The 230,686-nt window shown below is 70.6% G+C and carries 199 protein-coding genes, 5 pseudogenes and 1 riboswitch (2 of these 205 only partly in view); of the genes and pseudogenes, 102 read left to right on the top strand and 102 right to left on the bottom strand.

All coding sequences use genetic code 11. The features are described from left to right. On the bottom strand, positions 1–1,100 hold the 5' portion of the coding sequence (locus OG734_RS03975) for a DNA cytosine methyltransferase (RefSeq protein WP_330286069.1). 190 nt of this gene lie to the left of the window's left edge; only the first 1,100 of its 1,290 coding nucleotides appear in the window; the start codon lies at positions 1,098–1,100; the stop codon falls past the left edge of the window. Beyond that, positions 1,097–1,378, bottom strand: a complete 282-nt coding sequence (locus OG734_RS03970) for a hypothetical protein (RefSeq protein WP_330286068.1) — start codon at positions 1,376–1,378, stop codon at positions 1,097–1,099. The genes OG734_RS03975 and OG734_RS03970 overlap by 4 nt, the downstream gene beginning before the upstream one ends. 184 nt (positions 1,379–1,562) lie before the next feature. On the opposite strand from OG734_RS03970, the gene OG734_RS03965 reads away from it, so the two are divergent. Then, positions 1,563–2,123, top strand: coding sequence for an SMI1/KNR4 family protein (locus OG734_RS03965; RefSeq protein ID WP_330286067.1), 561 nt, complete (start codon positions 1,563–1,565; stop codon positions 2,121–2,123). Positions 2,124–2,127: 4 nt separating this feature from the next. Here the strand turns inward: OG734_RS03965 and OG734_RS03960 are convergent, their stop codons facing one another. Beyond that, the gene (locus OG734_RS03960) at positions 2,128–3,972 is read right to left on the bottom strand and encodes a tyrosine-type recombinase/integrase (protein WP_330286066.1); all 1,845 of its coding nucleotides are present in this window, start codon (positions 3,970–3,972) and stop codon (positions 2,128–2,130) included. A 179-nt stretch (positions 3,973–4,151) separates the two neighbouring features. Continuing rightward, positions 4,152–5,117, bottom strand: a complete 966-nt coding sequence (locus tag OG734_RS03955; RefSeq protein ID WP_330286065.1) for a pirin family protein — start codon at positions 5,115–5,117, stop codon at positions 4,152–4,154. A 167-nt stretch (positions 5,118–5,284) separates the two neighbouring features. Here OG734_RS03955 and OG734_RS03950 point away from each other — a divergent pair. Beyond that, positions 5,285–5,988 (top strand): annotated as a pseudogene (locus OG734_RS03950) (carboxylesterase family protein). A gap of 28 nt (positions 5,989–6,016) precedes the next feature. Here the strand turns inward: OG734_RS03950 and OG734_RS03945 are convergent. The 4 genes from OG734_RS03945 to OG734_RS03930 all read right to left on the bottom strand — a co-directional run bounded on the left by OG734_RS03945 (position 6,017) and on the right by OG734_RS03930 (position 9,949). Next, positions 6,017–6,793, bottom strand: coding sequence for an SDR family NAD(P)-dependent oxidoreductase (locus tag OG734_RS03945; protein ID WP_330286064.1), 777 nt, complete (start codon positions 6,791–6,793; stop codon positions 6,017–6,019). After that, the gene (locus OG734_RS03940; RefSeq protein ID WP_330286063.1) at positions 6,790–8,022 is read right to left on the bottom strand and encodes an amino acid deaminase/aldolase; all 1,233 of its coding nucleotides are present in this window, start codon (positions 8,020–8,022) and stop codon (positions 6,790–6,792) included. Before OG734_RS03940 ends, OG734_RS03945 begins: the two co-directional genes overlap by 4 nt. After that, positions 8,019–8,849 (bottom strand): SDR family NAD(P)-dependent oxidoreductase, encoded by an 831-nt coding sequence (locus OG734_RS03935; RefSeq protein ID WP_330286062.1) that lies wholly within the window; start codon positions 8,847–8,849, stop codon positions 8,019–8,021. Before OG734_RS03935 ends, OG734_RS03940 begins: the two co-directional genes overlap by 4 nt. Positions 8,850–8,956: 107 nt before the next feature. Further along, positions 8,957–9,949 (bottom strand): SMP-30/gluconolactonase/LRE family protein, encoded by a 993-nt coding sequence (locus tag OG734_RS03930; protein WP_330286061.1) that lies wholly within the window; start codon positions 9,947–9,949, stop codon positions 8,957–8,959. A gap of 173 nt (positions 9,950–10,122) precedes the next feature. On the opposite strand from OG734_RS03930, the gene OG734_RS03925 reads away from it, so the two are divergent. The 6 genes from OG734_RS03925 to OG734_RS03900 all read left to right on the top strand — a co-directional run bounded on the left by OG734_RS03925 (position 10,123) and on the right by OG734_RS03900 (position 15,916). Continuing rightward, positions 10,123–10,716 (top strand): TetR/AcrR family transcriptional regulator, encoded by a 594-nt coding sequence (locus OG734_RS03925; RefSeq protein WP_330293555.1) that lies wholly within the window; start codon positions 10,123–10,125, stop codon positions 10,714–10,716. 37 nt (positions 10,717–10,753) lie between these two features. Continuing rightward, positions 10,754–11,911, top strand: coding sequence for an alpha-hydroxy-acid oxidizing protein (locus tag OG734_RS03920; RefSeq protein WP_330286060.1), 1,158 nt, complete (start codon positions 10,754–10,756; stop codon positions 11,909–11,911). A gap of 156 nt (positions 11,912–12,067) precedes the next feature. Then, positions 12,068–13,216, top strand: coding sequence for an ABC transporter substrate-binding protein (locus OG734_RS03915; protein WP_330286059.1), 1,149 nt, complete (start codon positions 12,068–12,070; stop codon positions 13,214–13,216). Positions 13,217–13,405: 189 nt separating this feature from the next. Continuing rightward, positions 13,406–14,692 carry a sensor histidine kinase gene (locus OG734_RS03910; RefSeq protein WP_330286058.1) on the top strand — a complete coding sequence of 429 codons (1,287 nt, stop codon included), beginning with the start codon at positions 13,406–13,408 and terminating at the stop codon, positions 14,690–14,692. Next, a complete protein-coding gene (locus OG734_RS03905) occupies positions 14,689–15,360 on the top strand; it encodes a response regulator transcription factor (protein ID WP_330286057.1) in 672 nt (223 codons plus the stop codon). Before OG734_RS03910 ends, OG734_RS03905 begins: the two co-directional genes overlap by 4 nt. A gap of 190 nt (positions 15,361–15,550) precedes the next feature. After that, complete coding sequence (locus OG734_RS03900; protein ID WP_330286056.1) at positions 15,551–15,916, top strand: cupin domain-containing protein; 366 nt, start codon at positions 15,551–15,553, stop codon at positions 15,914–15,916. 8 nt (positions 15,917–15,924) lie between these two features. On the opposite strand, the gene OG734_RS03895 is transcribed toward OG734_RS03900, so the two are convergent. From OG734_RS03895 to rhaI, 8 genes are all read right to left on the bottom strand, one after another. After that, complete coding sequence (locus OG734_RS03895) at positions 15,925–17,304, bottom strand: vWA domain-containing protein (protein WP_330286055.1); 1,380 nt, start codon at positions 17,302–17,304, stop codon at positions 15,925–15,927. 315 nt (positions 17,305–17,619) lie between these two features. After that, positions 17,620–18,477, bottom strand: coding sequence for an AAA family ATPase (locus OG734_RS03890; RefSeq protein ID WP_330286054.1), 858 nt, complete (start codon positions 18,475–18,477; stop codon positions 17,620–17,622). A 343-nt stretch (positions 18,478–18,820) separates the two neighbouring features. Beyond that, entirely contained in the window at positions 18,821–19,474 is a 654-nt protein-coding gene (locus OG734_RS03885; protein ID WP_330286053.1) for a LutC/YkgG family protein, read from the bottom strand. After that, complete coding sequence (locus OG734_RS03880) at positions 19,471–20,949, bottom strand: LutB/LldF family L-lactate oxidation iron-sulfur protein (RefSeq protein ID WP_330286052.1); 1,479 nt, start codon at positions 20,947–20,949, stop codon at positions 19,471–19,473. Before OG734_RS03880 ends, OG734_RS03885 begins: the two co-directional genes overlap by 4 nt. Beyond that, positions 20,946–21,701, bottom strand: a complete 756-nt coding sequence (locus tag OG734_RS03875) for a (Fe-S)-binding protein (RefSeq protein WP_330286051.1) — start codon at positions 21,699–21,701, stop codon at positions 20,946–20,948. Before OG734_RS03875 ends, OG734_RS03880 begins: the two co-directional genes overlap by 4 nt. Before the next feature lie 71 nt (positions 21,702–21,772). Continuing rightward, positions 21,773–23,239, bottom strand: coding sequence for a rhamnulokinase (locus tag OG734_RS03870; protein WP_330286050.1), 1,467 nt, complete (start codon positions 23,237–23,239; stop codon positions 21,773–21,775). Beyond that, complete coding sequence (locus OG734_RS03865; protein ID WP_330286049.1) at positions 23,236–25,275, bottom strand: bifunctional aldolase/short-chain dehydrogenase; 2,040 nt, start codon at positions 25,273–25,275, stop codon at positions 23,236–23,238. The genes OG734_RS03870 and OG734_RS03865 overlap by 4 nt, the downstream gene beginning before the upstream one ends. Before the next feature lie 162 nt (positions 25,276–25,437). Continuing rightward, positions 25,438–26,598 carry an L-rhamnose isomerase gene (rhaI, locus tag OG734_RS03860; protein WP_330286048.1) on the bottom strand — a complete coding sequence of 387 codons (1,161 nt, stop codon included), beginning with the start codon at positions 26,596–26,598 and terminating at the stop codon, positions 25,438–25,440. Between the two features lie 288 nt (positions 26,599–26,886). On the opposite strand from rhaI, the gene OG734_RS03855 reads away from it, so the two are divergent. The 8 genes and pseudogenes from OG734_RS03855 to OG734_RS03820 all read left to right on the top strand — a co-directional run bounded on the left by OG734_RS03855 (position 26,887) and on the right by OG734_RS03820 (position 35,975). Beyond that, the gene (locus OG734_RS03855; protein WP_330286047.1) at positions 26,887–28,404 is read left to right on the top strand and encodes a sugar ABC transporter ATP-binding protein; all 1,518 of its coding nucleotides are present in this window, start codon (positions 26,887–26,889) and stop codon (positions 28,402–28,404) included. After that, positions 28,401–29,441, top strand: coding sequence for an ABC transporter permease (locus OG734_RS03850; RefSeq protein WP_330286046.1), 1,041 nt, complete (start codon positions 28,401–28,403; stop codon positions 29,439–29,441). The genes OG734_RS03855 and OG734_RS03850 overlap by 4 nt, the downstream gene beginning before the upstream one ends. Beyond that, on the top strand, positions 29,434–30,465 hold the full coding sequence (locus OG734_RS03845) for an ABC transporter permease (protein ID WP_330286045.1): 1,032 nt from the start codon (positions 29,434–29,436) through the stop codon (positions 30,463–30,465). Before OG734_RS03850 ends, OG734_RS03845 begins: the two co-directional genes overlap by 8 nt. A 35-nt stretch (positions 30,466–30,500) precedes the next feature. Next, complete coding sequence (gene rhaS / locus OG734_RS03840) at positions 30,501–31,583, top strand: rhamnose ABC transporter substrate-binding protein (protein ID WP_330286044.1); 1,083 nt, start codon at positions 30,501–30,503, stop codon at positions 31,581–31,583. 16 nt (positions 31,584–31,599) lie between these two features. Then, complete coding sequence (locus OG734_RS03835) at positions 31,600–31,920, top strand: L-rhamnose mutarotase (RefSeq protein WP_330286043.1); 321 nt, start codon at positions 31,600–31,602, stop codon at positions 31,918–31,920. 68 nt (positions 31,921–31,988) lie between these two features. Then, positions 31,989–33,413 carry a BNR repeat-containing protein gene (locus tag OG734_RS03830; protein WP_330286042.1) on the top strand — a complete coding sequence of 475 codons (1,425 nt, stop codon included), beginning with the start codon at positions 31,989–31,991 and terminating at the stop codon, positions 33,411–33,413. Between the two features lie 91 nt (positions 33,414–33,504). Beyond that, positions 33,505–34,536 carry a LacI family DNA-binding transcriptional regulator gene (locus OG734_RS03825; protein WP_329267704.1) on the top strand — a complete coding sequence of 344 codons (1,032 nt, stop codon included), beginning with the start codon at positions 33,505–33,507 and terminating at the stop codon, positions 34,534–34,536. Between the two features lie 133 nt (positions 34,537–34,669). Further along, positions 34,670–35,975: pseudogene (locus tag OG734_RS03820) on the top strand (alpha/beta fold hydrolase). A gap of 29 nt (positions 35,976–36,004) precedes the next feature. Here OG734_RS03820 and OG734_RS03815 read toward each other — a convergent pair. Together OG734_RS03815 and OG734_RS03810 are read right to left on the bottom strand one after the other, a co-directional pair. Next, a complete protein-coding gene (locus tag OG734_RS03815) occupies positions 36,005–36,205 on the bottom strand; it encodes a DUF5999 family protein (protein WP_330286041.1) in 201 nt (66 codons plus the stop codon). A 105-nt stretch (positions 36,206–36,310) separates the two neighbouring features. Then, positions 36,311–37,786 (bottom strand): cytochrome P450, encoded by a 1,476-nt coding sequence (locus OG734_RS03810; protein ID WP_330286040.1) that lies wholly within the window; start codon positions 37,784–37,786, stop codon positions 36,311–36,313. A gap of 117 nt (positions 37,787–37,903) precedes the next feature. Here OG734_RS03810 and OG734_RS03805 point away from each other — a divergent pair, with 117 nt between their 5' ends. Together OG734_RS03805 and OG734_RS03800 are read left to right on the top strand one after the other, a co-directional pair. Further along, complete coding sequence (locus OG734_RS03805; RefSeq protein ID WP_330286039.1) at positions 37,904–38,512, top strand: TetR/AcrR family transcriptional regulator; 609 nt, start codon at positions 37,904–37,906, stop codon at positions 38,510–38,512. Positions 38,513–38,628: 116 nt separating this feature from the next. After that, on the top strand, positions 38,629–39,354 hold the full coding sequence (locus OG734_RS03800; protein ID WP_330286038.1) for a DUF2470 domain-containing protein: 726 nt from the start codon (positions 38,629–38,631) through the stop codon (positions 39,352–39,354). Here the strand turns inward: OG734_RS03800 and OG734_RS03795 are convergent. From OG734_RS03795 to OG734_RS03785, 3 genes are all read right to left on the bottom strand, one after another. Beyond that, entirely contained in the window at positions 39,322–40,542 is a 1,221-nt protein-coding gene (locus tag OG734_RS03795; protein WP_330286037.1) for a lactonase family protein, read from the bottom strand. The two genes, OG734_RS03800 and OG734_RS03795, sit on opposite strands and share 33 nt — an antisense overlap. A gap of 115 nt (positions 40,543–40,657) precedes the next feature. Continuing rightward, positions 40,658–41,704: a hypothetical protein gene (locus tag OG734_RS03790; protein WP_330286036.1), complete on the bottom strand. Its 1,047-nt coding sequence runs from the start codon at positions 41,702–41,704 to the stop codon at positions 40,658–40,660. A gap of 65 nt (positions 41,705–41,769) precedes the next feature. Next, positions 41,770–43,035 (bottom strand): FUSC family protein, encoded by a 1,266-nt coding sequence (locus OG734_RS03785; RefSeq protein ID WP_330286035.1) that lies wholly within the window; start codon positions 43,033–43,035, stop codon positions 41,770–41,772. A 162-nt stretch (positions 43,036–43,197) separates the two neighbouring features. On the opposite strand from OG734_RS03785, the gene OG734_RS03780 reads away from it, so the two are divergent. The 5 genes and pseudogenes from OG734_RS03780 (at position 43,198) to OG734_RS03760 (ending at position 47,756) form a co-directional block, all read left to right on the top strand. Next, the gene (locus OG734_RS03780) at positions 43,198–44,058 is read left to right on the top strand and encodes a DUF3626 domain-containing protein (protein WP_330286034.1); all 861 of its coding nucleotides are present in this window, start codon (positions 43,198–43,200) and stop codon (positions 44,056–44,058) included. Positions 44,059–44,178: 120 nt separating this feature from the next. Then, positions 44,179–45,021 (top strand): phosphotransferase family protein, encoded by an 843-nt coding sequence (locus OG734_RS03775; RefSeq protein WP_330286033.1) that lies wholly within the window; start codon positions 44,179–44,181, stop codon positions 45,019–45,021. A 155-nt stretch (positions 45,022–45,176) separates the two neighbouring features. After that, entirely contained in the window at positions 45,177–46,808 is a 1,632-nt protein-coding gene (locus OG734_RS03770) for an IS200/IS605 family accessory protein TnpB-related protein (protein ID WP_330286032.1), read from the top strand. A gap of 4 nt (positions 46,809–46,812) precedes the next feature. Continuing rightward, positions 46,813–47,076 (top strand): annotated as a pseudogene (locus OG734_RS03765) (hypothetical protein); the annotation flags it as partial. 17 nt (positions 47,077–47,093) lie between these two features. Further along, positions 47,094–47,756, top strand: coding sequence for a M15 family metallopeptidase (locus tag OG734_RS03760; protein ID WP_330286031.1), 663 nt, complete (start codon positions 47,094–47,096; stop codon positions 47,754–47,756). A 59-nt stretch (positions 47,757–47,815) separates the two neighbouring features. Here OG734_RS03760 and OG734_RS03755 read toward each other — a convergent pair whose 3' ends face one another. Beyond that, on the bottom strand, positions 47,816–48,778 hold the full coding sequence (locus tag OG734_RS03755) for an SDR family NAD(P)-dependent oxidoreductase (RefSeq protein WP_330286030.1): 963 nt from the start codon (positions 48,776–48,778) through the stop codon (positions 47,816–47,818). 34 nt (positions 48,779–48,812) lie between these two features. Then, a complete protein-coding gene (locus OG734_RS03750; RefSeq protein ID WP_330293554.1) occupies positions 48,813–49,910 on the bottom strand; it encodes a PHP domain-containing protein in 1,098 nt (365 codons plus the stop codon). Between the two features lie 136 nt (positions 49,911–50,046). On the opposite strand from OG734_RS03750, the gene OG734_RS03745 reads away from it, so the two are divergent. Then, positions 50,047–50,280, top strand: a complete 234-nt coding sequence (locus OG734_RS03745; RefSeq protein WP_330286029.1) for a hypothetical protein — start codon at positions 50,047–50,049, stop codon at positions 50,278–50,280. 21 nt (positions 50,281–50,301) lie between these two features. Here the strand turns inward: OG734_RS03745 and OG734_RS03740 are convergent, their stop codons facing one another. The 3 genes from OG734_RS03740 to otr(A) form a co-directional block, all read right to left on the bottom strand. After that, positions 50,302–50,964, bottom strand: a complete 663-nt coding sequence (locus OG734_RS03740; RefSeq protein ID WP_330286028.1) for a VanZ family protein — start codon at positions 50,962–50,964, stop codon at positions 50,302–50,304. 112 nt (positions 50,965–51,076) lie between these two features. Continuing rightward, positions 51,077–51,736, bottom strand: coding sequence for a DUF4230 domain-containing protein (locus OG734_RS03735; RefSeq protein ID WP_330286027.1), 660 nt, complete (start codon positions 51,734–51,736; stop codon positions 51,077–51,079). Between the two features lie 97 nt (positions 51,737–51,833). After that, entirely contained in the window at positions 51,834–53,711 is a 1,878-nt protein-coding gene (gene otr(A), locus OG734_RS03730; RefSeq protein WP_330286026.1) for a tetracycline resistance ribosomal protection protein Otr(A), read from the bottom strand. Between the two features lie 216 nt (positions 53,712–53,927). On the opposite strand from otr(A), the gene OG734_RS03725 reads away from it, so the two are divergent. After that, positions 53,928–54,881 (top strand): ribose-phosphate diphosphokinase, encoded by a 954-nt coding sequence (locus OG734_RS03725; protein WP_330286025.1) that lies wholly within the window; start codon positions 53,928–53,930, stop codon positions 54,879–54,881. 50 nt (positions 54,882–54,931) lie between these two features. On the opposite strand, the gene OG734_RS03720 is transcribed toward OG734_RS03725, so the two are convergent. Beyond that, positions 54,932–55,312 (bottom strand): anti-sigma factor antagonist, encoded by a 381-nt coding sequence (locus OG734_RS03720; protein WP_330286024.1) that lies wholly within the window; start codon positions 55,310–55,312, stop codon positions 54,932–54,934. A 175-nt stretch (positions 55,313–55,487) separates the two neighbouring features. Beyond that, on the bottom strand, positions 55,488–55,916 hold the full coding sequence (locus OG734_RS03715; protein WP_330286023.1) for a MarR family winged helix-turn-helix transcriptional regulator: 429 nt from the start codon (positions 55,914–55,916) through the stop codon (positions 55,488–55,490). Between the two features lie 103 nt (positions 55,917–56,019). Between OG734_RS03715 and OG734_RS03710 the strand changes: the two genes are divergently transcribed. Beyond that, complete coding sequence (locus OG734_RS03710) at positions 56,020–57,474, top strand: aldehyde dehydrogenase family protein (RefSeq protein ID WP_330286022.1); 1,455 nt, start codon at positions 56,020–56,022, stop codon at positions 57,472–57,474. Positions 57,475–57,555: 81 nt separating this feature from the next. Then, positions 57,556–58,665 (top strand): NAD(P)-dependent alcohol dehydrogenase, encoded by a 1,110-nt coding sequence (locus OG734_RS03705; RefSeq protein WP_330286021.1) that lies wholly within the window; start codon positions 57,556–57,558, stop codon positions 58,663–58,665. A 147-nt stretch (positions 58,666–58,812) separates the two neighbouring features. On the opposite strand, the gene OG734_RS03700 is transcribed toward OG734_RS03705, so the two are convergent. Then, entirely contained in the window at positions 58,813–59,376 is a 564-nt protein-coding gene (locus tag OG734_RS03700; protein ID WP_330286020.1) for a TetR/AcrR family transcriptional regulator, read from the bottom strand. Further along, positions 59,373–59,735 carry a DUF1304 domain-containing protein gene (locus tag OG734_RS03695; RefSeq protein WP_330286019.1) on the bottom strand — a complete coding sequence of 121 codons (363 nt, stop codon included), beginning with the start codon at positions 59,733–59,735 and terminating at the stop codon, positions 59,373–59,375. The genes OG734_RS03700 and OG734_RS03695 overlap by 4 nt, the downstream gene beginning before the upstream one ends. A gap of 138 nt (positions 59,736–59,873) precedes the next feature. Between OG734_RS03695 and OG734_RS03690 the strand changes: the two genes are divergently transcribed. After that, positions 59,874–60,365, top strand: coding sequence for a GNAT family N-acetyltransferase (locus tag OG734_RS03690; RefSeq protein WP_330286018.1), 492 nt, complete (start codon positions 59,874–59,876; stop codon positions 60,363–60,365). Between the two features lie 21 nt (positions 60,366–60,386). Here the strand turns inward: OG734_RS03690 and OG734_RS03685 are convergent, their stop codons facing one another. After that, positions 60,387–62,018: an amidohydrolase gene (locus tag OG734_RS03685; RefSeq protein ID WP_330286017.1), complete on the bottom strand. Its 1,632-nt coding sequence runs from the start codon at positions 62,016–62,018 to the stop codon at positions 60,387–60,389. 159 nt (positions 62,019–62,177) lie between these two features. Further along, complete coding sequence (locus OG734_RS03680; RefSeq protein WP_330286016.1) at positions 62,178–63,716, bottom strand: APC family permease; 1,539 nt, start codon at positions 63,714–63,716, stop codon at positions 62,178–62,180. A 171-nt stretch (positions 63,717–63,887) separates the two neighbouring features. Here OG734_RS03680 and OG734_RS03675 point away from each other — a divergent pair, with 171 nt between their 5' ends. The 3 genes from OG734_RS03675 to OG734_RS03665 all read left to right on the top strand — a co-directional run bounded on the left by OG734_RS03675 (position 63,888) and on the right by OG734_RS03665 (position 66,121). Further along, positions 63,888–64,616, top strand: a complete 729-nt coding sequence (locus tag OG734_RS03675; RefSeq protein ID WP_330286015.1) for a TetR/AcrR family transcriptional regulator — start codon at positions 63,888–63,890, stop codon at positions 64,614–64,616. 76 nt (positions 64,617–64,692) lie between these two features. Then, a complete protein-coding gene (locus OG734_RS03670) occupies positions 64,693–65,085 on the top strand; it encodes a VOC family protein (protein WP_330286014.1) in 393 nt (130 codons plus the stop codon). A gap of 67 nt (positions 65,086–65,152) precedes the next feature. Continuing rightward, a complete protein-coding gene (locus tag OG734_RS03665) occupies positions 65,153–66,121 on the top strand; it encodes a cation diffusion facilitator family transporter (RefSeq protein WP_330286013.1) in 969 nt (322 codons plus the stop codon). A gap of 90 nt (positions 66,122–66,211) precedes the next feature. Here OG734_RS03665 and OG734_RS03660 read toward each other — a convergent pair whose 3' ends face one another. After that, on the bottom strand, positions 66,212–66,661 hold the full coding sequence (locus tag OG734_RS03660) for a nitroreductase family deazaflavin-dependent oxidoreductase (protein ID WP_330286012.1): 450 nt from the start codon (positions 66,659–66,661) through the stop codon (positions 66,212–66,214). 183 nt (positions 66,662–66,844) lie between these two features. Between OG734_RS03660 and OG734_RS03655 the strand changes: the two genes are divergently transcribed. Then, positions 66,845–67,309: a nuclear transport factor 2 family protein gene (locus tag OG734_RS03655; protein WP_330286011.1), complete on the top strand. Its 465-nt coding sequence runs from the start codon at positions 66,845–66,847 to the stop codon at positions 67,307–67,309. On the opposite strand, the gene OG734_RS03650 is transcribed toward OG734_RS03655, so the two are convergent. Then, positions 67,269–67,901: a LysE/ArgO family amino acid transporter gene (locus OG734_RS03650; RefSeq protein WP_330286010.1), complete on the bottom strand. Its 633-nt coding sequence runs from the start codon at positions 67,899–67,901 to the stop codon at positions 67,269–67,271. The two genes, OG734_RS03655 and OG734_RS03650, sit on opposite strands and share 41 nt — an antisense overlap. A 158-nt stretch (positions 67,902–68,059) precedes the next feature. Here OG734_RS03650 and OG734_RS03645 point away from each other — a divergent pair, with 158 nt between their 5' ends. Next, positions 68,060–68,599 carry a flavoprotein gene (locus OG734_RS03645; RefSeq protein ID WP_330286009.1) on the top strand — a complete coding sequence of 180 codons (540 nt, stop codon included), beginning with the start codon at positions 68,060–68,062 and terminating at the stop codon, positions 68,597–68,599. Between the two features lie 99 nt (positions 68,600–68,698). On the opposite strand, the gene OG734_RS03640 is transcribed toward OG734_RS03645, so the two are convergent. Then, positions 68,699–69,571, bottom strand: coding sequence for an endo alpha-1,4 polygalactosaminidase (locus OG734_RS03640; protein ID WP_330286008.1), 873 nt, complete (start codon positions 69,569–69,571; stop codon positions 68,699–68,701). Positions 69,572–69,924: 353 nt separating this feature from the next. On the opposite strand from OG734_RS03640, the gene OG734_RS03635 reads away from it, so the two are divergent. Both OG734_RS03635 and OG734_RS03630 read left to right on the top strand, forming a co-directional pair. After that, positions 69,925–72,771 carry a helix-turn-helix transcriptional regulator gene (locus OG734_RS03635; protein ID WP_330286007.1) on the top strand — a complete coding sequence of 949 codons (2,847 nt, stop codon included), beginning with the start codon at positions 69,925–69,927 and terminating at the stop codon, positions 72,769–72,771. Between the two features lie 62 nt (positions 72,772–72,833). After that, the gene (locus tag OG734_RS03630; protein WP_330286006.1) at positions 72,834–73,802 is read left to right on the top strand and encodes an aldo/keto reductase; all 969 of its coding nucleotides are present in this window, start codon (positions 72,834–72,836) and stop codon (positions 73,800–73,802) included. Positions 73,803–73,824: 22 nt separating this feature from the next. On the opposite strand, the gene OG734_RS03625 is transcribed toward OG734_RS03630, so the two are convergent. After that, on the bottom strand, positions 73,825–74,664 hold the full coding sequence (locus tag OG734_RS03625) for a phytanoyl-CoA dioxygenase family protein (protein WP_330286005.1): 840 nt from the start codon (positions 74,662–74,664) through the stop codon (positions 73,825–73,827). Between the two features lie 63 nt (positions 74,665–74,727). Here OG734_RS03625 and OG734_RS03620 point away from each other — a divergent pair, with 63 nt between their 5' ends. Both OG734_RS03620 and OG734_RS03615 read left to right on the top strand, forming a co-directional pair. Next, a complete protein-coding gene (locus OG734_RS03620) occupies positions 74,728–75,732 on the top strand; it encodes a helix-turn-helix domain-containing protein (RefSeq protein WP_330286004.1) in 1,005 nt (334 codons plus the stop codon). Positions 75,733–76,225: 493 nt separating this feature from the next. Further along, entirely contained in the window at positions 76,226–78,163 is a 1,938-nt protein-coding gene (locus tag OG734_RS03615) for a ricin-type beta-trefoil lectin domain protein (RefSeq protein ID WP_330286003.1), read from the top strand. Between the two features lie 22 nt (positions 78,164–78,185). Here OG734_RS03615 and OG734_RS03610 read toward each other — a convergent pair whose 3' ends face one another. Together OG734_RS03610 and OG734_RS03605 are read right to left on the bottom strand one after the other, a co-directional pair. Further along, entirely contained in the window at positions 78,186–79,460 is a 1,275-nt protein-coding gene (locus OG734_RS03610) for an arsenic transporter (protein ID WP_330293553.1), read from the bottom strand. 104 nt (positions 79,461–79,564) lie between these two features. Further along, positions 79,565–81,952: a SpoIIE family protein phosphatase gene (locus tag OG734_RS03605; RefSeq protein WP_330286002.1), complete on the bottom strand. Its 2,388-nt coding sequence runs from the start codon at positions 81,950–81,952 to the stop codon at positions 79,565–79,567. Between the two features lie 267 nt (positions 81,953–82,219). On the opposite strand from OG734_RS03605, the gene OG734_RS03600 reads away from it, so the two are divergent. The 5 genes from OG734_RS03600 (at position 82,220) to OG734_RS03580 (ending at position 90,723) form a co-directional block, all read left to right on the top strand. After that, positions 82,220–85,312, top strand: coding sequence for a glycoside hydrolase family 2 TIM barrel-domain containing protein (locus OG734_RS03600; protein WP_330286001.1), 3,093 nt, complete (start codon positions 82,220–82,222; stop codon positions 85,310–85,312). Positions 85,313–85,586: 274 nt separating this feature from the next. After that, positions 85,587–87,830 carry a glycoside hydrolase family 9 protein gene (locus tag OG734_RS03595; RefSeq protein WP_330286000.1) on the top strand — a complete coding sequence of 748 codons (2,244 nt, stop codon included), beginning with the start codon at positions 85,587–85,589 and terminating at the stop codon, positions 87,828–87,830. 103 nt (positions 87,831–87,933) lie between these two features. Further along, positions 87,934–88,182: a hypothetical protein gene (locus tag OG734_RS03590; protein WP_053745132.1), complete on the top strand. Its 249-nt coding sequence runs from the start codon at positions 87,934–87,936 to the stop codon at positions 88,180–88,182. Between the two features lie 3 nt (positions 88,183–88,185). After that, a complete protein-coding gene (locus OG734_RS03585; RefSeq protein ID WP_053745133.1) occupies positions 88,186–88,563 on the top strand; it encodes a toxin Doc in 378 nt (125 codons plus the stop codon). 501 nt (positions 88,564–89,064) lie between these two features. Beyond that, positions 89,065–90,723: an RICIN domain-containing protein gene (locus OG734_RS03580; protein ID WP_330285999.1), complete on the top strand. Its 1,659-nt coding sequence runs from the start codon at positions 89,065–89,067 to the stop codon at positions 90,721–90,723. A 237-nt stretch (positions 90,724–90,960) separates the two neighbouring features. On the opposite strand, the gene OG734_RS03575 is transcribed toward OG734_RS03580, so the two are convergent. Beyond that, a complete protein-coding gene (locus OG734_RS03575) occupies positions 90,961–91,656 on the bottom strand; it encodes an alpha/beta fold hydrolase (protein WP_330285998.1) in 696 nt (231 codons plus the stop codon). Between the two features lie 351 nt (positions 91,657–92,007). On the opposite strand from OG734_RS03575, the gene OG734_RS03570 reads away from it, so the two are divergent. Then, entirely contained in the window at positions 92,008–92,442 is a 435-nt protein-coding gene (locus OG734_RS03570; protein ID WP_330285997.1) for a protease inhibitor, read from the top strand. A 163-nt stretch (positions 92,443–92,605) separates the two neighbouring features. On the opposite strand, the gene OG734_RS03565 is transcribed toward OG734_RS03570, so the two are convergent. From OG734_RS03565 to OG734_RS03535, 7 genes are all read right to left on the bottom strand, one after another. Continuing rightward, on the bottom strand, positions 92,606–93,016 hold the full coding sequence (locus OG734_RS03565; protein ID WP_330285996.1) for an STAS domain-containing protein: 411 nt from the start codon (positions 93,014–93,016) through the stop codon (positions 92,606–92,608). Between the two features lie 219 nt (positions 93,017–93,235). Then, positions 93,236–94,747 (bottom strand): MFS transporter, encoded by a 1,512-nt coding sequence (locus OG734_RS03560; RefSeq protein WP_330285995.1) that lies wholly within the window; start codon positions 94,745–94,747, stop codon positions 93,236–93,238. 517 nt (positions 94,748–95,264) lie between these two features. After that, entirely contained in the window at positions 95,265–98,081 is a 2,817-nt protein-coding gene (locus OG734_RS03555) for an NHLP bacteriocin export ABC transporter permease/ATPase subunit (protein WP_330285994.1), read from the bottom strand. 1 nt (position 98,082) lies between these two features. Continuing rightward, a complete protein-coding gene (locus OG734_RS03550) occupies positions 98,083–100,305 on the bottom strand; it encodes an NHLP family bacteriocin export ABC transporter peptidase/permease/ATPase subunit (protein ID WP_330285993.1) in 2,223 nt (740 codons plus the stop codon). Continuing rightward, a complete protein-coding gene (locus OG734_RS03545) occupies positions 100,302–101,108 on the bottom strand; it encodes an HlyD family efflux transporter periplasmic adaptor subunit (protein WP_330285992.1) in 807 nt (268 codons plus the stop codon). Before OG734_RS03545 ends, OG734_RS03550 begins: the two co-directional genes overlap by 4 nt. Positions 101,109–101,241: 133 nt before the next feature. Continuing rightward, positions 101,242–101,460 (bottom strand): type A2 lantipeptide, encoded by a 219-nt coding sequence (locus OG734_RS03540; RefSeq protein ID WP_330285991.1) that lies wholly within the window; start codon positions 101,458–101,460, stop codon positions 101,242–101,244. 504 nt (positions 101,461–101,964) lie between these two features. Beyond that, positions 101,965–102,378 (bottom strand): PaaI family thioesterase, encoded by a 414-nt coding sequence (locus OG734_RS03535; RefSeq protein WP_330285990.1) that lies wholly within the window; start codon positions 102,376–102,378, stop codon positions 101,965–101,967. Positions 102,379–102,567: 189 nt separating this feature from the next. Here OG734_RS03535 and OG734_RS03530 point away from each other — a divergent pair, with 189 nt between their 5' ends. Then, positions 102,568–104,082 (top strand): S1 family peptidase, encoded by a 1,515-nt coding sequence (locus tag OG734_RS03530; protein ID WP_330285989.1) that lies wholly within the window; start codon positions 102,568–102,570, stop codon positions 104,080–104,082. A gap of 296 nt (positions 104,083–104,378) precedes the next feature. Here the strand turns inward: OG734_RS03530 and OG734_RS03525 are convergent, their stop codons facing one another. Beyond that, positions 104,379–106,529 carry a SpoIIE family protein phosphatase gene (locus tag OG734_RS03525; protein ID WP_330285988.1) on the bottom strand — a complete coding sequence of 717 codons (2,151 nt, stop codon included), beginning with the start codon at positions 106,527–106,529 and terminating at the stop codon, positions 104,379–104,381. Between OG734_RS03525 and OG734_RS03520 the strand changes: the two are divergent. After that, positions 106,505–107,377, top strand: a pseudogene (locus tag OG734_RS03520) (response regulator transcription factor); the annotation flags it as partial. The gene OG734_RS03525 and the pseudogene OG734_RS03520 sit on opposite strands and share 25 nt — an antisense overlap. Here OG734_RS03520 and OG734_RS03515 read toward each other — a convergent pair. The 4 genes from OG734_RS03515 to lanKC all read right to left on the bottom strand — a co-directional run bounded on the left by OG734_RS03515 (position 107,303) and on the right by lanKC (position 114,061). Beyond that, positions 107,303–109,441, bottom strand: a complete 2,139-nt coding sequence (locus OG734_RS03515) for an ATP-binding cassette domain-containing protein (RefSeq protein ID WP_330285987.1) — start codon at positions 109,439–109,441, stop codon at positions 107,303–107,305. The pseudogene OG734_RS03520 and the gene OG734_RS03515 overlap by 75 nt on opposite strands. Beyond that, positions 109,428–111,155 (bottom strand): ABC transporter ATP-binding protein, encoded by a 1,728-nt coding sequence (locus tag OG734_RS03510; RefSeq protein ID WP_330285986.1) that lies wholly within the window; start codon positions 111,153–111,155, stop codon positions 109,428–109,430. The genes OG734_RS03515 and OG734_RS03510 overlap by 14 nt, the downstream gene beginning before the upstream one ends. Before the next feature lie 88 nt (positions 111,156–111,243). Then, a complete protein-coding gene (locus tag OG734_RS03505; protein WP_307629835.1) occupies positions 111,244–111,360 on the bottom strand; it encodes a SapB/AmfS family lanthipeptide in 117 nt (38 codons plus the stop codon). Positions 111,361–111,418: 58 nt separating this feature from the next. Further along, positions 111,419–114,061, bottom strand: a complete 2,643-nt coding sequence (gene lanKC / locus OG734_RS03500) for a class III lanthionine synthetase LanKC (RefSeq protein ID WP_330293552.1) — start codon at positions 114,059–114,061, stop codon at positions 111,419–111,421. A gap of 172 nt (positions 114,062–114,233) precedes the next feature. On the opposite strand from lanKC, the gene OG734_RS03495 reads away from it, so the two are divergent. From OG734_RS03495 to OG734_RS03475, 5 genes are all read left to right on the top strand, one after another. Continuing rightward, positions 114,234–116,711, top strand: a complete 2,478-nt coding sequence (locus OG734_RS03495) for a SpoIIE family protein phosphatase (protein ID WP_330285985.1) — start codon at positions 114,234–114,236, stop codon at positions 116,709–116,711. 81 nt (positions 116,712–116,792) lie between these two features. Further along, positions 116,793–117,860 carry a glucose-1-phosphate thymidylyltransferase gene (locus OG734_RS03490; RefSeq protein ID WP_330285984.1) on the top strand — a complete coding sequence of 356 codons (1,068 nt, stop codon included), beginning with the start codon at positions 116,793–116,795 and terminating at the stop codon, positions 117,858–117,860. Continuing rightward, complete coding sequence (gene rfbB, locus OG734_RS03485) at positions 117,857–118,885, top strand: dTDP-glucose 4,6-dehydratase (RefSeq protein WP_330285983.1); 1,029 nt, start codon at positions 117,857–117,859, stop codon at positions 118,883–118,885. The genes OG734_RS03490 and rfbB overlap by 4 nt, the downstream gene beginning before the upstream one ends. Next, a complete protein-coding gene (rfbD, locus tag OG734_RS03480) occupies positions 118,882–119,757 on the top strand; it encodes a dTDP-4-dehydrorhamnose reductase (protein WP_330285982.1) in 876 nt (291 codons plus the stop codon). The genes rfbB and rfbD overlap by 4 nt, the downstream gene beginning before the upstream one ends. Then, positions 119,754–120,557 carry a class I SAM-dependent methyltransferase gene (locus tag OG734_RS03475; RefSeq protein ID WP_330285981.1) on the top strand — a complete coding sequence of 268 codons (804 nt, stop codon included), beginning with the start codon at positions 119,754–119,756 and terminating at the stop codon, positions 120,555–120,557. Before rfbD ends, OG734_RS03475 begins: the two co-directional genes overlap by 4 nt. Positions 120,558–120,679: 122 nt before the next feature. Here the strand turns inward: OG734_RS03475 and rfbC are convergent, their stop codons facing one another. Then, a complete protein-coding gene (gene rfbC / locus OG734_RS03470; RefSeq protein WP_330285980.1) occupies positions 120,680–121,279 on the bottom strand; it encodes a dTDP-4-dehydrorhamnose 3,5-epimerase in 600 nt (199 codons plus the stop codon). 4 nt (positions 121,280–121,283) lie between these two features. After that, entirely contained in the window at positions 121,284–123,260 is a 1,977-nt protein-coding gene (locus OG734_RS03465) for a glycosyltransferase family 2 protein (protein ID WP_330285979.1), read from the bottom strand. Positions 123,261–123,474: 214 nt separating this feature from the next. Here OG734_RS03465 and OG734_RS03460 point away from each other — a divergent pair, with 214 nt between their 5' ends. Beyond that, positions 123,475–123,984, top strand: coding sequence for a metallophosphoesterase family protein (locus OG734_RS03460; RefSeq protein WP_330285978.1), 510 nt, complete (start codon positions 123,475–123,477; stop codon positions 123,982–123,984). Between the two features lie 15 nt (positions 123,985–123,999). Here the strand turns inward: OG734_RS03460 and OG734_RS03455 are convergent, their stop codons facing one another. Further along, on the bottom strand, positions 124,000–125,106 hold the full coding sequence (locus OG734_RS03455) for an XdhC/CoxI family protein (protein WP_330285977.1): 1,107 nt from the start codon (positions 125,104–125,106) through the stop codon (positions 124,000–124,002). Positions 125,107–125,219: 113 nt separating this feature from the next. On the opposite strand from OG734_RS03455, the gene OG734_RS03450 reads away from it, so the two are divergent. Continuing rightward, positions 125,220–127,082 carry a cellulase family glycosylhydrolase gene (locus tag OG734_RS03450; protein WP_330285976.1) on the top strand — a complete coding sequence of 621 codons (1,863 nt, stop codon included), beginning with the start codon at positions 125,220–125,222 and terminating at the stop codon, positions 127,080–127,082. Positions 127,083–127,219: 137 nt separating this feature from the next. Here the strand turns inward: OG734_RS03450 and OG734_RS03445 are convergent, their stop codons facing one another. Further along, the gene (locus tag OG734_RS03445; RefSeq protein WP_330285975.1) at positions 127,220–128,485 is read right to left on the bottom strand and encodes a YncE family protein; all 1,266 of its coding nucleotides are present in this window, start codon (positions 128,483–128,485) and stop codon (positions 127,220–127,222) included. A 204-nt stretch (positions 128,486–128,689) separates the two neighbouring features. Between OG734_RS03445 and OG734_RS03440 the strand changes: the two genes are divergently transcribed. Next, a complete protein-coding gene (locus OG734_RS03440) occupies positions 128,690–129,379 on the top strand; it encodes a TetR/AcrR family transcriptional regulator (protein ID WP_330285974.1) in 690 nt (229 codons plus the stop codon). 161 nt (positions 129,380–129,540) lie between these two features. Here OG734_RS03440 and OG734_RS03435 read toward each other — a convergent pair whose 3' ends face one another. From OG734_RS03435 to ctaD, 3 genes are all read right to left on the bottom strand, one after another. Then, positions 129,541–130,770 carry a glycosyltransferase gene (locus OG734_RS03435; RefSeq protein ID WP_330293551.1) on the bottom strand — a complete coding sequence of 410 codons (1,230 nt, stop codon included), beginning with the start codon at positions 130,768–130,770 and terminating at the stop codon, positions 129,541–129,543. Positions 130,771–131,067: 297 nt separating this feature from the next. Further along, on the bottom strand, positions 131,068–131,427 hold the full coding sequence (locus OG734_RS03430; RefSeq protein ID WP_330285973.1) for a hypothetical protein: 360 nt from the start codon (positions 131,425–131,427) through the stop codon (positions 131,068–131,070). Continuing rightward, the gene (gene ctaD, locus OG734_RS03425; RefSeq protein WP_330285972.1) at positions 131,424–133,073 is read right to left on the bottom strand and encodes an aa3-type cytochrome oxidase subunit I; all 1,650 of its coding nucleotides are present in this window, start codon (positions 133,071–133,073) and stop codon (positions 131,424–131,426) included. Before ctaD ends, OG734_RS03430 begins: the two co-directional genes overlap by 4 nt. A 105-nt stretch (positions 133,074–133,178) precedes the next feature. Here ctaD and OG734_RS03420 point away from each other — a divergent pair, with 105 nt between their 5' ends. Both OG734_RS03420 and OG734_RS03415 read left to right on the top strand, forming a co-directional pair. After that, entirely contained in the window at positions 133,179–133,727 is a 549-nt protein-coding gene (locus OG734_RS03420; protein ID WP_330285971.1) for an RNA polymerase sigma factor, read from the top strand. Further along, positions 133,720–134,694 (top strand): CU044_5270 family protein, encoded by a 975-nt coding sequence (locus tag OG734_RS03415; protein ID WP_330285970.1) that lies wholly within the window; start codon positions 133,720–133,722, stop codon positions 134,692–134,694. Before OG734_RS03420 ends, OG734_RS03415 begins: the two co-directional genes overlap by 8 nt. A gap of 92 nt (positions 134,695–134,786) precedes the next feature. Here OG734_RS03415 and OG734_RS03410 read toward each other — a convergent pair whose 3' ends face one another. Both OG734_RS03410 and OG734_RS03405 read right to left on the bottom strand, forming a co-directional pair. Continuing rightward, on the bottom strand, positions 134,787–135,680 hold the full coding sequence (locus OG734_RS03410; protein ID WP_330285969.1) for a bifunctional 5,10-methylenetetrahydrofolate dehydrogenase/5,10-methenyltetrahydrofolate cyclohydrolase: 894 nt from the start codon (positions 135,678–135,680) through the stop codon (positions 134,787–134,789). 21 nt (positions 135,681–135,701) lie between these two features. Then, a riboswitch (ZMP/ZTP riboswitch) is annotated at positions 135,702–135,812 on the bottom strand. Positions 135,813–135,840: 28 nt separating this feature from the next. Further along, positions 135,841–136,215, bottom strand: coding sequence for a nuclear transport factor 2 family protein (locus tag OG734_RS03405; protein WP_330285968.1), 375 nt, complete (start codon positions 136,213–136,215; stop codon positions 135,841–135,843). Positions 136,216–136,387: 172 nt separating this feature from the next. On the opposite strand from OG734_RS03405, the gene OG734_RS03400 reads away from it, so the two are divergent. Then, positions 136,388–136,684 (top strand): hypothetical protein, encoded by a 297-nt coding sequence (locus OG734_RS03400; protein ID WP_330285967.1) that lies wholly within the window; start codon positions 136,388–136,390, stop codon positions 136,682–136,684. A 76-nt stretch (positions 136,685–136,760) separates the two neighbouring features. On the opposite strand, the gene OG734_RS03395 is transcribed toward OG734_RS03400, so the two are convergent. The 10 genes from OG734_RS03395 to OG734_RS03350 all read right to left on the bottom strand — a co-directional run bounded on the left by OG734_RS03395 (position 136,761) and on the right by OG734_RS03350 (position 148,368). After that, positions 136,761–137,972, bottom strand: a complete 1,212-nt coding sequence (locus tag OG734_RS03395; protein WP_330285966.1) for a type III PLP-dependent enzyme — start codon at positions 137,970–137,972, stop codon at positions 136,761–136,763. Next, positions 137,969–139,717: an IucA/IucC family protein gene (locus OG734_RS03390; RefSeq protein ID WP_330285965.1), complete on the bottom strand. Its 1,749-nt coding sequence runs from the start codon at positions 139,715–139,717 to the stop codon at positions 137,969–137,971. The genes OG734_RS03395 and OG734_RS03390 overlap by 4 nt, the downstream gene beginning before the upstream one ends. After that, on the bottom strand, positions 139,717–140,925 hold the full coding sequence (locus OG734_RS03385; RefSeq protein WP_330285964.1) for an MFS transporter: 1,209 nt from the start codon (positions 140,923–140,925) through the stop codon (positions 139,717–139,719). The genes OG734_RS03390 and OG734_RS03385 overlap by 1 nt, the downstream gene beginning before the upstream one ends. Further along, the gene (locus OG734_RS03380) at positions 140,922–142,703 is read right to left on the bottom strand and encodes an IucA/IucC family protein (protein ID WP_330285963.1); all 1,782 of its coding nucleotides are present in this window, start codon (positions 142,701–142,703) and stop codon (positions 140,922–140,924) included. The genes OG734_RS03385 and OG734_RS03380 overlap by 4 nt, the downstream gene beginning before the upstream one ends. Further along, complete coding sequence (locus tag OG734_RS03375; protein WP_330285962.1) at positions 142,700–143,905, bottom strand: ATP-grasp domain-containing protein; 1,206 nt, start codon at positions 143,903–143,905, stop codon at positions 142,700–142,702. The genes OG734_RS03380 and OG734_RS03375 overlap by 4 nt, the downstream gene beginning before the upstream one ends. Positions 143,906–144,005: 100 nt before the next feature. Then, positions 144,006–145,049: an ABC transporter substrate-binding protein gene (locus tag OG734_RS03370; RefSeq protein WP_330285961.1), complete on the bottom strand. Its 1,044-nt coding sequence runs from the start codon at positions 145,047–145,049 to the stop codon at positions 144,006–144,008. Positions 145,050–145,092: 43 nt separating this feature from the next. Next, on the bottom strand, positions 145,093–145,920 hold the full coding sequence (locus OG734_RS03365) for an ABC transporter ATP-binding protein (protein ID WP_330285960.1): 828 nt from the start codon (positions 145,918–145,920) through the stop codon (positions 145,093–145,095). Then, entirely contained in the window at positions 145,917–146,963 is a 1,047-nt protein-coding gene (locus OG734_RS03360; RefSeq protein ID WP_330285959.1) for a FecCD family ABC transporter permease, read from the bottom strand. Before OG734_RS03360 ends, OG734_RS03365 begins: the two co-directional genes overlap by 4 nt. Further along, positions 146,960–147,379, bottom strand: coding sequence for a hypothetical protein (locus OG734_RS03355; protein WP_330285958.1), 420 nt, complete (start codon positions 147,377–147,379; stop codon positions 146,960–146,962). Before OG734_RS03355 ends, OG734_RS03360 begins: the two co-directional genes overlap by 4 nt. Next, positions 147,376–148,368 carry a FecCD family ABC transporter permease gene (locus OG734_RS03350; RefSeq protein ID WP_330293550.1) on the bottom strand — a complete coding sequence of 331 codons (993 nt, stop codon included), beginning with the start codon at positions 148,366–148,368 and terminating at the stop codon, positions 147,376–147,378. Before OG734_RS03350 ends, OG734_RS03355 begins: the two co-directional genes overlap by 4 nt. A 209-nt stretch (positions 148,369–148,577) precedes the next feature. Here OG734_RS03350 and OG734_RS03345 point away from each other — a divergent pair, with 209 nt between their 5' ends. Continuing rightward, positions 148,578–149,423: a (2Fe-2S)-binding protein gene (locus tag OG734_RS03345; RefSeq protein WP_330285957.1), complete on the top strand. Its 846-nt coding sequence runs from the start codon at positions 148,578–148,580 to the stop codon at positions 149,421–149,423. A 22-nt stretch (positions 149,424–149,445) separates the two neighbouring features. Here OG734_RS03345 and OG734_RS03340 read toward each other — a convergent pair. Further along, positions 149,446–150,856: pseudogene (locus OG734_RS03340) on the bottom strand (ABC transporter ATP-binding protein). 78 nt (positions 150,857–150,934) lie between these two features. Beyond that, entirely contained in the window at positions 150,935–151,105 is a 171-nt protein-coding gene (locus OG734_RS03335) for a hypothetical protein (protein WP_330285956.1), read from the bottom strand. Between the two features lie 62 nt (positions 151,106–151,167). On the opposite strand from OG734_RS03335, the gene OG734_RS03330 reads away from it, so the two are divergent. Continuing rightward, a complete protein-coding gene (locus tag OG734_RS03330; RefSeq protein ID WP_330285955.1) occupies positions 151,168–151,338 on the top strand; it encodes a hypothetical protein in 171 nt (56 codons plus the stop codon). On the opposite strand, the gene OG734_RS03325 is transcribed toward OG734_RS03330, so the two are convergent. Further along, positions 151,328–151,957 (bottom strand): rhodanese-like domain-containing protein, encoded by a 630-nt coding sequence (locus OG734_RS03325; RefSeq protein WP_330285954.1) that lies wholly within the window; start codon positions 151,955–151,957, stop codon positions 151,328–151,330. The two genes, OG734_RS03330 and OG734_RS03325, sit on opposite strands and share 11 nt — an antisense overlap. Before the next feature lie 77 nt (positions 151,958–152,034). Between OG734_RS03325 and OG734_RS03320 the strand changes: the two genes are divergently transcribed. Beyond that, complete coding sequence (locus tag OG734_RS03320) at positions 152,035–152,322, top strand: metal-sensitive transcriptional regulator (RefSeq protein ID WP_330285953.1); 288 nt, start codon at positions 152,035–152,037, stop codon at positions 152,320–152,322. 35 nt (positions 152,323–152,357) lie between these two features. Here the strand turns inward: OG734_RS03320 and OG734_RS03315 are convergent, their stop codons facing one another. After that, complete coding sequence (locus OG734_RS03315) at positions 152,358–153,104, bottom strand: sulfite exporter TauE/SafE family protein (RefSeq protein ID WP_330285952.1); 747 nt, start codon at positions 153,102–153,104, stop codon at positions 152,358–152,360. Further along, positions 153,101–154,975 (bottom strand): rhodanese-like domain-containing protein, encoded by a 1,875-nt coding sequence (locus tag OG734_RS03310; RefSeq protein WP_330285951.1) that lies wholly within the window; start codon positions 154,973–154,975, stop codon positions 153,101–153,103. Before OG734_RS03310 ends, OG734_RS03315 begins: the two co-directional genes overlap by 4 nt. Before the next feature lie 219 nt (positions 154,976–155,194). Between OG734_RS03310 and OG734_RS03305 the strand changes: the two genes are divergently transcribed. After that, positions 155,195–156,280 carry an S-(hydroxymethyl)mycothiol dehydrogenase gene (locus tag OG734_RS03305; protein ID WP_330293549.1) on the top strand — a complete coding sequence of 362 codons (1,086 nt, stop codon included), beginning with the start codon at positions 155,195–155,197 and terminating at the stop codon, positions 156,278–156,280. Further along, the gene (locus tag OG734_RS03300) at positions 156,280–156,909 is read left to right on the top strand and encodes an MBL fold metallo-hydrolase (protein WP_330285950.1); all 630 of its coding nucleotides are present in this window, start codon (positions 156,280–156,282) and stop codon (positions 156,907–156,909) included. The genes OG734_RS03305 and OG734_RS03300 overlap by 1 nt, the downstream gene beginning before the upstream one ends. 88 nt (positions 156,910–156,997) lie before the next feature. On the opposite strand, the gene OG734_RS03295 is transcribed toward OG734_RS03300, so the two are convergent. The 3 genes from OG734_RS03295 to OG734_RS03285 are packed head-to-tail and all read right to left on the bottom strand — an operon-like array spanning position 156,998 to position 159,803. Beyond that, complete coding sequence (locus OG734_RS03295) at positions 156,998–157,720, bottom strand: FAD:protein FMN transferase (RefSeq protein ID WP_330285949.1); 723 nt, start codon at positions 157,718–157,720, stop codon at positions 156,998–157,000. Between the two features lie 3 nt (positions 157,721–157,723). Next, positions 157,724–158,455 carry an FMN-binding protein gene (locus OG734_RS03290; RefSeq protein ID WP_330285948.1) on the bottom strand — a complete coding sequence of 244 codons (732 nt, stop codon included), beginning with the start codon at positions 158,453–158,455 and terminating at the stop codon, positions 157,724–157,726. 10 nt (positions 158,456–158,465) lie between these two features. Beyond that, entirely contained in the window at positions 158,466–159,803 is a 1,338-nt protein-coding gene (locus tag OG734_RS03285; protein ID WP_330285947.1) for a ferredoxin reductase family protein, read from the bottom strand. 151 nt (positions 159,804–159,954) lie between these two features. On the opposite strand from OG734_RS03285, the gene OG734_RS03280 reads away from it, so the two are divergent. The 3 genes from OG734_RS03280 to OG734_RS03270 all read left to right on the top strand — a co-directional run bounded on the left by OG734_RS03280 (position 159,955) and on the right by OG734_RS03270 (position 162,835). Next, on the top strand, positions 159,955–160,653 hold the full coding sequence (locus tag OG734_RS03280) for a response regulator transcription factor (protein WP_330285946.1): 699 nt from the start codon (positions 159,955–159,957) through the stop codon (positions 160,651–160,653). Continuing rightward, on the top strand, positions 160,650–162,113 hold the full coding sequence (locus OG734_RS03275) for a sensor histidine kinase (RefSeq protein WP_330285945.1): 1,464 nt from the start codon (positions 160,650–160,652) through the stop codon (positions 162,111–162,113). The genes OG734_RS03280 and OG734_RS03275 overlap by 4 nt, the downstream gene beginning before the upstream one ends. Before the next feature lie 77 nt (positions 162,114–162,190). Continuing rightward, on the top strand, positions 162,191–162,835 hold the full coding sequence (locus OG734_RS03270) for an NAD(P)H-dependent oxidoreductase (protein ID WP_330285944.1): 645 nt from the start codon (positions 162,191–162,193) through the stop codon (positions 162,833–162,835). A gap of 155 nt (positions 162,836–162,990) precedes the next feature. Here OG734_RS03270 and OG734_RS03265 read toward each other — a convergent pair whose 3' ends face one another. Both OG734_RS03265 and OG734_RS03260 read right to left on the bottom strand, forming a co-directional pair. After that, on the bottom strand, positions 162,991–163,605 hold the full coding sequence (locus OG734_RS03265; RefSeq protein WP_330285943.1) for a TetR/AcrR family transcriptional regulator: 615 nt from the start codon (positions 163,603–163,605) through the stop codon (positions 162,991–162,993). A gap of 22 nt (positions 163,606–163,627) precedes the next feature. Beyond that, positions 163,628–165,700 (bottom strand): galactose-binding domain-containing protein, encoded by a 2,073-nt coding sequence (locus OG734_RS03260; protein ID WP_330285942.1) that lies wholly within the window; start codon positions 165,698–165,700, stop codon positions 163,628–163,630. Between the two features lie 235 nt (positions 165,701–165,935). On the opposite strand from OG734_RS03260, the gene OG734_RS03255 reads away from it, so the two are divergent. The 7 genes from OG734_RS03255 to OG734_RS03225 all read left to right on the top strand — a co-directional run bounded on the left by OG734_RS03255 (position 165,936) and on the right by OG734_RS03225 (position 172,741). Continuing rightward, complete coding sequence (locus tag OG734_RS03255) at positions 165,936–166,586, top strand: GntR family transcriptional regulator (RefSeq protein ID WP_330285941.1); 651 nt, start codon at positions 165,936–165,938, stop codon at positions 166,584–166,586. 64 nt (positions 166,587–166,650) lie between these two features. Beyond that, on the top strand, positions 166,651–167,400 hold the full coding sequence (locus tag OG734_RS03250; RefSeq protein WP_330285940.1) for a PIG-L deacetylase family protein: 750 nt from the start codon (positions 166,651–166,653) through the stop codon (positions 167,398–167,400). After that, a complete protein-coding gene (locus tag OG734_RS03245; protein WP_330285939.1) occupies positions 167,397–168,179 on the top strand; it encodes a 4-carboxy-4-hydroxy-2-oxoadipate aldolase/oxaloacetate decarboxylase in 783 nt (260 codons plus the stop codon). Before OG734_RS03250 ends, OG734_RS03245 begins: the two co-directional genes overlap by 4 nt. Positions 168,180–168,211: 32 nt before the next feature. Continuing rightward, complete coding sequence (locus OG734_RS03240) at positions 168,212–169,276, top strand: 4-oxalomesaconate tautomerase (protein ID WP_330293548.1); 1,065 nt, start codon at positions 168,212–168,214, stop codon at positions 169,274–169,276. Then, entirely contained in the window at positions 169,276–170,274 is a 999-nt protein-coding gene (locus tag OG734_RS03235; protein ID WP_330285938.1) for a catechol 2,3-dioxygenase, read from the top strand. The genes OG734_RS03240 and OG734_RS03235 overlap by 1 nt, the downstream gene beginning before the upstream one ends. Positions 170,275–170,453: 179 nt before the next feature. Beyond that, positions 170,454–171,653 (top strand): NAD(P)/FAD-dependent oxidoreductase, encoded by a 1,200-nt coding sequence (locus tag OG734_RS03230; RefSeq protein ID WP_330285937.1) that lies wholly within the window; start codon positions 170,454–170,456, stop codon positions 171,651–171,653. 167 nt (positions 171,654–171,820) lie between these two features. Beyond that, positions 171,821–172,741, top strand: coding sequence for an RNA polymerase sigma-70 factor (locus OG734_RS03225; RefSeq protein ID WP_330285936.1), 921 nt, complete (start codon positions 171,821–171,823; stop codon positions 172,739–172,741). Between the two features lie 23 nt (positions 172,742–172,764). Here the strand turns inward: OG734_RS03225 and OG734_RS03220 are convergent, their stop codons facing one another. From OG734_RS03220 to OG734_RS03200, 5 genes are all read right to left on the bottom strand, one after another. Further along, positions 172,765–173,700: an alpha/beta hydrolase fold domain-containing protein gene (locus OG734_RS03220; RefSeq protein ID WP_330285935.1), complete on the bottom strand. Its 936-nt coding sequence runs from the start codon at positions 173,698–173,700 to the stop codon at positions 172,765–172,767. A gap of 88 nt (positions 173,701–173,788) precedes the next feature. Further along, complete coding sequence (locus OG734_RS03215; RefSeq protein ID WP_330285934.1) at positions 173,789–174,598, bottom strand: SAM-dependent methyltransferase; 810 nt, start codon at positions 174,596–174,598, stop codon at positions 173,789–173,791. A 34-nt stretch (positions 174,599–174,632) separates the two neighbouring features. Further along, a complete protein-coding gene (locus OG734_RS03210) occupies positions 174,633–175,196 on the bottom strand; it encodes a hypothetical protein (RefSeq protein WP_330285933.1) in 564 nt (187 codons plus the stop codon). A 283-nt stretch (positions 175,197–175,479) separates the two neighbouring features. Further along, positions 175,480–175,725: a DUF397 domain-containing protein gene (locus tag OG734_RS03205; RefSeq protein WP_330285932.1), complete on the bottom strand. Its 246-nt coding sequence runs from the start codon at positions 175,723–175,725 to the stop codon at positions 175,480–175,482. A 3-nt stretch (positions 175,726–175,728) separates the two neighbouring features. After that, positions 175,729–176,595 carry a helix-turn-helix domain-containing protein gene (locus tag OG734_RS03200; RefSeq protein WP_330285931.1) on the bottom strand — a complete coding sequence of 289 codons (867 nt, stop codon included), beginning with the start codon at positions 176,593–176,595 and terminating at the stop codon, positions 175,729–175,731. A gap of 255 nt (positions 176,596–176,850) precedes the next feature. On the opposite strand from OG734_RS03200, the gene OG734_RS03195 reads away from it, so the two are divergent. The 4 genes from OG734_RS03195 to OG734_RS03180 all read left to right on the top strand — a co-directional run bounded on the left by OG734_RS03195 (position 176,851) and on the right by OG734_RS03180 (position 180,616). After that, on the top strand, positions 176,851–178,305 hold the full coding sequence (locus tag OG734_RS03195; RefSeq protein ID WP_330285930.1) for a hypothetical protein: 1,455 nt from the start codon (positions 176,851–176,853) through the stop codon (positions 178,303–178,305). A gap of 242 nt (positions 178,306–178,547) precedes the next feature. Further along, complete coding sequence (locus tag OG734_RS03190) at positions 178,548–178,967, top strand: ATP-binding protein (RefSeq protein WP_330285929.1); 420 nt, start codon at positions 178,548–178,550, stop codon at positions 178,965–178,967. Positions 178,968–179,010: 43 nt separating this feature from the next. Continuing rightward, complete coding sequence (locus OG734_RS03185) at positions 179,011–179,583, top strand: DUF6624 domain-containing protein (protein ID WP_330285928.1); 573 nt, start codon at positions 179,011–179,013, stop codon at positions 179,581–179,583. 58 nt (positions 179,584–179,641) lie between these two features. Beyond that, positions 179,642–180,616, top strand: a complete 975-nt coding sequence (locus OG734_RS03180) for an SDR family oxidoreductase (protein ID WP_330285927.1) — start codon at positions 179,642–179,644, stop codon at positions 180,614–180,616. 7 nt (positions 180,617–180,623) lie between these two features. On the opposite strand, the gene OG734_RS03175 is transcribed toward OG734_RS03180, so the two are convergent. After that, positions 180,624–181,193: a hypothetical protein gene (locus tag OG734_RS03175; protein ID WP_330285926.1), complete on the bottom strand. Its 570-nt coding sequence runs from the start codon at positions 181,191–181,193 to the stop codon at positions 180,624–180,626. 178 nt (positions 181,194–181,371) lie between these two features. Here OG734_RS03175 and OG734_RS03170 point away from each other — a divergent pair, with 178 nt between their 5' ends. Continuing rightward, on the top strand, positions 181,372–182,067 hold the full coding sequence (locus tag OG734_RS03170) for a L,D-transpeptidase family protein (RefSeq protein ID WP_330285925.1): 696 nt from the start codon (positions 181,372–181,374) through the stop codon (positions 182,065–182,067). Between the two features lie 35 nt (positions 182,068–182,102). Here OG734_RS03170 and OG734_RS03165 read toward each other — a convergent pair whose 3' ends face one another. From OG734_RS03165 to OG734_RS03150, 4 genes are read right to left on the bottom strand one after another with little or no spacing between them, the layout of a single operon-like run. Then, positions 182,103–183,305, bottom strand: coding sequence for a Gfo/Idh/MocA family protein (locus OG734_RS03165; protein ID WP_330293547.1), 1,203 nt, complete (start codon positions 183,303–183,305; stop codon positions 182,103–182,105). Positions 183,306–183,352: 47 nt separating this feature from the next. Then, the gene (locus OG734_RS03160) at positions 183,353–184,708 is read right to left on the bottom strand and encodes an ABC transporter substrate-binding protein (RefSeq protein ID WP_330285924.1); all 1,356 of its coding nucleotides are present in this window, start codon (positions 184,706–184,708) and stop codon (positions 183,353–183,355) included. A 31-nt stretch (positions 184,709–184,739) separates the two neighbouring features. Beyond that, positions 184,740–185,690, bottom strand: coding sequence for a carbohydrate ABC transporter permease (locus OG734_RS03155; protein ID WP_330285923.1), 951 nt, complete (start codon positions 185,688–185,690; stop codon positions 184,740–184,742). Positions 185,691–185,707: 17 nt separating this feature from the next. Further along, on the bottom strand, positions 185,708–186,610 hold the full coding sequence (locus tag OG734_RS03150) for a carbohydrate ABC transporter permease (RefSeq protein ID WP_330285922.1): 903 nt from the start codon (positions 186,608–186,610) through the stop codon (positions 185,708–185,710). 171 nt (positions 186,611–186,781) lie between these two features. Here OG734_RS03150 and OG734_RS03145 point away from each other — a divergent pair, with 171 nt between their 5' ends. Both OG734_RS03145 and OG734_RS03140 read left to right on the top strand, forming a co-directional pair. After that, a complete protein-coding gene (locus tag OG734_RS03145; protein WP_330285921.1) occupies positions 186,782–187,942 on the top strand; it encodes an ROK family transcriptional regulator in 1,161 nt (386 codons plus the stop codon). Positions 187,943–188,051: 109 nt separating this feature from the next. Continuing rightward, positions 188,052–188,237 carry a hypothetical protein gene (locus OG734_RS03140; protein ID WP_006380218.1) on the top strand — a complete coding sequence of 62 codons (186 nt, stop codon included), beginning with the start codon at positions 188,052–188,054 and terminating at the stop codon, positions 188,235–188,237. Positions 188,238–188,311: 74 nt separating this feature from the next. Here the strand turns inward: OG734_RS03140 and OG734_RS03135 are convergent, their stop codons facing one another. The 3 genes from OG734_RS03135 to OG734_RS03125 form a co-directional block, all read right to left on the bottom strand. Further along, a complete protein-coding gene (locus OG734_RS03135) occupies positions 188,312–189,679 on the bottom strand; it encodes a S1 family peptidase (protein ID WP_330285920.1) in 1,368 nt (455 codons plus the stop codon). A gap of 149 nt (positions 189,680–189,828) precedes the next feature. Then, a complete protein-coding gene (locus OG734_RS03130; RefSeq protein WP_330285919.1) occupies positions 189,829–190,650 on the bottom strand; it encodes an SAM-dependent methyltransferase in 822 nt (273 codons plus the stop codon). 83 nt (positions 190,651–190,733) lie between these two features. Further along, positions 190,734–191,705, bottom strand: coding sequence for a hypothetical protein (locus OG734_RS03125; protein WP_330285918.1), 972 nt, complete (start codon positions 191,703–191,705; stop codon positions 190,734–190,736). A gap of 177 nt (positions 191,706–191,882) precedes the next feature. Between OG734_RS03125 and OG734_RS03120 the strand changes: the two genes are divergently transcribed. The 6 genes from OG734_RS03120 (at position 191,883) to OG734_RS03095 (ending at position 197,756) form a co-directional block, all read left to right on the top strand. Continuing rightward, positions 191,883–193,208 (top strand): sugar ABC transporter substrate-binding protein, encoded by a 1,326-nt coding sequence (locus OG734_RS03120; protein WP_330285917.1) that lies wholly within the window; start codon positions 191,883–191,885, stop codon positions 193,206–193,208. Then, complete coding sequence (locus tag OG734_RS03115; RefSeq protein WP_330285916.1) at positions 193,205–194,128, top strand: carbohydrate ABC transporter permease; 924 nt, start codon at positions 193,205–193,207, stop codon at positions 194,126–194,128. Before OG734_RS03120 ends, OG734_RS03115 begins: the two co-directional genes overlap by 4 nt. Beyond that, positions 194,125–195,069: a carbohydrate ABC transporter permease gene (locus tag OG734_RS03110; RefSeq protein WP_330285915.1), complete on the top strand. Its 945-nt coding sequence runs from the start codon at positions 194,125–194,127 to the stop codon at positions 195,067–195,069. Before OG734_RS03115 ends, OG734_RS03110 begins: the two co-directional genes overlap by 4 nt. Positions 195,070–195,096: 27 nt before the next feature. After that, positions 195,097–196,005, top strand: a complete 909-nt coding sequence (locus OG734_RS03105) for a 5-dehydro-4-deoxyglucarate dehydratase (protein WP_330285914.1) — start codon at positions 195,097–195,099, stop codon at positions 196,003–196,005. Positions 196,006–196,037: 32 nt separating this feature from the next. After that, a complete protein-coding gene (locus tag OG734_RS03100) occupies positions 196,038–197,300 on the top strand; it encodes a glucarate dehydratase family protein (protein ID WP_330293546.1) in 1,263 nt (420 codons plus the stop codon). 63 nt (positions 197,301–197,363) lie between these two features. Next, the gene (locus OG734_RS03095; RefSeq protein WP_330285913.1) at positions 197,364–197,756 is read left to right on the top strand and encodes a PPOX class F420-dependent oxidoreductase; all 393 of its coding nucleotides are present in this window, start codon (positions 197,364–197,366) and stop codon (positions 197,754–197,756) included. A 69-nt stretch (positions 197,757–197,825) separates the two neighbouring features. Here the strand turns inward: OG734_RS03095 and OG734_RS03090 are convergent, their stop codons facing one another. From OG734_RS03090 to OG734_RS03070, 5 genes are all read right to left on the bottom strand, one after another. After that, on the bottom strand, positions 197,826–200,624 hold the full coding sequence (locus tag OG734_RS03090; protein WP_330285912.1) for an alpha/beta hydrolase family protein: 2,799 nt from the start codon (positions 200,622–200,624) through the stop codon (positions 197,826–197,828). A gap of 184 nt (positions 200,625–200,808) precedes the next feature. After that, positions 200,809–201,189, bottom strand: coding sequence for a Zn-ribbon domain-containing OB-fold protein (locus tag OG734_RS03085; RefSeq protein WP_330293545.1), 381 nt, complete (start codon positions 201,187–201,189; stop codon positions 200,809–200,811). 140 nt (positions 201,190–201,329) lie between these two features. Beyond that, on the bottom strand, positions 201,330–202,019 hold the full coding sequence (locus tag OG734_RS03080) for a TetR family transcriptional regulator (protein WP_330293544.1): 690 nt from the start codon (positions 202,017–202,019) through the stop codon (positions 201,330–201,332). 130 nt (positions 202,020–202,149) lie between these two features. Beyond that, a complete protein-coding gene (locus tag OG734_RS03075; protein ID WP_330285911.1) occupies positions 202,150–203,448 on the bottom strand; it encodes a cytochrome P450 in 1,299 nt (432 codons plus the stop codon). Between the two features lie 59 nt (positions 203,449–203,507). Beyond that, positions 203,508–204,863 (bottom strand): glutamine synthetase family protein, encoded by a 1,356-nt coding sequence (locus OG734_RS03070; RefSeq protein ID WP_330285910.1) that lies wholly within the window; start codon positions 204,861–204,863, stop codon positions 203,508–203,510. A 352-nt stretch (positions 204,864–205,215) separates the two neighbouring features. Between OG734_RS03070 and OG734_RS03065 the strand changes: the two genes are divergently transcribed. From OG734_RS03065 to OG734_RS02980, 18 genes are all read left to right on the top strand, one after another. Further along, positions 205,216–205,404 carry a ferredoxin gene (locus OG734_RS03065; protein ID WP_330285909.1) on the top strand — a complete coding sequence of 63 codons (189 nt, stop codon included), beginning with the start codon at positions 205,216–205,218 and terminating at the stop codon, positions 205,402–205,404. Between the two features lie 34 nt (positions 205,405–205,438). Then, complete coding sequence (locus OG734_RS03060) at positions 205,439–206,650, top strand: NAD(P)/FAD-dependent oxidoreductase (protein ID WP_330293543.1); 1,212 nt, start codon at positions 205,439–205,441, stop codon at positions 206,648–206,650. Next, entirely contained in the window at positions 206,647–207,459 is an 813-nt protein-coding gene (locus OG734_RS03055) for an acetoacetate decarboxylase family protein (RefSeq protein WP_330285908.1), read from the top strand. The genes OG734_RS03060 and OG734_RS03055 overlap by 4 nt, the downstream gene beginning before the upstream one ends. Before the next feature lie 121 nt (positions 207,460–207,580). Next, positions 207,581–209,047 carry an aldehyde dehydrogenase gene (locus tag OG734_RS03050; protein ID WP_330285907.1) on the top strand — a complete coding sequence of 489 codons (1,467 nt, stop codon included), beginning with the start codon at positions 207,581–207,583 and terminating at the stop codon, positions 209,045–209,047. Further along, positions 209,040–209,960, top strand: a complete 921-nt coding sequence (locus OG734_RS03045) for a 3,4-dihydroxyphenylacetate 2,3-dioxygenase (protein WP_330285906.1) — start codon at positions 209,040–209,042, stop codon at positions 209,958–209,960. Before OG734_RS03050 ends, OG734_RS03045 begins: the two co-directional genes overlap by 8 nt. Before the next feature lies 1 nt (position 209,961). Further along, entirely contained in the window at positions 209,962–210,807 is an 846-nt protein-coding gene (locus OG734_RS03040) for a fumarylacetoacetate hydrolase family protein (protein ID WP_330285905.1), read from the top strand. Positions 210,808–210,851: 44 nt separating this feature from the next. Next, entirely contained in the window at positions 210,852–211,460 is a 609-nt protein-coding gene (locus OG734_RS03035) for a TetR/AcrR family transcriptional regulator (RefSeq protein ID WP_330285904.1), read from the top strand. Positions 211,461–211,665: 205 nt separating this feature from the next. Then, complete coding sequence (locus OG734_RS03030; RefSeq protein WP_330285903.1) at positions 211,666–213,126, top strand: APC family permease; 1,461 nt, start codon at positions 211,666–211,668, stop codon at positions 213,124–213,126. Between the two features lie 103 nt (positions 213,127–213,229). Beyond that, complete coding sequence (locus OG734_RS03025) at positions 213,230–214,720, top strand: aldehyde dehydrogenase (protein ID WP_330285902.1); 1,491 nt, start codon at positions 213,230–213,232, stop codon at positions 214,718–214,720. Then, positions 214,717–215,427 carry a gamma-glutamyl-gamma-aminobutyrate hydrolase family protein gene (locus tag OG734_RS03020; RefSeq protein WP_330285901.1) on the top strand — a complete coding sequence of 237 codons (711 nt, stop codon included), beginning with the start codon at positions 214,717–214,719 and terminating at the stop codon, positions 215,425–215,427. The genes OG734_RS03025 and OG734_RS03020 overlap by 4 nt, the downstream gene beginning before the upstream one ends. Positions 215,428–215,615: 188 nt before the next feature. Beyond that, positions 215,616–216,356: a hypothetical protein gene (locus tag OG734_RS03015; protein ID WP_330285900.1), complete on the top strand. Its 741-nt coding sequence runs from the start codon at positions 215,616–215,618 to the stop codon at positions 216,354–216,356. 746 nt (positions 216,357–217,102) lie between these two features. Continuing rightward, a complete protein-coding gene (locus OG734_RS03010; RefSeq protein WP_330285899.1) occupies positions 217,103–218,110 on the top strand; it encodes a LacI family DNA-binding transcriptional regulator in 1,008 nt (335 codons plus the stop codon). Positions 218,111–218,355: 245 nt separating this feature from the next. Beyond that, positions 218,356–218,547, top strand: a complete 192-nt coding sequence (locus tag OG734_RS03005) for a hypothetical protein (protein ID WP_330285898.1) — start codon at positions 218,356–218,358, stop codon at positions 218,545–218,547. A 124-nt stretch (positions 218,548–218,671) separates the two neighbouring features. Continuing rightward, entirely contained in the window at positions 218,672–219,970 is a 1,299-nt protein-coding gene (locus OG734_RS03000) for an extracellular solute-binding protein (protein WP_330285897.1), read from the top strand. A gap of 33 nt (positions 219,971–220,003) precedes the next feature. Continuing rightward, positions 220,004–220,990, top strand: a complete 987-nt coding sequence (locus OG734_RS02995) for a carbohydrate ABC transporter permease (RefSeq protein ID WP_443064819.1) — start codon at positions 220,004–220,006, stop codon at positions 220,988–220,990. Further along, positions 220,990–221,883, top strand: coding sequence for a carbohydrate ABC transporter permease (locus OG734_RS02990; RefSeq protein ID WP_443065060.1), 894 nt, complete (start codon positions 220,990–220,992; stop codon positions 221,881–221,883). The genes OG734_RS02995 and OG734_RS02990 overlap by 1 nt, the downstream gene beginning before the upstream one ends. 263 nt (positions 221,884–222,146) lie before the next feature. Next, the gene (locus OG734_RS02985; protein WP_443065059.1) at positions 222,147–224,363 is read left to right on the top strand and encodes a glycoside hydrolase family 3 N-terminal domain-containing protein; all 2,217 of its coding nucleotides are present in this window, start codon (positions 222,147–222,149) and stop codon (positions 224,361–224,363) included. A gap of 69 nt (positions 224,364–224,432) precedes the next feature. Further along, positions 224,433–225,905 carry a glycoside hydrolase family 32 protein gene (locus OG734_RS02980; RefSeq protein ID WP_330285893.1) on the top strand — a complete coding sequence of 491 codons (1,473 nt, stop codon included), beginning with the start codon at positions 224,433–224,435 and terminating at the stop codon, positions 225,903–225,905. Between the two features lie 158 nt (positions 225,906–226,063). On the opposite strand, the gene OG734_RS02975 is transcribed toward OG734_RS02980, so the two are convergent. From OG734_RS02975 to OG734_RS02955, 4 genes are all read right to left on the bottom strand, one after another. Beyond that, on the bottom strand, positions 226,064–226,303 hold the full coding sequence (locus tag OG734_RS02975) for a hypothetical protein (protein ID WP_330294036.1): 240 nt from the start codon (positions 226,301–226,303) through the stop codon (positions 226,064–226,066). A gap of 408 nt (positions 226,304–226,711) precedes the next feature. Continuing rightward, the gene (locus OG734_RS02965; protein ID WP_330285892.1) at positions 226,712–228,970 is read right to left on the bottom strand and encodes a discoidin domain-containing protein; all 2,259 of its coding nucleotides are present in this window, start codon (positions 228,968–228,970) and stop codon (positions 226,712–226,714) included. A gap of 107 nt (positions 228,971–229,077) precedes the next feature. Further along, entirely contained in the window at positions 229,078–229,965 is an 888-nt protein-coding gene (locus OG734_RS02960; protein WP_330285891.1) for a carbohydrate ABC transporter permease, read from the bottom strand. A gap of 6 nt (positions 229,966–229,971) precedes the next feature. After that, positions 229,972–230,686: the 3' portion of a carbohydrate ABC transporter permease gene (locus OG734_RS02955; RefSeq protein ID WP_330285890.1), read on the bottom strand. The gene runs 266 nt beyond the window's last position; the window shows 715 of its 981 coding nt (coding positions 267–981); its start codon lies beyond the right edge, outside the window; the stop codon is at positions 229,972–229,974.

The following is a 230,686-nucleotide window of genomic DNA, read 5'->3' as shown; positions in this document are numbered from 1 at the left end:
TCCGGCTCCGGCTCCGGCTCCGGCGCCGACCGCTGCTCGCCGTCCGGAACGCCGGAGGCGGTGTCGGCGACCCAGGTGCACTCGTTCGCCCGGTGGCCGAAGAACAGCGTGCCGGCGGGCTCGTCGGCCCGGCGCACGGTGGCGTTGGCCTGGTTGTTGCTGCGCAGCGACCACGACCAGCGGTGCGCCTCGGCCGTGAATGTGGGCGCCGGCGCATCTGCGGGGCGGTTCTCGCGGGCACCGTGCCGGGCGGCACAGCCGGAGACTTCGCGCCGGGAGGCCAGGACGGTCTCCGCGGCGCGAGGGATCCAGGTGCCGCGGGCACGGGCGTCGGCGAGGGTCTTACGGGAGCCGGAGGGGAAGGGTTCCGGGCCTCCGCCGGGTCCGCCGCCTGCGCAGACAGTGGGCACGGGACGGTCGGTCGCGCCCCAGCCGAGGGCTTCGGCCATGGACACCCAGCGGACGCGGCCGGGCCCGAACAGGGACTCCGGTTCCGCAACCTTGGCGTGGGTGGGCGATGGGGGTTCGGCGGTGCGTGCGCGGGAGGCGAGCAGGATCGCCCGCTTCCTGGTCTGGGGGACGCCGTAGTCGGCGGCGTTGAGGATGCCCGTCCAGGTGGAGAATCCCCAAGTGCGCAGGATGGCCGCGTACTGCCGCCACAGCGGCAGGACGTCGGGGACTTCCTCCATGACCACCCATTCCGGTTCGCCCACGGTGTTCAGGGCGTGCAGGTAGCGCATGGGCTCGGCCGCGAGCAGGGACCGCTCGTCGCGGCAGGCGGCCAGCAGTGCGGCGCGGGTGTCGCGCCCGGCGGCGAGGTCGGCGACGGCTTGGTGGACGAGGGGCTGGTCGACCAGGCCGAGGCGCTTGCCCGCCATGCTCCACGCCTGACACGGCGGACTCGCGATGAACCCGCGGGTTCTGCCGACGAACGGCCGGACCGGATACATCGCCACATCCGTCTGGATCGTCAACTGCCCTGCCGCGGCGCGGGTTTTGCACGCCCAGGCATCCCACTCCAGGCCGATGTCCCGCCCGCCGAGCACCGACAGCGCGTGGCTCCAGCCGCCCGGACCCGCGAACAGATCCACAACGGTCAAGAGGCGAGTCCGAAGTCGTCCTGCACCGGCTCGGCGTCACCGCGGCACGCCCAGGGAGAGCAGCCGTCGATCACACCGTTCTCCAGTTCGTCCACTGCGGCGGCGCGGTCGTCGAGTTCCTCCTGGCGCGCTGCCCACTCGGCGGCCGTGACGTGGTCGACGGGGGCCTGGTCGAGAGGGACGCGGGAGCGGTGCAGGAACGCCTGTCCGAGCAGCCGGTTGCCGGAGGCGTTCGCACGGGCGTTGCCCTGGCGGATGGCTGCGTCGAACGCGACCACGTCCTCCCATTCCTCCGGGCTCGGGTCCCGGATATTCCTCCACTGAGCGTTGCCGTGAAATGGACAAGTTATTGAGAATTGAGACAGGGGTGTGACCTTTCTGGGGGGCAGGAAGATGCCGAGGGGCAGGTGGTAGTGCCGCAGCGCGCGGGGCGTTGTCACAGCGGGGTGGTATCCATGCCGCATGAATATTGATCAAGCCGATCCTGCTGAGGTGGCGGTACTTCGTGCGGTGTTCGATGCCGATGACGGAGGCGAGTCGGCTCTTGGCTGGGAGGCAGTCCATGGCTTCGAGACAGACCACGGGATCGTGCTGCCCGAGCCGTATCGGACCTTTGTCGCTGAGATAACGGACGGTTCGTACTCCGGGCCGCCCGAGTACGGACTGCTGTCGGTGGCGGAGCTGCCGGACGACTGGGGCGATGACGAGCAGGAACGCGACCTGAGCAAGCCGTTCCCGCTGGCGGAGGCGTGGATGTGGGAGGAAGACCCGGACCGGTCCGAGGATGCCGACGAACTCCTTGAACAGGTCTACAACCACGGCTCGGTCGTGCTCGGCACCGACGGGTGCGCGATGAACTGGCATCTCATCGTCACGGGACCTCACCGAGGGCACGTCTGGCTGATCAGTGACGTCGGTGCTGTCCCCTTCGGCGAGCAGTTCGGGTTCACCACTGCTGAGCCTGGCTTTGCTGGCTGGGTCCGGCATTGGGCGGCGAACAAGCCCTGGTATGACGCTGCGTGACTCTTCAGGAGTGCGGCCTGTGGTGGTCCTCTCCAGTTCCGATCGACTTCATGAGTTCAGTGAGAGGGACGAAGCTGTCGGCCGTCCCCAGTTCCCTGGGCGTGGGGCCCGCTGGGGTGGGGGTGTCCGCGAGGCGTTCGGCGAGGGCGGTGACAGCTTCGCGGTCTCCTTCGAGGGCTTCGCGCTCGTCATCTGTGAGGTCGAGTTGTTCGAGCATTTGGTCGATGCCGTCCTTGACGGCCAGGAGTTGGCCGCGAGCGGAGTCTTTGGGGACGTAGAACGGACAGCGTGCGCAGGCCAGCCGGTGGGGGCACTTGGCGAAGAAGTCGTAGCTGCAGTAACCCTCGCCCAGGTCGTAGTACTTCCAGGGCTGTTCGCCGCCTGCGGCGGCTCCGGTGAGGATGGAGTCGCGGTCGACGAGGACCTGGATGGTACGGACGTTGCGGGCGAAGTAGTCGGCTTTCTTGTAGGCCGCGGTGAGGGTGCGCTGCAGGATCGCCGCGTAGTAGCGGGTGCTGGCCGGGTGCTTGTGTCCGAGCCATTGCTGCAGATCGTTGAGGGATAACGGCTCCCGCGCGTTGAGCAGTTGGGTGGCGATGGTGGCGCGGGCCCGGTGGCTGGTCAGCGCTCCGCGGGAGTCGGTCTGTGGGACGCCGGACTTGCGGCAGAGTGCCGGGAGGATGTTGTGGTTGAGGTAGTCCTTGCCGACGAGTTGGCCACGGTGGCAGAACAGGTGCTGCCGTTTCTGGCCGTTCTTGCGGTCGACCAGGTCGGGCTGGGGCGGTCGGATGAGTTTCCAGGCGTCGATGAGCTGGCCGACTATCGGGTCGACCGGCTTGTTGAACGGCTGGGATGTCTTGTTCTGCGGGATGTGCAGCAGGCAGATGGTGAAGGGATCGCCGGTGGTGTCGTCGGTGCCTTGGTCCCAGGTGATGCAGTCCAGTTCGAGTCGGCGGATTTCGTCGACGCGGCAGCCGCCGAACAGCCAGACGCCGACCATCGCGCGGACCATCTCGACGGGGTAGTAGGTGGCCTTCCAGCCGGCTTTGCGGGCCCGGCCGGAGCCGTAGGGATTGAGGTCCTCGGCGTTCAGGGTCAGCCCGGCGGCCATGAGCTTGGCCCATGACCCATCGTCGATGATCCTGGGGTTCGGCCCCATCTGGGCGCGCAGGGACAGGGGCATGCTCATCACGCGGCGGGGGTCGAAGCGCGGTTTGATCCATTCCCATTCGATGAGGTCGCAGAAGAAGCCCCGGATGCTGTCGATGCGGGCCGCCCGGCCGCCGGGGGCGATGGGCTGGCCGAAGCGGCTGCGGTTGCGGTTGTGGCCGGCCCACTGGCCGACGGTGGCCTGCATGGTGTCGGCGACGTACTCGGCAGCCATGTCCCGGGTCCACTGGTCCGGCGAGATGACGTCGGGGTGCTTTTCGGCGGCCCAGCGTCCGGCGATGAGGATGACGGAGAACATCGAGCGGATGGTGCCGGGCTCATGCGTGGAGAACTTCCGCCAGCGCAGGGCCCATTCGGCCCACTCGGGCGGGACGGTGGAGAGCATGTCGGAGCGGGGCCCGGCCTTGCTCTCGTTGTTGTGCAGAGGGGCGGGGATGATGCCCTTGCCCGCGAGTACCCGGGAGAGTTTGATCAGACCGCGGCGTCGGCTGTGTAGGCCGTCAACCTTGTGGTAATCGGCCACCAGTTGGCGCACGAGGGTGTCGGTGAGGTCTTCCAGGCGAGGGCTTCCGGCGCTGAGGAGGGCGTCGAGGACCGCGTTGCCGACCTGCCACTCCAGATTCCAACGGCGGATGCATCGCCACACCACACCCTGACGACCTGTCAGGAAAGTCAGCATCAGGTCAGCATTCGTCCTGCCAGAGGTGCCCACAGACGCCCACACTTTAGAAACATGGACGGCCAAGTAGGCACCTCTGCGCCAGCATCGCAGGGGCCGTGCTGCCAGGGATCCTGGTAGCTGGACAAGCTGACCACCGGTCCCGGATGCCCGGGACCGCCAGCTCGGATTTCCCCTGGTCAGCGCACTCTTCCCCGTGGCTTCAGCGGCGTCTCGGGCAGAGTTGGTGCGCGGAGCGGGGCACCGTCGTAGCCCTTCACCTCGCCGAAACGGGTCCCCTTCGCCCAGTCCTCACGGGCCTGTACGATCTCTTCTTGAGACCGGCCGACGAAGTTCCACCACATGATCAGCTCCTCCTCGAACGGCTCACCGCCCAGGAGCATCACGCTCGCGTCGGACGCGGCGCGCAGCGGGAGTTCGGCGCGGCCGCAGCCGAGGTAGAGCATCGAGCCCGGCTGCACCGGCACCCCGTCGACGTGCACCTCCCCGGACATCGCCAGCACCCCGTACTCGAAGTCGGGCACGAGCGGCAGGCGTACGTCGGCGTCGGCGGTGAGTGCCAGATCGGCGCCGACGATCGGGGTGTACGTCGTGCCGGGCGAGGTCGCGCCGTCGAGGTCGCCGAGGATCACGGTCGCCGTCACGCCGGGGGCCGTGACCGTGGGCAGACCGGAGTGGTGTTCGAAGTGGGGGTCGGTGTGCCGGTGACTGTCCGGCAGGGCGACCCACAGCTGCGCCCCGTGCAGGAACCGCGCGTGGGATCTGGGGCTCTCCTCGGAGTGGCTGATGGCTCGGCCGGAGGTCATGAGGCCCAGTTCGCGGGGGCGGATCGTCTGGAGGCTGCCGGTCGAGTCGCGGTGCAGCACTTCGCCCTCGTGCAGCCAGCTCACCGTCTGGAGGCCCATGTGGGGGTGCGGCGGCACCTGCATGCCGGGCTCGTCGGCGATGTCGTCCGGCCCGTAGTGGTCGACGAAGGCCCACGCGCCGATCATGCGCCGGCCGAGGTTCGGCAGCAGCCGCCGTACCTCGGTGCCCTCGCCGAGTTTTACGCGCCGAGGGCTCAGCAGTTCACGCACGGGTTCGGCGACGACGAATCCGCGGCCGCCACAGACGCTGGGGACGGGCGCGCGGTCAAGGTTGCTCATGGCGCACAACCTAGTCGGGGGCGCACGCCCGTGCGGAGGGGGAGGTGCGCGTCGAGCTCACGCGCGGAGCCCCTGCTCCCCGAACGTTGTTCGTCTAGTGAAAGGTAGTTCGCCTCGGTTACGGTGTCTCGGGCCGCCAAGGGCAGACGTTTCCCGAGGTGTCATCGATGGGTACAGGCGAGTTTCCCGAGGTCACAACGGTGGCGGGCGCGGTCCGTGGGCGTCGTGAGGGCGGCCTCTCGGTGTTCCGCGGGATTCCGTTCGCGCAGCCGCCGGTCGGGGAGCTGCGCTTCGCGGCGCCGCGGCCGGCGGACCGCTGGGACGGCGTGCGGGAGGCCTTCGCGTTCGGGCCGCCTCCTCCGCAGGAAATAATGATGGGCCCCGAGGATGCACCCGCCGGGGGCGACTGGCTGACCGTCAACGTCTGGACGCCCGACGCGGATCCGGCGGCGCGTCGACCGGTGATGGTGTGGATCTACGGCGGCGCCTACAAGTTCGGCTCCGCCGACGACCCGCCCACGTGTACGAGCTGACCTGGGCAACCCCGGTGAACGGCGGCGCCCTGGGCGCCTGTCACGGCCTGGACGTGCCGCTCACCTTCGGTGCCCTCGGCGACGCCGGCGGCGGTCTCGGCGGCATGCTGATGGGGCCCACGCCGCTGCCCGAGGCCGAGGCACTCTCCGCCCGCTTCCGCTCCGCCTGGACCTCCTTCACCGCCACGGGCGACCCGGGCCGGCCCGCGTACGACACCGAACAGTGTCTCGTCCAGCTCCTCGACGCCGAACCGGCCGTCGCCGCCTACCCGGAGGAGGCCTCCCGTCGTCTGTGGCAGGGGCACACGTTCGGCGTGCTGCCCCTGACCACGGCCTGACGGATCGGCGGTCCTTGACGGAGGACCGCTATCGCGCGGCCAGCAGCCGCAGCACCCGGTCGGAGACCGGCGCGGGCAGGGCACGCAGCGTGCGGACCAACGCCGTTGTCTGCCAGGGGAAACACGCCTGCGCCGGTTCCCGCTCCAGGGCGCGTACGACGTACCGGGCCGCGCGCTCCTGGCTGACCTGGAAGGGCTTGGGCAGGCCGTCCGCGTCGACCCGGTCCGTGCCCACGAAGCCCGGGTGGATCGAGGTGAACCGGATGCCGCTGGGCGCCAGTTCGACGCGCGCCGAGTCGATGAGGGTGCGCACGGCGGCCTTGGCCGCCGAGTACGGGCCCTGGCGGGGGATGCCCATCAGCCCGGCCAGCGAGTTGGTGTGGGCGATCAGTCCGCCGTCCGGCTGCTCGCCCAACTGCCGGATCAGTGGGACCAGATAGTTGACGACGACGTCATAGTTCAACGCCATGATCCGTGCGACGTCCGCCGTGCTCACCCGGTCCATGGCCATGTCCGGCCCCTGACCGGCGTTGAGCAGCGCGATGTCGACGGTGCCGTACTCCGCGACGGCTGCCGCCACGACCCCGGCCGCCGCCTCCGGGTCCAGGGCGTCGGCGGCGAGGTCGAGGCAGGCGCTGCCGGCGGCCCGTACCTCCTTGGCCACGGCGGCCAGTTCGGGGGCGCGCCGGGCCGTGAGGACGAGCCGGTTGCCCGCCGGGGCGAGTTGCCGGGCGACGGCCGCCCCGATGCCGGAGGAGGCGCCGACGATCAGGACCGTCCGGCCGGTGAGGGAAGTGGCGGTCACAGGAAGTGGCGGCCCTCACCGCGGTAGGTGGGCACGGTGTCGACCACCGCGCCGTCGCTGACCAGGTGCAGGTCGCCGATCCGCTCGCACAGTTCACCGGCCTTGGCGTGCCGCAGCCACACCCGGTCCCCGACGTTCAGAACGCTCGCGGCCTTGCCCACCAGCGGGGTCTGCACCTCTCCGAACGACTCGGTGGCGGTGACGCGCAGCCCCGGAGGCCAGGCCAGGGTGGGCAGCCGGTCCTTGCCGAGCGGCCCGGACGCCACCCAGCCACCGCCGAGGAGCGTCGCGACCGACGACGAGGGGCGGCGTACGACGGGCAGCACGAAGTAGGCCGCCGGGACGGGCCGGAAGGCTCGGTAGAAGTCGAACAGCCCCGGACCGTACAGGCCGGAGCCCGCCGCGAGTTCCGTGACGGAGTCCTCGCGGGTCGTGGTCTCCAGGCTGCCCGTACCGCCGCCGTTGACGAACCGCAGCGGTGTCACGGCCTGTACAGCCGCGACCGCCGCTGCCCGGCGGTGGCTCAGTTCCTCGACGGAGGAACGCTGCATCGCCCGCACGACGGCCCGCTTGAGCACATTGCCGGGCACGTTGTCACCGAGACCGGCGACCTGACCCTCGTACCCCATGATGCCCGTCAGCTCGAAGCCCGGCCGGGACGCGACCTCGCGTGCGAACGCCGCCGCCTCCTGCGGGGTGTACACCGGGGATCTGCGCGGCCCCAGATGGATACGGCCGCCCGCCAGGCGCAGGGCCGCGTCCAGTTCGAGGCAGAGGCGGATCCGGGTCTCGCGGGGGCCGGTCGCGGCGTCGATCAGGTCGAGGTGCTCGACGCAGTCGACCATCAGGGTGATCCGGGACGCGAGCCGCTCGTCGGCGGCAAGGCGGCGCAGCGCCGTGCGGTCGGCGGTCGGGTAGCCGACGACGATGTCGTCGAACTCCTCGGCCAGCCACAGGGCTTCGGGCAGGGTGAAGCCGAGGATGCCGTCGAATCCCGGGCGGTCCAGGGCGCGCCGGATGAGGGCGCGGGAGCGCAGCGACTTGCTGGCCAGCCGGATCGGCTTGCCGCCCGCGCGGCGTTCCAGGTCCCGGGCGTTGGCGTCGAAGGCGTCCAGGTCGATGACGCCGAAGGGCGGTTCGAGGCCGGCGGTCGCCGCCCGCAGCCGGTCGAAATGGCTCTGGGCCATCGGATCCGAACCGACTCTGGGAGTGGTGGTGTCGAGGGTCATCGGTTGGTTTCTCCTTGCTCGGGTACTGCCGCGGGCGCCGGGACGAGGCCCGTGCTGCGGCGCTTGGCCATGGCCGCCACCTTGGGGATCACGAAGCGCATCAGCCGGGGGAACACACCGGCGACCCGCTGCACGCGTCCACCGATGGCGGGGTGGACGACTTCGACCGGCTTCTTCGCGATGGCGTCGACGATCACCGAGGCGACTTTCTCGGGGGTGAGCGGCTTCTCGGCGAAGGTGATCACCGCGCTGGGGTCGGCCATCTCCTGCTCCAGCATGGGGGTCCGGGTGCCGGGCGGATGGACGATGCTGAAGGTCACGGGCCCGTCCCGTTCCTCGATGGCCACACTGTGGTGGAAGGCGCGCAGCCCGTGCTTGGTCGCGCCGTAGGTGGTGTAGCCGGGCAGCGGCAGGAACGAGCTCATGCTGCACACGGTGACGATGTGCCCGTGGCCCTGTGCCCGCATCCGGGACAGGGCGGCCAGCATGCCGTAGATCGGGCCGAGCAGGTTCACCTCGACCATGTGCCGGTGCTCGGCTGGCGACAACTGGCGTGCGTACCCGGTGTGGATGATCCCCGCGTTGTTGACGAGCACGTCGACCGGGCCCAGTTGATCGGCCACGGCGTCGAAGGCCGCCTCCCACGCGTCCTCGTCGCGGATGTCCAGATCGAACGCGCGGGCGGCGGGCCCGAGTTGACCGGCGATGCGGGTCGCACCGGCCAGGTCGATGTCGGCGAGGGCGACCAGGTGGCCCCGGCGCACCGCCTCACGCGCGGTCGCCGCGCCGATGCCGCTCGCGGCACCGGTGATCAGGACGACGCTCACCGCGGACTCCCGCCGCGAGCGCCGGCGCACGGGGGCGGTGCACCGTCCGTTCGATGTCCGTTCATGGTAACTCCGGGGAAAATAGGCCGAGTTGACGAGGGTCGCGCTTATGACGGCAGGACGTACGCCTCCAGCCGTGACCCGCCCAGCCCGGCCGCAGCCACCGGGTCGTCGGTCGGTGTGGTGGCCGCGTACAGGGTGTTGCCGTCGGGTCCGGCGACCAGGCAGCTCAGGGTGCGCTGACTGGTGGCGACGCGGTCCAGGATCGCGCCGCCGGGGCCGACCCGGACGCACTCGCCGCGCAGCGCGTTGGCGACCCACGCCGTGCCGCCTGGGCCCGGGGCGATGCCGTCGGGGGCGATGGGGCTGGCGGAGCGCTCGGCGATCGCCTGGTGATCGAGGAGGGCGGAGACGCGCCGGGTGATCCGGCCGAGCAGCCCGGGGTGGTTGAGGGACTTCCACAAGGCGGACGGGATCAGCGGAGCCCAGGGCCGGGGTGGGCCCAGTCGCCCGTCGGGCAGTACAGGGAGTGCGGTGAGGCACATCGCCAGGGTCTCGGCGACGAGCAGGATGGGCCCCTCGTCCGTGCCCTGACCGTCGTCGAGGAGGAACAGGCCGTTCGGGAACACCAACGGCTCGCTCAGGCCGAGCAGTTCGCCCGTGGGGGAGAAGCAGGCGAGGGGTGTCCTGGGTGGTCCCGGCGGGACGTAGAGCATCGAGTTGGGCTGCCGGCGGACGAAGCCGTGGTAGTCGAAGCCGAAGTTGCCCACGTAGGCGCGACCCTGCCGGTCGACGAACATGTCGTTGACGGGGCCCCCGGCGATGTCCTTGAGGTCGGCGTGCACGACCAGGGAGCCGTCCGGCTCCCGCCGGTACACACAGTGCCCGTCCATGGAGACGACCAGCATCCGCCCGTCGGGCAGCCAGCCGAGGCCTCCCGCCCGGCCGGGGACCTCCGTGACCGTCTCCGGCTCGCCCCGGGTGTCCCAGCGATGCACCGTCCCGTGGGCGAGGTCGCAGAACCACAGGGCGCCGTCGTGCCAGCGCAGCGACTCCAGGACGCCGAATCCGTCCAGAACGACTGTGGCCCTCGCTCGCACCCCTGCCTCCTGAGGCTGCTCATGCCGACGTTCGGTTCAGGCTACGGTGGCCCAAACGGGAGAAGTAAGTCAAGTGTCCTGGACGGCTGACTTACTTTTCTTCGGCCGGTTGGTTATCCTGACGGGCGAACCCACAGGTGAGACCGGTGCGGAGAGGAGAACGCGTGCCCCGCATGGCGGCGAGCGACCGGAGAGCGGAGCTCCTTGAGGCGGCGATCCGTGTCATGGCACGCGACGGCGTGGCGAAGGCGACCACCCGCGCGGTCGTCACCGAGGCGGGCATGACCCTCGGGGCCTTCCACTACTGCTTCGAGTCCAGGGCGCAACTGCTCGAACTCGTCACCGAGACCCTCACCGAGCGGTACGTCGCCGAGGTCCGCGGCCTGTTCGCCCCGCACAAGGACATCCGCGACAGCGTCCTCGACAGCCTGCACGCGTTCTGGAAGGGCTTCGAGGCCAACCCCGGCGAGCACCAGATCAGTTACGAGCTCACCCAGTACGCGCTGCGCAATCCCGGCTTCGAGGACGTCGCCAAGAAGCAGTACGAGATCTTCCTGCGCGCCTTCGTCGGCCTGCTCGAACTGGCTGCGGACAACGCCGGAATCGAGTGGACCCAACCCGTACCGGTGCTCGCACGGTACGTCCATTCGATGATCGACGGCCTCAACATGACCTGGCTCGTCGACCGCAACACCGCAGACAGCCAGGCCGCGTTGGAGCTGCTCGCCGATCACCTTCTTCTGCACGCCCGGCCACGAGCAGCCTGAGTCGCGAGCCGCTTGACCTGAGCGAAAGGGTGTCCGCATGGCGTTCGCCGACTACCAGAACGAGATCTATCTGAACGGGCTGGGCGGTGTGCTGCCCGCCTTCCCCATGGAGTTCGCCGAGTTGGCGGAGCGGGCCCGGGCCGCGCTGCCGCCGTCCGTCTGGTCCTACGTCGCCGGGGGCGCCGGCGACGAGCACACCCAGCGGGCCAACGTCGCCGCCTTCGCCCGCTGGGGCCTGATCCCGCGCATGTTCGTCGGTGCCTCCGAACGCGACCTGACCGTCGAGCTGTTCGGCACGACACTCCCGTCGCCGGTGTTCCTCGCCCCGATCGGTGTCATCGGACTGTGCGCCCAGGACGGACACGGCGACCTGGCCACGGCCCGCGCCGCCGCCCGTACCGGAGTCCCGATGGTCGCCTCCACCCTGTCCGTCGACCCGCTGGAGGACGTGGCCGCCGAACTCGGCGACACCCCCGGCTTCTTCCAGCTCTACACCCCGACCGACCGGAACATCGCCGAGAGCCTCGTCCACCGCGCGAAGCAGGCCGGATACCGGGGCATTGTCGTCACCCTCGACACCTGGATCACAGGCTGGCGCCCGAGGGACCTCGCGACCGCCAACTTCCCCCAGCTGCGCGGCCACTGCCTGGCCAACTACACGAGCGACCCGGCCTTCCACGCCGCCCTCGCCCGACCGCCCGAGGAGGACCCGCAGGCCGCGATCCTCCACTGGACCCAGGTCTTCGGCAACCCGCTCACCTGGGACGACCTGGGCTGGCTGCGCTCACTGACCGACCTCCCCCTGATCGTGAAGGGCATCTGCCACCCCGAGGACGCGCGCCGTGCCCGCGACGCCGGCGTGGACGGCATCTACTGCTCCAACCACGGCGGGCGCCAGGCCAACGGCGGCCTCCCCGCCCTCAACTGCCTGCCCGCCGTCGTCGAGGCGGCCGGCGAACTGCCGGTCCTCTTCGACTCCGGCGTCCGCAGCGGCGCCGACATCGTCAAGGCCCTCGCCCTGGGCGCGACAGCGGTCGGCATCGGCCGCCCGTACGCCTACGGCTGTGCCCTCGGAGGCACGGACGGCATCGTCCACGTCCTGCGCGCCCTGCTCGCCGAAGCGGACCTGATCATGGCCGTCGACGGCTACCCGGCCCTCAAGGACCTTGTCCCCGAGACGCTTCAGGCCGTCTGAAGGCCGTCTGACCGCCCGGGCACCCCGTTCAACCGATCGGTTGAACGGGGATTCGTCCCGCTGCCCTGCACCCCGCTCCGTACAGCCGACGCGAAGACCCTCTCGCTCGCGTCAGGATCGAATCCCCAGCAGACCCCCCATCGAGAGGCCCCCAGAGTGTCCAGTTTCCTCAGCCGTCGCCGTGTACTCGCCACCGGAGCCGGAGCGGCCCTGGGTGTCGGCGCGCTCGGTGCCACCGGGACCCCCGCCGCCGCGGCCTCGTCCACCGGGTCACGTTCGACCACGGGCGCCGAGGAGACGCGGACGCTCGACGAGCTGTACCAGGCGGCGCTGGCCGAGGGCGGCAAACTCGTCATCTACGCGGGCGGCGACGTCGACAGCCAGGGCAACGGCATCCGCGCGGGCTTCGCGGCCCGCTTCCCGGAGATCGACCTCAAGGTCGTCGTGGACTACAGCAAGTACCACGACGTCCGCGTCGACAACCAGTTCGCGACGGACACCCTCGTCCCGGACGTCGTGCAGCTCCAGACCCTCCAGGACTTCACCCGCTGGAAGGGACAGGGCCGCCTGCTGCAGTACAAGCCCGCAGGCTTCTCCAAGGTGTACGACGGCCTCAAGGACCCGCACGGCGCCTGGACCGCCATCGCGGTCATCGGCTTCAGCTACTCGTACAACGTCGCAGGGGTCGGCGCCGACGTCCCGAAGTCCCCGCTCGACCTGATCGACCCGAAGTGGAAAGGACAGATCGCGTCGTCCTACCCGCACGACGACGACGCGGTCCTCTACCTCTTCAAGCTGTACGTCGACCACTACGGCTGGGACTGGGCCGCCAGGTTCGCCGCCCAGGACGTCCGGTTCGCCCGTGGCAGCCACACGCCCGGGCAGGCCGTCTCCGGCGGACAGAAGGCGCTCGGCGTCGGCGGCTCGGGCTCGCTCGTGGCGCCGTCCACGGCACCCTCGCGGTGGGCCGTCGCCGAGGGGCACCCGTTCATGGCGTGGGGCCAGCGGGCCGCGATCCTCAAGCAGGGCCGGAACACCACGGCCGCCAAGCTCTACCTCAACTGGCAGCTCTCCACCGCCCAGCAGCAGGGCGCCTTCAACGGCTGGTCGGTACGGACGGACATCACCCCCGCCGGTGGCCTGAAGCCCATCTGGAAGTACCCGAACGCGAACCTCGACGGCTTCCCCCGCTTCATGGCCGACCGTGCGCAGATCGAGCGCTGGAAGCAGACCTTCGCCCTGTACTTCGGCGAGGTCAAGGGCGACCCGACCCCGGGCGTGCTGGGTCTGCACCCCGGCGCATAGCTCCGTTGGTCGGGCGGTGCGTCGGCCGCGGGCCGGTGGGGGCTGGTCGCGCAGTTCCCCGCGCCCCCTCACGGGGGCGCGGTCACGCACCGATCGGCAGTCCCACCCGTCTCTTCACATCGGTCATACAGACGGTCGATAGACTCTGGGCCCTGTCCGATTGGATCAGTCTGCCCAAGGGGATCTGCCGTGCCCGATCGTGTCCCCGTCCGTACGCAGTTGAGGGCTCGCGGCGGGCGGCTCACGCTGGAACACGTGTCGCATCTGGCGTTCTTCGTCATCGTGGCGTCCGCGCTGCTGCAACTCGCCCGGCTCAACAGCGAGTTGTGCTGGTACATCGCGACCGTCAGCGGGTTGCTCGCGTTCGTCTACACGGGCGGCGTGATGCTGTGGGACCGGCTCGGGACGGTCGGGCGGGCGACCTGGATTCCGCTGCTCCTCGCACTGTGGGGCCTCCTCCTCTACCTCGTCCCGGCCGCGCTGACCTCCGCCTTCGTATGGTGCGCGCTGCCGCTGGCGTGTGCCGCGCAGCGCGTGCTCGGCCGCCGGTCCGCGACCGCGGCGCTCGCCCTGATCACCGCTGTCCTCGTCACGGCGCTGGTCGGGGCCGACGGCCGGTTCGTGATCGACAGCGTGCTGGTGCCCGTGGCGGCCGTCTGGGGCACCGTCGCCCTCTACCGCGCCCAGCAACGGGACGCCGAGGCGCGTCGGCGTCTCGTCGAGGAGCTGCGCGACACACGTGACCTCGTCGCCCGGCAGCAGCGCCGGGCGGGTGTGCTGGCGGAGCGGACGCGGATCGCCCGCGATCTGCACGACACCCTCGCCCAGGAACTCGCCGGCGGGCTGATGCTGCTCCAGGCTGCCGACCGCGACTGGGACGACCGGCCAGACGTGGCCCGTACTCGCGTGCGAGCGGTCGCCGACGGACTGGGCACCAACCTCACCGAAACCCGCCGCATGATCGGGGACCTCACCCCGTCCGCCGTCGCCGAGACCGGCCTCGAAGGCGCGCTGCGCGTCCTGTGCGCGCGCTCGCAGGCCGACGGGACCGCGGCCCGGGTGCGGTTCCGGTCGGTGGGCGACTCCCAGCCCGCCCTCGACGAACACGCCGCCACCACCCTGTTCCGCATCGCGCAGAGCACACTCGCGAACGTCCGCGAACACGCCCACGCGGCGAACGTGCAGGTCACCCTCAGTCGGCAGCGGCCGGACCGAGTGGACCTCGAAGTCAGCGACGACGGGGTCGGGTTCGACTCCGCCGAGGTCTTCGCACGTACGTCTCAGCGGCCGGGCCGCGGTTTCGGGCTGCCCGCGGCGCGGGCCAGGCTGCGTGAGTACGGCGGTGACCTCGACGTCAGCGGCGCGCCGGGCCGAGGCACCCGGATCAGGGCCACTGTCTGCGCGCGGTCCCGGCAGCAGCCCGCCGCCGGGCCCCTCGTCCCCGCCGAGTCCGTCCCCACGGCGAACGCCCGATGACCACGGCCCCGCCCGGCGCGGCCGAGCCGCTGCGCGTCGTGCTCGCGGACGACCACGCCGTCGTACGGGCCGGTCTGCGCGCGCTCCTGGAGGGCGAACCCGACCTCGATGTGATCGCCGAGGCCGGCAGCGGTGAGGAGGCTGTCGGACTGGTCGCCCGGCTGCTTCCCGATGTCGCGCTGATGGACCTCCGGTTCGGGGGCACTGGGCGTGCGGGTGGGATCGACGGAATCGAGGCGATCCGCCGGCTGGCCGCCGAGGCGCCCGGTGTGGCGGTGGTGATGCTGACCAGCTCTGCCGGACGGGCCGATGTCGTACGGGCGTTGGAGGCCGGCGCCCGGGGCTATGTACTCAAGGCCGGGCCGCCCGAGGAGCTGTTCCGTGCGGTGCGCGGGGCCGCCGCCGGGGCGCTGGGGCTGGCACCGGAGATCGTCGGGGAACTCGTCGGCCAAGTGGTCAGCCCCGAGCAGGAGTTGAGCGGGCGCGAGATCGAGGTCGTACGGCTGATGGCCGAGGGGCTCAGCAACCGGGCCATCGCCGGGGCACTGTTCCTGAGCGAGGCCACGATCAAGACACATCTCGTGCGCGTCTACCGCAAGCTCAAGGTCGACAACAGGGCGGCGGCGGTCTCGGAGGCCGTGCGCCGGGGCCTGCTCGAACTGACCTGACATGGACGGGATGCGTGATCCGTAGTCCTGGAGTTCGTCCAGGCGGGCGCGGACGCTCGCATGGATCCGGACGAGCGGGGGCAGCCGGCTGACACCAGAGGTCCCTCGGATGGCGGCCCCGGCTCGACGGGCGGACGATGGAAGGGAAGGGGGGTCCGAAAGCCATGGAGGGGGATAGGAGGCAGCAGACATGCTGGAGATCAAGACGGTCGAGAAGCCGGACGAGCGGCGTGATTTCCCCCGGGGACACCTCGAAGCCGTACACATGACCGGCCTCGACTTCGCCGTGGGAACCTTCGAGCCGGGCTGGCGCTGGTCCGAGTCCGTCGGGCCCATCGTGGGCACGAAGAGTTGCGAGATCCACCACAACGGTTACGTCGTCCAGGGCCGGATGCGCATCCGCATGGATGACGGCGGCGAGAGCGAAGTGGGCCCCGGCGATGTCTTCGTGTGTCCGGCCGGGCACGACGCGTGGGTCGTCGGCGACGAGCAGGTCATCGTCCACGACTTCGCGGGAGGCATGGCACAGGAGTACGCGAAGGCACCTGGAAGCTGACTGCCGGCTCACACCGGGAGCAACCGGGTGATCAGCGCGCCGAGTTGGAGTGCGTTGCGGCACTCGCGCATCTCCACCAGCTCGGCGTAGGCGGGCGCCGCGGAGTCGCCCGTACCCCACTGGGACCGTCCCTCGGGGTTCAACCAGTAGACACGGCGGGCCCGTTCGGTCAGGTGTCGTACGGCGGGCAGATTCGGGTCGCTCATGTTCGTGCGGGCGTCACCGAGCACGAACACGGTCGTACGCGGGCCGATCGCGTCCGCGTACCGCTGCGTGAACTCGCCCAGGGCGACGCCGTAGTCGCTGCTGCCGTGCCAGCCCGTCAGAGTCGCCTCCGCGCGAATGCGGGCGCCCAGCCCCTCGGCGTCGGAGGCGCCGTGCACGAGCAGGCCGGTCACCTCGTCGACCCGGTTGACGAAGGCGAACACGCGGACCTTGCTGAACTGGTCGTGCAGTGCCTGCACCAGCAGCATCGTGAAGTCGGAGAAGCCGGCCACCGAGCCCGACACATCGCACAGCAGCACCAGTTCGGGCCGGGCGGGCCGGCGCCTGCGCAGTACGGGCCGCATCGGCACCCCGCCTGTCGACAGCGACGCGCGCACCGTGCGCCGCAGGTCGATCGAGCCGCGGGCGGCCTTACGCCGGCGCGCCGCCAGCCGGGTGGCCAGTTTGCGTGCGAGCGGCTGAACCGTCCTGCGCAGCTCCGCCAGTTGGGTGCGCCCGGCGAGCAGGAAGTCGACCCGGTCGGCGGTCGGCACCACCGCCCGGCGGGCGATCTCGTCCCGGCCGCGCCGCTCGGCGACCCGGCGCCGCGCCTCCGTCCCGACCAGCTGTCTGAACTCCTCGATCCGCCGCCGGATCTCGTCGTCGAGCAGCCGGTCGGCGAACCCCGTGTCCGCGGTCCCCTCGCGGAGGCTCGCCCGCACCCGGGCCAGCAGAGTCTGCGGCCGGAGCCGGTCCAGCGTCTGGTACGACGACCAGCCGTCCGACCCGGGTGCGGAGCCGTATCCGCCGAAACCGTCGACCGCCTCGGCGGCCAACCGGGCAAGCAACGCCTGGTCGTTCGCGGCCAGCGCGGCGGCGAGCCGGTCGCGCAGCTCGTCCCGCTCCGCGGGTTCCGTGCCGGGTGCCCCGACGCCCCGGGGAAAATACAGGTCGAAGACGGGGTCGAACACCGGACGCTGGCCCGTGCCGTGCAGCAGGGTCGCGGCCAGCCCCTCGCGCAGCAACTCCCGGTCAGCGAAGCCGAGTACGGCCACCGCCTGCGCCGCGTCCACGGTCTCCCCGGTGCCGATCCGCACACCGTGCGCACGCAGCGCCCCGACGAGCCCTGTCAGCCGTTCCGCGACACCGGCACCGGAACCGGCGTGTGCCGAGGGCGCGTTCACCTGAGACCTCCGAGGATGCCCCGGCCTTCAGGCCGGTGAGGAATCGGACTCCTGCGAAGCCGGGCGGGGAACGGGGTTTCGCCTTCAGGGCGAAAGACCGCCCACGCGGGCGGGTAGGCTGGTCGCCGTGCGTTGCGAGAACCAAGCGCGTACGTCGTGCTGATCGAGAACCAAGACAGCACATGCACCTCCAAGCTTTGCGGCACAAACCGGGCTGGTTTCAACCCGGCTGGTGTTGATCGTGGAAGACCTGTCGGGTCGCTGACTCGCAGGCGGCGTGAGCCAGGAATCCCACTGCTTCGGCTGGGGGAGGATTCAAATCGCGTCCAGGTCCAACTTGGCGCTCGCCTTGAGGACATCGTCCTGGTGCTTGAGGAGAACGCCCAGGCTGTCCCGTACGACCGTCTCGTCGAGCGTGTCCGCCCCCAGGGCCAGCAGCGTGCGCGCCCAGTCGATGGTCTCGGAGACCGACGGCACCTTCCGCAGGTCCATCGCGCGCAGCGCGCCCACCACCCGCACCACCGACTCGGCCAGCGCCGCGTCGAGCTCCGGCACCTTCAGCCGTACGATCCTGCGTTCCAACTCGGCGTCCGGGAAACCGATGTGGAGGAAGAGGCAGCGGCGGCGCAGGGCCTCGGACAGTTCTCGGCTGGCGTTGGAGGTGAGGACGACGAAGGGACGGCGGGTCGCGGTGATCGTGCCCAGCTCCGGCACGGTGACCTGGAAGTCGGAGAGCACCTCCAGGAGCAGGCCTTCCACCTCGACATCCGCCTTGTCGGTCTCGTCGATCAGCAGCACCTTGGGGTCGTCCCCGCGTATGGCGGTCAGCAGGGGGCGCGGGAGCAGGAACTCCTCGCTGAAGATGTCCGTGCGGGTCGCGTCCCACGTCTCGTCGCGGCCCGCGCTGATACGCAGGAGCTGCTTGGCGTGGTTCCACTCGTACAACGCCCTGGACTCGTCGACGCCCTCGTAGCACTGGAGGCGGATCAGCTCGGCGCCGGCGATCTCGGCGACCGCCTTGGCCAGCTCGGTCTTGCCGACGCCGGCCGGGCCCTCCACCAGAAGCGGTTTGCCGAGACGGTCGGCCAGGAAGACCGTGGTGGCGACGGCGGGGGAGGCCAGGTACCCGGTCTCGGCGAGACGGGCGGATACGTCGTCGACGGATGTGAACAACGGGGCCTCCAGCGCCGGCGTGAACGGGTTCGGACCACTATCTAAGCGCTTGTTCACCGGTTGTGTCACGTGTGAATCCGTACGCCGACACTCCGGAACGGGGCCGACCGCCGAAGCGCCCGGCCCCGCAAGCCGGTCCACGCGGCGAGCGCGACCCGCGGACGGCCGCAGCACCCGCCGGGCCGTGGCCAGGCTCGCCCCCGGCGTCGCCACTCCCGTACGCCTGCTGACCTTGACCAACCGCAGCGTCTCCGAGACAGGGACGCGGAACCCGTATCGCGGGGTGTACTCAGCGACACCCATGCCCGACGGATGGATGGATGGACGGGTCGTCTTCGGCGTCCTACCGATCGGCGGCGCTCACCAGCACCACCTCCAGCGTGCGCGGACCGTGCACCCCCTCGACGCGGTCGAGTTCGATGTCACTGGTCGCGGACGGACCGGAGATCCAGGTCAACGGCCGTGCCGGGTCCAGGCGTTCGAAGGCCTGCGGCACGGAGGAGACGACCTGGTCGGGGACGCGGACGACGCAGATGTGGTGGTCGGGGACCAGGGTGATCCGGCGGCGGCCCTGGTCCGGGCCGCCGTCCAGGACGATGGTGCCGGTCTCGGCGACGGCGAGGGCGCAGGCCGTGACGACGCTGTCGACCCCGTCCAGGTCGTACACGGTGCTCACCGCACGGTCCTCGACCTGGGCGGTGTCCGCGGCCGACAGCCACTCCGGCGGGAGCCCGGGCGGTACGAGCACCGACGCCGAGCCGCGCGCGGCCAGTATCCCGGCGAGCAGCGCCGGGAGCTCGTCTGCGGGGCAGCGGTGCACGATCGCCCGATAGTCCGCCAGGTTCTCGGCCAGGAGTTCGACGGTCTCCTCGACGCTGCGGTTTCCGTGCTCGCGCAGGTAGTCACGGTCGACGGCCTGCTCGTACGGCGTGTCGTCGCGGGGTACGTCGGCGAGTGCGCGCCGTACCCGGCCCAGGATCAGATCGCGGCTGTTCACTTGGTGGTGTCCTTTCCGCCGTCGGTGCGCTGCCACCAGTCGCGGAACGGTTCCGCCGGTACGGGCGGCAGGTCGCGGGTGGCGCTCCAGGCCTTGCCGGGGCCGGGCAAAGTGCGGGGATGGAAACGGCGGGTACGGGAGGCGAGGCGCTGGCCGGTGCGCAGGGCGCCGGGGTGGCTGAACGCCCAGCGGGCGGCGCGCATCGCGGCCCGCTCGGCGGCGTGGCCCTTCGCGGGCTTCAGGACGACCTTGTTGCCCTCCCGGGTGACCGGCCCGCCCTCGACGACGCGCTCGCGCAGGTGCACCAGCACCTCGGGGATGTCGATCGCGACCGGGCAGACCTCGTAGCAGGCCCCGCACAGCGAGGAGGCGTACGGGAGCGAGGCGTCGATCTCGCTTGCGATGCCCCGGAGTTGGGGGCTGAGGATGGCGCCGATGGGGCCGGGGTAGACGGAGCCGTAGGCGTGACCGCCGGCCCGCTCGTACACCGGGCAGACATTCAGGCAGGCGGAGCAGCGGATACAGCGCAGGGCCTGGCGGCCGACCTCGTCGGCGAGGGTGTCGGTGCGGCCGTTGTCGATCAGGACCAGATGGAAGGTCTGCGGGCCGTCGCCGTCCGTGGTGCCGGTCCAGGTCGACGTGTACGGGTTCATGCGCTCGGCGGTCGACGAGCGGGGGAGGGTCTGGAGGAAGACCTCCAGGTCCCGCCAGGTCGGCACGATCTTCTCGATGCCGACGACCGAGATCAGCGTCTCGGGCAGCGTCAGGCACATCCGCCCGTTGCCCTCGGACTCCACCACGACCAGGGTGCCGGTGTCGGCGACCATGAAGTTGGCGCCGGAGACGCCCACCTTGGCGCGGAGGAACTTCTCCCGGAGGTGGAGCCGTGCCGCTTCGGCCAGTTCGGCGGGCGTGTCGGTGAGGCCCTCGGGAGCCGGGCGGCCCCACTCGCTCATCTCGCGCGCGAAGATGTCCCGGATCTCGCCCCGGTTGCGGTGGATCGCCGGGACGAGGATGTGCGAGGGCCGGTCCTTGCCCAACTGCACGATCAGCTCGGCGAGATCCGTCTCGTAGGCCGCGATGCCCTCGGCCTCCAGGGCCTCGTTCAGCCCGATCTCCTGCGTGGCCATCGACTTGACCTTGACGACCTCCGACTCGCCGGTCATCCGCACCAGGTCGATGACGATCCGGTTGGCTTCGTCGGCGTCGGCGGCCCAGTGCACGATGCCACCCGCCGCAGTGACCGACTCCTCCAACTGGACGAGATAGCGGTCGAGATGGCGCAGCGTGTGGTCCTTGATCCGCTTGCCCGCCTCCCGGAGTTCCGCCCAGTCGGCCAGCTCGGCGACGGCTTTCTCCCGCTTGCCGCGGATGGTGTGGGTGGCATGGCGCAGATTGCCGCGCAGGGTCTGGTTGTTGACCGCCTCATGGGCCGCCTTGGGAAAGGCCGGCATCCCGACGAACGTCCCGCTCATGCCAGGGGCTCCTCTTCCGTGCTCGCCAGGATCTCCGCGATGTGCACCGGCCGCATACCGGTGCTGAGCCGGCTCATGGTCCCGCCGATGTGCATGAGACACGAGTTGTCGGCGGCGCACAGCACGTCCGCCCCCGTCGACTCGGCGTTGCGCACCTTGTCGGCGCCCATTGCCGCCGAGACATCGGCGTTCTTCACTGCGAACGTGCCGCCGAAGCCACAGCACTCGTCGGCGCCGGGCAGCTCGCGCAGCTCCAGCCCCTTGACGGCCTGGAGCAGCTTGAACGGCCGGTCGGCCAGCCCCAGACTGCGCAGCCCGTGACACGTCGGGTGATAGGTGACGGTGTGCGGGTAGTAGGCGCCCACGTCCGTCACCCCCAGCACATCCACCAGGAACTCCGTCAGCTCGTACGTCTTGGGGACCACGGGTGCCAGTGTGGCCGCGAGCCCGTCCCCGCGCCCCTCGGCCCGGGCCCGCTCACCCATCCGCGGATACAGCTCCCGCACCATCGCCCCGCACGACCCGGAGGGCGTGACGATCGCCTCGTACCCCCCGAATACATCGGAGAAATGCCGGGCGAGCGGCTCGGCCTCGTGCCGGTACCCGGTGTTGTAGTGGGCCTGCCCGCAGCACGTCTGGGCCATCGGGAAGTCGACCTCGACGCCTAGTCTGGTCAGCAGTTTCACCACGGCGCGGCCCGTGTCCGGATAGAGCGTGTCGTTGACACAGGTCAGGAACAGGGCGACACGCATCGCGGCTCCTCGTGGTTGGTCATCGGATGAATGGAGAGTACCCGGAGGTTACGTGGTGGGGGAGCACCGTCTCACCTGACGTCGGTGAGCCGTGCCTCCGCCGCTCGCCAGGCCGCCGGGTCGCCGGACGGCTCGTAGCGCGTCAGCGGCTGGGTACGGGCGAGCAGCCGGCGCATGTCCGTACGGTCGCCGACGAGCCCGTGGGCCCTCGCCTGGACGAGGACGTTGCCGAGCGCGGCGGCCTCGGCGGGACCCGCCACCACCGGCAGCCCGCAGGCATCGGCGGTGAGCCGGCACAGCAGCGCGTTGCGCGCGCCGCCCCCGACGATATGCACGGCGTCGACGGAGTGCCCGGCGAGCCGCTGGGCGTCCGTCACCGCCCGCCGATGGGCGAGGGCGAGGGAATCGAGGATGCAGCGAGTGATCTCGCCCGGAGTCCGAGGCACCGGCTGCCCCGAGGCCCGGCAGGCCTCGGCGATCCGCTCCGGCATCCGCCCGGGCGCCAGGAACGCCGCGTCCCCCGCGTCCACCACGGACCGCAGCCCCGGCGCCTCGGCAGCCGCCCGCAGCAGGTCGCCCAGGTCGGGGTTGCCCCAGGCCCGTACGCACTCCTGGAGGAGCCACAGCCCCATGATGTTGCGCAGATAGCGGACCGTGCCGTCGAGCCCGAGCTCATTGGTGAAGTTGGCGGCCCGGCTCTCCTCGGAGAGCACGGGCGCGTCCAGCTCCAGGCCCGCCAGGGACCAGGTGCCGGTGCAGATGTAGGCGAACCGCTCGTCCACCGCCGGCACGGCCGCCACAGCTGAGGCCGTGTCGTGGGACCCGACCGTGGTCACCGGGACCGGCCCGGTGAGCCCGGTCTCCTCCAGTACCTCCGCCCGCAGCACGCCCGCCGGGTCACCGGGCTGCCGCAGCGGCGCGAACAGCCCGAGGTCGATGTCCAGTTTCCGCGCGATGTCATGGGCCCAGTCGCGGGTCCGGGGATCGATCAGCTGGGTGGTGGAGGCGTTGGTCAGCTCGGTGCCGGCCTCGCCCGTCAGCCAGTACGTCAGCAGGTCGGGGATGAGCAACAGCCGCTGGGCGGCGGCCAGTTGGCGGGTGTCGCGGGCCGCTGTCAGCTGGTAGAGGGTGTTGAAGGGCGCGTACTGCAACCCGGTTGCCGCGTACAGCTCGGCGGCCGGGACGGACGCCCACACCTTCTCCGCGACACCCTCGGTGCGGGCGTCGCGGTAGTGCACCGGGTTGCCGAGCAGGGCCCCGTCGCCGTCCAGCAGCCCGTAGTCCACGGCCCAGCTGTCGATGCCGACGGAGTCGAGTTCTCCACCGCAGTGGGCACCGGCGGCCCGCAGCCCGTCGAGCACACCCGCGTACAGCGCGAGAACATCCCAGCGCAGCCCCTCGGGCACCCGCACGGGCCGGTTCACGAACCGGTGCGCCTCGGCCAGCTCCAGCGTGTCGGGCCCGACGCGGCCGACCATGACGCGCCCGCTGGACGCGCCGAGGTCGACCGCGGCGTACGACTTCACGGTCCGGCTCATCGCAGGAAGGCGGCGGCGACGCCGGCGTCGACCGGGACGTGCAGCCCGGTGGTGTGCGTGAGCTCGCCACCGGTGAGCGCGAACACGGCGTTGGCGACGTGCTCGGGCAGCACCTCGCGCTTGAGGATGGTCCGCTGCGCGTAGAACTCGCCGAGCTTCTCCTCCTCGATGCCGTACGTCGCCGCACGCTGGGCACCCCAGCCGGCCGCGAAGATCCCGGAGCCGCGCACGACGCCGTCGGGGTTGATGCCGTTGACCCGGATGCCGTGCTCGCCCAGCTCGGCGGCCAGCAGCCGCACCTGGTGCGCCTGGTCGGCCTTGGTCGCGGAGTACGCGATGTTGTTCGGCCCGGCGAAGACGGCGTTCTTGGACGCGATGTAGACGATGTCGCCGCCCAGCTCCTGCGCGATCAGCACGCGCGCCGCCTCGCGCGAGACGAGGAACGATCCGCGCGCCATGATGTCGTGCTGCAGATCCCAGTCCCGCGCCGTGGTCTCCAGCAGCGGCTTGGAGATCGAGATCCCCGCGTTGTTGACGACGAGATCCACCCCGCCGAAGGCCAGCACGGCGGCCCGGAACGCCTCGGCGATCTGCTCCTCGGACGTGACATCCACGGTGACCGCGACCGCCTTGTCCGGCCCGCCCAGCTCCTCCGCCACGGCCTGGGCGTTCTCCGCGTTGAGATCGGCGACGACGACACAGGCGCCCTCGGCGACCAGCCGCTCGGCGATCGCCTTACCGATCCCGCTGCCCGCACCGGTCACCAGAGCGACCCGGGTGGCCAGCGCCTTCGGCTTGGGCATCCGCTGAAGCTTCGCTTCCTCCAGTGCCCAGTACTCGATGCGGAACTTCTCCGACTCCTCGATCGGCGCGTACGTCGAGACCGCCTCGGCCCCGTGCATCACGTTGATCGCGTTGACATAGAACTCGCCGGCCACGCGCGCGGTCTGCTTGTCCTTGCCGAAGCTGAACATGCCCACGCCCGGGATCAGCACGATCGCGGGGTCGGCGCCGCGCAGCGCGGGGGAGTCGGGCAGGGCGTTGCGCCGGTAGTAGGCGGCGTACTCCTCGCGGTACTCGGCGTGCAGCTCCTTGAGCCGCGCGATCGCCTCGTCGAGGGGAGTGGAGGCCGGCAGATCGAGGACGAGCGGCCTGACCTTGGTGCGCAGGAAGTGGTCCGGGCAGGAGGTGCCGAGGGCCGCCAGCCGCGGGTGCTCGGCGCGCGACACGAAGTCGAGCACGACGTCCGAGTCGGTGAAGTGCCCGACCTGCGGCTTGTCCTGCGAGGCGATGGCCCGTACATACGGGGCGAGCGCGGCGGCCCGCTCCCGCCGCTCCTCGGGCGCGAGGGCCGCGTACCCCTCGATCACCGGGCCGAACGGCTCGGCCTTCCCGCGCTCGGCGAGGAACGCCTCGGCGGTACGGATGATGTGCAGCGAGTTCTCCTCGCACGCCTCGGCGGTCTCGCCCCAGGCGGTGATGCCGTGGCCGCCGAGGACGCACCCGATGGCCTGCGGGTTGGCGGCCTTCACGGCGGCGATGTCCAGCCCGAGCTGGAACCCGGGGCGCCGCCACGGCACCCACACCACGCTGTCCCCGAAACACTCGGCGGTCAGCTTCTCCCCGTCGGCGGCACAAGCGAGCGCGATCCCGGAGTCGGGGTGGAGATGATCCACGTGCGCCGCGTCGACGAGCCCGTGCATCGCGGTGTCGATGGACGGCGCCGCCCCGCCCTTGCCGTGCAGGCAGTAGTCGAACGCGGCGACCATCTCGTCCTCGCGCTCCACGCCCGGATACACACCCTTGAGCGCGTGCAGCCGGTCAAGCCGCAACACGGCCAGCCCACCCTCGGTCAGGGTGCCCAGGTCACCCCCGGACCCCTTGACCCACATCAGCTCCACATCACCACCGGTGACGGGATCGATGTCGGTCCCCTTGGCGGACGTGTTGCCACCCGCGTAGTTCGTATTGCGGGCGTCAGCACCAAGCCGACGGGACCGAGCAATGAGGGCAGCGGCTTCAGGATGGGTTGCCATGACGTGATCAATCCTTACGTGACGATGTGAACGAGGGGGAGGAGCAGCGCCCCGACAGGGGCGCGGGGCTGTATCCATTTGCGGCTCCGCCGCGTGGGCGCGACAAGCCACAACGAACCGGAGGTCCGCGACGAACCGAACCCGGCAGACGAGACGCGGAAGTCACGCGCCCCAACCGGCTTGCTCCCCACCAACCCGCTCCGCGGCGATCTTCGAACCCCACCCGGACCGGGCGTACGCGGCGATCGGGTCGCCGTCCAACCCCAGCTCCTCCCGAACCTCGACAAGCAACGGCCGAACATCCGTGTTGTACGCGTCCATCAACACCGCGTTGGCGGCAAGGACGTCCCCGGACCGCTGAGCAACACCCAGCGCGTCCTTGTCAACAAGGAGTGCCTTGGCCGTCGCCTCCTGGACATTCATCACCGACCGGATGATCGCCGGAATCTTCGCCTCGATGTTGTGGCACTGGTCCAGCATGAACGCCACCTCCGGCACGAACCCCCCGCCCCGGATCACCTCGTACATGATCCGGAACAGCTGGAACGGATCCGCCGAGCCGACCATCAGATCGTCGTCCGCGTAGAACCGCGAGTTGAAGTCGAACGCGCCGAGCTTCCCCTCCCGCAGCAGCGTGGCGACGATGAACTCGATGTTGGTGCCGGGCGCGTGGTGCCCGGTGTCGACCACGACCTGCGCCTTCGGCCCGAGCTTGAGGCAGTGCGCGTACGCCGTGCCCCAGTCCGGGACGTCGGTCGCGTAGAAGGCCGGCTCGAAGAACTTGTACTCGAGGAGCATCCGCTGGTCGTCGCCGAGCCGCTCGTACACCGCGGCCAGCGCCTCGGCGAGCCGGTCCTGCCGCTCACGGATGTCGTCCTGACCGGGATAGTTCGTCCCGTCGGCGAACCACAGCTTCAGGTCCTTCGACCCCGTGGCGTCCATGATGTCGACGCATTCGAGCAGATGACCGAGCGCCTTGCGCCGCACCACCGCGTCCGGGTGGCAGATGCTGCCGAGCTTGTAGTCGTCGTCCTGGAAGGTGTTCGAGTTGATCGCGCCCAGTTTCAGGCCGCGCTCGTCGGCGTACTTGGCCAGGGCCGCATAGTCCTCGACCTTGTCCCACGGAATGTGCAGGGCGACGGTCGGGGCCACTCCGGTGAAGGCGTGCACCTGGGCGGCGTCGTCCAGCTTCTCGAAGGGGTTGCGGGGAACGCCGGGCTGCGCGAACACCTTGAAACGGGTCCCCGAATTCCCGTACGCCCACGACGGGGTTTCGATGGCCTGGGTCTTGAGAGCGGCCTTCACCGCGCTGAGCTCGGACACTTCAGGACTCCTGTGACATCGGGTCGGATCGACTGCTGGGAATCAGCATGCGGAACGACGTTCTGATGAAACGATTCAGAACGGGAAGCTATGAGCCCCCCGAAGGGGTGTCAAGTCCTCTGACCGATTCGACCTACCGTGACTTGCCTGTGACCTTCAATTATCGAAAGAATTTCGACACGGACCCATTGACGTGACATGGCTCCCATGCCTAACGTCCCGGCAACCCAGTTGAAACCTTTCACGACGTCCTGGGGTCAGTCCCACCGACGTTGTCGAGGAGCCCTCATGACCCACCCGTCCGACCCGGGGCCGGCCCCTGTGCTGGCACTCAAGGACATCTCGAAGTCCTTCGGTGCGGTGCGTGCCCTGCGGGACGTTTCCCTTGAGCTGTTCCCCGGTGAAGTGCACGCACTCGCCGGTGAGAACGGCGCCGGCAAGTCGACCCTCATCAAGACGCTCGCCGGCGTGCACCGACCGGACGCCGGCCAGGTGCTGCTCGACGGCGCCCCCGTCGTCTTCCACGGCCCCGGCGACGCCCGCGACGCCGGCATCGCCGTGATCTACCAGGAGCCCACGCTCTTCCCGGACCTGTCGATCGCCGAGAACATCTTCATGGGCCGCCAGCCCCGGCGCGCCCTCGGCCGGATCGACCACAAGGCCACCCATGCGGCGACCGCCGCCCTGATGCGGCGGCTCGGCGTCGAACTCGACCCCGACCGCCCCGCACGCGGCCTGTCCATCGCGGACCAGCAGATCGTGGAGATCGCCAAGGCGCTCTCCTTCGACGCCCGCGTCCTGATCATGGACGAGCCGACCGCGGCCCTCACCGGCAGCGAGGTCGCCCGTCTCTTCGGCGTCGTCCGTACCCTGCGCGAACAGGGCGCCGCCGTGCTCTTCATCTCGCACCGGCTGGAGGAGATCTTCAAGCTCTGCCAGCGGGTGACGACCCTGCGTGACGGCGCCTGGATCGCCAGCGAGCCGATCGACGGCATGACCGAGGACGATCTCGTCCGCCGGATGGTCGGCCGCGATCTCGACGAGCTCTACCCGAAGCAGGACGTGGAGGCCGGCGAGGTCGCCCTCAGCGTGCGCCGGCTGACCCGCGAGGGCGTCTTCACCGATGTCTCCTTCGAGGTCCGGCACGGCGAGATCGTGGGTCTCGCCGGACTCGTCGGCGCCGGCCGCACGGAGGTGGCCCGGGCCGTCTTCGGCATCGACCGCTGGGACGCGGGCGAGGTCGAGGTGGACGGCACGGTTCTCACGAACGGAGCACCCTCCACGGCCATGGCCGCCGGGCTTGCCCTCGTCCCCGAGGACCGCCGCGCCCAGGGCCTGGTGATGGACATGTCCATCGAGCGGAACATCGGCCTCACCGGCCTGCGTACGACCGTCAGGGCCGGACTCATGGACCGGGGCGCCGAACGCAGCCGCTCCCTCGACTGGGCCGTCAAGCTCCAGGTGAAGTACGCCCGCATCGCCGACACCGTCAACACGCTGTCCGGCGGCAACCAGCAGAAGGTCGTCCTGGCCAAGTGGCTCGCCACCGGCCCCCGGGTACTGATCGTCGACGAGCCCACCCGTGGCATCGACGTCGGTACGAAGGCCGAGGTGCACCGCCTGCTCAGCGAGCTGGCCGCCGACGGTGTGGCCGTTCTGATGATCTCCTCCGACCTGCCCGAGATCCTCGGTATGGCCGACCGCGTGCTCGTGATGCACGAGGGCCGCCTCGCCGCCGAGATCCCGCGCTCCGAAGCAACCGAGGAAACGGTGATGGCCGCAGCCACCGGGAGGGCCGCCGCATGACGGTGACCGCTCCCAACCCCGCCCCCGCCGCCGAGGTGCCCAAGTCCAGCGGCACCCGACTGGTGGACCGTGTGTTCAAGATGCGCGAACTCGCCATCCTGGTCGTCTTCCTGGTGATGATCGCCGTCACGCAGGCCGGCAACAGCGAGTTCCTGTCCGAGCAGGGCATCAAGGACCTGCTGCTGAACGCGACGATCCTGGTCCTGGTCGCCACCGGCCAGTCGCTGGTGGTCATCACCCGCAACGTCGACCTGTCGGTGGGCTCCACCCTCGGCATCAGCGCCTTCGCCGCCGGCCTCTACCTCCAGGACGGCGGAAACCCCGTCGTGGCCGTCGCCCTGGCCGTCCTCCTCGGCATCGGCTTCGGACTCCTCAACGGGCTCCTGGTCAGCTTCGGTCAGGTACCGGCCCTCGTCGTCACCCTCGGCACGCTCTACATCATCCGCGGCATCGACTCCATCTGGGTCGGCTCCCGGCAGATCACGGCCGCCGATCTCCCGGACGGATTCGTCGACTTCGGCTCCGGCGGTATCTCTGCGGTGCCGTATCTCGCGCTGATCGCGCTCGTCGTGCTCATCGCCACCGCCTACTACCTCAAGCAGTTCGGCAGCGGCCGCGAACTGTACGCCCTCGGCTCCAACCCCGAGGCTGCCCGGCTCGCAGGCATCCCCGTGCGCAAGCGGATCCTCGCCGCGTACACCTTCTGCGGTGCCCTCGCCGGACTCGCCGGCGCGCTGTACCTCGCGCGGTTCGGCAACGTCGACTCCAGCACGGGCAACGGCTACGAACTCACCGTCGTCAGCGCGGTCGTGGTCGGCGGTGTGGTCTTCACCGGCGGCTCCGGCAGCGTCTACGGGGCCGCGCTAGGCGCGCTGCTGCTGACGTCCATCAACAGCGTGCTGCCCGCCCTCGGCGTCAGCTCGGTGTGGGTGATGGCCATCAACGGCATCCTGCTCATCCTCGCCATCGCGGTCGACCGGATCGTCGCCCTGCGCGTGGCGTCCGCACTGAAGAAGAGGAACGCCCGCCATGGCTGACTCGTCGCTCGCGCGTGCCATCCGCGGGTCCTCCTTGAAAAGGTGGGATTCCGCCGTCGGTATCCTCCTCGTCGTCGTGCTGCTGCTGTCCTTCGGGTTCGTGGACGGGTTCGGCAACGGGCTCAACCTGTCCTTCCTGATCGGCAACACCCTCCCGATCGCGCTCATCGCGCTGCCCATGACCCTGCTCGTCGTCTCCGGCGAGATCGATCTGTCCGTCGCCTCCACCGCCGGCCTGTCCGGCGCGGTGATGGGTGCCCTGTGGAACCAGGGCCTGACGATCGAGGTGATCATCCCGATCTGCCTGGTCCTGGGCGCCGTCTGCGGGCTGATCAACGGGCTGCTCGTCACCCGGCTCGGGCTGCCCTCCCTCGCCGTCACCATCGGCACCATGGCCGCCTACCGGGGCATCGCACAGATCGTGCTCGGCTCCGACGCGGTGACCGACTTCCCCACCCAGTACCTGGACTTCGCGGCCGGACGCATCGGGGACACCTTCATCCCGTACGCCCTCCTGCCCTTCATCGTGCTGCTCGCGATCGCCGTGGTCGTGCTGCACGCCACCCCGTTCGGCCGCTCGCTGTTCGCGATCGGTGCGAGCGAGGAGGCCGCCCGCTTCGCCGGTATCCGGGTCAAGCGGCAGAAGTTGATCCTGTTCACGGTGACCGGTCTCACGGCCTCCCTCACCGGGATCTTCTGGGCGCTGCATTACGCCAGCGCTCGCTTCGACAACGCCACCGGGCTCGAACTCTCCGTCATCGCCGCCGTGTTGCTCGGTGGCATCGACTTCGACGGTGGGAAGGGCACGCTCGGTGGCGCCATCGCCGGGGTGTTCCTGCTCGGCGCGCTGCAGAACGTGATGAGCCTTCAGGATGTTTCGGCTCAGTCACAGATCGTCGTCACTGGAATTCTGCTCGTCCTCTCGGTGCTCGGTCCCCGGGTCGCACGACAGATCTCGCTAGCGAGGGCCGGGCGCAGAGCCGCCTCAGTGCCGGTGTCCAAAACGCCGGCTCCGACCTCGTAACTTCAGCTCACCCTCGTACAAGAAGGAACAAAGCCATGCGCAAGTCATCCGTCCGCCGTGCCTCCGCGGCTCTCGCCGCTGCCACCTCACTCGCTCTGGCGCTCACCGCCTGTGGCGGTACCTCCAAGAACGACGTCAAGGACGAGGGTGCCTCGGCCGCCGCGACCGGCAAGGCCGACACGAACGCGGCCACCAAGAAGGGCCTGACCGTCGGGTTCCTGCCCAAGGCGGTCAACAACCCGTACTTCACCTCCGCCGACAAGGGCGGCGAGGCCGCGCTGAAGACGCTGGGCTCCAGCTACAAGGAGGTCGGCCCCAGCAGCGCCACCGACACCGCCGGGCAGGTGTCGTACGTCAACACCCTCACCCAGCAGCAGGTCGACGCGATGGCCGTGTCCGCGCAGGACCCGGGTGCCCTGTGCACCGCGCTCAAGCAGGCCATGAAGAACGACATCAAGGTCGTCACCTACGACTCGGACACCAACACCGACTGTCGTAACGCCTTCGTCTCGCAGGCCAGCGCCGAGGACCTGGGCCGTACCGAGGTGCAGCTGCTCGCCGAGCAGATCGGCTACAAGGGCGAGATCGCGATCCTGTCCGCGGCGCAGACCGCGACGAACCAGAACACCTGGATCGACTTCATGAAGGACGAGCTGAAGGACCCGAAGTACAAGGACGTCAAGCTGGTCAAGGTCGCGTACGGCAACGACGACGCCCAGCAGTCCTTCCAGCAGACCCAGGGCCTCCTCCAGGAGTACCCGAACCTGAAGGGGATCATCTCCCCGACCACCGTCGGCATCAAGGCCGCCGCCCAGTACCTGTCCGGCTCGAAGTACAAGGGCAAGGTCAAGCTGACCGGCCTCGGCACCCCCAACGACATGCGCAAGTACGTCAAGAACGGCACCGTCGAGGGCTTCGAGCTGTGGGACCCGGCGAAGCTCGGCGAGCTGGCCGCGTACACCTCCGTCGCGCTGGTCTCGGGCCAGATCACCGGCAAGGAAGGCGAGACCTTCAAGGCCGGCGACATGGGTGAGTACACGATCGGCAAGGACGGCGTGATCAGCCTCGGCAAGCCGACCGTGTTCACCAAGGACAACATCGACCAGTTCAACTTCTGATTCCTGGGGGCTGTTGATGCAACGCGTGTGCTTTCTGCTGAAGGTCCGGGCGGACCGCCTCGACGAGTACCGCGAGCGGCACGCCGCCGTGTGGCCCGAGATGCTCGACGCACTCTCGGCCACCGGCTGGCACAACTACTCGCTCTTCCTGCGTGAAGACGGCCTGTTGGTCGGCTACTTGGAGACCGAGGACTTCGCCGCCGCCCAGGCAGGCATGGAAGCCGCCGAGATCAACGCCCGTTGGCAGGCGGAGATGGCGCCGTTCTTCGAATCGCTGGACGGCGCCCGTCCCGACGAGGCCATGAAGCCCCTCACCGAGGTGTTCCACCTCGCCTGAACACCTCGCCCGATCACCCCCGATCACCCCGCTCACCTCATTTCGCAAGACAACGGAGTCCCCCCGAGATGAAAAGACGTACGTTGCTGGGCGCCGCTCTCGCCGGCGCCGTGGTGACCCCCGCCTTTGCCGTCGGCAGTGCCCGCGCCGCAGACCCCGGCCCCTCGGTCACCCAGACCGGCAACACCACGCTCGACTCCCAGGCCGTCTTCTTCGTCTCCTACGACGGCCTGGTCAACAACAACTCGTTCCAGAAGAACGGCCTGCTGACCTACAAGGGCTACCAGTACGCCGTCTGGTACACCGCAGACAAGAACGCCGTCGTCGGCCGCCGGGTCCTCGGCGGCACCACCTGGTCGACGGTCCAGGTCGGGCACACCCTCAAGTCGAGCGACTCGCACAACGTCATCTCCATGGGCGTCTCCAAGGTCGACGGCCGCCTCCACCTCAACATGGACTCGCACAGCGACGGCTTCACCTACGTCAAGTCGGTGGCCGGGCTCATGGACAACCCGTCCGGGCTCAGCTGGATCGCGTCCCGCTTCGGCGCACCCCAGTCGACGCTCGACGGACTCGCGCTCACCTCGCAGTTCACGTACCCGCAGTTCGTCTCGTTGCCCGACGGCAAGCTCCAGCTCAGCTACCGTGTCGGCATCTCCGGCAACGGCCGCAACGCGATCGCCGAGTACGACGGCACCTCCTGGACCAACCTCGGCGAGTGGTCCAGCTCCACCGGCACGTACACCAGCGAGCACGGCTCGTCGACGGTCCGCAACATGTACCTGCACGGCATCGACTACGACAAGAACGGCCGCCTGCACTCGTTCTTCACCTGGCGCGAGCAGAACGGCGCCGTCATGTGCAACAGCGGCGGCATCACCAACCACGACACCGGTTACGTCTACTCCGACGACCGGGGCCGCACCTGGCGCAACAACGCGGGCACGCTCGTCGGCACCACCGGCGGCTCCGACAAGGTCGCCGTGACGGACAGCGGCCTGGTGGTCGACGCGCTGAACCCGGACCACTCCCTGATGAACCAGGAGAGCCAGTTCACCGACTCGTCCGGGCTGCCGCACGCGATCATCAGCTACGTACCCGGCCGCTTCGGCCAGTGCACCACCAACTACGTCACCAACCGCACCGCCAACGGACGCGCCTTCCACCTGCGCAAGAACTCCGCCGGCACCTGGCAGAAGACCGAGATCCCGGTCCCGCTGGGCTCCAGCCAGCGCACCAAGCTGGTCCTCGACAAGTACGACAACGCCTACGCGATCTTCCCCTTCGGGCGGATAGCCGGCGCCTCGAAGTCCTCCGGCTACACCGACTGGACGGTGCTGTACGACGGCAGCGGACTGAACGCCTTCGGCGAGGTCGTGGTCGACGAGTCACGGATCGCCCAGGACAACGTCCTGTCGGTCCTCTACCAGGAGAAGTCGAGCGGCACGACCCCCTCGGCGCTCCATGTCGTTGACTTCCGGCTTCCCACGTGAGCGGAATGATCAGCGGATTAGTCAAGGCCGGGCAGGCCGCTAATGTAAAGGCCTGCCCGCCACCGTTCGTTTCCCTGGAGGTCCCCGCCTGATGGCCCAGCCGGTGGGTATCAAGGACGTCGCACGCGCCGCCGGAGTCTCGGTGGGCACGGTCTCGAACGTCATCAACCGCCCGGACTCGGTCGCCACCGAGACCCGTGCCCGTGTGCTGTCCGCGATCGACCGCCTCGGCTACGTCCGCAGCGAGTCGGCCCGGCAGCTGCGCGCCGGGCGCAGCCGCATCATGGGGCTGCTCGTCCTCGACATGGGCAACCCCTTCTTCGTGGACGTGGCACGCGGTGCCGAGCGGGCCGCGCGGGACGCCGGGCTCGGCGTGATGGTCTGCAACAGCGCCCAGAGCGCCGGGGAGGAGGCCGACTACCTGTCGCTCTTCGCCGAGCAGCGGGTGCGCGGCGTACTGCTCACCCCCGCCGACGCGACCGGCCGCAACATAGAGTCGTTCCGCCGTCACGGCATCCCGTTCGTCCTGGTCGACCGGGTCGCCGAGGGCACCACCGAGTGCTCGGTGTCCGTGGACGACGTCGCGGGCGGCGCACTGGCCGTACGCCATCTCGTCGACGCCGGACACCGCTCCATCGCGTACGTCAGCGGACCACCCAGCTTCAACCAGGTGCGCGACCGCCGCACGGGTGCCATGAACGCCCTCGCCGAGGCCGGCCTCAGCCCCACGGCGCTGCGCGAGCTGCCCACTGAGCGACTCGACGTCGCCGCCGGCCGGGACGCGGGCGCCCGACTCCTGGGCCTCGCCGACCGTCCGACCGCCGTGTTCTGCGCCAACGACCTGCTCGCCCTCGGCGTCCTGCAGGCCATGTACGCGGCCGGTGTCGGCGTTCCCGACGACCTCGCGATCGTCGGCTACGACGACATCGAGTTCGCCGCCGCGGCGGCCGTACCGCTGACCTCCGTACGCCAGCCCGCCGTGACCATGGGCGCCCTGGCCGCGGAACTCCTCCTGGAGGAGACCGAGACGGAGGCGGAGATGGGCGGGAGGCGGCACTCCCACCGCAGGGTCGTGCTCCAGCCGGAGCTGGTGGTCCGGCGCTCCAGTCTTTCGGCGCGCTGACCCGGTACTGATCCGGGGTTCAGTACCGGATCAGCACCGGGTTCCGTATGTCTGCATGATCCCGGGGCTCGGCAGCGCCCCGGGCATGTGCTGAACTGGGGCGGCCCGCAACCCAACCGTCTCGGGAGCCCCGTTGACCGTCAGCTACCGCCAGCCCGGCGTCGTCCTCACCGACCGCCGTTTCACCGTGCCCCTGGACCACGACGACCCCGGGGGCGAGACCATCGAGCTGTACGCCCGTGAGGTCGTCGCCGGCGGTGAGGCGGACCGGGACGACCTGCCGTGGCTGCTCTACCTCCAGGGCGGTCCGGGCTTCGGGGCAAATCGTTTCGTCGGTCAGGGGGCCTGGCTCGGCCGCGCCCTGGAGGAGTTCCGAGTCCTCCTCCTGGACCAGCGCGGCACCGGCGCCTCCACCCCCGCCAACCGCCAGACGCTGCCGCTGCGCGGCGGGCCCGCCGAACAGGCCGCCTATCTGACGCGCTTCCGCACGGACTCGATCGTCCGGGACTGCGAGTCCATACGCTCCTCGGTCACCGGCGGCGCCCCCTGGACCGTCCTCGGCCAGAGCTTCGGCGGCTTCTGCGCGGTGAACTATCTGTCGACGGCGCCCGAAGGGCTGACCGCCGCCCTGATCACGGGTGGCCTCCCGTCGCTCGACGGGCACGCGGACGACGTCTACCGGGCCGCCTATCCCCGTATCGAACGCAAGGTCGCCGCGCACTACGCCCGTTACCCGCAGGACGTCGAACGGGCGCGGCGGATCGCCGAGTACGTGAGCGTCCACGAGCCGGTCCTGCCGAACGGCTACCGGCTGACCGTCGAGGCCTTCCAGTCCCTCGGCATCCTCCTCGGCGGCGGCGAGGGCAGTCACCGGCTGCACTACCTCCTGGAGGACGCCTTCGTCCGCGCCCCCGGGGGGCGCGGCCTTGTCCGACGCCTTCCTGGAGGAGGTCCAGGGCCTCCTGTCGTACGCCGGCCATCCGCTGTACGCCCTCGTCCACGAGGCCATCTACGGCCAGGGCAACCGCCCCACCGACTGGTCCGCCGAGCGGGTGCGGGCCGAGTTCCCGCAGTTCGACGCGGGCAAGTCCCTCGCGGACGACGGCCCGTTGCTGTTCACCGGCGAGTCGGTCCACCCCTGGATGTTCGATGTCGACCCAGCCCTGCGCCCCCTGCGCGAAACCGCCGAACTCCTCGCCGCCCACACGAACTGGCCGCCCCTGTACGACCGTTCCCGCCTCGCCGTCAACGAGGTCCCGGTCGCCGCGGCCGTCTACCACGACGACATGTACGTCGACACGGGGCACGCGCTGGAGACCGCGCGGGCGATCCGGGGGCTGCGGACCTGGGTGACGGACGAGTTCGAGCACGACGGGGTGCGGGCGGGCGGACCCAGGGTTCTCGACCGGCTGCTGGCCCTCACCCGCGACGAGGTGTGACGACACCTGGTGACTCAGGACCTGGTGACTCAGGCGGCGGCGGCCAGTGTGCCGACGCCGCGCAGCGGGCCCACGGCCCGTCCGTCCGGCAGGAGTTCACCCGTGTCGTCGAAGACGATGGTGCCGTTGCAGAGCAGGTTCCAGCCCTGCTCGGGGTGGGCCGAGACGATGACGGCCGCGTCGTGGTCCGGGCTGTCGACGGTCGGGCACGAAGGCTGGTGAGTGCACATGGTCTCTCCCGCGTCTGAAGGGTCTGCCTCTGTAGTAGCGGAGGTTGTTTTCCTCTGTATGTGGAGACCCCAACACGCCGGGAAATTCATCTGTGAGGTGCCGTGTCAGGCAGCCGCCAACTCCTCGCCGGGGGACCGGCGTTCGAGGTGCAGCCGCAGTCCCTCCGGTATCACCGTCAACCGTTCCGCCACCCGCAGCCGGTAGTCGGGGTCGGGCTTCAGGTCGTAGCGGCGCAGGAGCAGGCCGAGGACGAGTGTCGCCTCGTGCAGGGCGAACTGGCGGCCGATGCACGCCCGGGCTCCGGTGCCCCAGGGTTTGAACGCGTGGGCGGGGCGGGCGCGCACGGCCGCCGCGTCGAAACGGTCCGGGTCGAAACGGTCGGCGTCGGCGCCCCAGACCGCCGGGTCGCGGTGCAGCAGCGGAGCGAGGACCAGCGTCCAGGCTCCCTTGCGCATCGGATGCTCGCCGCCGAGCACCGTGTCGTTGCGGGCCTCACGGGAGAAGGCGGGCGCCGTCGGCCACAGCCGCAGCGACTCGTCGAGCACCCGGCGCACGTACCGCAGCTTGGCGACCTGGTCGTAGCCGGGGACGGCCGTCCCACCCCAGACACGGTCCACCTCGGCGCGGGCGCGGGCGGCGATCTCCGGGTGCCGGGAGAGGTAGTGCAGGGCGAAGGAGAGCGCGCCGGACGTCGTCTCGTGGCCCGCGATGAGGAAGGTGAGGACCTGCCGGCGCACGTTCTCCGGCGCCAGGCGTTCGCCGGTCTCCGGGTGTGCGGTGTCGAGCATGCGGTCGAGCAGATCGCCGCTGCCGCCGCCCTCGCCGTCCGACGTCCGGCGGGCCCGTACCAGCTCGTCGACCGTGCGGTTCAGGTACGCCATGGCCGCCTCGTTGCGACGCGTGGCCCGGCGCAGCAGCAGCGGGGCGAGCGGCGCGGGGACGACGTTCAGATACTGCGCGTGGTTCAGGGTGCCGACCATCGCCGTCACGAAGGGGTGCGGGCGGGCGCGTTCGAAGGAGCCGAAGTCGTGCCCGAAGCCGGTGCGCGCGATCGTCTCCAGGGTCAGCTTCGTCATGTCGGCGGGCACGTCCACCGCACGGCCCGCCGTCAGCTCCCGGTCCCAGTGGTCCGTGAGTCGCTCGGCCACGGCCAGCATCATCGGGTGGTAGCCGGCCATCGCCTCGCGGCTGAATCCGGGGGCGAGAACGTCGTGCGCCAGCTGCCAGTTGGGCTCGTGGTTGTACGCCGTGAACAGTCCGTCCCCGGCGATCGGGCGCAGATTGGCCACCCCGAGGCCCACATGCTTGGCGAAGCGTGACTCGTCCGCCAGATCGGCGGTGAGATCCGCGCCCCAGACGAACACGATCTCCTTGCCGAACGCCTTGCGCCGGAAGATCGGCCCCAGGCGCTGCCCGACGCTCATCGAGTCCTGGAGGGGCGTACGGGGACTGACGCCGACCAGGTCGCCGAGCAGCGGAATCCGGTGCGGGGGATGCGGGATCCGGTGCAGCTCCGGCCAGTCCAGCTCGGCACTTCGGAATCCCCTGGACGAAGCGGTCCTGGACGCCGTCTCTGTCATGACGCCATCTCCCTTGATCCTGTGGCGTGTTGATCCTGTTGTACGTGGGTTCAATAACGGTTTCAGTCTGATCCCGCTGTTGAACCGACGTCAAGTAGCGTCGAGTAAAGTGCGGACATGGCCGCGAAAGAGGGGGAGCGCACACGTCGGCGGTTGAGCACCGGCGAGCGTCGGGAGCAGCTTCTGTCGGTCGGTGCTCGCCTGTTCTCGGAGAGCCCGTACGACGAGGTGTGGATCGAGCAGGTCGCCGAGATCGCCGGAGTCTCCCGCGGGCTGCTCTATCACTACTTCCCGACCAAGCGGGACTTCTTCGCGGCGGTCGTGGAGCGCGAGAGCGAGCGCATGATGCGAATGACGGCCGCCGTGCCGGGCGTTCCCGCCCGCGAGCAACTGGACGCGAACCTCGACGCGTTCCTCGCCTACGTCGAGGAGCACGCGCACGGCTATCGCGCTTTCCATCGCGCCGACGCGTCCGGCGACCAGGCCGTACGGAAGGTCTATCAGCGGGCGCTGGCCACGCAGGAGCGGCAGATCCTCGAAGCGCTCGAGGTCGACCCGGAGTTCGGGCGGCTGTCCGAGGAGCGGCCCGAACTGCGGCTCGCCGTCCGGGGGTGGCTGGCCTTCACGACCGCCGTCTGTCTGGAGTGGCTGCGCGGCTCGGACCTGTCCCGCGAGCAGGTACGGGATCTGTGCGCGCGGGCGCTGCTCGGCACCCTCGCACTCTGAAGGCGGCCAGGTCGTGGCCGGTTTGCGGTACAGGAATCGCACAGGATCGTGGCAGGTGGTTGGCGTACACCCGGATCTTCGATAGGTTAGGCAAGGCTTACCTAAGGAGGTTTGGGATGGGTGACAGTCCGACCTGGACGGCCGCGCCCGCCGCGGCGGAACGCGCGCGTTCGGTGCTCGCGGCCGCGTGGTCCTGCGCGGTGACCGCGGACGGCGGGCGCGAGGAGTTCGTCGGCGCGCACACCGTCGGCGAGGACGGCCGCGTGATCCTGGAGGTGTCGGCGGAGAGCACACTGCTCGCCGCCGCCGTCTGCGCCCCGCGCGGCGAACCGTCGGCCGTGCTGGAGTTCGCCGACGTCTCGCCCGTCCCCGTGCGCAACCGGATCCGCGCCCGGCTGTGGATGGCCGGCTGGTTCTCCGTCGAGGGCGAGCAGCTGGCGTTCCGTCCGACACGTGTGGTGCTGCGCCAGACGTCCGGTGCCACCGTCGTCGACCTCGACGAGTTCGCGGCCGCCGCGCCCGACCCGCTGGCCACGGCCGAGGCGGGGCTGCTGACCCATCTCGCGGACTGCCACGGCGACGCTGTCGAGCGCCTCACCCGCCTGGTCGAGCCGGACAGCCTGCACGGTGCCGTCAAGGTCCAGCCGCTCGCCGTCGACCGGCACGGGCTCACCCTGCGTATCGAGCGGGCCCGTGCCCACGGTGACGTACGACTGGCGTTCCACCGGCCCGCCGACACCGTCTCCCAGCTCACCGAGCGCATGCACACCCTCCTCACCCAGGCGAGCGCCGCCTCCTGCCCCCGCGCGCTACAGCGGCAGCGCGCAGACGACGACGGGTGACGCGAACGGCTCGCCCGCGAGCCGCAGTTCACCGCTCGCGCGGTCGACGCGAAAGACGCTGACCGTGCTCGACCGCTGGTTCGCCGTGAACAGCAGGTCCCCGCCCGGCGCCAGGGCGATGTGGCGCGGGAAGTCGCCCGCGACCGGCACCGTGTCGAGGAGCCGGAGGCGGGCACCGCCCGCCTCCACGGCGTACCGCGTCAGACTGTTGTGGCCGCGGTTGGCCAGGTACGCGTACCGCCCGTCCGCGGTCACCACGAACTGGGCCGGATAACTCGTGCCCGTACCCGTCCCCGTGGACTGCGCCTCCCCGATGTCCAGGCGCCCGGTGGCGGGGGAGTAGACGCAGACCGCGACCGTGTTGTCGACCTCGTTGGCGAGGTACGCGCACCGCCCGCCGGGGTGGAAGGTGAGATGGCGCGGGCCCGCGCCCGGACGGGTCTGCGCGCGCGAGACCTCGGTGAGCGTGCCGCGCGCGATGTCCAGGCGGTACGTGTAGACGGTGTCCGTGCCCAGGTCGACCGCGAGGACATGGCCCCCGTCGGGGCTGGTGATGAACTGGTGTGCGTGCGGGCCCTGTTGACCCGGCCCGGGCGCCGGACTGGAATGCGTGACCAGGTCGGTGCGCTCGCCCAGTGCGCCCGAGGCGTCGATGGGGTGCACCGCCACGCTGCCGGAGCCGTAGTTGGCGCTGAGCAGCCACCGCCCCCTCGGATGCACGGACAGATGACACGGTCCCGCCCCGCCGGTCCCGCGCGTGCCGAGCACCCGGTGCCGTTCGCCCTCGCCGCCGAGCCGGATCGCGGTCACGCCGCCGTCCTGGCGCTCGTTCACCGCGTACAGGGTCCGGCCGTCCGGATGCGCGGCGAGGTAGGACGGGTCGCCCACGCCCGTGAGGGCTCCGGCGCCGGTGACACGGCCCGAGGCCGGGTCGTAGGTGGCGAGGCCGATGCCGGTACCGCCGCCCTCGACGGAGGTGTACGTGCCGAGGAAGAGGGGGCGGGGAGCGGCCGGCCGAGGAGTTGCGGGCGCGGGTGATTCCGGTGCGGTGGCAGGCTCCGCAGGCACGGACGCCATCGCTCTCGCCGGGACGGACGCAGTCGCGGCGGTGCCCGCCGCCGCGCCCACGAACCGGCGCCTGCTCCAGCCACCGCGCGCGCCCCGCGCCGGTTCCGTACCACCGCTCATACCTGCACCCCGGGTCTCGGTCGCATCGGCCGTTGTCGGCAACTCTGACCCGGATCACCCATCACATGCAAGAGCAGCAACGCGCGTTGCGCAGGCTGCAACGCAGGGGTAGGGCTTACCAGTCCCCGTCCTCCACCGGCTTCCCCGTCAGCGGCTTCACCTGCCCGGACCCGGGCGCCTGCCAGGGTTCGTGGTCGTCGCCCAGCCAGTCGCCGACCGGCTGTACGGCCGCCAGGGGGTCCGTCGGGGCGAGATCCTCGGCGTCCTGGTCGAAGTAGTCGAACCAGGGCAGGCCGGCCCGCGTGTAGGCCGCGCGGTCCACGGGTGACGGGGGCGGAGCCTCGCCGGTGATGCGACGCCACTCGGGCGGCGTCACGAGGTGCACGAACACCCGGCCGGCGGGACGCTCGGCCCATGCCGTGAGCGGACGGTCGTCCTTGTACACCTCCTGGCGCATCGCACCGCCGACGCCCAGACCCATCGCCGCCCCCGACCGCTGCGGCCCCCCTGCCCCGCCCGGCTGCGCAGACGGGGCGGCCATCGCCATGGGAGCCATGGGTACGACCCCTCCGTAACCCCCTGTCGACGCGCCCGCCACCCGCGCCCGCTCCGCCCGGCGCTGCTCCTCCTCGCGCCACTTCGCCAGTTCCGCGTCGGTCAGCGGGAAGGACTGGAGCTGTACGCCGCCCCACACCTCCTCGCCCGTGACCTGTCCCTCCACGGTCGCGCCCAGCCCGAGCGGCACCGCCACGAACTGGCGGACCGTGCCCTTGCCCGAGTTGATGCCGTCCAGCCAGGGCTGACGCGGCAGCACCACATAGTTCTGCGGCTTCCTCGACAACCGGTCGCTCCACGGCTCGCCCGACACCGCGCACACCTTGCCCACGCCCACCTGCAGCGCGGCGGGCTGGGCGGTGCCCCCAAAACTCAGCCACATCGCCTCGCGTAGATACACCGGCAACAGCACCCCACCGCGCGCCCGCCAGGCCTCCGGCACCGTGTCGGGATAGTCGGCCACCCGGCGGACCGGGAACTCGCCGAGCCCCGGCGGCAGCGGATGCGTGCCGGTCTCCGGCAGGCGGAGGGTGCGGATGAACCGTACGGCCACACCCCCTGGCAGTCGCAGCGTGTTCCCGTCGATCCGCACACCGGAGTCACCCATGCGCAGCCCCCTCAATCCCAGTCAGTGCCAGTCGTCCAGTTCATGTGACTTCGTCACATACTTCGTCACGTAGAACGACGTGACACCGCCGTACGGTTCCGGCCCGGCACGCGCACCTGCTTCACGTACTTACGCAGCCGGGTCAGCCGGGGCATCCGCTCCCGCTCCTCCCGGGTGCAGCGGTCCAGCTCCTCCAGGAGCCGCCGGGAGCGGTGCTCGGTGTCCAGCTCGTCGAGGATGCGGTTGACCTCGGTCAGGACGGCACCGTGCAGCTGCCACTGCGCTGTGATCCGATCGTTCTGCTGGATCTCCGCCAGGAGCAGCCCGGCCAGCTTGTCGCGGGTGGCGGTCGCGGCCCGCAGTTCGGTGGCGAGCCTGGTCTCCGCGGACTCGGCGCTGACACTGACGTCGGTGGTCACGAGCACCGCGAAACTGACCACGGCGTCGGCGATCTCGGCCAGCAGCCGCTCCAACGCGGCGCCCGTCTCCGGGGCGAACAGCGGATCGGGGTCCCGTTCCTTGGCCAGGTCGGTGAGGCTGCGGGCGAGGACGCGCAGGACGACCGTGCAGATCTCCAGCGTGTCCAGGCCGGTGCGCAGCACCACCCGGTGCAACAGACCTTCCCGGACACGCGGGTTGAGGCGCAGGCTGTCCTCGGCCTGCTTCAGGGCCGCGTCCACCTCGACGATGTCGTGGTCGAGTCGACGGGCCTCGTGCAGGCGGGCGGTCGCGTGGTCCACGGGGGTACGGCCGGCGGCCTCCTCGCCCATGCGCAGCATCAACTGCCGTACCCGGCGCGCCAGACCCTCGATGGACTCACCGGCCGCGTCCACCCACACCGGGGGAGCGAACAGCAGGTTGAAGGCGAGCCCGACGACCGCGCCGATCACGGTCTCCAGGACCCGTGCCCAGGCCGTGTCCCCGACCCGGGTGACACCGAGCACCAGCATCGCGCTGATCGCCACCTCGGGCACGAACTCGCTGACCCGCACCAGATGCCCGACCACCAGCGAGGCCAGGATGATCAGCCCCAGGCTCCACCACGTCAGGCCCACCAGCACACTGAAGCCGATCGCGATGACGACCCCGGCGATCACGGAGTTCACCCGGCGTATGCCGGTGGTGATCGTGGCGTAGAGGGTGACCTGGACGACCAGGAGCGCGGTCAGCGGAGCGGTGAGCGGCGCGGCCTCGGGACTGACGCGGAGCGCGACGACGTACGCGATCGTCGCGGCGGCCGCCGACCGCAGCGTCTGGACGACCACGGGCTCGCGGTGCTTTCCAACAAACCGGACGACGGACGCCGTCCACTCACCAGGTACCACTCGCATGCGCGCGCACGCCTCCCCTCCCACAAACGGACCGAGCGTACTCATCGAAGTCCGGAAGTGCGCGTGATGCGGAGGGAGGTATTCCTCACGTGATCAGGGATGTTTCCTTGTTGACCAAAAAGTTGTGGATCTTTGGGGCCGTCGGATGATCTCCTGGTGCGCATGGTGGACGACCCCGATTCCGCGCACACGAAGGCCCTCCGCCATGTCGCCGCCCTCTCCGCCGGACCGGCCGTGCCCCCGGACCTTCGGGTGACCCTGAACTTCCACCCCGACCGGACGGTCCGCGAACTGCCCCTGTTGCGGGCGCTGGCGCAGGACGGCTTCTACCGCTCGCAGTTCGTCACCGGGACCAGCAACGGCGGGCTCACCGCCCGGCCCGGCGGCGACCGCTGGCGCTGGGAGAGCAGGATGTTCGCCGAGGCGTACGACAGCTCTCCCGCCCACCAGCGCCCGGTGTACGGCGCGTTGAACTTCCGTCGCCAAGTCGTCGGCGCCGCCCCGAGGTTCGGCTCCTCGCACTTCCGGCTGAGCGGCGCCGCCCTCGCCCGGGCCACCTTCTGCTACCCGGACAGCGCGGCCGAACCCGACCACTTCGGAGTCGCCACCGGCATGTCCCTCGTCGCCCTCGCCGAGGCGGACACACAGGACGCGCTCAACGACTACATCGAGGCCCAGGTGCACGGCCCCGTCGCCCTCGCCCGGGACGTCGAGGCGCTGGTCCTCGACGCGAGCTATCGCGGCACCCCCGTGGAGGAGGCGGCCCGCGCCCTGCCCGTACCGCTCGAATGGCACCCCGGATACCGGCTCTCCGTACGGGAGTTGCGCCGCCACGCCGACTACCGGGGGCCCGAGACCGTCGAACTCGGCGCCCGGATCTCCGAGGACGGCCGGCTCGACCCACGGATCATCGGCGACGCGGCCCGCACCGGCCGTCATGAACTCCAGGACCTGAAGCTGGTGTGGCACTGCCTCGCCCGGTTCGGCGCCCCCGAGGGCGCGGGGACCGCCCGTTGCGCCTAGTTCCCTGCCCGGCAGCGCCAGGTCCGGGGCCATGCCCCGCCGAACGCGTACGGCACGTTCCGTACCCTGTTCCGGTGCCGTACGCAGGGCGCGGCTGTTGAGACAGGTGAGGCGTGGACGGTGACGGATTCGTGGGAGCAGGCCAGACAGGTCCTCGCAGCGGCGGGGCTGCCCCCGGACCGTCTCGCGGACTGCCGTCCGCTCACCGGCGGGACGTACAACACCGTAGAGGAGCTCCGGCTGGTCGACGGCAGCCGCTACGTCCTGAAGATCCCGCCGCCGGAGACGGTGCCGGGGCTGCGCCACGAGTCCCAACTGCTCGTCTCCGAGGCGGAGTTCTATCGAGCCGCCGACACGGTCGAGGTACCGACGCCCAGTGTCGTGACCGTCGGGGACGGTCACCTGCTGATGACCGCCTGCCCGGGCGCTCCCTGGGACGACTCCACGACCGGCGCCGAGCGGGCCCTCCTGAGGAATGAGCTGGGCGGCCTGGTGGCCCGCCTGCACCAGGTCACCGGGCCCGCCTTCGGCTACCCCTCCGGCGCCCTCGGCCCTCTCGCCCCCGACTGGCGTACGGCCTTCACGGCGATGCTCGACGCCGTGCTCGACGACGCCCTCCGCTACGACGCCTGGCTGCCGGTGCCGGTAGGCGAGGTGGCCCGTACCGTCCGAGGCGCCTATGACGCCCTCGACGAGGTGACCGTTCCCCAGCTGGTCCACTTCGATCTCTGGCAGGGGAACATCCTGGTCGACCGTTCGGCGGGGGCGCCCCGGATCGGCGGCCTCATAGACGGTGAGCGCATGTTCTGGGGCTTCTCTGTCAAGTCAGCATGTCGACGTCTGGTGGCCGACTTCGTGTCACTGGCTCTGCTGGGGGACATCAGGGGCGACGAGGCGTTTCTGAGGGGTCTGGAGCTGTTGCCGCTGGAGTGCGTTCAAGAATGTTCTGGTGAGCGGGAGTGAGTGCTGCTGGGCTGTGTCGTGTCGCGCGTCTCGGCTGTGGGTTCGGTTTTCGGTGGGGAACTGACGTTCTTTCATCGAATGTGTGACCTTCGCGGGTGGTGCTCGTTTGGCATGGCGACGGGATCTTCGGGTGGGGCCGGGTGGGGGTGGCAGGGGTGGGTGAGCTGAGGAGTCTGGCGGCGCCGTTCGTCGCGTCCGGCCCGTCCGGTGTGGCTGTGCGGACCCGCCTCAAGCAGCTGACGCCGGACGATGAGAAGGTGCTGCGCATGGTAGGCGCGCACCTGGGAACTCTGGCCTCGAAGGATCTCAAGGCGCGCTGCCGGGACGCCTGGGACCATTCCGGTGAGGCGTGGGCGGTGCGTAAGCGGGAGCTGACGCCACTGTCGTCGTCACGGTGGGCGGGCAGTATCACCAAGGCCACGCACGACCAGTGGGCGCTGGCCCGCCGCTGCCAGGCGGCGCACCTCCACAACCTGGAGGCCGGTGTCCGCACCATCGAACACCGGCTGTCCCTGCCGGTCGGGCAGAAAGGGACGAAGAAGACGCCCGGGGGCTACCGGTCCCAGCGGGAATGGCACGCGAAGTCGAGGCGGCTGCGGGTGCTTCAGGACCGGCTGACGGTCGCGCGGGCCGACCGTGAGGCCGGCCTCGTGCACGTCGTACGCGGCGGCAAGCGCCTGGCCCGCACCCGCCACCACCTGGACGCCGCCCAGCTCACGGAGTCCGAGTGGCGTGGGCGGTGGGAGGCGGAGCGCTGGTTCTGTCAGGCGGACGGTGAGTCCGGCAAGCGCTACGGCAACGAGACCATCCGTATCAGCCCCGAGGGCGAGGCGAGTATCAAGCTGCCCGCACCGCTCGCGTATCTGGCGAACGCCCCGCACGGGCGGTACGTCCTCGCCGGGCGGGTCGTGTTCGCGCACCGGGGCGAGGAGTGGGCAGACCGCGTCGCGGCCAACCGGGCGATCGCCTACCGCATCCACCTCGATACCGGCCGGGAGCGCTGGTATGTGACGGCCTCCTGGCAGATCCCGCCCATCCCGGCCCTGCCGATCGAGGCCGCCCTTGCTCAGGGTGTGATCGGCGTGGACATGAACGCCGATCACCTGGCCGCCTGGCGCCTCGACCTCCACGGCAACCCCACCGGCGCCCCGCGCCGCTTCTCCTACGACCTGTCCGGCACCGCCGAACACCGCGACGCCCAGGTCCGCCACGCCCTCACCCGCCTCCTGCACTGGGCCAGAGCCTGCGTTGTGAAGGCGATCGCGGTGGAGGACCTGGACTTCGCCGCCGAGAAGACCCGGGAGAAGCACGGCCGCAGAAAACGCTTCCGGCAGCTGATCTCCGGCATGCCCACCGGCAAACTCCGCGCCCGCCTGGCCTCGATGGCCGACCAGACGGGGATCGCGGTCATCGCCGTCGACCCCGCCTACACCAGCCGCTGGGGCGCCCAGCACTGGCAGAAACCCCTCACCACCACAACCCGCACAACCACTCGCCACGATGCTGCTGCCGTGGCGATCGGAAGGCGCGCCCAGGGACACCCGATCCGGCGACGGACGACACCGCCCCCTGCTCACCGGAGAGATGAACAGGGGCATCGGACCGTCCAGGCCAGATCGGGTGGCCTTGGGCGTGAGGGAACCCGCCCCCGCATCCCCGGACCACGGACACGATCCGTGCCGCCCGGACGCGGAGCGAACGCGGGCAACCAGAACGCCCAACACCGTCCGGGGCGTTCGGCCGAGCATGAGTTCTGGCAACAGAACTCACTCCCGCTCAGTCTCTAGGAACGGTTATCGGGAAGCGGGAGGTCGGGTCGAGTTCGACGAGGCGGTCTGTCGGCGGCTTGCTCTGTATCGCGCGTACCTGTACCTGATCATGCTGACGGAGACGGAGACGGAGACGGAGACGGAGACGGAGACGGAGACGGAGACGGTGCCGCGGGCGGTGGGGGAGGAGCGCGCGCGGTGGGCGCGGGAGGTGGTGGGGCCCGCTCTGGTGGAGGCGTGGGAGGATCTCCGACCCGCGCACCGCCCGTGCTGGTTCGTTCGATGACGGGAGATGATCGTGCCATGAGCGAGATCATCCTGATGTCCGACGCGAAGGTGGCCGCCGTGCCCGTCGAGGAGTGCGGTGAGCGTCTGGTGGAGGTGCGAGGCGCCCTGCTCATCGACGACCGGCAGCAACAGGCGTCCGGCGCCGCCCAGTTCCAGCTGAGACAGGGCGTCCTGGACCGGCTGCTCGACGCGCAGGCGCTGCTCCCTGACGGCATACGGCTGCTGTTCGTCGAGGGCTACAGGCCGCCCGCCCTGCAACGCCGCTACTTCGAGAAGTACTCCGCCGGGCTGCGGGCCCAGCACCCGGAATGGTCCGACGACCGGCTCCGTTCCGCCGCCAGCCGCTATGTCTCCCCGCCCGAGATCGCCCCGCACAGCGCGGGCGCAGCCGTCGACCTGACCCTCGCCGACGCCGACGGCCGTGAACTCGACCTGGGCACCGCCATGAACGCCAACCCCGAGGACAGCGCGGGCGCCTGCTACACCCACGCCGACAACATCGGCGCCGAGGCCCACGCCCACCGGGAGATCCTGGGCAAGGCACTGAGTGAGGCCGGTCTCGTCAACTACCCCACGGAGTGGTGGCACTGGTCCTACGGCGACCGGTACTGGGCCCTGACGACCGGCGCCCCCGCCGCGCTGTACGGCCCCGCGGAACTCGACGCGGGATCCTCCTGATCGGTGGCCCGGTGGCCGTGGCCCGGTGGCCGTGGCCCGGTGGCCCGGTGGATCAGTGGCTAGACCGCGAACGCGTTCACCCCGGTCAGGCGCGCCGACAGCTCCCACAGCCGTGCCGCCTGCTCGGCGTCGACCGCGTAGTCGCGTACGCCGCTGCGCTCGTCGCCCTCCGCGGCGGGCTCGGCGATGTCGCAGTCCTCGCAGTAGACGCCGCCCATGCCGGTCAGCTGCGGGGAAGTCGCCGCCCACACCTGGGTCGCCGCACCCTGCTCGGGTGTCTTGAAACCCGCCGGGTCGAGCGCGTTGCCCTCGGCGTCCCGCCAGCCGCGCTCGATCTGCTCGGCGAGGGGGATGTGACGCTGCAGCGGGGTGAAGATGGCGCCGGGGTGCAGGGAGAAGGCGCGTACGCCCGCGTCGCGGCCGAGCCTGTCCAGGTGGACGGCGAACAGGACGTTCGCCGTCTTCGCCTGGCCGTACGCCTCCCACTTGTCGTACCCGCGCTGCCAGTTGACGTCCTCCCAGCGGATGTCGGAGAAGTGGTGGCCGCGCGAGGAGACGGAGACGACGCGGGCGCCGCCGGGCTCGATGGCCGGCCACAGCCGGTTGACGAGCGCGAAGTGGCCGAGGTGGTTCGTCGCGAACTGGGCCTCCCAGCCGGGGCCGACCCGGGTCTCGGGGCAGGCCATGATCCCGGCGTTGTCGATCACGAGGTCGAGGGTGCGGCCGGAGGCGAGGAAGCCGTCGGCGAAGGCGCGCACGCTCTCCAGGTCGCCGAGATCGAGTGTGTCCACCTCGACGCCCTCGACGCCGGCCAGCGCCTCCCGTGCGTGCTCCGGGCGGCGGGCGGGAACCACGACCTGCGCGCCGGCCTTGGTGAGCGCGCGGGTGGTCTCCAGGCCGAGGCCCGAGTAGCCGCCCGTGACGAGCGCGAGCTTCCCGGCGAGGTCGATGCCCGCGAGGACGTCGTCGGCGGTGCTTCGGGCGTCGAAGCCCGAGCCGATCTTGTGCTGTGCGGTGGTCATGTACGGCACGCTACGAATTGGAGTGTGCTCGAAGTCAAGCCGCGCCGCCCTCCCCGAGGCCGGGCGGCAGCCTGCGCTCCCGCGTCCAGGCCAGCAGATCGTCCACCGGCCAGGTCGTGACCACCCGCTCGGCCGGTACGTCGCACTCGTCCGCGCGGGCGCAGCCATGGATCTGCCAGTCGAGCTGGCCGGGTGCGTGCGCGTCGGTGTCGATCGAGAACAGCACGCCCGCCGCCTCGGCCTGCCGCAGCAGCCGGCGTGGCGGGTCGAGCCGCTCCGGACGGCTGTTGATCTCCACGGCCGTGCCCGTCTCGGCACAGGCGGCGAACACCGCGTCCGCGTCGAACTCCGACTCCGGCCGCGCGCGGCCCCCGCCTCGCTTGCCTCGCCCGCCACCGCCACCCCGGGGCTCCGGCCCGACGAGCAGCCGCCCGGTGCAGTGCCCGAGCACATCCGAGTGCGGATCCCGTACGGCGGCCACCATCCGGCGGGTCATCGAACGCGCGTCCATGCGCAGCTTCGAGTGCACGGACACCACCACGACGTCCAGCAGTTCCAGGAGCTCCGGGTCCTGGTCCAGGGAGCCGTCGTCGAGGATGTCGCACTCGATGCCGGTGAGCAGCCGGAACGGCGCCCAGGCCGCGTTGAGTTCCTCGACCAGGGCCAGCTGCTCGCGCAGCCGCTCGGCGGACAGGCCGTGCGCCACCGTGAGATGCGGTGAGTGATCGGTGAGCACGGCCCACTCGTGCCCGAGCCGCGCCGCCGTGCGGCCCATCTCCTCGATCGGGCTGCCGCCGTCCGACCAGTCGGAGTGCAGATGGCAGTCCCCGCGCAGCAGCGCCCGCAGCCGCTCTCCGTCCCGGAGAGGCGGGGTCACACCCTGCTCGCGCTCCAGTTTCTCAAGGTAGCCGGGCACCTGCCCGGCCAGCGACTCGCGCACCACCTGTGCGGTCTTCGGGCCGATGCCCTTGAGGGACTCCAGGGTGCCGGTGGCGGCACGCTGCCGTATCTCGTCCGGGGACAGCTCCGCCAGCACGTCGATCGCGGTACGGAAGGCCCGTACGCGATACGTGGGGGCCAGGGAACGCTCCAGCAGGAAGGCGATCCGGTCCAGCGCCTCGACGGGATCCATCGCCATGGCCATCGTCACCTCCGCCTCCAGCGTCGCGCGAGCCCGGCGGGCCCGCACCACGGAGGGGGCGGAGGCGACTGTTCCGGATCTGTCCGTGGCTGATACATGATGGCCGGATTCGCTCTACGCTCTATGCATGACCGAAATCGGGAGCCCGTACATCGCTCACCCGCGGATCATGGTGCTCGGGGTGCAGCCGGGCATGCCGCCGTTCCGCATCATCGAGATCGACGGGGAGGTGGTCGGCGCGGCGCGGGCGCTCACCGACGTGCTGACGGTCGCCGCCGCGGCCGGTATCACGGTCCATGACCTCGACGATCCGGACACCGTCCGGTGGGTCGGCGGCGACAAGCTCACCTGGACGAGGTAGCCGTCCTCGGCGGAGGCGGCCCTACGCCCGCGGCCTGGGTGCGTGCACCGCGCGGCTGAGCCGACGGCCCAGGAGCAGGTAACCGATCAGCGCGCCCGTGGTGTTGAGGATGACGTCGTCGATGTCGAAGGCGCGTCCGGTGATCAGCGCGCCCTGGGCCACCTCGACCATGAGCATGACGGCCGCGGTCAGGAACAGCACTCGCAGAACTCCCCGTGTCCGGGGTGCGACGACGGGCATCAGGATGCCGAAGGGCACGCCGAGCAGCAGGTTTCCGCCGATCTGCCGGATGGCGTCCCGCATTTCGGGCTGGTCGAGGTAAGCGCGCAGTGAGCGGCCCGGATGGAAGTTGGTGTGGGTCAGCGCCTGGGACGCCGGGGACGGCTCAAGGGTCAGCCGGGCCAGGATCACGGCGAACGCCACCATGAACACGAAGGCGCAGAGAACCGTCAGCACTCGGGCCAGGAACGCGAACGGGCGGCGCTTCGGCGGAGCCGCCTCGGAGGGCTTCGTGGAGGCCTTCGGGGTCTTCCGTGTCGTCGGGGTCTTCCGTGCCTTCGGAGAGGGCGCGGGTTTCGACTTGGGTTTCGACGGGGACTTGGGCGGGCTCTCGGGCGGCTTGCTCTCGGCCTTCGCGGAGCGCAGACGCAGCGCGGCGAGGGCACGTGGAGCTGATCGGGCCATCAAGGTCCTCCGGTCTTCAACTGAACCCCGTGAAGTGGCAGTTACCCCCGAACAGGCCGAGGATGCCGCTCCGGCCTGCCCGGATCCCGGGACGCGGGCAGGCCGGCTGCTCTCAGGTGCCGTACGTCACCTTCACCTCCGTGAAGCCGAGGGAGCCGAGCAGGCCCTTGAGCATGGCCGTCGTGTTCTGCTCGGCGCGTGCGGTCAGACCGCTCTCCTTCGCCGCGTCGCCGATGTGCCGGGCCGCCAGTTTCTGGACGGCCTGTTCGTCGTTCGGGTTGTCGGAGAAGAGGTCGGTGATCCGGTCGAAGAGACCGCGCTGCTTGGAGACCGCGTAGGAGCGGTCGGGGTTCAGCGCGGGCTTTCCGAGCGCCGCGTGCGGCAGCCGGAGTGTCGCGGAGGTGCGGTCCTCGTTGACCGTCACGTCGTTCTTCGCGACCTTGCCGAGATCGACATAGGCGTCGACCGTGCCGGCACCCACATAGAGCACGCGGGTGCCCTTGATCGCGTCGGGCAGGTACTTGGTGTCCTTCTCCAGGTCCACGACGATCTGGAAGTTGCCGGACGCCGCTTCGTAACGGCTCATGTCCTGGATGGATTCGAGGAGCGCGGGGCCCGAACGGTCGTGCGTCTCCTCGCCGAAGATGTCCCCCAGCCCCGGAAGCACCGCCAGCCTGAGCCCGGCCAGCAGCAGCGCGAACACCAGCACCACGGCACTGAGCACCTTGGCCCAGAGGGGCATGCGTCGCACAGCCTTGATGGACGTCGTCATGACGACGGACCTCCTTCTTCCTAGGTACTGAACCGAATGCCCGCCAAATGCCTTGCCAGACCGTCCTGTTGACGGATCGCAACAATTGGTAGGGGGCCTACCGGAGCGCGCGGTCGCCCGACACGCGCGACCACCACACACCCTCGCCGTGCGTCAGCCCCGGCAACCGCAGTTCGGCCTCGCGCACCCGTCGGGCCGCCAGCTCGCCGGTGAGGTGCCAGGTGCTGCCGTCGCCCGTGGTCCGGCCGAACTCCGCGCCGAGGGACGCGAGCATCCCGGTCACCGGCGCCAGTGCCGCCGACGGGATCTCCAACTCGAAGGCGTGGTACGGCTCGTACGCCTGCGTCCCCGCCCGTTCCAGGGCGCGCCGCAGTACCACCGGCGTGAGCGCCCGGAAGTGGGCGGCGGTGCTGAGCGGCCCGACGAACCCGGAGCGGACGAGCACGACCCGGCAGTCCGTGACCGGCCACTCGTGCGGGCCGGCCAGCAGACCCGCGTGGATCGTGTCCTCGATCGCCTGGTGGAACGCCCGGGGGAGCGCGCCGAGTTCGGTCTCGTACGTGAACACCGCACCCGACCCGCGAGCCCCCGGCTGGACGCGCAGCCCGACCGTCGCGAAGCAGCGGGTGCGGTCGAGCCACGGGTTCTCCTCGTACGCCTCGCCGGTGCCGGCGGGTCGCTCCAGGAAGCGGACGCGGCTCGGCTCGAACTCGGCGTCGATGCCGAAGTCCTGGGCGAGAGTGGCGGCGAGGACCTCCTTCTGCACCTCGCCGTAGAGCAGCAGCGCGGTGCTGCCGTCGGCTGCGGGCCGGGCGTGGGTCAGTGGGTCCTGGTCGGCCAGGGTCAGCAGTGCCGAGCGGAGGCGCGCCGACTGCTCGGGGTGCCGGGCCCGGACCAGGGTCTCCAGGGTCGGGGGCGCGAACTGCGGGGCGCGGTCGGTGAGTTCGCCGAGGCGGTCGCCGACGCGGACGGCGCCGAGGCCGGTCAGGGCGGCGATGTTCCCGGCAGTGAGCGGGCCCGGGCGGCCGATCACCTCGAGGCCGGTCACCCGGCCGGGGACCTGGGTGGTCCGGCCGTCGGCCTCGCGCCGCAGGAACGTCAGCCGCTGACGCTGCGTCACCTCACCCTCGTACAGCCGCAGATACGCCGTCCGCCCGCCGTCCGGTGCGGGGCGTACGGCGAACACCGTGCCGCGTGGGGGCGCGTCCGCGGCGGTCGGGGCGGGCCGGGGGACGAGCCGGGTCAGGGCCTCGACGAGTTGGGGTACGCCTTGGCCGCCCAGTGCCGAGCCGAAGAGGAGGGGGTGGAGCGAGCCGTCGGCGGTGTGGACGGCCAAGGCCTTGTCCAGCTCGGCCGGGGTCGGTGCGGGGCCGTCCACGAGCGCCGCGAGAATGCCGGGGTCGACCTCGGCGATCGCCTCCGCCGTGGCCGGCCCCGTGAGCGGGCGGGGCCGGCTGCGGGCGGCCGGTGTGCCGACGCCGTCGACGTCGGTGAGCGGGACGATGTGCGGGGTCAGTCGGCGGCGGACGTCCGCGAGCAGGTCCTCGGACCGGGCGCCGGCACGGTCGATCTTGTTGACGAAGACCAGTGTGGGCAGCCGCAGCCGCCGCAGCGTCCTCATCAGCACGCGTGTCTGCGCCTGGACACCCTCGACGGCCGACAGCAGCAGCACCGCGCCGTCCAGGACCGCCAGGGCGCGTTCGACCTCGGCGATGAAGTCGGAGTGCCCCGGGGTGTCGATGAGGTTGATCCGGGTGTCACCGGCGGTGAACGTGGCGACCGCCGAGCGGATGGTGATCCCGCGCTGCCGTTCGATCGTGCCGTCGTCCGTCCGGGTGTCACCGGCGTCGACGCTGCCGAGCCGGTCGATCGCGCCCGAGTCGAACAGCAGCCGCTCGGTGAGGCTGGTCTTACCGGCGTCGACGTGGGCCAGGATCCCGATGTTCAGGGTGTGAGAGATGTGCGAGGTGCGCATGAGTGGTCGAGTCCTCGAGAACTGTGGTCCGGCATGGGCGGAGAGTTCCGAGGAAACGGCGCATTCCGTGCTCCTGAGGTCGTGGGGACGAGGCCGCCGCCATCATGGCGCGCCCCCGGAGGCCGGCCGCAACCGAATTTCCCGGCCGGGCGAGGGCGGGGAGGGGCCAGTAGCATGAGGCCCGGCCAGCCGGAATGATCATGCGAGGAGCCGATTGTGCGAGACATCGCCGTGTTCAGCGGTAGTGCCCACCCCGAGCTGGCGGCCGAGGTCTGCGAACACCTGGGCGTGCCCCTGCGGCCCACACAGGTCAGCCGGTTCGCCAACGACTGCCTGGAGGTCCAGCTCCAGGCCAACTGCCGTGAGCGGGACGTCTTCCTCGTCCAGCCGCTGGTCACACCGGTCCAGGAACACCTTGTCGAGCTGCTCATGATGTGCGACGCGGCGCGCGGGGCTTCGGCCGGGCGGATTTCGGTCGTCATGCCGCACTACGCGTACGCCCGCTCCGACAAGAAGGACATGCCCCGCATCTCGCTCGGCGGACGCCTGGTCGCGGACCTGCTGGTCGCGGCCGGCGCGAGCCGCGTCCTCGCGATGACCCTGCACTCCCCACAGGTCCACGGCTTCTTCTCGGTCCCGGTCGACCATCTGCACGCCCTGCGCGAACTCGCCGCGCACTTCCGCCAGTACGACCTGTCCCGTACGACGGTCGTGTCGCCCGACCTCGGCAACGCCAAGGAGGCCGCGCACTTCGCCCGGCTGATCGGCGCCGAGGTGGCCGCCGGGGCCAAGCAGCGGTTCGCGGACGACCGGGTGAGCATCAGCTCCGTGATCGGCAAGGTCGCCGGACGGGACGTCATCGTGCTGGACGACGAGATCGCCAAGGGCAGCACGGTCCTCGAACTCCTCGAACGGCTCCGGGAGTTGGGGCCGCGTTCCATCCGGGTCGCCTGCACCCACGGGCTGTTCGCGGCGGGCGCGCTCAAGCGGCTGAGCGAGCAGCCCGACGTGCTGGAGATCGTGTGCACCAACACCGTGCCGATCCCCGACGGGGAGCGCACCGAGAAGCTGAGGGTGCTGTCCATCGCCCCGGCGCTCGCCGAGGCCGTGCGGCGCATTCACAACGGTGAGTCGGTGAGCGCCCTGTTCGACGCACCGGGAACCGAATAGAACCGAACAGAACCGAATGGCAGGTGCGCCTCAGCCGGTGGTCTGCGGGGTCATAACGTGCCGGACGTGGCCTCGGGCAGCCCCAGGGCCACGTCCAGCGACGCCATCGGCGGCAGCACCCGGGTCAGGCCGGTGACCTTGAGGACGCGCAGTGTGAGCGGATGCGTGCAGACCAGGTGGAGGCTGCCGTCGTGGGCGAGCACCCGGTGCCGGGCCCGGTAGATCAGGCGCAGCCCGGAACAGTCGAAGAACTCGACACTAGTCAGGTCGAGCACGATCCGGGCGCCCGGGCTCCCGGTCGCCGCGTCCAGATGCGGGATGATCTCGACGGCCGCGGCGATGTCGATCTCGCCGTGGAACTCCAGCACCGTGTGGCCGCGGTCCTGGTGGACACGCAGATGCCGGGTGGGCGGCGCAGAATCCTGCTGCACGACGACATCGCCTCCAACCGGCTGCTGTGGTGGCGGGACCCGCAGATGGGCGCAACTGAGGTCCCCGCCCTGCAAGTTACCCTCGATGGAGTGAATTTGAGCATGTTCGATTGACATATGTCTTTGAAATCGACACGTGTCTCGTACCTGTCTTCCCGCTATGCGCGTGGCGGACCTACGACAGGGCGTGCCAGGCCTTTGACAGTGACTGACGGAACTGTTCGGCCTGGTGTGACGTGAGGTCGCGGATCATCCGCTCCTCCAGCTCCCGCACGGGCTCGGTGAAGCGGTCGAGCAGTTCGCGGCCGTCGTCGGTCAGCAGGATCAGCAGCTCTCGGCGATTGCGCGGATTGCGCTCGCGGCGCACGAGTCCGCGGTTCTCGAGAGACCGGACGAGATCGGCGATGGACTGTGCGGTGACGAACGAGTCGCGGGCCAGCTGGGCCGCCGAGAGGCCGTCGTGTCGCTCCAGGACGGTGAGCGAGGTGTACTGGAGTGCGGTGATGCCGGCCGGTCTCACCAGCTCGTCCAGATGGGAGCGCACTACGAGCTCCACCTGCTTGACCATGTAGAGCAGTGAGGGGGGTGCCTTGGTGCTGACCATGGATTCAGACTAGAGCATTGACAGGAAACCTGTCTGTAATCAGACTGCGGACCAACAGGAATCCTGTTAATTGACATCTTGGCAATGAGGCTGAGGAGTGGTGATGACCACCTTCGAGATCGAACCCGGGCGACTGTTCATCGGAGGACAGTGGCGCGAGGCGGCGGACGGAGCACGTACCGAGGTGGTCGACCCGTCCCGGGGTACGGTCCTCACGACCGTCGCGGAAGCTTCCGCGGCCGACGTGGACGCGGCCGTGCGCGCCGCGCGGGAGGCCTTCGACAGCGGCCCGTGGGCCGCGACGACCGGACGCGAGCGCGGCCGGATTCTGAACCGCGTCGCCCAGCTCATCCGGGAGAACGCGGACGAGATCGCGAGGCTGGAGAGCCTCGACGTGGGCAAGCCGATCAGCCTGTGCCACGCCGTCGACGTGACCAACGCGGCCAACGACTACGAGTACTTCGCCGCCCTCGCCTTCTCCCTGGACGGCGCGACCCGCGAGACGGGCCACAACGCCCTCGCCTACACCAAGCGCGAGGCCATCGGCGTCGTCGCCGCGATCACGCCGTTCAACTTCCCGCTGATCCTGGCCGGCTCAAAGCTGGGCCCGGCGCTGGCCGCCGGCAACACGGTGGTGCACAAGCCCGCCGACGAGACCCCGCTCAGCGCCCTCTACATGGCCAAGCTGCTCCAGGAGGCGGGTGTCCCGGACGGCGTCGTCAATGTCGTCACCGGCACCGGTCCGGTGGCCGGCGAGGCGCTGCTGCGGCACAACGGCGTCGACAAGATCGCCTTCACCGGCTCCACCGCCATCGGACGCCATGTGGCGAGCGCCGCGGGCGAGGCTCTCAAGCCGGTCACGATGGAGCTTGGCGGCAACGCGGCGCACATCGTCTTCGAGGACGCCGACGTCGAGAAGGCGGTCGGCGCGGTCATCAAGGGCTTCGTCTTCAACACCGGCCAGTTCTGCATGGGCGGCCCGCGCCTGCTGGTCGCGCGCCCGGTGTACGAGACCCTGATCGGCATCCTCGCCGACGCGGTACCCGGGGTGCCGGTCGGCGACCCGCGGCAGCCCGAGACCGTGGTCGGACCGATGGCGGGCGAGAAGCATCTGCGCAAGGTCGAGGAGTACGTGGCGCTGGCCCGCAAGGAGGGCGCGCGGATCGTCTGCGGCGGCGAGCGGCTCGACCTGGACGGCGGCTACTACTACAAGCCGACAGTCATCGCCGACCTGGCCAACGACTCCCGAGTCGTCCAGGAGGAGATCTTCGGCCCGGTCCTCACCGTCCAGCCCTTCGACACCGAGGACGAGGCGGTCCAGCTCGCCAACTCCACGCCGTACGGCCTGGCTTCCGGCGTCCAGACCAGCAACCTGGCCCGCGCCCACCGGGTCGCGAACCGGCTCCAGGCGGGCATCGTCTGGGTCAACGACTGGGCGATGCTCGACCCCGCGATCCCCTTCGGCGGCGTGAAGGACTCCGGCTTCGGCCGCGAGTACGGTCCCGAAGCGCTCGCCTCGTACACCAAGGTGAAGTCCGTGGTCGTCTCGCTCGACTGAGCGAACTTGTCGATGCGTCAACTCACCGCTTCACCACCCTGTCAATTCGTCAACTGTGTCAGCCCGTAAAGGGAGTTCACGATGTCCATCACCACCCGCGCCGCGGTCGTCGAGTCCGGCGGTGCGCCCTTCACCCTCTCCGACGTCGAACTGGCCGAGCCCGCGCCCACCGAGGCGCTCGTACGTCTGGTCGCGGCAGGCCTGTGCCACACGGACCTCGGAGTGGCGAGCGGCGGACTGCCCTTCCCTCTCCCGGGAGTTCTGGGGCACGAGGGCGCGGGCGTCGTCGAGGCGGTCGGCTCCGCCGTCACCGGCATCGAGCCCGGCGACCACGTCGTCCTGTCCTTCACCTCCTGCGGCGGCTGCCGCAACTGCCGTGACGGGCACCCCGCGTACTGCGTGGCCTGGCTGCCGCTGAACCTCCTCGGCGGTCGGCGGGCCGACGGCACCGCCACGATCAGCCGTGACGGCGCGGAACTCGGCGGCCACTTCTTCGGCCAGTCCTCGTTCGCCGAGCGGGCGTTGGTCGACCAGCGGAGCCTGGTCAAGGTCGACCCGGAGGTGCCTCTGGAGTCGATCGCCCCGCTGGGCTGCGGCGTCCAGACGGGCGTCGGCGCGGTCTGGAACGTGCTGAAGCCGGGCCTGGGCAGCACGGTCCTGGTCCTCGGCGCGGGCGCGGTAGGTCTCTCAGCGGTCATGGCGGCGGCACTCACCCCCGCGACCAGGATCATCGCCGTGGACCGGGTAGGTGAACGCCTGTCGCTGGCCAAGGAGTTGGGCGCCACCCACACGATCAACGCGGGTGAGGCGGACCTCGGGGAGGCCGTCGCGAAGATCACCGACGGTCAGGGTGTCGACGGCATCGTCGAGACCACCGGCAACGTCGCTGTCCTGCGCCAGGGTGTCGACGCGCTCGCCCAGCGGGGCACGCTCGTCGTGGTCGGCGCCCCGCCCTTCGGCACCGAAGTCGCCCTGGACGTCAACGGGATGCTCGGCGGTAAGCGCGTCGTGGGCCTCACCCTGGGCGACGTCGAGACGCAGACGTTCATCCCGGCCCTGGTCGACCTGGTGAAGGCGGGCCGCCTCCCGCTGCACCGCCTGATCAGCACCTACCCGTTCGCGGACATCGACCAGGCGGTACGGGACATGAGCGCGGGCAAGACGATCAAGCCGGTACTGACCTTCGGCTGACCGGGCGGGGCGCGTACCTCCAGCCCGTCTGGGGGTCCCCCCTCTGGGGGAGTTTGAGGACAAGGCCCGTTCAGGGCCGTAGGGGGTCTGGGGGCGCAGCCCCCAGGTACGGGATGGGACGGGTAGGGGCGGCGGGGGCGAAAGCCCCTACCGACTCCGATGCAGCGCCACCAACAGCTGCCACACCTGGTGGGCGATCTCGTCCGACGTGGCCTCGATCCGGCCGTGCAGCCAGTCCGCGAGGACCCCGGTGAAGGTGGCGGCCACCGCCGAGGCGACCAGGGGCGCGTCCGCCGCGCCCGCGAGCTCGCGCTCCGCGAGGCTCCGTGCGCGCAGATCCCGGTGCAGCACCTGGCCCAGTGGACCCCCGCCGCCCGGGGCCAGGAGAGCCCGGTACAGCGCGGTGTGCGGGGTGAGCGCCGCGAAGAACTCCACCAGCGCGGCCGGGGCGATCACCGGGTCGGGCCGGCCGCGCCAGGCGTGCAGGGCGTCCACGGCCTCCCGTACGACATCGGCGCAGGCGTCGACGGCCAGCGACTCCAGGTCGGGGTAGTGGACGTAGAAGGTGGCCCGTCCGACCCCCGCCCGACGTACCAGCGCGGCGACGCCGATCTCCGCCAGCGGGTGTTCGGCGCACTCCGCGAGGAGGGCCTCACGGAGCTTCGCCCGGGTGCGGGCGGCCCGCGGGTCCTCGGGCGCGCCGCGCGTCACCGCGCGACGAGGACGGCGGTGAGGGTGATGGCACCGGGCAGCGCCTGGGCGAACAGGATGCGCCGGTTCGCCGTCACGGCCCCGTAGACGCCCGCCACGATCACGCAGGAGAGGAAGAAGACCTGCGCCCGGAAGCCGGTCGGATCGGCGGCGATCAGGCCCCAGACCAGACCCGCCGCGAGGAACCCGTTGTAGAGCCCCTGGTTGGCGGCCATCGCGGCGGTCGCGCGGGCCATCTCCGCGTCGAAGCCATGGAACTTGCGCCCCTGCTCGCGCTGCCACAGGAACATCTCCATCACCAGGATGTAAAGGTGCAGCGCGGCCACCAGGCCGACCAGCACGTTCGCGAGGGTCTCCATGCTCGGCAAACTCCTACGTCAGGCTTCTGAGAAGCTTCTTCTTGGACAGGTGTCCATCATGGACAGGTGGCCAGCATACATGGACGAGTGTCCAGCAAGTCGACCGCGTTGTCAGAGCCTGCCGATAGCGTCCGCAACATGACCGAGCACACGGCTCAAGACCTGACAGTCACCGTCCGCCCCGCCCGCGCCGACGACCTACCGGGACTCGTCGCCTCCAGCACCGCCCTCTTCGCCGAGGACGCCGGCACCCGTGATCCGAGCGTCGACGCCGACTGGCCGCGCGAGCACGCGGCCGCGTCGTTCACGGCGGCGCTGGACGACCAGGCGCGCCTGGTACTGGCGGTCGAGTACGCCGGCGCGGTGGTCGGTCACCTGATGGGCTCCCTCGCCGAGCCCACCGCCATACGGCCGGTGAAGGCCGCCACCCTGATCAGCGTGTACGTCCGTCCCGCCCACCGGAGTTCGGGGGCCGGCGCGCGCATGGTGGAGGCCTTCGTCCAGTGGGCGGCCGAGCGGGGTGCCGAGCACGCCGAGGTGACCGCCTATGCGGCCAACACGGACGCGATACGTTTCTACGAGCGGAACGGCTTCGCGCCCCAGACGGTGACACTCCGCCGGGGGCTGTAGTCGGCGCAGCCGGGACCGCGGTCAGGCGGTCCCCTCCGCCGCGTACACCCGCTCGCCCCCCACATAGGTGAGCGCCACCTTCGTCTCCGCGATCGCTTCGGGCGGCCCGGCGTACGGATCGCGGTCCAGGATCGTCAGGTCGGCCAGTGCCCCGGCGCGCACGCTGCCCGTGTCGTCCAGGTGGTTGGCGTACGCCGAACCCGCCGTGTACGCCGTGAGCGCGTCGGTCAGGCCGATGCGCTCGGCGGGCAGGAACACGGGGGAGGACGGGGAACCCGGCGCCGCGCGGTTGACCGCGACGTGGATCGCCTGGAGCGGGTCGGGGCTGCTGACCGGCCAGTCGCTGCCCGCGGCCAGGGTGGCCCCGGAGCGCAGCAGCGCGCCGAACGGGTACTGCCACGCGGCCCGTTCGGGGCCGAGGAAGGGGATCGTCAGGTCGTCCATCTGGGGTTCGTGCATGGCCCACAGTGCTTGGATGTTCGCGACCGCGCCGAGCCGGGCGAAGCGCGGCACGTCGTCCGGGTGCACCACCTGGAGGTGGGCCAGATGCGGCCGGGTGTCGCTCGGCCCGTTCGCGGCGCGCGCCGCCTCGATGGCGTCCAGGGCGTCGCGTACTGCCCGGTCGCCCAGCGCGTGGAAGTGGCACTGGAAGCCGAGGGCGTCCAACTGCGTGACGAACTTGGGTAGTTCGGCCGCGTCCACGAAGCTCGTGCCCCGGTTGGCCGTGGCGCAGCCGCACTTGTCGAGATACGGGTCGAGCAGTGCGGCCGTGCCCGTCTCGGCGACCCCGTCCAGCATCAGCTTCACGCTGCCCGCCCGGAACCTGCCCCGGCTCAACGCGGCCCGCCGCTCCACGAGTTCGGGGATCTGCTCGGCCCCGCGCTCCCGGTCCCACCACAGTGCGCCGACCACCCGCGCGGTCAGCGAACCGTCCTGGGCGGCGGCGAGATAGGTCTCGGAGGGGTCCTCCATACCGAGGAACGAGCCGACCAGCGCGTCCTGCCAGGCCGTGACACCGAGTGAGTGCAGCCGACGCTGCGCGGACAGCAGGGCCGCCAGCCGCTCCGCTGCCGTGACCGGCGGGGTCAGCCGGCCCACGTACTCCATGGCTCCTTCCTGGAGCATCCCGGTCGGCTCGCCGGAAGCGTCCCGCTCGAAGCGGCCGTCCGCCGGGTCCGGGGTGTCCCGGGAAACGCCCGCGAGTTCGAGGGCGCGGCTGTTGACCCAGGCCCCGTGGTGGTCCCGGTTGGGGAGATACACCGGCCGGTCCGGGACCACGGCGTCCAGCAACTCCCGGGTGGGCGTGCCCCCTTCGAAGGCCTCCATGGACCAGCCGCCGCCCGTGATCCACTCCCGCTCAGGGTGCGCGAGGGCGTACGCGCGGACGACGGCCACTGTGTCCTCGGCGGTCTTCGTGCCCGTCAGATCGCACTGGGTCAGCTCAAGACCGGCCGGCAGCGGATGGACGTGGGCGTCCTGGAAGCCGGGCAGGAGCAGTCGCCCGGCGAGATCGACGACCTCGGTCCCCGGCCCGATCAGGTCGTGCACCTCGTCCCGGCCCACGGCGGTGATCCGGCCGCCGGTGACCGCGACGGCCGTGGGGCTCCCGGGGGCGAAGACCGGGCCGCCGGTGAAGAGGAGGTCAGCGCGCATGTTCCGTTTCCTTGAGGTGTGGGGGAGGTGGGAAAAGAGGGGCGATGGGCGCCGGCGCCCCAAAGGGGTGCGGGGCTGTGTCTATCCGGCGGCTCCGCCGCGGGGCGCGACCAGCCCCCACCGGGCCCGCAGGCAAATGAACTGCATGCCCCGCGGAGCTCACCGTGCCGACGACGGTTCCTTCACGGCGAGCAGTTGGGGCGCGTCCGCGTCGGTGCCCCGACCGGTGCTGAAGTACGGGCTCTTGCGCCCCCACTTCGCCCAGGCGGCGGCCAGAAAACCGGACGCGACCATCAGCGAGGGCACCAGAAGCAGGAACCAGCCGTTGTCCGGGCTGAGTTCGAGATGGTCGGCGGAGGTGTAGAAGGACCAGCCGAGATAGCCGCCGAGTCCCAGCAGCGTGGCCGCGCTCAGCGTGGGCAGCACCACCGCACGTACACCGTCCCGCCAGTTCTCGCGCAGCAGTCCTCGGAAGCGCACGGCGGCGGCGAGTGCGGTGAGCGCGTACGACAGGGCGACGACCATGCCGATCGCGTTGACCGCCGCCAGGATCATGTCGGCCAGGCGCGGGATGACCAGGGCGAGCACGGCGACGGCCGCCGCCACCGCGCCGATCATCAGCGTGCCGGCCGCCGGGGTGCCGTACTTGGGGCTGACCCGGGACCAGGCCGGGCCGAGCGTACGGTCGCGGCTCATCGCGAACATCGAGCGCGCCGTCGGGATCACCCCGGCCTGCAGCGAGGCCACCGCCGAGAACATCAGCGCGACGAGCGGCAGCGCGGCCAGCGGCTGGTCGGCGAGCCGGTTGCCGAAGAACGCCAGCCCCTCGGCGCCGTGGCCCGCCAACTCGCCCTCCGACAGCACCCGTTGGAAGGCGATCGAGCCGAGCAGGAACAGCCCGAGCATCGTCACCAGGGTGGTGATCCCGGCCCGCGACGCCTGCCTCGGGTCCGTCACCTCCTCGTTCACACTGAACGCGGCCTCGAAGCCCCAGTAACAGAACACCGACAGCAGCATGCCCTGGGCGAGCGCCGACGCCGAGGGGATCTGGAAGGGGTCGAACCAGCTGAGGCTGAAGGGGTGCGGTCCGGCGACGATGCCGTATCCGCAGAAGCCCAGCAGCACGACGTACTCGAAGATCAGCAGTCCGCCCTGGAGCCGGGCGGCCGTCCTGATGCCGGAGACCGCGGTCAGGGTGACGGCGACCAGGACCAGGATGCCGACGCCGGTCGTCTGCGCCGTCGACCCCGGGTCCAGGGTCAGCCCGGCCACCCGGTGCAGGCCCGCGTCGCCGGCCAGTTGGATCACCGCCGAGCCGGTGACCGCCGTGGTGTACGCCAGGAACACCACCGAGGCCACGATGTTCACCCAGCCGACCATGAAGCCGAGCCAGGGGCTGAGCGAACGCCCCACCCACACGTAGCCGTTGCCCGCGTTCGGCTCCACCCGGTTCAGCCGGGAGAAGGCGCCCGCGATGCCCAGGATCGGCAGGAACGCCAGCAGCATGATGGCGGGCAGATGCAGCCCGACCACCCCGGCCGTGACCCCGAGACCGATGCCGATGCTGGTGGTCGCCGCCGTGCTGGACGCGGCGATGGCGACGCCGTCCAGCATGCCGAGGGATTTGCGCAGCGCGGGCTGCGTGGGCGACGCGGCAGGCGCGGGTGGGGCAGCTCCGTAGGGCTGGGTATCGGTCATGGCGGTCTCCGCTCACACCTTGGGGCCTCGGTCGACCCCGGTGAACGCACATGAAACGCCCCGAGGCCTTAACAGGTCAACGGTGTTGTCATAAGGTGCCCGCACCGGCCACCGCACCGGCCACCGCGCAGGACAGTGTGCGGCCGTCGCCGACCGCGCAGGAGGAAGCCCGTGAGCGAACGTGTCGTCCCGCCCGCCGCCCGGCGTCGCCGGCGCCCCACCAAACAGGGCGTCGTCCTCTCCGAGGAACTGATCGTCGAGACGGCGATGAGGCTGCTCGGAGAACACGGCGCCGAGGCCCTCTCCGTGCGCCGCCTCGGCCGAGCCCTCGGCGCCGACCCGAGCGCCCTGTACCGCTATTTCCGGGACACCGACGAGCTGATGCTCGCCATCGCCGACGAGCTGATCGGCCGTACGCTGCGCACCTGGCGTCCCAGCGGCGACTGGCTCGCCGACCTGCGGGACCTCGGCCTGCGGATGCACGCCGGAGCGCTCGCGCAACCACAGGCGGCGGTACTCAGCTCGTACCGGGTGACCGGACGGGCGTACGAGATCCAGGCCGTGGAGACCGCCCTCGGCGTGCTGCGCGGCGCCGGGTTCCCGGACGCCGAGGCGGTATGGATCTACCACGCCTTCGTCGACCAGTCGCTCGCCTTCGGCGCCCTCGACTCGGCGAACGTGGCGCTGCCGAAGGCCGCGCGCGAGGCGGAGACGGCCGTGTGGCGGGCGACCTACGCCCGGCTGCCCGCCGACACCCACCCGCACATCAATGCGACCGCCCGCCACCTCGTGAGGGACATGCGCCACAGCTCCTACCCGGCGGCCCTCGACCTCTTCCTGACGGCGGCGGCGACCCGCCTCGCGCAACTCACCGCGCCCGGCGACTCACAGCCCGTGTGATTCCGGCGGGCGGGGTACCCGAACCCGAAAGGGCTGCGGCGCACAGGGCCGCCCCGGACCCCGTAACGGAGGAAGCATGACCTTGGTGACAGCAGGCGTCGTGGTGCTGGACTGTGCCGAACCCGAGAAGCTCGCCGCCTTCTACAAGGAACTGCTGGCGGCCGAGGAGACGGACGCCACCGCCAACCGCATCGAGATCAGGGGCGCCGAGGGAACCCGGATGGCGTTCCGCCGTGATGTGAACGCCACCCCGCCGAGCTGGCCGCGCCCCGAGAACTCCCTCCAGGTCCACCTCGACTTCCGGGTGGAGGATCTCGACGAGGTGGAACGCAAGGTGATCGGGCTCGGCGGGCGCCCGCTGGAGACGAAGGACGCCGGCGCGGCGTACGAGGAGCGGGGGTACGCCGACCCGGCAGGCCACTCCTTCACCCTCTTCCGGGTGGTGCCGACGGCCCCCAAACAGCATTGACGGCCGAGGCGTCAAGGCAATCAAGGCAGTCAAGGCAATCAAGGGGATCAGGAGTGAGGCGGGCGGTATGTCGTCATCGGACCGGCGTACGCGCGTGACCGTGCTGGTGGCGCTGGGCGCCAATCTGCTGATCGCCGTCGCCAAGGCCGTGGGCGGCCTCGTCAGCGGGTCGCCCGCGCTCCTGTCCGAGGCCGCGCACTCCGTGGCCGACAGCTTCAACGAGGTGTTCCTGCTCGCCGCCCTGCGCCGCAGCCGCCGCCCCGCTGACCGGCGGCATCCCTTCGGCTACGGCAAGGAACGGTTCTTCTGGTCGCTGCTCGCGGCCGTCGGCATCTTCGTCATGGGCGGCTGCTTCTCGTTCTTCCAGGGCGTGGAGGCGTTCAGGAGCGACGCGGAGGAGTCCTTCGGCGGCTATGTGGCGGGTCTGGTCGTGCTCGGGGTGGCGCTGCTCGCGGAGGGCGGCTCCCTGCTGCGGGCCGTGCACCAGGCGCGTGGTGAGGTCGGGAAGGGCACAAGGGACACCAAGGGCGCTCTGCGGGACCCCGCCCTGCGTACGGTGATCGCCGAGGACGGTACCGCCGTGCTCGGCGTGACGCTCGCACTCGCGGGCATGGCCCTGCACATGGTCACCGGGCAGGTCGTGTGGGAGGCGTCCGCGTCCCTCGCCATCGGGGTGCTGCTCGTCTGCGTCGCCTTCTGGCTGGGCCGGGACGCGCGGGCCCAGCTCATCGGCGAGGCCGCCGACCCGGAGCTGAGCCGCGAGATCCACGCCCTGCTGGCGGCCCAGCCCGAGATCGACAGCGTGGAGGCGCTGTTCACCATGAAGACAGGGCTCGACTCCACGCTGGTCGCTGCTCGGATCGATCTCGTCCCCGGTCTCGACAGCGAGCGGGTCGAGGAGGTCGCCGTACGCATCAAGCGCTCCGTCGCCCACGCGGTCCCCGAGGCCGGCGAGATCTTCCTCGACGTGACCGACGCGGCCGCGCAGGAGGCAGCGCGGAGCCCCGCCGCGACGGGGGAGCGCGGCGGGGCCTGAGGCTCAGGTGCCCGGGGGCGAGGACTTCATTCCTCCCGGAACCAGATTTTCTTTCGTCCGTTCTTTCATCCGTCTTTCGTCCGGCCCGGATCAGTTCCCGTCGGCCGTTTCGAGGACGAACACCGGGATCTCGCGGTCGGTCTTCTCCTGGTATTCGGCGTACGGGGGATACGCGGCGACGGCCCGCTCCCACCACACGGACTTCTCCTCACCGGTGACCTCACGGGCGACCATGTCCTGGCGCACCGGCCCGTCCTGGAGGTCGACCTGCGGATCGGCGTTGACGTTGTAGTACCAGACCGGATGCTTGGGGGCGCCGCCCATCGAGGCGACCACCGCGTACACACCGTCGTGCTCCACCCGCATGAGCGGAGTCCTACGGATCTTGCCGCTGCGGGCGCCCCGGGTGGTGAGCAGCACGACCGGCATGCCGGTGTCCATCAGGGTCGTTCCCTCGGTGCCGCCCGAGCGCTCGTACAACTCGACCTGCTCACGCACCCACTGCGTCGGACTGGCTTCGTACTCGCCCTCAAGAGGCATGACCTTCGTCCCATCGTCTCGTCGCGTGACCGTTGCTACGAGAGTCCAACACAGTGGCGGAGCGAATTCATCCGGGGCGCGTACGGAGTGGCCTTACCCGGAAGGTAATCGCCCCCTCCGGCGCGCTCGGCCACAGTGGGACCGACGCAGCGCACCCCAGCAGCGAGAAGGAGAGGCCGACCCATGACATCCGCAGCCACCACCACCCGTGCCGTCGTGGAGGACCTGCTGACCCGGATCGGCGAGGGCGACCCGGAGCGGATCGCGGACCTGTACGCGGCGGAGACCGACTGGCGGCTGAACTGGCCGCAGGACGAGCACGGCCGCGCCGCCACACCGTGGATCCGCCACCGCACCACCCGCGCCGACGCCGCCGCACACTTCCGTGAGCTGGGTGCCCACCATGTCCCCGGCGAGGCCGCCACCGAGATCGAACGGGTGCTCGTCGACGGCGAGGACGCGGTGGTACTGGGCGAGATCCGGCAGACGGCCAGGGCCACCGGGCGCCCCTACCGCGCCCGGTTCGCCCTGCACCTGACCGTGCGGGACGGTCTGGTCGTACGCCACCACGTGTACGAGGACAGCCTCGCCGTCGCCCGCGCCTTCGTCACGTCGGCGACAAAGTCATCCGCACCGCCAGCGCCATGATCACCGCGCTGGACACGAGCGCCGTCACCAGCCGCCCGCGTCGGCCCGTCAGCACGCGGCCGAGCAGTGCGCCGCCGGAGGCGATCAGCACCTGCCAGCTCGCCGAGGCGAGGAAGGCCGCGAGCACGAACACCCCTTGTTCCCCGGGCGATACGGCGTCCGAGGCCCGGCTGCCGAGCACCAGCGCGGCGAAGTAGATCACGGTGGTGGGGTTGAGCAGCGTGATGCCGACCAGCATGAGAAACGCGCGGAGCGGGCTCGGTGGTGTGGTGTCGGCGCGAGTGGAGAGCGCGCCGTCGCGGTACTGCCGCAGGGCGCCGATCCCGCCCCGGACCGCGAGTACGGCCAGCACCAGGGCGGACGCCCAGCGCAGCGGCACCAGTACCGGCTGCAGGGCACCGGCCAGTGCGGTGCCCCCGAGCGCGGCCAGCAGGGCGTAGAGCCCGTCGGCGGTGGCGATACCGAGCGCCGCGCAGACACCGGTCCGCAGGGACGTACGAGCGGTGAGGGAGACGAGATAGGTCGTGACGGCTCCGACGGGTACGGCGATGCCGTACCCCGCGAGAAGCCCCGCGACGAGCGCGGCCGTCATGACCGGTGAAGCACGGGCCTCCAGGGGCGGCCGGGCTGCTGCTGGACCCGCACCGGACGAGCGGCGGTGAGAGGCAGCGGCCGGCGGGCTTCGATCGTAGACATGGCGTGATCCTGGGGTCGGGGACCGCGTACCGGCAACTCATTTAGGGTTTCCGGATGACCGAGACGCCCGCACAGACCCCAAAACTCTTTCTCTACGTCATCGTCTGCGCAGCCGGAATCGCCTCCGAGGTCAGCAAGTTGATCACCGCAGCGCAGGAACGGGACTGGGAGGTCGGGGTCATCGCGACGCCCCTCGCCATGGGGTTCTTCGACACGGACGCCGTCGAGACACAGACCGGGCGCCCGATCCGGTCCGCCTGGCGCAGGCCCGGTGATCCGCGGCCCTTTCCGGCGCCCGACGCCGTGCTTGTCGCGCCGGCCACCTTCAACACCCTCAACAAATGGGCGGCCGGCATCGCCGACACCCTCGCCCTGGGCACGCTGTGCGAGGTGTACGGGCTCGGCGTGCCGATCGCGGTACTGCCGTGCGTGGGCGACGCGTTGGCCGCCCATCCCGCGTACCGGGCGAGTCTGGAACGGCTGCGCGGGATGGGGGTGCGGTTCGGCGATCCGTACGCCGGAGAGGCCCAGGAGGGCGGCGGGCGACCGGAGTTCGGGTGGGAGCGGGGGCTGGAGCTGCTCGCCGCACGGTGATCCGGCACATGGTGATTCGTCACACCGTGCTGTCCAGCGGGTGCTCCACCAACTCCCGCTCCGCCGCGCGCCTTTGAGGAGCAGCCCAACACCTCCCGCTCAGCGGGTCCTGCGGACGTACTCGGCGCTGCCCGGTGTCGACACCCCGACATCCCTGCGGACGATGCTCAGCCGGTCGCCGAAGCCCGCGAGGGCCTTGCGCAGCCCCCTGTCGGTGTACTCGATCACGACCACCCGGTCGTGATACGCCTGCGCGTACTCCCCGCACTCGTCGTACTCGCCGCACTCCTCCGCGACCGCGAAGTCCAGTCCTGTCTTCTTCCTGAGCCCGGCCAGGTCCACGGTGTTCTTCTGGCCGATGGCCAGCCCGCGCGCGTGCGCGTGACGGGAGAGGAGGGTGATGAAGGCGGTGGCGTCGTCGGCGGTGAGGAGGTCGTCGGAGCGGGTGTAGCTGTCGTAGTTGTCGGGCTCGACCGCGTCGAAGCCCTTGTCCGCGCAGCCGTCGATCCACTCGTTCACCCGCGCCGCGATCCGCTTCCGCTTCACCGCCGTACCGATGTCGAGCAGTGCCTCGTCCCAGTCGTCGTCGACGACGGTCTCGCCGTTCGCGTCCCGCAGCAGCAGATCGGCGGGCCACGCCTTCTCGTCGCCGGGCTGCGCCTGGAAGGCGTTGACGTAGCAGATGTTGTACAGGCCGGGCGCGGGAGCCGCCGTACGGTCGCGGCTGACGATGCGCACACCCGCCGGGGGAGGGTAGGCGCCGCCGATCTGGTAGTCGAAACCGGCGTGCAGGGGCGGCAGCCGGACCTCGGCCGACGTGTCCGGCGAGGGCGTCGATCCGGACTCCGCCCCGCTCTTCGCCTTCGGCGGGGCATCGCAGGCGGTCAGTCCCCACAGGGCCGCGCAGACGGTCGTCAGCACGACTGCGGCCGTCCCGGGACCTTTGAGGCGGGGTACACCCTCGACAGGCATGTCCGCTCCATCGATCGCGGGTACGACCCCGCCTCGGACGCCGTGGCGTTCCTGGCGACTTGGGCCGGACTTGAACCATGTCCGCTACCGGCTGGGCGCACCTCTGCGCACCGGGCAAGCGGCCCGGCACGGTCAGGATCAAAGCGCCCGGAACGCCCCCAGTCAAATGGGCCCCGTCACCTCGGCGTCATCCGTGCCGGAGCCCTCGGACCGACTCAACCGCGCGGGCCCCGACGATCGGGCGGCCGCCGAACAGTGAACAGTCAATTCGCGGTTTATGGTCGTGACATGAACGGAGACCGCAACGCGTCGTACTTACGCGACTCGTCGGCCTGCCCCACCGGTGCCGCCGCATGAGCCCCTCCCGTCCCGGCGAGGAGTGGATCGTCGGCCGTGACCGTGAACTCGCCCTCCTCGCCGACCTGGTGAACGAGGTTACGGCCGAATCCGCCGACCTGCCGGGGGCCCTGCCCGGTGTCCTGGTCGTGACCGGCGGACCGGGCGCGGGCAAGAGCGTGCTGCTCGACGCGGTCGGCCGTACGGCTCTGCGGGCCGGGCTGCGCGTCCTGCGCTGCCGGGGCTGCGAAGGCGAGTCCGGGCTGCCGTTCGCCGGACTGCACCAACTCCTGCGGCCGGTACTGGACCTCGCCGGGGGTCTGCCCGTACGTCAACGGGCCGCGCTGCTCGGTGTGTTCGGGCTGGACCCCGAGCAGGCACAGGACACGGTTCCCGACCCGCTGCTCACCTCGCTCGGCGCCCTCACCCTGCTCTCCGACGCGGCGAGCAGGGGGCCGCTGCTGCTCGTGATCGACGACGCCCACTGGCTCGACGTGGGCACGCTCGACGTCCTCGCCTTTGTCGCCCGGCGCCTCGAAGGGGAGCCGGTCGCGATGGTCCTCGCCGCCCGGGACAACGCCGTACCGCCGCAGTTCGCCCGCGAAAGACGGCAGTTGACCATTGAGCCGCTGGCCACGGCCGCCGCTGGACGTCTCCTCGACCTCCAGCCCGAACCGCCCGTCGGACGCGCCCGCTCCCGCATCCTCGATCAGGCGGCCGGCGTCCCCCTCGCCCTCGTCGAACTCGCCCGCGCGGTCAGCCGTGACCCCGCCGCCGGACAGGACGGGGCCACCGACACACTGCCCCTCACCGACCGCCTGGAGGCGATCTTCGCCGCCGATCTGCCCGAACTCCCCGCCCCCACCCGCCGGTTGCTGCTCCTCGCGGCAGCCGCCGAGACGGCCGAACTGCCCGTCATCCTCTCCGCCGCCGGTGACACGGCGGCCCCCGCCGACTGGCGGCCGGCAGAAATCGCGGGACTCGTCCGCATCGACGACGGCCGGCTCCACTTCCGGCACCCGCTGATCCGCTCCGCCGTCTACCAGTCCGCGAGCTACGCCGAGCGCCACGCGGCCCACACCGCCCTGGCCGACATCCTCGCCGGCGACCCCGACCGGCGTGCCTGGCACCGGGCCGCCGCCGTCTCCGGCGTCGACGAGAAGGCCGCGCAGGGCCTGGAGGACAGCGCGGACCGTGCCCAGCGCCGGGGCGGTTACGCGGGCGCTGCCGCCGCGCTCGAACGGGCGGCCCGGCTCAGCCCCGACCCGGACGTCCGCGCCAAGCGCCTGGTCCGGGCCGCGACCATGGCGATGTACTCCGGACATCCGCGCTGGGTCGGCGAGTTGGCCACCCACGCCCTCACTCTCACCGACGACCCGGCCGTGCTCGCCGAGGCCTCGCTCCGGGCCGGCTGGGCACTCGCCGTGACCAGCCGCTTCGAGGACTCGCTCGGCTTCCTGCTGCCGGTCGCCGAGGCCGCCGTCGACACCGACCCCGCCCTCGCTCTCGACGCCCTGTCGACGGCGACCACCGCCTCCTACCACTTCGGGGACCCCTCGCTCCGCGAGAAGATCCAGCGCGTCACCGACCGCGTCCCGCCCCAAGGCGACGAGGCGAGCCGCCTGTGGGTGCTGGCCGGCTGCGACCCCGTACGCCACCGCGAGCAGGCTCTCGCGCTGCTCAGGGGCACCGAATGGACCGAGAACCCGCCCGGGACCCCGTTCGGGGCCGCCCGGGACCGCAGGCTGTCCCGGCTGGTCGTCGTGGGCGCCGCCGCCTGGGTGCTGGACGAGACCGCCGAGGCCGTCCGTCTGCTCGGCGCCGCCCTGGACCACCTGCGGCGCTCCCCGACGGCCGGCGTCAACGCCACCGTCGCCTGGGTCCTCGCGACCACCCTGTACGAGAGCGGCTCGTGGACCCAGGCCCGCTCGATCGGCGACGAGGCGTACCGCACGGCGGCCGAGGCGGGCCTGGAGGTCGTGGCCGTCGGCGCGCCCGTCCTCGGCGCGACGATCCTCGCCCTGCGCGGCGACACCGAGGCGGCCCGCGCGGCCGTGCAGCGCGCGGTCCACGGCATCGATCTGCCGGGCTCCCGCAGCCTGCGCGTACGGACGCACTACGCGCTCGGCGCCGCCGCCCTCGCGGAGGGTGACCACGCCACCGCCTACGCCCGCTTCCGGGCCGTCTACACCCAGGACGCCGAGCCGGAGCCGGTGCATTTCCAGGCCTCCGACTACTTCCTGGCCGACCTCGCGGCGGCGGCCGTCCGCACCGGCCGCGCCGACGAGGCACGCCGGATCGTCGGTGCGACCCGGCGCCGCCTCGCGGCAGGTGGGGTCTCCGCCAGGCTGGACGCCGTACTGCACCGGGCGGACGCGCTGCTGAGCGAAGGAGCCGAGGCGGAGGAGCACTTCACCGCCGCGCTCGCCGGCCCGGACGGCGAACAGTGGCTGTTCGAGCGGGCGTTGGTCCGCCTCGACTACGCGGAGTGGCTGCGCCGCAGACGCCGCTCGGTGGAGGCCCGCCCGCAGCTCACCGCTGCACTGGACACCTTCGAGCGGGTCGGTGCCCGCCCCTGGACCGAACGCGCCCGCGCCGAACTGCGGGCCACCGGTGTCACCCCCACCAGCACCGCACCGCGCGACGCCCTCGCCGAACTCACCCCGCAGCAGCTCCAGATAGCCCGCCTGGCCGCGGCGGGCCTCACCAACAGGGAGATAGGTGAACGCATCTTCCTCTCGCCCCGCACGGTCGGCTTCCACCTCTACCGCGTCTTCCCCAAACTCGGCATCACCGGCCGTGCCCAACTGCGTGACGCGCTGCCGGAGTCGTCCGGGTCGCTGGACGGGACACCGGCTCCGTGATCACGTCAGGACGTAGGCTCCCTCTCGTACCCGGACTCCACCCGAAGGCAGGAGCAGCAACGATGCAGTACGTGAAGCTCGGTTCGACGGGTCTGGACGTGTCGCGGATCTGTCTGGGCTGCATGAGCTACGGCCTTCCCGACCGAGGCAACCACGAGTGGACCCTCGACGAAGAGGCGTCGCGTCCGCTGATACGGCAGGCCCTCGACGCCGGGATCAACTTCTTCGACACGGCGAACGTCTACTCCGACGGCACCAGCGAGGAGATCGTCGGCAGGGCACTCGCCGACTTCGCCCGCCGCGACGAGATCGTGCTCGCCACGAAGGTGCACGGCCGGATGCGGCCCGGGCCCAACGGTGGCGGCCTGTCCCGCAAGGCGATCCTTTCCGAGATCGACCACAGCCTCACCCGACTCGGCACCGACTACGTCGACCTCTACCAGATCCACCGCTACGACTCGCTCACCCCGATCGAGGAGACGATGGAGGCGCTGCACGATGTCGTCAAGGCGGGCAAGGCCCGTTACATCGGGGCGAGTTCGATGTACGCCTGGCAGTTCTCCAAGGCCCAGTACACGGCCCGGGAACACGGCTGGACCCGGTTCGTGTCCATGCAGAACCACTACAACCTCCTCTACCGCGAGGAGGAGCGCGAGATGCTGCCCCTCTGCGCAGACCAGGGCGTCGGCGTCCTGCCGTGGAGCCCGCTGGCCCGCGGCAGGCTCACCCGCGACTGGGACACCACCACCGAGCGCAGCGAAACGGACACCTTCGGCCGCACCCTCTACCCGGAGGGCGACCGCACGATCGTCGACGCGGTCGCCCGCATCGCGGCCGAGCGAGACGTCCCGCGGGCCCGGGTCGCCCTGGCCTGGCTGCTGCACCAGAGCCCGGTGACGGCCCCGATCGTCGGCGCCACCAAGCCGCACCACATCGACGACGCGGTGGCTGCCGTCGACCTCGACCTGACGGACAAGGAGATCGAGGAACTGGGCCAGCCGTACACCCCGCACCCGGTCAGCGGCCACTGACCGTCCGGCGAGCGCGAGGGGGTCAGTGGGGTCCGGAGACCGACCCGAACTCCGTACCGCACGGCCCCGCGCCCTCGCTCTCGCGCAGCCGGACCCGGTCACCGCTCATGGAGATCGTGCGGTAGAAGTGGCCGATGCTCTCGGCCGAGCGGCCCACGTAGTGCCCGATGAAGGAGCGGCGGAACCGGTCGGCGCTGCGGTTGGGCTGTGAGCCGTGCACCAGGCTGCCGTTGAAGAACAGGACGTCGCCCGCGGCCATGTCGACCGGCACCGTGGCCAGACCGGGCGGTGGGGGCACGTACTCCCGGGCGAAGGAGACACCGGCGTCCGCCTCCTCCGGGCAGAACAGGCCCATGCGGTGCGTGCCCGGCACGACCTCCAGACCGCCGTTGTCCCGGTCGATCGCCTCGCAGGCGATCCACGCGGCCACACACGTGCCCGGCTCGACCCGCAGATAGAAGTTGTCCTGGTGCAGCGCCTGGCCCCGGGCGCCCGGCGGCTTGAAATAGAACATGCTCTGCGCGGCCAGGACCTCCTCGCCGAGCAGCGTCTCCAGGACGGCGCGCAGCCGGGGGTCGAGGAGCCAGCCGAGCGACGGCTCGTGGAACTCGTGCGGCTGCATGACGCGCGGATACGCGTCCAACGGGTCGGCCGGGCGCCCGTCCTGCCCCGACGAGCGCGGCTCGAAATGCCCCGGCACCGGACCGGCCGCGTGCAGCTCCTCGAACTCGGCGCGGAGCGCGGCGATCTCCTCGTACCCGAAAAGTCCCCGTACGACGGTGAATCCGTCCTCCTCGAACCGTCGGCGCTCCTCTTCCGGCAGGATGGAGGCGCCTGCGGCACCGATGCCTGTGACTGTCATCGTCCACTCCTTCGGTCCGCTGTCATCGGCCGTCAGACTAGGGCGGCCGCACCCCGGGGGAGGATGCCCGTGAAAGCTGACGGATTGCCCGAGACCGCTGCTTCCGCACCGCCGCCCGGGCTGGTGACCGTCGGGCGCTACGACGAGGGCCCCGGTTACGCCGTCAACCGGCCGCAGGGCGCGGACAGCTGGCTGTTCACCTGGACGACGGACGGTCACGGTCTGTTGACCCAGGGCGCCGCCGGGGCGCGGGCCGGCGCCGGGGACCTGATCGTCCTCGGCCCCGGCGTGCCCCACCGCTACCTGGTCCGACCGGGCGCCCGGCACTGGCGGTTCTGGTGGGCGCACTGCCAGGCCCGCCCCTCCTGGACGGCCTGGCTGAGCCCGTACGCCGTCGGCGACGGCATGTATGTCGTCGCCCCCGTTCCAGCCGTCCTGCACGACCGCATGGCGGCGGCTTTCACGCGCATGCTGTCGGACGCCCGCTGGCCGGGCAGCGACACACGACCGCCAGGTTCTTCTTCCCCTTCCGCCTCCCCGCCCGTGCCCAACGGCCCGACAGCTGTCGCACACGGCACCGCCGCCCAGGAGCTCGCCCTCTGTTCCCTGGAGGAAATCGTCCTGCTCGCCTCGGCAGCCGCCCGCCCCCTTCCGGAACGGCCGGGAGTCGATACCCGCGTGAGCCGGGCGGAAGCCCTCATCGCCGCCGACCCCGCCGCCCCGCACACCGTCCGGTCGCTCGCCGAGGGGGTCGCACTCTCGCCCTCGCGGTTCGCGCATCTGTTCACCGAGCAGCTCGGCCGGTCCCCGATGCGGGCGCTTCGTGAGGCCAGGCTGCGGCATGCGGCCCGGCTGCTGGAGGCCACGGACCTGCCGGTGGAACGCGTGGCCGTCGCCTCCGGCTTCGCCAGCCCGTTCCACTTCAACCGGGTGTTCCGCGAGCGTCACGGAATGCCACCGGGCGCGTACCGGGCAGTGTGCAGGCGTGATCCGGCGGAATCCGCGCCTGCTATTGGTTTCGCGGCGGGTTCCGGACACAGAAGTGAAGGAACCGGTCAACTCCGGTGACGGCCTCGTGCGTTGCGGCGCTGGTCACCACGCCCGGAACGTGAGCTGCGGAAACGCACAGGGGGCGGTGACAGGACGCCGTGGATGGACGGTTTTGCGCCATCGGTGGAGGTCGCCCGCCAATGGTTGCGAAACGTCCCTGAGTGAAGTGAATACCGTTTGCAATGAGGATGTTGATACAGTGGCAATCCCAAAAGGCGCACCTCATTGACACTTCGTCAACCGTATTCGGCCATGCCGGAATCCGGAAAACGGCGTGATCTCTTGTTACGGCTCGATGAGCTGTGCAAAGGTGTGCACGTCGGCGTGCGGACAATCCTTTTCCCGCTGCACGTACGCGACGTCCCCGCTGGGTCCCCGCTCCAAAAGAGCTGTCCGCTGCGGGCGTTCGCGATGCCGATCCCCGTTTGGTCGGATCCTGTCGTTTCGTCGACAGGGTCGCATACCGCTAGGTATGGACTAAAACCCGCGTTGTCCGTGGAGGAATGCAGACGTGAAAGACGCAGGCCTGTCGAATTCCCCAACCCCAACTCCCGCGTACGACGCTTCGGATGTCGAACTCAGCGCGGAGTTGAAGAAGTGGACGGGGACGACGCCCGCGCTCCATCCTGTCGGTGAACTGCTCGACCGGCACTGGGAAGCAGCCTTCGCCTATGCGCGTCTGTGCACCAGCGGCCCGCGCCCGGCCGGAATGCTCACCACTGCCGCGTTCACACGCCTCTTCGGGGAATCCCTGCGACAGAGCGGCCCCACCTCCGCGTGGCGGCCCCAACTCCTGGTCACCGTGCGCCGTCTGGCAGCGGAGTGGGAGGGCGACCACCGTCACGAAATGCTCCACCCCGAGCTGCGTTCCATGCCCGGTGGCGTAAACCGCGTCGCCGCCCGGCTGCTGCCCGCGCCCGACCGGCGGCTGCTCTCCAGGGCCTTCCAGAACCTCCCGCAGTCCGCGCGCTGCCTGCTCTGGCACGCCGAGGTCGAGGCCGAACCGCTGGAGATACCCGCCGGCCTGCTGGGCCTGAGCGTGGCGGACGCCGCCGTGGAACTCGGCCGGGCCCGCGGCCGCCTGCGCGAGGAATGCCTGCACGTCCACCGCGAGGTCGTGCCCCAGGAGGAGTGCCGCCGCTACATCCGGCTGATCGACGTCACCTGCCGGCGCCGCAGCTTCGACATCGACCCCGATCTCGCCAAGCACCTCGCCGACTGCAAGCACTGCCGGTACGCCGCCGACCAGCTGAACCAGTTCAACGGCGACCTCGCCCTGGCGCTGGCCGAGGGCGTGCTCGGCTGGGGCGCGCGCGCCTATCTGGAGTCCCGTCCGGGACGCGCCGCGGAGAGCGCCATCGTGGAGGTCGAACAGGCCCCGATCATCGAGATCGCCACGGTCGAGAGCCTGCTCCCGGTGCCGCGTGTCCTGGCCCAGGCCCCGCCCATGCCCACCACCGCACCCACCTCCGCGCTGGCCGTCCGCCCCGGATCCCCGCGCTCCGCGCACAAGGCGGCCCGGCGCCGGGTCCGCCGCCGCAACCGCACCCTCGCTGTCGCGACCGTGAGCGCGCTGGTGCTCGTCCCGCTGGTCCTGTGGTCCGCCCTGCACCAGGGCGACGAGGACGGCCCGGCCGCCGGGACCAACCCCTCGGACAGCGCCACCGACGGCTCCGGCACCTCCGACGACCCCTCCTGGGTCGGCACGGGCGAGACCACGAAGGGCGCCCTGCGCGGCCGACTGCACAACGTCGAGTCCGGACTGTGCATCGGCATCGCAGGCGGCAAGCCCGTCAAGGGCGCGGAGACCGAGCTGACCAGCTGCTCGTCGGCGACCGGCCAGGAGTGGTCGTACGAGACCGACGGTCTGCTGCGCAACGTCGCCGCCCCGGACCTCTGCCTCGACTCCCACCTCGGCTACTCGGTCCAGCTCGCCGCGTGCACCGGCGCGTCCCAGCCCGGCACCAAGAACGTGCGCTACGACTTCACCCTCCAGGGCACCCTGGTCCCGCGCTGGGACCAGAACCTGGCGCTGACCCCCGCCGACGCCAAGGGCAGGACACCGCTCGTCCTGAAGTCGCGCGCGGAGGACGCCGATCAGCACTGGGTCTTCGACTCCTCGGCGCCCTCCCTCCAGATGGAGGCCGTCAACTGGGACGCGGCGGCCGAGTCGAGACCCCCGGCCGTCAAGAAGAGCCCCGAGCCCTCGAACACCCCGACGCCGACTCCCACGCCGGCCCAGCCGACTCCGACTCCGTCGGCGGCCCAGCCGACGCCCTCCGCCTCGTACCCGACGAACGCGCCCTGCTACTACGGTTCCCCCTACTGCGCCGGGAACGGTCAGTACGGCAACGGCAGCAACTACGGCGGCGGGTACGCAAACCCCTACGGAAACCCCTACGGAAACCCCTACGGATACGGCCCGTACGGCGGTTGGGGAGGCCGCTGACGACCGGGGGCCGTCCCGTCCCTCAGTTCCCGAGGACGATCAGCGAGCCCCACAGTGCCACCACCGCCGGGATCAGCGCGGCCGGCACGGAGATCAGCCCGAGCCGCGTGAACTCCCCGATCCCGACGTCGTGTTCGTACCGGTGCACGATGCGCCGCCACAACAGGGTCGCCAGCGATCCCGCGTACGTCAGGTTCGGACCGATGTTCACCCCGAGCAGCACGGCGAGCACCGCACCCGGCCCGGCCGTGGCGGTCAGCGGCAGCAGCACGAGCACCGCGGGCAGGTTGTTGATCAGATTGGCGAGTACGGCGGCCAGCGCCGCGATCCCGAGCAGCGCCGCCAGTCCGGTCCCGTCGGGCAGCACCCGGCCGAGCGCGTCGGCGAGCCCGTTGTCCACGACCGCGCGCACGACGATCCCCAGCGCCAGCACGAACGCGAGGAACCCGGGCGCCGTGGCCCGCAGCACCGCCACCGGGGTCGCACGCCGCCGCACCAGCGCGCGTCCGGCGAGCACGAGCGCCCCCGCGAGCGCGGCCCACGCGGGATCGATGCCCAGCGCGGAGGCCACGACGAACCCGGCGAGCGTGCAGGCCACGGTGACGAGGGCGAACAGCGGAAGCGCGGGCGGGTCGGCGGCGGGCGCGTCCCCGTCGACCGCCTCGGCCGAGGCCGGTGCGGCCAGGTCGGCGGCGAAGAACCGCCGGAACACCAGGTACTCGGCGCCGATCGCGACCAGCCAGGGCAGCGTCATCAACGCGGCGAACCGGGTGAAGCTCAGGCCGCTCGCGCTGAACGCCAGCAGGTTGGTGAGGTTGGAGACCGGCAGCAGCAGCGACGCCGTGTTCGACAGATGCGCGCAGGCGTAGGAGTGCGGCTTGGGCCGGACCCCCGTCCGGGCGGCCGTGGCGAACACCACCGGTGTGAGCAGCACGATGGTCGCGTCCAGGCTCAGTACGGCCGTGATCGCCGAGGCGAGCACGAAGACCGAGGTCAGCAACCGCCCGGGCCGGTTCCTCGCCCAACGGGCCATCCACGCCCCACAGGCCCGGAAGAGCCCCTCGACATCGCAGAAGTGGGCCAGCACCAGCACCGCGGCGAGGAAGCCGACCACCGGCCCGAGCCGCTCGGCCTCCTCCCACGCGTGCTCCGGCGAGATCGCGCCGGTGGCGACCACGAGCCCGGCGGCGGGAACCGCCACGACCGCCTCCGGCAGCCCGAACGGGCGGACGACGGCGCAGGCCAGTACGGCGATGAGCAGGACGATGGACAGTGCCTCGGCGGACGGGGCGTTCAGGGTTCGGTCCTCCGGGGCAGGAACATCGGTACCCGCCCATGAAAGCAGGCACCGCTCACCGGCCCTCCGGCCGGGTCAGGCACCGGTATCTGCAGCGAAGACCGTCAGGACATGTCGTCCGTCAGCGACAGCTCCGCCCAGATGGTCTTCCCGTCGGGCGTGTGCCTGCTGCCCCACCGCTCGGTGAGCTGGGCGACCAGCAGCAGACCGCGGCCGCCCTCGTCGAAGGTCCGGGCGCGCCGCAGATGCGGGGCGGTGTGGCTGGCGTCGGAGACCTCGCAGATCAGGGTGGCCGAGTCATGGACGAGGCGCAGCCGGATGGGATGCGAGCCGTAGCGGATGGCGTTGGTGACCAGCTCGCTCACCACCAGCTCGGTGGTGAACGCGGCCTCGCTCAGATCCCAGACGTCGAGCTGCTCGCCGACCTGCCTGCGGATCGGCCCGACGAGCGCCGGGTCGGCCGGAATGTCCCACGTCGTCACACGGGAGGCGGACAGGCCCTGGGTGCGGGCCAGCAGCAGGGCCACGTCGTCGGCCGCGCCGCCCGGCGGGAGCAGGGTGTGCAGGATGCGATCGCACGTCTCGTCGAGCGAGTCGGCGTATGCCGCCAGCGCGTCGCACAACATCCGGTGTCCGGCGTCGATGTCCCGCTCGCGGCTCTCGATCAGCCCGTCGGTGTAGAAGGCGAGGACCGTGCCCTCGGGCAGCTCCAGCTCCGTGGACTCGAACGGCAGCCCGCCCAGGCCGAGCGGCGGACCGGCGGGCAGCGGCACCTGCCGGGGCGTACCACCCGGCGTGAGCATGACCGGCGGTGGATGCCCGGCGCGGGCCAGGGTGCAGCGCCGCGACACCGGGTCGTACACCGCGTACAGACAGGTCGCTCCGACCTCGCCCGGGCCGCCGTCGCCGCCGGCCTCGGCCGACAGCCGTACGACGAGGTCGTCGAGGTGGGTGAGCAGCTCGTCCGGAGCGAGGTCGATGTCCGCGAGCGTGCGCACGGCGGTGCGCAGCCGGCCCATGGTGGCGGAGGCCTGGACGCCGTGGCCGACAACGTCACCGACGACCATCGCGACCCGCATCCCGGACAGCGGGATCACGTCGAACCAGTCGCCGCCCACCCCGGCCCGCGCCGCAGGCAGATAACGCGAGGCGGCTTCGAGGGCGGCGGTGCGCGGCAGGATGCGGGGGAGCAGGCTGCGTTGCAGGGCGAGGGCGGTGTCGCGTTCGCGGGAGAACCGGCGGGCGTTGTCGATACAGACGGCGGCCCGGGCGGTCACCTCCTCGGCGAGCAGAACGTCGTCGGCGGTGAACGGGTCGGGGCGTCGGTACCGGGTCAGGACGGCGACGCCCAGGGTCGTGCCGCGCGCCGTGATCGGTACCGACATCGTGGAGTGGATGCCGAACTCCTTGACCCGGTTGAAGCGCGCCTCGTCCCAGGCCAGCCACTGTTCGAGGCTGCCGGAGGGCACCGTGGCCACGATGGTGCGGCCCGCGAGGAGGGAGTCGGCCTGGGGCGAGAAGGCGGGGTACTGGTCCAGCTGCCCCGGCTTGGCCACGGCTTCGGGGCTGCCCGGGATGATCGACCGGTGGGCGGCCCGGCGCAGGCTGAGGGGTGCCGTCAGCTCGGCCGGATGGTGGTCGCCGCCGTGCTGCGGCGGGTCCAGCAGGTCGACGCTGACGAAGTCGGCGAGCGCCGGGACACAGACGTCCGCCAGCTCCTGCGCCGTTCGGGTGACGTCGAGGGTGGTGCCGATGCGTACGCTCGCCTCGTTGACCAGCTGGAGCCGCTCCCGGGCGAGGTACTGCTCGGTGAAGTCGTGGGCCGCGAGACAGACCCCCCGCACCCGGCCCTCGGCGTCCCTGAGCGGCGCCAGCCGGGCCAGCCAGGCGTGCGCGTGGTCCTCGCCGACGGTCCGCAGATAGGTCTGTACGTCCTTCGCCCGGCCGCTGGTCAGCACGTCGAGCATGTGCTGTTCCAGCTCCGCGGTGCGCTCCCTGCCCCCTATCTCGGCGATTCTGAGCCCACGGATGCGCTCCAGCGGCAGCCCGATGACACCGGCCATGACGTCGTTGACACCGTGCAGCCGCAGCCGGTCGTCGTAGACGGCCGTCGCACAGGGGGCCTGGGCCAGCGCGGCCCGCATCAGCGGGTCGTCCGCGGGCGGGGCATCGTTCTCCAGGGGCGTGACGACGAGCCAGTCTCCTCCGCCGCCGTCCGGGGCCGGCCGGTGGTGGGCGAGGAGCCAGCTGGACACCGTAAGGCCGTCGCGGTGACGCAGAGCGAGAGTGCCGTGCCAGATGTCCTCCGCCGGCTGTGCGGGACCGTCCGTGCCGTCGTCGACCAGCAGGGAAGCGGCGGGACGGCCCAGCATTTCGGCCGCCGACCAGCCCAGCAGCCGACGGGCGCCCTCGTTCCAGCCGGTCAGTGTGCCCCGTTCGTCGACGACGGCCCGCGCCGTGGCGGAATCGTCGAACGGGTACACCGGACTCATCAGCGCCACTCCATCGTGAACACTCACAGTGAGCAAGGGGACGTCAGTGGTGCTCCACACTAGTGCGTCCTGTCCCTGTGCGGTCAGGAACACCGCTGTCCCCAGGCCGTCGGGAAGGCCGCCGCCCGGGGCGGAATTCAGGCCGTTGTGACAGGTGAGGCCGAAGTAGGTCACCGGCCCCTTGACGGGTGCATGTTCCACAGCGTCAGAATCTGTTCGTTAACGATCAGTTGTGAGTACTTCTGGGTCCTGATGAGGGAGAGCCGTATGACGGTCACTCGCAGATCGGTGTTGGTCGCCGGTACGTCCGCCCCCGCGGCCGGAGCCCTGGTGGGCACCGCGGCCGATGCGCGGGCCGCCGTCGGCCGGGCCGGCCGCCGAACCGTCCCGCTGCGGGACGGCTGGCGCTTCGCGCTGGTCGACCCGGGCGGGATCACCGACCCCACGGGCGCGTACGCGAACGCCCCCGACCCCGCTTACGACGACTCGGCGTGGCGGACGGTCGCCGTCCCGCACGACTGGAGCATCGAACTCACTCCGACCACCGACCACGGCACCACCAGTGGCACCGGGTTCTTCCCCGGCGGCCTCGGCTGGTACCGCCTGGCCTTCACCCTTCCGCCCGCGCTGGCCGGCAAGCGGATCTCGGTGGAGTTCGACGGCGTCTACATGGACTCGTACGTCTACTGCAACGGCACGGAGGTCGGCCGCCACCCCTACGGCTACACCGGTTTCGCTCTCGACCTCACCGGCCTCCTGCGCACCGACGGCACCACCGAGAACGTGCTCGCGGTCAAAGTGCAGAACCGGCTGCCCAGCAGCCGTTGGTACTCGGGCAGCGGCATCTACCGCGAGGCCCGCCTGGTCGTCACCGAACCGGTGCACGTGGAGCGCTGGGGTACGTACGTCACCACGCCGGAGATCACCGAAGACCGCGCCGTCGTCCGGGTGCGGACCTCCGTGGTGAACGCGTCCGGCGCCGCCGCCGACGTCGAGGTCGTCTCCCGGATCGTCGATCCCCGCGGCCGTACGGTCGCCCGGACCGCCTCCACGGTCACCGTCACCGACCGGTCCACCGAGACCCATGAACTCAGGGTCCGCGAACCGAAGTTGTGGGACATCGCGGCCCCGCACCGCTACACCCTGAAAACCGAACTGCGCGTCGGCGGCACCACCGTGGACACCTACCGCACGACCTTCGGCATCCGTAGCTTCCGCTTCGACCCGGACGAGGGCTTCCAGCTCAACGGCACCCATCACAAGATCAAGGGAGTCGACCTCCACCACGACCTGGGCGCCCTCGGGGCCGCTGTCAGCATCGACGCGATCCGCCGGCAGCTGACCATCATGAAGTCGATGGGCGTCAACGCCTTCCGCACCTCCCACAACCCGCCCTCGCCGGAGATGATCCAGGTCTGCGAGGAATTGGGCATCGTGATGACGGTGGAGGCCTTCGACTGCTGGCGGACCGGCAAGACCCGCTACGACTACGGCCGGTTCTTCGACGAGTGGTGCGAGAAGGACGCCACCGAGATGGTGCTCGCGGCCCGCAACTCGCCCGCCGTGCTGATGTGGTCGATCGGCAACGAGATCACCGACTCCACCCAGACCGCCGGCCTCGCCATGGCCGACCGGATCATCGGCGCGATCAGGGCGGCGGACGACACCCGCCCGCTCGTCATCGGCTCCGACAAGTACCGCACCCCGCCCGCGAAGGGTTCCGCGGCCGATCTGATGCTGGCCAAGCTCGACGGCCTCGGCCTCAACTACAACACCGCGAAGTCGGTGGACAACCTGCACATCGCCTACCCGCATCTGTTCCTCTTCGAGTCGGAGTCCTCCTCGGAGACCTCCACACGCGGCACCTACCAGGAGCCGGGACACCTCAACACCGGCGAGAACCACACCCCGGGCAGGCGCGCGGTCTCGTCCTACGACAACAACCTCGCCTCCTGGACGATGAGCGGCGAGTACGGTCTGAAGAAGGACCGGGACCGCAGGTGGTTCGCGGGCGAGTTCCTGTGGTCGGGCATCGACTACATCGGCGAACCGACCCCGTACAACGTGTTCCCGGTGAAGGCGTCCTTCTTCGGGGCGGTCGACACGGCCGGCTTTCCCAAGGACATGTACCACCTGTTCCGGAGCCAGTGGACGAGCGAGCCCATGGTCCATCTGCTCCCGATGACCTGGAACCACGAACCGGGCAGCGCGGTGGAGGTCTGGGCCTACGCGAACGTCGACACGGTGGAGTTGTTCCTCAACGGAAAGTCCCTGGGCACAAGGAAGTTCGACACGAAGAAGACGGTCGACGGCCGTGTCTACCTGGAGACCACAGAGGCCACCGGCGACGACAAGACGGTCACCTCCGGCCCCTGGCCCGGCAGTTACACCAGCCCGAACGGCAGCGCCGGCAAACTCCACCTGACCTGGCAGGTGCCGTACGAGCCGGGCGAGTTGAAGGCGGTGGCCCGGCGGGACGGGCGGGTCGTGGCGACGGACATCCTGCGGACGGCGGGCCCGGCGCACGCCATACGGCTCACCGCGGACCGCAAGTCCCAGGCGGCGGACGGCCGTTCGCTGTGCTTCGTGACCGCCGACGTGGTCGACACCCGGGGCGTGGTCGTGCCCGGCGCCGAGCACCTGCTCGCCTTCGAGGTCGACGGCGGCTCCCTGGCCGGCCTCGACAACGGGCGCGAGGAGAGCGCCGAGCGCTATCAGGCGAGCACCCGAACCGCCTTCCACGGCAAGGCACTTGCCATCGTCAGGGCGGGCACGGAGGCGGGTCGCCTCAAGGTGACGGCCCGCTCGGCGGGGCTGCGCACGGGCACGGTCGTGGTCCGTACGACGGCTGCTCGCGACGAGGCGCTGACTCCGGCCGCAGACCTCGCACCCGACCCGGGTCCGGGCGCGCCCACCTACCCTCGGGCGGACGCCAGTTACTCCGGCCGCCCGGACACCCTGCCCGCCGCGATGCTCGACGGTGCGCCTGCCACCGGCTGGTCCAACGGCTTCTACAAGTCGCCGACCGCGCTGCTGCCGGCGTTCAGCGGCGCCCGCGCCGAGGACTGGGTCTCGGTCGACTGGGGACGGGCGCGCGACTTCACCCGGGTCGAGGTCTCCTTCACGGTGGACGCGACGCATACGCTGCCGGCGTCTGTCGCGGTGTCGGTGCGGGACGGCGACCGGTATGTGCCGGTGCCGGACGCGACGGTCCAGTGGGCGGACACCTCCGACGCGCCCACGGTGATCGCCTTCGCGGCGGTACGAGGCACGGGCCTGCGGCTGGACCTGACAAGCCGATACCCGGGGGAGGAGCGGGGCGCGCTACGGATCAGCCGATTGGAGGCACCGGCGGGCTGAGCAAGGGTTTCCTCGCACCTCGAACGCCAGCCGGCATTTTCAGCCCGTCCGGCGTTTGAGGACGAGGCCCCTTCAGGGCCGAAGCGGGGGCCTGGGGGCGGCAGCCCCCAGGGATGGGCCGGGTAGGGGCGGCGGGGGCGAAATCCTGTTCGGACAGTTGACGCGCCGTACGACCTCGCACAGCATGGGCCACGTCCGCATCTGGGAGCGCTCCCACCGCAAGCGCCGCTCTTCTCGCACCCGCGCCCCCACCCTCCCCCCGAGGAGCCCAGACGTGAAACGACGCAGAACCACCCTGCTCTCGGTGACCGCCCTCCTCGCGGCGGCCCTCACCGCACTGCCCGCCGGACCAGCCGGCGCCGAAGAGATCGAGCAGGTCAAGAACGGCACCTTCGACACCACCACCGCCCCCTGGTGGACGACCACCAACGTCACCGCCGGCCTCGCCGACGGCGGCCTCTGCGCCGACGTACCCGGCGGCACCACCAACCGTTGGGACGCCGCCGTCGGCCAGAACGACATCACCCTCGTCAAGGGTCAGTCGTACCGGTTCGCCTTCAAGGCGAACGCCGGGTCCGCAGGACACGTCGTCCGGGCGATCGTCGGCCTGTCGGTGTCGCCCTACGACACCTACTTCGAGGTGAGCCCGCAGCTGAGCACGTCGGGCGACTCCTACACGTACACGTTCACCGCACCCGCGGACACGGCCCAGGGCCAGGTCGGTTTCCAGCTCGGCGGCAGCGCCGACCCCTTCCGGTTCTGTATGGACGACGTGTCGCTGCTGGGCGGGGTACCGCCCGAGGTGTACGAACCCGACACCGGACCCCGCGTACGGGTCAACCAGGTCGCCTATCTGCCCGCCGGCCCGAAGAACGCCACGCTGGTCACCGGCGCCACGCAGCCCCTGCCCTGGCAGCTGAAGAAGGCCGACGGAAAGACGGTGGCCCACGGCAGGACCGTGCCGCGCGGTACCGACGCCTCCTCCGGGCAGAACGTCCACTCGATCGACTTCGGCTCCTACGGCAAGCGCGGCACCGGCCTCACGCTGGTCGCCGACGGCGAGACGAGCCGCCCCTTCGACATCGACGCGAGCGCCTACGACCGACTGCGGCGGGACTCGCTGAAGTACTACTACACGCAGCGCAGCGGCATCGCGATCCGCGACGACCTGCGCCCCGGCTACGCCCGCCCCGCCGGCCACGTCGATGCGGCGCCCAACCAGGGCGACTCCCGCGTGCCGTGCCAGCCGGGCGTGTGCGACTACACCCTCGACGTGACCGGCGGCTGGTACGACGCCGGCGACCACGGCAAATACGTCGTCAACGGGGGCATCTCCACGTGGGAGCTGCTGAGCACCTACGAGCGCGCCCTGCACGCCCGTACGGGGCAGCGGGACAAACTCGGTGACGGCACGCTCGCCATCCCGGAGAGCGGCAACAAGGTGCCGGACGTCCTGGACGAGGCCCGCTGGGAGCTGGACTTCCTGCTGAAGATGCAGGTGCCCGACGGGCAGCCGCTGGCCGGCATGGCGCACCACAAGATGCACGACGAGCAGTGGACCGGGCTGCCGCTGCTGCCGAGCGCCGACCCGCAGAAGCGCGAACTGCACCCGCCGACCACCGAGGCCACCCTGAACCTGGCGGCCACGGCGGCGCAGGCGGCCCGGCTGTACCGGCCCTACGACCGCCCGTTCGCCGCGCGGGCCCTCGCCGTGGCGCGCAAGGCATGGACTGCGGCCCTGGCCCACCCCGCGATCCACCCCGACCCGAACGACGGGACCGGCGGCGGCGCCTACCCCGACACCGACGCGCAGGACGAGTTCTACTGGGCGGCCGCCGAGCTGTATCTCACCACCGGTGAGAAGCCGTTCGAGCAGCACATCCTGAGCTCACCGGTCCACACGGCCGACATCTTCGTCCCCCTCGGCTTCGACTGGGCCAGGACCGCCGCAGCAGGCCGCCTCGACCTGGCGACAGTCCCCAGTCGGCTGCCGGGCCGGGACAAGGTCCGCCAGTCCGTCATCAAGGGCGCCGACCGCTATCTGACCACGCTGGCAGCACAGCCGTACGGCATGCCCTACGCCCCCGACGCCAACGTGTACGACTGGGGCTCCAACGCCCAGGTCCTCAACAACGCCGTCGTCATCGCCACCGCGTACGACATCAGCGGCGGCTCGAAGTACCGGGACGGCGCGCTCCAGAGCATGGACTACCTCCTCGGCCGCAACGCGCTGAACATGTCGTACGTGACGGGTTACGGCGAGGTCAACTCCCATCAGCAGCACAGCCGTTGGTACGCCCACCAGCTCGACCCGAACATGCCGAGCCCGCCCGACGGCACGCTCGCCGGCGGCCCCAACTCCAGCATTCAGGACCCCTACGCACAGAGCAAACTCCAGGGCTGCGTCGGCCAGTTCTGCTACATCGACGACATCCAGTCCTGGTCGACGAACGAGCACACGATCAACTGGAACGCGGCCCTGGCCCGCATGGCGACCTTCGTGGCCGACCAGGGGTAGCCGGGCTGCGCAACGGGCTGTCCCTCGCCCCCTCGGTACCACCGCCTCACCTACCTGACCAGGGGATATTTACGGGTAAGTACCGGCGAGGTACCGTGGGGGCATGCCTGCTCTGAATGTGGAGTTCAGTGACCGCGAGCTAGAGGACCTGCGGCAGATCGCCAAGGAGCGCGGTACGTCGATGAAGGCGCTCGTGCGGGAGGCGGCGGCGGCCGACATCGCCCGGCACCGGGCGCTGCAGGAGGGCGCGGAGGAATTCCGGCGGTTCTTCGCGGCCCACGCCGACGAGTTCGCCGCCGCGTTCCCCGAGGACGAACCGGTCGCGCCGGGTCGTCAGGGACAGGTCGCCTGACCGATGGCTCCCGTCATCCATATCGACGTGCCGTGGCTGCTCCAGCGCCACGAAGAGGTCCTCCCGGACCAGCCCACGGTCAACGACTTCTCCGCCCTGGTGGCCGCAGTGGCCCGGCACCGGGTCGACCCGCCGCGCCTGGGCGTGGACTCCGACCCCGCCTGGCGGGCCGCCGCTCTGCTGCACACTCTCGCGCTGCTCAAGCCGCTGCCGTCGGCCAACGCGCGCTTCGCCTGTGCCACCGCCGTGGCGTACATGTTCGTGAGCGACGTCGGCATCGACCCGCCCTACGGCGCTCTCGTCGACCTCGCCCGCGACCTGATCTCGGGCAAGACCGACGTCTACGGCGCGGCCGACCGGCTGCGCTCCTGGCAGATCTGAGCAATTCTTCCCTTCTTCGGTTCTTCCCTTCTTCGGAAGTCGTCGAGTCTTCGGAGACGTAGAGCTGGGCCCGCCCTCGGGGCCGCCGACCGAGGGCGGGAGGAACGGGGTCGGCGGCCGTTTCGCGCGGGAGAGCCGCCGTTTCCGCGCGGGGCCTCCGAGAAGGGCCGGTTCCAGTGGACTGCACCGCTGCACGCGCCGGGAGCGTGCGAGGCGCACCGCCGCGTGCGCGTGGTTCACACGGGGCGCGGGAAAAATTCCGAAAAGGGGTACGAGTGTCGAGAGTTTCTCCTGTTGCTGACTTTCCTTCAATGAATGGATGTTGCCCAAGTGCCTTGTTGGCCAGGAGAGACTTGTGCAAGGGTGAACTACCTGTGCAGGGGGAATGGCCGGGCTCGAGTCGCCGGTGGTGATTCGGTGGCGGTCCAGCGCCACAGCCGGGGCGGGGGACACAGCCGGGAACCTCTGTGAGTTGCCCGCGCCTGGGAAGGAAACCGCTCAGTGCCCCACCCCCACCCCACTCGTCCGTCTCACCTCCCGTACTCCGGTGGGGTCCCGGGGGAATCGGACGAGAGTCTCGCCGCGCAGCTCAGAGGCAGGCCGGAGGGTGAGACCGGGCCGGCCGTGGCCCTGCTGACGGCGCGGCACTGGCAGTCGACCCACGAGTACGCGGTCATCTGCCTCGCGGCTTCGGGCCAGACCGCCTCCATGGTCACCGCTGCAGCCTTCCACCAGGTCCTGGAGCGGGTGATGCGGGCCGAGTCGGCCGTCGCGCTGCGCCCCCGGTTCCTCGTGGCCGTACGCGACACAGTCAGGGACTGGGCCGCCGACGACCGCATATCCGATGTACTGCCGGAGCTGACGAAACCGGCGGGCGGTCGCGGTATGCGCGCGGCGAAGTCCATGACGCCGGAAAACCGGAAGCTCGCGCAGCGTTCATTCCAGGCCCTTCCCGGACTCGCCCAGTGTCTGCTGTGGCACACCGAGGTGGAGGCCGAGCCGATGAATGTTCCCGCCGACCTTCTTGGCATGGACACGGATACGGCCGCGGCGTCGCTGGAACAGGCCCGCGAACAATTCCGCGAGGGTTGTGTACGCGCCCACCGGGAACTCGCGCCGTCCAAGGAATGCCGGTTCTACAACCGCCTTCTCGACGTCCCGATCCGGCGCGGCGGCGCTCTGCTGCCCGATGTGCAGCAGCATCTGATGGAGTGCCGCTACTGCCGTTACGCCGCCGAGCAGTTGAGCCATGTCGAGGGCGGCCTGGACACGATGCTCGCCGAGGCGGTGCTCGGCTGGGGCGCCCGTCGCTACCTCGACTCCCGCCCGGGGCGCACCCAGGGCGGCGCGAGGGCGCGGGGCCATGCCCGACATGGTGGCAGCGGTGGGCGCGGTACCGGTGGCCGGGGGATCGGCGTGGGGCGCCATCGTCTGCTGTCACGGATTCCCTCCCCGCGCCGCCCGGTGCCGGGTGTACCCCGGAACAGGAGAACCCTGTTCACCAGCGTGGGCCTGGCCTCGGCCGTCGTTCTCGCGGTCGTGCTGGGCAGTGGGCTGTGGCCGAAGGACGGCAGTGGCGCCGACCCGGCTGCCTCGTCAAGCGCGACCGGCGGACGTACCCTGGCGCCCGGCGCCTCGCCGACCCCGCCCGCGGTGTCCTCCTCGCCGCCCGCGAACCCGACAGCCACCCGGCAGACCCGGCTGCGCAACGTCACAGCCGACCTGTGCCTCGACATCCGGGGCGGCAGGGCCACGGCCGGCGCCGTCGCCAAGCTCGCGTCCTGCTCGACCGCGTGGACCCAGCTGTGGTCGTACGAGGACGACGGTCTGTTGCGCAGTGTCGCCAACCCCGAGCTGTGCCTGGACTCGCACGCCGACGCCGGAGTCGTCATCCTCGGCCGCTGTGCCGCCGCGTCCGCCGAGCGGGGCGACGACGTCCGCTACGACCTCACCGTGCGGGGCGAGTTGCTGCCCCGCTGGGAGGAGGGCCTCGCCGTCGCCCCGGCCTCCGACGACCCGGACACGGACGTGGTCGTCAAGGTTCGCGACGGCTCCGCGGGACAACGCTGGCTGACGGACACGGTCACCGCCAGCCCCGGCTCCCTGTCGATAGGGGGCCCACGGGGCAGGGCGGCACAGGTAGACGCGGATCCGACGTAGCGGCGTGTTTCCCACCCGCTCTCCCACCTGTCCCGGCCCGTTTGCCAGGCGCCCTCGAACCACTCGCTGCGGGGCGGCATCTCCAGCCGTCCGGCCGGCACCATTCAGCCCGTCTGGGGGTCCCCCTCTGGGGGAGTTTGGGGACAAGGCCCGTTCAGGGCCGGAGCGGGGGTCTGGGGGCGCAGCCCCCAGGAACGGGATGGGACGGGTAAGGGCGGCGGGGGCGAAAACCCTCGGTCAGATTCCGGTCGCCGCCCGGTGCAGCACCGCGGCCAGTTCACGCGGCCGGGAGAACATCGGCCAGTGCCCGGTGTCCAGCTCGGCCAGTGCCCACCGGTCGCTCTTGAGCAGTTCCACCACGTCCTCGGACGGCTCCGGATCGTCGAGCAGACACTTGACGTAGGTCGCCGGGAGGTCACCCAGCGAGCCCGTGAGGACAGCGGGCTCGGTGAGGGTGGCTCCCGGATGAGGTGTCGAGCCGCTCACGATCCGCGAGATCTGTTCGTCGGTGAGCCCCTGGCCCGCGAAGTGGGCCGCCGACGCGGCCGGCCAGAAACCCCCGTTGTCGGCGATCGACGCCTCCACCCCGGCACTGTCCCAACCCCACAGGAACGACTTTCCGTCGGCCGGGACACTCGCGTCGACGAACACCACCCGGCCCAGCCGCTCACCGATCAGCTCGGCGGCCTGCCCGACCGGTATCCCCGCGTAACTGTGCCCGACGAGCACCACATCCCACAGATCGAGGCGCTCGACCTCCTCGACGATGTCCCGCACATGGGTCCGCTGCCCGGCCGGCTCGCCCCGCCGCTCCGCCAGCCCCGACAACGTCAGCGCGTGCACACCGTGCGCGGCGGCGCGCAACTCGACCACTACCTCGTCCCACGCCCACGCACCGAGCCGGGCGCCCGCGACCAACACGAATTCGCTCACGCCGGACAACGTAGCGCGAGGCTCTGACAGCGCCCCCAGCAGGCCCGGCGGTCTTCCAGGGCTGACCGGAATGTTTCAGGCCTATTAAAAAGGCAGGCAGATCCAGCCATCAGGCCGCCCCGAACGATCAACAGCCGCTCCGTTACGGGCTTCAGGCGTTCGACTCCCGTAACTTCACGCCACTGATTCAATACGCAAGGTTACTGAAACGCATGGGGTCGAGATGAGTTTCGGCGCCGGACTCGGCAGACTCACGCTCGCCGATCCGGCCCGACCGGCTGGGATCGAGCACCCATGCGGACCATTTGACCTTCGATTCGCATCTTCGAACTGAGCGGAAGGATGCACACAATGCCGAACACCGCGCGCTGGGCAGCGACTCTGACCCTGACGGCCACCGCCGTCTGCGGCTCCCTCACCGGGGCCGCCGTCGCTGCCCCGGCCCCCGCGCCCTCCGGGCTCTACGCACCCTCGGCCCTCGTACTCACCCTGGGGCACGGTGACATCGCGGCGGCCGTCACCCCTGAGCGTGCCGTCACCCTGACCTGTGCGCCGACGGCGTCGGGTACGCACCCGGCGGCGGCCGACGCCTGCGCCGAACTCCGCGCCGCCGGAGGGGACTTCGACGCCCTGGCGGCGAGAGGCGACGTGAAGTGCACCAAGCAGTACGACCCCGTGGTCGTCACCGTCGAAGGCGTGTGGCGGGGCAAGCGGGTCGCTTATGAGCGGACCTTCGCGAACGACTGCGTGAAGAACACCTACGGGACGGCCGTCTTCACGTTCTAGGGACCGGGGTCGCGCGCTCCCGTGGGCATCGCAGGACGCTCGCGGATGGGGAGAGCGGAAACCCTGTGTCGCGGGTGTCGCGCGACCTCGCAGCGGGGCCGGTCGGTGGTGTGGGGCCACCGGCCGGCCCATTGGCGTGTGTGGGGATGGGGAACTGCGTCCCCTATTCGGATTCGGGGATGCGGGTGAGGGGTGGGAAGCGGTCGAGCAGGCCCGAGGCGTGCAGCAGACGGTGGAGGCGGGGCGTGTCGGACACCACGCGCAGTCGCCCGCCGCGCTCGCGGGCCCGGCTGTCGGCGCGGCAGAGTTCGCGCAGGCCCGAGCAGTCGAAGAAGGCGACGCGCCGGAGGTCGACCAGTACGTCCGGGCCGGGGTGCGAGGTGGCGGCGTCCAGATGCTCGCAGAGGGAGCCCGCGGTCGCCATGTCGATCTCGCCGAAGACCTCGACAACGGTGAACGGCCCGCTCGCACACGTACGGGCATACGGGTTGGCCGTCGGCGGCAGGGCTCCGGACGAGTCCGAGGCCGTGTGCTCGGACGGCCCGGGGGTGCGGTCGTCGGCTTCCGGCGTCATGGCTGCTCCACCTCTGCAGTGGGCGCATTCGGTCTCGGTAGCTACCCCGGCGGAGCCCGGAGCATCCCTGAGGCGCCGTCCGCAAGATCTAGTTCACTCGACAAGGTGAATTACGGACTCCTTGATTGACATTTCCGTGCGCCATGCAGTCACAGCAGCCAGGAGGGGCCGCCGTCTCCCTGAAGACGGCGGCCCCTCGGTCTCTGGGGTTCGGGCGGGTCACATGTGGACCACCGGCGCGGCGTTCTCGTCCTGGGCCGGGACGCCGGGGCGGTACAGCAGGAAGGTGATCAGCGCGCCCGCGGCGAAGAAGCCGGCCGACCACCAGAAGGCGGTGGTGTAGCTCTCGATCGTCGACTGGGCCTGGACCAGCTTGTCTGCCGCGTTCCGGCCGGACAGATAGTTGGTCGCGGCGCTCGCGGCGAGCGTGCTCAGCAGGGCCGTGCCGACCGAACCGCCCACCTGCTGCATGGTGTTGACCGTCGCGGAGGCAACTCCCGCGTCCTCGGCGCCGATCCCGCTGGTGGCCAGTTGCATCGCGGGCGGCATGATGGCGCCCATGCCCGCGCCGATGACCAGCAGTTGCGGGAGCACGGCGGTGCTGAAGTCCGAGCCGACGTCGATACCGGTCAGCCAGACCATGCCGGCCGCACCGAGGACGAAGCCCAGCGGGATGATGATCTTGGGGCCGAAGCGGGGCACGAGCCTGGTGGTCGAGACCTGGGCCGCGACCATCAGGGCCGCCATCATCGGCATGAAGGCCAGGCCGGTCTTGGTCGGGCTGAAGCCGAGGTTCAGCTGCAGGTAGTAGGTGAGGAAGAGGAAGACGCCGAACATCGCCGCGCCGGAGATGAGCACCGTGAGGAATGAGGCCGCACGGTCACGGTCGAGCAGGACGCGCATCGGCAGCAGCGGGTGCTTGGCCCGGGTCTGCCACTGGGTGAACGCCGCGAGGAGCAGGACTCCCGCGATCAGGAAGCCCCAGGTCTGCGGCGAACTCCAGTCGTGCGACTCGGCGTTGGAGAAGCCGTAGACGACGGAGAAGAGACCGGCGGAGACCAGTACGGTGCCCGGGACGTCGATCTTGGAGTTGGCGGCGTCACGGTGGTTGCTCAGCAGTATCCAGCCGCCCACGAACGCGACGACGGCGAAGACCAGGTTGACGTACAGCGTCCAGCGCCAGTCGAGCGCGTCGGTCAGCAGGCCGCCGAGCAGCAGGCCCACCGCGCCGCCGGCTCCGGCGATCGCGCCGTAGACGCTGAACGCGCGGGCCTTCTCGCGCGCGTCGGTGAAGGTCGTGTTGAGGAGTGAGAGGGCGGCGGGCGCGAGCAGCGCGCCGAAGACACCCTGGAGGGCCCGGGCGACGACCAGCATCTCGAAACCGTTGGCGGCGCCACCGAGGACGGAGGCGCCGGCGAATCCGGCGACGCCGATGAGGAAGGCGGGCTTGCGGCCGAACAGGTCGGCGATCCGGCCGCCGAGCAGCAGCAGGGAGGCGAATGCCAGCGCGTAGGCGGTGACGATCCACTGGCGGTTGCCGTCGGAGAAGCCGAGGTCGGCCTGGGCGGAGGGGAGGGCGATGTTCACGATGGTGGCGTCGAGGACGACCATCAGCTGCGCGATACCGATGATCGCGAGGATCCACCACCGCTGCGCGTTCGGCGCGGCGGACCCCTTGTCCGTGTTGTTCGTGACGCCCTTCGGGGCGCCTTCGGTAAGGGATTGAGACATCTGAGCACACTCCAGGGAAGGTCGCTTCTGGCGAGGAGCGACGAGTGGTGACGGAGAGCGAAAGGGAACGGGGGGAGCAGGGGATTACGAATATGTAAACGAAACGGTTTCGTACTCCCGACGTGTTGAGATTAGCCCACTTTCATCGAAACGGCAAAGTATCGATACGGGAAAGTATCGTTAGGGGCCCTGCTGATGATCAGCGGCGCCGGGGGAGACGCTGGGGCTACCGGCGCGCCAAATCCCGCAGCACAGGTGGCGGTGCCACTCCCATGCCGCTGACCGGAGCCCGGCATCCACACGGAGTTCCTGCGCCACCCGTCGCCCTTCGCGGCGGCCCTGCGAGGGTTCCCCGGGGCCCGTAGCCCCGCCGTCCCGCGCCGACTGATACGGAGCGCGTCGCCTCCCGCGCGGGACCGGCGGTTCATGTCCGCCCGGTCGGCCCGGATGCCGCTCCCCTTCGGTCCCGGCGACCTCTGTCGCCCTTGTCAGTGTCCCGGCGGGGTTCTGCTGCCGGCTACGCCAACTGCCGTCGCACCAGTTCGTGCAGCCGCCCGCCCGTGTCCGCCAGCAACCGGTCCGGAGGGCCCTCCTGGGCGACCTTGCCGTCCTCCATCACGATCACCCGGTCCGCGTCCAGCACCGTGGACAGACGGTGCGCGATCACGATCCGGGTGGCGTTCAGCGCGCGGGTGCTCTCGATGACCGTGCGCTGCGTCTCGTTGTCCAGGGCGCTGGTCGCCTCGTCGAAGAAGAGGATGCGCGGCCTGCGGATCAGCGCCTGCGCGATCATCAGCCGCTGCCGCTGACCGCCCGAGATCGCGCCGCTGCCCTGGACGATGGTGTGCAGGCCCATCGGCATCCGACCGATGTCCTCCGCGAGGCCCGCCATCGCGGCGGCGGCCATCGCCTCCTCCGGTGTGTACGGCTCGGTGCCGCAGATGACGTCGAGGATCGAACCCGTCATCGGCTGGGCGTGCTGGAGCACCACACCGCACTGGCGTCGTACGGCCGACTGGTCGAGCGCGCCCAGGTCCTGACCGTCGTACAGCACACTGCCCGAGACCGGTCTGTCGAAGCCGATCAGCAGGCGCAGCAGCGTCGACTTGCCGCAGCCGCTGGGGCCGACGATCGCCACGAACTCGCCCGCCCGCACCTGGAAGGACACGTCGTCCAGGACGAGCGGGCCGTCGTCCGCGTAGCGGAAGGAGAGCCGGCGAGCCTCGATCGCGCCGGTCAGCACGCCCGGCCGGGTGCTCGCGACGCGTACCTCCGGGGTCGCCTCCAGCACCGGCTTGATCTCCTCGTACAGCGGGAGCGCGGCCACGCCGGAGACGAAGGCGCCGGTCAGCTGGGTGACCGAGGTCAGGAGCATCGTCACCGACGTGTTGAAGGTGAGGAAGGCCGCCGCCGACATCTCACCGCGTGCCGGTCCCGCGAGCAGCATGAACATCAGCAGGGTGCAGATCGGCAGGTACACCGCGCCCAGCACCGTGGTGAGGTTCTTGATGCGGCCGACCTTCTGCTGCAGTTCGCGGCTGCGCGCGAACTCGCCCGCCCAGGCCGCGTACGCGTAGTTCTCGGCTGCCGCGACCCGCAGCTTGGGCAGGCCGCGCAGGGTCTGGAAGGCCTGGTTGTTCAGCTTGTTGGAGAGCACGATCAGCCGCCGCTGCCAGCGCACCTGCCACAGTCCGAGCCCGAGGAACACGGCGGCGATCACCACGAGCATGCCTACCGCCGCCAGCGCCATCGGGACGCTGTAGTAGAGGAGCAGGCCGAGGTTCATCGCCGCGACCGTGACCGACTGCGTGACGACGGGGGCAACTCCCGCCAGCAGCTTGCGGATCGCGCTGATACCCATCGCCGCGCTCGCCAGCTCACCGGTCGAGCGCTCGGTGAAGAACTTCGTCGGCAGGCGCAACAGCCGGTCCCAGACGGCCGGTTGGAGCGTCGCCTCGATCCGGCCCTCCATCCGGAGCAGGGTGAGGTTCTGCAGCAGTGTGAAGGCCGCCGCCACCACACTGCTGATCATCACGGCCAGACAGAACTGAACGATCAGTGTGGTCTGCGCCTTGGGCACGAACTCGCCGAGCACCTTGCCGGTGGCGACCGGTACCAGCGCCCCGATCGCGATGGTCACCAGGCTGCTCAGCAGCAGGTTCACCACATCGCCCCGGCTGCCACCCATACTGAACCGGAGCAGTCGCAGCGGGGTCATGCCGCGTTCTGGCAGCGGGCGGTAGAACATCACCGCCCGCTCCTCGAACTCCGCCGCGTTCGCCTTCTCCACCGGAGTCTCGCGTCCCGACGAGGGCTGCAGGGCCACATAGCCGCCGCGTCGCCACAGCAGTGCGACCGGTGCGCCCGACAGACTGCGGTGGCCGATCAGCGGGCCGACGTTGTCGTGCCACCAGCGCCCGTCGAGCCGGACGGCCCGGGTGCGCACGCGGGAGGCGAGCGCGATCCGCTCGACCGGGTCGAGCCGGTCGCTCTCGGTGCCGCTCTGCGCGGGTTCGGCGAGCGTGATCCCGGCCGCCTCGGCGACCAGCTTGCAGGCCGCGTACGTGGCGTCGGCGTCGGCGGCCGTCGTGCGCTTCGCCGACGGCTTGCCGATCGACGCCAGCAGCGTCCGGTCGGCCTGGGCCCGGACGGCCTCGCCGGCCTTGATACCGGCGGCCGTACGGGTCTCATGGCTGCGTTCCAGCTGCTCGATCCACCGGTCCAGGGTGGTGAGCAGCCGGTACTGCTGGTCGACCATGCCCTGCCAGACCCCGGGGTCCATCAGCAGATCGGCGGCGGCCTCGGCGCCGTACAGCGATCCGTACTGCACGCTGCCCGGCGGGACCTGCATCCAGAACACGTCGTCGTCGGTCGGCGCGGCGGCCCGTTCCGAGGCCATCGGCGCCTGGAAGAGGATCGACAGTCCGCGTCCGACGCCCAGGGCGAGGGCGTACTCCAGTGGGCTGGTCGCCGGGGGCACGTACTGGGCGTTGCCGTACTCGTCGTACGACCAGGTCTCCGTGCCCGGCGACTGGTACAGCTCGCGCAGGCCGACGCGGTGCACCACGCAGTCGCGCACCGGGCGGGCGACCAGCGTATGGTCCGGGCCGGTGACCGGGCCGAGCAGCAGCGCGCCCGCCTCCAGCCGGCCGATGTGATGCCACTGGCCCTGCTCCACGGCGTCCACCGCGTACAGGTCGAGCGCGCCGGCCGCGACCAGCCACAGCACCTGCGGGCCTTCGAGATCGAGGCGGCCCTGCCCGGACAGGTCGAACCGCGTCCCCATCTGGCCGAGCGCGCTCAGGACGACATCGCCCTCGTGAACGGTCGTCATCTCATCGCTCCCTGACCAGCTCGGCGTACGCCCCGCCGGCCGCCACCAGGGCGTCGTGCCGCCCGCGTTCCACGATCGTGCCGTGCTGGAGCACGACGATCTCGTCGCTGTCGCGCACCGTGCTGAGCCGGTGCGCGATCACCACACAGGCGCAGCCGCGCTTGCGCAGGTTGTCGATCACCGTCTGCTCGGTCTCCGCGTCCAGCGCGCTGGTCACCTCGTCGAGGACGAGAATGCTGGGGTTGCGCACCAACGCCCGCGCGATCTCCAGGCGTTGGCGCTGTCCGCCGGAGAAGTTCCGCCCGTCCTGCTCGACCCGGCTGTGGATACCGCCCGGCCGACGCGTGATGACGTCGTACAGCGCCGCGTCCTCGAGCGCCGCCACCACCGACTCGTCCGGGATCGACGGGTCCCACAGCGCCACGTTGTCGCGGACGCTGCCCTCGAACAGGAATACGTCCTGGTCGACGAAGGAGACCGAGGCCGCGAGCGCGCCGCGCGGAATGTCCTCCAGTCGCTGCCCGTCGATACGGATGACACCCTCCCAGGGCGCGTACAGGCCCGAAATGAGCCTGGAGACAGTCGACTTGCCGCTGCCGGAGCCGCCGACCAGCGCCACCTGCTGCCCCGGACCGACGGTCAGGTCGAAGCCGGACAGCAGCGGCTTGTCGAGTGGGCTGTAGCCGAAGGTGATGTCCTGGAGCTCGACGTGGCCGTGCAGCCGGCGCGTCGAGTCGCCGCCGCCCGGGCGGGCGTACAGCGGATCCGCCTGGAAGTTCTCGACGTCCTTGAGCCGGGCCACGTCCGCCGCGAAGTCCTGGATACGGCCCGCCACACCGTTGAGCCGGGTGAGGGGTGCGGTGAACCGCACGACCAGGGCCTGGAAGGCCACCAGCAGACCCACGGATATATGGCCCTCGACCGCCCGCATCCCGCCGATCCACAGGATCAGCGCGCTGTTGAGCGTCGCGAGCGTCGGCGCGACCACCCCCAGCCAGGCGCTCGGCACTCCCAGCCGCTGCTGTTCCTCCAGCGTGGTCGCGTGTTGCCCGGCCCACTTGCGGAAGTACCCCTCCTCGCCGCCGGTCGCCTTCATCGTCTCGATCAACTGGAGCCCGGAATACGCGGTGTTGGTCAACCGGGCGTTGTCCGCGCGCAGTTTCGCGGTACGGGTCGCCCGCAGCCGGATCACCACCCGCATGGCCACGATGTTGAGCAGCGCGACACCGATGCCGACGGCCGTCAACTGCGGGTCGTACGTATAGAGGAGTACGGCGTACAGCACGACGACGATCGCGTCGACGCCAGCCGCCGCGAGGTCGCGGGCCAGCGTCTCGGACACCGCGTCGTTCGACTGGAGGCGCTGGACCAGGTCGGCCGGGCTGCGCTGGGAGAAGAAGGTGACCGGCAGGCGCAGCAGATGGCGCAGGAAGCGGGCGCTGCTCAGCGTCGAGGAGATGATGCGGCCGTGCAGCAGGTTCGCCTGTTGCAGCCAGGTCAGCACGAGGGTCAGTGCCACGCACGCACCCATCGACGCGAACAGCACCTCCAGCATCGAGGTCTGGCCGCCGATCAGGAACGTGTCGATGTAGGTGCGGCTGAGTGCGGGCATCGCGGCGCCCACCGCCACCAGCAGCAGACTCGCCAGGATCGCGGCCGGCATCGTGCCCGAAGTACCGCGCAGCCGGGCCGGCATGGCACCCAGGACGCCCGGCTTGCGCCCGCCGCGCTCGAAGTCGGGGCCCGGCTCCATGACGAGGACGACACCGGTGAAACTGGAGTCGAAGTCCTCCATCGGCACGAACCGACGGCCCTTGCCAGGGTCGTTGATGTACACCCCGCGCCGGCCGAGGCGGCGCCCCATACCGTCGAGGACGACGTAGTGGTTGAACTCCCAGAACAGGATCGCGGGCGCGTTCACCTCGGCGAGTGCCGCCGTGTCCATCTGCATGCCCTTGGCCGTCAGACCGTAACTCCGGGCCGCCTTCAGGAGGTTGCTGGCGCGCGAGCCGTCCCGCGACACACCGCAGGCGATCCGCAGCTCTTCGAGGGGGATGTGCCGCCCGTAGTGCCCGAGGACCATGGCGAGCGAGGCCGCGCCGCATTCCACGGCCTCCATCTGGAGAACGGTCGGCGTGCGCACGGACCTGCCGCTGCTCTTGGGGACCGTGCGCCGGGGCGGGGCCGAGCGGCGCTTGGCCCGGGAGTTCTGTGCGGCACTCACGGCAGCAGCCAATCGACGGGACGCTGGTCGGCCAGCCGGATCGAACCCGACGCCAGGGTCATGGAGGTGAGCGCGAACGGCGGCCCCTCGGCCGACGACCACTTGTAACCGCTCTTCGTCGCCGACGACTTGTCCAGCTTCACCAGGACGGCGACCGGCCGGCCCTGCTTCGTGAACTGCTCGCCCAGCTGGCTGTCCCCGAGGAACGCGCCGATCTGCTGTTGCGTCTGGGCGGCCCGGTCCACCGACTTCACATGGCCGCGCAGCACCCCGTACTGCTGGGTGGGCGCGGTCTGGACGCTCAGGTCGACGGCCGCGTTCGCGGGAATCGTGGCGGCGCTCTCGGCCGGGACGTACACCGTCGCGTACAGCGGGTCGCTCGCGCGGGCGACCTTCTCGATGGCCGCGATGTTCGTGCCCGTACCGATGATCTGGCCGATCGTGGCGGCGAGCGCGCTGAGCCGGCCCGCGGCGACCGAGCGGACGACCGACTCGCCGGAGGCCGTACGGACCTTCAGCACAGGGGAGTTGGCGGGCAGCCGGGCGCCCTCCTCGGCGAGGACCGCGGTGATCTGGCCGGAGACGGGACTCTGCAGGACGTAACTGCCCTCCCCGTGCGTGAGGACGGCGGGCGCACTGACCGTGGAGGAGACGGACCCCGTGACCGCCCACACGGACGCGGCGGCCATCACGACGACCGTGACGGAGAGGACCAGCCAGCCCTGGGGGCGTGCGAAACGCACCGGAAGGTCCAGCTCTTCGGCCGACTGGAGCTTGGCGAGGGCCTGTTGGCGGAACTGCACGGGCTTTCCTCACCTGCGTAAGAAGATCAAGAAGACCTGTGGAAGGACCTGCCTGAGAAAGCCGGCGGGTTTGTGACACCCGAGAGTCCCGGAACCGGGAACGGTTCCGGGACTCAGCGGCGCCAGGCGTCGATCAGAGACCGGAGACCAGGCCGGTGACCGCACCGGTGTGCAGGCCGGTGAGGCCCTCGAGCGTGCCGGTGAGGGAGCCGACCAGCGGGAGCGCGCCGGGGGCAACGCTGTCCACCAGGTTCGTGGCGGTGCCGACGGCGTTCAGGGAGAGACCGCCGGAGACGGCGTCGAGAGCGGCGTCCGACAGCTCGGCGGTCTCAACCTGGGGGGTGGAGTTCATGATGGAACCAACCTTCATATGGGGATTTCACAAGGGGGGAGCGGCCCCCTCTGGGGGACAGATGACGGCCGCGACCGCGGGGCTGCTCAGGCTCGTTTCTGAAAACCTCAGCGGCCCCTGCGATGCGATGGATCAAAGCACGCCCGTGCAGCGCGCTTCCAATCAACCAACCGCCTCACCAGGGCATTTGAGACCCACCGGCCCCACAGCGTGAGGGTGTGCGCACGCCTTGGTGGCGACTTCTTCACATGCCGCACGGCTTCGGTGCACCCCGGCTCTTGCGGTCGGGTGCGCGCGGCACCCATGGGTGTGCGGCGGAATCGGACAGTCCGCCACCAAAGGCGTGGCGTGTAACGAGCAGATGTGCGGAACCGTCGTATGCGGTGACCTGACTGCGTATTCGATGTGCAGATTCACTGAAGCCGGGATTCGCATCGGTTTGACCGACGCAGCGCCATGAGGCGATTACGGAAGGTGCCTTTCTGCGCCGTTCCGGGCCCGGAGTCAGCCCAGGAGGGCGTACACCGTGCTTGCGCGGGCCGCGAGTTCACCGGATCCCGCGTCGGTCAGCGTGATGTCGGCGAAGGCCGTCCGGCGGCCGAGCTTGGTGAGCACCGCCTCGATCAGGACATCAGATCCGGTCACCGCGCGCTGAAATGTCGTGGACTGCTGGACCGTCGTCATGGGGATGAAGGCCCCGCGTGCCGCCGACACCGCGATCACGGTCGAGGTGTCCGCGGCCGCCATCAGTGCCTGCCCCGACAGCGCTCCGCCCTCCCGTGCCAACCGCGTCGACCAGGGCATTCGCAGCAGCGCGCGATGCTCGCCCAGTTCCTCGACGGACAGGCCGAGATCGAGCACCCAGGGGGCGAAGTTGGCGGAAAGGATCTTGTCTGCTTCGGCGGGCGTCATCGTCATATGGGTGATTGTTCCCGGCGGTCGTCGGTCAGGCCCTGGCAATGGCCGATTCGCTGTTTCGCAAAGGGAGTTGGCAAATAATTTGAACGCCCCAAGCAACCTGTCCGTACCTACAGCCATCCAGGCGCCCCACTCGGTCGCTGATGAACGATCGGCGGCTAAGGCCCCGCCCCGCAGGAGGTCAAGAAGTTGAGTCACAAGCGAGTTCCGAAGCGTAAGGCCGCGATAGCGGTCGGCAGTGTCGCGGCGATCGGGGCGGCGGCACTGCTGCTGCCCAACGCCATGGCGTCCCAGACCGACGCTGCGGGCGGCGCGGCTCCGAAGACCCTGAAGGCGACGGATGCCTCGGATCTCGCCTCGCAGCTGCAGCAGTTGCTCGGGGACGCCTTCGCGGGCTCCTACTACGACGCCGACAAGCAGCAGCTGATCATCAACGTCGTCGACGGCGACAACAACAACGTCATCGTCCAGGCCAAGAAGGCCGGTGCCGCTGTTCGCGAGGTCGACAACAGCATCGCCGAGCTGAAGGCCGGCGCGCAGACGCTGAAGGCCCAGGCGACGATCCCGGGCACCGCGTGGGCCCTCGACCCCCGGACCAACAAGATTCAGGTCACCGCCGACAGCACGGTCACGGGCGCCAACTGGAACACGATCGAGTCGACCGTAAAGAGCCTCGGCTCGGGCATGGCGACCATCAAGAAGACCCAGGGCACCTTCAAGACGTTCGTGGAGGGCGGCGACGCCATCTTCGGCGGCGGCGCCCGCTGCTCGCTCGGCTTCAACGTGGTGACCGGGGACGGCACGCCCGGCTTCCTGACCGCCGGTCACTGCGGTGTCGCCGCGGCCGAGTGGTCGGACGCGGAGAACGGCGAACCCATCGCCACGGTCGAGGCGGCGACGTTCCCGGGCGACGGTGACTTCGCACTCGTGAAGTACAACGACCCGGCGACCGTGGCCGCCAGCACCGTCGACGTCGGCAACGGCCAGACCGTGGACATCCTCCAGGCCGCCGAGGCCGCGGTCGGCCAGCAGGTCTTCCGCATGGGCTCCACGACGGGCCTCAACGACGGTGAGGTCACCGGCCTCGACGCCACGGTGAACTACCCCGAGGGCACGGTCACCGGTCTCATCCAGACCAACGTCTGCGCGGAGCCCGGCGACAGCGGCGGCTCGCTGTTCACCCAGGACGGCGGTGCGATCGGCCTGACCTCGGGCGGCAGCGGCGACTGCACGGTCGGCGGCGAGACCTTCTTCCAGCCGGTCACCACGGCCCTGGCGGCCGTCGGCGCGACCCTCGGTGCGGGCGACGCGGGCGCCGGCGCCGGCGCTGGTGCCGGTGAGGAGGCCGGTGCAGGCGAGGAAGCCGGTGCTGGTGAAGAGGCGGGCGCGGGCCAGGAAGCCGGCGCTGGTGAAGAGGCCGGTGCGGGCCAGGGAGCCGGCGCTGGTGAAGAGGCCGGTGCGGGCCAGGGAGCCGGCGCTGGTGAAGAGGCCGGTGCCGGTGAAGAGGCGGGCGCGGGCCAGGACGCCGGCGCGGGCCAGGGAGCCGGTGCTGGTGAAGAGGCGGGCGCGGGCCAGGAAGCCGGTGCTGGTGGAGAGGCCGGACTCGGTGAAGAGGTCGGCGGCGACGAGCTCGGCGGGGTCGACGACCAGACCGGCAACGGCGCGGACGACGGCACCGGCCTGGAGAACAACCAGAACCACTGACCGGCCACATCAGTAACACCAGTAGTTCCGGCCGCCACTGACACGGTCCGGCCCTCCGGCGGGAGGGCCGGACCGTTCTGCGTGCGCGTGACTGTCCGGCGGAGCCGGCCGGAGAGCCGCGGGGCGGCCCGTCAGCGTATGTGGGCGTGCTGGGTTCCGCGTGGCCGGTTGGATTCGACGGCGGGCGCTGCGTCAGTGGCCGGGAGCGCCTTCCGGGCCACCGCCCCCGACCATTCGGCTCGATCCGTCGGAGGGGCCTGGGCAGCCGGCACCGGCTCCCGCCGGTCCGGCGGCCGTCAGTTCTCCACCCGCGCCCTCAGCAGTAGCAGCGCGATGTCGTCCACCCGGTCCGTCACCCCCGCGCCGAACTCGACCAGCCCGTCCGCCAGTTCGTCCAGCGGCTGGTCCCCGGTATCCGCGAGCCGCCGGCCCAGGGCGGCCAGCGTCTCGTCGATGTCGACGCCCGGGGACTCGATCAGCCCGTCGGTGTACAGGGCGAGGACACAGCCAGGCAACAGCTCGACCTCGGTCGCCGGATACGTGGCCGAGGCGTCGATCCCCAGCAGGGGACCCCCGGCCAGGTCGAGCACCCGCACCTGCCCGTCCGGGTCTCTCAGCAGTGGCTGCGGATGCCCCGCACGGGCCATCACGGCCCTGCCGGTGCCCGGATCGAGCCGCAGATACAGACAGCTCGCGAACAGCTCGGTACCGAGGTCGATCAGCAGCCGGTTGGTGCTGCTCATCACCTCCTCCGGCGCCTGACCGACAGTCGTGTACGCCCGTACGGCCGTACGGATCTGGCCCATCAGGCCGGCCGCCGTCACGTTGTGCCCCTGGACGTCCCCGATCACCGCCGAGGCCCGCCCGTGCGAGCACACCAGGTCGTAGAAGTCGCCGCCGATGTCCATGCCCTGGGTGGCGGGCAGATAGCGCGCGGCGGCCTCGAAGCCGGGCAGCGACGGAAGGGAACTCGGCAGCAGGGCGGCCTGGAGGCCATGCGCGACCTGGTGCTTGGCGTCGTACAGCATGGCCCGCTCCAGAGCCTGGGCGATCAATCCGCCGAGGCTGGTCAGGACGGCGCGCTCGTCGGCGGGGAACGCGTGCTGTTCGGCGTACCCCAGCACACAGGTGCCCACCGGACGTCCGGACGCGATCAGCGGGAGAAACGCCCAGGCCGCCGTCGGACCGGACATCTCCCGCACCGCCGGATACGCCCGCTCCACCTCCCCCCGGGACTCGAAGAAAGCGGGCACACCGGTGCTGAGGACCTGATTTCCCGGGGTCGGCGCGGTCCGAGGCAACCCGTCGAACCGCTCCACGAGCTCCGGGTCGGCGTACCCGCGATGCCCCACCACCCGCATCCGCCCGCTCTGCGAGCCCAGCAGCACCAGCGTCTGACAGCCGGCCGCCGGCATGATCTCGTCCGCGGTCAGCTGGATGACGTCCTGGACGCTCGCCGCCTCGGTGAGCGCCCCCGCCAGGGAGAGCACCTGAGAGATCGTGACCAGGCTGGAGGGGCCGCCCGGTTTGCGCCCCCCACGGTCCCGGTCGGTCACCCCCCGCGCGCGGGTGATCCGGACGCTCAGCCCGGTCGCGCTCGGATACAGACGGAACGACAGCCAGTCGCCGGGCGGGCGCAGGGCCACGAACGAGGTGACCTGCAGGCTGAACAGCGCGGCGCGATAGCGGTCCTCGTACACAGGATCGTTGAGCCAGGGCACCGATTCCCACAGCTGGGTGCCCAGCAGCGCGCCCTCGGGGACCCCCAGCAACTCCGCGGCTGCCGCGTTGACGAAGCCGACCCGTCCGTGCAGGTCGAGGGAGCACAGCCCGTACGGCAGCCGCGACACCATCCGCGCCGCCTCGACCGTACCGAGGGTGTCGGCCGTCGGCGCCTCGGGCGAGATGGCCAGCAGATCCGTCTCGGGCAGCAGCGGACGGTGCTCGGCGGCGGCCTGCTCCAGGCGCAGCGCCAGCCGGTCGCAGGCCGCGCCGAGCTGCTCCCGCTCCCGGTCCGACAGCTCCGGAGGATGTGAACCGGGCCAGGTCACGAAGACGGACCCGTAAACCGTCGAGGCGGTCGCCACCGGTACGGCGGCCAGCGCGAAGGGGTAGGGCAGCACGACGGCGACCCGCGGATACCGCCGGGCCATGTCCTCCTCGCCGCCCACCCACACGAACCGCCGCTCGCGAGCCGCCTCGGCGACGGGAACCGGCGAGCCGAGCCCGACGCGCTGCCAGGGCGCCGCGAACGCCCGGGGCAGTCCCGCCATGACGGCCATCTCCAGCACCGATCCGCCGGGCTCCAGCAGATACACCCCGCCCGCGAGGGCCCGGACCTCCTCCATCATCCCGGCGAGGGCCAGCGACAGCAGCGGCTTCCCGAGCGAGGCCGAGCCGACGTCTCCCGCCGGCCGTCCGTGTGCGGAGGTCCGTCCGTCGGCCATCGGGACCACCTCCTCACCGGGCCGGTTACTTCCGAGTCAAGGCTCTGTCCACTCGGCCCGCGGCGCACGGCGAGCGGCCCACCGCCCCGCCCCGGGTCCGGACACCTCGGCAGGGAGGAGCCTCCCCGTATACCCCCTTCACCCGGGCTCATGTCCCTGCGGTCGAAGCACAGGTCCGGCGCGCAAGCCCCACGTGTGCGCCCCCGCGCATCCTGTTGGCCAGTTCTGCACGCCCCGGCGGCGCCGCAGGAGCCGAGAGCCGAAAAGGGGGCACACGCGACAGCGGTGACCGGGCGGAGGCGAGTGAAGGAGCGACAGTGATCCGAGTGCTTCTGGTGCACGACGCGAGTCTGGTGCGGTCGGTCCTGGCGGAGTGGCTGCGCAGAGAATCCGACCTCGGGGTGTCCGACGCCTCCTGGCGCAGCGCGGGAGGGAGGGCGAGGTCGCTGCGGCCCGATGTCTGCGCTGCCGACCTGGAGAGCCTGGACTCCTACGGCTTACCTCCGCTGGGCGAGTTGTGTGACCGCGGTACGGGCGTGCCCGCACCGCGCCTGCTGGTGCTGGCCAGCGCCGGCAGGCCGGGCCTGCTGAAGAGGGCGGCGGAGGCGGGCGCGCTGGGCTACGTCGACAAGGACAGGGACGGGGCGCCGGAGCGGCTGGTGTCCGCGATCCGGAAAGTCGCGGCGGGTAAACGTTTCATCGACGACTCGCTCGGCTTCGGCTTCCTCAGAGCCACGCAGATCCCGCTCACCCGGCGCGAGCTGAGCGTCCTGTCACTCGCCGCGGACGGGGCGTCCGTCGCGGAGATCGCCGGCAGCCTGCACCTGTCCCACGGAACGGTGCGCAACTACATGGCGGCCATCACCCGCAAGACCGGAGCCCGTAACCGCATCGACGCCATCCGCATCTCGCTGGGCGAGGGCTGGCTGTGACCGTACCTGCGACGTCGTCGACCAGCTGCCCACCAGGTCGCGGTAGAGGGGGGAGCGTTCCAGCAGGTCGTCGTGCGTCCCGTACGCGCACCGCCGGCCGTCCATGACGAGGACACGGTCCGCTCGGCGCGCCGAGGCGATCCGGTGTGCGACCACGACCAGCGTGGTGCGGGTCCGGGAGGCGAAGGCATGCTCGGCGCGTTCCTCCGCCTCCGGGTCCAGATGACAGGTCGCCTCGTCGAGGAACGCCACACAGGCGTACGAGAGAAAGGCCCGGGTCAGCGCGATCAGCTGACGTTCACCGGCCGACAGCGCGGCCGGGTCGACCCGGGCCCCCGGTCCGCCGTGCCGGCCGAGGAGCGGGGCGAGCCCGACCGCCTCGGCGGCGGCCAGCAGTTCGGACTCGGGCACGGGATCCGGCCGCAGACAGCCGAGGTTCTCGGCGAACGTCCCGCCGAACACGTACGCCTCCTGGGGAATGACGACCCGATGCGCGTGGGCGGCGCTGCCGGACACCGGATGGCCGCACAACCGGATCGCGCCGTGCCGGGGACCGAGGAGACCGGCGGCCAGGGAGACGAGGGTGGACTTGCCGATGCCGCTGGGGCCGACGACGGCGAGCCGCGTCCCCGGGGGCACGCTGAGCGTGAGGTCGTCGACGACGGGCGCACAGGTGGGGCCGTAGGCGAAGGTGAGGCCGGAGACGGCGAGGGCGGGCGCACTCGCGCAGGTGTGCACGGGGCGGGCGTCCGGACCGCTGCCGTGGTCCGCCGCCGGACCGATCGGCACCAGGCGGCGCAGGACCACCGCGAGCCGGGAGCCGCTGGTCCCCATGCCATGGACCAGGTTCTGCAGGGCGGGCAGCAGGGACTGGGTGACATAGGCGAGCGCGCCGACCAGCGCGCCGGGCGTGACGCCCTGGCGCAGCAGCCAGGGCGCGGTCAGCAGCAGCAGTACGACGGGGAGCTGACCGCCGACGGCGATCGACGCCACGCGCGGCACTCCCCAGCGGGCCAGTGAGCGGGCCGCCCGCAGTTCGGTCTCGACCCGTTCACCGACGTCGGCCGCCACCTGCTCCTCCGCGCCTCCCGCGGTCACGTCCCGCAGCCCCGCACAGACGTCCCCGAACCGGTCGGCGAGGCGTTCGTCGGCGACGAGGAACGCTTCCTGCCGGTGAGCCAGCGGGCGCATGCTCGCCGTGAACAGGCCCACGCCGACGACCAGTGGGGGAGCGACCACCAGGAGCAGGGGCGGCGCCAGCGAGGCCAGCCCGATCAGCGCACCCCCGGCCGTGAAGACGAACGAACGGGAGACCATCACCACCCCGGCGAAGGTGTCCCGGGCGATCTCCACCTGCTGGGTCAGCGCGGACAGAGTCCCACCGTCCGCCTCCCGCACCCCGCGCGCCACCACCCGCTCCACGAGCCGGTCACGCAACGGTTCGACGAGCGCGGCGACCGCCCCGTACACCCGTCCGGTGCCGTACGCCCCGACGGCGACCGCAAGCGCGGCGACCCCGAGCCAGCCGAGTCCGACGCCTGTCCGACCGCGCAGGAACCCTTCGTCGAGGGCTTGGGCCAGGGCGTACCCCATGAGGAAGGTCTGCGCGGTCTCCAGCACGGACCACAGCACGAGCCGTGCCACCACGCGCCGCTGCCGCCGCAGAAACCGCAGCCCGCGCCGACGAAGCGCGCCGCTTCCGGGCACCTGCGGCCCGACGCCGTCGCGTCCGGTCGGCCGCCGCCGGACGCCGCGCCCCCGGGGGCCGTGCGACCGCCTGCCGGGGCGCCCGGCCACTTGCGGCCTGACGCTGTCGTCCGGGGTGCCGGGGCTGTCGACCACCGGCGGAGGGGCGTCGTGTGGCTCGCTGCTGGGGTTGCCGGTCGTCTGCGGAGGGGTGCTGTCGTCGGGAGGGTCGCCCGGCCTGATGCCCGCACCGACGTCAGGCAGGCGCCGCCGGACCCGCTCACTCCCCGGCATCCGCGAACACCTCCCGGTAGCCCCTCTCACGCCACAGCCGCGCATGCGTCCCCACCGCCCGCACCCGCCCCCCCTCCAGCCAGGCCACGGTGTCCGCGCGGGCCGCGGTCGAGACCCGGTGGGCGACGATGACCCGGGTACCGCCGGGAGAGTGGTGCAGCAGGGCGTCGACGACCTGGTGTTCGGTGACCGTGTCGAGGCTGGACAGCGCGTCGTCGAGGACGAGCAGCCTGCTGTCGCGGGCCAGCACCCGGGCGAGGCCGAGGCGCTGCCGCTCGCCCCCGGACAGGGGCGCGGCCCGGCAGGGGGTGGCGTAGCCGTCGGGCAGGCGGCGTACGAACGTGTCGGCCCGGGCGGCGACGGCGCCGGCCCTGATCCGGTCGGGCGGCGCCGCCCGGACACCGAAGCCGATCGTGTCCGCGACGGTTTCGCCCAGCAGGGCGGGGCGTTCGAAGGCGTAGCCGATCGCGCGGCGCAGCTCGTCGTGGTCCAGTTCGGGCAGCGGTACGCCGTCCAGGAGCACGGTTCCGTCGTCGGGGTCGGCCAGGCGGCCGGCGAGGGCCGCGAGGAGGGACTTGCCCGCGCCGGAGCGGCCGACCACGGCGAGTGTGCTGCCCCCGGGCACGACCAGGTCGACGCCGTCCAGAAGGGTCCGTCCGCCGCGCCGGGCGGTGACCCCGCGCAGCTCCAGCCGGCCCTGTCCCGGAGGCAGCAGGCGGCTCCCGTACGGCGTCACCGGCTCGGCCAGCACCTCGCCGAGGCGTCGGGCCGACGTCCGGGCCCGGACCAGCCCCGACAACTGCCCGACCAGGACGCCGACCCCGGCCGCCAGGACGGCGTACCGCGAGACGGCGAGCATCTCGCCCACCGTGAGCCGGCCGCGGACCAGCAGGACACCCGCGACGGCCACGACCCCCAACTGCAGCAAGGGGGCCAGAGCGACCGCCCTGGCCGCCGCGCGCCCCTGGACGTCCCACATCCGGTGGCCCGCGCGGGTGAGCTCGGGCAGCGGCCGCAGAACCCTGGCCACCTCCCGGTCCGCCGTCCCGCACGCGGCGATGGTGCGTGCCCCGCCGATCGCCTCCGTGAGCCCGCTCGCGATCCGTCCCTGGGCTGCCTGGTAGTCGGCCACACACCGTGAGGAGTCCTGGGTGAAGGCCCGTAGCAGCAGGGCCAGCAGTGGGGCCCCGGCGAGGAACACCGCGGCCAGCCACGGGTCCAGCAGGCCGAGCGCCACCACCGCTCCGACCGGTCCGGCGATCCCGGCCAGCAGCGCGGCGAGGGCGGCGGGCGCGGTACCGGCCTGCGCGGCGTTGCCGACCAGCCGGGCCACCAGTTCGCCGGACCCGAAGCGCTCCCCGGCCCGTGGCCCCACGGCGAGCAGATGTCCGGTCAGCCGGTGGCGCAGAAATGCCGTGGCGCGGGCGGTCGTGGCTGCGCTCAGCACGGTCTCGACGGCGTCGAGCACGGCGAGCAGCAGTACGAGAGCGGCGCACCACAGGACCCAGCCCATGGCCCCGGAACCGTCCGGGTGCACCAGCAGCAGGTCGAGGGCCCGCCCCAGAGCGTGGGGCAGGGCCAGGCTCAGGCCCGTCGAGGCCGTGGCCGTCAGGAACAGGACCGCACAGCGTCCCCCGGTGCGGCGCACGGTAGTACGCAGCGGCGAGGCGGTGTCCTCGGCCGGGGCCGACCGGCCGTGCGTGGCTGTCGTCATTCGGGTGGACCCTCCGACGGGGGGTGACCGACCGCCGGGCGGCCCTCCACGCGTGGGAGTGACCGCCCGGCGTCCATGCCGGAAGTGCTCAGAGACAGAGGGTGACGCTGGCCGCGCTCACGCAGGACAACAGGCTCAGCGTGCTGTTGCCGCCCGTGTTGGCGGTCTCGTCGGACTCCATCGTCTGAAGGTCGAGCAGTGCCATGTCGGTTCCTCTCGTCGGTCCCGGTGATCCGGGTTCTCCTGTGGGGACGGGTGTCGCGTCACGACTCCTCGAGCGGAGCCGCGTCATGGGGCCGCCGTAACGGCGGGAGGAAGGGCAGAGCGGCGGGCACCGTCTCGTCGAGGGCCGCGCCGAGCGCGAGCAGACAGCCCGCGGTTCCGGTGCCCAGATCCATGGAGAGCCGCATCATCTGATGCCCGGGGAAGGCCAGCTGGCCCTGGTACGACATCGCGTACCAGCCGAGCCCCGAGATCTGTTCGTGTAGCCGCGCCTCGGGGGCGCCGGTGCGGGCAAGGTGCAGGATCATGCCGGCCCTGCCCTGGAACAGTCCGGGCTGCGCGTAGAAGCGTGAGGCGGCGGACGTCAGGATCCGGTCCCGGGCCTGCTCGAACTCCTTGCGCGTGTCGGCGTAGGTCTGGGAGCGCCCCTCGGACGCGCCGAGCGCCAGCCAGTCGTCGAGGACCAGGCCGATGCCCACGCTGCCCTCCGCGAGGTACGGCATGGTCCGCCACCCCTCGTCGACCTCGAGACCGCCGCCGCGCTGGACGACGCAGCCGTCCAGGTCCCGGCGCAGCGCCGTGCGGGCCGCGTCGAGCAGCGCGGGGTCACCTGTCACCTCGTACTGGCGAAGGAACAGCAGCGCGGGCCCGCTCGCGCCCCGCAACAGCCCGGCACGCCGTTTCTTCGGGTCCGGGAGCGGTTCGGCCAGGCGGCCCACCAGGATGTCCGTGACGTCCTGGGCCCGTTCGGCCAGCTCCGACTCCCCGGTCGTGCGCGCCAGCCGGCCGAGGACCAGGCCCAGCCCGGCGAGGCCGCCCCGCAGGTCCGAGGAGAGCTTGTGCCACTTCTCCCGGAGGACGATGTCGATCAGGTCCAGCGCACGTGGGCGGTGCCCGAGCAGGTCGAGGACATGGGCAACGCCCGCGAGACCGTCGTACAGCCCCAGCGGCGTGCCCACCGGCACCGGGTCGGTCTGGGCCAGCAGCCAGCGTTCGCCCTCCTCGTACCGCTCGGCGCCCGCCTGGGACAGCGCGTACAGCACCCCGGCCGCGCCGTGCGCGAGGCCGAGTCCGCCACCGTCCGAGAACTGGGTGATGTCGCCCGGGAAGAGCCGGTCGTCGCGGTCGGGGGTGGCGGAGGCGAGGATCGCCTTCACCATCGAGTCACGGCTGTACGGCCAGTCGCCGGGTTCGACCGGAGCGGCGGGCGGCGAGGGTACGGAGTGAGCCGGCCCCCGCTCGGACACGTCACGGGTGATCTCGGCGACCGCCTCGGCCAGGAACTTCGCCGGTACGTCAGGGAACTGGCCGGCGATCACCTCGGCCAGATGGGCCGCCTTGCCGCGGTCCACCACGAACAGGGTGGTCAGGGGCATGAAGAGCGCGAGGCGCAGACACGCCAGCGCGTACCGGTCGACGTCCGTGCCCCTGCGGTCGGGCGGGGCGAAGAACCCGGGGTGGGCGACGACCTGGCGGCCCCGCTCCTCGGTGGGCGCCGCCGCCTCGAAGTCGACCAGGGACACCGACTCCTCGTCGGGCGCGACCATGATGTTGAAGATGTGCAGGTCGTTGAAGACGATCCCGCGCGCGTGCACCGCCTCGACGGCCTCCTCGACCGCGCGGTGGATACGCAGCGCCCACCGCGTGTAGGCGGCCACCGCCGCCGGATCCGGCTCGTGGGTGAGCAGCGGGTGGCGCTCGGCGAAGAAGGCGTTGAGAGGGCGCCCCTCGATGAAGTCCATGACGAGGAAGCGGTGGTCCCCGAGCGTGAACCAGTCGCGCACCTGAGGCACCGTCCCGAGCCCCGACACCCGCTCCAGCGCGGCACGTTCACGCTCCAGCCGGGTGACCGCGTCCGCGCCGTCGGCCGCCAGCCCCGCGTACGGACGCCCCTCCTTCAGGACGACCCGGCGCCCGTCGCGCGTGTCGGTGCCGACGTACACGCCGCCGCCGTTGGAGAAGTGCAGGGCCTTCTCGATGCGGTACGGCAGGTCGGAGACCGTCGTCGCGTTGCGGGCCGCGAGCTGTGCCTGGAGGAACGCGGGCAGTCGCACCCACTCCGGGACCTGGAAGGAGGGCGCACGCCGGTCCGGCACCAGCCGCCCCTCACCGTCCCGCACCGCCGGCACGAGCGAGCCGCGCTCGTCGACGACGAAGGAGCGCGCGAAAGCCCCGTAACGCACGTACAGCGGACCGTCCTGCCAGCGCAGATCGGTGAGGATGTACGGCCCCTCGCAGCCCTCCAGCAGGGCGCCCAGCTCGGTCAGCACCTGGTGCAGCAGGTCCTCGTCGGCCGGATAGATCGTCACGAACTTGCCGCTTCCCTCCCGGCCCGCGTACTTGGTGTTCCGCAGATGCAGCAGATGGGGGCCCGGCAGGAATTTGAACGGGATGCCCCGCGGCACGCAGTAGTCCCACACCGTCGCGGCGATCCGCTCCGCGTTCGCCCGGGTGGCCGAGGCATGCACCTTCCAGCCCTGCGTGGGGCCCGGCAGCGGGTCGCACTGCGGACCGAGCGGCGTCAGCGCCAGCCAGTCGCCGATCCGCCCCGCACGCCAGCCCTCCGGCACGGCACGGCCGGCGGTCCCGAACAGGGGAGCGGCCTTGCCCGGTGCGGACAGTCGGTCAGGCGTCTCGTAGAAGTGCTGGTCGGCGAGCGCGTACACCTCGTACCGCTGGTCCATGCCCACCTCCTCGATGGCTGGCACCGAGCCTTCCAGCCCGTGGACGGGTCCCGACAGTCACGGCTGTCACGAGAGGACTGTGCGGAACGCATGAGCGCGGCCGGGGCGCCGGAGAGGTCCGACCGGCGCTGTGGAACGCCAGGGGCTGCGCCTGAGCCCCATACGCGCTGTAATGACGAACGTGGTCAGTGAGGACGCGGGACGCGGAACGACAACGGCGCGTGCCGAACTTGCCCTCAAGTCGCTCACCGCCGATCTCGACCCCCGCGAGCGCCTCCGCCGCATCCTGGAACAGACGCTCGTCTACGCCGGCGCGACCGTCACCGCCGTCTACACCCCGGGCGACACCGGTGACGTGCTGTGTCTCGTCGAGTCGGCCGGCGTGCCCCGGACGCTGTACGGCCTGCGCGACAGCTACCCCGTGGCCACCGGCTCGCCCGCCGCCGACGCCCACCGCACCGGACGGCCGGTATGGCTCGGCCCGGACGAACTCGCCGAGCGCGCCGAGTCCCGGCGGCTGCCCGCCGGTCACGTCCATCTGGCCGCGCTGCCCGTCCGCGCGGGGGCGGCGGTCGGTGACGGCGGCTGTCTGCTCGCCGTGACGGAGAGTCCCGGCGGCTTCGACGCCGACGCCCGGGACTGCCTCGGACTGTTCGCCGACGCCGTCGCCTGGCCCGCCCCGCCCACCGCCTCGGACGCCGGCGAACTGCCGGCCAACGCCTTCAGCCTCGCCATGGACAGCGGGCGCGTCGAGGTCGGCGACGAACTCCTCGAACTGTTCGCACTTGACCGGGCCGACTTCGACGGCAAGGTCGAGACCCTGCTCGGCCTCACCGTGCCCGAGGACCTGCCCTCCCTGATGTCCGTCGTCGAGGCCGACCACATGTCCATCGGCGACCGCGAACTCGAGTTCCGGGTGTTCCAGCCCGCCGGCCCGCCGAGGTGGCTCAGGCTGCGCGGGCGGCTCGTGACCGGCGGCGAGGGCCGGCCCGCCCGGCTCGTGGGCACGGTCGGCGACGCCTCCACCCTGCGCTCCGGTGTCATCGACGTGGCCCGCGTCCAGCGCCTCGCTGCCGCCCTGGCCACCGCCGGAACCGTCCGTGACGTCAGCCAGGCCGTCGTCACCGCGCTGCGCGAGCCGCTGCGGGCCGACCGGATCGCCCTCGCCGAGCTGGAGAACGACCGACTCGTCGTCACCGTGCTCGACCCGCCCGAAGCCGAGTCCTGGCCCGAGCTGTGGCGCCTCGAATGGCGCTCCGAGTGGCCCGAGTCGCCCGTCCGCTCCATGCCCACGCTGGCCGCCGCCCTGCGCGAGGGCCGTGCCGCCATCTGGCCCGCGGGCACCGAGATGGAGCCCGCGCTCGAGGGCGTCGGCCCCGGCGGTCTCGCCGTGCTGCCGCTGCCCGCCGGCGGCCGGATGGCGGGCCTCTGCCTGATCGGCTGGGACAGCCCCCACGAGTTCGGCACCGACGAACGCGCCCTGCTCACCGCCGCCGCCGGCCTCGCCGGACAGGCCCTGACCCGCGCCCACGCCTTCGACGCCGAGCACGAACTGGTCGGCATGCTCCAACGCTCGCTGCTGCCCCGCCGCCTGCCCAAGCTGCCCGGCGGGGTCGCGGAGGCCCGCTACCTGCCGACCACCGAGGGCCTGGAGGTCGGCGGCGACTGGTACGACGTGATCCCGCTGCCCGACAACCACGTCGCCCTCGTCATCGGCGACGTCCAGGGCCACAACGCGGGCGCCGCCACCCTCATGGGCCAGATGCGCACCGCCCTGCGCGCGTACGCCGTCGAGGGCCACCCGCCGGACGTCGTCGTCTCCCACGCCAACCGTCTCCTCGTCGACATGGAGACCGACCTCTTCGCCACCTGCTGCTATGTCGAGGTCGACATGGAGGAGGGCACCGCCTGGTACGTCCGCGCCGGCCACCTCCCCCCGGTCGTCCGCCACCCCGACGGCACCACCGAGATCACCGAGTCCGACGTCGGACCCCCGCTCGGCGTGCTGCCCAGGGCCGACTACCCGATGAGCCTGATCCGCCTCCAGCCCGGCACCCTGATCGCCCTCACGACCGACGGCCTCGTCGAGTCCGCGCAGATGGACATCGAGGACGGCCTCGACGCCCTCGCGCACAAACTCGCCGCCGCCGACCCCGCCCACCTCGGCCTGGTCGCCGACGCCCTCCTCGCGGGCGCCAACCGCAACGACGACGTGGCCCTGCTCCTGCTGCGCTACGACGCCATGGAGCGGCGCCCGCTGCGCGAGAGCTGGACCGTGTGGCGGGTCCCCGAGGCCGTCCGGCACGCCCGCCGCTTCACCCGGCGCACCCTGCGCACCTGGGGTGTCGCGGGCGAGGCGGGCCTCCAGGAGAACATGGACACCGTGCTCCTCGTCGTCTCCGAACTGGTCACCAACGCCCTGGTGCACACCGACGGCCAGGTCCGTCTCGACCTCACCCTCTTCAACGGCCGACTGCGGGTCGCCGTCGCGGACAACTCGCCCCGCACCCCCATCCGGCCGACGAACCTCGGCTGGGATGCCACCGGCGGCCGGGGCATGCTCCTGGTCGAGGCCATGTCGGCGGCCTGGGGAACCGTCCCGGTGAGCGGCGGCAAACAGGTGTGGAGCGAGATCGCGCTGGAGCCCTGAGGGCACGTCGCCGGGCCCCCGCACCGGTCACCCAGAGGCACCGGATATTACGTCCCGGGAAATCGAAGCTAGGGTGAACGGATGAAGGCTCTCGTGCTCTCCGGTGGCGCCGGCACGCGGCTTCGGCCGATCACCCATACCTCGGCGAAGCAGCTCGTGCCCGTGGCCAACAAAGCCGTCCTGTTCTACGGCCTGGAATCCCTTGCCGACGCGGGCATCACCGAGGTCGGCATGATCGTCGGTGACACCGCGGCCGAGATCGAGGAAGCGGTCGGCGACGGGTCGAGGTTCGGCCTGAAGGTCACCTACATCCCGCAGGAACGGCCCCTGGGCCTGGCCCACGCGGTACTCATCGCGCGGGACTTCCTCGGTGACGACGACTTCGTCATGTACCTCGGCGACAACTTCATCATCGGCGGCATCAGCGACCTCGTCGACGAGTTCCGCCGACTGCGCCCCGACGCCCAGATCCTGCTCACCCAGGTGCCCGACCCCCGCTCCTTCGGTGTCGCCGAACTCGACGTGGACGGGCAGGTGATCGGCCTGGAGGAGAAGCCCGAGCACCCCAAGAGCGACCTCGCGCTCGTCGGCGTGTACCTCTTCACCCCGGTGATCCACGACGCCGTACGCGCCATCAGCCCCTCCCGGCGCGGCGAGTTGGAGATCACCCACGCCATCCAGTACCTCATCGACGCCCGGTCCGACGTACGATCCACGCTCATCAAGGGCTACTGGAAGGACACGGGGAACGTCACGGACATGCTGGAGGTCAACCGCATGGTCCTGGAGGGCCTCGATCGGCGGATCGACGGCGACGTGGACGACGCCTCCGAGACCATAGGGCGGGTGGTGATCGAGGAGGGCGCGAGCATCAGCCGTTCACGCATCGTCGGACCCGTCGTCATCGGCGCCGGTACCGTCGTCAGCGACTCGTACGTCGGGCCGTTCACCTCCGTCGCGGAGAACTGCCGGATCACCGACAGCGAGCTGGAGTTCTCCATCGTGCTGCGGGACTCCTCCATCGCCGGGGTGGGCCGTATCGAGTCCTCGCTCATCGGCAGGCACGTCGAGGTGACCCCGGCCCCCAGTGTTCCCAGCGCCCACCGACTCGTCCTCGGAGACCACAGCAAGGTGCAGATCCACTCATGAACCTCCTCGTCACCGGCGCCGCCGGATTCATCGGCTCCACGTACGTCCGCACCCTCCTCGCGTCCGACGCCCCGGACGCGCCCCGGATCACCGTGCTGGACAAGCTCACGTACGCGGGCACCCTGGAGAACCTCCCGGTCGACCACCCCCGGCTGAAGTTCGTCCAGGGCGACATCTGCGACGCCGAACTCGTCGACAAGCTGATGGCCGAGGCCGACCAGGTCGTCCACTTCGCCGCCGAGTCCCACGTGGATCGCTCGATCGACGGCGCCGCCGACTTCGTCCGCACCAACGTGGTGGGCACCCAGGTGCTGCTGGACGCGGCCCTGCGCTACCGGGTCGGCCCCTTCGTGCACGTCTCCACCGACGAGGTGTACGGCTCGATCGAGTCCGGCTCCTGGCCCGAGGACCACCCGCTGGCCCCCAACTCGCCCTACTCGGCGTCGAAGGCCTCCTCGGACCTGCTCGCCCTCGCCTACCACCGCACCCACGGCCTGGACGTGCGCGTCACCCGCTGCTCCAACAACTACGGGCCGCACCAGTTCCCCGAGAAGGTCATCCCGCTGTTCGTCAGCAACCTGCTGGACGGCAAGAAGGTCCCGCTGTACGGCGAGGGCCTCAACGTCCGCGACTGGCTGCACGTCGACGACCACTGCCAGGGCGTCGACCTGGTGCGTACCGGCGGCCGGCCCGGCGAGGTCTACAACATCGGCGGCGGCACGGAGCTGAGCAACAAGGAACTCACCGGGCTGCTCCTGGAGGCCTGCGGCGCCGACTGGGACAGCGTGGAGTACGTCGAGGACCGCAAGGGCCACGACCTGCGTTACTCCGTCGACTGGAGCAAGCTCCACGACGAACTGGGCTACACCCCGCGCCACGACTTCGCCGCCGGCCTCGCCGCCACCGTCGCCTGGTACCGCGACAACCGCGCCTGGTGGGAGCCCCTCAAGCGACGCGTCGGCGCCGACGAAAAGCAGGACGAAAAGCAGGACGGGAAGCGGGACGAGAAGCAGGTGGACGGATGAAGTGGCTGGTGACCGGTGCCGCCGGCATGCTCGGCCGCGACACCGTCGAGGAACTCCTCAGGCGCGGTGAGAACGTCGTGGGCCTCGCCCACGCCGCCCTGGACATCACCGACCCCGGCGACGTGCGCCGCGTCTTCGCCGAGCACGAGCCCGACCTGGTCGTCAACTGCGCCGCCTACACCGCCGTCGACGACGCCGAGACGGACGAGGAGACGGCGCTGCGCATCAACGGCGTCGGACCGCGCCTGCTCGCCCAGGCCTGCGCCGAGCACGGCGCCCGTCTGATCCACGTGTCCACCGACTACGTCTTCGACGGCGAGGCCCGCGACACCCCCTATCCCGAGGACCACACCCCGGCCCCGCGCACGGCGTACGGCCGCACCAAACTCGCCGGTGAACAGGCCGTCCTGGCCACGCTCCCGGACATGAGCGTCGTCCTGCGCACGGCTTGGCTGTACGGCGCCCACGGCGGCAACTTCGTGGCTACGATGATCGGCCTGGAGGCGCGTCGGGACACCCTCGACGTCGTCGACGACCAACGCGGCCAGCCCACCTGGAGCGCCGACGTCGCCGAACGGATCGCCGACCTCGGACCCCGGATCGGCCCCGAGGCGAACGGTGTCCTCCACGCCACCAACTCCGGCGAGACCACCTGGTTCGAGCTGGCGCGTGAGGTGTTCCGCCTCATCGACGCCGACCCGGACCGCGTACACCCCACCACCAGCGCCGCCTTCACCCGGCCCGCACCCCGACCCGCATACAGCGCCCTCGGCCACAGCCGTTGGCCGCAGACCGGTCTCGGACCCCTCCGAGACTGGCGTACCGCCCTGCACGAAGCACTGCCACACATCCGCAAGGAGATTTCCTCGTGAAACGCCATGAGTTCCTCCGGGAGCTCCACAAGGTCAGCGCGAACAGGAACTACCTGGAGATCGGCGTCAACGACGGCCGAAGCCTGACCCTGTCCCGGGTACCGAGCATCGCGATCGACCCCGCGTTCAAGGTGGTCTCGGAGATCCGCTGCGACGTCCATCTCGCGAAAGCCACCAGCGACGACTTCTTCGCCCGGCAGAATCCCCTCGCCCATCTCAAGGGCGGCCGGCACCCGCTGCGCAACCTGGCCCGCAACCGCAGCCCGTTCGGCTACTGGCAGCGCACCACGCTCGACCTGTCGTTCATCGACGGCATGCACCTGTTCGAGTACGCGCTGCGCGACTTCATCAACGTCGAGAAGCACTCGGACTGGGCCAGCGTCATCGTCCTCGACGACATGCTGCCCCGCAGCATCGACGAGGCCGCCCGCGACCGGCACACCAACGCCTGGACCGGCGACGTCTACAAGCTGATCGAGATCCTCGCCCGGTACCGCCCCGACCTGGTCACGGTCCTCGTCGACACGGCGCCCACCGGACAGCTCATCGTCTTCGGCGCCGACCCCGACAACACGGTCCTCCAGGACAAGTACGACGAGATCATGGCGGAGTTCGAGGTCGCGGACCCGCAGAAGGTACCCGAGAGCGTCCTGGAGCGGACCCCGGCCGTCAAGCCGGAGACCCTGGTCGAGGCCGCCTTCTGGGCGCCGCTCGTCAAGTCCCGCAACCGCGGCACCAAGCGCGGCAAGGGCTGGGAGCAGCTGCGCCGCAGCCTGGAGCCGCTGAGCACCAGCCGCTGACGCGGAGCCGAACAAAACCTGCGGCCCGGCAGCTGATCAGCTGCCGGGCCGCAGGTTCTTGTTGTCGTCAGTGGATTGCCCTTGTGCCGGCGACCGGTGAACAGGCCGCCGGCACAAGGGAGTTACCGGTTGTCGCGCAGCCCCGCGTAGTAGGCCGCGCACTCCTCGTACGACGGCAGCAGCCCGGCCGCCTCCGCCTCCGCCAGCGTCGGCGCCTCGGCGTCCTTCTCCGACAGCACCGGCTCGATGCCCTCGGGCCAGGCGATGCCCAGCTCCGGGTCGAGCGGATTCACCCCGTGCTCACGCCCCGGCGCGTAGCCCGTCGAACACAGATAGACCACGGTGGCGTCGTCGGTGAGCGCCATGAAGGCGTGCCCGAGCCCCTCCGCGAGGAACACGGCATGCCGGGTCTCGTCGTCGAGGCGTACCGCCTCCCACTGCCCGTAGGTGGGCGAGCCGACCCGGATGTCCACCACGACGTCCAGGACAGCGCCGCGCACACACGTCACGTACTTGGCCTGGCTCGGCGGTACGTCCGAGAAGTGCACCCCGCGAAGGACGCCCCGGCGCGAGACCGAGCAGTTCGCCTGGGCGAGGGACAGGTCGTAGCCGGTGGCCTCGCGGAACTCCTCGCCCCGGTACCACTCGTGGAAGGTGCCCCGGTCGTCCGGGAAGATCTTCGGCTCCAGTACCCAGGCGCCTTCGATGTCCAGTGCTCGCATGCTGTCAGGCTCCGTTTCCGCGTCGCAGCCCGGCCTTGCGCGCGATCTTCCCGAGGGTGCGCCGAACCTTGCGGACCAGCCGCTGCCCGGTGCTGGGCCCGGCCGGCTTGGCGGGCCGCACGACCTGGACCCGGCCGCCCTTGGCGTTGAGGCTGACGGACATCGTCAGGAAGCGCGGCTCGCCGGCCTCCGGGGCCAGGCACAGCGCGGGCTTCCACGTCCCGTCGGCCAGTGCGCCGCCGGGCAGTGTCGCCTCGACGAACGCCCTGGAACCGTCGGGGGCGCCGGACAGCGTCCCGGACACCTCCACGGGCGCGGCGGACACCGGCGAGGTGAGGCGCAGGAGCGCCTTGGTGTCGCCGGGCACGTACAGGGGAAGGGCCACGCGCAGCCGGTCACCCGTGACGGTGACATCGTCCGGCTTCACCCGGCCCAGGCCCACGCCCTTGACCGCGCGGTCGACGTCCAGGGACAGCGTGGCCTGCTTCGCGGTCCAGTACGGCAGGACCACGTGACCGGCGGCCACACCCGCCGGAGGCACCGGACGGGGGTCCAGCTTGACCGGGCCGAGACGGCACTCACGGGTCCAGCCGCCCAGCTTGATCCGGACGAACACGTCGAACAGACCGCCACCGAGCGCGACGCCGCCCGCCGCCGTGCCGGGGTCGACGGTGGCCGTGCCGCGCAGCACGAGCCGTACCTGCCCGTCCTCGTCGGCCGGGAGGGTCTCGCGGGTCAGCTCCACCGGCTGGAAGAACTGGGCGGCCGTGGCCCGCTCACGCACCAGGAAGTCCGCCGTCGCGCTCCCGAACCGGGCGACCGTGGACGCGCCCACCCGGGCGATCGCGTCGTCGGCGTCGGTGGGTGTGCCGTCCAGGTCGGCGCCGTCGCTGTCGTCCTCGGCGGGGAACGTCATCGGCTTCCCGCGGGAGGTGAACTCGGCGGTGAAACCGACGTGCATCACACCGTCGCGCCACTCCACGCTCTGCGGGGTGGCCGTGGGGGCGAGCGACGCCTCCCACTCGGCGAACGCGATCACGTCGTCCAGCCGGTCGGCGGCGATCAGCGCCGCCACGATCCGCTGCGCCTCCTGCATGCCGTTGGCGACACCCGGGCCGAAGCGCTCGACGACGACCCCACGGATCTCGTCGAACATCTCCTTGCGGTAGTCCTCCGGCAGTTTCAGCAGACGGTTGCTGCGCATGCGCTCGACCATCTCGTTGCGCAGCCAGCGTCGGTAGAGGCGGTCGCGGACCGGCCCCGGCTCGGTGTACCGCTCGACGACGTCGAGGGCTTCGCGCAGGTTGCGGAAGTAGCCGACCGGGTCGAAGCGCTGGAATCCCGCGTTCGAGGCGTCGTCGCGCTTGACGTGGTAGTAGCAGACGTAGTCGCTGAGCACGGAGACGTTGTCCGCGCGCAGGTACGCCTCGGTCACGAAGACATGGTCCTCGAGGCGCCGCCTGCCCTCGGGGAAGCGCAGGCCGATGCGGTCGAGGAACGCGCGCCGCAGCATCTTGTGCGGGGTGAGGCTGTCGATCAGCGGGGCGTTCTCGACAGTGGCCTTGGGGTGGTTGTGCCGGAACAGCTCGACCGGCACCGGTCGGCCCTTGCCGGCCATCTTGCCGACGATGACGTCGGCGCCGTTGGCCACGCCGTAGTCGTACATCCGCTCAAGGGCCTCGTCGCCGAGGTAGTCGTCGTTGTCGACGAACATCACGAACTCGCCCTGCGAGGCCTCGATGCCGACGTTGCGCGGCTTGCCCGACCAGCCCGAGTTCTCCTGGTGGATGACCTGGAAACGCGGTTCCTCCGCGGCGAGCTGGTCCAGCCGGGCCGGGGTCTCGTCGGTGGAACCGTCGTTGACGAAGATCACTTCGTACTCGTCGGCGGGCAGTGACTGCCGCAGCAGCGACGCGACGCAGTCCTCGATGTACGGTCCCGGGTTGTACACCGGAACGATGACGCTGACCTTGACCGGCATGCGGCTGGAAGCTCCCTCTTTGGCTCTACTCCCCGTTTCCGCAACGACACGGTCCGGGCTGCCTGATACTAACCTCGCGCGGGTCACGCGCCCGAAGGGGCGCGGGGCTGTGCCGATATGCGGCTCCGCCGCGTGGGCGCGCTCAGCCACGATGGTGCCGCAGCCGCGTGACGGCAAATCGCGGTACCCCGGGTGGAGCGCCTACGCTCAGGTCGTGCGCCTCCTGCTCCTCTCCGACACCCACCTCCCCAAACGCGCCAAGCAACTGCCAGAGGCACTCCTCGCGGAACTCCCGCAAGCCGACGTCGTGTTCCACGCCGGCGACTGGGTCGACACGGCCACCCTCGACCTCCTGGAGAGCCGCTGCCGGCGCGTCGTCGGCGTGTACGGCAACAACGACGGCCCCGACCTGAGGGCGAGGCTCCCCGAGGTGGCGTACGCCGACCTGGGCGGCCTGCGGTTCGCGGTCGTCCACGAGACGGGCCCCGCCCAGGGCCGTGAGGCCCGCTGTGCCGCCCGCTTCCCCGACGTCGACGTCCTGGTGTTCGGTCACAGCCACATCCCGTGGGACACCACGGCGGACACCGGCCTGCGGCTGCTGAACCCCGGCTCCCCGACGGACCGGCGCCGCCGGCCGCACTGCACGTACATGACGGCGACAGTGACGGACGGCGGGCAGCTCGCCGACGTGGAGTTGCACCGGCTGCCGCCCCGGCGTCCTTGAGGTGCCGCTGAGCGGCTAAACGGCCCCCGTCGGATGGATGGCGCCGGCTGTCGCCGTCAGTGCCACCCCGCTGCCGCCCCAGCGCAGGGTGACGATCTCGGCGGCGACCGACACCGCCACCTCCTCGGGCGTACGGGCGCCGAGGTCCAGCCCGATGGGGGAGCGCAACCGGGACAGCTCGGGCCCGGTGACGCCGGCCTCCGTCAGCCGCCGTCGGCGGTCCTCGTGGGTGCGGCGGCTGCCCATCGCCCCGATGTACGCGGCGGGCCGGCGCAGTGCCTCCTCCAGCAGCGGTACGTCGAACTTCGGGTCGTGGGTCAGGACGCAGACCACCGTGCGCTCGTCGGTGTCCGTGCCGCTCAGATAGCGGTGCGGCCAGTCGACGACCACCTCGACGCCCTCGGGGAAGCGCTTCGGGGTGGCGAAGACCGGGCGGGCGTCGCACACGGTGACCCGGTAGCCGAGGAAGGCGCCGATCCGGGCCACGGCGGCGGCGTAGTCGATGGCGCCGAAGACGAGCATGCGGGGCGGGGGCGCGAAGGAGTGCAGGAACACGGTGACGGCGTCCTCGCGCCGCTCCCCGTGGGGCCCGTAGTGCCGCAACCCCGTTGCCCCCAGCGCGAGTTCACCGCGCGCGTCCGCGGTGACGGCCACGTCGAGACCGGTCGTGCCCAGCGTGCCGGACACCCGGTCGGGCCAGACGGCGAGTGTGGCGCCGCGCGCCGCCGGACCGTCGGTCACGGTGGCCACGGTCACCGGGCGGCCAGCCGCCACCGTCTCCGCGACCGACGCGAAGGAGGGATCGAGGGCGGGCGTGACGGGCCGTACGAGGAGAGTGATCTCACCGCCGCACGTCAGCCCCACCGCGAAGGCGTCCTCGTCGCTGTAGCCGAAGGTCTCAAGGCGTGCCTCGCCGCTCGCCACGACCTCCTGGGCCAGCTCGAACACCGCGCCCTCGACGCATCCCCCGGACACACTGCCCACCACCTCGTCGCCGGGCCCCACGGCCATCGCGGCCCCGGGGTCACGGGGCGCGCTGCGGCTCACCGAGACGACGGTGGCGAGCCCGAACGGTTCGCCCGCCGCGTACCAGCGCCCGAGCGCGGGGAGAATGTCACGCACGATCCGCTCCTTTTGTCGCCCATGTGACTTGATGATCGCCCATGAGCGTCAAAAGCTGAAGATTACTCAGGAGTCACTTGGTATTGACGACTCCTGATGCGCACGGGACTGTAATGCACATGTCGAAGTTGCGTGTGCACCTGCTCGGCGTACTGGTTCTGGTCACGGGTTTCCTGACCACTGTCGGCTCCCAGCCCGCCCGGGCCGACACCCTTTGGTTCGACTCTCCTACCTCCACCACCCTCACCGTCCAGAACGGTCGGTTCACCGACGCTCTGGGCCGAGAGGTCGTGCTCCGCGGCTACAACGTCTCCGGTGAGACGAAGCTCAAGGAGAACAACGGACTGCCCTTCGCCTCGGTCGCCGACGCCAAGAAGTCGGCGACCGCCCTGCGAGCGCTCGGCGGCGGCAACAGCGTCCGCTTCCTGCTCTCCTGGGCGTACGCGGAGCCCGTTCGTGGCTCGGTGAGCAGCAGCTATCTGGCCGCGGCCACCGCCCAGATGGGTGCCTTCCTGGACGCGGGCATCCGCGTCTACCCCGACTTCCACCAGGACCTCTACTCCCGCTGGCTCTTCGACTCGGACAGCTGGTACACCGGCGACGGCGCCCCCAAGTGGGCCGTCGACCTCGCCAACTACCCGGACGAGTACTGCGGGATCTGCCTCCTCTGGGGGCAGAACATCACCTCGAACGCGGCGGTGAAGAACGCGACGTACGACTTCTGGCACAACACGTACGGGATCCAGGACTCGTTCCTCGACACCGCCCAGAAGACGATGACGTACCTCAAACAGAACCTGACGAGCGCCCAGTTCACCGGTGTCGTCGGCTTCGACCCGTACAACGAACCGCATCCGGGGAACCTCGACTCGGGCCAGACCAGCCGGGCCTGGGAGAAGGACGTCCTGTGGCCGTTCTTCGTGAAGTTCCGGTCGCGGATGGACGCGGCCGGCTGGCAGGACAAGCCGGCCTTCGTGGAACCGAACATGTTCTGGAACGCCAACATCGACTTCCAGAAGCAGGAAGGCGGGCTGCTCGACGCCGGGACCATCGGCCCGCGTTATGTCTTCAACACCCACTTCTACGACCAGAAGGCGATCTCCGGCGTCTTCATGTGGGGCAAGGCCGGTGACGGGCAGTACGTCACCGACTTCGGCACCGTCCGTGACCGGGCCGCCGCCACCGGGACGACGGGGATCGTCAGTGAGTTCGGCCACCCGCTGGCCGGCTCGGTCTCCGACAAGGCGCCGACGGTCTACAAGGCGATGTACCAGGCCCTCGACTCCCGTGTGAAGGGAGCGAGTTGGTGGGCGAACGCGAGCGGCTCGGGGCCGGTGCTGTCCGGCAGCCAGTGGCAGTGGGACATCTACAACGGCCGCCACAGGGAGCTGATGAACGACAACCCCGACAAGGTGCTCACCACCGGTGACGGCTGGAACGACGAGGACCTGTCCGCCGTACGCCTCGACGACTCCGGCACGGCGGTCCTGCGGCAGGACGCCCGGATGCTGGACCGTGTCTATCCGGGCGCCACGGCGGGGACGACACTCGCCTTCACCTACGAGGACCGCTCCCGGGACGGGTCCACGACCCTCACCTGGAACCCGGTGCCGAGTTCACTGCCGAACGTGTCCCAGCTGGTGGGCTCGGGGCAGTACGGCGTGCTGGTGTGGCGGTCGAAGGGGATCTCGGCGCCGACCGAACTCCATCTTCCGGCGTCCTTCCCGACCGCGACCACCACGGTGGTCTCCGACCTCGGCACGGTGTACGGCCCGCAGGCCTACACCAGTACGACCCCGGTCGCGGCGGGCACGGATCCCGGTAACACGGGAAGCCGCCGCCTGCTGCTCACCGCGCCGGACTCGGGAGTCCTGCACTACGCGCTGGTGACCAACGGGGCGACGGCTCCTTCGGCGACCGTGCTGAGTGCTGCGCGGGCTGAACTGGCTTCCTGGGCCGCGCAGGAGTTCAGCTAGGCACTCCGTGGGCCGGCGGTTCGTTGGCCGCGGGCCGGTGGGGGCTTGTCGCGCCCACGCGGCGGAGCCGCAGATGGACACAGCCCCGCGCCCCTTGAAAAGGGGCGCGGGGTGCGCACCGGGCTTCAACCGGTACGTCAGTTGGTTGCCGGGCCCGTCCAGTCCGCCTCGACATGGCCGAGGCGGACTCGCTGGGGGTGGTCGCCGACCGGTACGGACACCGTCTTCTGCCCGGTGGCGAAGTCGATGGCCGTGATCTGGTCGGCGCCGCTCTCGGAGATCACACAGGACTTGCCGTCGCCGCTCACCGTGGCCCAGTAGGGCTTCGAGGCGGGGACGAGCGGGCCCTCCTGGAGGGTTGCACGGTCGACGACCGTCGCGTAGTCGTCCATCGTGCCCGCGACGCACAGCTTCGTGCCGTCCGGCTTCATCGAAATGCCGTGGTGGCGCGAGTCGTTGACGAACGTGGTGCGGTCGTCGCTGGTTGCCGGGTTCTTCGGCAGGGTCTTCGTGCGGGTGATCTTGTCGGTGGCGACGTCGTACTCGAAGAAGCCGTTGAAGAACGAGACCTGGAAGTACAGCTTCGACTCGTCGGGCGAGAAGGCGGCCGGGCGGACCGCGTCCGAGTAGTCCTTGAGGCCGATCGCGTCGAGCCGCGCCCGCATGTCGATCACCTTCACCTGCTTGAAGGTGGCCGCGTCGACGACCGTGATCTTCCGGTCGCCCTTCGTGAAGTCCTGCCACGGAGCGTCCTGCGAGGTGTTGACGTCCCCGATGGACATGTTCCAGATGTACTTGCCGTCGCTGGTGAAGATGTTCTCGTGCGGCTTGTCGCCGGTGGCGAACGAACCGATCTGCGCGCCGGTGTTGATGTTCAGCACGTGCACGGTGTTGGAGATCGAGGCCGAGACCGCGACCCGCGTCCCGTCCGGGGAGACCGCCATGTGGTCGGAGCGGTAACCCGACACGGGGAAGCGCCAGTTGATCGCCCCGGTGGCGAGGTCGATCGACACGACGTCGGCGAAGCTCGGCCGGGAGACCACCACCGACCTGCCGTCCGGGGTGGAGTACATGTCGTCGACCAACTGGTCGTGGCCCTCGCCGACTCCGTTTCGGATGGCCATGAAGTAGATCCACTTGATCGGGTCGGCGTTGATCGCGGCCATCCGCGCCGCCTTGTCGGGTACGACGTTGATCCGGCCGATCTTGGCGAAGTCGCCGCTGGACTTGATGACGTCCGCGGTGCCTTCCCAGTTGTTGCCGACGAACATCACCTCGCGCAGGCTCGCGGCGGCCGCGTCGGCATCCGCGGTCGCGGCGATGGCAGAGGTCGCGGGGGCGGTGACGGTCAGAACGAGAGCGGCGGCCATGGCACAGAGGTACCTGGATCTGGAAGCAGACATGAATGCTCTCCCCTCCGGGAGTGAACAGGTGAACGGTGGCGGGTGCATGACATGTGGGGCAAAGAGGGAGAACATGGCTGCGGTCAGAAAACTGAACACGGTCACGTTCAGATTGGACTTACTGGAAAGTAAGGAGGGGGTGCCCTTCTCCACAAGACTGCGTGCAAGACAAACTTGGCCACCGGACCGATGAAGGAGGGCTCATTGGCGGGCAGACTCAGGGCGCCGACCGGCCGTTACGCGGGCAAGACAGCCGAGGAACGGCAGACCGAAAGGCGCCGGAGATTTCTGGACGCCGCACTCCAGCTGTTCGGCGACACACCGGGCTACCGCTCGACGACCGTCGCCGCGCTCAGTGAGGCGGCCGGTCTGTCGACCCGCCAGTTCTACGAGGAGTTCCGCACCCTGGAGGACGTGCTGGCCGCCCTTCACCTGCAGGTCAACGACTGGGCCGAGGGGGCGGCGCTCGACGCGCTGGCCGGTGCCGAGGGCCTGCCCCTCGCCGAACGGGCCGCCGCGATCTTCCGCGCCTACGCCGCCAACGTCACCGCCGACCCGCGCCGGATCCGCGTGACCTTCGTCGAGATCATCGGCGTCAGCGCCCGCATGGAGGAACAGCGCCTCGCCCGCCGCTCCCGCTGGGTGAACCTCATCTGTACGGAGGCGGAGGCCGCCGTCGCCCGCGGAGAGGCGGCGCCACGCGACTACCAGCTCGCCGCGACGGCGTTCATCGGCAGCGTCAACGGCCTGCTGCACGACTGGAGCGCCGGGTGGGTGGACGCCACGCTGGACGAGGTGGTGGACGAACTGGTGCGGATGCTGCTGGGCATCCTGCGCCCGGCGGGCTGGATGCCCCCGGGCTCGGAGGGCGCGGAGGCCACTGGGCGCTCCTGACGCTCTTGGGGTTCCCCCGACCGGGGTGTGGCCGTGCGTCGACGGTGCTCAACCGGACAGTCGGTCCAGCGACTGCAACAAGGACCCTACGTCGTCCTCCGCGCCGTTTCGGGCTGTGAGGGCGTGGGGGTTCTTGAGGTTCTCGGGGTTTCGCGGGGTGCTCAACCGGACAGTCGGTTCACCGACTCCAGCACGGGTCCTACGCCGTCCTCCATGCCGATCCGGGCCGCGAGGGCACGCGCCCGTTCGCCGTGCGAGGGGTCGCGGGTCGCCCGTACCAGGGCCGAGGCCAGCGAGGCGGTCGTCAGCCTCCGGAGCGGAACCGGCTGCGGGGCCACGCCCAGGGAGACCAGCCGCGCCGCCCAGAAGCCCTCGTCGAACTGGATCGGCACGGGCACCGCGGGCACCCCGGCCCGCAGACCGGCGGCGGTCGTGCCCGCGCCGCAGTGGTGGACCACGGCCGCCATACGCGGGAACAGTGCCGAGTGCGCCACCTCGCCGATCGTCAGCATGTCGTCGCCGTCCGCCGCGAGCCCGCCCCATCCCCGCTGGATCACCCCACGCATCCCGGCCTGCCGCAGGGCCCTGACGACCACTGCGCTCAGCTGCCCGGGATCGGGCACGGTGGCGCTGCCCAGGCCCACGAAGACCGGCGGGGGCCCCGAGGCGAGGAACGCCTCCACCTCGGGCGGTAGGTGGGGCTGGGTGTCGTACGGCCACCAGTAGCCGGAGATGTCCAGCCCGGGGCGCCAGTCGCGGGGCCGGGGCACCACCAGCGGGCTGAAGCCGTGATGCACCGGCCAGCCCTGGCGCTCCCGGGCGCGCCGTGCGGCACCCGGGGCGTTGCGGGAGAGGCCCAGCCGGGTCCGTACGGCCGGTACGGTCGAGGCGAAGACCTGCTCGACGGCCATGCTCACCCCGTTCCCGGCGAGCCGGTTGCCCGCCGCGCCCCAGGAGCGGCCCCCGAGGACCGGCGGTCCGAACTCCCCTGTCGGAGCGAGCGGTTGGAGGTACACGCCCATGCTCGGCAGCCGCAACCCCTCCGCGATCGTGTGCCCCAGTGGACCCAGCGAACTGGACAGCAGCAGTACGTCGTTCACTCGGGCGGCGGCCACCAGGTCGTCGGTCATCCGGCCGACGAGGCGCCGCGCCATCTCGACCACCCGCAGCAGCTTCCCGGCCCCGGTCGCACTGCGGTGCAGCCCGCGCCCGCGCGCCGACTCCAACTCCGCCCGGGGGTCCACGGGCAGGGCGTGGAACCCGACCCCGGCCCCCGCCACCAGCGGCTCGAAGCAGCCGTGCGTGACCAGGGTGACCTCGTGCCCGGCCCGGGCCAGCCCGTGCCCGAGCCCGGTGTAAGGGGCCACATCACCTCGTGAGCCTGCCGTCATGATCGCTACGCGCACGGGGGCCAGTATGGCGTGCTCGCCGCCCGCTGGGGAGGTTCTTGCCGAGGGCGGGGCCGGGCGGGCGCGTCGATCACCGTCGCGCCCCGGCCCGGCGGGTGGGCCCACCTCGGCGGGGTGCGAATCGCCGGGTGGGCGGGCTGAGCATTCCGCCGGCAGGCCGGTGTGTCGCCTGCGGGGCCCGTCGCGGCTGGACGCTCCCCCATCGCGGCGGAGCCGCCGACCGACACTGCCCTGCGCCCCTTGGAGACGCGGTACCGCACCCGACTTTCCTTGACCTGGCTAACGCCGTAGCGGAGCCAGGAGGAGCAGGGCGAGCGGTACCGTCGTGGCCGCGAGCGTCAGGCATGCGGCCGTCAGCCGGCTCTTCAGACGGCGGTACTCGGCCTCGTACTCGGCCCGCAACTCCGCACTGCGGGCGGCGGTGCGCTGCCAGGAGACGCGGGCGAGAGCGAGATGCTCCGCCGCGAACTGCCTTTCCAGCTCGGTCCGCTGATGACTCGTCAGCCAGTCGAGGCGGGCGCTGAAGCGGACGGCTGCTTCATGTCCCTCCTGGCGGGTGGCGGCGATGAGCAGGTGGCCCTGGATCTCGTTGACCAGGGTCGTCATGTCCACCTGACGGTCGTCGTCTCTCGTGGTCACTGTCGGGTCAACTCCTGCTGCTGGGTGGAGTGGTGGAGATCGAACGCCGGGGATTCACTGCGGATGCGGGGGAGCGAGACGAAGTTGTGGCGCGGGGGCGGGCAGGACGTGGCCCACTCCAGCGAGCGGCCGTAGCCCCACGGGTCGTCGACCTCGACCTTCTTGCCGTACTTCGCGGTCTTCCACACGTTGTAGAGGAACGGGAGCACGGACAGACCGAGCAGGAACGAACTGATCGTCGAGATCGTGTTCAGTGTGGTGAGGCCCTCGACCGCCAGGTAGTCGGGGATGCGGCGCACCATGCCGTTCGGGCCCAGCCAGTGCTGGACGAGGAAGGTGCCGTGGAAGCCGATGAACAGCGTCCAGAACGTGATCTTGCCGAGGCGCTCGTCGAGCATCTTGCCGGTCATCTTCGGCCACCAGAAGTGGAAGCCGGAGAACATCGCGAACACGACCGTCCCGAAGACGACGTAGTGGAAGTGCGCCACCACGAAGTAGGAGTCCGAGACGTGGAAGTCCATCGGCGGCGAAGCCAGGATGACACCGGTGAGACCACCGAAGGTGAAGGTGATCAGGAAGCCGGTGGCCCACAGCATCGGGGTCTCGAACGACAAGGACCCCTTCCACATGGTGCCGATCCAGTTGAAGAACTTCACGCCTGTCGGTACGGCGATGAGGAACGTCATGAAGGAGAAGAACGGCAGGAGGACTCCGCCGGTGACGTACATGTGGTGGGCCCACACCGTCACGGACAGGCCCGCGATGGCGATGGTCGCGCCGATCAGGCCCATGTAGCCGAACATCGGCTTGCGGGAGAAGACCGGGATGACCTCGCTGATGATGCCGAAGAACGGCAGCGCGATGATGTACACCTCTGGATGCCCGAAGAACCAGAACAGGTGCTGCCACAACAGGGCACCACCATTGGCGGCATCGAAGATGTGTGCGCCGAATTTCCGATCCGCCTCCAGCGCGAACAGCGCGGCGGCGAGGACGGGGAAGGCCAGCAGGACGAGGACCGCGGTCAGCAGCACGTTCCACACGAAGATCGGCATGCGGAACATGGTCATGCCCGGTGCGCGCATGCAGATGATCGTGGTGATGAAGTTGACCGCGCCGAGGATGGTGCCGAAGCCGGAGAAGGCCAGACCCATGATCCACAGGTCGGCGCCGATGCCCGGGGAGCGGACCGCGTCGGAGAGCGGGGAGTAGGCGAACCAGCCGAAGTCGGCCGCACCCGAGGGGGTGAGGAAGCCGCCGACCGCGATCGTCGAGCCGAACAGGTACAGCCAGTAGGCGAACATGTTCAGCCGCGGGAACGCGACGTCGGGGGCGCCGATCTGCAGCGGCATGATCCAGTTGGTGAAACCGGCGAACAGCGGCGTCGCGAACATCAGCAGCATGATCGTGCCGTGCATCGTGAACGCCTGGTTGAACTGCTCGTTCGACATGATCTGCAGACCCGGCCGGGCCAGCTCGGCGCGCATGAACAGCGCCATCACGCCACCGATGCAGAAGAACGCGAACGACGTCACCAGATACAGCGTGCCGATCGTCTTGTGGTCCGTGGTCGTCAGCCACTTGACGCTCTTGAGGCTCTTGGTGGTGCGGGGTTCGACACGGGGTCTGACGTTGATGGTCTTCACGCCCCGCCTGTGTCCGCGCCCGGCTCGGACGTCACACTCGGGTGACGCGACGAGAATCACGGAAACGGGTGTGACGATCCGCAGAGTGCCGGACACGAACGGAACATGAGCAACGACGAGACCTTCGCCGCTGCCTATCGCGAGCACTACTGGGCGGTCAGCCGCTATGTCGCTCGGCGACTGGACGGCCGCACCAGCGACGTGGAGGAAGTGGTGGCGGACGTGTTCACCGTCGCCTGGCGGCGCCGCGGCGACCTTCCGGCGTCCCCGCTGCCCTGGCTGTACGGTGTGGCACGCAACTGCCTGGCCAACGCGGTACGCGGCCAGGGCCGCCGCCGTCGGCTCGTCGACCGGCTGGGCAACGACGAGACGGCGCACGGCAGGCAGGTCGTGGCGAGCCCCGACGCCGAGTCGCCGGGCGCCTGGGTGCACGAGGCGCTTGCCCGGCTCACCCAGGCCGACCAGGAGGTACTGCGCCTGACGGCCTGGGAGGAACTCGCCGTCGACGAGGTCGCCGTGGCCCTGGGCTGCGGTACGCGCGCGGCGGCGATGCGGCTGCACCGGGCCCGGCGCCGGCTGAGAACCGAGATCGACCGGATGCGCCCCGCGCTCGCCGCCGACGTGAACTCCTCGAAGGAACACGGCCATGCCTGACGAACTCGACCTGCTGCGCGGCGCCAACCCGGTACCGGCGGACGGCCCCCACTTCGGCGACGGACCACTGGACCACGACGCGGAACGCCGGCTCAACCAACTGCTGTACGGCAGCGGCCCGTTCAGCCGTCGCCGCACCCGCTGGACGTGGAGCCTCGCGACCATCGCGGTCGTCGCGGCGACCGCGCTGACCCTGCTCTTCGCGGGCCCGAACACCACCCCGGCGGTGGCCGCTCCCCGCCCGCTGCTCGTACAGGCCGGCTCCACCCCCGTACCCCTGGCAAGGATGGCCGAGCTCGCCGACGCGGCAGCCGAGGACGGCTCACCGAAACTCCTGAAGGGCACCCACGTACAGACGTGGAGCATGGGCATGTCGGAGGACAAGCCCCCGATCACGCTGCCCGTGGAGCGCGTCGTGCGCTGGCAGGCCGATGCGAGCCATACGGAGCTGGTCGTGGCGACCGACCCACGGCATCCTGGCCGGCCGGTCCTCAGCGAGGGCGACGGCGAACCCGGGCTGGTCGAGGACGGGCACGTCATCAGCGAGCAGACGTTCGGGCCGAGCTGGAGCGACGCGCCGCCCGAGTCGACGCCGCCGCACGACCCGGGGCGGCTGGAGGCCTACCTTCAGGAGGCGCAGTACCAGAGCACTGCCTTGACGACCCCGGAACTCCTGGACGCCGTACGGGTGTTGCTCGACCACTGGACGCTCGGGGCCCGGGAGGACGCGGCCGTCGCCCGGCTGCTGGCGGACGCCGAGGGGCTGCGGCCCGTCGGCGGGGTGACGGACCGGCTCGGGCGGCCCGGGCAGGCGTATGTGTACGACGGACACGGCTCCCGCCAGATGCTGATCATGGAACCGGTCACCGGTGCCGTTCTCGGCCTGGAGAACACCGCCACCACCGCCGAGCCCGAATGGGGCCTCAAAGCGGGCGATGTCATGGACTACAGCGCCTGGATGCGCTGATCACGCCCCACGGACCTGTCCGGCGGATGATGCCGGAGACGCGGGGCTGCTGTGACATCGGCGGCTCCGCGGCGGGCGCCCACCTGCGCTGATCAGGCACCGAAGCTGTCCCCCGACCTGATCCGCCGGCCCGGCCCGAGCTGCCGGGCGGCGGCGTCGACGGTCTGTTCCAGCAGCGTCGCGATGGTCATCGGACCGACGCCGCCCGGCACCGGGGTGATCAGCCCGGCCCGTTCGACGGCGGAGTCGAAGTCGACGTCGCCGATGTTCCCGGGGTTGTACCCGGCGTCGATCACGACGGCGCCGGGTTTGATGTCCTCGCCCCGGATCAGCCGGGGCCGGCCAACGGCGGCGACCACGATGTCCGCCTCGCGGACGGCGGACGGCAGGTCCGCCGTCCGTGAGTGGCAGTACGTGACGGTCGCGTCGCGGCCCAGGAGCAGCATGCCGACCGGCTTGCCGAGGATCGCGCTGCGGCCCACCACCACGGCCCGCCTGCCGGACGGGTCGACCTCGTACTCGTCGAGGAGGCGCATGATGCCGCCGGGAGTGCAGGAAACGAAGCCCGGCAGGCCGAAGCTCATCGTCGCGAAGGAGGCGAAGGTGACGCCGTCGACGTCCTTCTCGGGCGCGATCGCCTCGAACGCTGCCCGTTCGTCGATGTGCTCGCCCATCGGGTGCTGGAGCAGAATGCCGTGCACACCGGAGTCGTCCGAGAGGGCGCGCAGCGCGGCGACCAGTTCCCCGGTGGTCGTGGCGGCGGGCAGCTCCACATGGCGGGACTCGATGCCGGCCTTGCGGCAGCGGTTCTGCTTCATGCGGACGTAGGTGACGGAGGCGGGGTCCGCCCCCACCAGCACCGTCGCCAGACAGGGCGTCGTGCCCGTGCGGTCGATGAGGTCGGCGGCCTTCTTCGCGGTGTCCTCGACGATACGTCGGGCGAGCGAGGTGCCGTCCATGAGACGGGCCGGACGGGCCTGGGACATGAGCACTCCTGAGCTGACAGTCGTCATCGCCCAGGCGCACGGCACGCACTCCGCGTCCACGGAGAAACACAGGCCTCCGCGCGGGCCGCTCCCCGGTGGTGCTCCACCTCAGCGCCAGTCACGACCCGGAGTTCAGCCTAGTTCAGTCTCACCGAGGGCCTCACCCGCCCTCCTCGTCCCAGGCCTGCAGCACGGTCTGGTCGACGATCTTGCCGTCGCGCAGGGACAGCATCGCGCTGGCCAGGACACGGACTCCGTCCGGGTACTCGCAGGACTCGGTGTAGGCGACCTGGTCGCCCTGGACGATGACCTGTTCCAGCTTGTGGGTCATGTCCCTGCCGTACACATCGTTGAGCATGGCGCCGATCTCGTCGCGCCCGTGCTTGACCATCGGGTGGCTGGGCTGGGTGTTGCGGTCGACGACGCGTAGTTCGGCGTCGTCGGCGTAGAGCGACAGCAGTGCCGTCGCGTCCTGTCCTTCGATGCCCCGGCGCAGTGCTTCGGTGTCGAATGCGGGGTTTGCCGCGGTGCCCATGGTGACCTCCTCCGAGGGCCGCGGCCCGATCGGGCGCGGGCCGCGAGGGACCTCTCCTCCCGAGCGTCCTCCGTCCTGGGAACCTCGGCAAGCGCAGACGGATGATGAGCCTGACGAGTGAGCGGGGCGGGGTGCCCGTGTCCGGTGCGGGGCGCCGGACGTTGCTGATTGCATGATCTCAACACGACGAATCGCCGCCGCCGTTGGTCTTGCCGTCGGCGTCACCGGCCTCGCCGCCCCGCTGGCGAGCGCGGCTCCCGCCGCCGACCAGAACGCGGGCAAGCTGAACCCGATCGCCCAGCTCGACTCGCTCGCCGTGAGCGAGATTCCCGCCCAGTACCAGGACGACCTGCCCCGGGTCTCCAGCCAGCTGAGCTCGCTCAACCGTCTGAGTGACGTCAACCAGCTGCACCAGGTGACCGACCTGGCCGCCCCCGTGACCGGCCTGCTGCCGGGTATCGAGGCCTGACGAACGTACGTACGTTCTGAGGTATGTGGGCCGCCCGGCCGGACCGGGCGGCCCACACCCGTGTCGTACGTGTGTGCTATCCCGGCTGGTTCGCTGCCCCGGGCTCCGTGCCCAGGAAGTGGAAGCCGGGCCTCGGGTGCATCAGGAAGTCGTGGTGGGAGATGTTCCACGCGTAGGCGCCCGCCAGCGAGAACAGCACCCGGTCGCCCGCCCGCAGTCCGGGCGCGGGGACCCGCCGGGCCAGGACGTCCTTCGGGGTGCACAGCTGGCCGGCCAGCGTGACCCGGGAGTCCTCGGCCTCCGGGCGTGGCCACGGGTACGGCCAGGTGTCCACCGGCAGCACCGTGCAGGGCTGGTCGTGGCCCTTCGTCGCCGGGGTGCGCAGATGGTGGGTGCCGCCCCGGACGACCGCGAACTCCTCGCCGTGGCTGCGCTTCACATCCAGCACCTCGGTGGCGTACCAGCCGCAATACGCGGTCAGCGCCCGGCCCGGCTCGATGCGCAGGGTCAGTTCCGGGTACGCCTCGGTCAGCCACGCCAGGCCCCTGCCGAACGCCGCCCAGTCGAAGCGGTCGGCCGGGGCCGCGTAGTCGACGGCCATCCCGCCGCCGACGTTCACCTCGGCGAGGCACACCCCGAGCCCTGCCGCCCAGGTGACCACGGACTCGGCCACCGCCAGCTGCTCCCGGGCGTCGAGTCCGCTCGCCAGATGGGCGTGGACTCCGCGCAGTTCGAGCTGCGGGTACGTCCCGTCCGTCAGCGCCCGCAGCACCGGCGCGGCCCCGGCCGGGTCGAGCCCGAAGGGGGTCGGCCGGCCGCCCATCGTCAGCGAGCTGCCGGCCAACGAGCCGTCGGACACCGGGATGTTGACGCGCACCAGCACCGCCGCCCGGTGCCCGGGCCCGACCTGGCGCGTCAACTCGGCGAGCATACGCAGCTCGTGCTCGCTCTCGACGTGGAACCGGTCGACGCCCAGCTTCAGCGCGCTCAGTACCTCGTCCGGTGTCTTGCCGGGCCCGCCGAACGCCAGCGGCCGGCCCGGTACCGCGTCGGCGACATGGGCGAGTTCGCCGCCGGAGGAGACCTCGTAGCCGTCGACGTACGGTGAGAGCGCGGCCAGGATCTCCGGCTCCGGGTTGGCCTTGGCCGCGTAGTACAGCTCGACCCGCTCGGGCAGCGCCGCCCGGACCATCGCCGCATGACTGCGCAGCTCCGTCAAGTCGTAGACGTATGCAGGCAGTTCGCTGGCGGGCAGGGACAGCGCGTGGTCGCGCACGGCGAGAGTCATCGGGTGCTCCGGGGTGTGTCGCGCAGGATGTCCTCGGCGAGCGGGGACGGCAGCCGAACGTATCCTGCCTCGCGGTCCGCCTTGCGCTCCCAGCGGGTGAGCAGGTTGGCCTTCGCCGGCAGCGGAACTCCCGCGAGCAGCGCGGCGAGCCGGGGCGGGCAGCCGGAACGGTCGGCGTACGTCCGGAGCGTGTCGCGCACCCGCGCCCACAGCGCGGCCTCGGCCTCCGGGTGCAGGTCGGCCAGGGCGGCGAGGAGTTCGGCGATGTGGTTGACGAGCAGGCAGTAGACGACCCGGTCCCAGCCGCGCTGCGCGTCGTACGTCATCGGGCCCGCGACCTCGGCCGGTACGCCGGTGAGTGTGTCGGTGTGGTGCTCGGGGACCAGCTTGGTGCCCTCCAGGTCCCGGAAGAGCACCTGGAGGGGGCGGCCGTCAGCGCCCACGCAGATCAGCACGTTCTGGAGATGCGGTTCCAGGACCAGCCCGTGGTCGAAGTAGGCGGCCAGGACGGGCGGGACGAGCAGTTCGAGGTACGCCGACCACCAGTCGAGGGCCGTGTCCGGGTCCGCGTCGGTCAGCAGCCGGGAGACGTGCGCGGGGCTCGACGGGTACTCGTCGGCAACCGCCGCCGCGAGCAGGGGAGTTGCCCCCGGTGCGAGGTGTCGGGCCAGGCCCTCGCGGACGATCACGCCAAAGCCCTCGAAGAGGTCGCGGTCCGGGGTGCCGTCGGGGCCGGGCAGGGCGAGCGTGCGGTAGGCGGGCTCGCGGAGCACCGCGCTGCCGGGGAAGCGCTCGGCGAGGTCGGTGAGGGCCGGGGCGAGGGCACGGGTGAGGGCGACGGCGCCGGACAGCTCGTAACTGCTGTTCTTTCGCAGGCAGTTGGTGATCCGCACGTTCAGGCTGAACTTGAGGAACGTCTCGCCGTCGTACAGGGTGCGCACGGACGCGGTGGCCGCGAAGGGGCGCCCGCCCGGCCCGAGGTCCAGGATGTCGCCGCGCTCCAACGCGGCCCGCAGCAGCGGGTGTTCGCGCAGGGTGTCGTACTGCCAGGGGTGCGTGGGCAGCAGCCGGTAACCGTCGGGGACGTCCGTGCGCTGACCGTCCAGCGCTGCGGTGGCCCAGGGGTCGGCGCACTCCTCGGCGATCAGGTGGGCGCGTACGGCGAGGTGCCGCAGTGGGAAGACGGCCCCGGTCTCCGGAGCGTAGACCGACCAGGCTCGCGGGTCGCCGGTGCGGGCCTTGGGCGTGGGGTGGAAGCGGTGGCCGAACAGCAGGGACTGCTCGGAGGCGAGGTAGGCGGCGAGGTGACCGTCCACCGGTCCGGCGGGGCGCCCGTAGGCCAGGGCGGCCGTGACGGCCTGGTGGCTGGAGGCGATCTGCTCCAGGAACTCGTCGTTGCGTTCCCCGGTCCGCAGGGACAGCTCGTCGCGCGTGTACTCGGCCAGGCGCCGCCAGTCCACCACCGCCCAGCCGTCCCCGGCCTGCTCGCTCACCGGGCCGGTGAAGCGGTGGGCGCCCAGGAGTGACGTACGGCGCAGGCTGACCCGTAGGAGAACTCCGCGGCGGGGCAGGCGGAGCAGCAGGTGGCCGACGTCGACGACGGTCTGGCGTTCCGGGCCCGACACCTCGCGCAGCAGGCAGTTGAGGAGGGTGTGGGTCACCACGTCGTCGGCGGTGGGGAGTTCGACAGTGGCGAGTTCGGCGGAAACGGCGGTGGTGTCGGGCGAGTCGGTCAGCGAGGGCATCAACGGCTCCAACGGGCGCGGTGCGAGTGGGGGTTGAGGAGGAAGAGGGAGGCAAGCACGGTGAGGGCGGCAGCTCCGCTGCCGGTCAGCACCGGCGCGGCCGGGCCGAAACGGGCGCTGCCCGCCGCCGCGGCGAGACCGGCGGCGACCGCGCCGGCCTTGGAGAAGAACTCCAGCGACCCGAACATCCCGCCGGGCGCGCGGCCCTTGGCGCAGTCGGCGGCCAGCACGGACAGGGAGACCAGGCCGAGCGTGAGCCCCACCCCGAGGACCAGTCGTACGGCGATCAGCGTGGTCAGCGAGTCGGCGATGCCGTGTCCCGCCAGTCCGAGCGCGATACAGGCGAAGCCGAGGACCATCCCGGTCCGGGGCCGGTCCCGGACGGCGGCGTGCACCGCCAGCGCCGACACCAGATAGACCAGGTGGGGGAGGGCGAAGAGGACACCGGACAACGTGGCCGACGTATCCGGCAGTTGGTCCTCGACCAGGGAGATCAGATAGGGGAAGGAGATGACGGTGGAGAACACGAACGCGAACTCCAGGGCATACAGGGTGCGAAGGGAGACCACCGGCGCGGACGCGGGCGCGGTGGTCTCGGGTATGGACTCGGCGGCCTGCTCCTCGCCCGGTTCGGGCAGCGCGGCGAGCAACAGGGCGGCGGTCAGCGGGAGTACGGCCAGCAGCGCGTACTGGCGGTGCGGTGACAGCCAGCCCGACAGCGAGCCGACGACGATCGGCGCGACGACCAGCGCGGCCCGGGCACTGCCCTGCATCAGGGTGAGCGCCTTCGACAGGGCGGGGCCCTCCAGTGCGGCGCCCAGATAGCCGTTGGACGCGGCGAAGGTGCCGCCGAGGACGCCCTGGAGGATCAGCGCGACGGTGAATGTGGCCAGCGAGTCGGCCCAGCCGGCGAGCAGGAAGGCGACAGCGAGGCCCAACTGGGCGCGCAGCAGCAGCCGTTTACGGCCGAAGCGGTCGGCGAGCCGGCCCCAGAGGGGGGCGCCGAGCGCGCCGAACACCGTCGGGACCACGTACAGCACCCCGGCCCAGCGCGCGGCGTGGTCGCCGAACTCGGGGAGGATCTGGGTGAGATACGGGGGCAGGCCGAGGGCGGCGAAGGACGCGACGAAGTAGCAGCCGGCCACCGCGTGCACATGACTGCGGCCGAACGAGGAGCGTCTCGGCAGGCGCCATGTCTCGGCGCTCATACGGCGTCCCCGGCGTGTCGGGTGTGAACTCCGGCCTGTTCTCCCGCGTGGAGAAGGTAGTTGGGGCCGGTGGTGTAGTGCTTGTTGATGTCGGCGGCGCCCGAACGCTCCTTGCTGAGCAGGGTTCCGGCGCTGACCATCGCCTTCACGGGCAGGTGCGGCGCGTCGAGGATCCGGGTGCGCAGTACGGCGGCGGGGGTGCCGCCGAGCCGGTCGACGGCCTCGCCGAGCCGGTCGCGGACCAGCCCCAGCAGTGTGGGCAGTGGGGCGCGGCCGCGCCGGGCGAGACCGAACGCGTAAGCGCCCGCGCACAGATGGACGGTGATGGTGGCGAACATGTCGGCGACCGGCCCGTCCTCGGTGCCGTAGGTCCGCTCGTCGTCGAAGCCCCACGGCCCCGGCAGGACGGCGGCGAGCCGCGCGGTGTTGATACGCGGGCCGTCGTTGTCCTTGAACAGCAGCCGCACCCGGCCCGGTTCGGGCCCAAGGACCAGCGAGACGTTCTGCTGGTGCGACTCCAGGGCGATGCCGTGAGCGAAGAGGGTGGTCTGCCAGTCGAAGAGGAGGGTGAGGCAGGCGTCCAGCAGGGCGAGCGGGTCGCCGTCGTGGAAGCGGTCGGCGAGACGGTCGACGACCAGCCGTCCGCCGGGCGCCTCGGCGAGCAGCGCGGCCAGCGGGACGACGGCCGTGTCGTCGAGGCCGGCCGGGTAACGGCGGCACAGGACGGCGAGGAGTTCGTGTCCGGCGTGCGCGTACGTGGTCTCGTCGGCGTGCAGGACGGTGTCCCGGAAGCGGGGCTCGCGCTCGATGACCCGCTCGATCAGCCGCTGCCCGGCGGCGCCGTCGACCAGCGTGCCCGGCTTGATGGAGCGCCGGTTGCGCAGCCCCAACGTGGCGGTGGCGAGCGGAAGTTTGAGGTGCAGGGTGGGATCGGCGGCCACCGCGACGGTACGCATCGACAGCGTCGGCACCACTTCGAGGTACGCGTGGTCGGCGAGCCGGGCGCGTCCCGCGAGGCCGGTGACCCGCAACGCCTCGTCGAGCGGGGCACCGACGGTCAACGGGTGCACAGGCAGGGCAAGATGCGTGCCGTGCAGATCCTCCATACCGAGCATCTGGGGCGTCGGCCACCCCTCGGGCAGCGGACCCGTGAGGGTCACCGCCTCCCGGGGCACGGCGAGCCAGCGCAGCGCAAAACGGGGGTGGAACTCCGGTGCGTACGCCCGCAGTTGCTCCTCCGCCAGCCCGGATCGGCCGCGTGCGGTCGGATACACGGGATGGTCGACGCGGGCCGCGAGGGTGTCGTAGGCCAGGGAGGCCGGCAGGCCCGTCCAGAGAGCCGGGTCGGCGCCATGGCGGCCCGTCAGCTGCTCGACGGTTTCGTCGCGTGTGGCGTCGTGCAGCCGCAGGGTGGCCAGGGTCTGCCGGCACTCCTCGGCGAAGGCGTCGAAGCCGTCGCGGTCCACTGGGTCGGCCAGGGCGCGCAGCGCGGCGAGGACGGTCTCGTACGAGGTGAACTCGGCCCCGTCGCACTCACGCACGAGCAGCGGCAGCCGGGCGGCGTACACGCACTGGAAGCCGTCCTCGGTGAGCGGCAGCAGCAGGGCGTCGGCGCTGTCGGCCGGCAGGCGCAGCCAGACGCCGTCCGGGCGGTGCGTGAGCGTGCCGCGGGTGCGCAGGCCGACCACGTCCTCGCGGAGCAGGGCACTGAGGACGCGGGTGAGCAGCTCGGCCTCGGCGGCGTCGGTCGTCACGGGGGCGGGAGCGGTCGCGGTCACGGCTGGATCTCCCAGCGCCGGGCCGCCAGGAACTGTGCCGACACCCGGTCGACCGTCGGCTGGTCGGTGCCGGTGGCCCGCAGAACGCCCACGTAGTCGCGGTTGGTGCGGTACAGCTGGTGCCGCTCACCCACCGCGCGCAGCGGGCGGTACGTCAGATGTACGCCGTCGACGATGAGTTCGGCGGCCGGTGGAGCGGAGGTCAGTGTGCCCGCGCGGTCTGCGCACGGGTACTCCAGACGGGCCGCACCGTCGCCGCGGGCGCCCAGGTCGGCCGGGAGCGGCTCGCCCAGGTGGGTGCGCAGGATGTGCTCGAAGAGCGGGATCTGCAGGAGCCGGGCCAGCAGCAGGTCGACCTGGTCACCGATGGCACGGTAGTTGACCTCGATGATCCGGGCGCGCCCCTCGTGCACCACGAACTCGGTGTGGCATGCGCCGAACCCGACGCCCAGCGCGTCCAGTTGGGCCAGTATCTGTGCGACGACCGGCTCGGGATGCGCCGGGACGAGAACGAGCCGCTCCTCGATGAAGTACGGCGGCGCCGACAACTCGGTGTGGAAACCGCCCAGTACGTGCCGGAGGTTCCCGTCGCCGAGCGTCTCCAGGGTGTACAGCTCCCCGGGCAGATACTCCTCGACGACCAGGACGGCACCGGGGCGTCGCGCGAAGATCTCCTTGGCGCGGGTCTCCAACTCCTGGGCACTGGCGACGAGGACGACGTCCTCGCTGGCGACGCCCTCGCGCGGCTTGAGGACACACGGGTACGGCGCGGCGAGGGCGACGGGTTCGATCGCACCGGACTCCGTCAGCTCGGCGGACCACACCGTGTCCACGCCCGCGGCGGCGAGCCGGCGCCGCATCTCGGCCTTGTCCTTGCAGGCCAGCGCGGCCCGCCAGTCCTTGCCGGGCAGGCCGAAGTAGTCGGCGGCCAGGGCGGCCGGGGTCTGGAGGTGGTCGCTGTTGCTGAAGACGGCGTCGGGCCGGTGATGCGTGGAGATCCGGGTGACGACGGCCCGGAAGTCGCGGACGTCGCACTCCAGGATCTCGACGTCCGGATACGTGGAAGCCCCGGAATACGCGGACCGGTGGGCGTCGGGCTGGTCGGTGAGGAGAGTGACGTCGAGGCCGAGACGGGCGGCGGCGGGCAGGAAGCCCTCGGTGACGGAGTCGGTGGGGTTGAGGGCGAGCAGGTACAGACGCATGACGTGTAAAACAACTTCCGCTAGCGGGTGGGGGGTTGGGGCCCGGGAGCGGGGCGCGTGCAGAAGGGCGCGCCCCGCTCCCGTACGGCGGGAGTTGCTGTTACTTCTTCGGGAGTTCCACACCGGTGGCCTTGGCCACGTCGGCGAGCATCTGCTCGGCGGCCTGGACGCCGATGCCGGACATCCAGATCTCGTCCGGGACCTCGAAGACCTTGCCGTCCTTGACGGCGGGCAGGCTCTTCCACACCGGGTTGGTGACGACCTGCTGCTTCTGGGTCTTGTCCTCGGTGTCGGCGGCGGTGACGAAGATCAGGTCGGCGTCGGCCTGGTCGATCTGCTCCGGGCTGACGTCCTTCATCGTGACCGCGGGGTCGGTCGAGACCTGCGACTTCGGGCGGACCAGACCGATGTCGCCCAGGACGACACCGCTGTAGGAGTTGGACTGGTAGAGGCGGGTCGGACCGGCGATGAAGCGGACCACGGACGCGGTCGGCATGGTGCCCTTGTCCTTCGCCTTGATGGCCTCACCGAGCGCCTTGGCCTGCGTCTCGTACTCCTTGAGCTTGGCGGCGGCCTCGGTCTCCAGGCCGAGGGCCTCGGCGTGCACCTTCAGGTTCTGCTTCCAGACCCCGCCGGTGGTCTCCGTGAAGACGGTCGGCGCGATCGCGCTGAGCTTGCTGTAGACCGCCTCGTGGCGGACCTTCGAGGACAGGATCAGGTCCGGCTTGAGCGACGCGATCAGTTCGAGGTTCGGCTCCAGAAGCGGCCCGACGTCCTTCGTGCCGCTCAACTCGCCCTTCAGGTACGTCGGGAAGCCGCCCTCGGACTTGAAGTGCGGCGCGACCGCGCCGACCGGGTCGATGCCGAGGAGGGTGACGTCGTCCAGCTCGCCGGTGTCGAGTACGACGACCCGCTTCGGCTTGGCAGGGATCTTCACGTCGCCCATGACGGTCTTGAGGGTGCGCGGGAACCCGGCGGTGCCGGCGGCGGCCTTGGCGGCGGTGTCCGTGCCCTTGGCGTCGGAGTTGTCGCTGCCGCAGGCGGCGAGCACAGCGGTGCCGAGCGCCACGGCGAGGAGCACGGCGATGAGGCGCCCAAGGCGCCCGAACCAGCTGATTCCGGGCAGGGAAAGGGTGTTGCGCATGAGGGGGGCAGGTCTTTCTGTCGATTGCGGCGGTACGGGTGTGTCAGGCGGTCGCGGCGGAGTGCCGCACCGCGCTGCCCTTGGGGATGACCAGCGGGGTGCCGGTCTCCGGGTCGGGTATGACCCGGCAGTCCACGTCGAACACGGATCTGACCAGGTCCGCGTCGAGCACGTCGGCCGGCGGGCCGGCGGCGGCGAGGCGGCCGTCCTTGAGGACCACCATGTGGTCCGCGTAGCGGGCGGCCTGTCCGAGGTCGTGCAGCACCATCACGACGGTGCGGCCCGCCTCGGCGTGCAGGGCGGCGACCAGATCGAGTACGTCGAGCTGGTGCCTCAGGTCGAGGAAGGTGGTCGGTTCGTCGAGCAGGAGCAGCTCGGTGTCCTGTGCCAACGCCAGCGCGATCCAGGCGCGTTGGCGCTGTCCGCCGGAGAGCCGGTCGACGGGCTGGTCGCGCAGCGCGGTCGTGCCGGTGCGCTCCAGGGCCTCGTCGACCGCCCGCTGGTCGGCCGTCGACCAGGGGGCGAGCAGTCGCTGATGCGGATACCGGCCGAGCCGGACGAGCGCCTCGACGGTGATGGCCTCCGGGGTGACCGGCTGCTGCGGCAGCAGCCCCATCCGCAGGGCGAGTGCCTTCGCGGACATCCGGTGGATGTCGGAGCCGTCGAGTGTGACGGTGCCGGCGGCGGGTGCGAGCAGTCGGCTCAGCCCTCTCAACAGGGTGGACTTTCCACAGGCGTTGGGGCCGACGATGGCGGTGACGGCGCCGCCGGGGAGGGTGAGGTCGAGCCCGCCGACGACGAGCCGGTCGCCGTAGCGCAGGTCGAGAGCCCGGGTGCGCAGCTCGTTGACGGTGTCCGGGCGGCCGGTCATGCGTGACTCCTGTGAACGGGCTTGCTCTGACGGAACATCAGCACCAGCAGCCAGGGCGCCCCGAGGGTGGCGGTGACCGCCCCGACGGGCAGGCCCTCGACGGGCAGCAGATGCTGGACCACCAGGTCTGAGGCGAGCAGCAGTACGGCTCCGGTGAGACCGGCCAGCGCCAGTGAGACAGCGGTCGGCGGGCCGGTGAGAAAGCGGACGATGTGCGGCACGGCGAGCGCCACGAAGGTCACCGGACCGGCGAGCGCGGCGGCCAGTGACGCCAACGCGACGGCGACGAAGAGGAGTTGGATCCGGGCGGCGGAGGTGTTGAGCCCGAGGGCGCCCGCCGAGTCGTCCCCGAGGTCCAGCACGGCGAGCCGTCGGTGCAGTACGAGGGTGACGGCGAGCGCGGCGACCATTGCGCCGCCCGCTCCCCACACCTCCGTCCACGTCCGCCCGTACACCGAACCGGTGGTCCACTGGAGCGCGGAGCCGGCCAGCTCGGCCGGGAAGCGCACGATCAGCAGGTTCACGGCGGCGGCGAGCCCCGCCTGTACGGCGAGCCCGGTCAGCACCAGCCGGGTCACGGCGACCCCCGAGCGCCAGGCGAACACGCCGAGCAGCAGGGCGGACAGCAGCCCTCCGGCCAGCGCGCCCAAGGGGATCAGTGTCTGCGAGGCCCCGGCCGCGAGGAGTGACACCGCGCCGAGCGACGCCCCGCCGGTCACGCCCATGACATCGGGCGAGGCCAGCGGATTGCGGAACAGCCGCTGCAGCACACACCCGGCCACACCGAGCCCGGCCCCTGCGACGACGGCGGCGAAGGCCCGCGGCGCCCTGAACTGCTGCACCACCAGCACGTCCCCGGAATCCCCGAGCCCGACCAGCGCCCGCAGCGCGGTACCGGCCGGCATTCCCATCTCACCGGTCGTCAGGGCGACGGTGAGCAGTACGAAGACGGCGACGAGTCCGCAGCAGGCGTAGAGCAGCACGCGGAGGCGCGGCCGGAGACGGGCCCTGGGCGTCGTGCCGGTCAGGACGGCGCTGGTCATGAGGCCCCCTTCCGGGTCGGCGCGGATGTGGTGCGACAGGGCGCGGCGGATGCGAGGGCCCGGTGGCGCGTGGTGCGCGTACGGGCGTCGACCTGCGTGGCGGAGGACGTGGGCCTGGGACGGGCGCATGCTGTCGCGGTCGGCAGGGCGGTCGGCAGGGCGGTCGGCAGGGCGGTCGGCAGGGCGGTCGGCAGGGCGGAGGCCTCACGTGCCCGGGCGTGAGGGCACGTCTGGAGGCGTCGGTTGTGCCCACCGGTTCCGCCTTGCGGAACGCCTGCCCCCAGCGTGGTCTGCGTACCGGCGCGGGCAGGGACTGTGGCGGCTGCCGCGGGCCGGACCACGCGGTCGCAGCCGACGTGCACCGGGACGCGGCGGCCCGTCCGCGCGGTGCGGGCGACAGGTGTGGCGGCGCTCATCGGGCCACCTTCCTTGCCAGCAGCGCCAGTAGGGGCGCCCCCAGGAACGCGGTCACGATGCCGACCTCCAGTTCCGAGGGGCGGATCACCAGGCGGCCCAGTACGTCGGCCGAGAGCAGGAGCAGGGGCCCGGCGATCAGGCAGCCGGGGACCAGGAGGCGGTGGTCGGCGCCCAGTAGAGGGCGTACGAGATGGGGTGCCGCCAGGCCGATGAACGCGATCGGGCCCGCTACGGCGACCGCCGAACCGGCGAGCAGGACGACCGCGATCCCGCCCGCGAGGCGGATCCGGGCCACCGGAACGCCCAGCGCCTGGGCCGAATCGTCGCCCAGGGCAAGGGCGTTGAGGGCGGGTGAGACCGCGAGCGCGATCACCAGGCCGAGCAGCAGCGTGGGCAGCACCGGCCAGAGGGTGTCGAGGGTGCGCCCGGAGAGGGAACCAGCCAGCCAGAAGCGGGCCTCGTCCAGGGTGCGTTGGTTCAGGAGCATGACCGCCGACGTCCAGGAGAGGAGGACGAGCTGGAGGACGGTGCCGCCGAGCGCGAGCCGTACCGGGTCGATGTCGCCCGCCCGGCGGGCCAGCGCCTGGGCGAGGAGGGCGGCGCCCGCAGCGCCCGCGAAGGCGAACCACACGTACTCGACGGGGTCGTTGAGCTTCAGCGCGAAGATGGCGACCACCACCGCGAAACCGGCACCCGCGTTGATCCCGAGAGTGGTCGGCGAGGCGAGCGGGTTGCGGGTGATGCCCTGGGCGACGGCCCCGGCGACCCCGAGTGCCGCTCCGACCGCGAGCCCGATGACGGTGCGCGGCAGCCGCAGCCCGGTCACCACGAGCGCGTCTCTCCCCTGGGCGTGGCCGAAGAGCGCGTCGGCCACCGTCGACAGGGGCACCGAGCGCGCGCCGAGGGCGAGGCTGAGCGCGGCGATCAGGGCCAGGGCCCCGAGTCCGGTGAGAAGGATCGGGATTTGTCTCAGGGCACGGAAGGACACACCGGTCGGTGCGCCCCGTTGGGTCGCAGTCACGAGCCGGGAGCTTAGGTTAGGCATGCTTTACTTTTCAACCGGCCATGAGGGGGCTGTGACGTGCACAGTCCTTGATCGTCGACATGAGGGCACCCCGGTAACCGCCTCGCGATCTTGCCGATAAGGTAAGGCTTGCCTATCTAACCCCACTCGTACCTCTCTGCGCAGGAGTACCGATGAGCGTCGCCCTGGAGACCCCGCCGGCCGCTGCCGCCGCGCGTGTGCTCGGCGGTGCCTACAAACGTCTCGCCGACGTCTGTGAAGTTCTCACCGTGCAGGTCGCCGAACCGGCCGGGAAGAGTGCTCAAGTGGGAGTCTCTGGAGCTGAGTTGACGGAGAGTCAGGAAGCCCTCGACGCCTTCGTGGAGGCCGAGGCGGTGCGGATCCGGGAGCGCTACGGGCACACCGCCCGCCCGCATGTCGCCGCCTCCCGCGCCCTGCACGACTACGCCTGGTCGGTCGGCCTGCTGATGAGCGGCGTCTGGTATCTGGAGCGCCGCGTGCCACGCATCCGGCCCGAGGACGTACGACTGGACCTCGCCACCGGCGTGTACAAGATCACACCGGCCTCCTATCTGTCCTGCCTCCCCGGCGACCCCGCCGCCACCCTTCCCGGAGTCACCGTGCTCCCGCACGAGGAGGCGCTGCGCGCCGAATTGCGCTCCGCCGTCGCCGACCACATGGCCCCGCTGCTCACCGCGCTCGGCCCGATCGCCCGGCGGGGATCGCGCGCCCTGTGGGGGCTGGTCTCCGACGACCTCGTCTCCGGGATCTGGTACCTCGGGCGCGTCCTCGGCCGGGAGGGCGATGCCGTTCGGGCGGCCACCGAACTGCTGCCCTCCGCCGTCTCCCCGTACCCCGGCGGCGCCGACTTCCGCCACCTCACCGACGCCTCCGGGCGCCGCCACCCGACCCGCACCCGGGCCGGCTGCTGCCTGTACTACACGATCCGCCCGGACGAGGCCTGCTCCACCTGCCCCCGCACCTGCGACACGGAACGGCTGCGCAGACTGGAGAGCTGAGCGCGTCGCAAGCCGATGGCGCTCAGCCGGTGGTCGCCAGGAACTGCGTCGCCGCCAGCTCGGCGTACAGCGGGTCCCCGGCGACGAGTTCGCGGTGCGTGCCGACCGCGCGGACCCGGCCCGCGTCCATCACCACGATCCGGTCCGCCATCGTCACCGTCGACAGCCGGTGGGCGACGACGAGAACAGTCGTCGTACGGGCGACGTCCGCGACCGTGTCACGCAGCGCCGCCTCGTTCACCGCGTCCAGCTGCGAGGTCGCCTCGTCGAGCAGGAGCAGCCGGGGGTGGCGCAGCAACGCACGGGCGATAGCCACACGTTGGCGCTCGCCACCCGACAGCTTGGTGCCGCGATGCCCGACCAGGGTGTCGAGGCCGCGCGGCAACCGGGCCACCGAAGGCGAGCGCCGCCGGTTCGGCGTCGGTGGCCGGGAGGGGTGCGGGGTGGGCGGACGACGGTTCGGCGGGCAGGGCGAGGGCCTCCTGGATGCGGGTGAGGGCCGCGGCGCCCGTCTGGTACTGGGTGATCGCGCCGACGACCTGCTGGATCGGCGACATCAGATAGAAGACGTAGAGGAGGAACGCGACCAGCGTGCCGACCTCCACCGCGCCCGTCGCGACCCGTGCGCCACCCACCGCGAGCACCGTGATGAAGGCGATCTGCATCGCGAGACCGGCCGTGTTGCCCGCCGCGGCGGACCACTTGGCGGCGCTCACACTCTGCCGCCACGACTCCTCGGCCGCCGCGTGCAGCCGCTGCTCCTCCCGGTGCTCGGCGCCGGACGCCTTGATCGTGCGCAGGGCGCCCAGTACCCGTTCCAGCGAGGCGCCCATGACACCGACCGCGTCCTGCGCCCGTCGGCTCGCCTTGTTGATGCGCGGGACGATCACCCCGAGCACGGTCCCCGCCCCGACGATGACGGCGAGGGTGACGCCCAGCAGCACCGGGTCCACCAGGCCCATCATCACGATCGTCGCCACCAGGGTGAGGCCGCCGGTGCCGAGGCCGACGAGCGAGTCGGTGGTGACCTCACGGAGCAGCGTCGTGTCCGAGGTGACCCGGGCCATCAGGTCGCCGGGCTCGGTCCGGTCGACGGCCGGTATCCGCAGCCGCAGCAGATAGGAGGACAGCGCCCGCCGGGCACCGAGCACCACCGACTCGGCGGTGCGCCGCAGGACGTACGAACCCAGCCCGCCCAGCGCCGCGTTGGCGACGACCAGCGCCGACATCAGCAGCAGCGCCCCGGTGATGGTCCGGTCGTGGGACAGATCGTCGATGAGCCCCCGCGCCACCAGCGGCAGCGCAAGCCCGGCGGCACCCGTGGCCAGCGACAGCAGGGCGCCCATCAGGAGGGTCCACCGGTGCGGCCGTACGTACCCGAGGAGCAGCCGCCAGGCGGGCGGCGGACCGGCGTTCGGCTCTGCGATGCTCACGGCGCTCCTCGAGAGGCAGTCGGGCGGGAAATTCACCCTACGTCGATGCCAAGTTGAGCGGAGAAACGGTTATTCCCCCTATTGCGGTGTGCTCTTGGCGCAGAACTCGCCAGTCCCGCGTGCCGTCGCCAGGACGAGCAGTTCCGCTCCGCCGCTCGGCAGGCAGCCGTCGAGCAGGCAGGCCGGCACCTCTCCCGAGCCGAGTTCGAGGTACGTGGTCACCCCGTGCCGCGCCAACAGTCCGACCATGTCCGTGAATTCGGACCGGCGCGGGTACCTCCGGCACCCAGAACTCCGGCGCGACGGCCTCGGTGCCTACCGGTTTCGCCGTGATGTCGGCGGAGGGGCAGGCCCAGGGCACGCAGGTCCAGTGTCTCCGGGGCGCGGTGGTACCCGTCGAGCACCGACTCCTCGCCCTCGGTGGGCCGGAGGGCCTGGACGAGACCGAACTCGCCCGGGCCGTCCGGGACTTCATACGCTGACGTCGGTGCCGTGACCGGCTGAGCCGGTGGACCCGGCGCGTTCCCGGGACCGGCGCGCGAGCGCGGTGAGGGTGGCGTCGAGGTCGGCGGGCCGCGGCCGGTTGTGCGGCAGCTTGGCCAGCAGGTGGGCCATGCCGCAGGTGTTGCTGACGGCCGAGAACACGAGACCGCCCGCGACGCCCGCCGACAGCAGCCGCAAGGCGGGGTGCAGACGGCCCAGCCCGAGGCCCGCGAGGACGATGCCGCCCGCGGTGAAGCGGACCTGGCGCTCCATGGACCAGGTGGCGCGGGCCTCGGTCGCGGGGTGCTGCAGCGCGAGTCCCCGCTCCCGCCAGCCCTGGGTGCCGCCGGTCAGGGTCATGGCCGGGACGCCGTTCTCGGCGAGGACCGAACACGCGGACTCGGAGCGGGCGCCGGAGGCGCAGACGACGAGCAGTTCGCCCTGGTCCGCCGCCTTCTTGAGAGCGGGCAGCGCGCGCCGGAGGTGGTCCAGGGGGATGTTGAGGGCGCCGGGCAGATGTCCGGAGGCGTACTCGCCCGGGGTGCGGACATCGACGACGGTCAACTGCGGCAGGCGGGTACGGGCCTGGTCGGTGTCGAGGGCGACGGAAGCGGCCATGAGGGACTGGGATCCTTTCGTGGGGAGTGGACCCTTGGGGAGGTAAAATACCCCCAAGGGTATGCAGAGGAGTGATTGTGGAACTGCAGTTCGAGGGTGCTGAGCTCAAGTCGGTGCTGAACCGGTTGCGCCGGGCGCAGGGGCAGATCTCCGGTGTGATCAGGATGATCGAGGAGGGCCGTGACTGCGAGGAGGTGGTCACCCAGCTCGCCGCCGCCTCCCGGGCCCTGGACCGGGCGGGCTTCGCCATCATCGCGACCGGACTCCAGCAGTGCCTGACCGACGTGGAGGCGGCCGAGCGGAACGGCGAGACGAAGGAGCAGATGCGGGCCAGGCTGGAGAAGCTGTTCCTGTCGCTGGCGTGAGTGCGTTCGAGGGGTGAGAGGGGGGTGGTCGGCGATCACACCACCGCGTCGGCCAGCATGAACAGCGCCACCGCCAGCAGCATCCAGGCGAAGAGCCGCTGGAGCCTGCTCCCGGAGACGTGGCCCGCGAGCCGCTTGCCGTCCCACGCGCCGAGGATCGCGGCCCCGGCGAAGGGCGCGACCAGCGCCCAGTCGACACGGGTCGCCGTGCCGGAGCGGGCCAGCAGCGCGGCCAGCGAGTTGACGCTGATGACCAGCAGGCTAGTCCCGACGGCGGCCCGCATCCGCAGCCCCACGACGTTCACCAGAGCCGGTACGGCGAGAAAGCCTCCGCCCACGCCCAGCACCCCGGTCACCGCACCCAGCCCGGCGCCCGCCCGAGCGACCTGAACGGGCCGCACCGCAACCCCCTCCCGCAGGGAGGCCGAAGGACGCAGCATGCGGTATGCGGCGAGCCCGGCGATCACCGCGAACGCGCCGGTCAGCAGGGCGGACGGCACATACCCGCTGACCGCCCCGCCGAGCATCGCGGGCACCAGTCCCGCCGCCGCGAACACCGCCCCGGCCCGCCACTCGACGGTGTCGGCACGGGCGTGCGCGGCCAGCCCGGTGGCGGAGGTGACGGTGACGACGGCCAGGCTCGCGGTGGTGGCCGCGGCCGGGGTGAAACCGAGCAGATAGATCAGCGCGGGCACGGCCAGCACACTCCCGCCGCCCCCGAGAGCCCCCAGCGCAAGACCGGTCACGGCCCCGGCGACCAGAGCGAGAACGAACACGCTCACTCGACCGGTCCGCCATCGCCGCGGGACTCTCTCGGCGGCTCGCTCGTGGGTTTGACCGGCCGGCCCGCGTCTGCCCGCAGCTCGTTCGTGGTTCTGGTCGCCTTGCCCGCGTCTGTCGGCGGCTCGTTTGTGGTTGTCGTCCGCGGCCCCGCGTCCGTCGGCGGCTCGCTCGTGGTTGTCGTCGGTCGGCCCGCGTCCGTCCGCAGCCCGTTTCCGGTCGCCACCGGCAGGCCCGCCTCCGTCCACGCCCGCATCCCGCCGATCACGTCCGCGACCTCCGCGCCGCGCGCCGCGAGCAGCGCCGCCGCCTCCCGGGAGCGCTTGCCCGAGCGGCAGATCACGATCAGCGGACGGCTCCGCGCGGACCCTGGCAGCGCGGCACCCGCCGCCAGCGCCGACAGCGGAGCGTGCACCGCACCGGCGGCATGCCCGGCCTCCCACTCCTCGGCCTCACGGACGTCCAGGAGTACGGCCGCCCCGTCCGCGCCCATGAGATCGAGGGCCTCGGCCGGGGTGACCCGGGCCATGGGGAGACCCGCCTCGCGGGCGGCGGCGAAGCCGTCGTCGACGGCGACCACGACGCGCCCCGCCGCGTCCAGCAGCGAGGCGGCGATCGCGGCCCGCATGCCGCCCGCGCAGTGCACCCACACCGTGCCGTCGGGTATCTCCGCGAGCCGGTCGCGCATCTGGTGGAGCGGAATGTGCAGCGAACCCGCGATGTGGCCACCCGCGCGCTCGGAGTCGCGCCGCACGTCCAGGACCACGACCGCCTTGCGCTCCTGCTCCGCCAGGTCGGCGAACGTTGCGCGCGGGAAAGTGCGTGGCTGTTCACCCGGGCGCAGCCAGGCGGCGGGGGAGCCAGTCGAGGCGGCGGCTGGGCGGTCGATGCCGACCCGGACCAACTCTCGCTGAGCGTCGGCGAGTTGGGCCGTCGACTCGGCGAGCAGTGTCACCGGCTTGCCCCACGGCAGCAGCCACGCCAGATAGGTGGCGAGCTGTCCCGCCGCCTCGAAGTTGACCGACCCGGCGACATGCCCCTCGGCGAACGCGACCCGGTTGCGCAGATCCACCACCCACTCCCCGGCGGCCAGCCGCGCCGCGATCTCCACGGCGTCCGCCGGGCCCGGCGGAGTCAGGTCGACGGGTGCGGGGCCGGCGGAGTTCACCGGCCCCATGTGCGCGTAGTACGCGGGCACGTCGTCGAGCCCGGCGAGCAGCTGGGCGACGAACGTGTCGGCGTCCTCGACCAGCGCCTCGTTCGAGACGCGCTCCCGTCCGATGGTCGTGGCGTCGCCCGTGGCCGTCCCGGCGGAACAGAAGCTGCCGAAGCCGTGTGTGGGCAGCACGGCTGTCTCGTCCGGGAGTTCGGCGGCCAGCCGGTGTGCCGAGTCGCACTGCGCCCGGGCCAGCTCCCCGGTGAGCCTCGGCTCGACCAGGTCCGGCCGCCCGACCGTGCCGATCAGCAGCGAACCGCCGGTGAACACGGCCACGGCCAGGCCGTCCTCCTCCAGGACGTACGCGGTGTGGTGCGGGGTGTGTCCGGGCGTGGCCAGCGCGCGCAGCGTCAGCCTCTCCTCGATCTCCACGCTGTCCCCGTCCGTGATCGGCACCCTGTCGTACGCGACCCGCGCGCCGGCCGGGACGAGGTAGGCGGCGCCGGTGATCCGGGCCAGCTCCGGGCCGCCGGTGACGTAGTCGTTGTGGACGTGTGTCTCGACGACGTGTGTCACGCGCACGCCCCGCCGGGCGGCCGCCTCGATCACCCGGTCGATGTCCCGTGGCGGATCGATCACCACGGCCCGGTGCGGCCCACCCGCCAGATAGCCGCGGTTGCCCAGGCCCGGCACGTCGATGCGGTCGACGAAGTACATGGCGGCACTCCTCCCTCTCCTCGTGAAGCCCTATGGCGCCTTATGTCGCCTTGTGACGCCCCGTGAAAATTACCCCAGGGGGTATATTCATCACCGTAGCAGAGATACCCCCAGGGGTATTTTGAGGTCAGGCTCCACCGTGGACGTGCCGTTACCGATAGATCGCACGTAGGGTCGGAGCGAAGAACCGAACATTGGCCGATGGAAGGGTTCAGCACCATGGCGCAGGAAGTACGCGGCGTGATCGCACCGGGCAAGAACGAACCGGTGCGGGTCGAGACGATCGTCGTGCCGGACCCCGGTCCGGGCGAGGCCGTGGTCCAGATCCAGGCCTGCGGGGTGTGTCACACGGACCTGCACTACAAGCAGGGCGGGATCAACGACGACTTCCCCTTCCTGCTCGGCCATGAGGCCGCCGGTGTCGTGGAGTCGGTGGGGGAGGGGGTCACGGATGTGGCTCCCGGTGACTTCGTGATCCTCAACTGGCGTGCGGTGTGCGGGAGTTGCCGGGCCTGTCTGCGCGGGCGCCCCTGGTACTGCTTCAACACGCACAACGCCAAGCAGAAGATGACCCTCACCGACGGCACCGAGCTGTCGCCGGCGCTGGGTATCGGTGCCTTCGCCGAGAAGACCCTCGTCGCGGCCGGGCAGTGCACCAAGGTCGACCCGTCGGCCTCCGCTGCCGTCGCCGGGCTGCTGGGGTGCGGCGTGATGGCCGGTATCGGCGCCGCCATCAACACCGGGAACGTCGGACGCGGCGACACGGTCGCGGTCATCGGCTGCGGCGGCGTAGGCGACGCGGCGATCGCCGGGGCCAACCTCGCGGGCGCCGCGAAGATCATCGCTGTCGACATCGACGACCGGAAACTGGCCACCGCCCGCACGATGGGCGCGACCCACACGGTCAACTCCAAGGAGACCGACGCGGTCGAGGCGATCCGTGAGCTGACCGGCGGCTTCGGCGCCGACGTGGTCATCGAGGCGGTGGGCCGCCCGGAGACGTACAAGCAGGCGTTCTATGCCCGCGACCTCGCCGGGACCGTGGTCCTGGTCGGTGTGCCGACGCCGGAGATGAAGCTCGAACTCCCGCTGATCGATGTCTTCGGGCGCGGCGGCTCGCTGAAGTCGTCCTGGTACGGCGACTGCCTGCCCTCCCGCGACTTCCCCATGCTCATCGACCTGCACCTCCAGGGCCGCCTGGACCTCGACAAGTTCGTGACGGAGACCATCCAACTCGACGAGGTGGAGAAGGCGTTCGAGCGGATGCACGGCGGCGACGTACTGCGTTCCGTGGTGGTGCTGTGATGGCCGCCCGCATCGAACGCCTCGTCACCTCAGGGCAATTCAGCCTCGACGGTGGCACCTGGGACGTCGACAACAACGTGTGGATCATCGGTGACGACCACGAGGCGATCGTCATCGACGCCGCCCACGACGCCGACGCCATCGCGGCGGCCGTAGGCGACCGGCGCCTGACCGCCATCGTGTGCACGCATGCCCACAACGACCACATCGACGCGGCTCCCGCGCTCGCCGAGCGCACCGGCGCCACCATCTGGCTGCACCGCGACGACCTGCCGCTGTGGAAGCAGACCCACCCGGATCGGGAACCCGACGCCTGGCTGGCCGACGGCCAGGTGATCGAGGCCGCAGGCGCCGAACTGACGGTCCTGCACACGCCCGGACACGCACCGGGCGCAGTCTGCCTGTACGCGCCGGGACTCGGCACCGTCTTCACCGGCGACACCCTCTTCAACGGCGGCCCGGGTGCCACCGGCCGTTCCTACTCCCACTTCCCGACGATCATCGACTCGATCCGGGACCGGCTGCTCGCCCTCCCGCCCGAGACCGAGGCCCTCACCGGGCACGGCGACCCCACCACCATCGGGGCCGAGTCACCGCACCTCCAGGAATGGATCGCCCGGGGCCACTGACAGCCACGGACCCGGCCCCGGACACGCCTGTGGGCGCCCACCGCCGAGGCGGTGGGCGCCCACAGGGACGTACAGCGGACGAGGACGTTCAGGCGGCGACCGGCAGTCCCGGGGTCCGGAAGACCTGTCGGTCGGCGTCCACCGCGAACACCTCGCAGCCCTTGCGCGCGGCGGCCCAGTCGATGCCCTCCGTGCCCATCGCGAACGCGGCCGTCGCCGTGGCGTCCGCCTCGGTGAGCGTGGGGGCCACGACGGTCAGGCTCAGCAGCCCGGTCGCCGGGCGGCCGGTGCGGCCGTCGAGGATGTGGTCGCCCCGTTCGTAGCGGGCGGAGGTCGCCACACCTCCCTCGGTGATGTCCAGCACCGTGCACAGCTGGTCGGCGTGCTCGGGATGCCGTACGCCGACCCGCCAGGGGCGCCCGCCGGCGACCACGTCACCGCCTGCGTTCAGGCAGTACGTCCGTACGCCCGCCGCCTCCAGCAGATCCGCCGCCCGCTGCACCGCCCAGCCCTTCACCATCGCGCACGGATCGAGGCCCCGGCCGGGCAGCCGTACGTCGAACGCGCCCTTGGTCGCGACCCGGTACTCCTCGCACAGGCCTAGCACCTCGGTGAGGTCCGCGCTCAGCGCGCCGGACTCCAGCTCGCCCCGGTCGAGGCGGGACACCTCGCTGTCGGGCTTGAAGGGGCTGAACCGCGCGTCGACCTCGTGGAGCCAGGCGAACACCGCGTCCGCCGCCTCCCCCGGAGCGTTCTCGTCGTCGATCCGCAGCGAGATCGGGAACCCCATGATGTGTTCGACGCGCCTCATCCCTCAGCCCTTCGCGTCGATCGCGGCCTGGAGGGACTCCCTGTAGCCGTCGCTGGTGATCGTGGCGCCGGAGACCGTGTCGATGTCGGCGCTCTGTGCGGCGAGGGTCTCCGAGATCAGGACCGGCACGGCGGCCGTGGTCTGCGGGTGGTTCGGCTGCTGGAGCATCTTCACGGACGCGATCGCGTCGCCCTCGAAGGTCACCTCGACCTGCACGGTGCCCTTCTCGGTGTCCACGGCGGTCCCGGAGACGACCTTGGACGCGGACGCGGACTCGGCGGCGGGGGCCGACGTGGCGGCGGAGGGCGACGGGGACGACGCGGCCGAGTCCGCCTGGGAGTCGATCGCGGCCTGGAGGGACTCCCTGTAGCCGTCGCTGGTGATGGTGGCGCCGGAGACCGTGTCGACGTCGGCGCTCTGGGCGGCCAGCGTCTCCTTGATCAGGACCGGCACGGCGGCCGTGGTCTGCGGGTGGTTCGGCTGCTTCAGCATCCGCACCGAGGAGATCTTCGAGCCCGCGAACGTCACCTCGACCTGGACGTCGCCCTTCTCGGTGGGCACGGTGGTGCCGGTGACGACCGTGGACGACGAACCGGAGGACCCCGAGGACGAGGTGGAGGGGGTAGTGGCGGGGGCCGAGGCCTCGGAGGACGTGATGCCCAGCGACGGCTCGTAGAGCCAGACGGGGACCAGGCCCGCGATGCTCAGGACCAGAACAGGCAGTGCTCGTTTCACGACGTTCCTCTTATCCGGCCAGGCTGAAGCGCTCGAAGTGGGTCTGCGACTTGGGCACGCCCAGTTCCCGCAGGCTGCGCAGCACCGCGTTCATCATGGGCGGCGGGCCGCACAGGAAGACGTCCCGGTCGGTGATGTCCGGCACCAGCTCGGCCAGCTCGGCCGGGGCCAGCTTGTCGGGGGTGGCCGGCCCGCTCACCAGGTGCAGCTCGGCACCCTTGGCGTGGGCGAGGTCCCGCAGCTCCTCGTAGAGGACGGCGTCCTGGTCCCGGGCCACCCGGTAGATGACCACGGCGTGGCCCTGGATCTCCTCAAGGAGCGCGCGGATGGGCGTGACGCCCACGCCGCCGGCGATGAGGACGGCCTCCGGCCGGGTGCGGTGCATGGCGGTGAACGCGCCGTACGGGCCCTCGGCGAAGACACGCGTGCCGACCGGGATGTGCCGCAGGGCGGCGGTGCCGTCGCCGGCCACCTTCGCGGTCAGCCGCAGTGACCTGCCGTCGGGCGCCGCCGACAGCGAGAACGGGTTCGCCTGCCACCAGCGGTCCTTGGTGAGGAACCGCCACAGGAAGAACTGGCCGGCGCGGGCGGGCAGCTTGTCGAGGTCGCGGCCCGTCATGTAGATCGAGACCACGTTGTCGGCCTCGGGGACGACCGCCGAGACGCGCAGCTGGTGCCGGAGGTTCTTGCGCAGCGGCAGCACGACCCGGCCGAGGAACACCGAACCGAGCGCCACACTCCACAGGGCCCACCAGTACGTGGTGGCGGCCGACGACGAGGTGAACGTCGTACCGACCCCGACCTGGTGCGTGAACGCCAGGACCACCGCCACGTAGGTGTAGAGGTGGATGAAGTGCCAGGTCTCGTAGGCGAGCCGACGGCGGGCGTAGCGCGCGGAGACCGCGCCGATGATCATGATCAGGACGAGGGCGACGATCGCGCGCAGTACGCCCTCGGTGGTCTCGGCCAGCTCCACCAGCTCGTCGACCGGGCCCATGGAGGTGCCCTCGGCGTAGCCGAAGGTGATGAACACGGCGTGGGACATCAAGGTCCACAGCAGCCCGAAGCCCACCCAGCGGTGCCAGGAAGTCAGCCGGTCCATGCCGATGCGGTGGTCCAGCCACGGCAGCCGGGCCACCAGCACCAGCTGGAAGGCCATGAAGAGCGCGCCGTACAGCCCGGCGAGCCGGCCCATCACGATCAGGGCGTTCGAGGCGAACCCGGCCTGGGTGAAGAAGACGGTCACGACGGCCACGTTGGCGGCCAGCACGGCGTACAGGCCGGTGCGGGCCACCACTTTGGGTCGTATCGCCGTGGGGGGCGCGGGAGGCGATTGGACGGTCGTCACGGACAGTGCTCCTTGATCGGGTCCAGGGAACACCGAGCTTGACCGACGGTAGCTGTCGGCATGCTGTCGTTGGACTTTCAAGTTGTTATCGATCGTGCGTACGGAGGGAGGAGGGTATGGCGTCGGGAGCAGCGTGCAGCACTATGAGCACGTGGAAAAAGTACGACTTCTCGTCGTGGACGACGATCCGCCCATCGCCGACCTGGTCGCGACGGTCGCCCGCTACGAGGGCTGGGAGGCGGTCACCGCGTACTCCGGTGAGGAGGCGCTGAGCAGAGCCGCCGAGTTCCGTCCGGACATCGTGGTGCTCGACCTGATGCTTCCGGGTCTCGACGGCTTCGCCGTGCTCGACCGGCTGCGGCTGTCGGGCACGATGGTGCCCGTGGTCTTTCTCACCGCCCGTGACGGAGTCGCCGACCGGGTCGCGGGGCTCACCCGGGGCGGCGACGACTACCTGGTCAAACCGTTCGCCGTGGAGGAGTTGATGGCCCGGCTGCGGACCGTGCTGCGCCGCAGCGCCGGCCCCGGCTTCCAGCGGTCCGTGCTCCAGGTGGCCGACCTGACGATGGACGAGGACACCCGCGAGGTCCGGCGCGGCGACAAAAGGCTCACGCTCACCCCGACCGAGTACGAGGTGCTGCGCTACCTGATGCGCAAGTCGCCGACCGTGCTCACCAAGGCGCAGATCCTCGACCACGTCTGGGAGTACGGCTTCGGCGGCCGTTCCAACGTCGTGGAACTGGTCGTCAGTCGGCTCCGCCGCAAGCTCGACGATCCCGACGAGCACGACGAACCGCTGATCCACACTGTGCGGGGCGTCGGCTACGTGGTCCGGCAGGTCGGCGAGTGATCCGCCGCTGTCGGGAGACGTACCGCAGGCTGCGGCTGGGCACGCGCCTGGCGCTGGGTATGGGCGTACTCGCGCTGGTCGTCTTCGCCGTCGTCGGCGCGTCGCTCTCGATGTACATGCGGGAGTACCTGGTGCGCCAGCTGAGCGACCAGATGACGCACGTCCAGACCACCCAGGCCAAGGACGTGGTGGTGTACGGCCGCGTCCAGGACAAGCCCTACTGGGGCTGGTACAGCGGCTTGTACAAGATCTCGAGCCCCGAACCCGTCCTAAGTGAGCCCGCCGACGTGCCGCCGGACGCCAGTGAACTCCGCGCCACCGCCGAGGCCGTACGGACCTCTGGCGCCGACGTGCTGCGCACCGCGCGTATCGGCGGGGAGAACTACCGGCTGCGCGCCTGTGAGGTCGACGACGGGGTCGTGCTGGTCACCGCGGCGCCCCTGGAGGACATGGAGAACACCATGAACCGGCTGGTCATGGTCCAGGTCGTCGCCTTCGCGCTCGCCCTGCTCGGCCTTGTGGTCCTCGGCCGCACGGTGCTGCGGCGCGGCCTCAGACCCCTCAGCGACATGGCCCACACCGCCCGCGGCATCACCTCGCACGACTTCACCGACTCCGCCCGGCTGCCCGTACGCGCCGACCGGGGTGACGGCGGCCCGGAGGTCGAGGAGCTGCGCACCGCGTTCAACACCATGCTCGAACACATCGACGACTCACTCGCCGTGCGCACCGAGGCCGAACAGCGACTGCGCCGCTTCGTCGCCGACGCCTCGCACGAGCTCCGTACACCGTTGATGTCGGTACGGGGCTATGCGGACCTCTTCCAGTACGCCGCCGCCAACGAGCCCGGCGAACGGGACCGGCACCTGGCCCGGCTGCGCGCCGAGGCGGCCCGGATGGGCGTCCTGCTCGACGACCTGCTGCTGCTCGCCCGGCTGGACGCGGCCCAGGTCGAGACACCGCTGCGCCCGGAGAGCGCCGACCTGGTGGAACTGGCCGGCCAGGCGGCGGACGCCTTCCGCGCGGGCCACCCGGAGCATCCGCTGACGGTGACCGCCGCGCCGAAGGAACTGCGGCTGCGGCTCGACCCGCTGCGGATCCGGCAGGTCCTGGACAACCTGCTGACCAACGCGGCCGTGCACACGCCCGCGGGCACAGCGGTGTCTGTGGACGTAACCGTCAACAAGGGCGACAAGGGCACCGACGGCCACGCGGTGGTCCGGGTCGCCGACGCCGGCCCCGGCATTCCGGCCGCCGACCAGGACCGGGTCTTCGACCGCTTCTACCGTGTCGACAAGGCCCGCAGCCGCGACCGGGGCGGCAGTGGCCTCGGGCTCGCCGTCGCGCTGTCCCTGGCCCGGGCGCACGGCGGCACCCTCGACCTGACCAGCGGCCCCGGCTCGACCGCCTTCACCCTCCGCATCCCGCTGGAGAGGACGGACAGGCCCCTGAACAACTGAACAACCAAACAGGAATGCGAAACAGAACGACTCAGTCCGAACGGCTCAGCACGGACGATCTGAGGAGACCCCCCACTGTGAACGTACTGATCGTTTTCGCCCACCCCGAACTCTGCTCCTTCAACGGCGCGTTGAAGGTCAGAGCCGTCGACGTCCTGAAGCAGGCCGGGCACGAGGTCGTGGTCAGCGACCTGTACCGGCTCGGCTGGAAGGCCGCGGTCGACGCCGAGGACTTCCCCGGCGTCTGGACGGACCCCGACTTCCTGGACGTCGCCGCCGAACAGGAACGCGTGTCGACGGCGCACGAGACCCCGCCCGACGTCCTCGCGGAACAGGAGAAGGTCGCCCGGTGCGATCTCATGATCCTCCAGTTCCCGCTGTGGTGGTCCGGAATGCCGGCCATCCTCAAGGGCTGGGTCGACCGCACGATGGCCCGCGGCTTCGCCTACGGGGAGGGACGCGCCTACGACACCGGCCCACTGAAGGGCAGACGCGCCCTGGTGTGCACGACCACCGGCACCCCTTCCGGCCTGTACGCCCCTGACGCCCCCGACGGCGACCTGGACCGCGCCCTCTGGCCCATCCACCACGGCATCCTCCGCTGCCTGGGCTTCGACGTCCTCCCACCGTTCGTCGCCCGGGCCCCGGGGGAGGTGTCGGCGAAGCAACGCGAGGAGTACCTCACGGAGTACGCCGAACGTTTGTTGGCGGTGGGGGCTTAGGAGACGCGAGGAGGAGCGCCCTGAAGGGGCGCGGGGAACTGCGCGACCAGCCACGACGGCGCTGCAGCCGGTAGACGACATCGTGTGGCACCTCGGGTGGACCGCTCAGCCGGAGCGGTCCCTCTTCACCCCGACTCCCGTCACCCCGACTCCCGTCACCCCAACTCCCGTACGGGCTGCTCCCGTACGAGGGCGGCCACATGGTCGGTCACCGTGTCGATGATGTCCACGCAGGCCTTCTCGTCGCCGAGGGCCAGGAAGCTGAGCGTCAGCCCGTCCGTCATCGCGGCCAGATAGCCGGCCAACACCGGGACGGGCACGCTCAGTTCGAAGCCCATGCTCGCGCGCAGCTGCTCCAGGAGCTGGGCGTACGTGTCGGCGTACAGCTCGTACTGCCGACGGGCCAGATGCGCGAACCCCGGCTCGCGCAGGGCGTACTGGGTGAGTTCGTACGTCAGCATGTGCTCGCCCGGATGGGCCGCCACATGGTCCCAGTACGCCCTGAAGCCCGCCCTGATCGTCTCCTGGAGGGTGGACTGGGGCTGGATCGCCTCGCGCACCACATCGACGTAGTGGTCCATGATCGTCGTGATGACCGATTCGATCAGGGCCTGCTTGGAGTCGAAGCAGTAGTGGAAGACGCTCAGTGACACGCCCGCCTCGGCCGCGATGGACCGGGTCGTCGTCCTGGGGACGCCGTCCCGGGTCATCGCGCGGATGGCCGCCTCCGTCAGCTGCCGGCGCCGCTCGGCCGACGGCTTGCGTGCCATGAACTCCCCCTAGGTGCGGAACTCAGGTGCCGTAGACACCCACTTCGTAGAGTGAGTATCCCCAGTCCGTGCCCCGATCCAGTCCGTGGACGCGCACATAGCGGGCCGGAACTGCCGCGAACTGTGCCGTGTCCAGGCCACCGTCGCCGACGGTCGTGGACCACGCGGTCTGCCAGGTCGTACCGTCGGTCGAGAGCTCGATGCGGTACGACTTGCCGAACGCCCTCTCCCAGTCGAGGGTGACCCGCTTGACCAGGTTCGTGGACCCGAGGTCGAGCTGGAGCCACTGGTCGTCGCTCCAGTCGCTCGCCCAGCGGCTGCCCGAGTCGCCGTCCACGGCGCGGCCGGGCTGGTAGCTGGTGACCGGGTTCGACTCGGACGCACTGGCCGTCGCGGACACGCCCTTGGCGAGGTTCACCCCGGCCTTGTGGGTCTCCGACGCGCCCCAGGTGTCGAGGTAGGACTCGGCGCCTCGGAACAGGTCGCTCACCGCGTCCGCGCCGCCGACCTGCTTGATGTCCTGGATCCAGTCCGGGATCAGCCCGACGTGCGCGGCACCGTCCGTGTTGATGTCCCAGGTGCGCGAACCCGTGGTCTGCCGGTTGATCACCGAGCCGCCGTCGACGCTGGTGAAGGGGTACGTCACCGTCGTACCCGTGTTCGTGCCGCGCGGCGCGGGGTGGTCGCCGATGCCGTTGAAGTCGGTGCCGTAGCCGTAGCCCTTGTTGTACTTGGTGCGCAGGGCGTCGGTGCGTGCGGCCTCCGCGACGAACTCCTTGGAGGAGTGCATGTACTGGGCGATGAAGCCGCCGAGACCGTAGACCCGGTCGGTCCAGTTGAGGTCCATCCAGCTGTGCGAGGAGAGCACGCCCGGGTAGGACTCCGCCGCGAAGATGTCCATCGCCTGGCCGGCGGCCTTGACGCCCATGTGGTCGATCTCGAGCATCATCTTGCGCTTCATCATGCCGCGCACCGCGTACTCACCGAGGTCGGTGAGCCCACGCTTGTTGCACTGGGCGTCCGAGGCGTACGTCGGCAGCTCGGTGCCCTCCGGCAGGTCCTCCGTCGCGCTGGTCGCCGTGGCGCCGCCGATGGGGTTGTCGTGCATCGCGCTCGTGCACTTCTCCGTCTGCCAGAAGGTGCCCGTCGACAGGAACTGGCCGACGTTGATTGCCGTACCGAGACCGCCCTCGTCGAACCGCACCCCGCACAGCGCGTTGTCGAACTTGTGGCACAGGAACATGCTGCGCACACCCAGGCCGTACAACTCGTCGAGGCCCTTGTCGATGTCGGCCTTGCTGCACTGTCCGATGTCCAGGATCTGCTTGCAGCCGAAGGGCTCGGACGTCTCGACGCCGAGTACGACCGCCAGTTTGCCCTGCTTGATCACCTCACGCGCCTGCGCGCTGTCGGTGACGATCCGGAACCAGCCCTTGCCGGTGCCGCCGTACTGCGCGTCGATGAAGTCCTGGAGCTGGTACGTCAGTTTCGCCTGGAGGCGGATGGACGTCATCTCGTCGCAGCTGCGGTCCTTGAACGGGTAGATCGAGCAGATCATGCCGTTGGTGACCAGGTCGTTGACCAGCACGCGCTGGCCGCCGCGCCAGGCGCGCTCGACCCAGGCGTAGTAGTTCGCCTGGTGGGTCATCGAGTCGTACGCGGGCCAGTCCTTGAACGTCGGATAGCCGACCGGGTCGTGCTTGCCGTCACCGCCGTGGGTGATGTAGTCGAAGATCGCGAGGGTGCCGTCGGGGTAGTGCTCGGGACAGTCCTTGAGGGCGTCGGCGATCCCGCTGGTGGAGAACACCTTCCCGCAGATGAGCCGTCCGCCGAAGGCCTCGTTGGAGAACAGGTGGTTGTGCGCGTCGACGAACCCCTGTACCTCGCCCTGGGAGTTGGTGCCCTTGAAGGGCTCGCCCGTGACATTGATCTGGGAGTCGGGCGTCGGGCGCGCGGTCGGTGTCCACCAGTCCGTGCCGGCCGCCGAGCTGGGCCCGGTACCGAGCGTCAGCGCCAGTACGGCGAGAAGCAGGGACAGCACGGTCAGGGGGCTGCGTCCGCGACGCGGGCGAGGCGGGAAGGGGGGCTCGGTCATCACTCACGTCCTCGCACAAAGGTTGTCATGGCTCGCGCAAATCTGTGATGAGGATCGCTACAGCAGGGTGATGGAGTCAATAGTCCGGGACGCTTGACCTGATAGCCGGAACGGCCATAGGGGGCGGTTTCGGTGGATGAGTGCGCGTCGACTGTGCCCGAACATGGAGAACAATATTGTTGACAATATTGTCCGTCCGGATTTAGCGTCGACAGGCACTCACTCAGGAGGGCGCATGCCGAACCAAGCCCGTCCAGGCACCGGAGAGCAGGCCAAGCAGCACGCGCTGGAGCGGCTGCGGCAGGCGATTCTGCGCGGCGACATGTCACCGGCCCAGCGGCTGGTGGAGAACGAACTCGCCGAGCAGTTCGGTGTGACACGGGCCAGCGTCCGGGCGGCGCTGATCGAACTGGAGTCGGAGGGGCTGGTCGAGCGGATCCGCAACCGCGGCTCGCGGGTGCGAGTGGTCACCGTGGAGGAAGCGGTCGCCATCACCGAATGCCGGATGGTCCTCGAAGGACTGTGCGCGGCCAAGGCGGCCGTGGCGGCCACCGACGACCAACTGGCCGAACTGACCGGCCTGGGCGAGGCGATGGCCAAGTCCGTCGCCGACGGCGAGCCGGTCACCTACTCCGAACTCAACCACGAACTGCACGCCCGGATCAGACAGTTCTCCGGCCAGCGGACGGCCGTGGAACTGCTGGAGAAGCTCAACGCCCAGTTGGTGCGCCACCGTTTCCAGCTCGCGCTGCGACCGGGGCGCCCCCAGCAGTCCCTGGGCGAGCACCTGGCCATGGTCGAGACGATCACGGCCAGGGATCCGCAGGCGGCCGAAGCGGCCGCTCGCGCCCATCTCACGAGCGTGATCGCCGCGTTGCGCGAATAGCGCGTTGCGCGCATGACGCCGCCGCGGTGGGCCGAAGAGCCTGTCCACCAAGGAGATCTCTGCCATGACACACGCTGCGGTGCCCGCCACCGCTCGCTCGACGCTGGTGATCAGCGCACACGCCGGTGACTTCGTCTGGCGGGCGGGGGGTGCCATCGCGCTGGCGGCCTCGCGCGGCGAGAAGGTCGTCATCGCCTGCCTGTCGTACGGGGAACGCGGCGAATCAGCCAAGGCCTGGCGGGAGGGCAGGTCGCTCGATGAGATCAAGGGGATACGCCGGACCGAGGCCGAGCAGGCCGCCGCCGCACTCGGCGCCGAGGTCCGTTTCCTCGACGCCGGCGACTACCCGCTCCTCGCCACACCGGAGTTGACCGACCGCCTCGTGGGCATCTATCGCGACACCCGGCCCGACGTGGTGCTCACCCACCCGCTGTCCGACCCCTACAACGCCGACCATCCGGCCGCCGCCCGCATGGCCCTGGACGCCCGGATACTCGCCCAGGCCATCGGCTACCCCGCCCCCGGCGAAGTCCTGGGCGCGCCACCGGTGTTCTTCTTCGAACCCCACCAGCCCGAGATGTGCGACTTCACCCCGCAGGTGCTGCTCGACATCACCGAGGTGTTCGACACCAAGCGCAAGGCCATGGAGTGCCTGCCGGCCCAGCAGCACCTGTGGGACTACTACACCGACCTCGCGAAACGGCGCGGCGTCCAGCTCAAGCGCAACGCCGGCCCCAACCTCGGCCTGCCGCACACCACTTACGGCGAGGCCTACATGCGTCTTTACCCGCAGGTCACGGGGGAACTGGCATGAGCGGCGTGATCGTCACCGACCCGCCGCGCGCAGTCGCCGAGGACGTCGACGCACTGGCCGGCTACGGCGTCGCCACCGTCCACGAGGCCCTCGCCCGCACTGGCCTCCTCGGCCCGGCCCTGCGCCCCATCCAGCAGGACGTACGCGTCGCGGGCACCGCCGTCACCGCGCTGTGCTGGCCCGGCGACAACCTCATGATCCACGCGGCCGTCGAACAGTGCGCCGAGGGCGACATCCTGGTCGTCACCACCACGTCCCCCTGCACGGACGGCCTGTTCGGCGAACTGTTCGCCACCGCTCTGCAACGCCGGGGCGTACGCGGCCTGGTCATCAACACGGGGGTACGCGACACCGCCGAACTGCGCGCCATGGGCTTCCCCGTCTGGTCGGCGGCGGTGTCCGCCCAGGGCACGGTCAAGGCGACGGGCGGCTCGGTGAACATCCCGATCATCGTGGGCGGTCAGCAGATCCGCCCCGGCGACGTGATCATCGCCGACGACGACGGCGTCATGGTCGTACCCCGGCAGCGCTCCGCCGAGGCCGTCAAGGCGTCCGAGGCCCGCACCGCGAAGGAGGAGGCGTCCCGACTCGCCTTCAGGGACGGCCAGTTGGGCCTGGACCGGTACGGGCTGCGCGAGACCCTCGTACGGCTGGGGGTGCGGTACCAGTCGTACGCGGAGTACGCGGAGTACGCGGAGTACGCGAGGGGCGCAGGGGGAGCCAACTCGGACACCGGTGCGGGAGTTGACCCGGGCGCCGGACCGGGGACCCGCTCGTGAGTACGGGCGGCCCGGGGGAGGGGCTGCGCTGCATGCTGATGCGGGGCGGCACCTCCAAGGGCGCCTACTTCCTCGCCGAGGACCTGCCGGCCGACCCCGCCGCCCGCGACGAGCTGCTGCTGCGGGTCATGGGCAGCCCTGACCCCCGCCAGATCGACGGACTCGGCGGAGCGCACCCCCTCACCAGCAAGGTGGCCGTCGTCTCCTGCTCGGCCGACGAGCAGGCCGACGTCGACTACCTGTTCCTCCAAGTAGGCGTCGAACAGCCACAAGTGACGGATCATCAGAACTGCGGGAACCTTCTCGCGGGCGTCGGACCGTTCGCCGTGGAACGCGGACTGGTCGCGGCCGGGGAGGAGTTGACCTCCGTACGCATCCGCATGGTCAACAGCGGCGACCACGCCACCGCGACTTTCCCCACGACGGGCGGACGTGCCGTCTACGCGGGCACGACCGAGATCTCCGGTGTACCCGGCGGTGCCGCTCCGGTCGCGATCGCCTTCGAACGGGGGAGCGCACCCCTGCTGCCGACCGGCCGGGCCCGCGACACCGTCGCCGGGACGCAGGTGACCTGCGTCGACAACGGCATGCCGACCGTACTGATCGCCGCCTCCGCCCTTCAGATCACCGGCTACGAGGACCCTAGGGACCTGGAGTTGAACCTCGCCCTCAATGCACGGCTGCACGAAATCCGGCTGGCGGCAGGCAAGTTGATGGGGCTCGGCGACGTCTCGTCGGCGACCGTGCCCAAGCTCACGCTGCTCGCCCCGCCGGCTCACGGCGGCACCGTCATGACCCGCACCTTCATCCCGGTCCGCTGCCACCCGGCGATCGGCGTGCTCGGAGCCGCGAGCGTCGCCGCCGGCCTGCGTATGACCGGCGGCGTCGGGGAGGGCGTGGCACGCCTCCCCGCCCACGACGACGACCCGCTGCGCATCGAACACCCCACCGGATTCCTGGACGTCGAATCCGTCGTCCACACGGACGGCCCCACCCCGGTCGCGCACCGCACGGCCGTCGTCCGTACCGCCCGCAAGATCTTCGACGGCACGGTCTTCCCCCGTCCCGCTGTCGCCCTCCCCGACAGGAGCCGCTGATGACCACCCCGCCAATCGGCGACATCGCCCACCTCGGCCATGTCGAACTCCTCACGCCCGACCTCGACGCCAGCGTCCGGTTCTTCACCACGATCCTCGGCCTGACCGAGAACGGCCGCTCCGGCGACTCGGTGTACCTGAGGACCTGGGACGACTACGAGCACCACAGCCTCACCCTCACCGCCCACTCCACCTCCGGCATCCGCCGCACCGCCCTGCGCGCCTCCAGTGAGGAGGCACTGCAGCGCAGGGTCAAGGAGACCGAGAGTGCAGGCCGCCCCGGTCGCTGGGCCGAGGACGAACCGGGCCTGGGCCCGCTGTACGTCACCACCGACCCCGACGGCCACGAGATCGCCCTGTACTGGCAGACCGAGTGGTACCAGGCGCCCCCCGAGCTGCGGCCCGGCCTCAAGAACCAGCCCCAGGCCAAACCCGCGACGGGCGTCGGCGTACGCCGCCTCGACCACGTCAACTTCCTCGCGGCCTCGGTCGAGCCGAACGCCGGTCTCATCCAGCACGTACTCGGCGCCCGCCCCACCGAACAGATCGTCCTGGACGAAGGGCGGCTGGCCGCCCAGTGGCTGACGTTCACCAACAAGTCGTACGACATCGTCTACACGGAGGACTGGTCCGGCTCCAACGGCCGCCTGCACCACATCGCGTTCGCCACGGACACCCGTGAGGACATCCTGCGCGCCGCCGACCTGTGCCTGGACAACGGCGTACACATCGAGACCGGCCCGCACAAGCACGCCATCCAGCAGACGTTCTTCCTGTACGTCTACGAGCCGGGCGGCAACCGCATCGAACTGTGCAACCCGCTCACCCGCCTGGTGCTCGCCCCCGACTGGCCACTGATCACCTGGACCCAGGCCGAGCGAGCCAAGGGACAGGCATGGGGCCTGAAGACCATCGAGTCCTTCCACACACACGGCACGCCCCCGGAGTCGACCGGCATCTCCAGCCCGTCTGGGGGTCCCCCCTCTGGGGGAGTTTGAGGACGAGGCCCGTTCAGGGCCGCAGGGGGTCTGGGGGCGCAGCCCCCAGGAACGGGATGGGACGGGTAGGGGCGGCGGGGGCGAAAAAAGATTGAGCGCACCCTGTCACAACCACCGGCCGAGCGGTGTCTTGAGGCCGAACCCCTTTGAAGGGGCGCCGTAAACGCGGAGGAGACACCATGAGCCGGAACACTGATGTGGTCGTGATCGGCGGCGGCTACGCCGGCGTCATGGCGGCCAACAGGCTGACGCAGCGCACCGACGTCACCGTCACGCTGATCAACCCACGCCCCGCCTTCGTCGACCGGATCCGCCTCCACCAACTCGTGGGCGGCACCCACGAGGCGGTCGCCGACTACCGGAAGGTCCTCGCCGAGGGCGTCCGGCTGGTGGTGGACACCGTGACACGGATCGACGCGGCCGGGCGCGCAGTGACGCTCGCGAGCGGCGGCACCGCCAGCTACGACTACCTGGTCTACGCGGTGGGCAGCGGCAGCGCCGACCCGCGCGTGCCCGGCGCCGCCGACTTCGCGTACCCGATCGCCGCCCTGGAGGAGGCACAGCGCCTGCGGCCGGTCCTCGATGCCGCACCCGCGTCGGCCCCCGTGACGGTGGTCGGGGCCGGGCCGACCGGTATCGAGACCGCCGCCGAGCTGGCGGAGCAGGGCCGCACCGTGACCCTGGTCTGCGGCGGACTGCTCGGCCCGTCCCTGCATCCGCGGGGGCGCCGATCGGTGGCCAGGCGGCTCACCGCACTCGGGGTGCGCGTCCTCGACGGCCCCGACACGAAGGTGACGACGGTGACCCGCGACGCCGTGCGGCTCGCCGACGGACGCGAGCTGCCGAGCGCGGTGACGGTCTGGACCGCCGGGTTCGGCGTACCGGACCTGGCCGTGCGCAGCGGCCTGCGCACCGATGCCCTGGGCCGCCTGCTCACCGACGAGACATTGACGAGCGTCGACGACACGCGCATCGTCGCGGCCGGGGACTCGGCGGCCCCGTCGGACCTGCCGTTCCGGATGAGCTGCCAGGCCGCGGTCCAGCTGGGCCCGCAGGCCGCCGAGACGGTACTGAGCCGGATCGCGGGTGAGCGGCCCGCGGCCATCGAGGTGGGGTTCGTCGGCACGTGCATCAGCCTGGGTCGTCGCGCCGGCATCTTTCAGCTCATGGGCAAGGACGACACCGCGAAGTGGCACTACCTCGGCGGCCGATCGGGCGCGAAGATCAAGGAACTCATCTGCAGGAGCATCCCCTGGCAGTTGTCGTACGAGGCACGCAAGCCCGGTGCGCGCACGTGGTGGACCAAGGACGCCAAGCGCAGCCGGCTGCTCCAGGCCAAGCCCGAACAGGAGCGGGCCACCACTGAACCGGCAGTCTGAGGACACGGCCCGGCGTGCCACGGCCGAGCGCCGGGCAGTGTCCCCCTGCTGATCGAACGACCGTCGACGAAAACGAAAAACGAAAGGGACCATGCTGTGGAAGCACGCCCGAGAACCAGAACCGTCGGCGACCAGGGCCCCTGCCCGGGCCGGACAGGGGCCGGAACATGAGCGAGCACACCACCGCCCAGCCCACCACTCCATCCACCGACCCGGCGACCGAGACCTTTGTCGCCCACCGCAACCTGCTCTTCACGGTCGCCTACGAGATGCTCGGCTCGGCGGCCGACGCCGAGGACGTCCTCCAGGAGACCTGGCTGCGCTGGGTCAAGGTCGACCTGGAGCAGGTCCGAGACCAGCGCGCGTACCTGGTCCGCATCACGACCCGGCAGTCCCTCAACCGGCTGCGCACCATGAGCCGCCGCAAGGAGGCCTACGTCGGCCAGTGGCTGCCCGAGCCGCTGCTCACCGCGCCCGACGTGGCCGAGGACGTCGAACTCGCCGAAAGCATCTCGATGGCCCTGATGCTCGTCCTCGAAACCCTCTCGCCGACCGAACGCGCCGTGTTCGTCCTGCGCGAGGTCTTCGACACGGGCTACGACGAGATCGCCGCCGCCGTCGACAAGAGCCCCGCGGCCGTCCGCCAGATCGCCCACCGCGCCCGCCGGCACGTCGATGCCCGCCGCCCCCGTCAGGCCGTCTCCCCGGACGAGAGCCGGGCCGTCCTGGAATCGTTCCAGCGCGTCCTGGAAACCGGCGACCCGAAGGCCCTCCTTGCCGTACTCGCCCCGGATGTCGTCCTGGTGAACGACGGCGGCGGCATCAAGCAGGCCGCGCTGCGACCGATCAACGGCGCCGAGAAGGTGGCCCGTTTCCTGGTCGGCGTTCTCGGCAAGAACAAGAGCCCGATCACCGTCGCCCCCACCGTGGTCAACGGCGGACTGGCACTCGTCGTACACCTGGACGGCGAGCTCGACGGGATCATGGCGATGCGTGTCGAGGACGCGCGCGTCACCGGCCTCTACTACGTCCGAAACCCCGAGAAACTGACCCGCGCGGAAACGGAGACCCCGCTCACCCTGAGATGAGCGGGAGTGGCCCGTGCGGGGGGTCAGTCGCCCGCCGTGGCCTGCCGTACGTGCTGGGCGATGAAGGCGTAGATCTCCCGGCCCTTCTCGTCGTCGTCGAGGTCATAGGCGTGATCGACCTCAGCGACGTCATGGTGCTCCGTCAGCGAGCCCACCTGCCGAAGCCGCTCGGCGTAGCGCACGCCCTCCGCCCGGAGGCGGTCGTGGGCGGCGGTGACGATCAGGGCCGGGGCGATGCCCTTCAGATCCGCGGTCTCCGTCGGATGGGCGGGGGAGACGAGCCGGTCGGCACGCTCGCGCGGGTCCGGCACGTAGGCGCTGTCGAACACCTCGCCCATCCACGGTCGCAGCATCGGCTTGGCGATCGCCGCCCGCTTGTCCTTGGCGGCGGTCGCGAGGTCGAGCGGCGGGTAGTGCAGGACCTGGAGTGCGATCGGGGGGCCGTTCTCCTCCAGGGCCTGGCGGGCCACGGCCGCCGCGAGACCGCCGCCGGCGCTCTGCCCGCCCACGGTGAGCCGGGTGCCGTCCCAGCCGTGCTCGGCGCCGTTCTCGGCGATCCACCGGACCACGTCGTACGACTGCCGGGGCGGGGCCGGGAACGGGTACTGCGGGGCGACGACGTAGTCGACGTTGACGACCACCACGCCCGCCAGCGCGGCGACGGCACGACAGAAGGCGTCGTCCGTCTCCGTCACCGGCAGGATGAATCCGCCGCCGTGGAAGTTGACGTGGACCGGCGGGGCCGGGTCCTCGGTCGTGGGCCGGTAGACCACGACGCGGGCCGGGGCGACCGACGTCGGAATCGTCAGCTCGCTTGTCGCCCGCGGGAACTCGGGAAGGCGGGCGTGGGACTCCGCGGCGGAGCCCCGTCCGCTGGAGCGCCCGTCCGCCAGCATGACGACACGCTGCATGGTCTTGGCGATGAGGGAGGCCACCGCAGGCCTGGCCAGGAGGGACATGCGGGGTTCCGTTCGGTCGGGCTATTGCCAGGAATCCTGTCGATCGACAGGATGGCATTAAACACGACCGACCGGTACGGCGGAAGGGCTACGCCTTGTGCGCGATCCCTCCGTACACGTCCGTCGGCTCCGGCGAGGTGCCGGGCTCAGGACGCCACAGGGGGCAGGAGACGATGCCCGGCTCCAGCAGCTCCAGACCCTCGTAGAGCGCGGAGAGCTTGTCGGGGCTGCGCAGCACGTACGGGACCGCGCCGGTGTCGTCGTACCCCTGCTGGGCCCGCTTGAGCTCCTCGTCGGTGTCCGTGCTGTCGTAGTGCACGAAGTAGCTGCCCGGGGGCAGGGCGGCCTGGAGGCGGTGGGTGATCGACTTGGCCTCCTCCCAGTCCTGGATGTGGCCGAGGATGCCCATCAGCATCAGAGCCACCGGCTTGTCGAAGTCCAGGAACGTGCGCGCCGTCTCGATGATCTTCTCGGGCTCGCGCAGATCCGCGTCCACGTAGTCCGTCGTGCCCTCGGGGGTGCTGGTGAGCAGGGCCTGGGCGTGGCGCAGGACGAGCGGGTCGTTGTCGACGTAGACGATGCGCGACTCGGGGGCCACCTTCTGGGCGACCTGGTGCGTGTTGTCGTACGTCGGCAGGCCGGTGCCGATGTCGAGGAACTGGCGGATGCCGCGCTCGCGGGCCACGAAGGTGACCGCGCGGATGAGATAGACGCGCGAGGCGCGGGCCATCGTCTCGATGTTGGGGGCGATCTCGCGGTACTCGTCGCCCGCCTCGCGGTCGACCTCGTAGTTGTCCTTGCCGCCCATCCAGTAGTTCCAGATACGGGCGGAGTGCGGCACCGTGGTGTCGATCTTGGACAGTGCTTCCTGGTCGGGGGTGGGCCGGCCGTCTGTCATCGGAGTTCTCCTGACTTGCCTCGCGCGGACTTCGCTAACCTACCGTCAACTGCCTGTTCGGTTGCCGGAGTTGGGACTGTCGGGGCGCGGGTGCACGGATGCGGCGAGCCCGTTCGGTGGCCAGGTCGGTCAAGGCGGGGGTGACGTTCACGTTCACCACGGGAACGTGCTGGGCGAGCGTCCGGAACACCCGGGTGTAGGCGAGGGCGGCAGCCGCGGTCTCCGCCCCGTCGTCGCCCTGCTCACCCCCGTACTCACCCCCGGTGAGGTGGAGCATGGCGCCCTCGCGTTCCGCGATCGCCTCGGCGAAGTCCAGCGCCTGGATCCAGGTCACCCGGGAACGTCCGTGACGCAACGGCCCGTACACGAGTTCCCCGATGATGCCGCCGTCGATGACGAACCTGCCCGGCGCGGCCAGCAGGTCGCGGTACGGCCGGGTGGGATCGAGATGGTGCAGATCCCCGGGCGGCCGCTGTAACGGGAAGCCGAGCAGGGCCAGTTCGGTGAACAGACGGGTGCGGCGGACGCCCTCGTGGCCCTCGACGACCAGGGTCCGGTAGGGGGCGACGGCCTCCGCGAGAGGCTGCGGAAGGTTCATCGCGAGGGTGTCCCCGCCCTTGGGGAGCGGCCCGGCAGGGGAGTGCCGGCACGTCCGGACGGCATGGCTTGATCCGGGGCGCGAGGCGGCGTTTGCATGCCGCTCCCTTCGGAGTGGTGCGCGCACAGTCGTGCGCGCGGTTGTGCGTCAACTCCCTCAGTGTGTACGGGACCTCGCCGCGGCGGCAGTGCACGTGCGGGTTGTCCGGTTGTGCGGGTGTGGTGGTGCGCCGTACGCGGGCCGCTCGCGCCCCAGGCGTACGGCGGGCGGAGGCGTCAGGCGATCAGGCGATCAGGAAGTCGGCCTGGCCCGACTTGGCGCCCTCCAGGAACGACACCATCTCGTCCCGGGAGTAGACCAGCGCCGGCCCGTCAGGGTCCTTGGACTGCCGGAACGCGACACTGCCGTCGGGCAGGCGCTTGGCTTCGACGCAGCTTCCGCCGTTGGTGCCGCTCCAGGGCTTGTGCCAGCCCTCGGAGCCGAGTTCGGACGCGGGCATGCCGCTGTGGACGGGGTTGTCTGTTGCCATGGTTCACAACTCCTTACGCAGTGCTGCCAGGATCTCCCTGGTCCGAGCGACCGGCTCCGCCTGCACGGACATCCGGTCCAGTACCTCCAGGTACGTCACAACGTCGGCGGGCTGGTCGAAGTACTGCGCGCCGGCGAGGCTCTCCGTGTAGACGACGTCGGGCAGTTCGGAGAAGCCGAAGCGGAAGTAGTGGAAGGGACCGAAGGCTCCGGGGTGCGGACCGGCGGCGAAGCGCATGATCTGGATCCGGACCTTCGGGAACTCCAACACCTCACTGAGGTGGTCGATCTGAGCCCGCATCACCTCGGCCCCGCCCACGGGCCTGCGCAGCACGGTCTCGTCCAGTACGGCCCAGACGGCGGGCGCCTCGGGCTTGTTGAGCAGATCCTGGCGCTTCAGCCGCAGGGCGACCCGGCGCCGGATGTCCTCGGGACTCGCGTTGGGGAAGCCGATGCGCAGCAGCGCGGCGGCATAGTCGTCGGTCTGCAACAGGCCGGGGACGTAGTGGGGTTCGTAGAGCCGGATGACGGTGGCTTCGCTCTCCAGGCTCACATAGGCGCTGAACCAGTCCGGCAGCACATCGCGGTACTTGTACCACCAGCCCGGCTGGTTGGCCTCCCTGGCGAGGTGGAGGAAGTCGTCGATCTCCTTGGCCAGGACACCGTAGGTGCGCAGCAACTCCTTCACGTAGGGGATGCGGAGGCCGACCTCGGCCTTCTCTATCCGGCGGACCGTCAACGGCGTGACCTCGATCGCCCGTGCGGCGTCCTCGAACGACACACCCGCCCGTTCCCGCAGATGCCTCAGACGCTTGCCGAGGACCATCCGAAGGACGGTGGGGGCACTTCCGCCTGAGCGGTTCTCGCTCACGTGGGACCTCCGGGGACCGCCGTCACAGCGGGCAGTGTGCCACGTCTTCGGTTGACACCGACAGGCCTTTGCGCTTCATTCTGAAATTATCAGAACGAAGGTTGCGAGCTGTGCCTGTCGGTCACAATAGTGATCGGGTGACCTGCCGCACATCGTGCGGTGGCGTCACCGAACCTCGTCCGTCCGCCGGGAAGTTGACGTCCCGGCAGAACAGGGCGGGTGCGAACCCCCACGACGACGTGATGCGAGACCTGGATGGCCGCCGTGACGAACGGACAACCGAGAAGCCCCGGCAAGGGCGCGGGCGGAGTCAACAAGGCGCTGGCGACCGCGCTCAAGGACGCCGGCTGCTCATACGCCTCACTCGCGCACCGCGTCAACGAACTGGGCCGCTGCCAGGGCGTGGACACCAACTACGACAAGGCGTCGGTCACCAGATGGCTCCAGGGCCAGCAGCCCCGGGGCGGCACACCCGAGTTGATCGCCGCCGTACTGTGCGAGCGACTGGCCCGCACGCTCTCCCCGGCGGACCTCGGATTCGTGCCCGAGCAGCAACGCCCCGTCGTGGGCAGGGCCCTCGTGTACGGCGACGACGTGGCGGAATCCCTGCACACCCTGGCGGAGCTCGGCTCCACCGACATCTCCCGGCGCACGCTCCTCGGCACGGTCCCCTTCGTTGCGGGCGCCCTGACGAATCCTCAGCGTGAGTGGCTGCTCTGGCTGCTGGAGAGCCCCGGCCCCACCGACGGAGTCGGGGACGCGGGTGGCGTCCGTCCCGTACCGGCCGCTGTGCCGCCTCCCGGCTGTGCCGGTCCCGTGGAGCAGGTCCACGCGATGATCGGCATGTTCGACGAGATGGACAACCACTACGGGGGCGGCGGGGTCCGCACCAGCATCGTGCACTACCTGACCACCGAGATCATCCCCATGCTCCAGCAGCGCGGAGTCGCCCCGGCCCCGCTGCGGGAACTGTTCGCCGCCGCGGCCCGCCTCGCGGCGATGGCCGGCTGGAGCTCGTACGACGCGGGGGAGTACGGGCTCGCGCAGCGCTACATGACCCAGGGGCTGCGGCTGTGCGCCGAGGGCCGCGACCGGGTGCTCGGCGGGCAGATCCTGGCAGGCCTGTCCCACCTGGCGACCAGCCTCGGCCGCCCCGACGAAGGTGTGTGTCTGGCCCGGGCCGGCCTCGCCACGGCAAAGGGTTCGGGCAGCCCGCTCGGCCTGATGCGCCTGTACGCCATGGCAGCCCGGGGACACGCGGCACTGGGCCGCGCCCGCGAGACCTCCGAAGCCCTGCGCGCGGCCGAGCAGCAGCTGGCCGCGAGCCGGGGAAGCACCGAGGAGTCCCCGTGGGTGCGCTTCCTGGACCACCACTACCTGGAGGCGGAATCGGCGGTGTGTTTCCGGGACCTGGGGTGGGCGGCACAGGCGGAGGACACCGCGACGCAGTCCGTACGCGCCCACGCCGACCGCCGTCGGCGCCAGGCGATCAGCCGCTCGGTGCTGGCGACGGCCCATCTGCAGCAGCACCGTCTCGACGAGGCGCTCAGCACGGCGACGGAGGCACTCGACGCGCTGAGCGGCGTCCACAGCGAACGCTCGATCCAGGCCCTGCGGGACTTCCGTGGCCGGCTCGCCCCGCACCGCGGGGAGCCGATGGTCCAGGAGTTCGAACGCAGATCGCGTCCGGTCCTGGGAGCGGTGGCGTAGCCGGCGCCACTACGCATATGCAACCGGACAACCCCCTCACCCCCTGGCCCGGCAGGCTCCCGGTGCTGTTGTCTTCGACAACAGCACCGGCGCACCGGAAGGAGTTCCGATGACGGCACCCACGACAGTCCCGCCACACTTACGCCGCCGTCACCGAACCTCCGTGGACCGGGCCGGACGGACCGCACGGAACGCCTGGACGACGTGGATGACGTTGACGTGGACTACATGGTGAGGCTCCCTTGATCTCCCTCAGCAGGCCCAGCCTGTTCCAGGTCGCGGTGCCCGCGCACCCTTCGTGCGCGGCCTCGGTACGGCGCACGGTCGCCGCGCACCTCACCTTCTGGCACCTGTCCCACCTGCTCGACGACGCCGTCCTCGCGACGGACGAGCTGTTCGCGAACGCGGTCTCGCACGCGGGCGCCGGCCCGGCCGACTCGGTCGCCGTCATGCTGGAACACACCGGGCACGAACTGCGCGTCACCGTCTCGGACCCCTCGCCCCTGCTGCCCCGGCCGCGCACGCCCGGCGCGGCGGCCGAGTCGGGGCGCGGACTGTCCATCGTCGCCGCACTCGCGGACGACTGGGGCACAGCGCCGCCGGACCCGGGCACCCCGGGCAAGAAGGTGTGGTTCTCGCTGGTCGTCGGAGAGAAGACGTGAAGGTCATCGGGGGCAGGAGAACGGTATGAGGAGCGCACCGCCCATGGAGACCGCACGAGGCCCGGCGGCCGATCCGCCACAGGCCGCCCTGGCCGCCGAACTGGTGCGCCGGGCCGAGGAGGACCAGCGGCTGACCCGGCTGGCCCGTGAGACGCCCACCGCGCTCAACCGGCACTTCGTCACCCGGTGCCGCGGTGCCAACGCCGACGCCCTGAGGGCGGTGGTGGCCCGCCGCGGCTGGCCGGAGGCCGGTCAGGTCGGCGAGCACGCCTCGACGGCGGCCCTGATGATCCTGCTGCACACCGCCGACCTCGGCTTCCAGCTCACCTGCCGCGATCTGATCGCGGAAGCCGTGGCGGACGGGGGCTGCCCGGCCGTGCACCACGCCTACATCGCCGACCACTGCGCGGTCGAGCTGGGCCAGCCGCAGTTCTACGGCACCCGCATCAACGCCAACACGCTCTGTCCGTACCCGATCCGCCAACCCGAGACGGTCGAGGAGCGCCGTCAGGACGTGGGCCTGGACCCGCTGGCGGAACAACTGCCCGCGCTGCGGCATGTCGTGAGCGGAATACCCGACAGTGGATGTCCGGTATCGGCGTCACCCTTGACGTGACGCCGGTCGGTGGGCCGCGTCGCTCAGGCTCGCGATCACGCACGGAGGAGACACGGACATGCCGAGGACGACGGAGAACCCCCTGGACGGGCAGCAGGACGAAGGGGCTCGGGGCGGGAAACTGGCGGGCAGGGTCGCCCTGGTCGCCGGAGCGACCCGCGGTGCCGGACGCGGTATCGCCGTGGAACTCGGGGCCGCCGGGGCCACCGTCTACGTGACCGGCCGCAGCACCCGGCAGCGACGCTCCGAGTACGACCGACCGGAGACCATCGAGGACACCGCCGACCTGGTCACCGAGGCGGGCGGCCACGGCATCGCCGTACCCACCGACCATCTCGACCCGGCGGCGGTCCGGGCGCTGGTGGACCGGATCGCCGAGGATCAGGGGGCCGACGCGCGACTCGACGTACTGGTCAACGACGTCTGGGGCGGCGAGAACCTCTTCGAGTGGGAGAGCCCGGTGTGGGAGCACGACCTCGACAACGGGCTGCGGCTGTTGCGACTCGCCGTCGAGACCCACGCCATCACCAGCCACCACGCCCTGCCCCTGCTGCTGCGCCACCCCGGTGGCCTGGTGGTGGAGATGACCGACGGCACCGCCGACTACAACCGCGCCAACTACCGGAGCTCCTTCTTCTACGACCTCGCCAAGTCGTCCGTCCTGCGCATGGGCTTCGCCCTCGGCCATGAACTCGGCCCGCGTGGCGCCACCGCGGTGGCGCTGACCCCCGGCTGGCTGCGCTCCGAGATGATGCTCGAACACTTCGGCGTCCGCGAGGAGAACTGGCGGGACGCCCTGGAGCGCGTCCCGCACTTTGCCATCTCGGAGACCCCGCGCTTCGTCGGCCGCGCCGTGACGGCCCTGGCGTCCGACCCGGACGTGGCCCGCTGGAACGGCGAGTCACTCTCCAGCGGTGGACTCGCCCAGGTCTACGGCTTCACCGACCTCGACGGCAGTCGTCCGGACGCCTGGCGTTATCTGGTCGAGGTCCAGGACACGGGGAAACCGGCGGACGCGAGCGGATACCGGTAGGGATACGTCAACCGCGGCCGGGCGTGCTTCCCGCGTCCCCGGTGCTCCCGGGGACCGGCAGGACCGGCCAGCGGGCCGAGTGGCCCGGTGGCAGGGCCAGGTCGTTGCGTACGGCCGCGTAGTAGCCCTCTCGTCCGGCCCGCTGGCGTTCCAGCAGCGCCTGCCAGGCTTGCGGATTCTCGGTCCGCTCCCGCAGGAACGCCTCCATGTCCAGCAGCGTGGCCACCCACTCCCGGGCCTTCGCGACCACTTCGGTGTCGCCCAGCAGAAGCAGGGCTTCCCCGTACGGGTCCCGGGCGAGGGTGGCCTCGGCGATGAGCGGTACCGCCTCCTCGGGCGTCAGGGGATGCGGATGCGGGTCGTTGCCGAGGCTCGCCGCGACCCGGTACGTCAGGGTGACGGACTTCTTGAGCGCCCGCGCGTAGTCCGTGTACACCGAGAGCCGCCGCTCCTCCCATCGCGCCTCCCGCTCACGACTGAAACGGACCCGGTCCCCTCGTACGACGGCCCAGTAGGAACCGAGCGCGCCGATGACGACGCCGATGAGAGCGGGGAGCTGCTGAATGAACGCGGACATGTCCGCACGGTATCCGTCCAGTTGATCTCCGGGACAGGCCACGGGAATGTCACTGTTTCGTCCCGGCCCGGGCTGCTCTACAACCGATGACCCGGAACGTCGGTCTAGCAGTCAGAGAAAGTTCATGACAACTTGCACGCAACACACGGCGCGCAGCACATAGGAGAGAGGCACCACCATGGGGGACGTACGCAGACGAGGTGCGGTAGCGCTCGGGATCACGGGGCTCGTGGCCCCGCTCGCGCTGGTGCTCGGCACCGCGCCGGCGCAGGCCGCGAGCTGCACGACGCAGACCGGCCCGTACCAGAAGAAGGTGGAGAAGTTCCTCGGGCGGCCCGTCGACGGAAGGCAGTCGAGCGGTGACTGCAAGGCCATCCAGGCCTTCCAGAACAAGCACGGCATAACCCCCAACCAGGGCTACGCGGGTCCCGTCACCTGGGGTGTGATGGACCTGATGCTGAAGCAGAAGGCCGTCGGGAACAAGCCCAACAAGGAAGGCAAGTGCCCGACGAACAAGGGCCGTATCGCCTGCGTCAACCTCACGCTCCAGCTGAGCTGGATCCAGGACGGCAGCCGTCTCGTCTACGGCCCGGTGCCGGTCCGCACCGGCCGCAACAACTACGAGACCCGCACCGGCCTGAAGAAGATCTACTGGCGGGACATCGACCACGTCTCGAACATCTACGACGTCCCGATGCCCTACAGCCAGTTCTTCGACGGCGGGCAGGCCTTCCACTCGGTCGGCCTCAGCATGTGGAACCCGCCGGGCTCGCACGGCTGCGTCAACATGACGAAGACGACCGCCAAGAAGTACTGGTCGCTGCTGAAGAACGGCGACGACGTCTTCGTGTACGGCCGCAAGCCGGGCACCTGAGGCACCCGGCCGTCCCTGGTCTCAGGCCCCTGGCGTCACGACTCGGGCGCGTCCCCGAAGTCCGGGATCGTCAGCCTCTCCCCGCCCTGCCGCGCCGAGTCGTGCGCCACGATGCCCGGCAGGGTGTAGCGGGCGGCCACCCATGCGTTCACCGACGGCAGGGTGCGGGTGTTGACCGCCGTCACGAAGTCGTCCACCAGGAAGTGGTGGCTGCCCTCGTGGCCGTTGTGCAGCTCGTCGAACTCCCTCGGCAGGCGCGAGCGGTCGTGCACCGGGGCGGAGCCGGACGTGAACGCGGCCCGCAGGTCCGGGGCGATGTGCTGGAGTGATGGATCGTCAGGAGCCATGGTGGGCTTGGGCTCCAGCAGTTCGCTGATGTCCGTGACCCCCTTCTTGTCCTGCCACAGAGCGACCGTGGCGAGCTGTTCCATGCTCGCCTCCGTACCGAAGAACCGGAACCGCGACTCCCGGATCTGCGAGGGGTAGCCGACGCGGCGGAACTCGTTCGTACGGAACGAACCGCCGCCCGCGACCTCGAACAGCGCGCTCGCGTTGGAGTAGTCGTTGCCGAACTGGCTGACCTCCTTGTCGAACACACCGTCGCCGCGTTCGTCCCGCACCCCGATCGCCGACACGCTCACCGCGTGCGTCTGCCAGGCGCCGAGCACCCCGCCCACCGAGTGTGTCGGGTAGAGGAGCGGGGGATAGCTGGCGGTCGCCTTCCAGTTCTCGCCGCCGCTGTACTGGTAGGCCTCGTAGAACCCGAGGTCCATGTCGTGCACGTAGTCGCCCTCGGCGTAGAAGAGCCTGCCGAAGGCGCCCTCGGCGATCTGGTTGCGGGCGTGGACGGTCGCCGGGTTGTACTGGCTCGTCTCACCCATCATGTAGGTGAGCCCGGTGGCCCGAACGGCGTCGATGATGGCGCCGATCTCCGCCGCGGTGACCGCCATCGGCACCGCCGAGTACACGTGCTTGCCGGCGCCGAGTCCCTGGAGGACCAGCGGCCCGTGCGTCCAGCGCTGGGTGAAGATCGCGACCGCGTCGACCGCCGGCGATTCCAGCATGGCCTCGTACGAGGGGAACGTGCCCGACAGGCCTTCCGTGGCGGCCAGTTGCTCCGCCCGCTCCGGCAGGAGGTCGGTCACGTACACCTCGCCGACGCCCGGATGGGCGAGGAACAGCTTGGCGAACTGGCCGGAGAACTGCCCGGCGCCCACGATGCCGAGGGAGAACGTCATGTTGTGCGTGCCCTTCTTGCGTTGTTCGACCGGTGGCTCGGGTGTCGTCACTGGTCGAGAATCAGGTTGATCTGGCTGTTGGTCCGGTCGAGGCTGGTCACGGACCTGCCGTTGCCGAAGATGTCCTGCATGGCCGGGTGCATCAGCGCGTACACGTCCGCCGCGTAGTTGGTGATCGGGTAGGAGAAGGTGGCGAACTCCTTCCCGCCCGCCTTCTCGCCGGCGACCGGCCGGGTGAACGCCGAGACGTCGATGCCCTTCTTCTCGTACGCGGCCACGGCGGCCTTTGTGCCGTCGGGTGTGGCCGGGAAGACGATCCCGTAACTGCCCACCGTCTGCTGGCACTTGGCGGATGCCAGGTAGGCGACCCACTTCTTGGCGCCGGCCATGTTGTGGGCGTCCTTGGTGATGGAGTCGGCGAGGCCGTTCATCATCGTCGCCCGCTTGCCCGTCGGCCCGGCCGGAGTGACGGCGGTGGCCATGTCCAGGTTCTTGAAGCCGGCGTACGACGAGATCATCCACGCGCCGTCGAACGCCGTTGCCGCCTTGCCCGACGCGATCTGGGTGTTGGCCTGGTTGGACTGGGAGTTGTAGTCCGTGAAGGGGACCATGTAGCCCTTCTTGGCCAGGCCGAAGTACCACTTGATCACCGACTGGAAGGTCTTGCTGTCGTACTGGTACTCGGTGCCCCAGCGCTTCTCGTTCGTGTAGGTCCAGCCCGCCGAGGCGGCGAACGTGCTCCACTGGGTCTGGCCGTCACCGTCGCCGCCGCCGTTGGTGGCGAGGCCGTACACCTTGACGTTGTTCTTGTCGAAGCCGGCCTCGTCGCCCCGTTTTCCGTTCTTGTCGACGGTGAGGTGCGCGATCGCCTTCTCGAAGGTGCCGCCGTCCTTCGGGTTCCAGGAGAGGTCGTTCAGCTGTGCGGCCGTGAGGCCGGCGGCCGTCGTCAGCTTCCGGTTGTAGAAGAGGGCGACGGTGTCCCAGTCCTTCGGGGCGCCGTAGCGGTGGCCGTCCTGGCCCATCCAGTTGGCGGCGAGGCCGGGTTGGTAGGTGGAGTCGTCGATGCCGAGGTCGTCGAGCGGTTCGAGGACCTTCAGGTCGGCGAACTGGCCGAACTTCTGGATGTGGTCGGTGAACACGTCGGGCTGGGTGCCCGCGATGAAGCCGGCGGTGAGCTTGGTCCAGTAGTCGTCCCAGCCCAGTTGCGTGATCTTCACCGTCAGGCCCGGGTTCTCCCGCTCGAAGTCCTTCGCGCAGGCCTGATAGGCGGGTTGCTGGTTGGCGTCCCACAGCCAGTAGGTCACCGTGTCCGCCGACGAGCCGGCCGCTCCGCCCTGCGCGCAACCGGTCGCGAGGGACAGCGCCAGGGCTCCGGTCAGTGCAACGACCGTACGAATTCGCATGTCCGTCCTCTCAGTTGATCAGTTGCCGCGGTCACTTGATGCCCGTGAAGCCGACGGAACTCACGATGCGGCGCGCGAAGCACCCGAACAGTACGAGCATCGGAAGCGCCGCGATCAGGGTCGCCGCCATCAGCCCCGACCAGTCGACGCCCGTCTGCGGGGTCTGTGCCCGGAAGATCGCCAGCGCCACCGTGAGCACGCGCGAACTGTCGCTGTACGACACCATCAGCGGCCAGAAGTAGTCGTTCCAGGCGGTGATGTACGTCAGGATCGCCAGCGTGAGCACCGGGGTGGACGCCATCGGCAGCAACACCCGGAAGAAGACGCGGACCTTTCCGGCGCCGTCGAGGAGTGCCGCCTCCTCGACCTCGCGCGGGATGTTCATGAAGAACTGGCGCAGGAAGAACACCGCGAACGGCGTCATGAACATCGTCGGCAGCGCGATCCCCAACAGGTTGTCCACCAGGCCGAGTTGCTTGATCAGGACGAAGTTCGGCAACAGGGTGAAGATCGCCGGAACCATCAGGCCCGCCAGGAACAGCCCGAAGACCGTGTCCCGGCCGCGCCAGCGCAGCCGGGCGAAGGCGTACGCGGCCATCGCCGAGAAGAAGATCTGGCAGCCGGTGATCAGGGTCGACACGACGACGGAGTTGAGGAGGTAGCGCCAGAAGTCCAGGCTGCCGCCCGCGCCGCCCTGCGCTATCGCCTCCTTGGTGGACTGCAGGCCGAGCGCCCGCTCGAAACCGCCCATGGTCGGATGCACCGGCAGGGGGTTCGCCGGGTCGGCGGCGAGGCCGGCGTTGGTGGACAGTGCGGTGCGCAGGATCCAGTAGAACGGCAGCAGGGTGACCAGCACGATCGCGGCCATCACCGCCCAGGCGGCGATCCGCCCGAGTGAGGGCCCGCGCCGCAGCGGTCGTACGGCCGTCTTGGCCGGTGTCGGGGTCGGTGCCGGTGCTGTCATGGTTGTCGGGGTTGTCATCGTGTCGCTCCTCCCGGTCAGCCGAGGTCGGTGTGGCCGGCCCGCGTGAGCCGGTACTGGAGGAAGGTGATCGCGCTCAGCACGACCAGCAGGGCCACGGACATCGCCGAGGCGTAACCGAACTGGAAGCGGCCGAAGGCGGAGCCGTAGATGTAGAACTGCAGGACGTTGGTGGCGTTCGCCGGACCGCCCGACGTCGTCACCGCGACCGTGTCGAACACCTGGAACGAGCCGATCACCGTCATGATCAGGACCACCGCGAGAACCGGCCGCAGCAACGGCATCGTGATGCGCCAGAACATCCGCCCCTCGCTCGCCCCGTCCACTTTGGCCGCCTCGTACATGTCGTTCGGGATGGCCTGCAGACCCGCGAAGAGCAGCAGCGCGGTGTAGCCGACGTGCCGCCACACGTTGATCAGCGCGATCGTCGGGATCGCCCAGGTCTCGTCCGCGAGGAACGGGATCCGGTCGAAGCCGAGGCCCGCGACGATCTCGTTGCCGATCCCGAGCTGGGTGTCGAGGATCCATAGCCAGACGATGCCCGCGACGACGTTCGACATCAGATACGGGGTGAGCACGATCCCGCGCAGTACGGCGGACTGGGTCAGCCGCTGCAGCAGTACGGCGATGGCGAGCGCCGCCACCGTCTGCACAGCGATGTTGATGGCGACGTACTCGACGGTGACCGTCAACGAGTCCCAGAAGATAGGGTCGTTGACCATCCGGACGTAGTTGTCGAGCCCCACCCATTCGGCCGGGGTCAGCAGGTTGAAGCGGGTGAAGCTCAGGTAGACGCCCCGCAGCGTCGGCCAGAGCAGGAACACCAGGAAGCCCAGCATCGCCGGGGCGACGAAGAGCGCGGCGAGCGCGCCGTCGCCGCGGGGTGGACGCACAGGAGGTCTGGTGGAGGCGACGGTCATGGAGAGACTCCCTCGTCTGCTCGTCGGCGGCTCGTCCTCGGGTCACTTACTTTCGTAGCGAAAGAATCCATCCGTCAAGATGTGGGTCAACATCTTTTTCTGGCCGGGAATCCCGACGTATGCTGGCCTGGTTAGTTCCATGGCAAAAGAAAAGACGGGGGTCTGATCGTCATGACCACACTGACCGACGGCTGGCCGCCGCTGAGCGCCGGTGAGCGCTCGGTGGCGATCGAGGTGCTCGTCCATGGCCCCCTGTCCCGTGCCGAACTGGCCCGACGACTCGACCTCTCCGCCGGCAGCCTCACCCGGCTGACCAAGCCGCTGCTCGAATCGGGACTCCTCGTCGAGGTGCCCGACGCCGGTTCCCCGGCCGAGGTGCGTCAGGGGCGCCCCTCGCAGCCGCTCGATGTCGTCGCCGAGTCCCGTGCCTTTCTCGGCTTCAAGATCACCGACGACATGGTCTACAGCGTCGTCACCACGCTGCGCAGCGAGGTCGTCGCCCGCCTCGACCGCCCCCTCGCCACCCACGACCCGGACCGAGTGGCCGACCTGATCGGCGAGATGGCCGCCGAACTGAGGGCCGCCCACCCGGCCGTGGCCGGCATCGGTATCGGTGTCGGCGGACGCGTCGAGAACCGCTCCGTGGTCGCCGACTCCGTCTTCCTCGACTGGTACGGCGTCCCGCTGGCCGCACTCGTCGAGGAACGCACCGGACTGCGGGTGGTCGTCGAGAACGACGTCACCTCGCTCGTCGAGGCCGAGAGCTGGTTCGGCGCGGGCCGCGGCCTCGACCGCTTCGCGGTCCTCACCATAGGGGCGGGCCTCGGCTACGGCCTGGTCAGCGGCGGCCGACGGGTGCAGTCCTCCGAGGACGGCCTGGGCATAGGGCGCCGCTGGATCGTCAACCCGAACGGCCCGCTCACCCCCGACGGGGAGCGCGGCAGTGCCATCTCGCTGCTCACCATCCCCAGCATCCGCTACCAGATCCGCGCCGCCACCGGCCACGATCTGACGTACGACGAGATTCTCGCCCGGGCCGCCGCCGGTGACCCCATGGCCGCCCGCGTCGTCGACGAGGCGGCCCGTGCCCTCGGCACGCTGATCGCCCAGATCGCCAACTTCGCGATGCCTCAGAAAATCCTGCTGGCCGGAGAGGGGGTCGGGCTGGTCGAAGCAGCCGGCGGCACGGTCGAGGAGAGCATCCTCGCCAACCGGCATCCGCTCGCGGACCCGGTCAACCTGGAGACCAAGGTCTCCGACTTCCACGACTGGGCGCGCGGGGCAGCCGTACTCGCCATTCAGGTGCTGGTACTGGGGGCGACCGACAGATGAACTCCGAGACCGGGAGCGGGAGCGGCGAGCGGTGGACGTGATCAGCAACACGGTCAGTAATGCCGGAACAGTCCGTATTAATCCAGTTGGCCTTCACTCGGAGCGGCATATGCTTCACAGCATGTCCACCACTCTTCAATCCGCCCCCGATCGCTCGGCAGCCGACGTCAACGAAGAGATCCGGGCCCTGTGGCTCCGGTCGGGCGGGATCCTCAACAGCGAGCAGCGGCTGACCTATCAGCAGCTCGTCGCCGAGTGGGCCGCGGTCTCCCCGCACCCCGGGCGCGACGCGTAACCACTTTTCGTTCGACGTCTGAACAGCAGGGCCGGGGCCGCGCGCAGCGCGTCAGCCCCGGCCTCTTGTGTTTCTCAGCTCCAGGTTGCCGAGTAGGACCGGCGGTAGTCCCTCCGGTCCTGTTCCACCCGGAACCATCGCGTGGCGACCAGGGCGATCAGACTGCCGCCCACGATCAACAGTCCCGGCCCCACGTTCTTCGGGTCCGCGAGCCTGTCCAGCAGCGCCTCCCCGGCGGAGCCACCTGTCACCGGCGCCACCGAGCCCGGCTGGGCGTCTCCGGGAGCGACGGCGCTCTGGGTGGCCGACGCGGACGGCGCCGGAGCGGCCGCCTGACCTGCCTGACCCGTCTGGCCGATCAACCGGACGTTGAGCGCGGTCAGCGCCTCGGTCACCGGCTCGAAGAACGTCGTACCGCCGCTCTTGCAGTCGCCATTGCCGCCCGAGGTGATCCCGAGCGCGATGCCCTCGGAGAACAACGGGCCGCCGCTGTCGCCCGCCTCGGCGCACACGGTGGTCTCGATCAGGCCCGACACCGTGCCCTCCGGGTAGTTGACCGTGGCGTTGAGTCCGGTCACCTTCCCGTCGCGCAACCCGGTCGTACTGCCGCTGCGGAACACCTTCTGGCCGACGGTCGGATCGGCCGCACCCGTGATGCGAACGCCCCGGCCATTGCCGATGGCGACGACATCGGCGCCGTCACCGGCCGAGCCGCCGTTGTACTGCACCAGCGAGTAGTCGTTGATCGGGAAGCTGCTGCTGATCGTCTTGCCGATCTCCGTCGAGCCCCCGGTGTCCGCGAACCACACCGAACCGTTGGGCCCGCAGTGACCGGCCGTGAGGATGAAGTCGGCCGACCCGTTGGTCACGTTGAAGCCCGCGGAGCAGCGCCCGCCGGTCGACAGGATCGGCTGCGCCGCGTTGATACGGGTGGTGAACGTGCCACCGCTCCGCTCCATGCGCACGGAACCGCCGAGGTCCTTGGCGACCGCGGACAGCTTGGCCCAGTCGGCGGCCGACACGGTGCTGTCGGCCTGGACGACCACCTCGTTCTTCGTGTAGTCGACCGCCCATGCCGTGCCTGCCACCCGCGGCGCCGAACGCAGCGTCTGCGTCGCCGACTTGAGGTCGTTCATGCTGTGGTCCACGACCTTGGCGCGGGCGCCCGCCTTCTCGACCTCCGCCGCCGCCTCGGCGTCGGTCACCGCGACGACCGGTTTCCCGTCGGCCGCGATCCAGCTGCCCGCCGTACGGTCGGTGCCGAGTTCGGTGACGAGGTCGCTGCCGGTGGTGCCGGCCGCCCGGGCGGAGCTGAAGGGCAGGTTGACTTGCGGCGGCTCGGTCGCCACAGCCTGGGTGACCATTAATCCGCCGAGGATGACTCCGCCGACGGCCGCCAGCCGTGTCGCTCGCCGGACGATCCGTCGTCGTGCGTGCCTCATCAATGGCTCCCGAACCCTGAACGCGCGGTGTCGACACCGCGGGGCCCTCCGGTCGTTGAGTGACCCTCACTTCCATACGTGGCGAGCGGCGTTCGTGTTCACCTCGTCCAAGATCCCGTTCGGGTCCCGCCGGCCGACGGCGGATCGCGTCAGGGCTTGCGGGCCACTCCGCAGTACATGGCGACCTCCGCCGGCTCGTCCTCCCCGGCGCGGAGTCCCTCCGGGCGCCAGTGCGAGCAGGACACGACGCCCGGCTCCAGGAGGTCCAGACCGTCGAAGAAACGCGCCACCTCCTCGGGGGTGCGCTGGGTCAGCCGGGGTGTGCCGTGCGCGTTCCAGTACCGGACCGCCGCGTCCACCTCGGCCAGCCCCGGGCCGGTGATGGTGTGCGACAGCACCAGATGGCTGCCCGGGGGAAGGGCGTCCAGCAGCCGTCGTACGACCCCGTGCGGATCCTCGTCGGCACCGAGGAAGATGACCACCCCGAGCAGCATCAGGGCGACGGGCCGGGTGAGGTCCAGGGTGCGCCCGGCCTGTTCGACGATCGCGTCGACGTTGCGCAGGTCCTCGTCGACATGGTCCGTACGGCCCTCGGGTGTGCTGGTGAGGAGGGCACGGGCGTGGACCAGGACGAGCGGATCGTTGTCCACGTACACGACCCGGGTGTCCGGCGCGATCCGCTGGGCCACCTCGTGCGTGTTGTCGGCGGTCGGCAGTCCGGTCCCGATGTCGAGGAACTGGCGTATCCCGCACGCGGTGACCAGATGACGCACGGCCCGTCCCAGGAAGAGCCGGTCCGCGCGGGCGTACTCGCTGATGCCCGGGTGCAGTTCACGGATGCGGTCGCCGGCCGCGCGGTCGACCTCGTAGTGGTCCCGGCCGCCGAGCCAGTAGTTCCAGATCCGGGCCGTGTGCGGCTGTCGCGAGTTGATCCGCGTATGAGACGACGGGGCCGGCGAGTTCTCGGGCACGGGGGCAGCTCCTGAGCACCTGCGAGAGAGTGTCAACCGGCAATCTAGACAAGGTTGTTGATGTTGGCGAGGGCTCTGACGGATCAGTTGCGAACGGGTGTGAAGAGCTGTTCCCGGCTGCGCTCGTCGCCCCACACGGACCGGGTGTCCACATACGGTCGCAGGAGCGCCGTGAGCGTCGCGTCACCGCGTCCGTTCAGCTCGTGGGAGGCGATGCTGCGGGCGATTCCGGCGAGAAAATCGGCCAGTTGGACCCGTGTGTCGTCCCGGGCGACGACGAGCCGCAGCCCGTCGATCCGCGCGGCGGCCTTGAGCCACTCGATGCGCTCCTCCGTCAGCATGTTCTGCCGGTCGTGCACGAGCACGACGGCCCGTCCGTCCGCACTCCAGTAGGCGGCCGTCCCCACGATCGCGGGCAGCAGCGGGTTCAGTACGGGGATCAGGGCGGGGGCGGCGAGCAGCCGGGCCCGGTGGTCCGCGGCCCGGGTGCGGGCGCCGCCGAGCAGCTTCAGTACGTCCGCCACGTCCCGGTCCCGGAGCTCCGGTGCCTGCTCGGCCAGGGCGTCCACCGCGCGGAAGAACGCGTCGACGGGCGCCCCGGGATCGGCGCCGGCCTCGCCGCGTACCCGGAGCAGGGCGTTGGCCGCCGCCAGGAACTGCTTCCACCGCTCGGCCCCGAAGGCTCCCGCGCCCGCACGGCAGAGGGGGACGGCGCCGGCCGGATCGCCCAGGAGCAGGTCGACGACCCGCTCCACCATGAAGAAGGTCTTCTCCGTGAGATGGACGTACGCGCGCCCGTGCAGTGGACCCGAGGGGGCGAGCAGCCACTCCAGGACCGCCCGGTGCTTCTCCCGCAGCAGATGGTTCGCCTTGTACTCCTCGGCGGGCGACCGGATCCGGTCGCGGATCTCCCGGATGGCCGCCGCCGCGGACTCCAGGGGGACGTCCACGCTGGCGTGCGCGAAGACGTCGGTGTTCCCGCCGGTCAGGTTCTCGCCGTCCGACCCCGACTCGTCGCAGGCGATCTCGACTTCCGTGTGCTGCTGCCGGGTCACACCGGCCAGCATCCCCCACCAGGTCCGTAGGAGCACCTGGTTATCGGGGCGGCGAAGGTGGTGTGACGTCCGTGAAAACTCCGAACCATGTCTTGACATACGGCTGAAACCGTTCGTAGCTTACAGCGATCATTTAGATTCGTGAAAGACGTTCACGGATATGAACGGAGAACTTCCATGGGCGATCGCCGACGAAGTCGCCGCCTGGCCGCCGTGCTCGCCGTCACGGGGCTCGCATTCGCAACGGCCGCCTGCGGAGCCGGTTCCGACAGTGCGGGTGGCGACCCGAACACGCTGGAGGTGTGGACCCGCAGCAACCCGGACGCCGCCGCCACCTATGAACGTGTCTTCGCCGCCTTCACCAAGAAGACCGGGATCAAGATCGACTATCAGCCGGTCATCAACTTCGACCAGCAGCTGCAGAGCCGCGCGTCCACGAAGGACCTGCCGGACGTCATGATCAACGACACGGCGCTCATGGGCAGTTACCAGAGTCAGGGGCTGCTCAAGGCCATAGCCCCGGACTCGATCGTCGGCCACGACCAGATCACCGCCAAGTCATGGTCCTCGACCGTGGGCATCGACGGCAAGCACTACGGCGTCCCCTACTCCCGCCAGGCCCAGACCCTGATGATCAGGAAGGACTGGCTGCGGAAACTCGGCCTCGAAGCGCCCACCACCTGGCAGGAGATGCTGAGCGTCGCCAAGGCCTTCGCCACCCGGGACCCGGACGGCGACGGCAAGGCCGACACCTACGGCATGGTCGTCCCCGGCAGCGCCCAGAACGGCTATGCCGCCTGGTGGGGCTCCAGCTTCCTCTGGCAGGGCGGCGCGAAGATCGTCGAGCCGGACGGCAGGGGCACCTATCGGCCGGCCATGGACTCGGCCGCCGCGGTGCACACCGTGACCTGGATGAAGGACAACCTCTTCTGCGGTGACAACGCTGTCACCCAGCCCGGCGCCCTGACCGCCATCACCTCCACCGCCACCAACTTCCAGGACGGCAACGCCGGGATGTACATGACCGGCCCGTACAACATCACCACCTTCGACCAGACCCTCGGCAAGGACAAGTACGAGGTTGTCCCGGCCCCGGCGGGCCCGGCAGGCGGCGACGTACTGGCCGACGGCGAGAACGTCTACTTCGGCGCGAAGACCGGAAAGACGAAGCAGGAGCAGGCACTCGCCGCCTTCCTCATCAGCCCCGAGGGCCAGAAGATCGCCATGACCGGCGAGAACCAGCCCGTCGTCCGCATCCCCGTGAACTCCACGCTGGACGCCGCCACGGTCCGCGACGACGCCCGCTGGAGCGTCGTGCAGAAGGCCTACGAGGACGCCTCACAGCAGTTTCCGAACGCGCCGGACTTCGCCCCCATCAAGCAGGACACCGCCGACAGCCTCAACGCGATCTTCACGTACTGCGGCGGTGACGTCGGCTCCCAGCTGAAGGAGCTCAACGAGACCCTCGCCGGTGACCTCAAGGACCAGGACCTGCTGAAATGACCGCTACCGTGACCACCCCCGCGGCGCGCGGGGCCTTCAAAGCGCGCAAGGTCTTCAACAAGAAGGCCCTCGTGCCCTGGCTGTTCCTCGCGCCGGGCCTGCTGCTCGCCCTCGTCTTCAAGTTCTGGCCGATGGCCAAGGGCGTCTGGCTCAGCTTCTTCGACGTCCGGCCCTTCCTCGGCGACCGGTGGACCGGCCTCGACAACTACACCCGGGTCCTGACCGACCACCGCTTCCAGGACGCCATCGGACACACCCTCGTCCTCGGCATCGGCCAGTCCCTCGGCGCCATCTTCCTCGGCTTCGTCCTCGCCCTGCTCCTGGAGGGCCAGGCCCGCTCACTCAAGATCGTGCGCACCGCCGTCTTCCTGCCCGCCGTCACCGCCACCGCGGTCGTCGGCGAGCTGTGGCGGCTCATGTACTACCCGACCTCCGACGGCCTGATCAACAGCGGCCTGAACTTCTTCGGGATCGGCCCCGTCCAGTTCCTCGACAACCCGGACCTCGCGCTGTGGTCGACGATGGCCATGGGCATCTGGATCTGGGCCCCGTACAACATGGTCATCATCATGGCCGGCCTCGCGGGCGTCGACCGCTCGCTGTACGAGGCCGCCGCGATGGACGGTGTCTCCCTCTGGCAGCGGCTGCGGTACGTCACCCTGCCGGCGATCCGCCCCGCCCTCGGTATCGTCCTCACGCTCGCCGCGATCCGCGGACTGCGCGTGTTCACCGAGGTCTACGTCCTCACCGGCGGCGGCCCGGCCGGGTCCACCGAGGTCTGGATGACCCGCGCCTACACCCTCGGCTTCACCCGCAACGACATCGGCGGCGCCTCCGCGGCCTCCGTCGTACTGCTCTGCGTGACGCTGCTGCTCACCGTCACGGTCAACTACTTCCGCAAGAGGGGAGACGTGCGATGAGCGCCCCTGCCATCGATCCCGTCCGGACGACGTCCCCGAAGCCGACCGCCAGGCGGTCCGGCAAGGACCGGCGGACCACCCCGGCCCGCTTCGACACCGCCCTCGGCTGGAACGACAAGCCGGGCGCCGCCTGGACCCTGAGGATCCTGCTCTGCGCGATCGCCCTGGGCATCTTCGCCGCGCCCTTCCTCGCGATCCTCTCGGGCGCCTTCACCAGGAACGCCAGCGGTTCTTCCCTCTCCTTCCTGCCGCACGACAGCACGCTGCTGAACTTCACGGTGGCCGGCGAGCGCGGCATCTGGGACTACTTCTCCAACTCGCTCGTCATAGCGGGCGGCGGCCTGCTGCTCCAGCTCGCGGTCTGCACCCTCGCCGCGTACGCGCTGGCCCGCCACCGCTTCCGCGGTCAGGCCCTCGTCCTGACCCTGTTCATGCTGACGATGATGCTCCCCGAGGAGGTCATCGCGATCCCGCTGTCGCTGGTCCTCGGCGACGTCCCGGTGGTCCACCTCGACCTCAAGGGCACCGTCTGGGGCGTCATCCTGCCGCTGGGCGCCTGGGGCTTCTCGGTGATGATGCTCACCGAGTTCATGAAGGACATCCCCGACGAGATCGAGGAGGCCGCCCGCCTCGACGGCGTCGGAGAGCTGCGCATGCTGTGGCAGATCGTGCTGCCGCTGTGCAAGCCGGCGCTCGGTGTGGCCGGTGTCCTCGGCTTCATCATGATCTGGGACCAGTACCTGCTGCCGCTGATCGCCGCCAAGGACCCCACCGACTACACGGTGACCGTCGCCCTGTCCGTCCTGCGCACCGACCCCGAGGTCGGCTCCGGGGTGGTACTGGCGGGCGCGGTCATCGCTCTCGTACCCAGCCTGATCGTCTATCTGCTCCTCCAGCGCTCGCTGGTCACCGGCATCGCCGCCGGTGCCACCAAGGGCTGACACCGACCCCCCACGTCTGAGAGAGACATGAAGTTCCAAGGAGTGCTGTTCTTCCCGGTCACGCCCTTCCGGGCGGACGGATCGCTGGACGGGGAACGCCTCGCCCAGCACATCGAGGCCGGGGTCGCCGCCGGCGCCGGCGGGGTGTTCGTCGCCTGTGGCACCGGCGAGTTCCACGCGCTGACGCCCGCCGAGATCGGGGAGGCGACCAGGATCGCGGTCGCCACGACCGCCGGACGCGTCCCCGTCCTCGCCGCCGCGGGCGGTCCCGTGCCCGTCGCCATCGACCAGGCCGCCCGAATCCGGGAGGCCGGCGCCGACGGCATCCTGCTGCTGCCGCCGTACCTGGTGACCGCACCGCAGCAGGGACTTGTGCGGTACGCGCGTGAGGTGACGTCGGCCGCCGGGCTGCCGGTGATCTTCTACCAGCGCGGCACCGCCCGCCTCACCGAGGCCACGGCCGCCGAGATCGCGAGCCTGCCCGGGGTCGTCGGCCTCAAGGACGGCCTCGGCGACCTCGAACGCATGCACCGCATCGTGCGGACGGTACGGGCGCTGCCCGGCGGCGCGGACTTCGCCTTCTTCAACGGCCTGCCGACCGCCGAGATGACGGCCGCCGCCTACCAGGGCGTCGGCGTCGACCTGTACTCGTCCGCCGTGTTCGCCTTCGCCCCGGAGATCGCCACCGCCTTCCACCGGGCCCTGGGCGAGGGCGACGAGACCCTGGTCACCAAACTCCTCGACGAGTTCTACGGCCCCCTCGTCGAACTCCGCGACGAGGTACCGGGATACGCGGTCTCGCTGATCAAGGCCGGCGTGACCCTCCGGGGCCTGGACGTCGGCGGCGTACGGGCACCCCTGCTCGACCCGACGCCGGAACACGTGGCCCGGCTGGCCAAACTCATCGACCACGGTCTGGAGGCGGTCCGCGCATGAGCGGCGGTACCAACGACGACAGGAGTACGAACATGAGCGGCACCGGCACCGGCACCCGTATCCGCGAACTAGTCGTCACCCCCATCGCGTTCGGTGATCCGCCGCTGCTCAACGCGGACGGGGTGCACGAGCCGCTCGCCCTGCGCTGCATCCTCCAACTCGTCCTGGAGGACGGCACGGTGGGCCTCGGCGAGTCGCCCGGCGGCAGTGCCCGCCTCGAACGGCTCCAGGAGGCAGCGAAGGCCGTCGTCGGCATGGACGTCTTCGACACGACGGCCATCGCCGCCGCGATCGACGCCGTCCTGTCGCCGACCGTGCCCCGGTCCCACGACCGCGGCTGGGCCACCTCGGCCGTCGAGGTGGCCTGTCTCGACGCGCAGGGCAAGCTGCTCGGCCGCCCGGTCAGCGACCTGCTCGGCGGCAGGGTCCGGGACGCGGTGCCCTTTGCCGCGTACCTCTTCTACAAGTGGGCCGAACACCCCGCTCTCGACGGCCGCGAAGCCATCGGCGACGAGTGGGGCGAGGCCCTCGACCCGGCCGGGGTCGTCGAACAGGCCCGGCTGATGCAACAGCGGTACGGATTCACCTCGTTCAAGCTCAAGGGCGGAGTCTTCCCGCCCGACGAGGAGATCGCCGCGATGCGGGCCCTCGCCGAGGCCTTCCCCGGACAGCCGCTGCGCCTCGACCCCAACACGGCCTGGACGGTCGAGACATCGAAGTACGTCGCCCGTGAACTCGACGGCGTCATCGAGTACTTGGAGGACCCGACCGCCTCCATCCCCGGTATGGCCGAGGTCGCGAAGGACGCGCCGATGCCGCTGGCCACCAACATGTGCGTGATCGCCTGGGAACATCTGCGCCCCGCCGTCGAACAGAACGCGATCCAGGTGCTCCTCACCGACCACCACTACTGGGGCGGACTGCGCCGGACCCGTGAACTCGCCGCCGTCTGCGAGGCGTTCGGCATCGAGTTGTCCATGCACTCCAACTCGCACCTGGGCATCAGCCTCGCCGCGATGACCCACGTCGGCGCCGCCATCCCCAACCTCGCGCACTCCTGCGACACGCACTACCCGTGGAACTCGGCCGACGACGTGATCGTCCCCGGCGTCATCGAGGTCCGCGACGGCGCGGTGAAGGTACCGACCGGCCCCGGCCTGGGAGTCGAGCTCGACTCCGACGCCCTCGCCCGGGCCCACCGCCGCTACCTCGACTCCGGGATACGGGACCGTGACGACACCGGGTACATGCGGCGGATCCGGCCGGAGTACGAGCGGCGACTGCCGCGCTGGTGACGGCGGGCAACGGAGGGAGGGCGCCGGGTGTCAGGAGAGTTCCCGGCGCCTACACTCCCGCCCATGGACGACACCAGCACCCTGGACCGGCTCGGCGCGGGCAAATACCTGCTGATCACCAGTTACCGCAAGAACGGCACGTCCGTCGCCACCCCGGTCTGGGTGGTGCGGGACGGGGACGCGCTCGGCGCCTGGTCGGCGGCCGACGCCTGGAAGGTGAAGCGGATCCGCAACCGGGCCGATGTCCTCGTCGGCCCCTGCGACGCCCGCGGCAACCCGACCGGCGACCAGGTCCCCGCCGCCGCCGAGATCCTCGACCAGCCCGCGACCGACGTCTACCGGCAGCTTCTCGCCCGCAAGTACGGCGTGCTGGGCCGCCTCACCCTGTTCGGCAGCCGGCTGCGGCGTGGGAAGACGGGCACGGTCGGCATCCGGATCACTCTCGTGAACGGCTGAAGGTGGGACCACGCCCCGCAGGGGCAGCGGTCCCACCTTCAGTGGCCAGGGGCTGTAAGGAACGAACCCTTACGACGCGTCAAGCACCGTCCCCGTGAACTCGGGTCCAGGGATCGGCTCCCCGGTCTCCTCATCGAAGTCGGCCACCCGCAGCCGCACCGACTCCTCCGGCTCCGCCACCGTGTCCGCGACCGTCGGCACGCTCAGCTCCGCGGTCAACTGGCCCGGCGGGACGGACACATACAGGAAGAGATCCTCGACCTGGGACAACGGCCGCGACGGCAGCGGTGACTGGCCGGAGGCGTCCATCAGCCACGCCGGGTCGACGTCCGTGGTGGACAGTTCCGTGCCGCCGGTGACCGGCAGTACCTCCAGGGCCGAGTACATCTCGGTGCCGGAGGGCGCCGACAGGGTTGCGCGCCAGGTCAGCCGCTGTCCCTCGGTGACCCGGTCCGCGACCGGCGTGACGGTGACCGTGGGCCGGGGATCGTCGTTCTCGATGGTCACCCCGCCGCTGTACGAGCCGATGACCGCGCCGCGCACCGCCTTCACGAACACGCTGCGCCAGACGTCGTAGTCGTAGAGGGTGTCACCCTTCACCGTCACCGGCACGACGATGCTCTGCTCGCCGGGGCGCACCGTGACCAGTCGGCTCGTCATCGTGTCCGTCCCGGGATTCTGGACGTAGAGGCGAACCGTGCCGCCACCCTGCCCGGCGATCCGGACCGGCACCTGGTAGGTCCGGCTGCCGGAGTCGCCCTCCTTGACGGTCAGCCGTCCGAGGTCGACGCGCGGCAGCGTGGCCGGGCGCACCGCGGGTGTGCCGGGGCGCCAGCCCCAGGTGTCGATCAGCCAGGCCTGCCCCGTACGGCTGCGCGGAGTCAGCTCCACGCTCCGCACCTTGCGCAGGTCGACCCCGGCCCGGGTGGCGGCGGACAGCGGTACGCGGACCTCCCGCGCCCAGTACGAGGCCGTCCGCTTGCTTCCGGGCAGCCCGTCCACGCGGACCCGGCCGAGCGTGGCGCGCTTGCCGGCGGTGTCGGTGACGGACACGTCCAGCTGTGTGCCGGTGGTGTTGGGCGGCACGATGACACGCAGGGCGAGAGCCTTGGCGCCGCGAAGAGACACCGGTCGGCCGGGGCTCACGCGCACCGCGGCACCGGGCTGCGACCACTTGAGGGCGACCGCGCGGCGGCCCACCTCCCGCTGCGTCATCCAGCCCGCGAAGTGCGGGGACTCGCCGGCGTCCGCGGCCAGACACCTGAGCGAGGGACGGTCGTCCACGGCCGAGCAGAGCCGCCCGCCGCCGCCCTGCACGGTCACCGCGCCGTCCGGCAGGATGCCGGCGGAACGGTTCCCGCCCACCGCGTGCGTGAGGACACGCGCCGGGTCGGCGGACGGCGCACGCCGGCCGGAGCCGTCGAGCAGCGGACGCACCCGGTCGTCGCCCGCGACGAACAGCCGGGCCGCCGCCGCGATGTAGGAGGCGCCCGCCTTGTGCTGCTGGTCGGCGGTCAGCCGGGTCCTGGTGCCCACGTCGCACACCGGGTCCCGGTCGTTCGGGTCGTCCGGATCCGACCAGAAGTCGTCGTCCGCCGGTGCCTGCGCCTGGCCCGGCGTCCACTCGGTGTTGAAGTAGTTGTGGTTGGCGCCGATCACGTAGACCGCGCTGTGCAGGGCGGCGCCGCGGCTGATCCCGCGGGTACCGTCCACGGCCAACTCGCCCTGCAGGTCGGACACATCGCCGTCACAGCCCGGCAGAATCGTCACCGACGGCACATCGGCGACCGGGTTCTGTCCGAAGATCGTCGGGCCGATGAGGACCGTACCCCGGATGTTCCAGCGCACCGGGCCGTGGTATCCGTCCTGGTCGGCCGGCGGCCGGTACAGGCTGTCCATCGCGGCGCGGTTCACGCCCTCGCCGCCCCGCGAATGACCGACCAGCAGTACCCGTGAGAGGTCGGCCGGCGGCGCGGTCCGTACGATCGCCGGTGCCGAGGGCCGGTTCGCCGTCCAGGCGGCCCAGTGGGCGAGATGCTGCCGGACGAGGGAGGAGCGGGCCTGGGCCCCCGCGTCCTCGACCGGGCCGTCCTGGGCGTTGATGCCGTTGGCGGAGATCGACACCGTCACATAACCCTGGGACGCCAGGAGTTTCTGGTCGCGCAGGTAACCCCGGTAGCTCGGTATCTGCTTCTCGCCGGCCGGGCACGGCCACTCGCCGGTGACATCGTTGCTGCCGGGCTTGTAGCAGGTGGAGTGGCGTCCGTGCAGGAACAGCGCGAGCGGTCTGCGGCCGGTGGTCCCGGTCGGCGCGACCACCACGGCCTTCATCTCCACCGGCACGGCCATCCCGGGCAGTTTCACCGAGTTGAGCGTGTACTCGCCCGAGACCGTACGGTACGAGCCCGGCTTGCCGGGGTCGACGGGATTGGCCGGCGCCGGGGCGGGCGGAGCGACCGACGCGCGTCGCCCGTCCGGGGCAGCCGCCGGTCCGGCCGCGTCCAACCGGCGTCCACCAGCGTGTACTTGGAGGTCGTCGAGCGCCTTGGCCCCCTTGCGGCCGCTGACCTTCAGGGCTGCTTCCAACGGGAGCCGGAACGTCCGGCCGTCCTTCGCGGCCAGGGGCCGGCCGAGCAGCTGGTCGCCCGCGTAGAACTCGACGCGCGCGTCACCCATCGGTACCGGTCTGCCGGAACGCCAGACGAGCTGCCGCTCCGCACCGTCACCGGTGAACGTCCAGCCCGAGGGCAGCTGTTCGGCCGCCACCTGCGACCGGGTCGGCTGCTGTGCCTGCGCCCATCCTGGCGATCCCGCCACCACCGCGAGTACCGCCGCAGCGGTGACCCATATTCGCCGCGCACGTAGCAACGGTCTCCTCCTCCTGGCCCTTGCTCAGGAGCCCCCGGATTCCCGACGGGCCCCTCTCGCCTCGGAGGACGGAATCAAGGACCTGTGGGTTGCCTGTGGAGGAGGATCAATGGGGATGCTCAGCGCGGCGGTTGGCGAAGCGAAGATCGCGCTTGCCTTCAGAGCAACGGAAGTTGACGGAGCGTCAGATCCAGGCGCGGTACGGCTCGTCGAGCAGCTGGAACACCGGCTCGCCGCGCACCGGGTCCTTCGCGGTGGACAGCCGGACCCGGTCCCCGCTGTGGATGCCGGCGGCCGGGCCCATCACCCGGCCGCGTACGACGAAGCCCTCGGCCATCTCGACCAGCGACACATTGCGCGCGGCCGGCGTGTTCCGGTTGACCACCGTGGCGTGCCGGACGGTGCCCGTGCCCTCGCTGCGCTCCGTACGCAGGTCGCTGCCCGCGCAGGACGGGCAGAGCAGCCGGTGGTACATCGCGGTGGCGCACCAGCCGCAGCGCTGGAAGACGAGGGTGTTCGTGTCGGCCGGGGCGTCGAGCAGGCCCGTGGCGGAGCCGCCGGCCATCGGACGAGTGGCGCCTAGTGAGTGGTACACGGTGTCGTCTCCCTGCGCTCGGCCTGATCCGAAGTGCGCGGTTCGCCGTGCCACCGTGCACAGCCTCAGGGTATGGCACTCAGTGTCATGCGTAAAGGCACTGCGTACCCTCAATTCTCGCGCCGAGTTGTGAGCGCGGATTCGATCTCCTGGACGACCCGCCACATCGGCGCCCCGCGCCGCGAGATGACGACCACCACATCCTCGGGCTCGGGCTCGGGACCGTCCCGATCGGGGAGCGCGGGCGGGGTGCCGAACGCGGCCTTCACATAGTCCAGGGCATGGTCGACGGCCGTGGTCGCGTCGCCCTGTCCGTCCGAGCGCAGCCAGGAGCGCAGTGCGTTGTTGTGGGCCGCGACGACGGCCGCCGCGACGACGTCGGCCCGGAGCGTCCCGTCGGGGCGGCCGGCGAAACGTCCGCGCAGATACGCGGCCAGGGCACGCTCGTACCGCCAGACCACCGACAGCTCGGAGGCGCGCAGCCCGGGAACCTTCTTGGTGAGGCGGTAGCGCTGGACGGAGAAGGCCGGGTTCTCGGCGTACATGAGCAGCACCATGCGGGCGGCGGCGCACACCCGTCCGACCGGTTCCGCGTCCTCGACGCTTTCGGCCAGGTACGCCGTCATATCGGCGAGGCACCGCTCGTGGTCGGGGAAGACCACGTCCTCCTTGGAGGGGAAGTAGCGGAAGAACGACCGGCGCCCCACCCCGGCCAGCGCCACGATGTCGTCCACGGTGGTCTGCTCGTAGCCCCGCTCCAGGAACAGCTGGAAGGCCGCCGCGACCAGGGCGTCCCGCATGGGCGGTTTGGTCATGGACGGGAAACTAGCATCACAGCGAGGTCCATGGCACTCAGTGCGCTGAGTGCGGGGAACTGAGTGCACTCCCCTGTTCGATCGATCGATCTGATCGATCTGTCCGATCGTCGGTTCACGCGAGGGTGACCTCCACCGGCAGCTTCTTGATCCCGTTGACGAAGTTCGAGCGCACCCGGGGGACGTCCCCCGCCAGCCGGATGTCCGCGAGGCGCGGGATCAGCTCCTCGAACATGATCCGGATCTCGGTGCGCGCCAGCAGATTGCCCAGGCACAGATGCGGGCTGCCCTTGCCGAAGGTGACGTGGTCGTTGTCCGTACGGGCGACGTCGAAGTCGTACGGATTGCCGAAGACCGCCTCGTCACGGTTGCCGGAGGCGTACCACATGACGACCTTGTCGCCCTCTCTGACCTGCTTGCCGCCCAGCTCCACGTCACGGGTCGCGGTGCGCCGGAAGTGGTAGACGGGGGACGCCCAGCGCAGGAACTCCTCGACCGCGCCCGGGATCAGGGAGGGGTCGGCCTGGAGGCGGGCGAGCTGCTCGGGGTGCTGGAGAAGGGCCAGCATCGAGTGGGTGATGGTGTGCCGGGTCGTCTCGTTGCCGGCGACCACCAGGAGCAGGAAGTAGTTGTCGAAGTCCTGCGCGGACAGCGGCACTCCGTCGCGCGGGGTGGTGTTGACGAGTTTGGAGACGAGGTCCGTCCCCTCGCCGCCGCGCCGCTGCCGCGCCAACTCCCTTCCGTACTCGAAGACTTCGAGCGAGGCGGGGGAGCGGAAGGGCAGGTCGCGGTACTTCTCGCTCTCCGCGCTGTGCAGCAGCACGTCGGCGTAGTCGGGGTCGGTGTTGCCGATGATCCGGTTGCCCCAGTCGATGAGCTGCTGGTTGTCCTCGGGCGGTACGTCCAGGAGCCGGGCCAGGACGTTGATGGGGAAGTCGGCGGAGACCTCTTTGACGAAGTCGAAACTCCCCTTGGCCAGCGCCGCGTCCAGGGTCTGCGCGGTGAGCCCGCGCAGGAAGTCGGTGTAGCTGTTGATGACGCCCGCGCCGAACTGCCGTTGGATCACGCTGCGCAGAGCCCGGTGCCGCACCCCGTCCAGCTCCAGGACGGAGGCGCGTTTCTTGATCTGGTCCTCGTCGAGCTCTTCGAGGTTGACGAACTTCGTGGAGGTGAAGGTCTCCGCGTCACGGTCGACGCGCGCGATGTCCGCGTGCCGGGTCACCGCCCAGAAACCGGAGTTGGGCGCCTCCTCCGGCTGCCAGTGCACCGGGTCCTCGTGGCGCAGGGTGTGGAACATCCGCCAGGGCGTCACCCCGTCGGTGAAGTTGTCGAGGTCGGCGAGGTCGACGGCGTCGAGGGGGAGTGGCTCGTGGGCGGCGGCGGAGGAGGAGGCGGAGGGCAGGGTCTCGGTCATCGAAGGCTCCAGGAAGTCGTGCGGAAGCGATCAGGGGAGATCAGACGCGATCGGGGCGATCAGAGGTGGTACGCGTACTCGGTGAACTCCCAGTCGGTGACGTGCCGTTGGAAGCGCTCGACCTCGTTGCGCTTGTAGGCGAGGAAGGAGGCGACGAAGTCCTTGCCGAGCACCTCGGTCAGCGCGGTGTCCGCCTCCAGGGCGTCGAGGGAGGCCGGCAGGCTCATCGGCAGTACGGCGGACCTGTCGGGGTCGTAGCCGTAGCCCTCCAGCGGGGCCGACGGCTCCTGACCGGCCAGCACACCGAGGAGCGCGGCGGCCGCGGCCCCGGCGATCGCGAGGTACGGGTTGGCGCTGGCGTCGCCGAGCCGCAGTTCGAGCCTGGCCCCTGGCCCGCGCTCCGGCGGGACCCGGACCATGGCGCTGCGGTTGTCGAGCCCCCAGTCGATCAGCCAGGGCGCGAGGGTGTCCGGCCCGAAGCGCTTGTACGAGTTGACGGTCGGGTTGAGCAGCGCGGCGAGGGCGGGCGCGTGGGCGAGGAGACCGGCGGCCGCGTGCCGTGCCGTGGCGGAGAGTCCGTACGGGCCGGCCGGGTCGTCGAAGGCGTTGTGCCCCTCGGTGTCTTCGCAGGACAGGTGGAGGTGGAAGCCGGAGCCGCCCGCGTCGTTGAAGGGCTTCGCCATGAAGGTGGCGAGTCTGCCTTCCTTGCGTGCCAGCTCCTTGATCGCGGCCTTGAAACGGAAGGCACGGTCGGCCGCCGACATGGCCTCCGAGTGCAGCAGGTTGATCTCGAACTGCCCGCCGTCGAACTCGTGGTTGCCGCTGAGCACGCCGATGTGCAGATCCCGTACATGGCGCAGGGTGCGCAGGAGATGGTTGTCGGGGTCGGCGCGCAGGCCGGCCGTGTAGACGGCGCCCGTGTCCCGGTTGTACCGCTGCCAGCCGCTCGCGCCCGCCGGCGTGGGATCGCACAGGAAGTACTCCAGTTCGGGTCCGACGACGGGCCGCAGCCCGTGCTCGGCGCACCGGTCGAGGACCGCGCGGAGCAGATCGCGGGGCGACTCGGGCGCCGGTGAGCCGGTCGCCGGGTCGACGACGTCCCCGAGGCAGACCGCGACGCCGGGCTCCCAGGGCAGGGCGACCAGGGTGGACAGATCGGGTCGTACGCAGATGTCGGGCAGCCCCGCGTCCAGGCCGCCGCTGACCGGGACCACATCGCCCTGCGGGCTGGTGTGGTAGACGGCCCGGCAGAAGGCGAGCCCGTGCTCGCAGGCGCGCGGCAGCTCGTCGACGAGTACGTCACGGGCGCGGTCGGTGCCGATGAGGTCGGGATAGACCACCCGGACCACGTCGATGCCCTCGGCGGTGAGCCGCTCGATGTGCCGACGGACTTCTGGAAGGTCGATTGCGCTCACCGTTGTCTCCTCGGGCGGATGTCGGGCACCTCCGGAACGGCGTCCGGGAGGCGGGTGGCGTGGGGAGTGCGGCCGGGGCGCCTGGTGCCGGCGGACATCCCGGGCTCTTCATTTGAGGCCAAACGGTATGGAGGAGTGACCCGTCCTGCAAGAGGGTCGGGGCAAGAATTTATCCATCCGGATAGCTATTGACCAGACTCCGGCTGCTTCCTATCTTGTTTGAAGCCAAACGAGTCAGGGGTCCGGGTCTTCGAACCCCTTTGGCCGGGGCTCGGTCCGACAACGGTCGGGCCCCTCCCATCCCCACCCCTCACCCCCCGTACCGACGCCCTCACCACCAGGAGGACCGACCATGAAGGTCGTCGTCGACATGAACAAGTGCCAGGACCACGGCCAGTGCGTCTTCGCGGCACCCGACGTCTTCTCGATGGACGACGACGGTCACCTGCTGTACGTCTCCGACCCCGACGACGCGCTTCGTGACGAGGTCGAAGAGGCCGCGGACGTCTGCCCGCTCCAGGCCATCCGGATCGAGGACTGACGTGACCGACGAGACGCATGTGTCTCCGGGGCGCGTGGTCGTCGTCGGCGCGTCCATGGCCGGGCTGCGCGCCGCCGAGCAGCTGCGGGCGGCCGGCTGGACCGGGGCTGTCACGGTCGTCGGCGACGAACCGCACATGCCCTACAACCGCCCTCCGCTGTCCAAGGAGGTACTGGCCGGCAAGGCCGCCTTCGACTCCCTCGCCTTCACCCCGAAGGGGTCGACGGCGGACGTGGAGTGGCGCCTCGGTACGAAGGCCGTCGCGGCCCGTCTCGACGAGCGCGCCATCGACCTCGACGACGGCTCGACCCTCTCCTACGACGGTCTGGTCGCCGCCACCGGAATGCGCCCCCGGCGCCTGCGCTGCCCCGGCCCGCAGACCGGCCGCCACACCGTACGCACCCTCACCGACGCCCGGGGCCTGCGCGACGAGCTGACCCGGCCCGGCGTCAGGGTCGTCGTGGTCGGCGCCGGATTCATCGGCTGCGAGGTCGCCGCCACGGCCGTCGCACTCGGAGTCACCGAGGTCACCGTCGTCGATCCGCTGCCCCTGCCCATGGTGGGACCCCTCGGCGAACTCCTCGCCGGCGCGCTGCTCCGGCGGCACGAGGAACGCGGGGTGCGCTTCGCGCTCGGCACGGCAGTCGCCGGGTTCGAGGGCGGCGACCGGGTCACCGGCGTCGTACTCGGCGACGGTACGGTCCTGCCGGCCGACGTCGTCGTGGAGTCGGTCGGTTCCGTCGCCAACGTCGAGTGGCTGGACGGCAACGGGCTCGACGTCGGCGACGGCGTTCTCACCGACGAGTGGCTCAGGGTGGGCGGGCGCGCGGAGGTCGTCGCGGTGGGCGACGTGGCCCGCTTCCCCAACGCCCGCTACGACGGCGTACCCCGCCGCGTCGAGCACTGGTCGATCCCTGCGGACACCGCGAAGCACGCCGCGAAGTCGCTGGCCGCTCATCTGGCGGGCAGGGAAGGGGAGTTGGCGCCCTTCGCGCCGCTGCCCACCTTCTGGAGCGACCAGCACGACTTCCGGCTGCAGTCCTTCGGGGCGCCCGTGCTCGGTATCGATGACGTGCGGGTGCTGGACGGCGATCCGGACGGAGACGTTCTTGTCGGCTACCACGTCGGGGAGCGGCTCGTCGGCGTCGTCGCCCTCGGGGGGCATGCCGTGGCCACGAAGGCAGCCCGTTACCGCGCCGAACTGCTCAAGCAGCCCGCCCTCACTGTGCAAGGAGCCTCCAAGTGACCGGTCCCCGTGGGTTCTTCCATCCCAAGACGGCGAGCGGTGCCTCGTCGCTCGTCCCCGCGCCGCCCTGGCGCTACTCGGGGGACCTGCTGACCGTCGAGTACCGCACGGACCCCTCGCGGGTGCGTGAACTGCTGCCCGAGCCACTGGAGTTGGCCGACGAGGATCCGGGTGCGGTCGCCCTGATCTGGGCCGACTGGCAGTCGTGCTCGCAGTCCGGGGACGAGCTGCTGGATCCCGTGCGGGGGCAGTACAAGGAGGCGTTCGCGGTCGTTCGCTGCAAGTACCGGGGCGAGACGTACTCGCGGTGCGTCTACATCTGGGTCGACAAGGACTTCGCGATCGCTCGCGGCCTGCACCAGGGGTATCCGAAGAAGTTCGGGTCGATTCACCAGACCCGTCCGCATCCGTACGGGCCCGCTCCGCGGATCGAGGCGGGGGCGCGGTTCGGGGCGACCCTGGCTGCGGCGGACCGGCGGTTGGCGCAGGCGGTGGTGACTCTGCGGGAGCCTTCTTTGACGAACGGGTTCGTCAATGGGCATCCCATGGCTCATCATCGCTGGCTGCCGTCGATCGAGAACGGCAAGGGGTTGGCTCTGGACGAGTTGATCGAGTCGGGGGCGGCGTCGTTCGAGGGTGGGCAGGCGTGGGCCGGGGACGCGGAGTTGGAGTTGTTCTCGGCGCCTACTGAGGAGCTGGACCGGCTGGAGATTCGTGAGCCGATTGCCGCGTACTACCGCCAAGTTGGCGTCGTTTGGGATGGCGGGCGGTTGTTGGAGTCGGGGACTTCGGGGGTGGGTGCCTCTTGATGTGTGTGGGTTGGTGCGGGTGCGTTGTGGCTGGTCGCGCCCCGCGGCGGAGCCGCAGATCGATAGAGCCCCGCGCCCCTTGGTAGGTGACCTTTCCCCGTGCAAAAAGGAGCCGTTTCTTATGTCCGACAAGATTGTTGTCGCCGGAGTCGGTGTCGACACCCGGCACTGGATCGGTGGTGAACGCGTCGCATCCGCCACCACATTCACCGACACCTCGCCCATCGACGGTCGCGCCCTCGGTGAGATCGCTCGCGGTGGGCCCGCCGAGGCCTCCGCGGCCGTCGCCGCCGCCAAGGCGGCCTTCCCTGGCTGGGCCGCGACCTCGCGCACCGAACGGGCCCGCGTCCTGCACGCCATCGCCGACGGTGTCGAGAAGCGGATCGAAGAACTCGCCATCGTCGAGACCAACGACAACGGCGCCCTCCTCCGCTCGCACCGCCGGGGTGTGATGCCCCGGGTCGCGCACAACTTCCGTTTCTTCGCGGACTGGCTGCTGAAGCTGGACCACGAGGACTTCGAGACCCGCGGCCACACGAACCACGTCTCGTGGGACCCGGCGGGCCCGAGCGTCCTGATCACCCCGTGGAACGCGCCCCTCATGCTGGCCACCTGGAAGGTCGCCCCGGCGCTCGCCGCCGGCAACACGGTGATCCTCAAGCCCGCCGAGTGGTCCCCCCTCACCGCGTCCCTGCTGGCCGACATCGCCGCCGAGGCAGGACTGCCGGCCGGAGTGCTGAACGTCGTCCAGGGCTACGGTTCCGAGATCGGCGACGCCCTCACCTCGCACCCGGTCGTACGGCGGATCAGCTTCACCGGGTCCGTGCCGACCGCCCAGCACATCGCCGCCTCGGCCGCCGCGAACCTCACCCCGCTCAGCCTCGAACTCGGCGGAAAGTCACCGCTGTTGGTGTTCGCCGACGCCGATCTGGAACTGGCCGTCGATCTCGCCGTCGAGCAGTACGACAACGCAGGGCAGGTCTGTCTGGCCGCGACCCGCATTCTCGTCGAGGAGTCGATCGCCGACGAGTTCACTCGACGATTCATCGACAAAGCAACGCAGTTGACGCAAGGAGACCCGCGCGACGAAACCACCGACCTGGGCCCCAACATCCACCCACGTCAGCTGGAGAAGATCGACGGCTTCGTGCAGCGGGCCCTCGCCGCCGGGGCACGGGCCGTGATCGGCGGGCACCGTACGGAGGCGGACGGGCAGTACTACGCGCCCACCCTGCTCACCGAGGTCGCCCAGGACTCGGAGATCGTCCAGGAGGAGGTCTTCGGGCCGGTCCTGACCCTCCAGACCTTCGCCGACGAGGACGAAGCCGTCCGGCTGGCCAACGACACCCGGTTCGGTCTCGCCGCCACCCTCGCCACCGGTGACCCCGAGCGCGCCGAACGCGTCACCGCGCGGCTCGTCGCGGGCACGATCTGGGTCAACTGCTTCTTCGTACGCGACCTCCAGGCACCCTTCGGCGGCTCCCGCCTCTCCGGGGTCGGCCGCGAGGGCGGCACCTGGAGCTTCGACTTCTACTGCGACGTCAAGAACACCGTCACCGCGCCGAACGGATGGAACAACCATGGGTGAGATCGTCGGGGCGGGCCTGCTCGCCCATGTGCCCACCATCGTGCTGCCGGAGGCCGACCGGCTGGAGCTGAACGAGGGCAAGGAGATCACCCTCGTCACCGGGCTCCGTCAACTGCGCAAGGACGTCTTCGAGAGCGATACCGCCGACGAGTACGACACCGTCGTCGTCCTCGACTCGCACTGGGCGACCACCGTGGAGTTCGTCGTCAGCGGCCAGCACCGCCGGGCCGGTCTCTTCACCTCCGAGGAGTTGCCGCGAGGCATGTGCCGGGTGCCTTACGACTATCCCGGGGACCCCGAACTCGCCCAGAACATCGCCCAGTTCGCCGACAAGCACGGCACCTGGATCACCCCGATCGACGACGACTACCTGCCGGTCTACTACGCCACGATCAATCTGTGGAAGTTCCTCGGCGAGGGGCTGCCCGACAAGAGGTGGGTGACCATCGGGGTCTGTCAGACCGGGGACATGGAGGATCATCTGCGGTTGGGGCGCGCGCTCGCCGACGGAATCGCCGCCACTCCGGGGCGCCGGGTCCTCGTCATCGCCTCCGGTGCCCTTTCGCACACCTTCTGGCCGCTGCGTCAGATCCGCGACCACGAGGCCAGCGACCCGGCGCACATCTTCACGCCGGAGGCCCGCGCCGCCGACGAGGAGCGCATCGCATGGTTCAAGGAGGGCCGCCACGACAAGGTCCTCGACACCATGCCGGAGTTCTGGAAGCACAAGCCCGAGGCGAAGTTCTTCCACTACCTGATGATGGCCGGCGCCCTCGGCGAGCAGGCCTGCAGCGCACCCGCCCGCCAGTACGGCGAGTACGAGAACTCCGTCGGCACCGGCCAGGTCCACCTGTGGTTCGACCGCCCCGCCGGTGGCTGGACCGCCCCCCGAACCCCCGTACAGGAGCCCTGACATGCCCGAATACCGCCGTATCCTCCTCGACGGCGCCGCCGTCCAGGTCACCGTCGACGGTGACGAACTCGTCGCCGGGGACGGCCGCCGGGTCAAGGTGGGCGAGGCGCGGCATCTGCCGCCGGTCGTGCCGTCCAAGGTTGTCGCCGTGCACCTCAACCACCGCAGCCGCGTGGACGAGTTCCAGATCCGGCTGACGCCCACACCCACCTACTTCCACAAGCCGACCTCGTCCCTCAACTCCCACCAGGGCGCCGTCGTCCGTCCCGAGGGCTGCAAGTGGCTCAACTACGAGGGCGAGGTCGCCATCGTCATCGGGAAGACCGCGCGGAACATCTCGCAGGCCGAGGCGGGGGAGTACATCGCCGGTTACACCGTCGCCAACGACTACGGTCTGCACGACTTCCGCGACACCGACGCCGGCTCGATGCTCCGCGTCAAGGGCTCCGACACGCTCTGCCCGCTCGGCCCCGGCCTGGTCACCGACTGGGACTTCCACGGCAAGTACCTGCGCACGTATGTCAACGGCGAGGTCGTGCAGGACGGTTCGACGGACGAGATGGAGTGGGACATGCACTATCTCGTCGCCGACATCGCCCGCACCATCACCCTCTACCCGGGCGATGTGCTGCTCTCCGGCACTCCCGCCAACTCCCGGCCCGTCCAGCCCGGCGACATCGTCGAGGTCGAGGTCGAGGGGCTCGGACGGCTGACGAACCACATCGTCACCGGCCCGACCCCGATCCGGACCGACGTCGGCGCGCAGCCCACCGAGTCCGAGGAGGTGCTGTCCACCGCGCTCGGCGGCGACTGGGAGTTCCGCGGCATCCGGGCGCCCCGGCGTTGACCGTGGGCACAGGCAGCGTCACGGCCACGGGTAGGGTCGCGGGCATGACCGAGCCCGCCGCCCCGCGCCGCCCCCGCAAGCGCGTGACCTACGGAGCCGGCCGCGAGGCCCTGCTGAACGCCGCCGTACGCGTGGTGGCCCGCGGCGGGCTCCGCAAGCTCACGTACCGGGCGGTCGCCGAGGAGGCGGGGGTCACCCACGGGCTCGTCGTGCATCACTTCGGCTCGCGCGACGCGCTGATCGAAGAGGCCCTCACCCACGCCATCCGCTCCTCCCTGACCAGCAGCGACCTCGAAACCGGTACGGGCAGGGCGGCCGACTTCTCGGCCGGGCTGACGGAGATGGTGGAGAGCGGCCCCGATCTCCAGGCCTTCCAGTACGAACTGCTGCTGGAGTCCCGCCGCAGGCCCGAGCTGCTCCCGCACCTGCGCGCCCTGTACGACGACGAGTACTTCGAGGCCACCCGGCGCGAGCTGGCCCAGCTGCTGCCGGGGCCGGTCGGCGAGGGCCTGTCCCGCATGGTCTTCGCCACGCTGGAGGGCCTCGTCCTGCACCAGCTCGTGTTCGGCGAGCGCGAGATCATCGAGGACGCCCTCGACGAGCTGCGCAACGTCCTGCGGCTCCTGGCCGCCGACCGCGACGGCGAGGCCTGAGCGCTCGCCTCGCGCCCTGTCTTCGGCAGGCGCACTCTCCCCGTGGCGGCCGACGGTCGGCCGCTGATTACGGCTGTGTAAGAAAACCCGTCGGCGCCGGAATCGCCCGCGCCGACCCCCTTGCCAAACGGATAGTTCCACCCCACCATGAGGCAACTCGTTTGGCCTGAAACGATTCCCCCTCTTCCCCTGGCAGGTGATCCGAGTGGACAGTCAGACGGTCTCCCCAGAGCAGACCGCGCGGGACGCATCCCCCGCAGGCAAGCTCAAGCCCAACGCTCTCGGCGTGCTGGGCATCCTCTTCCTCGTCCTGTCCGCACAGGCGCCGCTCACCGGCATCGCCGGGTCGGTCCCCATCTCCGTCGCGATCGGCAACGGTCCCGGCACGGCCGGCGCATACGTGCTGGTCGGTGTGGTGACCCTGCTCTTTGCCGTCGGCTTCGTCACGATGGGCCGGCACGTCGTCGACGCGGGCGCGTTCTACACGTACATCGGCAAAGGTCTCGGGCGGACCGCCGGGGCCGGCAGCGCGGGCGTGGCGCTCTTCGCGTACTGCGCCATCCAGGCCGCCATGTACGGGCTGTACGGCGCCATCGTCAACGGCCTGGTCAGCACCCACACGGGTCTCGACCTGCCGTGGTGGGTGTGGTCGCTGGCCACCATGGCCCTCGTGCAGCTGCTCGGCGCCACCGGCATCGACATGGGCGCCAAACTGCTCGCGGTCTTCGTCCTGGCCGAGTTCAGCATCCTGCTCGTCTTCAGCCTCGTCACCCTCTTCAAGGGTGGTGGACCGGAGGGGCTCGGGATCTCGGAGACCTTCTCACCGAGCGCCATCACCCAGGGCGCGCCGGGCGTTGCCGTGATGTTCGCCCTCGCCTCCATGTTCGGATTCGAGGCCACCGCGATCTACGGCGAGGAGGCGCGCGAACCGAAGAAGACCGTCCCGCGCGCCACCTACCTCGCGATCGTCGTGGTCGTCGGTTTCTTCGCCCTGACCTCCTGGATGCTCGTCTCCGCGCATGGCCCCTCGACGGCCGTCGCGGCGGCGGGCAAGGCGCTGGAGAGCGGGGACTCGACCGCGTTCGTCTTCGCCCCGATCGCCGCCGAGTTCGGCAACTGGGTGGGCGACGTCCTGCCGGTCCTGCTGGCCACCTCCCTCTTCGCCGGCCTCCTCACCTTCCACAACTCGGCCAACCGCTACCTGTTCTCGCTGGGCCGCGACGGACTGCTTCCCGGCCGCCTCTGTACGCTCAACAGCCGCCGTTCACCCTGGGTGGCGGGCTGCGTGCAGACGGCCGTCGCGGTGGTCCTGGTGGTTCCCTTCGCCCTCGCCGGCAAGGACCCCGTGCTGACGCTCTTCTCCTGGTTCAGCGGGGTCGCCGTCCTCGGAATGATGCTCCTGTACCTGCTGACCTCGGTGTCCGTGGTCGTCTTCTTCCGCCGCGAGCGCCTGGACACGCGCCTGTGGAACACCCTGATCGCCCCCGCCCTGGCCACGGTCGCCGTCGCGGGCGCCGTCTGGCTGATCCTCGACAACTTCACCACCCTCATCGGCGGCGACAGCGACACCGCCCTGTGGCTGGAACTGACCGTCCCGGCCGTCATGGCCCTCGGAGTCGTCACCGCCCGGCTGACGCGACCGCGTGTTCAGGCCGCCGACGCCTGACCCGGCCCCCCGCCGGCCTCCGGAGCGGCACCGGCCGCTCCGGAGGCCTTCACCCGCGTTCTCTCGACCACTCCCCACATATCCATCTGTTCTGGAGGCCCGCATGTCGCCTGTCACCCACGACGAGTGGCTCCGCCGAGCCAAGGCGCCGACGGTGCACGGCGCACACCACATCGACGGCAGGGACGAGCCCGGCGGCGGCGCCACCTTCGCCGTCGTCTCGCCCCGCGACGGCCAGGTGCTGACCGAGGTCGCCGACGGCGGGCCCGCCGAGGTGGACGCCGCCGTGGCCGCCGCCCGCCGGGCCTTCGACACCGGACCCTGGCCGCGCCTTGCGCCCGCCGAACGGGGCCGGGTGCTGCTGCGGCTCGCCGAACTCCTCGAAGAGCAGCGCGAGTTGCTCGCCCTGACGGTGACCCTGGAGATGGGCAAGCCGATCACGGACGCGCACGACATCGAACTGCGCGCCGCCATCAACACCTTCCGCTGGTACGGGCAGTTGGCGGACAAACTCACCGACGAGTCCCCGCACACCGCCCCCGACGCGCTCGCCCTCGTCACCCGCGAACCGGCCGGCGTCGTCGGCGCGGTCGTCCCCTGGAACTTCCCGCTCACGCTGGCCAGTTGGAAGGTCGCCCCGGCACTCGCCGCCGGTTGTACGGTCGTGCTCAAGCCCTCGGAGAACTCCCCGCTGTCCGCGTTGCAGCTGGGCCGGCTCGGCACCCAGGCCGGGCTGCCGCCGGGCGTCCTCAACGTCGTCGCCGGGGACGGCCCGGGTGCCGGCCGGGCGCTCGGGCTCCATCCCGACGTCGATGTACTGGCGTTCACCGGCTCCACTGCTGTCGGCCGCCACTTCCTTCGGTACTCCGCCGACTCCAACCTCAAGCGCGTCTGGCTGGAGCTCGGCGGCAAGTCGCCCAACATCATCCTTCCCGACGCCCCCGACCTGGAGAAGGCCGCCGCCACCGCCGCCTGGGGCATCTTCTTCAACCAGGGCGAGATGTGCACCGCACCCTCCCGGCTCCTGGTCCACTCCTCCATCGCCGAGCAGGTCACCGAGGCCATCGTCCGCCGGGCGCGCGAACTGCGCGTCGGTGACCCCCTCGACCCGGCCACGGAGATGGGTGCGCTGGTCGGGGAGCCCCACCTGGGCCGCGTACTCGACCACATCGGCGCGGGCCGGGAGGAGGGCGCCCGGCTGCGCACCGGCGGCACCCGCGTCCTGGAGACCACGGGCGGCACCTATCTGGAGCCGACCGTGTTCGACCAGGTAGGCCCCGGGACGCGCCTGGCCCGCGAGGAGATCTTCGGCCCGGTCCTGTCCATCCTCACCTTCGACGACGTGGACGAGGCGGTACGGCTGGCCAACGCCACCGACTACGGCCTCGCCGCCGGCCTGTGGACCTCGGACCTGACCACCGCCCACCAGGTCTCACGGGCGCTGAAAGCCGGCACGGTCTGGGTCAACTGTTACGAGGAGGGCGACCTGACCGTCCCTTTCGGCGGCATGAAGCAGTCCGGCAACGGCCGCGACAAGTCAGCGCACGCCCTGGAGAAGTACACCGAGCTCAAGACCACCTGGATCCAGCTGTGACGACGCGACCAAGGCCGCTCATCGCGATCCCGGCCCGCTTCGCCGCCTCCACGTCCGCTCTGCGGTACGCCGCCGAGGTCAACGCCCGCGCGCTGATCGAGGCCGTCTGGCGAGCGGGCGGCGAACCGGCGACCATCCATCCCGCGGAGAGTGACGTGGCCGCCCGCCTCGCCCGGTTCGACGGCGTCCTGCTCCCCGGCGGCGGCGACCTCGCCCCGCACCGCTACGGCGCCGCCGACACCCACGACTCGGTGTACGACGTCGACGACCTCCAGGACACCTTCGACCTCCAAGTCGCCCGCAGCGCCCTGGAGTCGGGCATCCCGCTGCTCGCGATCTGCCGCGGCCTGCAGGTCGTCAACGTCGCCCTGGGCGGCACGCTCGACCAGGACATGGGCGGCCCGGAGCGCGAACACCGGCACGTAATACACCCGGTGACGATTCGTCAGGGTTCATTGCTGGCAAGGGTCGTCGGTGCGGAGAAGGCGGAGGCTTCCTGCTACCACCACCAGCGCGTCGACCGCCCGGGCGCCGGCCTGGAAGTGATCGCCACGGCGGTGGACGGCACGATCGAGGCGCTCGAACTCCCGGACACCCGGAGCTGGTTCACGGCCGTCCAGTGGCACCCCGAGGACACCGCACACGAGGACCCGGCACAGCAGAGACTCTTCGACGCGCTGGTGAGCGCCGCCGGAGAGCGTGTCTGAGCCGGGGCGACAGAACGGACAAGGTCGTGGTTGGTGACCTGACCTGACCTGACGTTGTGGGATCCCAGAGTTCCCGTGGTCGAATCTCACGACCGATGGCCGCTGGGTGGCTGATCGGCCACAAATCTGAGATTGGCTGGTCAGCCTGTTCGCTCATTGGAGTGAATCGAACGTGAGGCAGACCTTCCATGGACAGTCTCATGGTCGACTGCTTCGCTCGATCTGTTGGCTTCGGCTGCTCCGTCCCGGACTACTTCCTGATCACAGAGCACGGCCCGGTGGGGGTGGACGTCAAGCCGTATCAGCGGCTGGCGAAGCCGGTGGTGGTCTTCGCTTCCACATGGACCCGGCTGGCGGTGGAGTCGCGCGGGTGGCGCTACGAGGTGTGGAGTGAGCCGCCGGAAGCGGAGCTGGAGAACATCCGCTTCCTGGCCGGGTTCCGCCGCGAGTGGCTTCTCGCGCCTGATCTTCTGGACGAGCTACGGTGCGCCGACCTTGACGGTGTCCCGTTGGGGGAAGCTGCTGAGCGCCTGCCCGGGCGGCCCGAGCCCTGTGTGCGGGCTGTGATCCATCATCTGCTGCACTTCCTCAAGTGGTGCAAGACCAGCGGCATCGAGGTCAGCAACCACCTGAAGTGGATCGCCAACGAGTTCCCCGTCACCCTCCTCAAGGTCGGCGTGGGTCTTGCGGTCAAGGGCCTGTTCAGCGAAGGCGAAGCAGTCGGCGAGACAGTCCTGACGCAGACCGGTCGGCGCACCACGCACCTGGACATGCCGCCCTTCACTATCGACACCGAGCAGGGCCGCGCCGGCGCCAGTTGCTCCTGGCGCTGGAACAGCGCATCGTCCTGGCAGACCAGCGTTCGGATGCTCGCCGACGAGCTGTCCGACTGCCTCTTCGCCCGTCGACCGGGCACATCGGCTCTCTGACGCACTTCGCGCACCCGGACATCGCACCCGCCACCAGTTCTCAACGCCAGCAAACCAGCGGTTCCGGTGGCGGATTCTGCCCGCAGAGGCCGATCTGCTCACCCGCGCCGCACGTGCGCTCCTCGACGAGCACGGCATCGACGAACCGCTCCAGTGGACCCCGCGGCTGCCCGCCCGCGCGCTGCGTCACCTCCAGTTGCCCGACCCCGACCCCGACCCCGACCCCGACCCCGACAGCATCAGCGCCGACCGGCTCCACCGGGCCGTGCCCCAAGGCGACTTCTCCATCGCGCGCGTCGCGCGCACCCTGAACACCACCACATCCCACGCCATTTACCTGCTCTCCCAACACCCCGTCGACTGGAGCCTGCCCCGCTTTCGCCGCACCCAGCACACCGCCACCCGCGTGAGGCAGTGGCGCGTCTGGTACGAACGAGACCGCCTGTCCCTGCAGGCCATAGCCGACCGGGAGGCGACCAGCCTCGCCACCGTTCGTCTCGCACTCCTCAAGGACGGCGCTGGGCTCCGCCCCGCTGGCTCCTGGTGGTCGCAGGTCGCAAATTCCTTGTTAACGAGTTGGGTCCGGTGTGTTGACCGGTGGGACATCTCGGTGCTTCACTTCCGGAACCGGTACCGAAACCGGTTCCGGGATCGCTTTCGGTACCGGTTGCACGAGTCTTTGTACGATCAGTCCTTCGGTGCGGGAGGGCTGTCTTCCGCCTTTGCATGGAGGGAGGGAGGGTGGCATGGGAATCACAATCGCTGACGTGGCCGCGCGGGCCGGAGTCAGCAAGACGACGGTCTCGCGGGTGCTGAACGACAAAGGCGAGATCCACGAGAACACTGTCTTGAAGGTCCGCAAGGCGATCTCGGAGCTCGGCTATGTGCCGAGTGCCGGGGCTGTGGGGCTCGCCCGCGGCACGACACAGATGATCGGCATGCTGGTCCCTGATCTGGCTTGGGTCTGGTCCGGCATCGTGCAGGCGGTCGTCGACACGCTGGAGAGCGAGGGCTTCGGACTGCGCATGCTGACCTGGAACCGCGGCGAGGAGTCACTGCGCAGGCTGGGCCTGCAGGTCGCCGCCAAGTCGTTCGACGGTCTGCTGGTGCTCGAGCCCGAGGGGGCCCTGGGATACATCACGGAACTGCACGAATCGGGACTGCCGGTGGTGCTGATCGACGACCGCTTCCAGCGGCCTGGATTCCCCTACGTGACCACCACCAACCGGGAGGGGGGCGAGCAGGCCGCGCGGCACCTGCTGGAGATCGGGCGCCGTCGTCCTCTGGTGGTGACCGGTCCCGAGGCGTACGGCTGTACCCGGGAACGGCTGGGTGGCTTCGTGGATGTCTATGCGCAGGCCGGGATCGAGCTCGACCGGCGCAGCATCATCTGCGGCGACTTCCAGTTCGAGAACAGCCGGAGCGCGGTCGCGCAAGCTCTCGCGGACGGCGTCGAGTTCGACGCCGTCTTCGGGCACAACGACCCGTCAGCGGCCGGCGTGCTCGCCGCGTTGCACCACGCCGGCCTTGAGATTCCGCAGGATGTCGCCGTAGTGGGCTTCGATGACGTCGAGCTGGCGTCGTACACCTATCCGGCACTGACCACCATTCGCCAGCCGATGCGGGAGATGGGTGAGGCGGCGGCGCGTCTGCTCCTGGACCACGTGCGCAGATCGCCGGAGGCCGCCCCCTCGCGCACCATTCCGACCAGCCTCGTGATCCGTGGATCGTCGTTTCAGCCGAACTTAAACTGACGCGACGTCATCGCGCTGCCACCGGTTCCGGGACCGCCAAGGGCTCAGTGCGCTTCCGGCCTGGGTAGGGCTCTCGCTCGGCCGCACCCGGTGGACGTATGAGTCGTCACCATTTCTGAACCGTCCGTCCCCGCCGCCCATCCAGCCCCGTAGGCGGGGACGGACTCCAGTTGGCCGTGGAACTGACCAACACCGGCCCTCGGGCGGGCCGGTAGGTCGTTCAGGTCCAGCTGAAGCCGCTGCACATGTCGACCCGACCGGCCTGCCCGCGTGCCGGCCGCTTCACCGCCATCCACGCAGAACCAGGATCACGCGTCACCGCCGAGGCGCACGTGCTCGCCTGCGGTCTCCCGATGCGGGACACCGGTACGCCTGGCACACCCTGCCCGGCCGCCACCAGCTCCGCGTCGGACGCTGCAGTCGCGATCCGCGACTGACCGCCGATGTCACCGCCGGCCCCCAGGTCTGCGACCCATGGCCTGACCCTGCCGGTCACCCGACCGTTCTTGTCCTCTGCCGCCCCAGAGTCCTGTACCGCTCAACGGCAAAAGGAGCCGCACTATGCGTACCACCACTCGTCACACTGTCAGAACCGTCCAGGCCCTGTCCGTCACCGTCACAGCAGCCTTGCTGGCCACCGGCTGCGGCCGCAGCGCGGACTCCGGCCCCGGCAAGGACGCTCCTGCGAAGATCAGCAGCGGCAAGGCCGAGGGGACGCTGGTCATGTGGGCCATGGGTGACACCGACCCCGCCCTGAAGAACCTGGCCAAGAAGTTCGAGCAGGAGAACCCGGACGCCCACGTCAAGATCACCCCCGTCCCGTGGGACGCCGCCCACGACAAGCTGACCACCGCGATCGCCGGTGGCAACACACCGGACATGTCCGTGGTCGGCACCACCTGGATGGCCGAGATGGCCGCCATGAACGGCTTCCAGGCCACCCCGGCGTCGATCAAGTCCTCAAGCTTCTACCCCGGCCAGTGGGACACCACCAAGTACAAGGACACGTCCTACGGTGTGCCGTTCATCGCGAACACCATGGTGGTCTACTACCGCACCGACCTCACCGCGAAGGCCGGCATCAAGGGCGCCCCGGCCGGCACCTGGGACGGTTACCTGAAGGACCTCAAGGCCATCCAGGCCACCGCCGGCAAGCAGAATCCCAAGCTGCGCTACTCGACCGGGTGGAACATCGGCTTCAACTCCTGGATCTTCTGGCTGCCGCTGGTCTGGCAGCAGGGCGGTGACATCTACGACGCCGAGACCGGGAAGTTCACCTTCGACTCGCCCGAGGTCGCCAAGGCTCTGGAGTACTACGCGAGCATCCCCAAGCAGGGCCTGGCGCCGACCGACAAGACGGAAAGCATGCCGGCGTTCCAGGCCGGCCAGATCGCCACCTACCAGGAGGGCCCGGGGGTCGGCGGCAGCCTCCACAACGACGCCCCGAAGCTGGACGGCACGTGGGAAACCGCGCCGCTGCCGTACTCCAAGCAGCCCGCCGGGTTCGCCGGCGGCAGCGACCTGGCGGTGTTCAAGGACGCCAAGAACGCCGACGCGGCATGGAAGTTCGCCCGGTTCCTCACCGAGCCCGCCAACCTCGCGGCCTACGCCAAGGCCACCGGCAACATTCCGCCGTCGCCCAGCGCGTGGGACGAGGCGAAGCTGAGCGAGGACGAGACGATGAAGGCGTTCGCCGACCAGCTCAAGGTCAGCAAAGCGCCGCCCGCCATCGGGACCTGGCAGCAGATCGCCGACGCCGTCGACTCCCAGCTGGAGAGGCTGTCCCTCGGCAAGGCCACGGTCGCCCAGGTGCAGCAGGCGCTGCAGTCCAAGGCCACCTCCATCGGCACCGGCCGCTGAGCGCCGCCGCGTGAGCACCCCTCGCAGGGACGGATGACATCCATGTCCACGAAAACGCTTCCCGGGCAGGGCGACGCCCACGAGTCGAGCACCGCAGGGCCGCAGCAAAGTGCCGGTCGCCGGCCCTTCGCGCTCCGGAGCACGGCGCGCGGTAGGCAGACAAGGGCCGCCTGGACTCTCGCTGCCCCGTTCCTCGCCCTGTTCCTGGCCTTCATGCTGCTGCCGGTCGTCTGGTCGCTGCTGATGAGCCTGACCGACACCCAGAGCGCCGACCTGCGCACCCCGCTGAACGTGTCGTTCACCGGCTTCGACAACTACGTACGGCTCTTCCAGGACGAGCAGTTCGTTCACGCGCTGCGCAACACCGCCGTCTTCGTCGTGGTGGGTCTGCCTCTGACGCTGGCCGCCGGGCTCGCCGCGGCGGTCGCCCTCGACCGCGGCATCCGCCGCTTCCGGGCCGTCTTCCGGGTCGGCTTCTACCTCCCGGTCATCACCAGCATCGTGGCCATCGCCGTGGTGTGGAAGACCCTCCTGGAACCGCGCACGGGACTGGTGAACACCGTCCTGGGCTGGTTCGGGATCGACGGCCCCGCCTGGCTGGCCGACACCCGCTTCGCCCTCCCCGTCATGATCCTCATGGCCGTATGGCGCAACCTCGGCACCGTCATGATCATCATGCTCGCCGGACTGCAGTCCGTGCCCCAGTCCCTGATGGAGGCGGCCGAACTCGACGGCGCCGGGGCCTGGCAGCGCTTCTGGCAGGTCACCTTCCCCCTCCTGCGCCCCGCCCTGCTGCTCACGGCCGTGACCACAGGCATCGGCTACCTGCAGTTCTTCGACGAACCCTTCGTGATGACCCAGGGCGGACCGCTGGACTCCACCCTCTCGGCCACGATGTACGCCTACCAGCAGTTCGGCAACGGCAACTACGACGTGGCCTCGGCCGCCGGTTACGTCATCTTCGTCCTCATCGTCGCGCTGACCGTCCTGCAGTTCCGGATACTGCGAGACAAGGACTGATACCCATGAACACCCTCTCCACCCTCCCGACAGCGCCATCCGGCGCGGACCAGGCCCTGCGGCGCCGCCACATCCGGCAGACCTGGGGCCACCCCTGGCTGTACATACCACTTGCCGGTGCTCTACTGCTGATGATCGCGCCGTTCTTGTGGATGCTCTCCGGTTCCTTCAAACCCGAGGCCGACATCCGCGCCGTACCTCCCGTGCTGATCCCCACAGCACCCACTACCGCCAACTTCCACGAACTGTTCAGCAGGCTCGACTTCACGAGCATGTTCGCCAACTCCGTGACCGTGGCTCTCGCAGTCACCGCCGGGAACCTGATCTTCTGCTCGATGCTCGGCTACGCCCTGGCCAAGCTGGAGTTCCGGGGACAGCGCGCCGTATTCACGCTGGTCATCGGGACCCTCATGATCCCCGGCCTGGTCACCTTCGTGCCGCTGTACGTGCTGGTGGCCAACATGAATCTGACCGGCTCCCTGCTCGGGCTGATCCTGCCCTTCCTTGCCACCCCCTTCGGGGTGTTCCTGATGCGGCAGTTCATCTCCTCCCTGCCCGACGAACTGATCGACGCCGCCCGCGTCGACGGCTGCAGCGAACTGGCCATCTTCTGGAAGATCATCCTGCCGCTGACCAAACCCGCCCTGGCCACCCTGGGGATCATCACCTTCCTCGGCTCCTGGAACAACTTCCTGTGGCCGCTGGTCGTGGCCCAGAACGAAAGCCAGTACACCCTCCCCGTCGGCCTCGCCCTGGCCAGCAGCGGACAGGACTTCACCCGCTACGGCATCCTCCTCGCCGGCAGCGTCGTCGTCCTGCTCCCGGTGACGATCGTCTTCCTCCTCTTCCAGCGCCAATTCGTCGCCGGCATCGCCACCACCGGCCTGAAGTGACACACCGGCGTCCGCCTCGCTGTGCGCCGTTCCCGGTCCCGACCGGGCGTCGGGCGGACAGCCCGCGAGCCCCGCCGTGGCGGGCGGCAGTGTCTCTGCGGCGAAGCGCCGTCGACCGTGGCAACCACCCCGGTCCGCAACGAACTTCCTCACCCGCGACTACTGATGACTTGGAGAACATAGTGGGACAGCCGGTCCGCCCTGCCACGTACCTGGATCCGGAAGCGGCCGTGGACTCGAGAACCGAGGACCTGCTGTCCCGGATGACCCTGCCGGAGAAGGTCGGGCAGTTGCTGATGCTCGACGCACAACACGGGGACCTGGTGGACATCCTGTCGACCAAGCTGGCCGGATCCGTCCTGCATGTGACTCCCGAACGGATGCCCGAGGCCATGGAAATGGCCCAGCGGACACGGCTCGGCATTCCCCTGCTCACCGTCGACGACTGCATCCACGGCCACTCCTTCTGGCCGGGCGCGACCATCTTCCCGACCCAGCTGGCCATGGGCTGCACCTGGGATCCCTCCTTGCTCCACCGGGTGGCCCGCGCGGCCGCGACCGAAATCGCGACGACCGGAATCCACGGGACCTTCTCCCCGGTCCTGTGCATCACCCGGGACCTGCGCTGGGGCCGGATCAACGAGACGTTCGGCGAGGACCCGTTCCTGATCGGCGAACTCGGCGCGGCAATGGTGCGCGGCTACCAGGGTGAGGGCCTCAGCGACCCGACAGCCGTGCTGGCGTACGCCAAGCACTTCGCGGGCTACTCCGAGACCCTGGGCGGGCGCGACGCGAGCGAAGCCGATCTCAGCCCACGCAAGCTGCGCTCGTGGTTCCTGCCCCCGTTCGAGCAAGCCGTTCGGGCCGGCTGCCGCGGCTTCATGCTCGGCTACCAGTCGATCGACGGGGTGCCCATCACCGCGAACCAGTGGCTGATCAACGATGTACTCAAGGGTGAGTGGGGCTTCACCGGCACGCTGGTGACCGACTGGGACAACGTCGGCCGGATGGTCTACGACCAGCGCACCTGCGCCGACTACGCCGAGGCGGCGGCGGTCGCCGTCAACTCCGGGAACGACCTCATCATGGCCACACCGGCGTTCTTCGAGGGTGCGCAGGAGGCGGTCGCCCGCGGCCTGGTCGACGAGAAACAGATCGATGACGCGGTACGGCGGGTTCTGCGACTGAAGTTCGAGCTCGGGCTCTTCGAGGACCCCCGCGCCCCCGACCCCGAGCGGCAGGCACAGGTGATCGGCTGCCGCGAACACGCCGACCTCAACCTGGAGACCGCCCGACGCTCCATGGTGCTGCTGCGCAACGAGGGGATCCTGCCCCTCGACGGCGGGCTGACCTCGGACACAACCGGCCGCGCCGCGAGCCAGGGCACACCGCGGACGATCGCGGTCATCGGCCCCAACGCCGACAGCCCGCAAGCCATGCTCGGCGACTGGGCAGGCGCCACCGGCCAGGTCCCGTGGATGCCCGACGGACATCCACGCAAGACGGTGGAGACGGTGCTCGACGGCCTTCGCGCCGTCGTACCCGCCGACTGGACCATCGCGCACGCCCGCGGAGCCGACATTGAAAGCCCCGCCTCCAACTCCGAGTGGTCCCTCGGGCCCGACGGCCAACCGCAGCCGCCCGTTTTCACCCCCGCCCCGGTCGACCAGGCACAACTCCGGGAGGCCACCTCCGCGGCAGAGGCAGCCGACTACGCCGTGGTGGTCGTGGGAGACACCATCGACCTCACCGGCGAGGTGCGCTCCACGGCCACGCTCGACCTCCAAGGAAGCCAGATCGCACTGCTGGACGCAGTCGCCGCCACCGGCACACCCATGATCGTCGTACTGATCCAGTCCAAGCCGAGCACCCTCCCCGAGTCGGCACTGAACGCGGCAGCCCTCATCGAGGCGTTCAACCCGGGCATGCGCGGCGGCCGCGCCCTCGCCGAACTCCTCCTCGGACTCACCGAACCCAGCGGCCGGCTCCCGGTCTCCTTCGCCCGCCACGTCGGACAGCAACCGGTCTTCTACAACCAGGTGCGAGGCCAGCACGGCAACCGCTACGCGGATCTAACCCAGGACCCCCTGTTCGCGTTCGGCGAGGGCCTCAGCTACACCACCGTCACCTACTCCGACCTGGTCGTGCAGGAGGAGGACGTCGCCGTCGACGGCACCGTCCACGCCACGGTACGACTCACCAACCGCGGCAGCCGCCCGGCCCTGGAAACGGTCCAGGCATACATCAGCGACCTGACCACCAGCGTCACCTGGGCCGAGCAGGAGCTGAAGGGTTTCACCCAGGCCGAGATCCCTCCCGGCGAAAGCCTGGAGGTCAACATCAGCATCCCTGCCTCGCGGTGCTCACTCGTCACGGCCGACAACCGGCGCGTGGTCGAACCAGGTGAGTTCGCCCTCCGTGTGGGCCCCAGCTCACGGCGGGAGCAGCAGCTGAGCGCGGGATTCCGCATCCGGGCCTGAAGACCACCGTCCAGCGCCCCTCGGCGCCGCTGGGCGGGGCCCCTGTCCGACATACCGAAAGGCACACGTGTGTCCACCACGCCCCGCGATCCGCACTATCCCGTCGTGCACCTGCGTCCTCCCGCCAACTGGATCAACGACCCCAACGGGCTGGTCTTCCACGACGGCCACTACCACGTCTTCTACCAGTACAACCCGTACGGAGCGACCCACGCGAACATGCACTGGGGCCACTTCCGCAGCCCCGACCTGCTGACCTGGGAACCGCTGCCGATCGCCCTGTCCCCGACCCCCGGTGGCGTGGACACCGACGGCTGCTTCTCCGGCAACGCCGTCTCCGACGGCGACCGTCTCGTCGCCTTCTACTCCGCGCACCGCGAGGACCGCTCGCCCCAGCACCAGCCGGTCACCTGCGCCGTCTCCCACGACGACGGCAGAAGCTTTGGCCCGCGCAGCGAACTGCTCATGCCCGAGTTGCCCGAGGACTGCACCATGTACCGCGACCCGTACGTCTGGCAGGACGACGACGGCTGGCGGATGCTGGTCGGCGCCGCCCTCGCGGACGGCCGCGCCGCCGCACTCCTGTACAACTCGCCCGACCTGGAGACCTGGACCTACCGGGGGCCCTTCGCGGCCCGTGAGAAGGAGCCGCTCAGCGGCACCAGCTTGAACACCAGCGAGGGCTGGGAATGCCCCCAGTACCTCCCCGCGGCCTCGGGACCCGGCGCCCTCATCATCAGTGCCTGGAACCTCGACGACGGCCCGCAGTGCGTCGCGGCCCTCATAGGTGAGGAAGGCGGCGACGTCTTCGAAGCCGGCCCGCCCGTACTCGTCGACCACGGCCCCGACTGCTACGCACCCGCCCTGCTGCGCGCACCGGGCAATCGGTGGTTGCTGTGGGGCTGGTCCTGGGAAGCCCGCGACGAAGCCTGGGCCGTCGCAGACAGATGGGCCGGCGTCCTCACCCTGCCCCGCGAGATCCATGTCGACGACAACGGCACACTGCGCCAGCAGCCCGCCACCGAACTACTCGCCCTGCGTGGCCAGCACATCATCCACGCCGCAGGTGCGACGCACGGCCCGCAGCCGGTGGACCTCGGCAGCGTGAGCCGCGCCTTCGACCTGACGGCCCGTCTGGAGCCGACCGGCAACGCCGGTCTGCGGCTGCTCACCACCCCGGACGGCTCCGAGTACCTCGACATCCGCCTCGATGCCGATGCGGGCGAACTGGTCGTCGACCGTGACCACGCCTCACTGGACCCCCGGGCTCGCGGCGGCTCCTACCGGATGCCCTGCGCAGCCGACCGACCCGTCGACCTGCGCGTGGTCGTCGACCACTCCATCGCCGAAATCTTCCTGACCACCACCGGCCAGGTCCTCACCCTGCGGTTCTACCCAACAGGGCAGGGTGCGTGGCGACTTCAGGCCCACAGCACGCCGGGTACGCGCCTCAGCTACGCGATCGACGTGTGGGAGCTGCACCCGCTCGTGATCAAGGAGCCGAGCACCGGCGTCGCAGCGCCGGCGCCAACGTCGCCGTAGGGTCTGGCTCTGCCCCCGATACTCCCCCTTACTGGCTGGCGTCAGAGACTCCGCCAGTCCAGTGCGGGGCTTCGGCCCCGCTGCACGAACCCCTGGGGTCCCGATGCCTACCTTCGCGAACAGCACATGTTCTGATTCAAGGCAACAACCTGACGCACTCAAGAGACGAGACCGCCGCCAGATCGCGCCTGTTCACGGACACCTCCGGCATCGCGATCGGGCTGGAGCGCATTCGGAGGGACCTGACCACCGATCCCCATGGGGCCATCGGCGCGGCCAAGCAGCTCATCGAGGCGAAGGCGAAGACCGCTCTTGGTGAGCTGAACATCGAGGTCGACCTGAACGCCGCGCTCCCAGCCCTGATCAGCATCCCTTCGCGGCTGGTGGTAGTAGCGCACCCCGTGAGTGCGGTGGTAGGCGGCCAGCAGCCGGTCGGGACGTTTCAGTTTGGCCCAGCCCGATCCTGCAGTGGGCCGGATGCCGAGCGGCCGAACTTGTCGAAGGCGAACACCCGGTCCGGAAAGCGGTCCAAAACCTCCTCGATCCGGTCCAGCTTCACCCTCTCACCAGATTTGGTTGTCCCCGCCCGAGGGAACCGGCCGGATCTCGAGGTCCGCCAGTTCCGGGCGCTGATCACGAACAAGAGCACGGACAAAGTTCTTGTCGATGCCGGCTTGTTCCACGTTGTCGCCTCCCAATAGTAGTGCCAGGTCTGAGGGCGTATGAGGGCGAGGGCACGCGCAGATTCCCTCTGCGCGGGCCCTCGCTGTGTGGGCTTCCTACAGGCGGTTTCCGCAGGCGTGCGTTCAGGCAGCGCGCGTGGTGAGGATCGCGGCGGCGCCGGCGGGCAGTCGGTAGCTGTACGTCGTGCCGCCCCACGGGACGTCGAATGTGGCAGCTCCGCTACCGGAGTTGTACGTCACCTGCAGCTTGGTGCCGTCGGGCAGGGTCGCGTTCTTGCGCTGGAGGCCGGTGCTCGTGGCCGGGGGCGACGTGGTCCTGCCGTCGGAGGCGAAGACGGAGACGTCGTGGATGGACCACCAGCTGCCGGAGCTTGCCTTGTTGACCACGCGGATGTAGCGGGCGGTGGTGGTGGGCAGCAGGGTCCGGCTCACGGTACTGCCGGGGCCGGTAGCGATCGGTTTGCCCCAGCTGGTGCCGTCGTCGGAGGTGTACACCTCGTACTGGCGGACGAAGTCACCGGACGAAGCGCTCGTGTCCAGGACAAGTTGGTCGAAGGTCTGGGACGAGCCGAGGTCGACTTGGAACCAGTCGCCCGGTTGCATGCCGTGTCCCAGGCTCCACCGGGTGGTCGCGTCGCCGTCGATGGCCTTGGACGGCGGGTCGTCCGAGCTGGTCGCGGATGCCGATGCCTGCCAGCCGTCGCGGGGCAGGGCTGTCTCGCCGGTGGGCGAGGTGAGGGAAGCGCCGGTGGGCAGGGTGTAGCCGAGCCACTGGTCGCCGATGCGTACCTGGGGCTGCTGGGCGAGCAGTCCGCTGTCGTAGCTGATCAGGGCCTGGCTGCCATCGGAGTTGCGGAAGGGGATGTCGGCGGAGCCGATGGCGGCCGCGTCGGTGCTGCCGTGCTGGGTGCCGGTCCAGGTGAAGGTCGCGGCTGCTCCCGCGGCCAGGGTGTAGGTGAAGTGGCGGTCGCCCCAGCCGACGTTGAAGGTGCGTGCCGTGCTGCCGGAGTTGTAGGTGACCAGTGCGGTGGAGCCGTCGGGGTTGGTGAAGGCGACGTCCTCGACGTTGCCCTTGCCGAAGGTGTTGGAGGCGACCCGGCGTGCCCCGGGCTGGACGAACTTGCTGGCCTGCGCGAGCCCCCAGTAGTCGGCCGTCGGTGTGTAGGTCCACGTGCCGTTCGTCTTCGGGGAGACGGTCACCACGGGGCGGCAGCCCTGGCAGCCGTTGTTGGTGGGACCGCTTGAGCCGTCCAGGGCGATGTTCCAGCGGATGATGCTCTGGGCCCAGTTCCGTGGGCCGTTGATGATGTTGTCCATCACACCGGCGAAGGCGCCCTGCTCATTGCCCTCCCAGCTGCCGCCGGAGCACTCGCTCTGGAAGGCGGGCTTGCCCGGGTAGTCGTTGTGGACGACGGTCTGTGCCGATACGTCGCCGGCGTAGCAGTGCCAGGCCGTGCCGGTGGCGTTCTTGGCGCTCGCCGCATTGGTGTACAGGGACTCGGGATAGCTGGTGACGTCCCAGTTGTGGTCGTAGCCCAGGATCCCAGTGGACAGGCCCTGCTTCCGCAGCGTGGGGGCCAGGTAGTCGTTGATAAAGGTCTTGGCCTCGTCCGCCGTCAGGCCCATGCTCGGATAGCTGGACGTGTTGTTCAGCGGCTCGTTCTGCGGGGTGACGTAGCGCACCGGGACGCCGGCTGCCGCGTATGCCTTGAGGAACTTCGCGAAGTAGTCGGCGTACGGCTGGTAGGCGTCCGGTTCGAGCCGGCCGCCGTTCATCGAGTCCCCGGTCTTCATCCATCCCGGCGGGCTCCACGGGGTGGCCATGAGGGTCAGCTGCGGGTTGATCTTCCGGGCCTGCTTCAGCAGGGGGATGGTGTACGACTGGTCGTGGTCGATGGTGAAGTGGGCCAGGGTGGGGTCTGCCTGGCCGGCGGGCATGTCGTCGTAGGAGTAGTTGCCGCTCGCGGTGAAGTCGGTGGCGGCCATCGGCTGGCGCAGGAAGCTCAGGCCGATGCCGTCGCGGCGGCTGAACAAATCGCGCATCAGCGCGTTCCGCTGACTGGCGTTGAGCTTGGTGCCGACCAGCCAGGCGGAGGAGTCGGTGAACGAAGCCCCGAAGCCCGTCATCGGCTGGTACTTGCGGGTGGTGTCCACGGTGATTGTCGAGGCGGAGCCGGCGGGTGCAGATCCGGTCTTCCAGGTCACCGGCGACTGCTGGGACAGGTATGTCTTGGTGGACGGGTTGGTGATCCAGACCGACGCCTTGCTGAGGGCGGTCCCGGCGGAGGCCGGTGTGGCTGCTGGAAGGACGGGGAGCGTGGCGAGGAGGGTCGTGGCGGCTGCCAGGGCAGTCCGGCGCCATTGCCGGGTGGTGGTTCTCATGGCGCGGCTCCTTTCGGGCAGGACGGCCATGCACGGTGGCGCGCGTGCATGACGTGAGCGGTGCGAAACCGGCGCGTGGGGGCCGGGTAAGGGCGCCGGAGCTGGAGTCACTTCAGGCCGGTGGTGGCGATGCCGGCGACGAAGTGGCGCTGGAAGAGGAGGAAGACGATCGTCACCGGGAGCAGGACGACGACGCTGCCGGCGAGGAGGATGCCGTAGCGGGTGAAGTCCTGTCCGCTGCTGGCCAGGGCGAGGCCGACGGGGAGGGTGTACTGGCTTTCGTTCTGGGCCACGACCAGCGGCCACAGGAAGTTGTTCCAGGAGCCGAGGAAGGTGATGATCCCCAGGGTGGCCAGGGCGGGTTTGGTCAGCGGCAGGATGATCTTCCAGAAGATGGCCAGTTCGCTGCAGCCGTCGACGCGGGCGGCGTCGATCAGTTCGTCGGGCAGGGAGGAGATGAACTGCCGCATCAGGAACACCCCGAAGGGGGTGGCAAGGAAGGGCAGGATCAGCCCGAGCAGGGAGCCGGTCAGATTCATGTTGGCCACCAGCACGTACAGCGGCACGAAGGTGACCAGGCCAGGGACCATGAGGGTGGCCATGACCAACATGAACACGCCCCGTCGGCCGCGGAACTCCAGTTTGGCCAGGGCGTAGCCGAGCATGGAGCAGAAGATCAGGTTCCCGGCCGTGACGGACAGGGCCACGATCACGGAGTTGGCGAACATACTCGTGAAGTCCAGGCTGCCGAACAGTTCCCGGAAGTTCGCGAGCGTGGGATGGGTGGGGATCAGGACCGGCGGCACCTGGCGGATGTCGGCCTCCGGCTTGAACGCCCCGGACAGCATCCACAAGAACGGCGCGATCATCAGCAGTAGGACACCGGTGAGCGGCAGGTACAGCCATGGGTGGCCCCACGTCTGCCGCGTGCGGCGGAGGCGCAGTCCCCGGTCGGTGTTCGCGTGTCCTGTCCGAGGGTGGGAGAGGGTGCTCATAGTGGTTCAGTCCTTGTCTCGCAGTATCCGGAACTGCAGGACGGTCAGCGCGACGATGAGGACGAAGATGACGTAGCCGGCGGCCGAGGCCACGTCGTAGTTGCCGTTGCCGAACTGCTGGTAGGCGTACATCGTGGCCGAGAGGGTGGAGTCCAGCGGTCCGCCCTGGGTCATCACGAAGGGTTCGTCGAAGAACTGCAGGTAGCCGATGCCGGTGGTCACGGCCGTGAGCAGCAGGGCGGGGCGCAGGAGGGGGAAGGTGACCTGCCAGAAGCGCTGCCAGGCCCCGGCGCCGTCGAGTTCGGCCGCCTCCATCAGGGACTGGGGCACGGACTGCAGTCCGGCGAGCATGATGATCATGACGGTGCCGAGGTTGCGCCATACGGCCATGAGGATCATGACGGGGAGGGCGAAGCGGGTGTCGGCCAGCCAGGCGGGGCCGTCGATCCCGAACCAGCCCAGGACGGTGTTCACCAGTCCCGTGCGCGGTTCCAGGAGGGTCTTCCACACCACGGCGATGGCCACGATGCTGGTGATGACCGGGAGGTAGAAGCCGACCCGGAAGACGGCCCGGAAGCGGCGGATGCCGCGGTCGAGGGCGACCGCCGCGGCGAGCCCGGCGGCCAGCGTCAGAGGCAGACCCACCACGACGAAGACGGCGGTGTTGCGCAGGGCGTGAACGAACTGCTCGTCCTGGAAGAGCCGTACGTAGTTGTCGAAG

It is taken from the genome of Streptomyces sp. NBC_00576, from assembly GCF_036345175.1.
In the GTDB taxonomy this organism is placed as follows: Bacteria; Actinomycetota; Actinomycetes; order Streptomycetales; family Streptomycetaceae; genus Streptomyces.
Note: the sequence above shows the minus strand (reverse complement) of the source record. Positions and strands in the feature narration are given on the sequence as shown.

Excerpts from the sequence above, each read along its gene's own strand:
- OG734_RS03965 (WP_330286067.1), top strand. The coding sequence starts at position 1,563 with ATGAATATTGATCAAGCCGATCCTGCTGAGGTGGCGGTACTTCGTGCG.
- OG734_RS03960 (WP_330286066.1), bottom strand. The coding sequence starts at position 3,972 with ATGCTGACTTTCCTGACAGGTCGTCAGGGTGTGGTGTGGCGATGCATC.
- OG734_RS03955 (WP_330286065.1), bottom strand. The coding sequence starts at position 5,117 with ATGAGCAACCTTGACCGCGCGCCCGTCCCCAGCGTCTGTGGCGGCCGC.
- OG734_RS03940 (WP_330286063.1), bottom strand. The coding sequence starts at position 8,022 with ATGACCCTCGACACCACCACTCCCAGAGTCGGTTCGGATCCGATGGCC.
- OG734_RS03925 (WP_330293555.1), top strand. The coding sequence starts at position 10,123 with ATGGCGGCGAGCGACCGGAGAGCGGAGCTCCTTGAGGCGGCGATCCGT.
- OG734_RS03920 (WP_330286060.1), top strand. The coding sequence starts at position 10,754 with ATGGCGTTCGCCGACTACCAGAACGAGATCTATCTGAACGGGCTGGGC.
- OG734_RS03905 (WP_330286057.1), top strand. The coding sequence starts at position 14,689 with ATGACCACGGCCCCGCCCGGCGCGGCCGAGCCGCTGCGCGTCGTGCTC.
- OG734_RS03900 (WP_330286056.1), top strand. The coding sequence starts at position 15,551 with ATGCTGGAGATCAAGACGGTCGAGAAGCCGGACGAGCGGCGTGATTTC.
- OG734_RS03880 (WP_330286052.1), bottom strand. The coding sequence starts at position 20,949 with ATGAGCGGGACGTTCGTCGGGATGCCGGCCTTTCCCAAGGCGGCCCAT.
- OG734_RS03875 (WP_330286051.1), bottom strand. The coding sequence starts at position 21,701 with ATGCGTGTCGCCCTGTTCCTGACCTGTGTCAACGACACGCTCTATCCG.
- OG734_RS03870 (WP_330286050.1), bottom strand. The coding sequence starts at position 23,239 with ATGAGCCGGACCGTGAAGTCGTACGCCGCGGTCGACCTCGGCGCGTCC.
- OG734_RS03865 (WP_330286049.1), bottom strand. The coding sequence starts at position 25,275 with ATGGCAACCCATCCTGAAGCCGCTGCCCTCATTGCTCGGTCCCGTCGG.
- OG734_RS03855 (WP_330286047.1), top strand. The coding sequence starts at position 26,887 with ATGACCCACCCGTCCGACCCGGGGCCGGCCCCTGTGCTGGCACTCAAG.
- OG734_RS03850 (WP_330286046.1), top strand. The coding sequence starts at position 28,401 with ATGACGGTGACCGCTCCCAACCCCGCCCCCGCCGCCGAGGTGCCCAAG.
- OG734_RS03845 (WP_330286045.1), top strand. The coding sequence starts at position 29,434 with ATGGCTGACTCGTCGCTCGCGCGTGCCATCCGCGGGTCCTCCTTGAAA.
- rhaS (WP_330286044.1), top strand. The coding sequence starts at position 30,501 with ATGCGCAAGTCATCCGTCCGCCGTGCCTCCGCGGCTCTCGCCGCTGCC.
- OG734_RS03835 (WP_330286043.1), top strand. The coding sequence starts at position 31,600 with ATGCAACGCGTGTGCTTTCTGCTGAAGGTCCGGGCGGACCGCCTCGAC.
- OG734_RS03830 (WP_330286042.1), top strand. The coding sequence starts at position 31,989 with ATGAAAAGACGTACGTTGCTGGGCGCCGCTCTCGCCGGCGCCGTGGTG.
- OG734_RS03825 (WP_329267704.1), top strand. The coding sequence starts at position 33,505 with ATGGCCCAGCCGGTGGGTATCAAGGACGTCGCACGCGCCGCCGGAGTC.
- OG734_RS03815 (WP_330286041.1), bottom strand. The coding sequence starts at position 36,205 with ATGTGCACTCACCAGCCTTCGTGCCCGACCGTCGACAGCCCGGACCAC.
- OG734_RS03810 (WP_330286040.1), bottom strand. The coding sequence starts at position 37,786 with ATGACAGAGACGGCGTCCAGGACCGCTTCGTCCAGGGGATTCCGAAGT.
- OG734_RS03805 (WP_330286039.1), top strand. The coding sequence starts at position 37,904 with ATGGCCGCGAAAGAGGGGGAGCGCACACGTCGGCGGTTGAGCACCGGC.
- OG734_RS03800 (WP_330286038.1), top strand. The coding sequence starts at position 38,629 with ATGGGTGACAGTCCGACCTGGACGGCCGCGCCCGCCGCGGCGGAACGC.
- OG734_RS03795 (WP_330286037.1), bottom strand. The coding sequence starts at position 40,542 with ATGAGCGGTGGTACGGAACCGGCGCGGGGCGCGCGCGGTGGCTGGAGC.
- OG734_RS03790 (WP_330286036.1), bottom strand. The coding sequence starts at position 41,704 with ATGGGTGACTCCGGTGTGCGGATCGACGGGAACACGCTGCGACTGCCA.
- OG734_RS03785 (WP_330286035.1), bottom strand. The coding sequence starts at position 43,035 with ATGCGAGTGGTACCTGGTGAGTGGACGGCGTCCGTCGTCCGGTTTGTT.
- OG734_RS03780 (WP_330286034.1), top strand. The coding sequence starts at position 43,198 with ATGGTGGACGACCCCGATTCCGCGCACACGAAGGCCCTCCGCCATGTC.
- OG734_RS03760 (WP_330286031.1), top strand. The coding sequence starts at position 47,094 with ATGAGCGAGATCATCCTGATGTCCGACGCGAAGGTGGCCGCCGTGCCC.
- OG734_RS03755 (WP_330286030.1), bottom strand. The coding sequence starts at position 48,778 with ATGACCACCGCACAGCACAAGATCGGCTCGGGCTTCGACGCCCGAAGC.
- OG734_RS03750 (WP_330293554.1), bottom strand. The coding sequence starts at position 49,910 with ATGGATCCCGTCGAGGCGCTGGACCGGATCGCCTTCCTGCTGGAGCGT.
- OG734_RS03745 (WP_330286029.1), top strand. The coding sequence starts at position 50,047 with ATGACCGAAATCGGGAGCCCGTACATCGCTCACCCGCGGATCATGGTG.
- OG734_RS03740 (WP_330286028.1), bottom strand. The coding sequence starts at position 50,964 with ATGGCCCGATCAGCTCCACGTGCCCTCGCCGCGCTGCGTCTGCGCTCC.
- OG734_RS03735 (WP_330286027.1), bottom strand. The coding sequence starts at position 51,736 with ATGACGACGTCCATCAAGGCTGTGCGACGCATGCCCCTCTGGGCCAAG.
- OG734_RS03715 (WP_330286023.1), bottom strand. The coding sequence starts at position 55,916 with ATGGTCAGCACCAAGGCACCCCCCTCACTGCTCTACATGGTCAAGCAG.
- OG734_RS03710 (WP_330286022.1), top strand. The coding sequence starts at position 56,020 with ATGACCACCTTCGAGATCGAACCCGGGCGACTGTTCATCGGAGGACAG.
- OG734_RS03705 (WP_330286021.1), top strand. The coding sequence starts at position 57,556 with ATGTCCATCACCACCCGCGCCGCGGTCGTCGAGTCCGGCGGTGCGCCC.
- OG734_RS03695 (WP_330286019.1), bottom strand. The coding sequence starts at position 59,735 with ATGGAGACCCTCGCGAACGTGCTGGTCGGCCTGGTGGCCGCGCTGCAC.
- OG734_RS03690 (WP_330286018.1), top strand. The coding sequence starts at position 59,874 with ATGACCGAGCACACGGCTCAAGACCTGACAGTCACCGTCCGCCCCGCC.
- OG734_RS03685 (WP_330286017.1), bottom strand. The coding sequence starts at position 62,018 with ATGCGCGCTGACCTCCTCTTCACCGGCGGCCCGGTCTTCGCCCCCGGG.
- OG734_RS03680 (WP_330286016.1), bottom strand. The coding sequence starts at position 63,716 with ATGACCGATACCCAGCCCTACGGAGCTGCCCCACCCGCGCCTGCCGCG.
- OG734_RS03670 (WP_330286014.1), top strand. The coding sequence starts at position 64,693 with ATGACCTTGGTGACAGCAGGCGTCGTGGTGCTGGACTGTGCCGAACCC.
- OG734_RS03665 (WP_330286013.1), top strand. The coding sequence starts at position 65,153 with ATGTCGTCATCGGACCGGCGTACGCGCGTGACCGTGCTGGTGGCGCTG.
- OG734_RS03660 (WP_330286012.1), bottom strand. The coding sequence starts at position 66,661 with ATGCCTCTTGAGGGCGAGTACGAAGCCAGTCCGACGCAGTGGGTGCGT.
- OG734_RS03655 (WP_330286011.1), top strand. The coding sequence starts at position 66,845 with ATGACATCCGCAGCCACCACCACCCGTGCCGTCGTGGAGGACCTGCTG.
- OG734_RS03650 (WP_330286010.1), bottom strand. The coding sequence starts at position 67,901 with ATGACGGCCGCGCTCGTCGCGGGGCTTCTCGCGGGGTACGGCATCGCC.
- OG734_RS03645 (WP_330286009.1), top strand. The coding sequence starts at position 68,060 with ATGACCGAGACGCCCGCACAGACCCCAAAACTCTTTCTCTACGTCATC.
- OG734_RS03640 (WP_330286008.1), bottom strand. The coding sequence starts at position 69,571 with ATGCCTGTCGAGGGTGTACCCCGCCTCAAAGGTCCCGGGACGGCCGCA.
- OG734_RS03635 (WP_330286007.1), top strand. The coding sequence starts at position 69,925 with ATGAGCCCCTCCCGTCCCGGCGAGGAGTGGATCGTCGGCCGTGACCGT.
- OG734_RS03630 (WP_330286006.1), top strand. The coding sequence starts at position 72,834 with ATGCAGTACGTGAAGCTCGGTTCGACGGGTCTGGACGTGTCGCGGATC.
- OG734_RS03625 (WP_330286005.1), bottom strand. The coding sequence starts at position 74,664 with ATGACAGTCACAGGCATCGGTGCCGCAGGCGCCTCCATCCTGCCGGAA.
- OG734_RS03620 (WP_330286004.1), top strand. The coding sequence starts at position 74,728 with ATGCCCGTGAAAGCTGACGGATTGCCCGAGACCGCTGCTTCCGCACCG.
- OG734_RS03605 (WP_330286002.1), bottom strand. The coding sequence starts at position 81,952 with ATGAGTCCGGTGTACCCGTTCGACGATTCCGCCACGGCGCGGGCCGTC.
- OG734_RS03600 (WP_330286001.1), top strand. The coding sequence starts at position 82,220 with ATGACGGTCACTCGCAGATCGGTGTTGGTCGCCGGTACGTCCGCCCCC.
- OG734_RS03590 (WP_053745132.1), top strand. The coding sequence starts at position 87,934 with ATGCCTGCTCTGAATGTGGAGTTCAGTGACCGCGAGCTAGAGGACCTG.
- OG734_RS03585 (WP_053745133.1), top strand. The coding sequence starts at position 88,186 with ATGGCTCCCGTCATCCATATCGACGTGCCGTGGCTGCTCCAGCGCCAC.
- OG734_RS03570 (WP_330285997.1), top strand. The coding sequence starts at position 92,008 with ATGCCGAACACCGCGCGCTGGGCAGCGACTCTGACCCTGACGGCCACC.
- OG734_RS03565 (WP_330285996.1), bottom strand. The coding sequence starts at position 93,016 with ATGACGCCGGAAGCCGACGACCGCACCCCCGGGCCGTCCGAGCACACG.
- OG734_RS03560 (WP_330285995.1), bottom strand. The coding sequence starts at position 94,747 with ATGTCTCAATCCCTTACCGAAGGCGCCCCGAAGGGCGTCACGAACAAC.
- OG734_RS03555 (WP_330285994.1), bottom strand. The coding sequence starts at position 98,081 with ATGACGACCGTTCACGAGGGCGATGTCGTCCTGAGCGCGCTCGGCCAG.
- OG734_RS03540 (WP_330285991.1), bottom strand. The coding sequence starts at position 101,460 with ATGAACTCCACCCCCCAGGTTGAGACCGCCGAGCTGTCGGACGCCGCT.
- OG734_RS03535 (WP_330285990.1), bottom strand. The coding sequence starts at position 102,378 with ATGACGATGACGCCCGCCGAAGCAGACAAGATCCTTTCCGCCAACTTC.
- OG734_RS03525 (WP_330285988.1), bottom strand. The coding sequence starts at position 106,529 with ATGGCCGACGGACGGACCTCCGCACACGGACGGCCGGCGGGAGACGTC.
- OG734_RS03515 (WP_330285987.1), bottom strand. The coding sequence starts at position 109,441 with ATGCCGGGGAGTGAGCGGGTCCGGCGGCGCCTGCCTGACGTCGGTGCG.
- OG734_RS03510 (WP_330285986.1), bottom strand. The coding sequence starts at position 111,155 with ATGACGACAGCCACGCACGGCCGGTCGGCCCCGGCCGAGGACACCGCC.
- OG734_RS03505 (WP_307629835.1), bottom strand. The coding sequence starts at position 111,360 with ATGGCACTGCTCGACCTTCAGACGATGGAGTCCGACGAGACCGCCAAC.
- lanKC (WP_330293552.1), bottom strand. The coding sequence starts at position 114,061 with ATGGACCAGCGGTACGAGGTGTACGCGCTCGCCGACCAGCACTTCTAC.
- OG734_RS03495 (WP_330285985.1), top strand. The coding sequence starts at position 114,234 with ATGACGAACGTGGTCAGTGAGGACGCGGGACGCGGAACGACAACGGCG.
- OG734_RS03490 (WP_330285984.1), top strand. The coding sequence starts at position 116,793 with ATGAAGGCTCTCGTGCTCTCCGGTGGCGCCGGCACGCGGCTTCGGCCG.
- rfbB (WP_330285983.1), top strand. The coding sequence starts at position 117,857 with ATGAACCTCCTCGTCACCGGCGCCGCCGGATTCATCGGCTCCACGTAC.
- rfbD (WP_330285982.1), top strand. The coding sequence starts at position 118,882 with ATGAAGTGGCTGGTGACCGGTGCCGCCGGCATGCTCGGCCGCGACACC.
- rfbC (WP_330285980.1), bottom strand. The coding sequence starts at position 121,279 with ATGCGAGCACTGGACATCGAAGGCGCCTGGGTACTGGAGCCGAAGATC.
- OG734_RS03465 (WP_330285979.1), bottom strand. The coding sequence starts at position 123,260 with ATGCCGGTCAAGGTCAGCGTCATCGTTCCGGTGTACAACCCGGGACCG.
- OG734_RS03450 (WP_330285976.1), top strand. The coding sequence starts at position 125,220 with ATGCACATGTCGAAGTTGCGTGTGCACCTGCTCGGCGTACTGGTTCTG.
- OG734_RS03445 (WP_330285975.1), bottom strand. The coding sequence starts at position 128,485 with ATGTCTGCTTCCAGATCCAGGTACCTCTGTGCCATGGCCGCCGCTCTC.
- OG734_RS03435 (WP_330293551.1), bottom strand. The coding sequence starts at position 130,770 with ATGACGGCAGGCTCACGAGGTGATGTGGCCCCTTACACCGGGCTCGGG.
- OG734_RS03420 (WP_330285971.1), top strand. The coding sequence starts at position 133,179 with ATGAGCAACGACGAGACCTTCGCCGCTGCCTATCGCGAGCACTACTGG.
- OG734_RS03415 (WP_330285970.1), top strand. The coding sequence starts at position 133,720 with ATGCCTGACGAACTCGACCTGCTGCGCGGCGCCAACCCGGTACCGGCG.
- OG734_RS03410 (WP_330285969.1), bottom strand. The coding sequence starts at position 135,680 with ATGTCCCAGGCCCGTCCGGCCCGTCTCATGGACGGCACCTCGCTCGCC.
- OG734_RS03405 (WP_330285968.1), bottom strand. The coding sequence starts at position 136,215 with ATGGGCACCGCGGCAAACCCCGCATTCGACACCGAAGCACTGCGCCGG.
- OG734_RS03400 (WP_330285967.1), top strand. The coding sequence starts at position 136,388 with ATGATCTCAACACGACGAATCGCCGCCGCCGTTGGTCTTGCCGTCGGC.
- OG734_RS03395 (WP_330285966.1), bottom strand. The coding sequence starts at position 137,972 with ATGACTCTCGCCGTGCGCGACCACGCGCTGTCCCTGCCCGCCAGCGAA.
- OG734_RS03390 (WP_330285965.1), bottom strand. The coding sequence starts at position 139,717 with ATGCCCTCGCTGACCGACTCGCCCGACACCACCGCCGTTTCCGCCGAA.
- OG734_RS03385 (WP_330285964.1), bottom strand. The coding sequence starts at position 140,925 with ATGAGCGCCGAGACATGGCGCCTGCCGAGACGCTCCTCGTTCGGCCGC.
- OG734_RS03375 (WP_330285962.1), bottom strand. The coding sequence starts at position 143,905 with ATGCGTCTGTACCTGCTCGCCCTCAACCCCACCGACTCCGTCACCGAG.
- OG734_RS03370 (WP_330285961.1), bottom strand. The coding sequence starts at position 145,049 with ATGCGCAACACCCTTTCCCTGCCCGGAATCAGCTGGTTCGGGCGCCTT.
- OG734_RS03365 (WP_330285960.1), bottom strand. The coding sequence starts at position 145,920 with ATGACCGGCCGCCCGGACACCGTCAACGAGCTGCGCACCCGGGCTCTC.
- OG734_RS03360 (WP_330285959.1), bottom strand. The coding sequence starts at position 146,963 with ATGACCAGCGCCGTCCTGACCGGCACGACGCCCAGGGCCCGTCTCCGG.
- OG734_RS03355 (WP_330285958.1), bottom strand. The coding sequence starts at position 147,379 with ATGAGCGCCGCCACACCTGTCGCCCGCACCGCGCGGACGGGCCGCCGC.
- OG734_RS03345 (WP_330285957.1), top strand. The coding sequence starts at position 148,578 with ATGAGCGTCGCCCTGGAGACCCCGCCGGCCGCTGCCGCCGCGCGTGTG.
- OG734_RS03335 (WP_330285956.1), bottom strand. The coding sequence starts at position 151,105 with ATGGTCGGACTGTTGGCGCGGCACGGGGTGACCACGTACCTCGAACTC.
- OG734_RS03325 (WP_330285954.1), bottom strand. The coding sequence starts at position 151,957 with ATGGCCGCTTCCGTCGCCCTCGACACCGACCAGGCCCGTACCCGCCTG.
- OG734_RS03310 (WP_330285951.1), bottom strand. The coding sequence starts at position 154,975 with ATGTACTTCGTCGACCGCATCGACGTGCCGGGCCTGGGCAACCGCGGC.
- OG734_RS03305 (WP_330293549.1), top strand. The coding sequence starts at position 155,195 with ATGGCGCAGGAAGTACGCGGCGTGATCGCACCGGGCAAGAACGAACCG.
- OG734_RS03300 (WP_330285950.1), top strand. The coding sequence starts at position 156,280 with ATGGCCGCCCGCATCGAACGCCTCGTCACCTCAGGGCAATTCAGCCTC.
- OG734_RS03295 (WP_330285949.1), bottom strand. The coding sequence starts at position 157,720 with ATGAGGCGCGTCGAACACATCATGGGGTTCCCGATCTCGCTGCGGATC.
- OG734_RS03265 (WP_330285943.1), bottom strand. The coding sequence starts at position 163,605 with ATGGCACGCAAGCCGTCGGCCGAGCGGCGCCGGCAGCTGACGGAGGCG.
- OG734_RS03260 (WP_330285942.1), bottom strand. The coding sequence starts at position 165,700 with ATGACCGAGCCCCCCTTCCCGCCTCGCCCGCGTCGCGGACGCAGCCCC.
- OG734_RS03255 (WP_330285941.1), top strand. The coding sequence starts at position 165,936 with ATGCCGAACCAAGCCCGTCCAGGCACCGGAGAGCAGGCCAAGCAGCAC.
- OG734_RS03250 (WP_330285940.1), top strand. The coding sequence starts at position 166,651 with ATGACACACGCTGCGGTGCCCGCCACCGCTCGCTCGACGCTGGTGATC.
- OG734_RS03245 (WP_330285939.1), top strand. The coding sequence starts at position 167,397 with ATGAGCGGCGTGATCGTCACCGACCCGCCGCGCGCAGTCGCCGAGGAC.
- OG734_RS03240 (WP_330293548.1), top strand. The coding sequence starts at position 168,212 with ATGCTGATGCGGGGCGGCACCTCCAAGGGCGCCTACTTCCTCGCCGAG.
- OG734_RS03235 (WP_330285938.1), top strand. The coding sequence starts at position 169,276 with ATGACCACCCCGCCAATCGGCGACATCGCCCACCTCGGCCATGTCGAA.
- OG734_RS03230 (WP_330285937.1), top strand. The coding sequence starts at position 170,454 with ATGAGCCGGAACACTGATGTGGTCGTGATCGGCGGCGGCTACGCCGGC.
- OG734_RS03225 (WP_330285936.1), top strand. The coding sequence starts at position 171,821 with ATGAGCGAGCACACCACCGCCCAGCCCACCACTCCATCCACCGACCCG.
- OG734_RS03220 (WP_330285935.1), bottom strand. The coding sequence starts at position 173,700 with ATGTCCCTCCTGGCCAGGCCTGCGGTGGCCTCCCTCATCGCCAAGACC.
- OG734_RS03215 (WP_330285934.1), bottom strand. The coding sequence starts at position 174,598 with ATGACAGACGGCCGGCCCACCCCCGACCAGGAAGCACTGTCCAAGATC.
- OG734_RS03210 (WP_330285933.1), bottom strand. The coding sequence starts at position 175,196 with ATGAACCTTCCGCAGCCTCTCGCGGAGGCCGTCGCCCCCTACCGGACC.
- OG734_RS03205 (WP_330285932.1), bottom strand. The coding sequence starts at position 175,725 with ATGGCAACAGACAACCCCGTCCACAGCGGCATGCCCGCGTCCGAACTC.
- OG734_RS03195 (WP_330285930.1), top strand. The coding sequence starts at position 176,851 with ATGGCCGCCGTGACGAACGGACAACCGAGAAGCCCCGGCAAGGGCGCG.
- OG734_RS03185 (WP_330285928.1), top strand. The coding sequence starts at position 179,011 with ATGGAGACCGCACGAGGCCCGGCGGCCGATCCGCCACAGGCCGCCCTG.
- OG734_RS03180 (WP_330285927.1), top strand. The coding sequence starts at position 179,642 with ATGCCGAGGACGACGGAGAACCCCCTGGACGGGCAGCAGGACGAAGGG.
- OG734_RS03175 (WP_330285926.1), bottom strand. The coding sequence starts at position 181,193 with ATGTCCGCGTTCATTCAGCAGCTCCCCGCTCTCATCGGCGTCGTCATC.
- OG734_RS03170 (WP_330285925.1), top strand. The coding sequence starts at position 181,372 with ATGGGGGACGTACGCAGACGAGGTGCGGTAGCGCTCGGGATCACGGGG.
- OG734_RS03165 (WP_330293547.1), bottom strand. The coding sequence starts at position 183,305 with ATGACGTTCTCCCTCGGCATCGTGGGCGCCGGGCAGTTCTCCGGCCAG.
- OG734_RS03160 (WP_330285924.1), bottom strand. The coding sequence starts at position 184,708 with ATGCGAATTCGTACGGTCGTTGCACTGACCGGAGCCCTGGCGCTGTCC.
- OG734_RS03155 (WP_330285923.1), bottom strand. The coding sequence starts at position 185,690 with ATGACAACCCCGACAACCATGACAGCACCGGCACCGACCCCGACACCG.
- OG734_RS03150 (WP_330285922.1), bottom strand. The coding sequence starts at position 186,610 with ATGACCGTCGCCTCCACCAGACCTCCTGTGCGTCCACCCCGCGGCGAC.
- OG734_RS03145 (WP_330285921.1), top strand. The coding sequence starts at position 186,782 with ATGACCACACTGACCGACGGCTGGCCGCCGCTGAGCGCCGGTGAGCGC.
- OG734_RS03140 (WP_006380218.1), top strand. The coding sequence starts at position 188,052 with ATGCTTCACAGCATGTCCACCACTCTTCAATCCGCCCCCGATCGCTCG.
- OG734_RS03135 (WP_330285920.1), bottom strand. The coding sequence starts at position 189,679 with ATGAGGCACGCACGACGACGGATCGTCCGGCGAGCGACACGGCTGGCG.
- OG734_RS03120 (WP_330285917.1), top strand. The coding sequence starts at position 191,883 with ATGGGCGATCGCCGACGAAGTCGCCGCCTGGCCGCCGTGCTCGCCGTC.
- OG734_RS03115 (WP_330285916.1), top strand. The coding sequence starts at position 193,205 with ATGACCGCTACCGTGACCACCCCCGCGGCGCGCGGGGCCTTCAAAGCG.
- OG734_RS03110 (WP_330285915.1), top strand. The coding sequence starts at position 194,125 with ATGAGCGCCCCTGCCATCGATCCCGTCCGGACGACGTCCCCGAAGCCG.
- OG734_RS03105 (WP_330285914.1), top strand. The coding sequence starts at position 195,097 with ATGAAGTTCCAAGGAGTGCTGTTCTTCCCGGTCACGCCCTTCCGGGCG.
- OG734_RS03100 (WP_330293546.1), top strand. The coding sequence starts at position 196,038 with ATGAGCGGCACCGGCACCGGCACCCGTATCCGCGAACTAGTCGTCACC.
- OG734_RS03095 (WP_330285913.1), top strand. The coding sequence starts at position 197,364 with ATGGACGACACCAGCACCCTGGACCGGCTCGGCGCGGGCAAATACCTG.
- OG734_RS03085 (WP_330293545.1), bottom strand. The coding sequence starts at position 201,189 with ATGGCCGGCGGCTCCGCCACGGGCCTGCTCGACGCCCCGGCCGACACG.
- OG734_RS03080 (WP_330293544.1), bottom strand. The coding sequence starts at position 202,019 with ATGCGGGACGCCCTGGTCGCGGCGGCCTTCCAGCTGTTCCTGGAGCGG.
- OG734_RS03075 (WP_330285911.1), bottom strand. The coding sequence starts at position 203,448 with ATGACCGAGACCCTGCCCTCCGCCTCCTCCTCCGCCGCCGCCCACGAG.
- OG734_RS03065 (WP_330285909.1), top strand. The coding sequence starts at position 205,216 with ATGAAGGTCGTCGTCGACATGAACAAGTGCCAGGACCACGGCCAGTGC.
- OG734_RS03050 (WP_330285907.1), top strand. The coding sequence starts at position 207,581 with ATGTCCGACAAGATTGTTGTCGCCGGAGTCGGTGTCGACACCCGGCAC.
- OG734_RS03045 (WP_330285906.1), top strand. The coding sequence starts at position 209,040 with ATGGGTGAGATCGTCGGGGCGGGCCTGCTCGCCCATGTGCCCACCATC.
- OG734_RS03040 (WP_330285905.1), top strand. The coding sequence starts at position 209,962 with ATGCCCGAATACCGCCGTATCCTCCTCGACGGCGCCGCCGTCCAGGTC.
- OG734_RS03035 (WP_330285904.1), top strand. The coding sequence starts at position 210,852 with ATGACCGAGCCCGCCGCCCCGCGCCGCCCCCGCAAGCGCGTGACCTAC.
- OG734_RS03025 (WP_330285902.1), top strand. The coding sequence starts at position 213,230 with ATGTCGCCTGTCACCCACGACGAGTGGCTCCGCCGAGCCAAGGCGCCG.
- OG734_RS03015 (WP_330285900.1), top strand. The coding sequence starts at position 215,616 with ATGGACAGTCTCATGGTCGACTGCTTCGCTCGATCTGTTGGCTTCGGC.
- OG734_RS03010 (WP_330285899.1), top strand. The coding sequence starts at position 217,103 with ATGGGAATCACAATCGCTGACGTGGCCGCGCGGGCCGGAGTCAGCAAG.
- OG734_RS03005 (WP_330285898.1), top strand. The coding sequence starts at position 218,356 with ATGTCGACCCGACCGGCCTGCCCGCGTGCCGGCCGCTTCACCGCCATC.
- OG734_RS03000 (WP_330285897.1), top strand. The coding sequence starts at position 218,672 with ATGCGTACCACCACTCGTCACACTGTCAGAACCGTCCAGGCCCTGTCC.
- OG734_RS02995 (WP_443064819.1), top strand. The coding sequence starts at position 220,004 with ATGACATCCATGTCCACGAAAACGCTTCCCGGGCAGGGCGACGCCCAC.
- OG734_RS02985 (WP_443065059.1), top strand. The coding sequence starts at position 222,147 with ATGACCCTGCCGGAGAAGGTCGGGCAGTTGCTGATGCTCGACGCACAA.
- OG734_RS02965 (WP_330285892.1), bottom strand. The coding sequence starts at position 228,970 with ATGAGAACCACCACCCGGCAATGGCGCCGGACTGCCCTGGCAGCCGCC.
- OG734_RS02960 (WP_330285891.1), bottom strand. The coding sequence starts at position 229,965 with ATGAGCACCCTCTCCCACCCTCGGACAGGACACGCGAACACCGACCGG.